Source organism: Mesorhizobium sp. M1182 (assembly GCF_040318335.1).
In the GTDB taxonomy this organism is placed as follows: Bacteria; Pseudomonadota; Alphaproteobacteria; order Rhizobiales; family Rhizobiaceae; genus Mesorhizobium.
The window spans coordinates 114,811-345,496 of record NZ_JAMYMD010000001.1 but is presented as its reverse complement, the minus strand read 5'-3'; the positions used below and the strand labels follow the sequence as shown (position 1 = coordinate 345,496).

The 230,686-nt window shown below is 63.0% G+C and carries 216 protein-coding genes (2 of these 216 running past the window's edge); 129 read left to right on the top strand and 87 right to left on the bottom strand.

Annotation, left to right across the window (positions count from 1 at the left end):
• A protein-coding gene (locus tag NKH33_RS01585) for a M20 aminoacylase family protein (protein WP_352821868.1) crosses the window boundary here: on the top strand, positions 1-134 show its 3' portion. 1,048 nt of this gene lie to the left of the window's left edge; the window shows 134 of its 1,182 coding nt (coding positions 1,049-1,182); its start codon lies off the left edge, out of view; the stop codon is at positions 132-134.
• A gap of 123 nt (positions 135-257) precedes the next feature.
• Here NKH33_RS01585 and NKH33_RS01580 read toward each other — a convergent pair whose 3' ends face one another.
• The 4 genes from NKH33_RS01580 to NKH33_RS01565 form a co-directional block, all read right to left on the bottom strand.
• Positions 258-1,805 carry an autotransporter outer membrane beta-barrel domain-containing protein gene (locus tag NKH33_RS01580; protein WP_352918016.1) on the bottom strand — a complete coding sequence of 516 codons (1,548 nt, stop codon included), beginning with the start codon at positions 1,803-1,805 and terminating at the stop codon, positions 258-260.
• A gap of 158 nt (positions 1,806-1,963) precedes the next feature.
• On the bottom strand, positions 1,964-3,946 hold the full coding sequence (locus NKH33_RS01575) for an ABC transporter permease (protein ID WP_352612316.1): 1,983 nt from the start codon (positions 3,944-3,946) through the stop codon (positions 1,964-1,966).
• On the bottom strand, positions 3,943-5,022 hold the full coding sequence (locus NKH33_RS01570) for a quaternary amine ABC transporter ATP-binding protein (RefSeq protein WP_352918015.1): 1,080 nt from the start codon (positions 5,020-5,022) through the stop codon (positions 3,943-3,945). Before NKH33_RS01570 ends, NKH33_RS01575 begins: the two co-directional genes overlap by 4 nt.
• A gap of 74 nt (positions 5,023-5,096) precedes the next feature.
• Entirely contained in the window at positions 5,097-6,071 is a 975-nt protein-coding gene (locus NKH33_RS01565; protein ID WP_352918014.1) for an ABC transporter substrate-binding protein, read from the bottom strand.
• Positions 6,072-6,540: 469 nt separating this feature from the next.
• Here NKH33_RS01565 and NKH33_RS01560 point away from each other — a divergent pair, with 469 nt between their 5' ends.
• A complete protein-coding gene (locus NKH33_RS01560) occupies positions 6,541-7,623 on the top strand; it encodes a D-alanine--D-alanine ligase family protein (protein WP_352918013.1) in 1,083 nt (360 codons plus the stop codon).
• Between the two features lie 52 nt (positions 7,624-7,675).
• Here the strand turns inward: NKH33_RS01560 and NKH33_RS01555 are convergent, their stop codons facing one another.
• From NKH33_RS01555 to NKH33_RS01535, 5 genes are all read right to left on the bottom strand, one after another.
• On the bottom strand, positions 7,676-8,461 hold the full coding sequence (locus NKH33_RS01555) for a glucose 1-dehydrogenase (protein ID WP_352918011.1): 786 nt from the start codon (positions 8,459-8,461) through the stop codon (positions 7,676-7,678).
• A gap of 8 nt (positions 8,462-8,469) precedes the next feature.
• Positions 8,470-9,234, bottom strand: coding sequence for an SDR family oxidoreductase (locus tag NKH33_RS01550; protein ID WP_352918009.1), 765 nt, complete (start codon positions 9,232-9,234; stop codon positions 8,470-8,472).
• A 125-nt stretch (positions 9,235-9,359) separates the two neighbouring features.
• On the bottom strand, positions 9,360-10,868 hold the full coding sequence (locus NKH33_RS01545; RefSeq protein WP_352473403.1) for a sugar ABC transporter ATP-binding protein: 1,509 nt from the start codon (positions 10,866-10,868) through the stop codon (positions 9,360-9,362).
• Positions 10,869-10,901: 33 nt separating this feature from the next.
• The gene (locus NKH33_RS01540; RefSeq protein WP_023674026.1) at positions 10,902-11,840 is read right to left on the bottom strand and encodes a sugar ABC transporter substrate-binding protein; all 939 of its coding nucleotides are present in this window, start codon (positions 11,838-11,840) and stop codon (positions 10,902-10,904) included.
• Positions 11,841-11,990: 150 nt separating this feature from the next.
• Positions 11,991-12,974 (bottom strand): ABC transporter permease, encoded by a 984-nt coding sequence (locus NKH33_RS01535; protein ID WP_502893735.1) that lies wholly within the window; start codon positions 12,972-12,974, stop codon positions 11,991-11,993.
• A gap of 308 nt (positions 12,975-13,282) precedes the next feature.
• Between NKH33_RS01535 and NKH33_RS01530 the strand changes: the two genes are divergently transcribed.
• A complete protein-coding gene (locus tag NKH33_RS01530) occupies positions 13,283-14,245 on the top strand; it encodes a sugar-binding transcriptional regulator (protein WP_352918007.1) in 963 nt (320 codons plus the stop codon).
• Here the strand turns inward: NKH33_RS01530 and NKH33_RS01525 are convergent.
• The 7 genes from NKH33_RS01525 to NKH33_RS01495 all read right to left on the bottom strand — a co-directional run bounded on the left by NKH33_RS01525 (position 14,242) and on the right by NKH33_RS01495 (position 24,086).
• The gene (locus NKH33_RS01525; protein WP_352918005.1) at positions 14,242-15,735 is read right to left on the bottom strand and encodes a xylulokinase; all 1,494 of its coding nucleotides are present in this window, start codon (positions 15,733-15,735) and stop codon (positions 14,242-14,244) included. The genes NKH33_RS01530 and NKH33_RS01525 overlap by 4 nt on opposite strands.
• Positions 15,736-15,755: 20 nt before the next feature.
• Positions 15,756-17,078: an NAD(P)H-dependent oxidoreductase gene (locus NKH33_RS01520; RefSeq protein ID WP_352473396.1), complete on the bottom strand. Its 1,323-nt coding sequence runs from the start codon at positions 17,076-17,078 to the stop codon at positions 15,756-15,758.
• Between the two features lie 214 nt (positions 17,079-17,292).
• Positions 17,293-18,399 carry a mandelate racemase/muconate lactonizing enzyme family protein gene (locus NKH33_RS01515; protein ID WP_352473395.1) on the bottom strand — a complete coding sequence of 369 codons (1,107 nt, stop codon included), beginning with the start codon at positions 18,397-18,399 and terminating at the stop codon, positions 17,293-17,295.
• 50 nt (positions 18,400-18,449) lie between these two features.
• Entirely contained in the window at positions 18,450-19,175 is a 726-nt protein-coding gene (locus NKH33_RS01510) for a GntR family transcriptional regulator (protein WP_352473393.1), read from the bottom strand.
• A 294-nt stretch (positions 19,176-19,469) separates the two neighbouring features.
• Entirely contained in the window at positions 19,470-20,624 is a 1,155-nt protein-coding gene (locus tag NKH33_RS01505) for an efflux RND transporter periplasmic adaptor subunit (protein ID WP_352466107.1), read from the bottom strand.
• 16 nt (positions 20,625-20,640) lie between these two features.
• Entirely contained in the window at positions 20,641-23,820 is a 3,180-nt protein-coding gene (locus NKH33_RS01500) for an efflux RND transporter permease subunit (RefSeq protein WP_352473392.1), read from the bottom strand.
• On the bottom strand, positions 23,814-24,086 hold the full coding sequence (locus tag NKH33_RS01495; RefSeq protein ID WP_031211028.1) for a hypothetical protein: 273 nt from the start codon (positions 24,084-24,086) through the stop codon (positions 23,814-23,816). Before NKH33_RS01495 ends, NKH33_RS01500 begins: the two co-directional genes overlap by 7 nt.
• Positions 24,087-24,339: 253 nt before the next feature.
• On the opposite strand from NKH33_RS01495, the gene NKH33_RS01490 reads away from it, so the two are divergent.
• Positions 24,340-24,921, top strand: a complete 582-nt coding sequence (locus NKH33_RS01490) for a TetR/AcrR family transcriptional regulator (protein ID WP_031211029.1) — start codon at positions 24,340-24,342, stop codon at positions 24,919-24,921.
• A gap of 539 nt (positions 24,922-25,460) precedes the next feature.
• Here NKH33_RS01490 and NKH33_RS01485 read toward each other — a convergent pair.
• The 6 genes from NKH33_RS01485 to NKH33_RS01460 all read right to left on the bottom strand — a co-directional run bounded on the left by NKH33_RS01485 (position 25,461) and on the right by NKH33_RS01460 (position 31,648).
• Positions 25,461-26,483: a LacI family DNA-binding transcriptional regulator gene (locus NKH33_RS01485; protein WP_352473391.1), complete on the bottom strand. Its 1,023-nt coding sequence runs from the start codon at positions 26,481-26,483 to the stop codon at positions 25,461-25,463.
• Positions 26,484-26,542: 59 nt separating this feature from the next.
• Positions 26,543-27,337, bottom strand: a complete 795-nt coding sequence (locus NKH33_RS01480; RefSeq protein ID WP_352473390.1) for an ATP-binding cassette domain-containing protein — start codon at positions 27,335-27,337, stop codon at positions 26,543-26,545.
• Between the two features lie 3 nt (positions 27,338-27,340).
• Positions 27,341-28,327 carry an ABC transporter permease gene (locus NKH33_RS01475; protein ID WP_352473389.1) on the bottom strand — a complete coding sequence of 329 codons (987 nt, stop codon included), beginning with the start codon at positions 28,325-28,327 and terminating at the stop codon, positions 27,341-27,343.
• 107 nt (positions 28,328-28,434) lie between these two features.
• Complete coding sequence (locus NKH33_RS01470; RefSeq protein ID WP_352473388.1) at positions 28,435-29,367, bottom strand: substrate-binding domain-containing protein; 933 nt, start codon at positions 29,365-29,367, stop codon at positions 28,435-28,437.
• 250 nt (positions 29,368-29,617) lie between these two features.
• Complete coding sequence (locus NKH33_RS01465; RefSeq protein WP_352473387.1) at positions 29,618-30,412, bottom strand: SDR family oxidoreductase; 795 nt, start codon at positions 30,410-30,412, stop codon at positions 29,618-29,620.
• A 78-nt stretch (positions 30,413-30,490) separates the two neighbouring features.
• On the bottom strand, positions 30,491-31,648 hold the full coding sequence (locus tag NKH33_RS01460) for a fumarylacetoacetate hydrolase family protein (protein WP_352473385.1): 1,158 nt from the start codon (positions 31,646-31,648) through the stop codon (positions 30,491-30,493).
• Between the two features lie 225 nt (positions 31,649-31,873).
• On the opposite strand from NKH33_RS01460, the gene NKH33_RS01455 reads away from it, so the two are divergent.
• From NKH33_RS01455 to NKH33_RS01420, 8 genes are all read left to right on the top strand, one after another.
• Positions 31,874-33,157 carry an NAD(P)/FAD-dependent oxidoreductase gene (locus NKH33_RS01455; RefSeq protein ID WP_352473384.1) on the top strand — a complete coding sequence of 428 codons (1,284 nt, stop codon included), beginning with the start codon at positions 31,874-31,876 and terminating at the stop codon, positions 33,155-33,157.
• An 84-nt stretch (positions 33,158-33,241) separates the two neighbouring features.
• A complete protein-coding gene (locus NKH33_RS01450) occupies positions 33,242-34,129 on the top strand; it encodes an ABC transporter permease (protein WP_352473383.1) in 888 nt (295 codons plus the stop codon).
• Positions 34,126-35,004 (top strand): ABC transporter permease, encoded by an 879-nt coding sequence (locus tag NKH33_RS01445; RefSeq protein ID WP_352473382.1) that lies wholly within the window; start codon positions 34,126-34,128, stop codon positions 35,002-35,004. The genes NKH33_RS01450 and NKH33_RS01445 overlap by 4 nt, the downstream gene beginning before the upstream one ends.
• A complete protein-coding gene (locus tag NKH33_RS01440) occupies positions 34,989-36,059 on the top strand; it encodes an ABC transporter substrate-binding protein (protein ID WP_352473381.1) in 1,071 nt (356 codons plus the stop codon). Before NKH33_RS01445 ends, NKH33_RS01440 begins: the two co-directional genes overlap by 16 nt.
• Before the next feature lie 178 nt (positions 36,060-36,237).
• Entirely contained in the window at positions 36,238-36,846 is a 609-nt protein-coding gene (locus NKH33_RS01435; protein ID WP_352473380.1) for a cupin domain-containing protein, read from the top strand.
• Positions 36,836-37,921, top strand: coding sequence for an ABC transporter ATP-binding protein (locus NKH33_RS01430; protein WP_352473379.1), 1,086 nt, complete (start codon positions 36,836-36,838; stop codon positions 37,919-37,921). Before NKH33_RS01435 ends, NKH33_RS01430 begins: the two co-directional genes overlap by 11 nt.
• A 34-nt stretch (positions 37,922-37,955) precedes the next feature.
• Positions 37,956-39,383, top strand: a complete 1,428-nt coding sequence (locus NKH33_RS01425) for an aldehyde dehydrogenase family protein (protein WP_352473377.1) — start codon at positions 37,956-37,958, stop codon at positions 39,381-39,383.
• A 296-nt stretch (positions 39,384-39,679) separates the two neighbouring features.
• Positions 39,680-40,033, top strand: a complete 354-nt coding sequence (locus NKH33_RS01420) for an ArsC family reductase (RefSeq protein WP_352917999.1) — start codon at positions 39,680-39,682, stop codon at positions 40,031-40,033.
• A gap of 195 nt (positions 40,034-40,228) precedes the next feature.
• Here NKH33_RS01420 and NKH33_RS01415 read toward each other — a convergent pair whose 3' ends face one another.
• The 3 genes from NKH33_RS01415 to NKH33_RS01405 all read right to left on the bottom strand — a co-directional run bounded on the left by NKH33_RS01415 (position 40,229) and on the right by NKH33_RS01405 (position 42,895).
• Positions 40,229-40,585: a DUF488 domain-containing protein gene (locus NKH33_RS01415; RefSeq protein ID WP_352473375.1), complete on the bottom strand. Its 357-nt coding sequence runs from the start codon at positions 40,583-40,585 to the stop codon at positions 40,229-40,231.
• Between the two features lie 57 nt (positions 40,586-40,642).
• Positions 40,643-41,899 carry an aminopeptidase gene (locus tag NKH33_RS01410; RefSeq protein WP_352473373.1) on the bottom strand — a complete coding sequence of 419 codons (1,257 nt, stop codon included), beginning with the start codon at positions 41,897-41,899 and terminating at the stop codon, positions 40,643-40,645.
• An 81-nt stretch (positions 41,900-41,980) separates the two neighbouring features.
• Complete coding sequence (locus NKH33_RS01405; protein ID WP_352917997.1) at positions 41,981-42,895, bottom strand: LysR substrate-binding domain-containing protein; 915 nt, start codon at positions 42,893-42,895, stop codon at positions 41,981-41,983.
• Between the two features lie 97 nt (positions 42,896-42,992).
• Between NKH33_RS01405 and NKH33_RS01400 the strand changes: the two genes are divergently transcribed.
• The 3 genes from NKH33_RS01400 (at position 42,993) to sbmA (ending at position 45,864) form a co-directional block, all read left to right on the top strand.
• Positions 42,993-43,202: a hypothetical protein gene (locus NKH33_RS01400; RefSeq protein ID WP_352473371.1), complete on the top strand. Its 210-nt coding sequence runs from the start codon at positions 42,993-42,995 to the stop codon at positions 43,200-43,202.
• Between the two features lie 113 nt (positions 43,203-43,315).
• Positions 43,316-44,470: a YbfB/YjiJ family MFS transporter gene (locus tag NKH33_RS01395; protein WP_352830761.1), complete on the top strand. Its 1,155-nt coding sequence runs from the start codon at positions 43,316-43,318 to the stop codon at positions 44,468-44,470.
• Positions 44,471-44,586: 116 nt separating this feature from the next.
• The gene (gene sbmA / locus NKH33_RS01390; protein WP_352473368.1) at positions 44,587-45,864 is read left to right on the top strand and encodes a peptide antibiotic transporter SbmA; all 1,278 of its coding nucleotides are present in this window, start codon (positions 44,587-44,589) and stop codon (positions 45,862-45,864) included.
• 27 nt (positions 45,865-45,891) lie between these two features.
• Here the strand turns inward: sbmA and NKH33_RS01385 are convergent, their stop codons facing one another.
• Entirely contained in the window at positions 45,892-46,884 is a 993-nt protein-coding gene (locus NKH33_RS01385; protein WP_352473420.1) for a polysaccharide deacetylase family protein, read from the bottom strand.
• Between the two features lie 205 nt (positions 46,885-47,089).
• On the opposite strand from NKH33_RS01385, the gene NKH33_RS01380 reads away from it, so the two are divergent.
• Entirely contained in the window at positions 47,090-47,755 is a 666-nt protein-coding gene (locus NKH33_RS01380; protein WP_023674063.1) for a tetratricopeptide repeat protein, read from the top strand.
• 6 nt (positions 47,756-47,761) lie between these two features.
• Complete coding sequence (der, locus tag NKH33_RS01375; protein ID WP_352473366.1) at positions 47,762-49,195, top strand: ribosome biogenesis GTPase Der; 1,434 nt, start codon at positions 47,762-47,764, stop codon at positions 49,193-49,195.
• 14 nt (positions 49,196-49,209) lie between these two features.
• Here der and NKH33_RS01370 read toward each other — a convergent pair whose 3' ends face one another.
• Positions 49,210-50,127 carry a LysR substrate-binding domain-containing protein gene (locus NKH33_RS01370; RefSeq protein WP_352473365.1) on the bottom strand — a complete coding sequence of 306 codons (918 nt, stop codon included), beginning with the start codon at positions 50,125-50,127 and terminating at the stop codon, positions 49,210-49,212.
• 120 nt (positions 50,128-50,247) lie between these two features.
• Here NKH33_RS01370 and NKH33_RS01365 point away from each other — a divergent pair, with 120 nt between their 5' ends.
• The 7 genes from NKH33_RS01365 to NKH33_RS01335 all read left to right on the top strand — a co-directional run bounded on the left by NKH33_RS01365 (position 50,248) and on the right by NKH33_RS01335 (position 55,777).
• Positions 50,248-51,567, top strand: coding sequence for an MFS transporter (locus NKH33_RS01365; RefSeq protein ID WP_352681110.1), 1,320 nt, complete (start codon positions 50,248-50,250; stop codon positions 51,565-51,567).
• A 107-nt stretch (positions 51,568-51,674) separates the two neighbouring features.
• Complete coding sequence (locus NKH33_RS01360) at positions 51,675-52,859, top strand: cell wall hydrolase (protein ID WP_352473361.1); 1,185 nt, start codon at positions 51,675-51,677, stop codon at positions 52,857-52,859.
• Between the two features lie 255 nt (positions 52,860-53,114).
• Positions 53,115-53,513, top strand: a complete 399-nt coding sequence (locus NKH33_RS01355; RefSeq protein ID WP_352473359.1) for an AtpZ/AtpI family protein — start codon at positions 53,115-53,117, stop codon at positions 53,511-53,513.
• A 70-nt stretch (positions 53,514-53,583) separates the two neighbouring features.
• Entirely contained in the window at positions 53,584-54,342 is a 759-nt protein-coding gene (locus NKH33_RS01350) for a F0F1 ATP synthase subunit A (protein ID WP_352473358.1), read from the top strand.
• Positions 54,343-54,409: 67 nt separating this feature from the next.
• Entirely contained in the window at positions 54,410-54,634 is a 225-nt protein-coding gene (locus tag NKH33_RS01345; protein WP_006206606.1) for a F0F1 ATP synthase subunit C, read from the top strand.
• 65 nt (positions 54,635-54,699) lie between these two features.
• Positions 54,700-55,275: a F0F1 ATP synthase subunit B gene (locus NKH33_RS01340; RefSeq protein ID WP_352449932.1), complete on the top strand. Its 576-nt coding sequence runs from the start codon at positions 54,700-54,702 to the stop codon at positions 55,273-55,275.
• Positions 55,276-55,285: 10 nt separating this feature from the next.
• On the top strand, positions 55,286-55,777 hold the full coding sequence (locus NKH33_RS01335; protein ID WP_023674071.1) for a F0F1 ATP synthase subunit B: 492 nt from the start codon (positions 55,286-55,288) through the stop codon (positions 55,775-55,777).
• A 256-nt stretch (positions 55,778-56,033) separates the two neighbouring features.
• Here the strand turns inward: NKH33_RS01335 and rnhB are convergent, their stop codons facing one another.
• The gene (gene rnhB / locus NKH33_RS01330; RefSeq protein ID WP_352470693.1) at positions 56,034-56,729 is read right to left on the bottom strand and encodes a ribonuclease HII; all 696 of its coding nucleotides are present in this window, start codon (positions 56,727-56,729) and stop codon (positions 56,034-56,036) included.
• Positions 56,730-56,896: 167 nt separating this feature from the next.
• On the bottom strand, positions 56,897-58,051 hold the full coding sequence (locus tag NKH33_RS01325; RefSeq protein WP_352470712.1) for a PA0069 family radical SAM protein: 1,155 nt from the start codon (positions 58,049-58,051) through the stop codon (positions 56,897-56,899).
• Between the two features lie 151 nt (positions 58,052-58,202).
• Between NKH33_RS01325 and NKH33_RS01320 the strand changes: the two genes are divergently transcribed.
• Positions 58,203-58,706 carry a glycosyltransferase gene (locus NKH33_RS01320; protein ID WP_292664385.1) on the top strand — a complete coding sequence of 168 codons (504 nt, stop codon included), beginning with the start codon at positions 58,203-58,205 and terminating at the stop codon, positions 58,704-58,706.
• A 190-nt stretch (positions 58,707-58,896) separates the two neighbouring features.
• Positions 58,897-59,871, top strand: a complete 975-nt coding sequence (locus tag NKH33_RS01315; RefSeq protein ID WP_352470692.1) for a phytanoyl-CoA dioxygenase family protein — start codon at positions 58,897-58,899, stop codon at positions 59,869-59,871.
• A gap of 30 nt (positions 59,872-59,901) precedes the next feature.
• Here NKH33_RS01315 and moaB read toward each other — a convergent pair whose 3' ends face one another.
• From moaB to NKH33_RS01285, 6 genes are all read right to left on the bottom strand, one after another.
• Entirely contained in the window at positions 59,902-60,444 is a 543-nt protein-coding gene (gene moaB, locus NKH33_RS01310) for a molybdenum cofactor biosynthesis protein B (RefSeq protein WP_352470691.1), read from the bottom strand.
• Complete coding sequence (locus NKH33_RS01305) at positions 60,431-61,333, bottom strand: 4-(cytidine 5'-diphospho)-2-C-methyl-D-erythritol kinase (RefSeq protein WP_352470711.1); 903 nt, start codon at positions 61,331-61,333, stop codon at positions 60,431-60,433. Before NKH33_RS01305 ends, moaB begins: the two co-directional genes overlap by 14 nt.
• A gap of 26 nt (positions 61,334-61,359) precedes the next feature.
• A complete protein-coding gene (locus NKH33_RS01300) occupies positions 61,360-61,545 on the bottom strand; it encodes a membrane protein (protein WP_023674078.1) in 186 nt (61 codons plus the stop codon).
• A gap of 81 nt (positions 61,546-61,626) precedes the next feature.
• Positions 61,627-62,484, bottom strand: a complete 858-nt coding sequence (locus tag NKH33_RS01295) for a S49 family peptidase (protein ID WP_352470690.1) — start codon at positions 62,482-62,484, stop codon at positions 61,627-61,629.
• An 87-nt stretch (positions 62,485-62,571) separates the two neighbouring features.
• Positions 62,572-63,372 carry a tRNA1(Val) (adenine(37)-N6)-methyltransferase gene (locus NKH33_RS01290; protein ID WP_352470689.1) on the bottom strand — a complete coding sequence of 267 codons (801 nt, stop codon included), beginning with the start codon at positions 63,370-63,372 and terminating at the stop codon, positions 62,572-62,574.
• A complete protein-coding gene (locus tag NKH33_RS01285) occupies positions 63,372-63,596 on the bottom strand; it encodes a putative signal transducing protein (RefSeq protein WP_023674082.1) in 225 nt (74 codons plus the stop codon). Before NKH33_RS01285 ends, NKH33_RS01290 begins: the two co-directional genes overlap by 1 nt.
• 426 nt (positions 63,597-64,022) lie before the next feature.
• Between NKH33_RS01285 and NKH33_RS01280 the strand changes: the two genes are divergently transcribed.
• Positions 64,023-65,039, top strand: a complete 1,017-nt coding sequence (locus NKH33_RS01280) for a polyprenyl synthetase family protein (RefSeq protein WP_254818409.1) — start codon at positions 64,023-64,025, stop codon at positions 65,037-65,039.
• Between the two features lie 37 nt (positions 65,040-65,076).
• Here NKH33_RS01280 and NKH33_RS01275 read toward each other — a convergent pair whose 3' ends face one another.
• Positions 65,077-66,510 carry an MFS transporter gene (locus NKH33_RS01275; RefSeq protein WP_352470688.1) on the bottom strand — a complete coding sequence of 478 codons (1,434 nt, stop codon included), beginning with the start codon at positions 66,508-66,510 and terminating at the stop codon, positions 65,077-65,079.
• A 104-nt stretch (positions 66,511-66,614) separates the two neighbouring features.
• Here NKH33_RS01275 and NKH33_RS01270 point away from each other — a divergent pair, with 104 nt between their 5' ends.
• Positions 66,615-67,220: a TetR/AcrR family transcriptional regulator gene (locus NKH33_RS01270; RefSeq protein ID WP_352470687.1), complete on the top strand. Its 606-nt coding sequence runs from the start codon at positions 66,615-66,617 to the stop codon at positions 67,218-67,220.
• 19 nt (positions 67,221-67,239) lie between these two features.
• Here the strand turns inward: NKH33_RS01270 and NKH33_RS01265 are convergent, their stop codons facing one another.
• The 3 genes from NKH33_RS01265 to NKH33_RS01255 all read right to left on the bottom strand — a co-directional run bounded on the left by NKH33_RS01265 (position 67,240) and on the right by NKH33_RS01255 (position 70,450).
• A complete protein-coding gene (locus NKH33_RS01265; protein ID WP_352470686.1) occupies positions 67,240-67,872 on the bottom strand; it encodes a hypothetical protein in 633 nt (210 codons plus the stop codon).
• 10 nt (positions 67,873-67,882) lie between these two features.
• Positions 67,883-68,950: a YadA-like family protein gene (locus tag NKH33_RS01260; RefSeq protein ID WP_352470710.1), complete on the bottom strand. Its 1,068-nt coding sequence runs from the start codon at positions 68,948-68,950 to the stop codon at positions 67,883-67,885.
• Between the two features lie 405 nt (positions 68,951-69,355).
• The gene (locus NKH33_RS01255; protein ID WP_352470685.1) at positions 69,356-70,450 is read right to left on the bottom strand and encodes a helix-turn-helix transcriptional regulator; all 1,095 of its coding nucleotides are present in this window, start codon (positions 70,448-70,450) and stop codon (positions 69,356-69,358) included.
• A 324-nt stretch (positions 70,451-70,774) separates the two neighbouring features.
• On the opposite strand from NKH33_RS01255, the gene NKH33_RS01250 reads away from it, so the two are divergent.
• Together NKH33_RS01250 and NKH33_RS01245 are read left to right on the top strand one after the other, a co-directional pair.
• On the top strand, positions 70,775-72,550 hold the full coding sequence (locus NKH33_RS01250; RefSeq protein WP_352470709.1) for a tetratricopeptide repeat protein: 1,776 nt from the start codon (positions 70,775-70,777) through the stop codon (positions 72,548-72,550).
• 267 nt (positions 72,551-72,817) lie between these two features.
• Positions 72,818-73,861 (top strand): glycine--tRNA ligase subunit alpha, encoded by a 1,044-nt coding sequence (locus tag NKH33_RS01245; RefSeq protein WP_352470708.1) that lies wholly within the window; start codon positions 72,818-72,820, stop codon positions 73,859-73,861.
• Here the strand turns inward: NKH33_RS01245 and NKH33_RS01240 are convergent.
• Positions 73,858-74,031: a hypothetical protein gene (locus tag NKH33_RS01240; RefSeq protein ID WP_352470684.1), complete on the bottom strand. Its 174-nt coding sequence runs from the start codon at positions 74,029-74,031 to the stop codon at positions 73,858-73,860. The genes NKH33_RS01245 and NKH33_RS01240 overlap by 4 nt on opposite strands.
• 262 nt (positions 74,032-74,293) lie before the next feature.
• Between NKH33_RS01240 and glyS the strand changes: the two genes are divergently transcribed.
• A complete protein-coding gene (gene glyS / locus NKH33_RS01235; RefSeq protein WP_352917992.1) occupies positions 74,294-76,912 on the top strand; it encodes a glycine--tRNA ligase subunit beta in 2,619 nt (872 codons plus the stop codon).
• Between the two features lie 29 nt (positions 76,913-76,941).
• On the opposite strand, the gene NKH33_RS01230 is transcribed toward glyS, so the two are convergent.
• Positions 76,942-77,373 (bottom strand): hypothetical protein, encoded by a 432-nt coding sequence (locus NKH33_RS01230; protein ID WP_352470682.1) that lies wholly within the window; start codon positions 77,371-77,373, stop codon positions 76,942-76,944.
• A 159-nt stretch (positions 77,374-77,532) separates the two neighbouring features.
• On the opposite strand from NKH33_RS01230, the gene NKH33_RS01225 reads away from it, so the two are divergent.
• The 3 genes from NKH33_RS01225 to NKH33_RS01215 all read left to right on the top strand — a co-directional run bounded on the left by NKH33_RS01225 (position 77,533) and on the right by NKH33_RS01215 (position 80,715).
• Positions 77,533-78,513 (top strand): L-threonylcarbamoyladenylate synthase, encoded by a 981-nt coding sequence (locus tag NKH33_RS01225; protein WP_352470681.1) that lies wholly within the window; start codon positions 77,533-77,535, stop codon positions 78,511-78,513.
• 18 nt (positions 78,514-78,531) lie between these two features.
• The gene (locus tag NKH33_RS01220; protein ID WP_352470680.1) at positions 78,532-79,962 is read left to right on the top strand and encodes an FAD-binding oxidoreductase; all 1,431 of its coding nucleotides are present in this window, start codon (positions 78,532-78,534) and stop codon (positions 79,960-79,962) included.
• A gap of 186 nt (positions 79,963-80,148) precedes the next feature.
• Positions 80,149-80,715 (top strand): DUF6101 family protein, encoded by a 567-nt coding sequence (locus NKH33_RS01215; protein ID WP_023674094.1) that lies wholly within the window; start codon positions 80,149-80,151, stop codon positions 80,713-80,715.
• On the opposite strand, the gene ubiA is transcribed toward NKH33_RS01215, so the two are convergent.
• Positions 80,716-81,699 (bottom strand): 4-hydroxybenzoate octaprenyltransferase, encoded by a 984-nt coding sequence (gene ubiA / locus NKH33_RS01210; RefSeq protein ID WP_352470707.1) that lies wholly within the window; start codon positions 81,697-81,699, stop codon positions 80,716-80,718.
• A gap of 156 nt (positions 81,700-81,855) precedes the next feature.
• Here ubiA and purD point away from each other — a divergent pair, with 156 nt between their 5' ends.
• Positions 81,856-83,133, top strand: a complete 1,278-nt coding sequence (gene purD / locus NKH33_RS01205; RefSeq protein WP_352470679.1) for a phosphoribosylamine--glycine ligase — start codon at positions 81,856-81,858, stop codon at positions 83,131-83,133.
• A gap of 21 nt (positions 83,134-83,154) precedes the next feature.
• Here purD and NKH33_RS01200 read toward each other — a convergent pair whose 3' ends face one another.
• From NKH33_RS01200 to NKH33_RS01190, 3 genes are all read right to left on the bottom strand, one after another.
• Entirely contained in the window at positions 83,155-84,255 is a 1,101-nt protein-coding gene (locus NKH33_RS01200) for a glycoside hydrolase family 25 protein (RefSeq protein ID WP_352470678.1), read from the bottom strand.
• Positions 84,256-84,450: 195 nt separating this feature from the next.
• Positions 84,451-84,954 (bottom strand): GNAT family N-acetyltransferase, encoded by a 504-nt coding sequence (locus NKH33_RS01195; RefSeq protein WP_352470677.1) that lies wholly within the window; start codon positions 84,952-84,954, stop codon positions 84,451-84,453.
• The gene (locus tag NKH33_RS01190; RefSeq protein WP_352917990.1) at positions 84,951-85,466 is read right to left on the bottom strand and encodes a type II toxin-antitoxin system TacA family antitoxin; all 516 of its coding nucleotides are present in this window, start codon (positions 85,464-85,466) and stop codon (positions 84,951-84,953) included. The genes NKH33_RS01195 and NKH33_RS01190 overlap by 4 nt, the downstream gene beginning before the upstream one ends.
• Between NKH33_RS01190 and NKH33_RS01185 the strand changes: the two genes are divergently transcribed.
• A complete protein-coding gene (locus NKH33_RS01185; protein ID WP_352540110.1) occupies positions 85,454-87,217 on the top strand; it encodes an acyl-CoA dehydrogenase family protein in 1,764 nt (587 codons plus the stop codon). The two genes, NKH33_RS01190 and NKH33_RS01185, sit on opposite strands and share 13 nt — an antisense overlap.
• 50 nt (positions 87,218-87,267) lie before the next feature.
• Positions 87,268-88,020: a crotonase/enoyl-CoA hydratase family protein gene (locus NKH33_RS01180; protein ID WP_352470674.1), complete on the top strand. Its 753-nt coding sequence runs from the start codon at positions 87,268-87,270 to the stop codon at positions 88,018-88,020.
• 72 nt (positions 88,021-88,092) lie between these two features.
• Here NKH33_RS01180 and NKH33_RS01175 read toward each other — a convergent pair whose 3' ends face one another.
• The gene (locus tag NKH33_RS01175; protein ID WP_352470673.1) at positions 88,093-88,377 is read right to left on the bottom strand and encodes a hypothetical protein; all 285 of its coding nucleotides are present in this window, start codon (positions 88,375-88,377) and stop codon (positions 88,093-88,095) included.
• A 257-nt stretch (positions 88,378-88,634) separates the two neighbouring features.
• Positions 88,635-89,252: a pyridoxamine 5'-phosphate oxidase gene (pdxH, locus tag NKH33_RS01170; RefSeq protein ID WP_352470672.1), complete on the bottom strand. Its 618-nt coding sequence runs from the start codon at positions 89,250-89,252 to the stop codon at positions 88,635-88,637.
• A gap of 39 nt (positions 89,253-89,291) precedes the next feature.
• On the opposite strand from pdxH, the gene NKH33_RS01165 reads away from it, so the two are divergent.
• Entirely contained in the window at positions 89,292-89,753 is a 462-nt protein-coding gene (locus tag NKH33_RS01165) for an RT0821/Lpp0805 family surface protein (RefSeq protein ID WP_352470671.1), read from the top strand.
• Positions 89,754-89,853: 100 nt separating this feature from the next.
• On the top strand, positions 89,854-90,780 hold the full coding sequence (locus tag NKH33_RS01160) for a DnaJ C-terminal domain-containing protein (RefSeq protein WP_352540107.1): 927 nt from the start codon (positions 89,854-89,856) through the stop codon (positions 90,778-90,780).
• A 135-nt stretch (positions 90,781-90,915) separates the two neighbouring features.
• Here NKH33_RS01160 and NKH33_RS01155 read toward each other — a convergent pair whose 3' ends face one another.
• The 4 genes from NKH33_RS01155 to NKH33_RS01140 form a co-directional block, all read right to left on the bottom strand.
• Positions 90,916-91,617, bottom strand: a complete 702-nt coding sequence (locus NKH33_RS01155; protein ID WP_352470669.1) for an adenylate/guanylate cyclase domain-containing protein — start codon at positions 91,615-91,617, stop codon at positions 90,916-90,918.
• A 166-nt stretch (positions 91,618-91,783) separates the two neighbouring features.
• Positions 91,784-93,328: a S8 family peptidase gene (locus NKH33_RS01150; RefSeq protein WP_352470668.1), complete on the bottom strand. Its 1,545-nt coding sequence runs from the start codon at positions 93,326-93,328 to the stop codon at positions 91,784-91,786.
• A 9-nt stretch (positions 93,329-93,337) separates the two neighbouring features.
• On the bottom strand, positions 93,338-94,360 hold the full coding sequence (locus NKH33_RS01145; RefSeq protein ID WP_352449905.1) for a phosphatase PAP2 family protein: 1,023 nt from the start codon (positions 94,358-94,360) through the stop codon (positions 93,338-93,340).
• 84 nt (positions 94,361-94,444) lie between these two features.
• Positions 94,445-96,025, bottom strand: a complete 1,581-nt coding sequence (locus NKH33_RS01140) for a hypothetical protein (RefSeq protein ID WP_352470667.1) — start codon at positions 96,023-96,025, stop codon at positions 94,445-94,447.
• 572 nt (positions 96,026-96,597) lie between these two features.
• Here NKH33_RS01140 and fabI point away from each other — a divergent pair.
• Positions 96,598-97,419 carry an enoyl-ACP reductase FabI gene (gene fabI / locus NKH33_RS01135; protein WP_352449903.1) on the top strand — a complete coding sequence of 274 codons (822 nt, stop codon included), beginning with the start codon at positions 96,598-96,600 and terminating at the stop codon, positions 97,417-97,419.
• A gap of 31 nt (positions 97,420-97,450) precedes the next feature.
• Positions 97,451-98,038, top strand: a complete 588-nt coding sequence (locus NKH33_RS01130) for a histidine phosphatase family protein (RefSeq protein WP_352456876.1) — start codon at positions 97,451-97,453, stop codon at positions 98,036-98,038.
• A gap of 63 nt (positions 98,039-98,101) precedes the next feature.
• Here the strand turns inward: NKH33_RS01130 and NKH33_RS01125 are convergent, their stop codons facing one another.
• Positions 98,102-98,365, bottom strand: a complete 264-nt coding sequence (locus tag NKH33_RS01125) for a DUF1344 domain-containing protein (RefSeq protein WP_023716902.1) — start codon at positions 98,363-98,365, stop codon at positions 98,102-98,104.
• A gap of 275 nt (positions 98,366-98,640) precedes the next feature.
• Here NKH33_RS01125 and aroC point away from each other — a divergent pair, with 275 nt between their 5' ends.
• Positions 98,641-99,741 (top strand): chorismate synthase, encoded by a 1,101-nt coding sequence (gene aroC, locus NKH33_RS01120; RefSeq protein WP_352470666.1) that lies wholly within the window; start codon positions 98,641-98,643, stop codon positions 99,739-99,741.
• 152 nt (positions 99,742-99,893) lie between these two features.
• Positions 99,894-100,994 carry a 3,4-dihydroxy-2-butanone-4-phosphate synthase gene (ribB, locus tag NKH33_RS01115; protein ID WP_352449900.1) on the top strand — a complete coding sequence of 367 codons (1,101 nt, stop codon included), beginning with the start codon at positions 99,894-99,896 and terminating at the stop codon, positions 100,992-100,994.
• 58 nt (positions 100,995-101,052) lie between these two features.
• Here the strand turns inward: ribB and NKH33_RS01110 are convergent, their stop codons facing one another.
• The gene (locus tag NKH33_RS01110; protein ID WP_352917986.1) at positions 101,053-102,276 is read right to left on the bottom strand and encodes an MFS transporter; all 1,224 of its coding nucleotides are present in this window, start codon (positions 102,274-102,276) and stop codon (positions 101,053-101,055) included.
• Between the two features lie 118 nt (positions 102,277-102,394).
• Here NKH33_RS01110 and NKH33_RS01105 point away from each other — a divergent pair, with 118 nt between their 5' ends.
• The 7 genes from NKH33_RS01105 (at position 102,395) to NKH33_RS01075 (ending at position 108,169) form a co-directional block, all read left to right on the top strand.
• Positions 102,395-103,048: a TetR/AcrR family transcriptional regulator gene (locus NKH33_RS01105; RefSeq protein WP_352470664.1), complete on the top strand. Its 654-nt coding sequence runs from the start codon at positions 102,395-102,397 to the stop codon at positions 103,046-103,048.
• Between the two features lie 133 nt (positions 103,049-103,181).
• The gene (locus NKH33_RS01100; protein WP_352470663.1) at positions 103,182-104,108 is read left to right on the top strand and encodes a histone deacetylase family protein; all 927 of its coding nucleotides are present in this window, start codon (positions 103,182-103,184) and stop codon (positions 104,106-104,108) included.
• 3 nt (positions 104,109-104,111) lie between these two features.
• Positions 104,112-104,363 carry an exodeoxyribonuclease VII small subunit gene (locus NKH33_RS01095; protein WP_031211056.1) on the top strand — a complete coding sequence of 84 codons (252 nt, stop codon included), beginning with the start codon at positions 104,112-104,114 and terminating at the stop codon, positions 104,361-104,363.
• Between the two features lie 109 nt (positions 104,364-104,472).
• Positions 104,473-104,739: a DUF2277 domain-containing protein gene (locus tag NKH33_RS01090; protein ID WP_023716908.1), complete on the top strand. Its 267-nt coding sequence runs from the start codon at positions 104,473-104,475 to the stop codon at positions 104,737-104,739.
• A gap of 9 nt (positions 104,740-104,748) precedes the next feature.
• Complete coding sequence (locus tag NKH33_RS01085; protein ID WP_352540104.1) at positions 104,749-105,669, top strand: pirin family protein; 921 nt, start codon at positions 104,749-104,751, stop codon at positions 105,667-105,669.
• An 81-nt stretch (positions 105,670-105,750) separates the two neighbouring features.
• Positions 105,751-107,664: a 1-deoxy-D-xylulose-5-phosphate synthase gene (dxs, locus tag NKH33_RS01080; protein ID WP_352470661.1), complete on the top strand. Its 1,914-nt coding sequence runs from the start codon at positions 105,751-105,753 to the stop codon at positions 107,662-107,664.
• Between the two features lie 211 nt (positions 107,665-107,875).
• Positions 107,876-108,169, top strand: coding sequence for a hypothetical protein (locus NKH33_RS01075; RefSeq protein ID WP_352449894.1), 294 nt, complete (start codon positions 107,876-107,878; stop codon positions 108,167-108,169).
• Positions 108,170-108,196: 27 nt separating this feature from the next.
• On the opposite strand, the gene NKH33_RS01070 is transcribed toward NKH33_RS01075, so the two are convergent.
• Complete coding sequence (locus tag NKH33_RS01070; RefSeq protein ID WP_352917984.1) at positions 108,197-108,598, bottom strand: GFA family protein; 402 nt, start codon at positions 108,596-108,598, stop codon at positions 108,197-108,199.
• Between the two features lie 175 nt (positions 108,599-108,773).
• Between NKH33_RS01070 and NKH33_RS01065 the strand changes: the two genes are divergently transcribed.
• From NKH33_RS01065 to NKH33_RS01055, 3 genes are all read left to right on the top strand, one after another.
• The gene (locus tag NKH33_RS01065; protein WP_352470660.1) at positions 108,774-109,553 is read left to right on the top strand and encodes a TlyA family RNA methyltransferase; all 780 of its coding nucleotides are present in this window, start codon (positions 108,774-108,776) and stop codon (positions 109,551-109,553) included.
• A complete protein-coding gene (locus NKH33_RS01060) occupies positions 109,550-110,791 on the top strand; it encodes a class I SAM-dependent RNA methyltransferase (RefSeq protein ID WP_352470659.1) in 1,242 nt (413 codons plus the stop codon). Before NKH33_RS01065 ends, NKH33_RS01060 begins: the two co-directional genes overlap by 4 nt.
• A gap of 75 nt (positions 110,792-110,866) precedes the next feature.
• Positions 110,867-111,238, top strand: coding sequence for an antitoxin Xre/MbcA/ParS toxin-binding domain-containing protein (locus NKH33_RS01055; RefSeq protein WP_352470658.1), 372 nt, complete (start codon positions 110,867-110,869; stop codon positions 111,236-111,238).
• 54 nt (positions 111,239-111,292) lie between these two features.
• Here the strand turns inward: NKH33_RS01055 and NKH33_RS01050 are convergent, their stop codons facing one another.
• From NKH33_RS01050 to NKH33_RS01035, 4 genes are all read right to left on the bottom strand, one after another.
• Positions 111,293-111,682, bottom strand: coding sequence for a type II toxin-antitoxin system VapC family toxin (locus tag NKH33_RS01050; protein ID WP_023674128.1), 390 nt, complete (start codon positions 111,680-111,682; stop codon positions 111,293-111,295).
• Positions 111,669-111,944, bottom strand: a complete 276-nt coding sequence (locus tag NKH33_RS01045; RefSeq protein ID WP_352449889.1) for an AbrB/MazE/SpoVT family DNA-binding domain-containing protein — start codon at positions 111,942-111,944, stop codon at positions 111,669-111,671. Before NKH33_RS01045 ends, NKH33_RS01050 begins: the two co-directional genes overlap by 14 nt.
• Positions 111,945-112,095: 151 nt before the next feature.
• Positions 112,096-113,508, bottom strand: coding sequence for a metalloprotease TldD (gene tldD / locus NKH33_RS01040; RefSeq protein WP_352470657.1), 1,413 nt, complete (start codon positions 113,506-113,508; stop codon positions 112,096-112,098).
• A gap of 127 nt (positions 113,509-113,635) precedes the next feature.
• On the bottom strand, positions 113,636-114,160 hold the full coding sequence (locus tag NKH33_RS01035) for an invasion associated locus B family protein (RefSeq protein ID WP_352449887.1): 525 nt from the start codon (positions 114,158-114,160) through the stop codon (positions 113,636-113,638).
• A 372-nt stretch (positions 114,161-114,532) separates the two neighbouring features.
• Between NKH33_RS01035 and coxB the strand changes: the two genes are divergently transcribed.
• The 11 genes from coxB to rnhA all read left to right on the top strand — a co-directional run bounded on the left by coxB (position 114,533) and on the right by rnhA (position 123,647).
• Positions 114,533-115,411 carry a cytochrome c oxidase subunit II gene (gene coxB / locus NKH33_RS01030; protein ID WP_352470656.1) on the top strand — a complete coding sequence of 293 codons (879 nt, stop codon included), beginning with the start codon at positions 114,533-114,535 and terminating at the stop codon, positions 115,409-115,411.
• A gap of 38 nt (positions 115,412-115,449) precedes the next feature.
• Complete coding sequence (ctaD, locus tag NKH33_RS01025) at positions 115,450-117,102, top strand: cytochrome c oxidase subunit I (RefSeq protein WP_352470655.1); 1,653 nt, start codon at positions 115,450-115,452, stop codon at positions 117,100-117,102.
• Positions 117,103-117,178: 76 nt separating this feature from the next.
• Positions 117,179-118,123, top strand: a complete 945-nt coding sequence (locus NKH33_RS01020) for a heme o synthase (RefSeq protein ID WP_352470654.1) — start codon at positions 117,179-117,181, stop codon at positions 118,121-118,123.
• Positions 118,120-118,287, top strand: coding sequence for a cytochrome c oxidase system small membrane protein (locus NKH33_RS01015; protein ID WP_023674135.1), 168 nt, complete (start codon positions 118,120-118,122; stop codon positions 118,285-118,287). The genes NKH33_RS01020 and NKH33_RS01015 overlap by 4 nt, the downstream gene beginning before the upstream one ends.
• A gap of 7 nt (positions 118,288-118,294) precedes the next feature.
• Positions 118,295-118,927, top strand: a complete 633-nt coding sequence (locus NKH33_RS01010) for a cytochrome c oxidase assembly protein (RefSeq protein WP_352449884.1) — start codon at positions 118,295-118,297, stop codon at positions 118,925-118,927.
• Between the two features lies 1 nt (position 118,928).
• Positions 118,929-119,810, top strand: coding sequence for a cytochrome c oxidase subunit 3 (locus tag NKH33_RS01005; protein ID WP_352449883.1), 882 nt, complete (start codon positions 118,929-118,931; stop codon positions 119,808-119,810).
• A gap of 82 nt (positions 119,811-119,892) precedes the next feature.
• Entirely contained in the window at positions 119,893-120,279 is a 387-nt protein-coding gene (locus NKH33_RS01000; protein WP_352470653.1) for a DUF983 domain-containing protein, read from the top strand.
• Positions 120,276-121,031, top strand: coding sequence for an SURF1 family protein (locus NKH33_RS00995; protein ID WP_352540099.1), 756 nt, complete (start codon positions 120,276-120,278; stop codon positions 121,029-121,031). Before NKH33_RS01000 ends, NKH33_RS00995 begins: the two co-directional genes overlap by 4 nt.
• A 107-nt stretch (positions 121,032-121,138) precedes the next feature.
• A complete protein-coding gene (ispH, locus tag NKH33_RS00990; RefSeq protein WP_254818458.1) occupies positions 121,139-122,143 on the top strand; it encodes a 4-hydroxy-3-methylbut-2-enyl diphosphate reductase in 1,005 nt (334 codons plus the stop codon).
• A gap of 5 nt (positions 122,144-122,148) precedes the next feature.
• Positions 122,149-123,111, top strand: coding sequence for a homoserine kinase (locus tag NKH33_RS00985; protein WP_352456890.1), 963 nt, complete (start codon positions 122,149-122,151; stop codon positions 123,109-123,111).
• A complete protein-coding gene (gene rnhA / locus NKH33_RS00980; protein WP_352470651.1) occupies positions 123,108-123,647 on the top strand; it encodes a ribonuclease HI in 540 nt (179 codons plus the stop codon). The genes NKH33_RS00985 and rnhA overlap by 4 nt, the downstream gene beginning before the upstream one ends.
• Positions 123,648-123,665: 18 nt before the next feature.
• Here rnhA and NKH33_RS00975 read toward each other — a convergent pair whose 3' ends face one another.
• The 3 genes from NKH33_RS00975 to NKH33_RS00965 all read right to left on the bottom strand — a co-directional run bounded on the left by NKH33_RS00975 (position 123,666) and on the right by NKH33_RS00965 (position 125,683).
• Entirely contained in the window at positions 123,666-124,145 is a 480-nt protein-coding gene (locus NKH33_RS00975; RefSeq protein ID WP_352470650.1) for a DUF2938 domain-containing protein, read from the bottom strand.
• A 148-nt stretch (positions 124,146-124,293) separates the two neighbouring features.
• Positions 124,294-124,794, bottom strand: coding sequence for a peroxiredoxin (locus tag NKH33_RS00970; protein WP_352540098.1), 501 nt, complete (start codon positions 124,792-124,794; stop codon positions 124,294-124,296).
• 82 nt (positions 124,795-124,876) lie between these two features.
• Positions 124,877-125,683: a protein-disulfide reductase DsbD domain-containing protein gene (locus NKH33_RS00965; RefSeq protein ID WP_352456894.1), complete on the bottom strand. Its 807-nt coding sequence runs from the start codon at positions 125,681-125,683 to the stop codon at positions 124,877-124,879.
• A gap of 147 nt (positions 125,684-125,830) precedes the next feature.
• On the opposite strand from NKH33_RS00965, the gene NKH33_RS00960 reads away from it, so the two are divergent.
• Positions 125,831-126,439, top strand: coding sequence for a YqgE/AlgH family protein (locus tag NKH33_RS00960; protein WP_031211061.1), 609 nt, complete (start codon positions 125,831-125,833; stop codon positions 126,437-126,439).
• A 23-nt stretch (positions 126,440-126,462) separates the two neighbouring features.
• Here the strand turns inward: NKH33_RS00960 and NKH33_RS00955 are convergent, their stop codons facing one another.
• From NKH33_RS00955 to thrC, 4 genes are read right to left on the bottom strand one after another with little or no spacing between them, the layout of a single operon-like run.
• A complete protein-coding gene (locus NKH33_RS00955) occupies positions 126,463-129,351 on the bottom strand; it encodes an EAL domain-containing protein (protein ID WP_352470648.1) in 2,889 nt (962 codons plus the stop codon).
• Positions 129,352-129,353: 2 nt separating this feature from the next.
• Complete coding sequence (locus NKH33_RS00950) at positions 129,354-129,950, bottom strand: GNAT family N-acetyltransferase (protein WP_352470647.1); 597 nt, start codon at positions 129,948-129,950, stop codon at positions 129,354-129,356.
• A 15-nt stretch (positions 129,951-129,965) separates the two neighbouring features.
• Positions 129,966-131,258 (bottom strand): M16 family metallopeptidase, encoded by a 1,293-nt coding sequence (locus tag NKH33_RS00945; protein ID WP_352470646.1) that lies wholly within the window; start codon positions 131,256-131,258, stop codon positions 129,966-129,968.
• 14 nt (positions 131,259-131,272) lie between these two features.
• Positions 131,273-132,670: a threonine synthase gene (gene thrC, locus NKH33_RS00940; RefSeq protein WP_352540097.1), complete on the bottom strand. Its 1,398-nt coding sequence runs from the start codon at positions 132,668-132,670 to the stop codon at positions 131,273-131,275.
• Positions 132,671-132,798: 128 nt separating this feature from the next.
• Between thrC and NKH33_RS00935 the strand changes: the two genes are divergently transcribed.
• The gene (locus tag NKH33_RS00935) at positions 132,799-133,497 is read left to right on the top strand and encodes a hypothetical protein (protein ID WP_352540096.1); all 699 of its coding nucleotides are present in this window, start codon (positions 132,799-132,801) and stop codon (positions 133,495-133,497) included.
• A gap of 38 nt (positions 133,498-133,535) precedes the next feature.
• Here the strand turns inward: NKH33_RS00935 and NKH33_RS00930 are convergent, their stop codons facing one another.
• Entirely contained in the window at positions 133,536-134,225 is a 690-nt protein-coding gene (locus NKH33_RS00930; protein WP_254818468.1) for an HAD family hydrolase, read from the bottom strand.
• Between the two features lie 180 nt (positions 134,226-134,405).
• Between NKH33_RS00930 and NKH33_RS00925 the strand changes: the two genes are divergently transcribed.
• Entirely contained in the window at positions 134,406-135,539 is a 1,134-nt protein-coding gene (locus NKH33_RS00925; RefSeq protein WP_352470643.1) for a site-specific DNA-methyltransferase, read from the top strand.
• A gap of 65 nt (positions 135,540-135,604) precedes the next feature.
• Here the strand turns inward: NKH33_RS00925 and NKH33_RS00920 are convergent, their stop codons facing one another.
• Both NKH33_RS00920 and mutY read right to left on the bottom strand, forming a co-directional pair.
• Positions 135,605-136,216, bottom strand: a complete 612-nt coding sequence (locus tag NKH33_RS00920) for an HAD family hydrolase (protein ID WP_352470642.1) — start codon at positions 136,214-136,216, stop codon at positions 135,605-135,607.
• Positions 136,217-136,227: 11 nt separating this feature from the next.
• Positions 136,228-137,340, bottom strand: a complete 1,113-nt coding sequence (gene mutY, locus NKH33_RS00915; RefSeq protein ID WP_352470641.1) for an A/G-specific adenine glycosylase — start codon at positions 137,338-137,340, stop codon at positions 136,228-136,230.
• Between the two features lie 49 nt (positions 137,341-137,389).
• Here mutY and NKH33_RS00910 point away from each other — a divergent pair, with 49 nt between their 5' ends.
• From NKH33_RS00910 to nadE, 8 genes are all read left to right on the top strand, one after another.
• The gene (locus tag NKH33_RS00910; RefSeq protein WP_352470640.1) at positions 137,390-137,890 is read left to right on the top strand and encodes a DUF721 domain-containing protein; all 501 of its coding nucleotides are present in this window, start codon (positions 137,390-137,392) and stop codon (positions 137,888-137,890) included.
• Positions 137,891-138,019: 129 nt separating this feature from the next.
• On the top strand, positions 138,020-138,754 hold the full coding sequence (locus NKH33_RS00905; protein WP_352470639.1) for a DsbA family protein: 735 nt from the start codon (positions 138,020-138,022) through the stop codon (positions 138,752-138,754).
• Between the two features lie 117 nt (positions 138,755-138,871).
• Positions 138,872-142,330: a chromosome segregation protein SMC gene (gene smc, locus NKH33_RS00900; protein ID WP_352470638.1), complete on the top strand. Its 3,459-nt coding sequence runs from the start codon at positions 138,872-138,874 to the stop codon at positions 142,328-142,330.
• Positions 142,331-142,439: 109 nt separating this feature from the next.
• Positions 142,440-143,411: an NAD-dependent epimerase/dehydratase family protein gene (locus NKH33_RS00895; protein WP_352917979.1), complete on the top strand. Its 972-nt coding sequence runs from the start codon at positions 142,440-142,442 to the stop codon at positions 143,409-143,411.
• Between the two features lie 185 nt (positions 143,412-143,596).
• The gene (gene asnB / locus NKH33_RS00890) at positions 143,597-145,534 is read left to right on the top strand and encodes an asparagine synthase (glutamine-hydrolyzing) (protein ID WP_352470636.1); all 1,938 of its coding nucleotides are present in this window, start codon (positions 143,597-143,599) and stop codon (positions 145,532-145,534) included.
• Positions 145,535-145,553: 19 nt separating this feature from the next.
• On the top strand, positions 145,554-145,817 hold the full coding sequence (locus NKH33_RS00885; RefSeq protein ID WP_352470706.1) for an acyl carrier protein: 264 nt from the start codon (positions 145,554-145,556) through the stop codon (positions 145,815-145,817).
• Between the two features lie 22 nt (positions 145,818-145,839).
• Entirely contained in the window at positions 145,840-147,402 is a 1,563-nt protein-coding gene (locus NKH33_RS00880) for a class I adenylate-forming enzyme family protein (protein ID WP_352470635.1), read from the top strand.
• Complete coding sequence (gene nadE / locus NKH33_RS00875) at positions 147,399-148,406, top strand: NAD(+) synthase (protein ID WP_352470634.1); 1,008 nt, start codon at positions 147,399-147,401, stop codon at positions 148,404-148,406. Before NKH33_RS00880 ends, nadE begins: the two co-directional genes overlap by 4 nt.
• Positions 148,407-148,686: 280 nt before the next feature.
• On the opposite strand, the gene NKH33_RS00870 is transcribed toward nadE, so the two are convergent.
• From NKH33_RS00870 to NKH33_RS00860, 3 genes are all read right to left on the bottom strand, one after another.
• Entirely contained in the window at positions 148,687-151,155 is a 2,469-nt protein-coding gene (locus NKH33_RS00870) for an adenylate/guanylate cyclase domain-containing protein (RefSeq protein ID WP_352470705.1), read from the bottom strand.
• 81 nt (positions 151,156-151,236) lie between these two features.
• The gene (locus tag NKH33_RS00865) at positions 151,237-152,331 is read right to left on the bottom strand and encodes a branched-chain amino acid ABC transporter substrate-binding protein (protein WP_352470633.1); all 1,095 of its coding nucleotides are present in this window, start codon (positions 152,329-152,331) and stop codon (positions 151,237-151,239) included.
• Positions 152,332-152,709: 378 nt separating this feature from the next.
• The gene (locus NKH33_RS00860) at positions 152,710-153,825 is read right to left on the bottom strand and encodes a hypothetical protein (protein WP_352470632.1); all 1,116 of its coding nucleotides are present in this window, start codon (positions 153,823-153,825) and stop codon (positions 152,710-152,712) included.
• A gap of 522 nt (positions 153,826-154,347) precedes the next feature.
• On the opposite strand from NKH33_RS00860, the gene NKH33_RS00855 reads away from it, so the two are divergent.
• The 13 genes from NKH33_RS00855 to NKH33_RS00795 all read left to right on the top strand — a co-directional run bounded on the left by NKH33_RS00855 (position 154,348) and on the right by NKH33_RS00795 (position 168,326).
• Positions 154,348-155,475 carry a transporter substrate-binding protein gene (locus NKH33_RS00855; RefSeq protein ID WP_352470631.1) on the top strand — a complete coding sequence of 376 codons (1,128 nt, stop codon included), beginning with the start codon at positions 154,348-154,350 and terminating at the stop codon, positions 155,473-155,475.
• Positions 155,472-156,074 carry an ANTAR domain-containing response regulator gene (locus tag NKH33_RS00850; protein ID WP_352455770.1) on the top strand — a complete coding sequence of 201 codons (603 nt, stop codon included), beginning with the start codon at positions 155,472-155,474 and terminating at the stop codon, positions 156,072-156,074. The genes NKH33_RS00855 and NKH33_RS00850 overlap by 4 nt, the downstream gene beginning before the upstream one ends.
• Positions 156,075-156,093: 19 nt before the next feature.
• Positions 156,094-156,960 (top strand): ABC transporter permease, encoded by an 867-nt coding sequence (locus NKH33_RS00845; RefSeq protein ID WP_352470704.1) that lies wholly within the window; start codon positions 156,094-156,096, stop codon positions 156,958-156,960.
• The gene (locus NKH33_RS00840) at positions 156,957-157,877 is read left to right on the top strand and encodes an ABC transporter permease (protein ID WP_352470630.1); all 921 of its coding nucleotides are present in this window, start codon (positions 156,957-156,959) and stop codon (positions 157,875-157,877) included. The genes NKH33_RS00845 and NKH33_RS00840 overlap by 4 nt, the downstream gene beginning before the upstream one ends.
• A gap of 32 nt (positions 157,878-157,909) precedes the next feature.
• Positions 157,910-159,553 (top strand): ABC transporter substrate-binding protein, encoded by a 1,644-nt coding sequence (locus tag NKH33_RS00835; RefSeq protein WP_352470629.1) that lies wholly within the window; start codon positions 157,910-157,912, stop codon positions 159,551-159,553.
• Positions 159,543-160,487, top strand: a complete 945-nt coding sequence (locus NKH33_RS00830; RefSeq protein WP_352470628.1) for an acetamidase/formamidase family protein — start codon at positions 159,543-159,545, stop codon at positions 160,485-160,487. The genes NKH33_RS00835 and NKH33_RS00830 overlap by 11 nt, the downstream gene beginning before the upstream one ends.
• Positions 160,484-162,280 carry an ABC transporter ATP-binding protein gene (locus NKH33_RS00825; RefSeq protein WP_352470627.1) on the top strand — a complete coding sequence of 599 codons (1,797 nt, stop codon included), beginning with the start codon at positions 160,484-160,486 and terminating at the stop codon, positions 162,278-162,280. The genes NKH33_RS00830 and NKH33_RS00825 overlap by 4 nt, the downstream gene beginning before the upstream one ends.
• A 204-nt stretch (positions 162,281-162,484) precedes the next feature.
• Complete coding sequence (locus NKH33_RS00820; protein ID WP_352470626.1) at positions 162,485-163,369, top strand: dihydrodipicolinate synthase family protein; 885 nt, start codon at positions 162,485-162,487, stop codon at positions 163,367-163,369.
• A gap of 39 nt (positions 163,370-163,408) precedes the next feature.
• Entirely contained in the window at positions 163,409-164,068 is a 660-nt protein-coding gene (locus tag NKH33_RS00815; protein ID WP_352540095.1) for a GntR family transcriptional regulator, read from the top strand.
• Between the two features lie 61 nt (positions 164,069-164,129).
• Positions 164,130-165,467, top strand: coding sequence for an extracellular solute-binding protein (locus tag NKH33_RS00810; RefSeq protein WP_352540094.1), 1,338 nt, complete (start codon positions 164,130-164,132; stop codon positions 165,465-165,467).
• Between the two features lie 35 nt (positions 165,468-165,502).
• A complete protein-coding gene (locus NKH33_RS00805; RefSeq protein ID WP_245274609.1) occupies positions 165,503-166,405 on the top strand; it encodes a carbohydrate ABC transporter permease in 903 nt (300 codons plus the stop codon).
• Positions 166,406-167,227, top strand: coding sequence for a carbohydrate ABC transporter permease (locus NKH33_RS00800; protein ID WP_023674179.1), 822 nt, complete (start codon positions 166,406-166,408; stop codon positions 167,225-167,227).
• Positions 167,228-167,267: 40 nt separating this feature from the next.
• Positions 167,268-168,326: an ABC transporter ATP-binding protein gene (locus NKH33_RS00795; protein ID WP_352470623.1), complete on the top strand. Its 1,059-nt coding sequence runs from the start codon at positions 167,268-167,270 to the stop codon at positions 168,324-168,326.
• 137 nt (positions 168,327-168,463) lie between these two features.
• Here NKH33_RS00795 and NKH33_RS00790 read toward each other — a convergent pair whose 3' ends face one another.
• A complete protein-coding gene (locus tag NKH33_RS00790; RefSeq protein WP_352540093.1) occupies positions 168,464-168,745 on the bottom strand; it encodes a hypothetical protein in 282 nt (93 codons plus the stop codon).
• A 420-nt stretch (positions 168,746-169,165) separates the two neighbouring features.
• On the opposite strand from NKH33_RS00790, the gene NKH33_RS00785 reads away from it, so the two are divergent.
• From NKH33_RS00785 to NKH33_RS00745, 9 genes are all read left to right on the top strand, one after another.
• A complete protein-coding gene (locus NKH33_RS00785; RefSeq protein WP_502906723.1) occupies positions 169,166-170,260 on the top strand; it encodes an HlyD family secretion protein in 1,095 nt (364 codons plus the stop codon).
• On the top strand, positions 170,257-171,837 hold the full coding sequence (locus tag NKH33_RS00780) for an MFS transporter (protein ID WP_352540091.1): 1,581 nt from the start codon (positions 170,257-170,259) through the stop codon (positions 171,835-171,837). The genes NKH33_RS00785 and NKH33_RS00780 overlap by 4 nt, the downstream gene beginning before the upstream one ends.
• A gap of 404 nt (positions 171,838-172,241) precedes the next feature.
• On the top strand, positions 172,242-175,370 hold the full coding sequence (locus tag NKH33_RS00775; RefSeq protein ID WP_352540090.1) for a PAS domain-containing protein: 3,129 nt from the start codon (positions 172,242-172,244) through the stop codon (positions 175,368-175,370).
• A 373-nt stretch (positions 175,371-175,743) separates the two neighbouring features.
• Entirely contained in the window at positions 175,744-178,581 is a 2,838-nt protein-coding gene (locus NKH33_RS00770) for a sensor histidine kinase (RefSeq protein ID WP_352540156.1), read from the top strand.
• Positions 178,578-179,219: a response regulator transcription factor gene (locus NKH33_RS00765; protein ID WP_352470618.1), complete on the top strand. Its 642-nt coding sequence runs from the start codon at positions 178,578-178,580 to the stop codon at positions 179,217-179,219. Before NKH33_RS00770 ends, NKH33_RS00765 begins: the two co-directional genes overlap by 4 nt.
• Before the next feature lie 2 nt (positions 179,220-179,221).
• The gene (locus tag NKH33_RS00760) at positions 179,222-179,611 is read left to right on the top strand and encodes a response regulator (protein ID WP_352470617.1); all 390 of its coding nucleotides are present in this window, start codon (positions 179,222-179,224) and stop codon (positions 179,609-179,611) included.
• Positions 179,601-180,284, top strand: coding sequence for a response regulator transcription factor (locus NKH33_RS00755; protein WP_031211078.1), 684 nt, complete (start codon positions 179,601-179,603; stop codon positions 180,282-180,284). The genes NKH33_RS00760 and NKH33_RS00755 overlap by 11 nt, the downstream gene beginning before the upstream one ends.
• A 560-nt stretch (positions 180,285-180,844) precedes the next feature.
• On the top strand, positions 180,845-181,825 hold the full coding sequence (locus tag NKH33_RS00750) for an alpha/beta fold hydrolase (RefSeq protein ID WP_502893737.1): 981 nt from the start codon (positions 180,845-180,847) through the stop codon (positions 181,823-181,825).
• A 372-nt stretch (positions 181,826-182,197) separates the two neighbouring features.
• A complete protein-coding gene (locus NKH33_RS00745; RefSeq protein ID WP_352540089.1) occupies positions 182,198-182,947 on the top strand; it encodes a glucose 1-dehydrogenase in 750 nt (249 codons plus the stop codon).
• Positions 182,948-183,231: 284 nt separating this feature from the next.
• On the opposite strand, the gene NKH33_RS00740 is transcribed toward NKH33_RS00745, so the two are convergent.
• Positions 183,232-183,441, bottom strand: a complete 210-nt coding sequence (locus tag NKH33_RS00740; protein WP_352470613.1) for a DUF680 domain-containing protein — start codon at positions 183,439-183,441, stop codon at positions 183,232-183,234.
• 370 nt (positions 183,442-183,811) lie between these two features.
• Between NKH33_RS00740 and NKH33_RS00735 the strand changes: the two genes are divergently transcribed.
• The 9 genes from NKH33_RS00735 to NKH33_RS00695 all read left to right on the top strand — a co-directional run bounded on the left by NKH33_RS00735 (position 183,812) and on the right by NKH33_RS00695 (position 189,608).
• Positions 183,812-184,603 carry an alpha/beta fold hydrolase gene (locus NKH33_RS00735; RefSeq protein ID WP_352470612.1) on the top strand — a complete coding sequence of 264 codons (792 nt, stop codon included), beginning with the start codon at positions 183,812-183,814 and terminating at the stop codon, positions 184,601-184,603.
• A 66-nt stretch (positions 184,604-184,669) separates the two neighbouring features.
• Complete coding sequence (locus NKH33_RS00730) at positions 184,670-185,428, top strand: SDR family oxidoreductase (protein WP_352470611.1); 759 nt, start codon at positions 184,670-184,672, stop codon at positions 185,426-185,428.
• Positions 185,429-185,474: 46 nt separating this feature from the next.
• Positions 185,475-185,876, top strand: a complete 402-nt coding sequence (locus tag NKH33_RS00725) for a cupin domain-containing protein (protein WP_352470610.1) — start codon at positions 185,475-185,477, stop codon at positions 185,874-185,876.
• A gap of 51 nt (positions 185,877-185,927) precedes the next feature.
• Positions 185,928-186,575: an HD domain-containing protein gene (locus NKH33_RS00720; protein WP_352470609.1), complete on the top strand. Its 648-nt coding sequence runs from the start codon at positions 185,928-185,930 to the stop codon at positions 186,573-186,575.
• A gap of 266 nt (positions 186,576-186,841) precedes the next feature.
• Complete coding sequence (locus NKH33_RS00715) at positions 186,842-187,363, top strand: carboxymuconolactone decarboxylase family protein (protein WP_352449835.1); 522 nt, start codon at positions 186,842-186,844, stop codon at positions 187,361-187,363.
• Positions 187,364-187,500: 137 nt separating this feature from the next.
• Positions 187,501-187,938: a CBS domain-containing protein gene (locus NKH33_RS00710; protein WP_352540088.1), complete on the top strand. Its 438-nt coding sequence runs from the start codon at positions 187,501-187,503 to the stop codon at positions 187,936-187,938.
• A 127-nt stretch (positions 187,939-188,065) separates the two neighbouring features.
• On the top strand, positions 188,066-188,800 hold the full coding sequence (locus tag NKH33_RS00705; RefSeq protein WP_352540087.1) for a sensor histidine kinase: 735 nt from the start codon (positions 188,066-188,068) through the stop codon (positions 188,798-188,800).
• A 52-nt stretch (positions 188,801-188,852) separates the two neighbouring features.
• Positions 188,853-189,134 carry a GNAT family N-acetyltransferase gene (locus tag NKH33_RS00700; protein ID WP_352470606.1) on the top strand — a complete coding sequence of 94 codons (282 nt, stop codon included), beginning with the start codon at positions 188,853-188,855 and terminating at the stop codon, positions 189,132-189,134.
• A 42-nt stretch (positions 189,135-189,176) separates the two neighbouring features.
• The gene (locus NKH33_RS00695; protein WP_352470605.1) at positions 189,177-189,608 is read left to right on the top strand and encodes a DUF1810 domain-containing protein; all 432 of its coding nucleotides are present in this window, start codon (positions 189,177-189,179) and stop codon (positions 189,606-189,608) included.
• Positions 189,609-189,675: 67 nt separating this feature from the next.
• On the opposite strand, the gene NKH33_RS00690 is transcribed toward NKH33_RS00695, so the two are convergent.
• Genes NKH33_RS00690 through petA form a run of 4 tightly spaced genes read right to left on the bottom strand, consistent with a single transcriptional unit; the run spans position 189,676 to position 194,048 of the window.
• A complete protein-coding gene (locus tag NKH33_RS00690) occupies positions 189,676-190,587 on the bottom strand; it encodes a pirin family protein (protein WP_352470604.1) in 912 nt (303 codons plus the stop codon).
• A 26-nt stretch (positions 190,588-190,613) separates the two neighbouring features.
• The gene (locus NKH33_RS00685) at positions 190,614-192,131 is read right to left on the bottom strand and encodes a mechanosensitive ion channel family protein (protein ID WP_352917971.1); all 1,518 of its coding nucleotides are present in this window, start codon (positions 192,129-192,131) and stop codon (positions 190,614-190,616) included.
• A gap of 23 nt (positions 192,132-192,154) precedes the next feature.
• A complete protein-coding gene (locus NKH33_RS00680; protein WP_352470602.1) occupies positions 192,155-193,450 on the bottom strand; it encodes a cytochrome b in 1,296 nt (431 codons plus the stop codon).
• 16 nt (positions 193,451-193,466) lie between these two features.
• Positions 193,467-194,048 (bottom strand): ubiquinol-cytochrome c reductase iron-sulfur subunit, encoded by a 582-nt coding sequence (petA, locus tag NKH33_RS00675; protein ID WP_502893738.1) that lies wholly within the window; start codon positions 194,046-194,048, stop codon positions 193,467-193,469.
• A gap of 360 nt (positions 194,049-194,408) precedes the next feature.
• Here petA and NKH33_RS00670 point away from each other — a divergent pair, with 360 nt between their 5' ends.
• Both NKH33_RS00670 and NKH33_RS00665 read left to right on the top strand, forming a co-directional pair.
• On the top strand, positions 194,409-194,993 hold the full coding sequence (locus tag NKH33_RS00670; protein WP_352470601.1) for a glutathione binding-like protein: 585 nt from the start codon (positions 194,409-194,411) through the stop codon (positions 194,991-194,993).
• A 345-nt stretch (positions 194,994-195,338) separates the two neighbouring features.
• Positions 195,339-196,394, top strand: coding sequence for an alpha/beta fold hydrolase (locus tag NKH33_RS00665; RefSeq protein WP_352540086.1), 1,056 nt, complete (start codon positions 195,339-195,341; stop codon positions 196,392-196,394).
• A gap of 78 nt (positions 196,395-196,472) precedes the next feature.
• On the opposite strand, the gene guaD is transcribed toward NKH33_RS00665, so the two are convergent.
• From guaD to add, 8 genes are all read right to left on the bottom strand, one after another.
• Positions 196,473-197,840, bottom strand: a complete 1,368-nt coding sequence (guaD, locus tag NKH33_RS00660; RefSeq protein WP_352470600.1) for a guanine deaminase — start codon at positions 197,838-197,840, stop codon at positions 196,473-196,475.
• Positions 197,841-197,940: 100 nt separating this feature from the next.
• Positions 197,941-198,804, bottom strand: a complete 864-nt coding sequence (locus tag NKH33_RS00655) for an aromatic ring-hydroxylating dioxygenase subunit alpha (protein ID WP_352540085.1) — start codon at positions 198,802-198,804, stop codon at positions 197,941-197,943.
• A gap of 23 nt (positions 198,805-198,827) precedes the next feature.
• Positions 198,828-200,228 carry an 8-oxoguanine deaminase gene (locus NKH33_RS00650; RefSeq protein WP_352470598.1) on the bottom strand — a complete coding sequence of 467 codons (1,401 nt, stop codon included), beginning with the start codon at positions 200,226-200,228 and terminating at the stop codon, positions 198,828-198,830.
• A gap of 7 nt (positions 200,229-200,235) precedes the next feature.
• Entirely contained in the window at positions 200,236-201,171 is a 936-nt protein-coding gene (locus tag NKH33_RS00645; RefSeq protein WP_352470597.1) for an ABC transporter permease, read from the bottom strand.
• Positions 201,172-201,181: 10 nt separating this feature from the next.
• The gene (locus tag NKH33_RS00640) at positions 201,182-202,234 is read right to left on the bottom strand and encodes an ABC transporter permease (RefSeq protein WP_502893731.1); all 1,053 of its coding nucleotides are present in this window, start codon (positions 202,232-202,234) and stop codon (positions 201,182-201,184) included.
• A gap of 2 nt (positions 202,235-202,236) precedes the next feature.
• Positions 202,237-203,841 (bottom strand): ABC transporter ATP-binding protein, encoded by a 1,605-nt coding sequence (locus tag NKH33_RS00635; RefSeq protein WP_352470700.1) that lies wholly within the window; start codon positions 203,839-203,841, stop codon positions 202,237-202,239.
• Between the two features lie 115 nt (positions 203,842-203,956).
• Complete coding sequence (locus NKH33_RS00630; protein WP_352540084.1) at positions 203,957-205,078, bottom strand: BMP family ABC transporter substrate-binding protein; 1,122 nt, start codon at positions 205,076-205,078, stop codon at positions 203,957-203,959.
• 27 nt (positions 205,079-205,105) lie between these two features.
• Entirely contained in the window at positions 205,106-206,146 is a 1,041-nt protein-coding gene (gene add / locus NKH33_RS00625; RefSeq protein ID WP_352470595.1) for an adenosine deaminase, read from the bottom strand.
• A gap of 224 nt (positions 206,147-206,370) precedes the next feature.
• On the opposite strand from add, the gene NKH33_RS00620 reads away from it, so the two are divergent.
• The 21 genes from NKH33_RS00620 to NKH33_RS00520 all read left to right on the top strand — a co-directional run bounded on the left by NKH33_RS00620 (position 206,371) and on the right by NKH33_RS00520 (position 229,124).
• A complete protein-coding gene (locus NKH33_RS00620; protein ID WP_352470594.1) occupies positions 206,371-206,673 on the top strand; it encodes a hypothetical protein in 303 nt (100 codons plus the stop codon).
• Positions 206,670-207,392: a Rieske 2Fe-2S domain-containing protein gene (locus tag NKH33_RS00615; RefSeq protein WP_352470593.1), complete on the top strand. Its 723-nt coding sequence runs from the start codon at positions 206,670-206,672 to the stop codon at positions 207,390-207,392. Before NKH33_RS00620 ends, NKH33_RS00615 begins: the two co-directional genes overlap by 4 nt.
• On the top strand, positions 207,389-208,024 hold the full coding sequence (locus NKH33_RS00610) for a glutathione S-transferase family protein (RefSeq protein WP_352470592.1): 636 nt from the start codon (positions 207,389-207,391) through the stop codon (positions 208,022-208,024). Before NKH33_RS00615 ends, NKH33_RS00610 begins: the two co-directional genes overlap by 4 nt.
• 36 nt (positions 208,025-208,060) lie before the next feature.
• A complete protein-coding gene (locus tag NKH33_RS00605; protein WP_352470591.1) occupies positions 208,061-209,863 on the top strand; it encodes an adenine deaminase in 1,803 nt (600 codons plus the stop codon).
• On the top strand, positions 209,864-210,784 hold the full coding sequence (locus tag NKH33_RS00600; protein ID WP_352470590.1) for a LysR family transcriptional regulator: 921 nt from the start codon (positions 209,864-209,866) through the stop codon (positions 210,782-210,784).
• Positions 210,785-210,874: 90 nt separating this feature from the next.
• Entirely contained in the window at positions 210,875-211,375 is a 501-nt protein-coding gene (locus tag NKH33_RS00595; RefSeq protein WP_352470589.1) for a thiamine pyrophosphate-binding protein, read from the top strand.
• Positions 211,372-211,980 (top strand): thiamine pyrophosphate-dependent enzyme, encoded by a 609-nt coding sequence (locus NKH33_RS00590; RefSeq protein ID WP_352470588.1) that lies wholly within the window; start codon positions 211,372-211,374, stop codon positions 211,978-211,980. Before NKH33_RS00595 ends, NKH33_RS00590 begins: the two co-directional genes overlap by 4 nt.
• 7 nt (positions 211,981-211,987) lie before the next feature.
• Entirely contained in the window at positions 211,988-213,556 is a 1,569-nt protein-coding gene (locus NKH33_RS00585) for a GMC family oxidoreductase (RefSeq protein ID WP_352470587.1), read from the top strand.
• A 39-nt stretch (positions 213,557-213,595) separates the two neighbouring features.
• Positions 213,596-214,969 (top strand): amidohydrolase family protein, encoded by a 1,374-nt coding sequence (locus tag NKH33_RS00580; protein ID WP_352540083.1) that lies wholly within the window; start codon positions 213,596-213,598, stop codon positions 214,967-214,969.
• 14 nt (positions 214,970-214,983) lie between these two features.
• On the top strand, positions 214,984-215,850 hold the full coding sequence (locus NKH33_RS00575) for an aromatic ring-hydroxylating dioxygenase subunit alpha (protein ID WP_352470585.1): 867 nt from the start codon (positions 214,984-214,986) through the stop codon (positions 215,848-215,850).
• The gene (locus NKH33_RS00570; RefSeq protein ID WP_352470584.1) at positions 215,847-218,993 is read left to right on the top strand and encodes a molybdopterin cofactor-binding domain-containing protein; all 3,147 of its coding nucleotides are present in this window, start codon (positions 215,847-215,849) and stop codon (positions 218,991-218,993) included. The genes NKH33_RS00575 and NKH33_RS00570 overlap by 4 nt, the downstream gene beginning before the upstream one ends.
• Positions 218,990-219,478, top strand: coding sequence for a (2Fe-2S)-binding protein (locus NKH33_RS00565; RefSeq protein ID WP_352470583.1), 489 nt, complete (start codon positions 218,990-218,992; stop codon positions 219,476-219,478). Before NKH33_RS00570 ends, NKH33_RS00565 begins: the two co-directional genes overlap by 4 nt.
• Positions 219,475-220,980, top strand: coding sequence for an aldehyde dehydrogenase family protein (locus NKH33_RS00560; RefSeq protein WP_352470582.1), 1,506 nt, complete (start codon positions 219,475-219,477; stop codon positions 220,978-220,980). Before NKH33_RS00565 ends, NKH33_RS00560 begins: the two co-directional genes overlap by 4 nt.
• 207 nt (positions 220,981-221,187) lie before the next feature.
• Positions 221,188-222,360, top strand: a complete 1,173-nt coding sequence (dgoD, locus tag NKH33_RS00555) for a galactonate dehydratase (protein ID WP_352470581.1) — start codon at positions 221,188-221,190, stop codon at positions 222,358-222,360.
• A gap of 5 nt (positions 222,361-222,365) precedes the next feature.
• Positions 222,366-223,142 (top strand): SDR family oxidoreductase, encoded by a 777-nt coding sequence (locus NKH33_RS00550; protein WP_352470580.1) that lies wholly within the window; start codon positions 222,366-222,368, stop codon positions 223,140-223,142.
• Positions 223,143-223,172: 30 nt separating this feature from the next.
• Positions 223,173-224,156, top strand: coding sequence for a substrate-binding domain-containing protein (locus NKH33_RS00545; protein ID WP_352470579.1), 984 nt, complete (start codon positions 223,173-223,175; stop codon positions 224,154-224,156).
• Positions 224,157-224,250: 94 nt separating this feature from the next.
• A complete protein-coding gene (locus NKH33_RS00540; RefSeq protein ID WP_352470578.1) occupies positions 224,251-225,774 on the top strand; it encodes a sugar ABC transporter ATP-binding protein in 1,524 nt (507 codons plus the stop codon).
• 53 nt (positions 225,775-225,827) lie between these two features.
• Complete coding sequence (locus NKH33_RS00535) at positions 225,828-226,772, top strand: ABC transporter permease (RefSeq protein ID WP_352540082.1); 945 nt, start codon at positions 225,828-225,830, stop codon at positions 226,770-226,772.
• Positions 226,773-226,774: 2 nt separating this feature from the next.
• Positions 226,775-227,575, top strand: coding sequence for a FadR/GntR family transcriptional regulator (locus tag NKH33_RS00530; protein ID WP_352470576.1), 801 nt, complete (start codon positions 226,775-226,777; stop codon positions 227,573-227,575).
• A 5-nt stretch (positions 227,576-227,580) separates the two neighbouring features.
• The gene (locus NKH33_RS00525) at positions 227,581-228,456 is read left to right on the top strand and encodes an aldose 1-epimerase (RefSeq protein ID WP_352470575.1); all 876 of its coding nucleotides are present in this window, start codon (positions 227,581-227,583) and stop codon (positions 228,454-228,456) included.
• Positions 228,457-228,659: 203 nt separating this feature from the next.
• Entirely contained in the window at positions 228,660-229,124 is a 465-nt protein-coding gene (locus NKH33_RS00520; RefSeq protein WP_352470574.1) for a cupin domain-containing protein, read from the top strand.
• Between the two features lie 65 nt (positions 229,125-229,189).
• Here the strand turns inward: NKH33_RS00520 and NKH33_RS00515 are convergent, their stop codons facing one another.
• Both NKH33_RS00515 and NKH33_RS00510 read right to left on the bottom strand, forming a co-directional pair.
• On the bottom strand, positions 229,190-229,693 hold the full coding sequence (locus tag NKH33_RS00515; RefSeq protein WP_352470573.1) for a sarcosine oxidase subunit gamma: 504 nt from the start codon (positions 229,691-229,693) through the stop codon (positions 229,190-229,192).
• On the bottom strand, positions 229,686-230,686 hold the final stretch of the coding sequence (locus NKH33_RS00510; protein ID WP_352540081.1) for a sarcosine oxidase subunit alpha family protein. It continues 1,954 nt past the right edge of the window; the window shows 1,001 of its 2,955 coding nt (coding positions 1,955-2,955); its start codon lies beyond the right edge, outside the window — the gene reads right to left on this strand; its stop codon occupies positions 229,686-229,688. The genes NKH33_RS00515 and NKH33_RS00510 overlap by 8 nt, the downstream gene beginning before the upstream one ends.

The following is a 230,686-nucleotide window of genomic DNA, read 5'->3' as shown; positions in this document are numbered from 1 at the left end:
GTTGCTTTCTGCGCCTCGGAAACGGCGAGGATTCAGCCATCCTGCACAGCTCGAAATATGATTTCAACGACGGCAATCTGACCGTCGGCGCAGCGCTCTGGGCTCGTTTGACCGAGAGATTCCTGGCCGCCTGATCCATGACTGCGGCTTGGATTGTCGATCGGCCGGTCGAGCATTATTGGGGCGACCGGCCGCGCGACGATGCTCAACGAATTCTCACGCATTCCCCCACTTCGAATGCGATAAGAGCTTCGCTTTCAGACAAACAAAAAGTCACCCGTCGTCAGCGGGCTTGTAAAGTTTGCGAGAGTAACTTGATCGACTCCTGCGGTAATGATGGTGTCGGTTCCACTTTGCGCAATTGTGAGATCATCGAACGATTGCACGCCCTCCACGCCACTAAATACAATGGTGTCGTCTTGGGTCTGGCTGAAATCGTAGATGGTGTTTTGGGTTCCGACCGTCATTGAACCATCGTCCTTGAATATGAATTGATCTCTGCCGCCCTGAGCCAGTTCGCTCAGTTGCCCGTCACCCCACATGTCGTTGACGACGGTGCAGCCGGGTGCCGCGCTCCCGGCGTACAGGGTATCGTTTCCGCCCAGAGCCGAACCGGACATTTGCAGAGCGTCGCCGCACAGGAAGTTGCGGACCTGGCCGCTTTCGCTGTTGTGGCCCCCGGTAAGAATGTCGTTGCCGCCCGCGGCGGACCCGGACATAGCGAATGTGTCGCCATACAACTCGCTTTGAACATCAGGACCAGAGCTCTTATTGCCGCCGGTTAGGATATCATTGCCGCCCACAGCATTGCCGGCCATCGCGCCAGCGTCGCCATAGGCGAAATTATGGGTGCCTTGCAGCACGGCCACGTCATCGCCCCCGCTAGCAGAGTCGGACATGATGCCGGCCGCGTCACCATAGAAACTTATCACGAACCCACCCACGCTCGTGAAGGTGTCGTCGCCGCCCTTAGCAAAGTCGGACATATGTAGGCTCGCGTCGCCAAAGAAACTTTTGGTCTGAATCGTGCCACCAAAGTCTGTGTAATGGTCGTCGCCACCCTGAGCATGGCCAGACATGCTGCGACCGGCATCACCGTAGAAAATAGTGTTGGCGTCACTAGCGCCATTGAAAGTGTCGTTGCCGCCCTTGCTGTAGTCCGACATATCGCCGCTGGTGTCCCCGTAGAAAGCGTTGCTGGAGTCGCTCCTGGCCGTGAAACGGTCGTCGCCACCTTGAGCATGGCCAGACATGTTGTTCCCGGCGTCGCCAAAGAAAATGTTGACGGCCACGCTGGTGCCCTCAAAGGTGTCATTGCCACCCTTGCTGTGGTCGGACATATCGACGCCGGCGTCACCGTAGAAAGTGTTGAAGGAGTTGGGAAAGGCCGTGAAACGGTCGTCGCCGCCCTGAGCATGGCCGATCATGTTGCCGCCGGCGTCGCCGAAGAAAATGTTGCTGGCTTGCGCGGCGCCCGTGAAAGTGTCGTTGCCGCCCTTGCTGTGGTCCGACATATCGTCGCCCGCGTCACCGTAAGCAGTGGTGGTGGAGGAGCTCGACACCGTGAAGGTGTCGTCACCGCCCCGAGCAAAATTGAACAAGCTCCGAGCCGCGTCGCCGTAGAAGGTGTAGGTCGACGGTGCGGTTTCCGTAAAGGTGTCGTTGCCGCCTCTTGAGAAATCGAGCAGGCTGCCGCCAGCGTCGCCGGTCAAGATATTGGTATTCGGATCGCCTGTGAGGGCGTCATCGATACCCCACTGATGATCTGCTAGATCACCGGTAGTAAAGGGAACGCGTGTAGACATTATCCGCTCTCCTGTTGAGCCTGCCCGTCCCATAACAGCCGTACGATGTGAGGCAAAAACGAGCAATAATCCCGAATGGCTATGTCTTTAGACGTAGGGATCGGTGCCTCGTTAACGGCGCGCTTGGCGGCAGCTTCCTGAGGCCGTCCTATTCCGGACTATCCCAGCCTTGCCCGAGCCTTCGCCGTCCAGGCGTTGAACAGCCGGTCTGCGACGATGCCGATGAAGGCGATGGCTAGGCCGGCGACGATGCCGCGACCGGAATCGGCCTTGGACAGGGCGATGAACACCTCCTGGCCGAGATCGCGCGTGCCGACCATGGCGCAGATGATGATCATCGCCAGCGCCATCAGGATGGTCTGGTTGACGCCGAGCATGATCTCGGGCAACGCCAGCGGCAGCTGCACGCGAAAGAAGGTCTGGCGCCTGGTGCAGCCCGAAACCTTCGCCGCCTCGATCAGCGCCGGCGGCACCTGCCGGATCCCGTGATTGGTGTAGCGGATCGCCGGCACCACGGCGAACGCGACGGTGGCGATCATCGCGGTGACGTCGCCGACCCTGAACAGCATCACCACCGGAATGATGAAGCAGAACGACGGCAGCACCTGCAGCGTGTCGATGACCGGCGTGACGGTCTTTTCGAAGCGGTCGCTGCGCGATGCCATCAGCCCGATCGGGATGCCGATCAGGCAGGCGATAAAGGCGGAGATGCCGCACAAATAGACCGTCGCCATGGTCTTTTCCCAAAGTCCGGTGACGGCGCAGAACGCTGTCAAAGCCGCGACCAGGGCGGCGAGGCGCAAGCCGCCGAGCTGGTAGCCGGCAAGGCCGAGGAGACACACCGCGCCCAGCCACGGAAAGCCCTCGCAGAAGGCGCGCACCGGGTTCAGCACGTTGAGGATAAGCGCCACGCGGAACGCTTCGATCGTGTCGAAGAAGTTGATGGTGATCCAGTTCACCGCCGCCTTCCACAAAGGCGCGGTGGTGAAGGTGATCGCCTTCGGCACCGTGGCGAACGCCGGCACGAACAGGCCGAGCAGCGTGGCGACGGCGAGGATGGCAACGGCCAGCGTCAGATTGGGATAGCGCCGCCAGAAACTGGTGCTGGCCTGGTGGCGGACATTGCCCTTGGCGTGATTGTGCGCGATCGCCTGGCTCAGCCGGTCGAGTGCAATTGCCAGTGCGACGATCGCGAGGCCAGCTTCCATCGCCTCGCCGACCTTGAGCGCGCGCAACGCCAAAAGCACGTCATAGCCGAGCCCACCGGCACCGATCATCGAGGCGATGATCACCATATTGAGCGCCAGCATGATGACCTGGTTGACGCCGACCATCAATGTCGGCCGCGCCGACGGCAACAGCACCCGCCACAGCTTCTGCCGTGCCGTGCAGCCGGCCATCTCGCTGAAATCGTCGATCTCTGACGGCACCCGCGACAGGCCGAGCATCGTCGCCCGCACCATTGGCGGCGTCGCGAAAATTGCCGTCGCGATCATTGCCGAGACCGGGCTGTTGCCGAACAGAAGCAGCATCGGGATCAGATAGGCGAAGGTCGGGATCGTCTGCATCAGATCGAGGGCAGGGGAGATCAACAACCTCTCCGCCCAAGGCTTGCGCCATGCCCAGATGCCGGCGAACAGCCCGGTGACAATGCAAAACGGCACGGCGATCGAGATCAAGCCCAGCGTCAGCATGGCGCTGGTCCACTGCCCGAACAGCGCGATGTAGAGAAAACAGCCGCCGGCCAGCGCACCCAGCTTCCAGCCGCCGGCGGCGCGTCCGGCAAGGTAGGCGGCAGCGCACACGCCGACCCAGGACAGGCGCGGCAAGACGATCATATCCGCACCATGGCCGATCTTGAAATTCTTGGCCAGAAGACCGAGCGCGAAATCGAGCGGCACGCCAAGCACCGCGGTGATCGAGCGGGTCAGCCAGGAGAAGTTCGACTTCACCCAGTTCATCAGCGCACCGACCCAGTCAGCGACAGGAACGATCGCGCCGGCCGGGTAATTGACCGCCCAGGGCAGGCTTTCCTGCAGCAGGAAGACAATAAGCACGGCGGCGAGCGCACAGGCCCAGATCGCCAGCCAGGTTTGAACCGGCCGGGGCCTCGCTGCGCTGGCGCTTGCCGTGACGGTCATCCGCCGGCCCCACGACGCTCGATGCCGGCGAGAAGATCGACCACCGCCTGCGGCGTGACTTCGCCGATCGGCTTGCCGGTGCCGTTGACCACCGCGAAGGGCTTGCCGGCAGAGACGATATCTGCACAAAAACTTGATATCTTGGCATCCGGCGCGACCGTGCCGCCGTACTCGGCGCCGTCGCAGGCGCGCATCAGGCGGCGCGCCGAGATCACCTTGGCGCGATCGACATCGCGGGTGAATTCGGCGACATAGTCGGTCGCAGGGTTGACCACCAGCTCTTCCGGCGTGCCGATCTGGATGACCTCGCCGTCCTTCATGATGGCGATCCGGTCGGCCAGCCGGATGGCCTCGTCGAAATCATGGGTGATGAAGACGATGGTCTTGTGCAGCATGGTCTGCAGCCGGATCAGCTCGTCCTGCATCTCACGGCGGATCAGCGGATCGAGAGCCGAGAACGGCTCGTCGAGGAACCAGATTTCCGGCTTTGTGGCGAGGCTGCGGGCGATGCCGACACGCTGCTGCTGTCCGCCGGAAAGCTCGCGCGGATAGAAATGCTCGCGGCCGCGCAAGCCAACCAGCTCGATGACTTCACGGGCCCGCTTCTCGCGCGTCGGCCGGTCCTGCCCCTGGATGCCCAAGGGAAAGGCGATGTTCTCCAGTACGTTGAGATGCGGCAGCAAGGCAAAATTCTGGAACACCATGCCCATGCGATGGCGTCGCAGCTCGATCAGCGCGGCATCGGAAATCTTGAGCAGGTCCTTGCCTTCAAACTCGACCTTGCCGTGGGTCGGCTCGATCAGCCGTGACATGCAGCGCACCAGCGTCGACTTGCCTGACCCCGAAAGTCCCATGATGATGAAGATCTCGCCCTGGCGGATTTCGAGATCGACGGCGCGCACCGCGCCAACCAGTCCGGCAGCGGCGATGTCCGCCAGGCTGGCCTTGCCGTCGCGCCGGCGGATGAAATCGGCCGCGTCCGCCCCGAACAGCTTCCAGACATTGCGACAGCCAAGCTTTATCGGGCGGGCATCCTTGCCCGTTGCTTTCACCGCCTGTTCAATCGTATCGCTCATGCAATCGTCCTTCTGGAATAGGGGATCGAGACCCGGCCCTGACTGGCCGGGTCGTCGCGTTTCCAGTCAGACGGTCACTCGGCCCAGGCTTTCCAGTCGGCTTCGTGGGCGGCGATCCAGGCGGCGGCGACGTCTTCCGGCGTCTTGCCTTCGAGATCGATCTCGCCGCTCATCTTGTTGAGCTCGTCGGTATCGACCGTGTAGTTTTTCGCGACCTTGTAGGCGACCGGCCATTTGTCCTTCATGCCGGCCCAGGAATATTTCCAGATCTCGCCATGCGGCTTGCCGCAGTCATATTTCGCGTCGGGGTTCACACCCCATTTCGGGTCAGTGTAGCACTCTGTCGTATAGTCGGGGAATTCGACCCATTCGCCCTTGTATTTGGCTGGCGCCCAATGCGGCGAATAGATCCACAGCATGATCGGCGCCTTGCGCTGATAGGCCGAGTCCAGTTCGGCGAACATCGCCGCGTCGGTGCCGGCATGGATGACGGTGAAGGGCAGTTTCAGCGCCTCGACGCGTTCGTCGTCAAAACCTTCCCATGTCACGGGTCCGCCAAGATAACGCCCCTTCGGCGCGGTTTCGGCCGTCGAGAAGGCCTCGGCGCATTTCGGGTCTTTCAGCGCTTCCCAGTTCGGCAGGCCGGGGCATTTCTCTTTCATATATTCGGGAAACCACCATTCTTCCTTGGCCTTGGGTCCGAGCTTGCCGAGGCGTTCGGTCTGGCCCGTCGCGTCCGAGGCCTTCATCGCCTCGCCGGCCGTCGTGTCCCAGAATTCCAGGCCGACATCGATGTCGCCATTGGTCAGGCCGGTGGTCAGGCTGGAGAGATAGTCCGCGGTCGGATACTCGACGGTATAGCCGAGCTTTTCGAGGATGCCGCCGAGTATCTTGGCGTTCAGATTGACGCTGGTCCAATCGAACAGCGCGATCTTGATCGGGTCGTTGGATTCCGGCGCCGCCGCATAGGCCGAAGACGTCAGCGCGCTCGCTGCGGCAAGTGTTAAGGCTCCCATTGAGAAATTCGAAATCATGCTCCGAAGTGACATGCTTGTTCTCCTGTCAAGCTCTGGTGGAAATTATCGTTAGTTCCCTTCTTGCGTCTTTTTTTGATTGTGTTGGAAAAGCTGGTCGTTGCGCAAGGCCGTAGGCGCCACAATGCTGCCGAAGCGGATGCCGGCGCAAAACGGGGGTGGTGCCCAAATTGGTGAAGATGTGGCGGGACCGGCCGCGTCATGACTGCCGAAGGATTGCTGCCAAAGCAGTCATCCACGGATCGATCGCCGGTCTTGAGGGGCAAACCATCAAAGTCCCATGATCTCGGCTGTTGGCTCCGCAACTCGCCCAGAGCCACTTTCATGAGATGAAATTATATATACCAACGGTCATGTCGCGCAACGAATAACGCCGGTGCCAATTTCACGGCCCGTCTTTTTACATGGATCCGCAGATCGGTTCGAAAAAAGCCAAGGTTGCCGATCATCCCGTATGCGAGCCGCAAGATAGGATACCGATACAATGCAGCAGACCTCTTCCTTGAACAGACTGCGCATCGCCGTGCTCTTTGGCGGACGTTCCGCCGAGCATGACGTTTCGGTGCTTTCAGCAACCAATGTCATGCGTGCGCTGCTGCCCGCCAAATACGATGCCGTCCCAATCTTCGTCACGCGCGAAGGACAGTGGCTGCTGAGCAGCTTCCAGGATGGTACGCTCGCAAAGCCTGCGGGCGGTTTGGAAGTTTGCCTGGTTCCGGGCGGGCACGGACGGATGATGGCGATCCCGGCCGACGGCACGCCCTATGACCTGCCGAAGATCGACATCCTGTTTCCCGTACTGCACGGCTCTCATGGCGAAGACGGCTCGGTACAGGGGGTGGCCGAGGTGGCTCGGGTGCCGCTCGCCGGCTGCGGCATCCTGGGTTCGGCAACCGCGCTGGACAAGGACATCGCCAAACGGCTCCTGGAAGCGGCGGGGCTGCCAATCGCGCGCTCAGTGACGATCCATGAAGGTGCGGCGCCCGCCCTCGCCACACTGGAAGGCGAGCTCGGCCTGCCGTTCTTCATCAAACCGGCGCGTCAGGGATCGTCTGTCGGCGTCGGAAAAGTCCATGCCAGCCAGGAATTCGATGGAGCGCTTGCTGAAGCCTTCCGGCACGATTGCAAGCTGTTGGCTGAGGAATTCATTCGTGGGCGCGAGATCGAATATAGCGTGTTGGAGGACCCGGCAGGCGACCTGTTCGTCTCGCGGCCAGGCGAGATCGTGCCGGCCGAAAGCCACGATTTCTATAGCTACGATGCCAAATACATCGACGAGAACGGCGCGGCGCTAAGAGTGCCGGCCGATCTGCCGCCGGAGGTCGAGGCAGGCATGCGGGACGTGGCCGCAAGGGCTTTCAGAGCCGTCGGCTGTGACGGGATGGCCCGCATCGACTTCTTTCTGACGCCGGACATGCAGTTCCTGGTCAATGAAATCAACACCATCCCCGGCTTCACCGACATCAGCATGTATTCCAAGGCAATGGCGGCAAGCGGCGTCAGCTATTCCGAAATCATCGACCGGCTCGTGGAACATGGATTGGCTCGGGCGGGCCGAGCAGCCTGAACGCAGCGAAGCGGCATTCATATCCGGTCGATGGTACGTCGGCCCGCGCCGCTCACGACATGATCAGGCCGCCATCGACATTGATGGTCTGGCCGGTGATGTAGGCCGCATCGTCGCTGGCGAGAAAGCTGACCAGGCCGGAGACATCCTCGCCGCTGCCGGCGCGGCCCATCGGGATGTTCTTCACCCATTCGGCCATCAACTCGCCGGGCTTGTACTCGCCCATCAACTTGCCCCATGCGGCGTCGTTATAGGCCCACATATCGGTGTCGATGATCCCGGGGCAGATCGCGTTGACGGTGATCTTCTCCTTCGCCACTTCCTTGGCCAGGCTCTGGGTGACGCCGACGACGCCGAATTTCGACGCCGCATAATGCGGCGTGTAGATAAAGCCCTGCCGCGCCTGGCCGGATGCGGTGTTGATCAGCCGGCCGCCATCGCCATGCTTGCGGATGCGCGCGATCGCCTCCTGGCAGCACAGGAACACGCCCTTGGTGTTGACCGCCATCACCTTGTCCCATTCGGCCTCGGTCATCGCCTCGATCCTGGCGATGGTGATGACACCGGCATTCTGCACGGAGATATCGACGCGGCCGAACTCCTGCTCGGCCAGGTCATAGAGGGCGACGACTTCGTCTTTCTTCGTCACATCCATGCGCAGCGATGCGACCCTGGCGCCCGCAGCCTTGAGATCGGCGGCGACCTCTTCGACGCGCGCGTCGATGGCGCTGACGACGACCGCGGCACCTTCCGCCGCGAAGCGCCTGGCCATTGCCGCGCCGATGCCGCCGCTGGCGCCGGTGATGACCGCCGTTTTTCCCTGGAATCGCTTCTGCATCTTTTCTCCTACCAGCAGACGAAGCCGCCATCGACGATCAGGTCGATGCCGGTGACGAAACTCGAGGCGCGGCTGGCCAGGAACACGGTCGGGCCGACCATCTCTTCCGGCGCCGCCATGCGGCCCATCGGCGTGTCGCGCTCAAAGATCCTGACCTGGTCGGCGACCTCCGGCCGCTTGTTCATCGGCGTCAGCGTGTAGCCGGGGCTGACGACATTGACGCGCAGGTCGCGATCGGCCCATTCCATGGCGAGGCTCTTCGACATGTGGATCACCGCGGCCTTCGACGAATTGTAATGCGCCTGGGTCAGACCGCGATTGACGATCGAGCCCGACATCGACGCGATGTTGATGATCGAGCCCTTGCGTCGCGTCAGCATGGCGCGGGCCTCGGCCTGGCAGGACAGGAACACGCCGCTGACGTTGACGTCATAGAGCTTCTGCCATTTCTCCAGCGACAGCGTCTCTGCCGGCTCAGCTCCGGCGACGCCGGCATTGTTGACGGCGATGGTCAACGCGCCGAGTTCCATCTCCGTACACTCGATCGCGGCCGCGAGATCGGCGTCTGAAGTCACCGTGCCGGTCAGCACCAGCGCCTTGCGGCCGAGTGCCGTGATCCGGTGCGCGGTCTCCTCCAGCCCGCCTTTCGAGGCATGGCCGAAGCAGGCTATGTCGGCGCCGGCCTCGGCCAGCCCAATGGCGATTGCCTGCCCGATGCCGCTGCCGGCGCCTGTCACAAGTGCCACGTCACCATGAAGGTCGAATAATTTCATCGTCGGTCCCTCTGCTCCAACCGCCGTCCTCCGGAAATAAAGGGGCGCCAACTCTGTTGCTGGCGCCCCGCGCGGTCTGGTGCCCGGGAGGATACCACCTGCTGCGCTTTGTTTCGATGGGCGTCCTAGCTCGTGGCTAGTTCCATCACGGCGATATTGCTTGCTTCGCTGCGGTCGAGAATGCCGCGTTGCCGGCCGCGGCTCAGCACCAGCACGCGATGTGACAGGCCGAGCACTTCCTCGAGGTCGGAGCTCACCACCACCACCGCCATGCCGGAGCGGGCAAGGTCGGCGATGACATCATAGATCGCGGCGCGTGCACCGACGTCGATGCCGCGCGTCGGCTCGTCCAGGATGAACACCTTGGGCGGGCGCGACACCCATTTGGCGATGATCACCTTCTGCTGGTTGCCGCCTGAAAGCTTGCTGACCGCCTGGTTCGGCCGGCCCTTGACGCCAAGCCGGCGAATGCCGGCCTCGGCGAATTTCTGCACCGCCTTCGGAAACACCCAGCCATTCGGCGCGACATGGTCGAAATTGCCGATCGCCAGGTTCTCGCCGATCGTCTGGTCGAGCACCACGCCCTGCGCCTTGCGGTCTTCCGGTACCAGGACGACGCCGGCCTTGATCGCCGCCGCCGGGCCATTGAGATGCACCGGCTTGCCGGCGACGCGCACCGATCCCGATGAGATCGGATCGGCACCGGCGATCGCCCGCACCAGCTCCGTGCGTCCGGCGCCGATCAGCCCGGCAATGCCGAGGATTTCGCCGGCCCGCACTGAAAAGCTGACATTTTGAAAGCTGCGTTCCGGCGAGGACAGGTTCTCGACCTCGAGCAGCGTGTCGTTGCCCGGCGCCGATATCGTAGGGAACATCCGCTCGACACTGCGGCCGACCATTTGCTCGACGACGGTGCGCACCGGAATGTCGGCGCGCTCGTGCCGGGCGACGATGCGCCCGTCGCGCATCACCACCACGCGATCAGCGATCTGGGCGATCTCGTCCAGCCGGTGGCTGATATAGATGAAGGACATGCCTTCCGCCTTGAGCTTGCGGATCTGCTGGAACAGGAGCTCCGTTTCCTCGCCGCCAAGGGCGGCCGTCGGTTCGTCGAAGATCAGCAGCTCGGCATTGAGCGTCAGCGCCTTGGCGATCTCGACCTGCTGCTGGGCGGCGATACGCAGCGTGCGCACCTTGCGCTCGGGCGAGACATCGAGGCCGAGGCGCTTCAACTGGGCCGATGCCCGTGCGTTCATTGCCGCGCGGTCGATGCGGCCGCCACGCATCGGCAGGCGGCCGACATAGACATTTTCGGCGACCGACAGATCGGGCAAGAGCTTCAGCTCCTGGTGGATCATGCCGATGCCGGCGTCGATCGCCGCGGCAGGATTGGCGGGGGAATAAGGGTTCCCCCGCCAGGAGATGGTGCCAGCATCGGGTTTGGTCGAGCCGGCGATGATGTTCGAGACGGTGGACTTGCCGGCGCCGTTTTCGCCAAGCAGCGCCACGACCTCGCCCGGCCGCACCTCGAAGCTCGCATCGGCCAGGACCTGCACCGGCCCGTAGCTTTTGCAGAGGCCGCTGACGACGAGCCCGTTATTGGCGCTGTGCGTGTGGCGAGGATCGGTGGACATCGTTGCGCTCGTCGACTGCCGGACTGGTCTCAATCAGGGATGCTTGGCGATGAACTGCTCGACATTGTCCTTGGTGGTCAGCGTCGCATCCTGCAGTTGTTCGGCGGGAATGGTCTCGCCGGCCACCAGCTTGATTGCTGCGTCGACGGCGAGCCGGCCCATGCCCTGGGTTTGCTGCGTCGCGGTCACGTCGAAGACGCCGTCCTTCAGTGCCTTGAGCGCCGCCACATCGCCGTCGAAGCCGGCAACCCAGACCTTATGGCCGGGATTGGCGACCTTGACCGCCTGCGCCGCACCGAGCGCCAGCGCATCGGCCTGGCCGATGACGATCGACACGTCGGGGTGCGACTGCAACAGATCCTGCGTCAGCTTGAAACCTTCGTCCTGGTGCCAGCCTTCGCTCCACAATTCTCCGACAACCTTGATGTCGGGATAGCCTTTCAGCGCTTCGCCGCAGCCCTTCGAGCGGTCGACTTCGGGCGTCGTGCCCTTCTGGCCGTGGATGATGATCAGCTCGCCCTTGCCGCCGGCCTGCTTGGCGATGTAGTCGCAAACCGCCTTGGCCGATGCCACGCTGTTGGTTGCGATGAAGGTATCGCCGGGCGCGCCATCGGCGTTGCGGTCGACATTGACGACCGGGATGCCGGCAGCCTTGGCGGTCTTGGTCGGCACGGTGGCGGCGGTGGCGCCGGCCGGAATATAGATCAGCGCATCGATGTTCTGCGTGATCAGGTCCTGCACCTGGCTGACCTGAGTCGCCGAATCGCCCTTGGCGTCGACGGTAACGACCTCGATGCCCTTTTCCTTGCCGTAGGCTTCGACGGACTGCTTGATCTGGTTGAAGAAGTCGGCCTGCAGATTGGCGACGGCGAGCCCGAGCTTTTTGGCCTCCTTGGCCGAGGCCATGTCGGACAGGCCAAGCAGCGGGATGACGGCCGCGGCGGCAAGCAGCAATGAACGTTTGGTCAGCATGTTTATTCCTCCGTTGATGTTCAATCTGTCCTGCCCGCGCATCGCGGCGCCCCTTGGCCGAACAACTCCCAGTTTCGGATCACCGATCCGTTTTCGCCCGAATATCGGGGCGAATCTCATTGAGCCCAATTCTTCATTGTGCCCCATTCTTCATTGTGCTCGGCGCCGCCACGTGTCGGTGGCCACCGCCAGCGCGATCACCACGCCGATAACCACTTGCTGGATGAAGGGCGAGACACCGAGCAGGTTCAGCCCGTTGCGCAGCACGCCGATGATGAGGACGCCGATGGCTGTGCCGCCGATCGAACCGACGCCGCCCGACAGGCTGGCGCCGCCGATCACCACCGCCGCGATGGTGTCGAGTTCGTAGCCAAGGCCGGAGCTCGGCTGGACGGAATCGAGCCGGGCGGCAAGCACGATGCCGGCGAGACCGGCCAGCACGGCGCAGATCGCATAGACCCAGTTTGTCAGCGACTTGACCGGTATGCCGGACAGCCGGGCGACTTCGGCGCTGCCGCCGATTGCGTACAGGCTGCGGCCGGTAGCGCGATAATTCAGGAAGATCGCGAAAATGACGGCAAGCACGATCATCAGCCCGACGGTGACCGAGAGGAATCCGAAATGGCGGATTATCGACAGGCTGGTGAACCAGTCGGGAAAGCCGACGATCTGCGAGCCGTCGGTGATCATGTTGGCGAGGCCGCGCGCCACCGACATCATCGCCAACGTGGCGATGAAGGGCGGTAGCCTGGTGACCGTCACCAGCAGGCCCGAAACCAGGCCGCAAAGACCGGCGACGACGAGGGCCGCGGCGATGCCGGCGGGCAGGCCGAGATTGAGATAGTCCGGATGGGCGACGAAGCCCATCACCATGGAAGCCAGCGCCAGCACCGAGCCGACGGACAGGTCGATGCCGCCGATCAGGATGACCAGCGTCATGCCGATCGCCATGATGCCGAGCACGGTGACCTGGTCGAGCACGTTGAGGATGTTGCGGATGGTCAGGAACGTGTCGGTAGTCAGCGAGAGCGCCAGGCACAGCAGAGCCAGCCCGATCAGCGGACCCATGGTTCCGGCAAAGACAGCCGAAAACCTTGCGCCCGCCGTAGCCTGCGCGCCAGAGCCTGCCTTCAACTCGCCTGCCTTCAAATTGCTTGCGTCGTTGCTCACAGCCACTTTGTCTCCTCCACAGCAATCCGGCGCTGCATCACCGGGCCACTTTGCTCACCAGGCCCCTCCCTGTGAACAATTTATCTTTAACATGCAATTTTGTTCAGCTAAACTGTTCGTCGGAAAATTGTCAAGGCCTGCCGCTTCATTCGACGACGGGTTTGCGCTGTCCGCCGGTTTGCCTTACGCAAGGTCTCCGAAATCTTGGGCATTTCGAAGTCGCCGGATTGGAATATCATGAGCAGAGCCGGCGGCTGCGGCAAGGCAAACAGATGACGATCGTTGAGAACGAAAAAGCCTCGCGCTTCCCCGACGCCGAACTCAAGGCCCGCGCCGCCTGGCACTATTACGTCGAGGGTCTTACACAGGAGCGGATTTCCGAAATTCTCGGCGTCGGCCGCATCAAAGTGCATCGCATTCTCTCCGCCGCCCGCGAAGAGGGTGTCGTCCAGTTTCGCATCCGCGACAGCGTCGTCGAATGCGTGATTTTGGAGGAAAGCCTCAAGCAGCGGTTCGGGCTCAGCCAGGCTGTTGTCGTGCCGTCGGCGGCCGACCGAAGCAACGCGCCGCTGATGATCGGCCACGCCGCCGCCGCCTACCTGGCCGACCATGTGAATGCCGGCGATGTCATCGCACTGGGCTGGGGGCGGACACTGAAATTTGCCATCAATGAATTGCCGCGGCGGCCCATCGCCAGGACGACGGTGGTTTCGATGCTTGGCGGCCTCACCCATGCCCAGCCGCTTAACCCGACAGAAAGCGCCTGGGATTTCGCCGAAAAGATCGGTGCGGAGTGCTTCCTGCTGCCGGTGCCGGTCTATGCCGACAGGCCGGAGCAGCGCGACGCTTTCATGAGCCAGCGCAGCGTTCAGGACGTCGTCTTCCGTGCACGCCGGGCAAACATCGCCGTGCTCAGCGTCGGCTCGTTTTCCAACGACAGCCCGATCGCCAATTACGGCTTCATCAAGCCAAGCGAACTCGAGGAATTGCAGGCGGCCGGTGCCGTCGGCGATATTCTGTGTCATTTCATCGACGCCGAGGGCCGCCCGGTCGACCACGAGGTCAACCGCCGCGTCTGCGCCTATCCGCTGCAGGATCTGTCGGATATCCCGAGCATCATCCTGGTGTCGGGAGGCAGCGAGAAGGTAGCGGTAATGCGGGCTGCGCTCGCCAACACCAAGGTATCGGTTCTGATCACCGACGAAGACGCGGCCAAGGGCCTGCTCAACCGCTAGATTTCGCCGAGAGCGCTGAGGCGGGTGTGGATGTCGCGCGTCGCCTGATAAAGGTCGCGGTAGATTTCCTTGCGGCTGCGATAGGCGGCGACAAGCCCGTCGACCGGATCGACATGCCTGGTGGGAGCGGCAGCCATTGCCTGCGCGGCGGCTTCCGGCGAGGCAAACCAGCCGACAGCCGCTGCCGCCAGCATGGCAGCGCCGAGTGCGGCGGCTTCGTTGACCGGCGAAACCGAGAGCGGCCGCTCGAGCACGCTTGCCATGATCTGCATGAGCAGCGCGCAATTGGTGCCGCCGCCGGCGGCAATCATCGCGGCCGGTCCGCCGGCCTGGGCTTCCATGGCCTCGGTGGCGACGGCCTGCTCGAAGGCGATGCCTTCCAGGACAGCGCGGAAGAGATGCTCCGGCCGGTGATCCAGCGACAGGCCGACAATGGCGCCGCGCGCCGCACCGTCCCAATACGGGCTCATGACGCCGGCCCAATAGGGCATGATGAGCAGGCCCTCGCTGCCCGCGGCAACATCCAGCGCCACTTTCTCCAGCGCTGCCGCCGAGGGCGAACCGGTGGTTCGCACGATCCAGTCGACCAGCTGCATGCCCGAGCGCAGCACGGTCTCCAGCATGAAACCGGAGCCGGTCGGCGAAACCAGCGTGCGAAACGCGTCCGAGGTTTTCACCTTGCCGGAATAGCAGCCGCTGACCACGCCGGAGCCGAGCGAGAGATAGCTCTTGCCCTCCCCGTAGACGCCCATGCCGAGGCCCATCGCCTGGCCGTCCCCAGCGCCGGCAACGACCGGCGTGCCGGCCCTCAGGCCGGTCAGCTGCGCTATGCTTGCGGAAAGACTGCCGCAGACCACGCCTGGCGCGACCAGCTCGGGCAATTGCTCCGTCTGCAGTCCGGCGGCCGCAACGAGGCGGGGATGCCAGGTACCTTTCTCGACGTCGAGCAGCCCGAGCGGATCCGCACTTGCGGTGCTGGTGACCAATCGCCCGGTCAGCCGCTGGACGAAGAAACCGTGCACGTCGACCAGTGCCGCTGCCTGGCGAAGCACTTGCGGCTGGTGCTCGGCAAGCCAGGCAATGGCGTAGAGCGCCGGCGTCGGGTCCGGCGGCTTGCCGCTCCAGTCGCGGATCGCCTCGCGGCCGAGTTCGGCCGAAAGCCTGATAACTTGCGGCCGGGCGCGTTCGTCCAGCCACAGGATTGCCGGCATGAGTGCTTTGCCGGCGCTGTTCACCAGCGTGAAGGTCTCTCGCTGGTGAGCGATGCAAACCGCCGCCACCCGCGCTGCGCCGACCGCCTCGGTGACCTGCTTCAATGCGCCAAGCAGCGCCGTCCACCACTGTTCGGCCTCCTGCTCGAAATGGCCGGGCTTCGGATTTGAAAGCGGATAGGTCTCGCGCGCCTGGAACAGCTCCTCGCCGGCGCGGGTGAAGGCAATCGCCTTCACGGCCGTGGTCGAGGCGTCGATCCCGATTACGACATCGTCCATCAGGCGGAGATCCGGCGGGGTCAGGCTGCGTTTGTAACGAACCGTCCGTCCGACTGGTCGAGACGGCGGCGGATCTGGGTTATCACCATCGAATCGTCGGGTACACAATTTTCATAGGTCAGGAAGTCGCCGGTCTTGAGCGGCTTGACCACCTTGGCGCGTTCGGCAAGGCCGAGCGGCAGGGCGCCGCGGGCGCGCGCATCCCCCCAGGTCATGGCGAAGCCGCGATAGTCATTCTCGCCGATCATGCCGAGAGATTGGCCCACACCAAGATCGCTCTTGGCGACCGCCACCGCCTCGGCGACCGGATGGTCGAGCGGCTCCATGTCCGCACGCTTGTAGACCACCGCACGCGCCGCCGACAGCGGCACTTCCAGGCTGGTCAGATGATAGGGCCGGAAGATCGTGAAATAGGGCCCCTTGCCGACCTTGAGGTCGATCATGCGCTCCAGCACACGCGGATGCCGGGTCTCGATGATGCAGAACACGCCGGGCGCCACACCCTTGCCGATCGAGTAATCGACCACGCCCTTGCGATGCAGCACGCCGCCATCCTCGCGCGGGCAAAGCACGCTGGCCAGTTCCTCCAGCGTCGCGGTCGGGCCGTGCATGCCCGGCACGTCGGGCACCAGCCCGGTCGCATTGGCGATCGCCACCATCTCGATCGCCGTCTTCGAGCCGTCGACGAATTCGACCAGCATGCGCGCATTCATGTTGCGCTCGGCCGCCTCCTTCTCGTAGTCGGCCGGCATGGCGTCGATCTTCAGCGGATTGTTCTTGCCCTTGCCGGCGGCGATGATGTTGAAGCCGAGGCTCTTGGCAAAGCCGATGATCTCCAGCGTGCAGGCGGGCTCGTCGCCGGCCGCACCGGTATATACGACGCCAGCCTTACGCGCTTCGTCCTTGAGGAAACGGCCAATGGTGATGTCGGCCTCGACATTGAGCATGACGATGTGCTTGCCGTTCTTCATCACTTCCAGCGCGAACAGCGTGCCGATATTGGGATTGCCCGTCGCGTCGATGATGACGTCGATCCGGCCGGCCGCCGCCAGTGCATGCAAATCTTCGGTCACCGCGATCTTGCCGGCCTCGATGGCGCGGTCGATCGCGGCCGCATTGCCGGCCTGGACGATGTCCGAATGGTCATGGCCAGCGAGCAGCGCCGCGTCGATCGCTGCCTGCGGCCTGACTTCGGAAATAGCGCCGATCCGCATGCCCGGCATCAGCGCGACCTGGACGACGATGTCGGTGCCCATCTGTCCGGCGCCGGCAAGCCCGATGGTGATCGGCCCCTGCTGTTCAGCGCGCTGCAGAAGTTCCGCTGCAAATTGCGGATGGGACATGTCGTTTCCTCCAGTTCCTGACGCGCCGCAGCGTCCGAATCAGTATTTTGAACATTTCTATTTGCAAATGAAAAATATTTCAACCGGCAATTGGGCATTGTCGCTCTGCAATCGGCCGAAGACGATTGGATGAGCGGTCAATCCACACGGCCGTGCCTCCGCAGTCAGAAGGACGCGGCATATTCAGCTTGATTGGGTGCAGCCTTATTGCAGCTCAGCTGCCGATTTCGAAGAAGGGCGCACCAAGCAGGCCGGGAACGACATCGATGCCGAGGCCCGGCCCGTCCGGAATGCCCATGCGGCTGCCCGAAACCGGCGGCATGTTGGATGCGGTGCGCACCGTCACCCATTCGTGGAAGGCAATGGCGTGCAGCCGGCGCTCCTCCGGCGTCGACAGCGACAGATGCGCCATGGCCGATGTGTCGATCTCGGCGCCGCCAGTGTCCTCGACCGTGATCATGAAGCCGAGGTCGACGGCAAGGTCGCGGATCTGGCGCGTTTTGGTGACGCCACCGAGGCGTGAGATCTTCAGCGTCAGCCCGTCGGCCGCGCCCTTGCGATGGATATCGAGCATATCATCAAGCGAGGCGACGGATTCATCGAGCACCATCGGCTTGTCGAGCGAGCGGCGCACCGACAGGCATTCGTCGATCGTCGTGCAGGGCTGCTCGAACGTGTAGTCGATGGTGCGCGTCGCATCCACGAACTGGCGCGCCTGGTAAGACGTCCAACCGGCATTGGCGTCGCAGAAGATGACGGTGCCCTTCGGCACCGCGGCGGCAATGGCCGTGACGCGTTCGATGTCGTCATGGACGTTGCCGCCGACCTTGACTTGCAGCCGATGAAAGCCGTCCTTGACGATGCGCTTGGCGAGTGCGGCCATCGCGTCGACCGTGCCGTGGGTGACGACTTTGTAGAGTTCGGCCGTCTTGCTTTCGCGCCCGCCAAGCAGGGTGACCAGCGGCACGTCGGCGGCGCGCGCCGCGAGATCCGAGCACGCCATGTCGAGCGTCGACTTGACGTAGGGATGGCCCTTGAACACCGTGTCCATCAGCCTGTTGATACTGGCAAGCCCGCGTGGGTCATGGCCAATGAGATGCGGCGCGATCTCGACGACACCGGCGCGAGTACCCGCAGCGAAGGCAGGCGAATAGAAATTGCCAAGCGGCGCCATCTCGCCCCAGCCGGTTAGCCCGCTATCGGCGGTGACGGCGACGATCACCGCGTCGAACGCATCGGCGACACGCCCCTTCGACATGCGGTAGGGCCCGTCGACGAAGGGCTGCACGACATGGTAGGCCTTGATGGTTTTGATCTGCACGTTTTCTGTCCGTTGTCTCTGTTCCGGGATGTCCGTCAAATTTGTCGGGCTCAGCCGCCTCTAGGTCGGCCGGCACGATCGGCACCGGCGCCCTTTGAGCCGCGCTGTTCCAGCCCGCGCGCATAGGCGAGCAGTTCTTCGAAATCCAGGTCGATATGCTCCTTGGCGTGGCGCTGTGCGGCGCGCATGTCGCTGCCCTTGAGCAGCCGTACATAGGTCTCGTGAGCATCTTCGGCAGGCACCGGCTCGTTGCGCGCCCGCTGGTGCAACGCGAAATACATCTGCAGCCGGCTGGTCAGCCGTTGCCACGTTTCAAGCAGCACCGAATTGTCGGCCCATTCGTGGATCAGGCCATGCAGTTGCAGCGCTGTTTCGATCTGCCGCGTCGTGTCCAGTTCGCGCGTCGCCTGCTTCACCGCCGCATGACGCCGGTCGAGTTCGTCGAAGAAGCGCTGGTCGCGAAGCGGCCAGGTCCGCGCGATGGCGAACTCGTCGAGCACCTTGTTGAGCGAATAGGCGTCGTCGATGTCCTTGGCGGTGACGTCGATGACAAAGGTTCCGGCGTAGGGAATGCTGGTCAGGATGCCTTCCTGCACCAGCTCGCGCATCGCCTCGCGCAGCGGCGCGCGGCTCACCCGCATCTGCTCGGAAATCCTGAGTTCGTTGAGCTTCTGTCCAGGTTCCAGCTGGCCGGTCAGGATCGCCCGCCGGAGCAGCCCTACGATCTCGGCCCTGCGTGTCGTATCCGCGATCGGACTGAAATCCAGCTTTGCCATTCGGCTGCTCCAGGGAACCGAAATCAAGACAAGCAGATTGTCGACAATCTAACAAGAGGCGGGTTGTGGATTTCTTGACTTCCGCTTGGCCGGCTGGCTTGCGGCGCCGGCAAGGCCGTCAGGCCGCACGGCCGCAAAAACCGACCCGTCTTTCATCGCTGAACATCACACCGGCTTCTCGAAGCCGGCGTATGTAGCGCTTTCCCCAAGGAATTGCGTAGAACGAAACATAGCAAAACGGCGCCCTTGGCGTGGGAGCCGAGGGCGCCGCGGAACCGGACCTGATGGGGGTTATCAGGTGGCCGGTTTCTCGGGCAGCGGCGAGACCGGCATTCCCGGGCCGATCTTCTGCAGATTGCCGGTAATCACCCGGTCGCCTTCGGCCACACCGCTCAAGATGGCGACCTGATCGCCATTGGTCGGTCCGAGCGAAACGATACGCTGGTCGACCGTGTTGTCCTTGCCAACGACATAGAGGTATTTGCCGAGCTGGCCTGAGCCGAGTGCCGTCTGCGGTACCATCAGCGCATCGGGCTGCTCTTTGACGTGCAGCCGGACGCGGACATATTGGCCGGGCAGCAGCGTGAACTTGCCGTTGCCGATCGTCGCCCGTGCCGTGATGGTGCCGGTCGAGCGATCGATCGTGTTGTCTATGAAGGTAAGATCGCCCTTCTGGCGCGGTTCCGTTTCACCGGGAAGCAGGACGTCGACGCTGATCGGTCCCGCGGCCCGGGCTTCCTCGATCTGTGTCAGGTCCGTTTCGCTCGGATTGAAGGTGACGTAGATCGGATCGAGCTGCACCAGCGAATTGAGCACGGTGCCGGCAACGCTGACCAGCGTTCCAACGGAAGCCTGGCTGCGTCCGATGCGTCCCGCGAACGGGGCACGGATTTCGGTATAGCTCAAATTGAGCTCGGCGGTCCGCAAGGCGGCCTGGTTCACGGCGAGCGAGGCCTGAGCCTCACGCAAGGTGCTGGTGCGCTGGTCGAACACGTCCTTGGCGAGATAGCCGCTCTTGGCGAGTTCGCTGCCGCGCCCGAGATTGGAGCGCGCATAGTCGAGCGTCGCCGTGTCGCGCTGGATAAGCGCCTTCGCCTGCTCGAGGGCAGCCTGAAAATCCTCCGGCGCGATCTTGTAGAGAAGGTCGCCCTTCGCCACGTCGCTGCCGTCGGTGGCGACCTGCTCCTGCAGATAACCCGGCACGCGCGCCTGCAGCGTGATGCTGCGGATCGGCTCCACCCGGGCGGCGTAGTCGAGATAGATCGGGATCGTCTTCTTGACGACGCTCACCACCGGCACCGGCATGACAAAGGCTTCCGGCTTGGGTGTCGCCGCCCCGGCTGTGCCCGCGTTGAGGCTGAGGCTGCCCATGTCGAGCAGGTGAACGCTCGCCACCGAAATCGCCCCAAGGGCGACGGCCGTTCCCAGCGCGATTTTCCATTTACGCATGATCAATTCTCCAGTCCTATTCGGCGGCTTCGGCCAATGGCTCGAAGGCGGGTTCGGCAGTTGGTTGTTCGGTCGCTTCGGAAACCGGTTCGCTCTCGCTGCGGCGCTCGCGCAGCTGCTCGATCACCGCATAGAAGACCGGCACGAACACCAGCGACAGGATCGTCGCCGCGACCATGCCGCCAAAGACGGTGGTGCCGATCGACTGCCGGCTTGCGGCACCTGCACCTGTAGCGAACATCAGCGGCAGCACGCCGAGGATGAAGGCGAAGGCGGTCATCAGGATCGGTCGCAGCCGAAGCCGCGCCGCTTCCATCGCGGCGTCGACGATGCTGAGGCCTTCTTCGCGCCGGCGCCGGGCAAACTCGACGATCAGAATCGCGTTCTTGGCCGCCAGTCCGATCAGCATGACGAACCCGATCTGCGAATAGACGTCGATCTGCATGCCGCGCAGCCACAGCACGACGAACGCACCGAACAATGCGAGCGGCACCGCCAGCAGCACCATGAACGGCATCGCCCAGCTCTCATATTGCGCGGCGAGGATCAGGAAGACGAAGACGATCGCGAGACCAAAGACAACGGATGCGATCGATCCCGCCTTGAGCTCCTGATAGGTGATGCCGGTCCATTCGTAGCCGAAGTCTCTCGGCAACGCCGTGGCAGCGGCACGTTCCATTGCCGCCACCGCCTGGCCGGACGAAAAGCCGGGCGCGGCGCCGCCATTGATCAGGGCCGACGCATTGTTGTTGTAATGCGGCACGGTCTCGGGGCCGACGATCGGCACAAGCTTGCCCAGCGTGCTCAGCGGCACCATCCCACCCGACGCATTGCGGACATAGAGCCGCGATATGTCGGCCGGACCGGCGCGAGAATCCTTGTCGGCCTGGATCGTTACCCGGAAGGTGCGGCCGAACAGGTTGAAATCGTTCACATAGAGCGAGCCGAGATAGATCTGCAGCGTATTGAACACGTCCGGCAGGTTGAGCCCGAGCAGCTTCGCCTTGGCGCGATCGAGATCGTAGTTGAACTGCGGCGTCGAGGTCGAGAACGACGAGAACAATTGCTGTGGGTTGAGCTCGGGCTGCTTGCGCGCCTCGGCAATCACCGCTTGCGTCGCATCGTTGAGCGCCACGCTGCCGCGGCCGGTCAGGTCCTCGACCTGGAACTCGAAGCCACCAGTGGTGCCGATGCCCGGGATCGACGGCGGATCGAAGCTCAGCGCAAAAGCCTCCGGAATTTGCAGCAGCTTGTTGCGCACGTCGGCGACGAGCTTAGAGGCGCTCTGGTCGGGGCCGCGTTCGTCCCATGGCTTCAGGATCGCGAATTCGACCGCCGAGTTCGACTGCGCGGCGCTGGTCAGGAAGTTCAAGCCGCTGATCGAGCCGACGATGTCGACGCCGGGCGTGTTCTGCAGGATGTCGCGTGCCTTTTGCGCCACCGCGTCGGTGCGTTCCAGCGAGGCCCCGTCGGGGAGCTGGATGACGACGAAGAAATAGCCCTGGTCCTCGACCGGAAGGAAGGTCGAGGGCAGGCGCTGCCAGACGAAATAGGTCGCGACAAGTCCGGCCGCGAACACGCCAAGCATGATCCAGCGCAGGCGGATGAGAATGCGCACACCATTCGCATAGGCATGCGCCAGCCGTTCGAAGCCCATGTTGAACCAGCGGAACAGCACGAACTGCGTTTCCGGCCGGTGGCGCAGGAAGGCGGCGCTGAGCGACGGGGTAAGCGTCAGCGAGACGAAGGCCGAGATGCCGAAGGAGATCGCCACCGTCAGGGCGAACTGGTTGTAGAGCCGGCCGGACACGCCGGGAATGAAGGCAACCGGCACGAACACAGCCATCAGCACGGCGGTCGTGGCGATGATCGGGCCAGTGACCTCGGCCATCGCCGTGCGCGTGGCAGCCAGAGGTTTGAGACCGGCCTCAAGTTGGCGTTCAACATTCTCGACGACGACGATGGCGTCGTCGACGACGAGGCCGATCGCCAGCACCATGCCGAGCAGGCTGAGCATGTTCAGCGAGAAGCCAAGCATATGCATGACGGCCAGCGTCGCCACCAGCGACACCGGAATTGCGATCGTCGGGATGATCGTGGTGCGCCAGCTTTGCAGGAAGATAAACACCACGGCGACGACCAGGACCAGCGCTTCGCCGAGCGTGATCAGCACGTCGTGCATCGAGGCCGAAACGAAACGTGTCGTATCGTAATGCATGGCGTAGCTGACGCCCTTCGGGAAACGGGCCGACAGCTCCTGCATCTTGTCCTTGACGCGCTGCTGCAGATCGAGCGCGTTGGAGCCCGGCATCTGGTAGACCGCGAGCACCACCGTCGGGTCCTTGCCGAAGAAGGCCGACGACGAATATTGCAGCGCACCGAGTTCGATGCGCGCAACGTCGCGCAGCCTGACCAGCGAGCCGTTGGCGGTATTGGCCCGCACGACGATGTCGCCGAACTCCTTGGGATCGCTCAGCCTGCCGACGGCGTTGACCTGCATCTCGAAGGCAGTGCCGGCCGGAGCCGGTGATTGCCCGATCTTGCCGGCCGCCACCTGGACGTTCTGCTCGGCGACGGCGTTCTGCACGTCGACGGCAGTAATGCCGAGATTGGCGAGCTTGTCGGGGTCGAGCCAGATGCGCATCGAATAGCGCCGCTCGCCGAAGATCTGCACGTCGCCGACGCCGGGCAGGCGCTTCAGCGGATCGACCACCTGCAGATAGGCGAGGTTGCTCAGCGCGACCGGGTTGACGGAACCGTCCGGCGAGGTGAGGTCGACGATCAGGACGAAGTTCGGGTTCTGCTTCTTGATCGTCACGCCGCCCTGGTTGACGATGGCCGGCAACGAGGAAGCCGCCTGCGAAACGCGGTTCTGGACGTCGACGGCCGCCGTGCTCAGATCGTAGCCGACGTCGAAGGTGATGGTGATCGTCGACGAGCCGTCATTGGAGCTCGACGACGACATATAGGTCATCCCCTGGACGCCGTTGATCTGCTGTTCGAGCGGCGTCGTCACCGTGTCGGCGACGACCTGCGCGCTGGCGCCCGGGTAATGGGCGCTGACCACGACCTGGGGCGGCGTGATGTCGGGAAACTGCGAGACGGGAAGGAGGAAATAACAGATCGCTCCGGCGAGCACCATGATGATGGCGATCGCCGACGCAAAGATCGGACGATGAATGAAGAAGTTTACCATGATATGCACGCCTCGCCCGATGCTCTGGCCCGGCCAAACGCCCTGGCTACCCTGGAAAGCCGCCGGCTGCGTGTTGAGCCGGAATCTTCGAGAAAGCCGAAATCTTCAAGGCGGCGCGGCGCATTGCGGCGCTCGGCCTGTTCGTCCGCCAGCGCACGCAGCATCGCCTCGAAGGACCGCGGGTCGACGCGGTCGGCCTTCATCAGCATGCGGATCATCGGATCCCTCACGACTTCATCGATCGTCAGATCATTGCGCTGCGACATCGAAGCGGCTCCTGGTTTTTGGCGATCCGCGGCAAGCCCCGGATCGGGTGTTTTCTTGCTCGCCGGCCGAGGCCGTAAGGTGCGGTTCGTCCCCTTGCCGATCGGGGCGGGGCTGGTGGCCGGCACTTGCGAGTTTGACATGATGCAATGCGGGTGTTACAGGTAAGTAACATCTCTAACGTTACAGACCGGTAACACCCTAGTCAAGAGGTGCACCGAGGGAATTTCGGGAAACGCAATCACGGAGGTTTTGATGACAGACGGTGTTGTGGAGCGTGTTCGCCCCCGGGACAGGATCCTGGAGACGGCACGGGACATGTTTCACAAGCATGGCATTCGCGGCGTCGGCATCGACGCCATCACCGAGGCCGCCGGCACCAACAAGATGACGCTCTACCGGCATTTCGAGTCCAAGGACGACCTGATCATCGAATGTCTGCGGGCGACCGCTTGCAGCGCCAACGCGATGTGGGAAAAGTTCGAGGCCGAGAATCCGGGCGACAAGCTGGCGCAGCTGCATGCCTGGGTCCGGATGGCGGCCGATTGCCTGATGTCGGATCGTCGCGGTTGCGACATGGCCAACGCCGCCATCGAGCTGAGCGAGGCCGATCATCCGGCAAGGCAAGTGATCAAGGAACTCAAGGAAGCGCAGCGCGAGCGGCTGGTCTCGCTGTGTCGCGATGCCGGCATCGGCCAGGCCGAGCTTCTTGCGGACACGCTGTCGCTGTTGCTCGAGGGCGCCCGCGTCAGCCTGCAAAGCGTTGGCGCCGAGGGTCCGAGCGCGCAGTTCGTCCGCATGGCGGAAGGCCTGATCACGTCTTTCAGGGCCAGATAGCGGCGAAACGACACGTGGCGTTTCGATTGCGGGCCGCGCCGCCGGGTGATGTCTCGTCCCATCGCGATGTGCCATCTCGCGTCTCCTGTGCCGATCCTCCGCACCATGGCCGGCGCGGCGTTGATTGCTGGTCGTGAGGCAGGATAGGGCCGCCGGCGAACCGGTGAGAGTGACAAGTGTGACAGGATTCTGCCCGACAAGCCGCGGCGGTCGCAGCGAAGCTCATCGATCCGCGGATCAGCAAACGTGTCCGGTGCTGTCCCGACCGCAAGCATTGGCCGCTATCCCGGAGCTGGAACAAAAAAAGCCCGCTGCCGGGAGGAGGTGGCAGCGGGCTCGATTTCGAATACGGCACGGGAGGAGGTGTGCCGCACTCAGCGTCGGCATCGCATCTGGGAGGAGTAGATGGCCGACACCTGCGAAACTATCGATTGCCCAATGATTCGGCAACCACAAAAGTTGCATAGGTGATGTGCAGATTTGCGGTATCAACCGAATTTTAACCATCGAGGCCCGAGCGACCATCGCCTCGCGCGACATCACTGCACCGGGACATTTTCCTTGAAGATCAGGCGCGGCTCGATAAATTTTCGCGTCAGATAGGGCGCCGACGAGGCGATCGAGCCGAGCAGGCGAATGACCGACTGTTCGGCAATCAGCCGCGCATTCTGGTCGATGACGACGTCGAGCAGATCGTCGACGAGATAGCCGCGCGTCTCGCGCGTCAGATCATGGCAGATGAACACCGGCTTCGTCTGCGGCCTGACTTCGAGCAATGCTTTTGCCACGCCCGAGCGCCCGGCGCCGATACAGTAGATGCCGAGCAGCTCCGGCTCGCTGTGCAGCGCCTTCATGGTCGCGGTATAACTGGCCTCCGGCTCATCGTTGATCTCAACGGCGCTTGTGACCGTCAGATTGGGGAACTCCTCGCCGAGCACGGAACGAAAGCCCATCTCGCGTTCCTCATGGCCGCGGTAGGAGCGTGAGCCGACGACCATCGCCAGATGGCCCTGGCGGCCGCCGAGGAACCGTCCCATCAGCAGCGCCGCGGTGCGGCCGGCCACCCGGTTGTCGATGCCGACATAGGCCGAGCGGGGCGCACCCGGAACATCGGACACCAGCGTGACCAGGCGGATGCCGGCCTCGACGATCTCGCGCAAGATGTTGCGCGTTCTCGGATGATCGATGGCGATGACGCCGACGCCGTTCGCCTTGAGCGAGAGGTTTTCGACGGCCGCCTGCAAGGCGCTCGGCGAGATGCCGGCGAGCTTGTGGATGCGGCAGGAGGCGACCAGCGGCAGGCGCGCCGCATAATCCTCGATGTGCCTGGCCAGATCGGCCATGAAGGCATTGCTGCCGATCGGCAGGAAGAATTCGAGATGCGCCGGCCGCGATGGCAACGCGACCTGGTCGACGACCGGCAGATAGCCGAGCTGCTTGGCCGCCTCCATCACGCGCTGCCGGTTGGCGGCACTGGCCCCCGGCCGGTTGTTGAGCACGCGGTCGACCGTCGCGGTCGACAGGCCGCAGCTCCTGGCAATATCCGAAACGGTGGCTTTCATGTCGCAACCATGTGGCGATGCGATCCAGTGCCTCGACGATCAGCCCGACCCCCGGCTGCTCAGCCGGGCCGTTGCGTGCCCTCGACCAGCGCGTCATGGATCTCCTTGTCCGACATGCCGGTGATGACACGTTCGACTTCGGCGACGCTGGTCTTCTTCGGGTCAATATCGTCGGCGACCACCTTACCGCGGCGCATGACGACGATGCGGTCGACCACCTGGAAGACATGATGGATGTTGTGGGCGATGAAGATGCAGGAATGGCCGGAATCGCGGGCGCTGCGCACGAAGCTCAGCACGCCTTGCGTTTCGGCGACGCCGAGATTGTTGGTCGGCTCGTCGAGGATGATGAGGTCGCTGTCGAAATGCATGGCGCGCGCAATCGCCACCGCCTGCCGCTCGCCACCGGAGAGCGAGCCGATCGGCGTCGTCGGCGGGATGTTCTTCGAGATGCCGACCTGCTTGAGCAGGTCGCGGGCAACCACGTTCATTGCCTCCTGGTCCATCCGATTGAGGAAGCGCGGCGGCTTGATCGGCTCGCGCCCGAGAAACAGGTTGCGGGCGATCGACAGCTGCGTCACCAGCGCCGAGTCCTGGTAGATCGTCTCGATGCCATGCGCGATGGCGTCGCTGGTAGTGCGCAAATTCACCTTCTTGCCGCGGATGAAGATATCGCCGCTGGTCAGCGGGACCGCGCCCGACAGCACTTTGATCAGCGTCGACTTGCCGGCGCCGTTGTCGCCGAGCAGGCCGACGATCTCCCTTTCGTTGACATGGAAATTGGCATCAACCAGCGCCTGCACGCGGCCATAGGACTTGCGGATATTTTCCATGCGGACAAGCGGTTCGGCCATGGTTCAAGTCCCTGCCTGATGCCGGCGTTCCAGCCATGAATGGAGCGCCATCATGCCGAGGATGATGGCGCCGATGAAAATATTATAGGCAAGGCCCGGCACACCGATCAGCACGATGCCGTTGCGCATCACGCGCAGGATCAGGATACCGAGCACCGTGCCGATGATTGTGCCGCGCCCGCCTGTCAGCGCCGTGCCGCCGATCACCACCATGGCGATGACTTCGAGCTCGTAGCCGGTGCCGCTGTTGGGGTTGGCCGCCGAGGTGCGCAGCGAGGAGATGACCCCGGCAAGCGAGGCCAGGATCGACGACAGGATGAACAGGCCGATCTTGACACCGCTGACATTGACGCCGCGCGCCCTTGCAGCACTCGGGTTGCCGCCGGCTGCCTGGATCCAGTTGCCTGTCCGGCTCTGCGTCAGCACGTAACCGAGCGCGATTGCGGCGGCGATGAACCAGAACAGCGACATGTAGATACGGAACGGCCCGATGAAGAAATCGCCGACCAGCGCTTCCGCCAGCCAGCTGCCCTCGGCGCTCCAGGTCCGCTGCGGAAACCCGTTGGTGACGAACAAAGCGGTGCCGCGCACCACCAGCAGCATGCCCAGCGTCACCAGGAAGGACGGGATCTTGAGCTGCGTCACGAACCAGCCATTGACCAGTCCAATGAACGCAGCGACCACCAGCGCAATGACGAAAGCAGCTTCCAGCGAGGCGACGCCGCTGTTGAACAACGTCCACATCAGGACCGGCGAGAAGCCGAACACCGAGCCGACCGAGAGATCGAATTCGCCTGATGTCATCAACAGCGTCATCGCCAGCGCGATCAGCCCGAGCTCGACCGTGAAGGCCAGCGTGTTCGAGATGTTTTGCGGCGACAGGAAGTCGTGGTTGATGCCCCAGAACACGGCGATCTCGATGACGAGCAGCACGAACGGCCCGAACTCGGGCCGCGCGATCGAGCGTTGGATAAGAGAACGATTTTCCACCTTGGACCCGCGATAGGATTGGATTTGGCCGCGACCGCAACCGGCTTCGGCGGAATGATGAGACAGTCACGGCCGCCGAAGCGGCCGTGACCAACTCGATCGCGGATTTATTTGCCGGACAGGATCTTGTCGTAGACTGCCGCGGTGTCCTTCTCGTAGAGCGCGCCGGTGATCACGTCGAAGCCGGGCGGAATACCGCTCGCCGCCATGTTGGCGAGCGAGAGCGCGACGTAGCTGGTCGCCTGCGGATCCTGCCACTGCGCGGCATTGACGTAGCCGTTCAGCACTTCCTGGGTGGTGTCGAGCGAGTTGCCCCAGCCGACGACCGGGATTTCGCCCGGCTTGACGCCGACCTGGTCGAACACCCGCTTGATCGAACCGGTGACAAGGTCGCCGAGGCCGATAACCGCCTTGACCTTGGCCCTGTTGGCAGTGAGGTAATCGACCATGCGGTTGATCACTTCGGCCTGGTCGAGCGTCGCTTCGGTGATTTCGTAGGTGATGCCGAGCGGCTCGAACACGCTCTTGATGCCTTCCTCTTCCTGGACGCCATAGGTGGCGCCGGGAATCTCGACCGGCATCCAGACGAAGTCGCCCTTCTTCACAAGGCCCTTGTCGACCAGATACTGCGCCCAATGTTTGCCGAAGGTGACGTTGTCGCCGCCGACATAGGCGTTGAAGTCCGCCTTCGGGTCGGGCGTGTTGAAGTTGATGATCGGGATGTTCGCCGCCCGCGCTTCCTTGGCGATCTCGACAAGGCTGCCCGGATCAGGGCTGGTCGTGGTGATGCCGTCGGCCTTGGCGGAAATCGCGGCGCGAACAGCCTCCTGCTGCGACGCCACGTCGCCATTGTGGAACGACGTATTGACGGTGTTGCCGGTGTCCGCCGCCCATTGCTTGGCGCCGGCAAGGAAGTAGGTCCAGACCGGATCGGCCGGGCCGCCATGCGAAATCCAGTAGAACGTCTTGGCCTGTGCCGCGGCCGGAATGGCCAGCGCCACCACCAAGCCAAGTACAAGCAGTCTTAGCCTCGTCAGCATTTGATTTCCTCCCATTTGAACCGAACTCCTCCTCCGACGACGATCGCGGCCAAAAACCGTGCGCGGCCAAAGCCGTGATCGCATTTACCAGCGTCGACCTGGGCGCATTAGAGCATTCCCTTTTTTGATCGATGGCAAGCCTCGATTGCCAATGGACGTTGGCGCAAGGCACCGCGCCATCAGCAATCCCATCAGATTGCATCAGTTTGGCTGGTATTTTCCAGGCGGCCGACGATCGGCCTTGCGACCGTCATGCAATCCCGCGCGGCGGCGCGCCGAGCACGTGTTGCTCTAGGTCGATAAGCGTCCCGGTCATCAGCCCGGAGGCGTCGCTGAGCAGGAACAGCGTTAGCTGGGCGACTTCGTCCATGGTCAGCAATCGACCAAGCGGCAGGCCGGCGGCGGCAATCTTTGCCCAGTTTTCGCCCTTGCCCAGCGTGCGCGCCTGCATCTCTTGTTCGGCCGGCGTCGCTACCCAGCCCATGTTGATGCCGTTGACGCGGATGCGATCGGAAAGATGCGCGTTGGCAATGTTTCTGGTCAGCGTCGAAAGCGCGCCCTTGGTTGCGGAATAGATGGCAAGGTCCGGCGCACCGCAATGCGCATTCACCGACAGTATGTTGACGATGGCCCCCGCCGCCCGCCGTGTCTTCATGTCGGCTACGGCCGCCTGCATGAGGAAGAACGGCGCGCGCGCATTGACGGAAAATAACCTGTCCCAGTCGTCGATTGTGCCAGTTTCCAGCGAGGCCCGGTCGGTGAGGGCCGCGGCGTTCACCAGACAATCGATGCGGCCGAGTCTTTTGATCGCTTCCGCCATGACAGCTGCAGGCGCGGCCGGATCTGCAAGATCGGCCTGGATGAAGACGACGGGCCGGCTTGGTCGTGAAAGCTCTTCGGCGATGCGTCTGCCACGCTCGGCATTGCGGCCGACAATGGCGATCCCTTCGCCGCCGTCGGCTGAGGCCAGCCGGGCGATGGTCTCGCCAAGCCCTTGCGTTCCGCCGGTAACGACAAGGGTCTTGCCCTCAAGAGCGACGATCAATGGACTCTCCCGAATGCCGACGAGCAGGTAATTTCCAATCAGAGAATTCTAGAAACTATCGGATGTTAGGCTGCGGGACTAGATGAGGTCGGCCCTGGCGAGGTCGCGCATCAGGTGGCTGGCGCCGTAGGTCCAGTGCGGACAGTCGGGCGACAGCCGCACGCGGTTGACCAAGGCGCCGAATTTCTCCGACGAGATGGTGACGATGTCGCCGACCTTGTGGGTAAAGCCCTTGCCTGTTTCGCCCCGATCCTTCGACGGCACGAACATGGTGCCGAGATAAAGTGCCAGCCCGTCGGGGTATTGATGATGCGGCCCCATGGCGGCGGCGACCAACTCTTCCGGCGAGCGGCTGATCTCGGCCATCGAACTGGCGCCCTCCAGCGAGAACCCATCCTCGCCCTCGACCTTCAGGCGTACGATCGCCTGCTTCACGTCGCCAATGGAAAACGTCTCATCGAACAGCCGGATAAAGGGGCCAAGTGCTGCCGAAGCGTTGTTGTCCTTGGCTTTGCCGAGCAGCAGCGCCGAGCGCCCCTCGACGTCGCGCAGATTGACGTCGTTGCCGATCGTCGCCCCGACAATCCTGCCGCTGCTGGCGGCAATCATGGCGATCTCCGGCTCCGGATTGTTCCATGTCGAAACCGGATGCAGGCCGACATCGGCGCCGAAGCCGACCGAGGCCATCGGCTGGCACTTGGTGAAGATCTCGGCATCGGGGCCGATGCCGACTTCCAGATATTGCGACCAGGCGCCGCGCGCAATCAGCTTGGCCTTGATCTCCATCGCTTCCGGCGAGCCGGGCTTGAGCTTCGACAGATCGTGGCCGATCAGCCCGGCGATGTCGGCGCGAATGGCGTCGGCCTTTTCCGCCGAACCGCGCGCCTGCTCCTCGATCACCCGTTCGAGCAGGCTGACGACAAAGGTGACGCCAGACGCTTTGATCGCCTGCAGGTCGACGGGGGACAGCAGGTACGGTTTCCCCGGATCGCGCGCTGTCTCGAAACTGCTGGCGGCAATGGCATCGAGCGGGCCGATCGGCCGCCCCTTGGCCGAGCGGACGTGCCCCGCCGGATCCGGCAATTCGCAAACGTCGCGCACGGTCGGCGCCACATTTGACGTGATATCGAAGACCGTGCCGTCACGCACCGTGACCACCAGCGGATGGGAAGCATCGCTCGCCCTGGCGCGGCCCACGAAGAGGCCTTCGGCGGGCAAATGTGTGGCGTTCGTCATGGCTTACATTTCCTGTTGTCTTGTCCTTCGGCCGCGGCACTTTCAACAAATTCCCGCCAAAGGTCTATCCCGCCTGCAGGACGAGCTTTGTCAATTCTTTCAAGCGGTCTTCGCATCGCCGGACCTTGATTGAGCCTGACGTGCGCCAACGGCGACGGAAAACGCTCTTTCAAAATAATGAAACCGTCGCTAGGGTTTTCACCTACTGAAATCTCCAGGTGACGCTTGCCCGTACGGTTTTCCGATCCAATCTGGCAGAAGCCGCGGACAGCCACCGCGTTCCAGTCGCTTTTTCCCGCCGGCCAATGCGTCGATGTCGTTATCGTCGGCGGCGGTATCATGGGGCTGTCGACAGCCTTGCACGCTGCCCGGCTCGGCCTTGCCGTCCAGGTGCTGGAGGCCGGCGAAATTGGCAATGGCGCATCCGGCCTGAACGGCGGTCAGGTCATTCCCGGCCTGAAATACGATCCGGACTGGCTGCTGGAGCATTTTGGTCTCGAACGCGGCGAAGCGCTCGTCAACTTTGCCGCCTCGACCGCTGACACCGTCTTCGAATTGATCCGCGACGAAAGACTGGCGGTGCCGTTCGTCCGCAATGGCTGGATCCAGGCCGCGCATACCGAGACCGCGCTGAAAGCGGCGGCAAGCCGGGATCGGCAGTGGCGGGCGCGCGGCGCCGATGTCCGGCTGCTGAGCGCGACGGAGATCGCGACGATGACCGGCGCGCAAGGCTATCTCGGCGGCTGGCTCGATCGCCGCGCCGGTGTCATCGATCCGCTCGCCTACACGTCGGAACTGGCGCGCGTCGCTGTAGCGGCGGGCGTGAAAATCGCCGAACGCCAGAACGTGATGCAGATCAGCCAGAATGCCGGCATTTGGCACGTTTCTACGGAAAGCGGCGCCGAACTCAAGGCCAAGGCGATTGTCCTGGCGACCAACGCCTATACCGGCGGCCTGCTTCCCGGCCTCGCCGAGACGATCGTCCCGCTGCATTCCTTCCAGATCGCGACAGCACCGCTATCGTCCAATCTCGCGGCGGCTATCCTGCCGGAAGGGCAGGCAGTGTCGGATTCGCGCCGCATCCTCGTCTATTACCGCAAGAGTGCCGATGGCCGGCTGGTGCTCGGCGGACGCGGCCGCATGGCCTTGCCGAACGGCCCGGCCGACTGGGCGCATCTGGAGCGCGCGCTGCTGCGGCTTTATCCGGCGCTGTCAGACATTGCCATTGAAAAGCGGTGGTTCGGCCGAGTGGCAATGACGCCGGACCATCTTCCGCATATCCACGAGCCAGAGAAGGGTCTGCTGGCGGTGGTTGGCTGCCAGGGCCGCGGCATCGGCCTGATGACCGCGCTTGGCGAGCGCATCGCCTCCTATTTGTCGAGCGGCGACACCAGGCAATTGCCGTTCCCGGTCTCGCCGATCCGACCGATCCCGTTTCACGCCTTTCGGCAGGTCGGCGTCGCCGCGACCATCGCCTGGTACCGGATGCTGGACGCGTTCGAACGCTGACGTTCATGCCCAAGCATGAAACAGCTTGACAATTTCATAAATATGAAAAAAGCTTAATCGATTTCAAATTTCGATGGACAGCCGATGTCGACCATCGTCGTAACGCAGTCGTTGCCGGAAACCCGGTCTTCGCCGGCCTTCCGCTTCGCCATGCTGCTGCCCGGCGGGCTGGTCACCTTCTTGCTGATCCTTTTCGCCCTTGGCCTGGTGTTCTTTCTCGCCTTTCGCGGCAATGACGGCTCGCTGCTGGGGGCTGGTTTCACCCTTGCGAATTTCGTCACTGTGGCCACCGATCCGCTGTACTGGACGGTGACGCTGCGCTCGCTGGGTATCGCCGGCCTGGTGACGCTGGCAACCGTCGTCACCGCCTATCCCGTTGCCTACTATCTGGCTTTCCATGCCGGGCGGCGGCGCGGGCTGCTGTTGTTCCTGCTGACCCTGCCGTTCTGGACCAGCTATCTCCTGCGCGTCTTCGCCTGGAAGATCGTGCTTGCCTATAATGGCGTGCTGAACTCGGCGCTGATCGAAAGCGGCATCTGGTCGGAGCCGACATTGGCCTTCCTTAATACGCCGGCAGCGGTCGTCGTCACGCTCGCCCACGCTTATGCGCCGTTCGCCATCCTGCCCATCTATGTGGCGCTGGACACCATCCCGAAGTCGTTGCTCGAGGCCGCTTCCGATCTCGGCGCAAAACCATTCACCAGCTTCCGCCGCATCGTGCTGCCCAATTCGATGCCGGGCGTGCTGGCGGCCGCTCTCGTCGTCTTCGTGCCGACCGTCGGCGATTATGTGACGCCGGCGCTGGTCGGCGGCCCTGCCAGTACAATGATCGGCACACTGATCCAGGCCGAGTTCGGCAAGGCCAATGACTGGCCGTTCGGCGCCGCACTCGCCGTCGCCGTCATGCTGGTCATTCTCGCCGTGGTGCTGGTGGTGCGCTTCGCCGACCGGCGATACGGCAGCCGCACATGAACACGGCGCGTATCGATGCAAGGCAGGGCGGCGGCTGGCTGGGTGTCTATGTCCTTGCCTATCTGGTGTTCCTGTATCTGCCGATATTGCTGATCCCGCTGTTTTCCTTCAACAATTCGATCCAGGCGGCATTTCCGCTGCAAGGCTTCACACTTGAGTGGTACGGCACACTTTACGGCAATTCGGCGCTGTCCGGTGCGCTTGCCACCAGCCTCGTCATCGGCGCCATTGCCGCCAGCGGCGCAACACTCTGCGGCATCACCGTGTCCTATATGGACCTCTACGGTCGCTCGCCGCTGGCCGCCACGATCAGTGCCATTGCGCGGCTGCCGATCCTGATCCCCGGCGTCATCGTCGGCATCTCGCTGTTGATCCTGGTCAATCTCGCCGGTTTCGGGCCGTCGCGCATTGCCATTGTGCTCGGCCACGTATTGGTGGCGCTGCCGACGACGGTGGTGGTCATGCGCAGCCGCTTCGCCGCCATCCCGAAGACCATCCGCGAGGCAGCGCTCGACCTCGGCGCCTCGGACTGGACGACCTTCAGACGGGTGATGCTGCCGCTCAGCCTGCCCGCCATTATTTCGGCGTTCATGCTGGCCTTCCTGACCTCGTTCGACGAGTTTATCGTCGCCTTCTTCCTTGCCGGCACCGAGCCGACGCTGCCGCTTTATATCTGGAGCCAGCTGCGCTTCCCGAAATCGCTGCCGACCGTCATGGCGCTCGGCACGGCGATCCTGGCCGTGTCGTTCGTCATCGCCGCACTCGCCGAAATCCTGCGCCATCGCGGGCTTGCCGCCACCCGGCGGCCAGCGCCCGCCAGCCTGTCAAAACCAGAAGAAACCGAAAGAGGAGAACTGCAATGGCATTCGACTTGAAATCGATAACGGCAAAGACAGCGAAAACCGGACTGGCTGCCTTCGCGCTGGCGCTTGCATCGACTGCCGCCTTTGCCGGCGACAAGCTGCAATATTTCACCTGGTCGGGCTATGAACTGCCCGACTTCAACAAGAGCTTCCTCGCCGCGCACCCCGATGGTGTCGAAGCCTCGATGTTCGGCGACGACGATGACGCCTTCACCAAGGTCAAGGCCGGCTTCCGCCCCGATGTCGCGCACCCTTGCTATGACAAGGTGGCGCGCTGGAACAAGGAAGGCCTGCTGCAGCCGATCGACACCAAGCGCATCAAGAACTGGGATTCGATCTTCCCGGTCTTCAAGAACCTGCCCGACCTGCAGGCCGGCGACGGCAAGGTCTGGATGGTGCCGTGGGACTGGGGCAATACCTCGATCCTCTACCGCACCGATCTGGTGAAGAACCCGGAAGCCAGTTGGAACCTGCTCTGGGACAAGCAATATGCCGGGCGCATGGCGACCATCGATGCCGTCCACGACACACCGGTGGTGGCGGCCCTTCTGGCCGGCGTCAATCCATTCGACATGACACCGGAACAGATGAACAAGGTGGCGGAGAAACTGCGCGAGCAGCGCCCGCTGCTCTCGAACTACACCACTGACATGACCTCGGTCGAACAGGCACTGGCGAGCGGCCAGCTGGTCGCGGCCATGACCTGGAACGCCTCGGCCACCTCGCTGAAGAAGCAGGGCGTGCCTGTAGAGTTCATGAAGCCGAAGGAAGGCATGCTGACCTGGGCTTGCGGCTTCGTCATGCTCAAGGACGCCAAGAACGTCGATCTTGCTTATGACTTCATCAACAGCCGGCTGGAAACGGATTCCGGAAAGTATCTGATCCAGGCCTACGGCTATGGCAGCTCGACCAGCTCGGCTTTCGCCGCTGTGCCGAAGGAGGAGTTGGAGAAACTGCAGCTGCCTTCCGATCCCGAGGTGATGCTGAAGACCACGATCTTCACCGGGCCGATGAAGCAGAATGACGAACTCGCCAAGATGTTCGAGAAGGTCAAGGCAGGCGGCTGAGTTCGCTCTTCCTTCTCCCCTTGCGGGAGAAGGTGTCGCCGAAGGCGACGGATGAGGGGTGTTCCAGATGGCACCGACAGCACTCCGGCCAACACCCCTCATCCGTCTCGGCGCCTCGCGCCGATCCACCTTCTCCCACAAGGGGAGAAGGGAAACCTAACCAAACAAGGACGAACGAATGGACATGCTGGACGAAGCGGCTGAGAAGCCGAAGGACGACGCCGACGTCAGGGTCGGCCGGCGCGTGCGAGCGCTCAGGCTGGAGCGCAATCTCTCGCTGGCCGAACTTGCCGCCAAGGCCGGTGTCTCGATAGGTGCGCTAAGCCAGATCGAGCGCGGCATGTCGTCATTGCGGGTCCGCGTGATCTGGCCGCTTGCCGCCGCCCTCGATATAGAGCCGTCAGCGCTGATCGCTGACGGCAAGGATGTCGGCAACGATCTTTATTGTGTGCGCGCCAACAGCCGGCGTCAGATCCCGGTCAAATCGGAAGGCATCGCCAAGGCGCTGCTGTCGCCGCCGGCCGCCACGCTGACCGGCATGCTGGTGACCGTTGACGCCGGTGGCGGCACCGCCGAAGCTTACGCCCATGCCGGCCATGAATTCGGCTTCGTCCTGTCGGGCGAGGTCGAGCTGGTGGTCGATTCGACCAGATACGGGCTGAAGGCCGGCGACAGCTTCGCCTTCAAGAGCACGTTGCTGCATGCCTTCCGCAATCCGGGCAGCGAGCGCTGCCAGATTCTGTGGGTCAACACCACCAAACCGTCCGAGGTTCGCGATGGCGCCTGATCCGCTCGTCCGGCTGGACAAGGTCTCCAAGATTTTCCCCGGCGGCATCATCGGGCTCGACGCCGTCGATCTCGATATTTCGCGCGGCGAGTTCCTGACCCTGCTCGGACCGTCCGGCTGCGGCAAGACCACCAGCCTGCGGGTCATCGCCGGCTTCGAGAGCCCGTCGAACGGCAGGGTCCTGCTCGAAGGCCGCGACATCACAGCGCTCAGGCCCTTCGGCCGTCCCGTCAATACCGTGTTCCAGGACTACGCGCTGTTCCCACACATGAACGTTGCCGAAAATGTCGGCTTCGGCCTGTCGCTGCGCAAGCTCTCCGGTGCCGAACAGGCAAAGCGCGTCGGCGCAGCGCTCGACATGGTCGGCCTTGCCGAGAAGCTCGGCGCCCGCGTGTCCGAATTGTCGGGTGGCCAGCGCCAGCGCGTCGCGCTTGCCCGCGCCATCGTCTGCGAGCCGCGTGTGCTGCTGCTCGACGAGCCGCTGTCGGCGCTCGACGCGCATCTGCGCGAGCAGATGCAGGTCGAACTGAAGCGGCTGCAGTCGCGGCTTGGCACCACTTTCGTCATGGTCACGCACGACCAGACCGAGGCGCTGTCGATCTCAGACCGCATCGTCGTCATGAACAAGGGCCGCATCGAGCAGATTGCGCCGCCGGCGACCCTTTACGATCGACCCGCCACCAAATTCGTCGCCAGCTTCATCGGCACCATGAACCTTCTGCAGTCGCGCTTTGTCGGCCGTGACGGCGAGCGCTTGCGGTTCATCGCCGGCGCTCTGCCGCTGGAAGCGATTTCGGATAAAGGCGAGCTGCCAGGCGAGGGCACGGTGCGCACCATCGGCGTGCGTCCGGAGGACCTTTTGGCGACGACCGAGGCGGCGGCCGGTACTGCACCGGTGCGGGTGAACAGCATCGTCTTTCACGGCCGCACCTTGCGCCTTCATGCAGAGTTGGGGCAGGGGACACAGGTGGTGATCGACGCGCCGCGCCGGACAGAGGGTTTTCAATTCAGCGTCGGCGACGTGGCGCATATCAGCCTGCGCCGTGGTGCCAACTGCCCTATGCTGCCTAGCTAGTCTCACTCATTTCCAGAAAACCGGAGCACGGCCCATGAGCAATCATCTCAATTTTTTCATCGGCGGCAAATGGGTCGGCCCCGTGGTTCCGGCAACACTGGATGTCATCGATCCGTCCACTGAAGAGGCCTACACCAAAATCTCGGTCGGCTCGAAAGCCGATGTCGACAAGGCCGTGGCTGCAGCCAAGGCGGCATTCCCGGCCTTTTCGCAAACGACCAAGGCCGAGCGCCTGAAGCTGCTGAAGCGTATCCTCGAAGTCTACAATGAGCGCTACGAGGACATCGCCCAGGCGGTCAGCCAGGAAATGGGCGCGCCGATCAGGTGGGCGCGCGAGGCGCAGGCCTGGGCGGGCAGGGCGCATATGGAAGCCACCATCAAGGCGCTGGAGGATTACGAATTCAGCGAGAAGCGCGGCACCACCATGGTGGTCAAGGAGCCGATCGGCGTCTGCGCGCTGATTACACCGTGGAACTGGCCGCTCAACCAGATAGTCTGCAAGGTAGCGCCGGCCATCGCCGCCGGCTGCACCGTCATTTTAAAGCCTTCCGAAATCGCGCCGATCAGCGGCATCATCTTTTCCGAGGTGATGGACGCCGCCGGCACGCCGAAGGGCGTCTACAATATGGTGAATGGCACCGGTCCGGATGTCGGCCAGGTCATGGCTGGCCATCCCGATGTCGACATGGTCTCGTTCACCGGATCGACCCGGGCCGGCATCATCGTCGCCAAGACGGCGGCCGAGACGGTAAAGCGCGTGGCGCAGGAGCTCGGCGGCAAATCGGCCAACATCGTGCTGCCCGACGCTGACTTCGAGACGGCGGTGCGCAAGGGTGTCAACGCCTGCTTCGGCAATAGCGGCCAGTCTTGCGATGCGCCGACCCGCATGCTGGTGCCGGCCGCCCGTCACGACGAGGCGCTGACGATCGCCAGGAAGGCCGCCGAACGGCACAAGGTCGGCGACCCGCGCTCGGAGGAGACCAAGCTCGGGCCGGTGGTCAGCAACGTCCAGTTCGACAAGATCCAGCGGTTGATCGAGGCAGGTATCGCCGAGGGTGCGACGCTGGTCACCGGCGGCCTCGGCCGGCCGGAACACCTCAACCGTGGCTATTATGTGCGACCGACCGTTTTCGGCCACGTCAGGCCTGGCATGACCATCGAGAAGGAGGAGATTTTCGGGCCGGTCCTGTCGGTCATCTCCTACGATGACGATGATGATGCGGTGAAGATCGCCAACGACACCGTCTATGGCCTGGCTGCCTATGTGCAGTCCGGGGATATCGACCACGCCCGCAAGATTGCCAGCCGGCTGCGCGCCGGGCAGGTGTCGATCAACTATCCGGAATGGGATACGTTCGCGCCCTTCGGCGGCTACAAGCAGTCCGGCAACGGCCGCGAATACGCCGACTGGGCGATCCACGATTTCCTCGAGATCAAGGGCATCATCGGCTACGGCGCCTGAGCGTTCAACATTGGCATTACGCCAACGTCAAGTTTGTTGCGAGCGTTGGTGCCTCGGCACCGGCGTTCGGTTGAACGGCCACGACGGCTTCGTGGCCGCAATGTGAGTGCGAAGCAGGGTCGCCTCAGATCGTCATGAGATAGTCGGCCAACTGATCCGCCACCGTGCCCCAGCCGTCGTGAAAGCCCATGTCCTCGTGACAAGCGTGAAAATCGCCGACGGCCGGCGAGGCCGCTGGAAAACCGAGAGGCGCGGTTTTACGGTGCCGCTAGAATCGACCGGTCCGAGGATCCGTTTTGACGATCACCATGTACGGCATCACCAATTGCGATACGGTCAAGAAGGCGCGTTCCTGGCTGGCGAGCCACGATGTTGCCTATCGCTTTCACGACTACAGGGCAGACGGGCTTGAAGCGGATCGGCTGGACGGCTGGTCAGGCAAGGTCGGCTGGGAAATCCTGCTCAACAAGGCGAGCACAACGTTCCGTGAACTGTCGGACGAGGACAGACTGGGCTTGGACGAGAACAAGGCCAAGGCGCTGATGCTGGCCAAACCGACGATGATCAAGCGTCCGGTGCTGGAACTTGGCGACAGGGTTCTCGTCGGCTTCAAGCCTGATGTTTATCAAGAGGCGGTGAGTGGGAAGTAGAACCGACCCGCCGCGATCCGTCGCGCCCCCCTCTGTCCTGCCGGACATCTCCCCCACGAGGGTGGAGATTGGCAGCTTCGGCGCTCCGCTCACCACTGCGACCTTGGAGATTGGCGAAAGCCGGCGACATCCGATCTCCCCCCAAGTGGGGGAGATGGCCGGCAGGCCAGAGGGGGCGCTGTCCCGGCGGCGTGACTAATTGATCCCACGTAAATAGCTCGCCAGTGCCGCCGCATTGTTGTGCGCCTCGTCATGGGCGCCGTAGAGCAGCGTCACCTTGCCTTCACGGAGCAAGGCACGTAGTTCCGTCACCGCCTCGCCGTTCCGGTCGAGCTCATCGCGGTATCGCCGCTGGAATTCCGCCCAGCGCGCCGGCTCATGACCGAACCATTTGCGCAACCCATTGCTCGGCGCGATGTCCTTCAGCCAGACCGTCAGCGCCGCGTCCTCTTTGCGGACGCCGCGAGGCCATATACGGTCGACGAGCACCCGCTGCCCGTCATCGGGCGCCGGCTGCTCATAGATGCGCTTGACCGCGAGCTCCATTGCCAACTCCGCATGGGCCAGCAGGCGCCGCTGCTTGCTGGTCTTCGCTTAGAGATCCCGGGCCTAAACCCACTCGCCCTTGCGCATCACCGGCACGCGGCTGCCGTCCTTATGGACGCCGTCTATGTCGATCTTGTCCGAGCCGATCATCCAGTCGATGTGGATGAAACTCTTGTTGCCGCCGCGCGCCGCGATCTCGTCCTGGCCGAGCGAGGCGCCGTCGACGAAGCACTTCGAATAGCACTGGCCGAGCGCGATGTGGCAGGCGGCGTTCTCGTCGAACAGCGTGTTGAAAAACAGCAGCCCGCTCTTGGCGATCGGCGAGGAATGCGGCACCAGCGCCACCTCGCCGAGACGGCGCGAGCCTTCGTCGGTATCGAGCACCTTTTGCAGCACATCCTCGCCTTTCGTGGCCTTGGCCTCGACAATGCGGCCCGCCTCGAAACGCACCGCAATGCCGTCGATCAGGGTACCCTGATAGGACAGCGGCTTGGTGCTGGTGACATGGCCTTCGACGCGCCTTGCATGCGGTGTGGTGAAAACCTCTTCGGTCGGGATGTTGGGGTTGCAGGTGATGCCGTTCTTGGCGGTCGAGGCGCCGCCCATCCACTCGTGGCCGTCGGCCAGCCCGACGGTCAGGTCGGTGCCGGGGCCGGTGAAATGCAGCGCGTGGAAATTGTGGCCGTTCAGCCATTCGGTGCGGCTCTTCAACGCCGCATTGTGCGCCGTCCAATTGCCGATCGGGTCTTCGACATCCACCCGCGAGGCGGCAAAGATAGCCTCGGCGAGCTTGGCCACGGCGACGTCGTCGGCGTCGTCCGGGAATACCTGCTTGGCCCAGGCCTGATCGGGATAGGCGACGATGTTCCAGTTGATGTCGAAGCCGGTGATCTTCTCCAGCGCCGGCTTGTAGGCCATCGAATTCGCCTTGTTGGCACGCGCCACCTTTGCCGGGTCCTGCGCCGAAAGCAGCGACGGATCCTCGCCGCGCACGGCGAGCCTAGCCGCATTGTTTGCGAAGGCTTTTGCCATGCCTTCGTAGAGCCAGCCGGCGGCGCGGTCGAAACCGGCGTCGGCGCCGTAGCGGAAGCGCGCGAGAGTGATCTCATCGTCGTTGAAGATCGGCGTCACCAGGCCGGCACCTGCCTTGTAGGCGTGCTCGATGATCCGCCGCGTCAGAGGCAGCGCGGCGATAGACGAGGTCAGCACCAGATCCTGCCCCGGCTGCAATTGCAGCCCGACCTTGACGGCGACCTCCGCCAGCCTGTCGAGCTTCACCGGGTCGATGCTTGCGGAAACGCCGCGCGAATGTGTGGTCATGATCCTGCCTGCCGTGATTGGGGACTGTTTCTTACATAGACCGGCGCTGCCGACCTTTCCACTCTGATGACGCCGGCAGGTCTAGCTGGCCCTCTCGAGCGATCTGAACTGCGCCATCGTCGCCTCGATCTCTTCGCGGATCCAGGTCTTGAAATCCCTGACTTTGCGACTTTCGCTCTTGCTAGCCGAAGTTACCAGCCAATAGCCGAGGCCGCTCTGGGCGCGTATGCCGAACGGCGCAACGAGACGGCCGTCGGCCAGCGCGTCGGCGGCCAGCAACTGCCAGCCGAGCATGACGCCGTGACCGGCAATCGCCGATTCCAGGCACAGCATCGGATCTGTGAAGCGCGCGCCTTTCATGAAGGTGACCGGCTCCACCCCGGCGGCTTCGAACCAGCTCTTCCAACTGATCATCGACCTTTCGTCGGTGATCGCACAGGTCAAAGCAAGGTCTTCGATCGATTTCAGCTTGCTGGCGATCACCGGTGCACAGACCGGAAACACCTCCTGCGCCAGCAGCAATTCGGCCCGCCCGCCCGGCCATTTGCCGTCGCCGAGCCGAATGGCGACGTCGATGTCCGAACGATCGAGATCGGCAAGCCGCACCGAGGCATCGATGCGCAGGAGCACGTTCGGATGGCGGGCAAAATGCCGTGACAGCCGCGGCAGCAGCCATTTCGAGGCGAAAGCCGGCGCCACCGAAACCACCAGCGTGCACTCCGAGCTTTCATCGGCAAGCGCCACCGCCTGTGCGAGTTCGCGGAAGCCTGCGCTGAGCCGCGCGGTAAAGACGGTGCCGAATTCCGTCGCCACCAGGCCAGCTGGCGTTCGGTCGAACAGCGCCCGGCCGAGCTGCTTTTCGGTCCGGTTGATCTGCTGGCTGACGGCGCTGACCGAGACGTTGAGCTCGCCGGCCGCCGCCGCAAGCGAGCCCAGGCGGGCGACGGCCTCGACGGCGCGCAAGCCGTTGAGATGGACGCGGTTCAGCATAGCCATACAGTTTTTCTAAACTGGAGCGGCGGAAATCTCAATTGCCAGACGCTGCCGAACGGCGGATTCTAAGTGGGTTACGCAGAGTGAGGAGGCAAATCCGATGAAGATTTTATCATGGCTCGGCGCCTTTTCCCCGATCGGAACGCAGCCGCACCGGCATGACAGCGAGGCCATCAATTGGGTGACCGATCCGCTGTCGCATCCGGTGCTCGACACCATGTCGGAGCGCGAACTCGCCGACATGCCGTTCAGGCTGACCGCGCGTCGTACCCGCTTCGAGACGGCCCCGCCAAGGACCTGCTGCGGCTGAACAAGGACTTGCTGGCACTTCAGGTGAGCCGGCCGCCGACGCGGCTGCGCAGCCCTTCTGGCCCAATAAAAGGCGGATTGTCTCGCCGGCAGGCGCACCTATGGTGCACCGCGATGAACATCGCTTCGCCCTTGCGCCTGGCAATCGCCGGCATGATCGCCCTGGCCGTCGCCATGGGCATCGGCCGTTTCGTCTATACGCCGATCCTGCCCGGCATGATGGAAGAGCTCGGCCTGTCGCCGGCCGATGCCGGCTGGATCGCATCGGCCAATTATCTCGGCTACCTCGTCGGCGCGCTTGCCGCCACCGGCGGCTGGGCGCAAGGCCGCGAGCGCCAGCTGATGCTGGCCGGCCTTGCCGCCACCGCGATCCTCGCCGGCCTGATGGGCCTGAGCGGCACCATGCCCGGCTTTCTCCTCATCCGCTTTCTTGCCGGCCTCGCCAGTGCCTTCGTGCTGGTCTTCATGACCAGCATCGTTTTCGGTCATCTCGCCGCGGCCGGGCGAAACGACCTGCAGGCGCTGTATTTCGGCGGTGTCGGCCTCGGCATCGCGGCATCCTCGGCGCTGTTGGCGCTCCTCGTCACCGAACATGCCGGCTGGGCGGCGGGCTGGCTGTGGTCGGCGGTGATTTCGGCCTGCGGCTTTGCCGCCGTCGCCTTGCTGGCCGGCGGCACCTCGGCCGCGAACAGCACCACCGGGAGCGAGCCGGCACTGCCGAAAGACCGGTCGCTGGTGAAGATCATTGTCGCCTACGGCCTGTTCGGCTTCGGCTACATCGTCACGGCAACGTTCCTGGTCGCCATCGTCCGCCAGGGCGGCGGCGGCCGCGTCTTCGAGGCCGTGGTCTGGATGGTCACCGGCCTTGCCGGTTTCCCCTCGGTCTGGCTGTGGCAGAAGCTTACGGCCAGGATCGGGCTCTATGCCACCTACGCACTGGGGTGCCTGGTCGAGGTGGTCGGCGTCAGCGCCAGTGTCGTCATGGGCGGGCGCACCGGGCCGCTGCTCGGCGGCCTTCTTGTCGGCGGCACCTTCATAGCCATCACCGCGCTTGGCCTGCAGGCCGGCAGGCAGCTTGCTCCGCAAGCACCACGCCGGATGCTGGCGGTGATGACGGCCGCCTTCGGCCTCGGCCAGATCATCGGCCCGATCGTCGCCGGGCTGCTTGCGCAGGCCTCGGGCAACTTTTTCCTTGCCTCGATCGTGGCCGCCGCCGTCCTGCTCGCTTCCGGCGCGATCGCCTGGTCGGCTGCGCCAAAATCGCCATGATTATGGTCTTGCTCGGTTGCGGGCATCGGGCACGGGCATTTTCTTTCCCACTAATGTGTGACTTTATGCCCGCTGACCAACGCCGCTGATTTGCGCCGACCGAGGATTTCGCCACAGTGTTCGTATCGTTTTTTCCGCAGCCGAAGCTCTTTTTCACCTCGGCCGCCGTCTGGAGTGCGGTCATGGTGGCCGTGTGGTTTCTCGGCGGCGACCAGCTAGGCGCTTTGGTCGGATTTCCCCTCCCTGCAGCGGACGCGGCGCCGATCATTGGCGTTTCCGTTTTCTGGTCGCCTCCGTTCCTTTGGTTCTACATCTATTTTACACTTGGTGTGCTGCTCTTTTACGCCTTCTGGCATTGGTATTCCCCGCACCCGTGGGACCGCTGGTCGATCCTTGGCAGCTCGCTGATCTTGTTCACGACCTATTTTCAGGTTCAGGTGAGTGTAGCGATCAATGCCTGGTACGGGCCGTTCTGGGATCTGATCCAGGGCATTGTGAGCAAAAGTGTGAAGGCGACAGAGTATGATGTTTATGCGCAGTTAATAACTTTCCTCGGCATCGCTCTGGTGGCTGTTACTGTTTACGTTCTGACAAATTTCTTTGTAAGCCATTGGGTGTTTCGCTGGCGGACAGCGATGAACGACTACTACATGTCCTATTGGCCTAGGGTGCGGAGCATCGAGGGAGCTTCCCAGCGCGTGCAGGAAGACACGATGCGCTTTTCAAAGATCATGGAAGATCTTGGGACCAGCTTTATTGATTCGATAATGACTTTGATCGCCTTCATGCCGATTTTGCTTGCCTACTCAAAGCACATTACGGCATTGCCTTTCATCGGTCAGGTGCCGCAGCCGTTGGTTTTGGCTGCGATCTTCTGGGCGATGTTTGGGACGGTATGCATTGCCACCGCCGGCATAAAGCTGCCCGGCTTGCAGTTTCGCAACCAGCGCGTCGAAGCCGCTTACCGCAAGGAACTTGTTTATGGTGAGGACGATCAGTCCCGAGCGCAGCCGCCGACCGTTTCCGAATTGTTCGGAAATGTGCGCCAGAACTACTTCCGGCTCTATTTCCACTACGTCTATTTCAATGTGGTCCGCTATCTCTACTTGCAACTAAATACCATATTCCCTCTTTTTTTGATGACTCCTTCGTTGGTCGCCGGAACCTTGACGTTGGGTCTCGTCAACCAGGTCAATTCCGCGTTCAGCCAAGTGACCAGCTCGTTCCAATATCTTGTTAATTCCTGGTCAACGATCGTTGAGCTCTTGTCAGTCCACAAGCGGCTGCGAGCGTTCGAAGCCACGATCAAGGGCGAGCCGCTGCCGGCGATCGACCAGCACTATCTGGAACGTGAGCAAGCCGGGCTGCGTCCTGAGGACCAGCCGGCAAGCTAAGACTGGCGGGCGGCGGGCGCTTGCGGCTCAGCCGCCCACCGCCGCCTGCCTTTCGCCTCGCCGCGAAACATAATCGTGAAAACTGATGCACTCGACGTCCGCTTTGATGCAGAGCTCGCCGGCAAAGCGTTCCAGCGCGTTCCAGTAGGCGCCGTCATTCATCAGCGTGAAGTGGAAGCCGAGCTCAAGCGGAATGCGCTTGCCCTGGTATTGCGCATCGAAGGCGGCGCGGAACGCGTTATAGGTTCGGTCAGCGAACTCTTCCGCCATGCTCGGCCGCTCGAAGCCGCCGGAATGTCTGACATAGAGATTGTAATCCATGGCGATCACCCGCCTTGAGCTCGGCCCTTCCGGGATCTGCGGTAGCGAAAAGCGCGTGATGCCGTTGACGGTCGGCGGCTCGACCGGCCCGCGCGAGACGCCGCTTGCGTCGAGCAGGAAACCGGCCGCGGGCAGCGCCTCGTAGAGCGCCTTGTTTGCCGACAAATAAGGCGCGCGGAACCCGACCACCGACTTGCGGGCGAAATCGCGCCAGCCCGTTGGTTCGGGTGCAATGCCGTTGATCGAATAGGCGTTCTCGAGAATATGCTTGAACGAGCCGAACTCGCTCAGCCAGTCGGCCTTGCTCCAGTCCTTGCCGTCGAAATGGCCGCAGCCATGGCTGCCGATGTCGTGGCCTTCCGAGGCGGCGAGGTTGATCTGCTCGAGCCGCTCGGCGACTTCCTGTTTGGAGGCGGCAAAGCCGATGTTCGATTTGCCTTCTGTCTTGCCGGGCGCGGTGTATTCCTTGCGTGTCTCGGGCGACAGCAGGAACACGCAGGAGACGAAATAGGTGAAATGCGCACCTGTGCGCTCGGCCAGCGCCCGGCTGCGCTGCCACTGCGAAATGTCGCGGGCGCTGTCGAATGAGATAATGACGATCTGCTTCGGTTTTGCCGGCGGCGCCGGCGGGTCGGCAAAAGCCGCGCCGGCAGCAAACACGGCAATGGAAAACGCAATAACGCGGGACAAACGGGGCAAAGGCATCTGACTTGATTTAGGGAATGTAGAAGCGACGCCTACCGGTGAAATATGGCACGGGTACGATCGACCTGTCGGCCGCCGTTGGCGGCGACTGCCTCGTGAATAGGCGATTTTCCTGCCGAACCCCTTCCATGCCGGCAAAATTTCGCTAAAACGCGGGCTCATCAACCGCCCCGGCCGGGGCAGGAAATGGTTTTGATCCATGTCGGACGACAGTTTTATCCGCGAAGTCAACGAAGAGATTCGTCGCGACCAGGCGCATGCGCTGTGGGACCGTTTCGGTCCCGCCTTGCTCGTGCTGGCCGTGCTGGTGGTGCTCGGCACTGCCGCTGTCGTTGGCTACCGCTATTGGGACGAAACCCGCGCCAACCGCTCGGGCGATGCCTTCTCGCAGGCGCTGAAGCTCGCCAATGACGGCAAGAACGACGAGGCGCTTGCCGCTCTGGAGGCGTTGGAGAAGGACGGCTACGGCGCCTATCCGCTGCTCGCCCGCATGCGCGCGGCAACCGTCAAGGCGGACAAGGGCGACGTCGACGCCGCCGTCAAGGATTTCGACGAGGTCGCCGCCGACACCAAGATCCCCTCCGGCATTCGCGACATGGCGCGTCTCAGGGCAGCGCTGCTTCTGGTCGACCACGGCTCTTTCGCCGATGTCTCCAGCCGCGTCGAGGCGCTCACCGCCGACACCAACACGCTGCGCCATACGGCGCGCGAGGCGCTTGGCCTTGCCGCCTGGAAGGAAGGCAAGGCGGCGGATGCATTGAAGCTGTTCGACCAGATCGCCGCGGACGACGGCGCCCCGCGCAACACGCGCGAGCGGGCGACATTGATGTCCGAGCTGATCCGCGGCTCGGGCGGCGTGTCGTGATAGTCCATGACCTTCAAAGTCGCCATCATCGGCCGGCCTAACGTCGGCAAATCGACCCTTTTCAATCGGCTGGTGGGAAGGAAGCTGGCGCTTGTCGACGATACGCCCGGCGTCACACGCGATCGCCGCGTCCATGCCGCAAAGCTCTACGACCTGCATTTCGACGTCATCGACACCGCCGGCTTCGAGGATGCGGCTGCCTCGACGCTGCCCGGCCGCATGCGCGCCCAGACCGAGATCGCCATCCGCGAGGCCGACCTGATCTTTTTTACGATCGACGCCAAGTCCGGGCTGATGCCCGACGACAAGACGTTCGCCGAGATCGTGCGCAAGTCCGGCAAGCCGGTTGTCGTCGTTGCCAACAAGGCTGAGGCGCGCGGCGCCCAGGGCGGCATGCTGGAGGCCTGGGAGCTCGGCCTTGGCGAACCGATCCCGGTCTCGGCCGAACACGGCCAGGGCCTGCCCGATTTGCGCGACGCGGTGATCGCGGCACTTGGCGAGGCGCGCGCCTTCGGCGAGGACGAAGAGGCCGGCGAGGATGAGGTCGCCGCCAGCGAGGTGCTGATCGGCGAGGACATCACCGACCCGGACGCCGAGCCGAGCTATGACGACACCAAGCCGATGCGCATCGCCGTCGTCGGCCGCCCCAACGCCGGCAAGTCAACGCTGATCAACGCGCTGATCGGCGAGGAGCGGCTGTTGACCGGCCCTGAGGCCGGCATCACTCGCGATTCCATCTCGGTCGACTGGGACTGGCATGGCCGCCGCTTAAAATTGTTCGACACCGCCGGCATGCGCCGCAAGGCCAGGATCCACGAAAAGCTCGAAGTGATGTCGGTGCAGGACGGCTTGCGCGCCATCCGCTTTGCCGAAATCGTCATCATCGTGCTCGACGCCACCATTCCCTTCGAGAAGCAGGATCTGCAGATCGCCGACCTGATCATCCGCGAGGGCCGTGCCCCGGTGATCGCCTTCAACAAATGGGACCTGATCGACCATCCCCAGGAGTTGCTGGCCGAGCTGCGCGAAAAAACCGAGCGGCTGCTGCCGCAGGCGCGCGGCATGCAGGCGGTGCCGGTGTCGGCCGAGACCGGGCGTGGCCTCGACAAGCTGATGGACGCTGTCATCAGGACGCATCGAGTTTGGAACAGCCGTGTGTCGACCGGCAAGCTCAACCGCTGGCTGGAAGGCATCCTGGCGCATCATCCGCCGCCCGCTGTCGCCGGGCGTCGGCTGAAGATCAAATATGTCACGCAGGCCAAGACGCGGCCGCCGGGCTTCGTCGTCTCCTGCTCACGGCCGGATGCGATGCCGCAATCCTACGTCCGCTATCTCTCGAACAGCCTGCGCGAGGCTTTCGACATGCCCGGCGTGCCGATCCGCATCGCCTTGCGCACCTCGGACAATCCTTTCGCCGGCAAGGCAAAGAAGCGCCGCTAGGCGCCACTTCTCCTTTACGCCACTTTGCGCAAGACAGGCGCCGATTGCGTCTGCGGCAACGCTTCGAGCGCTGCCTGCAGCAGGATGTCGCCGAGCCGCGCTGCCACGGGGTCGGGCTCGGCCTCCTTGCGGTGCAGGAACAGCGCCATCTTGGGCAAGGCGGGCAGCCCGGCGATCTCCGGCGTCATCGCCCTGACGGTGGCCGGCAGGCCGATATCGGTGCGGATCGTCAGTCCGAGCCCGGCGGCGACGGCTGCCCAGATGCCGCCAAGGCTCGGGCTGGAGAAGGCCATCCGCCATGCCAGGCCGGCGCGGTCGAGCGTTTCGGTCGCCACGCTGCGCAGCAGGCACGGCGCTTCGAGCGCCACCAGCGGCAACGCCTCGCCATCACGCAGGCTGATCTCGATCTGTTTTGCCGGGCCGATCCAGCGCATCTGGACGTCGGCGACATGCCGGCTGTAGGGCAGCGTCGCGCCATTGTGCCAGGCAAGCGCGATATCGAGGCTGCCCGAAATGATCCGTTCGGCAAGCTCATGGCTGCGTGCGATCCTGGCCTCGATCTTGACCTTGGGATGGGCGCGGGCGAAGCGCCCGAGCACCTCCGGCAGCACGGCCTCGCCGAAATCCTCCTGTAGCCCAAGCCGCACCCAACCCTCCAGCTCGACATCGTGGATGGCGGAGGCGGCCTCGTCATTGAGCTCGATCAGCCGCTTCGCGTAGCCGAGCATGGTCTCGCCCGCGTCCGTCAGCGCCAGGCCACGCCCAGATTTGCGGAAGATCGGCATCGCCGCCTGCTCCTCCAGCTTCTTCAATTGCGCACTGATTGCCGAGGTCGAGCGGCCGAGCCGGTCGGCGGCCTTGGCGAAGCTGCCCAGCTCCATGCCGGTAACGAAGCTGCGCAGAACGTCGAGATCGAATGTCACGCGTCGCATGCCAATAATCCTGATATTCGGGACATTACGTCAAAAACTTCCTGATATTCAGTACGAAGCTATGGCGGTAGAGAGAGCGCGTCAAGACCGAATGCAGCCGACCCATGCAGGAGCTGAACCATGTCCGCTGTCGCCACACGAGCAGAATGCAAACCGCTTCGCCCGGCCGCCGTTACCACCCCGTCAGAGGCGGCGGTGCTTCGAGCCAATCATCGCTGGAAGGTGCTGGGCATCGGCGTCGCCGCCAATGCCTGCTTTTCCGCGACCTTCTCCGGCATTCCGGCCACGGCGGTGTTCCTGCGCTCGGGCTATCATCTCTCCAATGGCGAGCTCGGCCTGGCGCTTGGTCTTCTCGGCCTGGGTGTGGCGCTGAGCGAATTGCCGTGGGGGCTGCTGACCGATCGCTGGGGCGACCGCCGCGTGCTGCTGACGGGGCTCGGCGCAACCGCGGTCTGGCTGCTTGTCATGGCCGCGCTGGTCGTGCCGTCACCGGCCCATATTCCCGGCATCGCGCTTCTCGCCGCTGCCCTGCTGGTCACCGGATTGCTCGGCGGCAGCGTCAACGGCTCCAGCGGCCGCGCCATCATGGCCTGGTTCGGCGAAGGCGAGCGCGGCTTTGCCATGAGCATCAGGCAGACGGCGGTGCCGCTTGGCGGCGGGCTTGGCGCGCTGGTGCTGCCGTCGCTCGCTTCGGCCCATGGCTTCACGGCGGTCTTCGGACTGCTGGCGGCTGCCTCCGCGGTCTCGACCTCGCTCGCCTGGCGCTGGCTGCATCAGCCGCCGGCGCATGACGACGCCCGTTCGAGCAGCGCGGCAAAGCCGGCCGGCCCGGCGCCGCTGCGCAACCCGGCCGTCTGGCGCATCGCGACAGCCATTGGCCTGCTTTGCTTTCCGCAGGTGGCGGTGCTCACCTTTGCTTCCGTGTTCCTGCATGATTTCGCCGGCATGGGAACAGCCGTGATCAGCGCCAGCCTCGCTGCCGTGCAGGTCGGCGCCATGGTCATGCGTGTCTGGAGCGGCCGCTACACCGACCGTCACGGCAACCGCCGGTCGTTCCTGCGTCTGTGCAGCATGCTGAGCGTGGCCGCCTTCACCGTGCTTGCGGCGCTCGTCTTGTTTTCGGGCCAATTCTTGTCAGGCCAAGCGCCGATGCTGTCGCCGGCGATCGTTGCGATGCTGGTCGTGGCCGGCGTCTGCGTCTCCTCCTGGCACGGCGTTGCCTACACCGAGCTTGCGACGCTGGCCGGCGCCAGCCAGGCCGGAACGGCGCTCGGCCTCGCCAACAGCCTGGTCTTCATCGCCTTCTTCCTGGTGCCGATCGCCATTCCCGGGCTTCTCGTGCTCTGCTCGTGGGCAGGCGTCTGGCTGGGTGCGGCTATTTGCGCGCTGATCGCCTGGCCGATCTTTCTTCCGTCAAGCGACGGCCGCAAAAGCGCCTGACTTCGACACGAGATGGGAAAACAACGTTCTAAGCTGTTAACGCCCCATCAAGGTTAATGCATCATTGTAGCTCTCCAGTGGGGTCCGTTGCGTTTCTGGAGAGTTCCGTGCATCGACGTGTTTTGACGCGGCTTGTCGCCGCCGCCGGTGAGAAAAAGCGTTCCTTCCTGTCTCCCCTCGTTATTGGCCTTGGCATCTGGATCGGCTTTCCGACGGTCGCGGCCTATCAGGACATGACCAGCCTGGTCTCCGGCCTGGAGGCGCCGAGCGTCCGCTGGAACGCCTATGTCGAGAAATCCGTCGCCGGCTCCGTTCACGCCGCCGAAATGCCCTTCCTCGATTCCAGCAGCACCGGCTCGCTCTCCGGCTCCGGTGTCCAGCTGCCCGGCATCGGCGCCGTTTCGTTTCGCGGCAAGGGCGGCATCGTCGCCACGACGCCGGACGAGAACCGCATCACGCGTGCCGACAAGAAGGGCCGCATCATCCAGGTCTCGCCCGTCTCGCCGCCGAAGAACTTCAACGCCGGCTCGATCTTCGAGCGCACCTCTTCGCTGCTCCGCCCAAGCATGGACAGCGGCCTGAGGATGGCTTTCGCCAAGCCCGAGATCAAAGGCAAGGAAATCCAGATCGCCGCCGCCTTCCACACGCGCATCGACAAGAAGCCGGATCCCGGCGTGCCGGCGATGCTTGCCGCGCTGGTCAACAATGATCATCCTGACGTGCTGGCGACCGCCTACGCCTCGTCCGCTCCCGATTATGCACAGGCGTCGCCCTTCGAGGCCTTGCTGCAGGACGAGGACCCGAACGACGGTCGCTTCATTCCGCCGCTGAGCAAGGGCGATCATTCCTGGATGCAGACGCCGCTGCCGGCGAGCGTCTTTTCCAAGCCGGAGCAGGCCTGTCTCGCCAACGGCATCTATTTCGAAGCGCGCGGCGAATCCGTGCGCGGCCAGGCCGCCGTCGCCCAGGTCATCCTCAACCGCGTCCGCAACCCCGCCTATCCGAACTCGATCTGCGGCGTCGTCTACCAGAACGACAACTGGTTCAACCGCTGCCAGTTTTCCTTCGCCTGCGACGGCAGGAAGAAGCGCATCGACAACCCCGCTGCCTACAAGACCGCCCAGGATGTCGCCATGGCCGTCACAGCCGGCAAGATCTTCATTCCGGAAGTCGGCTCGTCGACCCATTATTACGCCGACTACGTCCATCCGGGCTGGGCGCGGACGATGCAGAAAATGACCAGGATCGGCCTGCACATCTTCTACCGCACCTATGGTGGCGGCTGGAGCTGAGCGCTCGGGCAGCCCTTGCGTCTTTCGCGCGAGAGCGGCCGATCGAAGACGCATCGCCGCGGGGATTCGGCCGCAGCCCGCCAGAGACCGCGTCGGGCACGATGTCGCACCCGAGCAAGTGGCTGATTTATAACGAAAAAATACTTGAGCTTGAACGTCCGCCCGTGGCTTGACGGGCGCGGACCCTCTAACTATGTTGCCGGCGACTTTAAGAAGCGGACGGACGGTGACGGTCTGACCGGGCAGGGGGGTTGCGTGGCCGACAAGAATGGGCCAGACGGAACCGGCAAAACCGGCCGCGGCAAGCAGCATGAAGCCGACATCCGCGACGACGATCTTGAGCGCCGCCGGCGCGACCTTGAAGCATCGCTTGCGACAAGGCGGCCGGACCGGCTCGAGGGGAAAGACGACGGGAAAACGGGCAGTGTGGCCGGGTACGGCCAGGCGCTCAAGCTGTCCAGCGAGTTCATCGCCGGGATAGTGGTCGGTGCGGCTCTCGGCTGGTTTATCGATCGCGTGGCGGGGACATCGCCATGGGGTCTGATAGTCGGGCTGCTGCTGGGTTTTGTCGCCGGCGTGCTCAACGTCCTGCGTTCAGCCGGGCTTGTGTCGGAATTCGGAACGGGCGACAAACCGCGCGATCCGAAAGAATGAATTGAGGCGCCGCATGCCGGCGCATTGAACAGAATGCTGAAGCCGTCTGCGGCTTTGATGGGGATTTAAAGTGGCTGCTGACAAGGTCGATCCGATCCACCAGTTCCAGATCCATCCGATCATTCCGATTCACATCGGCGGCTACGACCTGTCCTTCACCAATTCGGCTCTGTTCATGCTTGCGACGGTTGCTGTCGCATCGGCGTTTCTCTACCTCAGCACGTCGAGCCGCAGCCTGGTTCCGGGCCGCCTTCAGTCGGTCTCGGAAATGGCCTATGAATTTGTCGGCAATATGCTGAGGGACGCCGCGGGAACGCAAGGCATGAGGTTCTTCCCCTTCGTGTTCTCGCTGTTCATGTTCGTGCTTGTCGCCAACCTGCTTGGCCTGTTCCCGTATTTCTTCACCATCACCAGCCACATCATCGTCACTTTCGGCCTCGCTGCGCTGGTGATCGGAACGGTCCTCGTCTACGGCTTCACCAAGCACGGCCTTGGCTTCCTGAAGCTGTTCGTCCCGCATGGCGTGCCGGTCTACCTGCTGCCGCTGGTGGTGCTGATCGAGGTGATTTCCTTCGTCTCGCGTCCGGTCAGCCTGTCGGTTCGTCTGTTCGCCAACATGCTCGCCGGTCACATCACGCTGAAGGTGTTCTCGGGGTTTGTCGTCAGCCTGAGCGCGCTCGGCGCGGTCGGCGTGGCTGGTTCGGTTCTGCCGCTGGCGATGGCCGTGGCGCTGACGGCGCTGGAGCTGCTGGTCGCGTTCCTGCAGGCCTACGTCTTTGCGGTGCTGACCTGCATGTATCTCAACGACGCCCTGCATCCCGGGCACTGACAAGGTTTCCGGCATTGCCGCCGGATCGATTTTGCAACGGAATTTTAGATCCAAAGGAGTTGAACAAATGGACGCAGAAGCAGCAAAGTACATCGGTGCCGGCATCGCATGCCTCGGCATGGGCGGCGCGGGCATTGGCCTCGGCAACATTTTCGGCAGCTATCTGGCGGGCGCGCTGCGCAACCCGTCGGCAGCCGACGGCCAGTTCGGCCGCCTGATCTTCGGCTTCGCCGTGACCGAAGCGCTGGGTATTTTCTCGCTTCTCATCGCGCTTCTCGCTTTGTTCGGCTGAACATTGGGAAGAATTGAACAGGCCGGCCGCGATCCTGCGGCGGGCCTGAATTTCGGGGATAGTCCATGTTCGTGACATCTGCCTTTGCGCAAGAGTCCGCGCCCGCCGTCGAAGGCGGCAGCGCTGGCACCGGCGTGCCTGCCGAGGCGCACGGCACGTTCCCGCCATTCAATCCGGCGACGTACCCCTCGCAGCTTCTATGGCTGGCAATCACCTTCGGGCTGTTTTATCTCTTCTTGAAACGGGTGGTGATGCCGCGCGTTGGCGGCATCATCGACGTGCGCAACGACCGCATTACCCAGGATCTCGACCATGCTGCCCGGCTGAAAAGCGAGGCCGATGCCGCCGTTGCCGCCTATGAGCAGGAATTGGCGGAAGCCAAGGGCAAGGCCAATGCGATCGGCCAGCAGGCCAACGATGCGGCCAAGGCGGAAGCCGAGGCTGCCCGCAAGACGATCGAGGCAGCGCTTGACCAGAAGCTTGGCGAGGCCGAGGCGCGTATATCTTCCATCAAGGCCAATGCCATGAAGGAAGTCGGCACGATCGCCGAGGACACCGCTTCGGCCATCGTCGAGGCGCTTGTCGGCGGCAAGGCCAGCAAGGCCGAAATCGCGGCCGCGGTCAAATCCGTGGCCGGGTGAGGAGCGCATCATGGACGCCACATCTCTCGCGACGCTTTGGGCAACTGTTGCCCTCGTAATCTTCCTCGGCATCGCCATCTACATCAAGGTGCCGGGCATGATCGCCAAGGCGCTTGATGCGCGTGCCGACAAGATCAGCTCCGAGCTCGAGGAAGCGCGCCGGTTGCGCGAAGAAGCCCAGCAGCTGCTTGGCCAATACCAGCGCAAGCGCAAGGAAGCCGAGCAGGAGGCCGCGGCCATCGTCGCCGCCGCCAAGCGCGAAGCCGACATGCTTGCCGCCGAGGCGCACAAGAAGACCGAGGACTATGTCGCCCGGCGCACCGCCTTGGCCGAGCAGAAGATCGGCCAGGCCGAACGCGAAGCGATCGGCGAAGTGCGTGCCAGCGCTGTCGACATCGCGGTCGAAGCCGCGCGGGCGCTGCTGGCCGGCAAGATCGACGCCAAGGCCGGCGCCGACCTGTTCAACGCCTCGCTGCAGGATTTGAAGTCGAAGCTGAATTAAGCGACTTCGACGAGAAATTCATCGAAAGTCGCCCGGGAAACCTGGCGGCTTTTTTGTTGGCGAAAGCGACTGAGCGCGTAATCTCCCCCCTCGAGGGGGAGATGTCGCCAAAGGCGACAGAGGGGGTCGGCACGTCCTGGCGCGACGCCCTATGGAACGAAAGAGAACGTTGGCGCTTCACGCGAGGCGACCCCCTCTGGCCTGCCGGCCATCTCCCCTCGAGGGAGGAGATCCGCGCCTAGCCGCCTTCGCAATGTCAATCCAAATCCGAAAAACCCTCTTCCTCCAGCACCTCGGTGCCGCCGAACCGGAACGGCGCGAAGGAGGCGCGGTGCAGCCGCGCCACTGGCCCGTGCAGATCGATCGCCGTGCGATGGCGGACAGTGGCGTAGCCCATATGCAGCTCGAAGCCGTAACGCGCATGATGGCTGCCGCAGCCGCACATCATGCGGTCGCGCATCACCTTGGCGACGATCGAGGCTGCGGCGATCGACTGCGAGCGCTGGTCGCCCTTGATCAGTGCTTTGCCCTCGCAGGGCAGGCCGGGCGGCACGTCGCGGCCGTCGGCCAGTGCCAGCTTCGGCCGGATTGACAGGCCGGCCACGGCACGGCGCATCGCCTCCAGGCTGGCCTTGAGGATGTTGGAGGCATCGATGCCTTCGGCGCTGACCGAGGCCATCGATACGGCGAGCGCGGAGCCGAGGATTTTCAGGAACAGCGCCTCACGCTGCAAATGCGTCAGCCGCTTGGAATCGTCGAGGCCGTCGGGGATGTTGGCGGGATCGAGCACCACCGCTGCCGCCACCACCGGCCCGGCGAGCGGGCCGCGGCCGGCCTCGTCCATCCCCGCCACCGGCCAAAGGCCTTCGGCCATCGCCCTCGTCTCGAACGAGAAGTCGGGTTTCTCGACGATTTCGAAGAGAAGCGGAGAATCGGAACGCGGGCGAGCCATGGTGCGGCGAGGTTCGCATCGGCTCCGATTCTCCGCAAGTCCCCTCCGGGTCGGGCGGGGCACCGGACCAGGAGGGGGCTACCGTCTGCAAGCCCGGGGACAGGACAGGCCGGACGGGATTTTTCGCCTGCTGCGGCCGCTTCAAGCGGCTGGCGCGAGACGCTTTGTCACAGCAGCATCAGCTGCTCGGTAGCCTTGGCGGCGGGGATGAACTGGTCGGTCCTCAGCGAGCGCCGCTCGGCGTTGAGGCCGAGCCGTTTGGCAGCGATCTCGAAACGCCGGCCGATCTGCCAGGCATAGGGGCCGGAGCCTTTCATGCGCTTGCCCCATTCCGAATCGTAGTCCTTGCCGTCGCGCATCGAACGGATCAGCGACATGACGTGGCGATAACGATCGGGATAATGGCGCAGCAGCCAGTCCTTGAAGATCGGCGCGACCTCCAGCGGCAGGCGCAGCAGCACATAGCCGGCTTCACGTGCCCCCGCTGCCTGCGCCGAATCGAGGATGCGCTCCATCTCCGGGTCGGTCAGTCCGGGGATGATCGGCGCAACCATCACCGAGGCCGGAATGCCGGCGTCTGAAAGCTGCCTGATCGCGTCCAGCCGCTTGGTCGGCGTCGACGCGCGTGGCTCCATGGTGCGCGCCAGCATGCGGTCAAGCGTCGTCACCGACAACGCCACCTTGGCCAGCCCGCGTTCGGCCATGCGCGACAGAATGTCGATGTCACGCGTCACCAGCGCCGATTTGGTGACGATGCCGACCGGATGGCCGCGCGCCTCCAGCACTTCGAGGATCTCGCGCATGATCCGGTATTGCTTCTCGATCGGCTGGTAGGGATCGGTGTTGGTGCCGATGGCGATGGTGCGCGGCTGGTAATTATCCCTGGACAATTCCTTGTCGAGCAGCCGCGCCGCATCCGGCTTGGCAAACAGCTTCGATTCGAAATCCAGCCCCGGCGACAGCCCCATGAAGCTGTGCGTCGGCCGCGCGAAACAATAGACGCAGCCATGTTCGCAGCCACGATAGGGGTTGATCGAGCGGTCGAAGGAGATGTCGGGCGATTCGTTGCGCGTGATGATGGTGCGCGGCTTCTCGACCTGTACCTCGGTCTTGAACGGCGGCAGCTCCTCCAGCGAATTCCATCCATCGTCGAACACATGCCGGCTGACCGGCTCGAAACGGCCGGACGGATTGATGCCCGCCGACCTGCCGCGGTTGCGGTCCGGACGGACACGCATGCCGCTCTGCTCGATCATCGCATTCGCCATTTCGGCCCTGCCAGCGCCGAAGGCTGCAATATCGGCACGCACGATCTGTTCCATCTTGGCCCTTTCCCAGGGACTGTCCGCCCGCTGTCGAATCGCTCTGCTCATGAATGTATTCCTATCGTATCGATGAGAACAAAGCAAGAACTTTCTCGCGGTGCGCCGCAAAAACTGGCGCTGCCCACCGCTTTCCGCTATTCGGCTAAACATGCTCAGCGTCCTGATCGAAACCCTGAATGACGAGGAGGGCCTTGCCCGCACGCTCGCCTCGCTGATCGGCGGCGCGGTCGAAGGCGTGGTGCGCGACGTTCTCGTCTGCGACACCGGCTCGACCGATCAGACGCACCGCGTCGCCGAACATGCCGGCTGCCACTATGTCAGCGGCGGCATCGCCGCCGGCATCAGGCAGGCCAAGGGCGACTGGCTGCTTTTGCTGGAACCGGGCGCTCGGCTGGGGGAGGGCTGGATCGACGAGGTCGTCGCCCATACCGCCAGGCAAACCATGGCGGCGCGGTTCTCGCGGGCACGCGGCAGCCGCGCGCCGTTCCTGTCGCGCGTCTTTGCCGGAAATCGCGCTCTCGCCGAAGGCCTGGTGATCAGCAAGCGTCAGGCCGCGGCGCTGTCAAAGAACGCCCGCAGCGCCGAAGCGATCGCCCGCGGCCTGGCGACCAGGAGGCTCCACGCCGAGATCTGGGTCGCGCCGCGGAAGTGACGGCTTACCGTCCCGGTTATGGGAACTCCGCCCAGACAAATTTTCTGGCGGGTCGTCGCTTATTGTGCATTGCACAAAATCTGGCCGGGGGTTACCATTTCCGGCGATACGGGCGAATGGGTTTGGGGTGTGCCGGAGCGGTGACGACGACTGTCGTCGATGCTGTTCCCTCGATATTTTGAGGACCCCGATGACCCTTTCAAGCCCTGACAAGTCCGGCGCCGCAAGCCTCGAGGCGATCGCACGAAACGGCGGCATGCTGCGCCGCATCGCCGCCCGCATCCCGACCTATCTTTCCGACCTTCGCGAGAATCCGGCATGGCTGCCGATGTTCATGCTGGCCCGCACCATGCCGGCGCGGCGCCTGCACTGGCGCGGTGCGAAGCCGGTTCCACCGGCGCGCAATGTCGGTGAAACGATGTTCGCCGGCGTCGATCGCGATGCCGTCGTCGGCGCCCTGCGGACGGAGGGGCTCTATTCGGGCCTGATGCTGCCGGCCGCCATCCATGAGGAGATCGCCCGCTTCGCCGAGCGCACGCCATGCTTCGGCAATTTCGACCGCCGGCTGGAATTCCTGCCCGAAAAACACACCGATGCCGAAAAGCATTTCAGCCGCCCGCTGCTCAGCGGTCACTATTTCGAACGGGTCCTCGACTGCAACGCTGCGGTCGCCGTGCAGCGCGATCCGCTGCTTCTCGATATCGCAGCGCACTATCTCGGCAGCCAGGCCAAGCTGATCACCACCCGCGTCTGGTGGAGCTTTCCGACCGGTGGCGTCTCGGACGCCGACAAGAACATGGCCTCGCTCGGCAAATACCATTTCGACCTCGACGACTGGCGCATGCTGAAATTCTTTTTCTACCTGGTGCCGGTCGACGCCGACACTGGGCCGCATGTCTATGTCCGCGGCTCCCACAACCGCCGCATCCTGAAGCATCAGCTGACGCTGCTGGTCGGCCATTCGGCGGAAGAGGTGCTGGGCGTCTACGGCGAGCAGAGCCCGGTCACGCTGACCGGGCCGGCCGGCCTCGGCTTTGTCGAGGATCCGTTCGGCTTCCATATGGGCACCGTGCCGACGCGCACGCCGCGGCTGATGATGGAAGTCGGCTTCGGCGTCTCGCCGCCGTCGCGCCGGCGTTTTCACGGCGAGCCGGTCATTCGCTAAACCGAGGTCGCTTGGCTGATACCTCGGTTCTCAGCCGCGCCGCAAATGCTCGTCCAGCCGCGGCATGATCTCGACGAAGTTGCAGGGCATGTGCCGATAGTCGAGCTGCGGCTTCAAGATGCCGTCCCAGGCGTCCTTGCAGGCGCCGGGCGAGCCCGGCAGCACGAAAACGAAGGTGGCGTTGACGACGCCGCCGGTTGCCCGGCTCTGGATCGTCGAAGTGCCGATCTTGTCGTAGGAGATGCGGTGGAACACTTCGGAAAAGCCGTCCATGCGCTTTTCGAAGATCGGCTCCAGCGCTTCCGGCGTCACGTCGCGGCCGGTGAAGCCGGTGCCGCCGGTGGTGATGACGACATCGATCGCTTCGTCCCTTGACCAACCCAGGACCTTGTCGCGGATCTTGTAGCGGTCGTCGGTGACGATGTCGCGGGCGGCCAGGACATGGCCGGCCTCGGCAATGCGGTCGGCCAGCGTCTGCCCGGATTTGTCGTCGGCGAGGCTGCGCGTATCGGAAACGGTCAGTACCGCGATGCGCACGGGAACGAAGGGGCGGCTCTCGTCAATCCTGGCCATGGGCGTCAGCCTCCGATGTCACGCTTCGCGTCGCCGCGACAAACCAGTCGGGATGGCGGCCGCGGATATCGACGGCCGCGCGCTTGGCCACATTGCCGGTCTCGAACAGCCCGAAGCAGGTGGCGCCTGAACCGGACATCCTGGCAAAACCGGCTCCGGCCTTGTTGAGCACGGAAAGCGCCTTGCCGATGGCGGGCTGGATTGCGCGCGCCGCAGGCTCGAGATCGTTGCGGGTGATCTCCAGCCAGTTGCGGATGCTGTGGAAGTCGAGGTTGCGCGGCAGCGGCGGCAGCCCCGCATTGTCGCGGCGGCCAAGCGCCTCGAACACGTCGGCCGTCGAGACGGCAGTGCCGGGATTGACGAGCACCAGACCCAGCGCCGGGAAACCCGGCACGAGCGTCAGCTCGTCGCCGATGCCGCGGGCTATCAGCGGCTTGGCTGCGAGGCACATCGGCACGTCGGCGCCGAGTGACAGGCCGATCCGCGCCAGTTCGGCATCGCCGATGTCGAGCCTCCAGGTCCGGACCAGGGCGCGCAGCACAGCCGCCGCATCGCTCGACCCGCCGCCGACACCGGACGCGACCGGCAGGTTCTTTTCGAGCCTGATGGCGACAGCCGGTGCGTGCTGGGGACCGGCCTCGCGCCGCAGTGCATCGCGCGCTCTCACCACCAGATTATTGTCGTCGACCGGCACCGCGGAGGCGTATTTGCCGGACATGGAAAACCCATCGCTGTCGGCAAGTTCCGTTTCGATGCGGTCGCCGAAGCGCGTGAACACAGCCAGGCTTTCGATCGTGTGATAGCCGTCGGCGCGCTGGCCGGTGACGTGCAGCGCGAGATTTATCTTGGCGTGCGCATGCGAAACCCGGATGCCGGCCTCGGCGTTCACTGGCTCGGCCGCGAGGGGGACGACGGTCAATCCTTGGCCAGACGGTATTCGCCGGTCTTCGGGTCCTTGACCAATGTTCCCATTGTACCGTTGGCGGCCTGCTTTTCGGTACGCCGCACCTTGGCGGTCACACGCTCGGCTTCCCTGACGAAGGAGCGGTAGCCGAAATAGGCGGCAATGCCGACGACGGCGAAGAAAATGATCTGCGGCATGTCAAACTCCTCCCTCGCAAAGCCGGCAAGGCCGCCGGTCGGGTCGGTTGATGATTAATGCTAGACGCTTTCACCGGCTTTTCAAAGCCCGAAGCGCGCCCACAGCGCGCGCTCTTCCGCCGCATCGATGACGCCGCTTGCCGCGGCGGCGGCGACATCGGGCGCCGAAAAGCTCGAGCCGAACAGGCCGAAGCGGCCGAACAGGCCGCGCGGCGCGGTGATCAGCTTGAGCTGGGTTTTCGGCCCGAAACGGCTCTTCAGCACGCTGCGCATGTCGCCGAGCGCATCGACCAGCCCGAGTTCAAGCCCCTTCTTGGCCGTCCAGAACAGGCCGGTGAACAGGTCGGGATCGTCCTTGAGCTTGCTGCCGCGCCTGTCCTTGACGAGGTCGATGAAGGTCTCGTGGACCTCCAGTTGCAGCGCCTTCAGGCGCTCGACGTCCTCCTTCTTTTCCGGCTTGAACGGGTCGAGCACCGCCTTGTTCTGGCCGGCGGTGTGGACGCGGCGCTCGATACCGATCTTCTTCAACAGCTCCGGAAAGCCGAACGAGGCCGACACCACGCCGATCGAGCCGACGATGGAGGACGGGTCGGCAAAGATCTCGTCGCCGGCGACCGCAATCATGTAGCCGCCCGACGCCGCCACGTCCTCGACGAAAACCAGGACCTTCTTGTTCTTCTCGCTCGCCAGGTCGCGGATGCGCCTGAAGATCAGCCGCGACTGCACCGGCGAGCCGCCTGGCGAATTGATCGAGATGGCGACCGCCGGCGCGTCGAAGGAAAACAGCTTTTCGAGAAGGCCGGCGGTGGAAGCGAGCGACAGGCTCGGCCGGAACTGGCCGCCGCCGGGCATGATCGTGCCGTGCAGCCGGATGACCGGAATGGTGACGACGGCGGAGCGCCAGGATTTCGGCAGCAGGCGGTTGAAAAGGCGTTTCACGAGGGGGCGGTCTCCGGTCGATTTGCTTGAGGCATGTAGGAATTCGCCGGCCAACGGCAATGCCGTCACCCCGGCAATCAGAATGGATCAGTCTCCGAACAGCGACGCCAGCCCGTTATTGATCAGCTCTGCCCGCTCCGAAGGGCCATTGCCTGAATAGGCATGCAGCATCACCGGTGGTTGGATCGACAGTTTGCCGCGTGCGCCGAGTGCTGCCCGGACGACGATGCGGATCGCCGCCGCTTCGGGGCGAGGATGGACGGCCAGCATCTCGGCATCGCCGAAGCGGCCGGCGATGGCATCGAGGATGGCGCCGAGCTGTTCCGGCCGGGCGATGACGGCCAGCCCGCCGCCCGGTCTGACCACCGCGGCCGCGCTGCGGATCCAGCTGTCGAACAGCCCATCCTCCGAGACATGCGCGGCCTTTCTCAGCGGATCGGGCGTCGCGCGATCCTCGGCGGCATTGAACGGCGGGTTCATGATGACGAAATCGAAGCTGTTGTCCTCAAGTCCGGCGGCCGTTCGCGCCCGGCCCGACAGCGCGACATCGGCGACGAGCACCGAGGCGCGGTCGCTGAGATGCGCATTGCCGGGATGGGCAAGCGTGGTGGTGGCGAAGGCCGCCATTTCCGGGGAACGCTCGACGAGCACGGCCGCGGCCCCGGGGCAGCGCGACAGGACCGCCAGGCCGGCCGCACCAGCGCCCGCGCCAAAATCGGCAAGCCGCCCGGCGAAGGAGGACGGCACGGCAGCCGCCAGCATCATCGCATCCATGCCGGCGCGGTGGCCTGCCTTTCTCGGCTGAACCAGCCAGAAGCGACCGCGATGAAAGGCATCGACCGTATGAGCCGGCATGTCCGGGACAAGGGCAGCGGGCGACGCGGACATTATTTTTGGCGGATCTCGTTGGCGATGCCGGCATCCGTCAGGATGCGCCGCGCCGCATCGGCCTTGTCGGCGTCCACCATGACACGGCGGGGCAGGATGCCGATCGAGCCGTCGAGGACGCTCATGTTCTGGTCGGCGACGAAACAGCCGATGCCGGCATCGCGCATGAGCGATTCGACAAACGAAATGATGACGGCGTCGTTGGTGCGGATGAGCTCTATCATCGGATTAGGGCCATGATCTATCGATATGGTCGAAATGGCGCCTGAAACGGCAAGAAGATGCGAGGAGAAGCGTGAAGGTCGGGGTCTTTCCCCCGGCCGAGCGGTTCGACGACGCAGCTTGCAGCCGTTTCGGCGTCCGGAGGATGTGGTCCATCTGCCCGGCTACTTTGTCGCGAAGGACTTGAAAGCCGAATGGCTTCCTGCGCCTTCGCTCCGCGTATCCGGACAGATGGCCTCACACCATTTCGATCATATCGATAGATCATGGCCCTAAACTCGCAGTTTGCGGCGTTGATGTAAACGTAGGCGTGATCATGTACCAGAGCCGGCGCGCCAATTCGCCTCTTGCCGCAGCAGTGGGTGACACCCTAGAGTCTGTCCAGGGACCATGTTGCCGTCGTGCATATCGAGGTTGGGAGTTTTGCCGTGGGTGTCGTTCTCAACATTGAAAACGGGAAGCGCGAAGCCGCCTCGATAAAGGACCTCATCGACCTGACCGCGGCCGACATGGGGCGCGTCAACAAATTGATCCTGTCGAAGGCCGGCTCCGATGTCGAGATGATCCCGGAGATTGCCAACCATCTGATCTCGTCGGGCGGCAAACGGCTGCGGCCGATGCTGACGCTCGCCGCCGCCCAGATGTTCGGCTATTCCGGCGACGGCCATGTCAAGCTCGCCACATCGGTCGAATTCATGCATACCGCGACACTTCTCCACGACGACGTCGTCGACGAAAGCGGCATGCGGCGCGGCAAGAAGACGGCGCGTATGATCTGGGGCAACCAGGCCAGTGTTCTGGTCGGCGATTTCCTGCTCGGCCAGGCCTTTCGCATGATGGTCGATGTCGCCTCACTGGAAGCGCTCGACATCCTGTCCAGCGCCGCTTCGGTCATCGCCGAAGGCGAGGTGATGCAGCTTGCCGCCGCCAAAAACCTCGAGACCACCGAGGACGAGCATTTCGCGGTGATCAAGGCCAAGACCGCGGCGCTGTTCTCCGCTGCCGCCGAGGTCGGCCCGGTCATCGCCCAGGCGACGCGCAATGATCGCGCGGCACTTCGCTCCTACGGCATGAATCTCGGCCTTGCCTTCCAGCTGATCGATGACGCGCTGGATTACGGCGGCACCAGCAAGGATCTCGGCAAGAATGTCGGCGACGATTTCCGCGAGGGCAAGGTGACGCTGCCGGTGATCCTCGCCTATCGGCGCGGCACCAAGGCCGAGCGCAGCTTCTGGAAACGCGCCATCGAGGACAATGCGGCCGACGATGCCGGGCTGGAAAAGGCCATCGGCCTGATGCTCCGCCACGGGGCGATTGCCGACACCATCGGGCGCGCCCGCCATTTCGGCGAGATAGCCCGCGACGCGCTGGCGCCGCTCGAGGCGACGCCGCAGAAGTCTGCACTGATCGACGTCATCGATTTCTGCATCAGCCGGGTGAATTGACAGGCGTCGCGGCGCGAGGCCGGGACGCCGCCTGTTCTCATCGAGCCTTTGCCGGAAGCACTATTGCTGCCAGCAAACTGACGACGATGCCCGCCGCCGCGAGCCGGAAGGCAACCTGGATGCCGTCGGCGACGGCAATTTTCAACGCATCGCCGGACAATTCGCCGATTTGGCTGTTCGCAATCGCAATCAGCACGGCCATGCCGATGGCGTTGCCGACATTGAGCGTCGTCGAAGCCATCCCCGAGGCGACGCCTTGCTGGTCATGGGCAACGCCGGAAGCGGCGGCAATCCACATTGCGGTCCAGACGATGCCTTGTCCGACGCCGGAGACGATCAGGCCGGGTACGAGGGCCAGATAGCTGCTGTCGGCAGTCGCGCCTGATACCATCAATGCTGTGCCGACCGCGCCGACGATCATGCCGCCGACCAGGGTGCTGCGCGTCGAAAACCGCGTTGCCAGACGCTCGCCGAGTTGCGTGCCGGTGGCGATGGCGACCGACGGCACGAGAAAGGCGAGGCCCGTCTGCAAGGCAGTGAAGCCGTGCACGTTCTGCAGCAGCACGGTGAGGAAGTAGGGCAGCGCGCCGAAAGTGCCCATGTAGAGGAAGGTTATCGTCATGCCGGCGACGAGGCTGCGGTTGTGGAACAGGCGCAGCGGCATCAGCGGGTCGGCGCTGTTGGCCTCGATCACGGTGAAGGCGATCAGGAAAAATGCCGCCAGTGCTGCGCTGACGATGATTGCGCCAGAGCCCCAGCCATATTCGGGCCCCTGAACCAGGGTGAAGACAAGCAGCGTCGCGCCTGCGGTGACGGTCAGCGCGCCCGGCAGATCGAAGCTGCGCTGCTCGTGCCGCTTGCGATCGCGCGGGATGATGGCGAAAGCCGCGATGATGGCGATCCCGGCCAACAGCACGTTGACGTAGAAGACCGACGGCCAGCCGAAGGCGCTGGTCAGAAACCCGCCGGCAAGCGAACCGAGCGTCAGGCCGCTGGCGCCCGCGCCGCCCCAGACGGCGAGCGCCCGGTTGCGTTCCGGTCCCTCGGCGAACAGGCGGTTGATCAGCGACAACGTCGCAGGAAACAGGAACGCGGCGCCGATGCCTTGCACGGCGCGGGCCGCGATGATGATTTCCGGCGACCAGGCGAGGCCGCCGACCAGAGATGAGAGCGCGTAGAGCCAGAGCGCGAAGATGAAGACGCGGCGCTGGCCGATCAGGTCGGCGGCCCGGCCGCCGAACAGCAGGAAGCCGCCGGTGAAGACGGTGTAGGCGCTGACCACCCACTGCAGGGTCTGGCCTGAAAATCCGAGGCCGGCGCCGATCTCCGGCAACGCCACGAAGACTATGTTGAGGTCGAGCGAGATGATGAGCTGCGCGAAGGCGAGCAGCGCCAGCGTTGCGCCATGTTTCGCCCTGCTTGCTCCCTGCGTTATCGCCCCGAGCGGCGCGCCTTGATCCAGTGAACTCATGCCGGTCTCCTTGTCGACAATTATTTAATGATCGACAAAGAATTGAGATTTGCAATCCGAAGTCAAGCGGATTATTTGTTGATCGACAAAAATTGGAGACCGCCGTGGCGGGAAGGCCAAGGGAGTTCGACCGCGACCAGGCGCTGGAGAAAGCCCGCGACGCTTTCTGGAGACGCGGCTACGAGGGCACCTCGATGGCCGATCTCGTATCGGCGCTTGGTCTCGCATCGGCGCGCATCTATGCCGCGTTCGGCTCGAAGGAGGATCTGTTTCGCGAAGCGGTGGCACTTTACGAGGCCAATGAGGGCGGCTTCGCCACACGCGCACTGCAGGAAGAACCAAATGTCCGGCGCGTCATCGAGCGCATGCTTCGCGACGCCGTCGAAATCTATACGCGGCCGGGGCAGCCGCAGGGCTGCATGGTGGTGACGGCCGCGACCAATTGCGCCGTCGAAAATGACGCCGTGCTGCAATGGCTGGCGGAGCATCGGCTGGCGCGTACCGCATCGATCGTCGAGCGGTTGAAGCAGGCGGTGCGCGATGGCGAATTGAAGCCGGACACCGATGCCGAGACGTTGGGGGATTATTACGCCACGCTGATGTACGGCCTTTCGGTGCAGGCACGCGACGGCGTGCCGAAAAAGCGGCTGCACGATCTTGTCACCGTCGCCATGCAGGCGCTGGACGCAAGCCTTTCGCAAACGTCCTGAGTTTCAGGGCCGGGATGCCTCACTTGCCGGCTTGTTCGGCGGCCCTTCTGGGATTGACCGCCGGCGTCGGCGGGTCGGGTATTTCGGTGGCGACAGGCTTTGGCGGTTGCGGCTCCGTCGCCGGCGCTTCGGGGCCGGCCTTGCTGAGCGCGACCGAGATGCCGAACACCTTCCATTGCCGTTCGACCGGCGCAAACAACAGCTCGAAATTGACCTGCATCGGCACCGAGGGAAAGAAACCGGCCATATGCAACATGCCGTTGGACTCGATCTGCGGCAGCAGCGTCAATTGCGGCTCCAGCACGGCGACGCCGCCGAGGTCGATGCCGTCATTGCGGTGGCTGGCGAAGATCTCGGCAAGCTTGGCCGCATTGTTGGTCTGGAAGCCCGGCGCGCCGAGATCGCGCAGCACCGTGTAATTCCCCGTCTTGTTGGCATGGTCGAGCGCCAGCAGCGAGCCGCGCACCAGGATCAGCACGCCGTTGCGGTCGATATTGGCCGGCTTCGGCGCCTGGGGCTTGGCCGATTTCTGGATTTTCGACGTTTGCGCCAGGGCAGGCTGGACAAGCTGCGGAACGGCTGCCGTCAGCACCAAGGCGGCCAGCAACATTCTGCCCGTCGGCCGCACCGATCCCGGCAAGATTGAGGTCATGCCCGCTGCATCAGTTGAGTGTCCACGATGCGCCGACGCTGACGCCGACATCGCCACGGTTGGTGGAGGCCGACACGGCGGCGTTGAGGCGGAAATCCAGGCTCGTGCTATAGCCAAGGCCGAGCGCCAGGCCCGACTGGCCCTTGAAATGGCCAAAGCCGCCGGCCAGCGACAATTTGCCGGGCCTGTCGTCGTAACGCAATCCCGCCGTCGCCAGCGCAAGCGCCGTTCCGGCGCGGGCTTCCGAGCGGTTTTCGCTGACCTGCTCGCCAAGGTTCTGCAACCCGCCCTCCAGCGCGCTGACGCGGCCGTCGAGCAGGGCGATGTTAGCCTCGTTGATCGTGGTGCGACTGTCGAGGCTGAAAATCTGCGCGGTGTGCAGGTTGAGCGTGTTGGTATTGTTGGTGATACGCGCCTCGTGATCGGCAAGCTGGATCGTATGATTGCCGACCGTCGTGTTGAGCGCGTTGATCTGGTTGGTGTTGTTGACAATGCGCGTCTCGTGATCGGCAAGCTGCATCGTGTGGCTGCTTACCGTGGTGTTGAGCGAGGCGATCTGGGTGGTATGGGCTGCAACGTCGTCGGCCAGTCCTTCGAGTTCGTCGATGTTCACGGAAGCGGTCGCCAGATTGCCCGCGGCGTCGGACGTCACCAGGTATTTCGGTCCGCTCTGGGCCTCCCTGCTGGCTGCGCCGTTGATGCCCGACAGAGTGTAGGTGGCGCTGCTGTTGCCGATAGCCACCTGATTGGCGCGTGTCGTGGTCACACCTTGGCCTACGGCGACTGAATCGGCAAAATTGGCCGTCGCACCGGTGCCGAGGGCGGTGGCATTCACCGCATTCGCCTTGGCCGAGGCGCCAAGAGCGGTAGCGTTGGCCTGGTTAGGGCCTCCCGCACCAGCCTGAGCACGGGCGCCGATAGCCGTCGTGCTTGCATTGTTATGGTTGATGGGACCCGAGATTCCCCCGGCCCACGCATCATCGCCAAGAGCGGTACTGAGGTCTCCATCAGAAACGGCTCTACCGCCGACCGCCGTCGAGGATCCGCCCGCAGCTTGGGCGATAGTTCCGCATGCCATACCGGTGGGCGAAGCCCCGGCGCCATCTGCGCCATAATTTATATCTTCACACACAAACGCAGCCGCCGGAGTCGGCGCGAGGGCCACCAGGCCGGCTGCCGCGGCTATCACCAAAGCTCCGGCCCCGCGAACCGGCACGCGGGACGACATCAGGATGCCGGCAGCCCCCAATGCAGCCGACCACTCAAAGCCTTCTACAACACGGCTCTTCATCGAATTATCCCCTTCTTTCCAGAACGGCGCCGGCCGATCGCAAAGCTCCCGATGAGATGGACCATGCATGAAGCCGGCAACGGCCGGACAGTCGGCAAATGCCTACACTTCGCGGCATTCCCCCTGTTCTTGCAGCGTTTTCAGTCCTGGCTGTTGCAATCTTGCAACGTCGGGCCGGTTGACTGACCGAAATCACGAAAACGGCCGCGCGCTTCTCAGCAGCGCCACGAGCTGGCTTTGGCGACTGGTTCCGGTTTTCCGAAAAATTCGATCGAGATAAGTACGGGCCGATTTGACGGCGATGCCGATTTCGAGGGCGGCTTCCTGTACGGAACGGCCTGAGGCAAGCACGACGGCGAGCCGGGCTTCCGCCGGCGTCAAGTCGAACAGGCCCGAAAGGATATTGGGCGACGGCACCGTCGCGCTGATGCTGACGGCGGTTGCCGCGACAAGGATATCCGCGCCCGAAAAGATGTCATGTGCGGCACGGCGCAACGGCAAAAGGTGAACGATCAGCGCAGGCCGCCCCTCGACGGCTGGGACAGGGATGGAGCGCACAACGCGATGGTCGGCGTTGTGCATGATGGCTTGCTGGAAAAGCGCGTTTGCAGACAGGTCCGCAAGCACCATGCCGCCGCCGGCCTGGGGGATGAAGACGTCCTTCATATCTTCCAGCAGGCGGTTGACCGTCAGCACGCGGCCCGATCCGCTCATGACTGCCGCCGGCAGCTCGATCTCGCTCAGAATGGACACGGCGGTCCTGGCCCGCTCCAGACCGAGCCGCCCGGCGGCAAGGCCGGCCCGCGCCAGATGCGGACGCAGTCCGTTCAGCAGGTCGATCGCCGCTTGATCGTACTTGCCGTCCTTCAGCCAGCGCTGGAAAACGAACAGCACAAGCTCTCCGCTCGGCATGGGAATCGACGTGCAGACGGGCGATCCGACGCCGAAATCTCTTGCCCACGCATAGATCGGGTCCCGCTCGATCTCATCGCCGGTCATGAAGTCGTCGACCCGCACAAAGCTTGCCGGCTGGGTGCTGCACATGCGCTGCACGCTTTCGGAAAATTTCCAATCGGCCATGAAAGCGTCGATCAAGGGTTCGGCCCGCGCCTCGCCGATGGCGCGAAGCGGGGAATGATCGCTGATCATGAAAATCGAGCCGCTTGCCGAGCGCGTGATCGCACTGGTCGCTTCCAACGCTCCCGGCCACAGCTCGGCTGCGAATGCGGCTTCATAGATACGGTCGACGATGGCGAAGGCTTCTTCGTTTCGCGGCATTTCCAGCATCGGCACCCCCTGACGGCTGGCGAGGCAAGAACTGAGGGCACATCCTGCCACGCAAAGTTGCATGGCGGAAGCTTTCAACCGCTGGCGCTTATGGATCGCTTACGGCGTCGGGAAATAGCGCCGTGCAGGCAGCGCCAAAGCGGACGCCACGCGGTCAAGAGTCGCAGTTCAGGCCCTTTCGGCATGGTTTATTAATTGCTTGACCCGATTGTGAATTCGGGCCGGGTTGAAGCACGACCCCAAAAAGGCCATGCTTTACCTGTAAAGATCGAGTCTACGGCGATCCCGCTGACGCGGAGATGGCGTTTGGCTGAAAGGGATATGATGCGGCAAGGATATGCGCGCTGGCTGACGGGGCTGGCAATCGCGACGGGCATGGCGATCTCGGCTTTGCCGGCGCATGCCAAACAGACCGCCGAGCCGGTCAGGATCACATCCTTCTCGGGGGCCTATCTCGCCGCCAGGATTGCCGACGGCGACAACGACCTCGACAGCGCCATTTCCTATTACAAGCAGGCGCTTGCCTTCGATCCGAACGATACGGGACTGCAGCAGAGCCTGATGCTGTCGCTGATCGCGCAGGGGCGCTTCGATGAATCCCTGGTCTATGCCGACAAGCTCAAGGCGGTTCCCGATGTCGAGCGCTTCTCGCGCCTGGCGCTGGCCATCGATTCCTTCCACAAGAAGGATTTCTCCAAGGCCGAATACTGGCTCAAGCTGTCGCTCGAATCCGATCTCGACCGGCTGATCTCAGGCGTCATGACCGGCTGGGCCAAGCAGGGTGCGGGTGACGCCGGCGAGGCCATGGCTTCCATCGACAAGCTGCAAGGCCCCGACTGGTTCAGCCTGTTCAAGTCCTTCCACCGCGCCTTGATTGCCGACGCCTCCGGCCTGCCCGACAGGGCGGATGCGCTCTACACCGCCACCGTGCAGGACACGGCCGCCGGCGGTGCGGCCCCCGAGACATGGATGCGCAACGCGCAGGCCTACGCGTCTTTCCTCGCCCGCAAAGGCGACAAGGCCAAGGCGCTGTCGGTGCTCGACAAGGCCGAGGCGTTTGCGCCCGGCAAGGTCGAGATTGCAGCCCTTCGCGACAAGATCAACAAGGGCGAAAAGATCGAGCCCTTCGTTGCCGGTCCGTCGGACGGCGCCTCGGAAATCCTGCTCGATCTCGCCACCGCGCTCAACCGTGGCGGCGGCGAGCCGTTCGTGCGGCTTTATCTGCAATATGCCCTGGCGCTGCGGCCCGACAACGACGCGGCGCTCGTTCAGCTTGCCGCCGTTGCCGAGCAGTTGAAAGATGGCGAGGGCGCCATCGCGCTCTATCGCCGCATTCCCGCCGGCTCGCCGCTGAAGCAGCTTTCGGACCTGCAGCTTGGCCTCAACCTTGCCGATCTCGACCGCAACGACGAGGCGATCACTCACCTCAAGGCCATCGTCGATGCGCATCCAGACGACATGCGCGCCTATCTGGCGCTCGGCGGCGTCTATTCCTCGAAGGAGGATTTCCGCTCCGCCGCCAATCTTTACGACAAGGCAGTCGAGGTGCTGAAGACGCCGACCGCCGCCAACTGGAACATCTTCTACCAGCGCGGCATCGCCTATGAGCGGCTGAAGGAATGGCCGAAGGCCGAGCCGAATTTCCGCAAGGCGCTGGAGCTCTACCCCGACCAGCCGCAGGTTCTGAACTATCTCGGCTATTCCTGGGTCGACAAGAACATGAACCTCAAGGAAGGCCTCGCGATGATCCAGAAGGCCGTCGACCTGAGGCCGAGCGACGGCTACATCGTCGATTCGCTGGGCTGGGCCTATTACCGCCTTGGCCAGTTCGACGATGCAGTGCGCGAAATGGAACGCGCCGTTTCGTTGAAGCCGGAGGATCCGGTGCTCAACGATCACCTCGGCGACGCTTACTGGCGCGTCGGCCGCAAGCTGGAAGCCACCTTCCAGTGGAACCAGGCCCGCGACCTGAAGCCGGACCCGGATGTGCTTGCCGCCTTGCAGCAAAAGCTGATGAAAGGCCTGCCGCCGATCGAATCCAACACGGCGCAGGAAACCCCGAACGTAAAGCCCTTGCCGGCGCCCGCCCCTAAGGGGTGACCCTTCTTTCCTTCTCCCCTTGTGGGAGGAGGTGGATCGGCGCGCAGCGCCGAGACGGTTGAGGGGTGTCGGACGGATTGCCGTCGGTGCCAAGCTGGAACACCCCTCATCCGACCGAGCTTCGCTCGGCCACCTTCTCCCACAAGGGGAGAAGGGAACACCTTCAAAGGCCTGACCCCCTCTGCCTTGACGCTTGCTGGCCAGGCATCTAGGACGTGCCGGCATCCCGCCTTTCCCGCCGAGGCCGCCGTGACCATTCCTGCCCACATGCACCCCAGCCGCTCGTTCCAGGGGCTGATCCTGACGTTGCATAATTACTGGGCGGACTATGGCTGCGTCGTCCTCCAGCCTTACGACATGGAAGTCGGCGCCGGCACATTCCATCCGGCAACGACATTGCGCGCGCTCGGCCCAAAACGCTGGAACGCGGCCTATGTCCAGCCCTCGCGCCGCCCCAAGGACGGCCGCTATGGCGAGAACCCGAACCGGCTGCAGCACTATTACCAATACCAGGTGATCCTGAAGCCCAATCCGCCCAATCTGCAGGAGCTTTATCTCGGCTCGCTGGCCGCGATCGGAATCGATCCGCTGCTGCACGACATCCGCTTCGTCGAGGACGACTGGGAAAGCCCGACGCTGGGCGCCTGGGGGCTGGGCTGGGAGTGCTGGTGCGACGGCATGGAGGTGTCGCAGTTCACCTATTTCCAGCAGGTCTGCGGGATCGAATGCGCACCGGTGGCGGGCGAGCTCACTTACGGGCTGGAACGGCTGGCCATGTATGTGCAGGGCGTCGACAATGTCTACGACCTCAACTTCAACGGCCGCGAAGGCGCCGACAAGGTGACCTATGGCGACGTCTTCCTGCAGGCCGAGCAGGAATATTCGCGCCATAATTTCGAATTTGCCAACACAGCGATGTTGCTGCGCCATTTCGAAGACGCCGAAGCCGAGTGCAAGGCGCTGCTCGAAGCCGGCGCGCCTGTCTCCCCCCTTGAGGGGGAGATGCCCGCGAAGCGGGCAGAGGGGGTCACCTCAGAAGGCACCACAAGTAAAACGTCGAGCACTGCACGGGCGACCCCTCCCGGCCAGACCTTGTCTGGCCACCTTCCGCTCAAGGGGGAGGGATATCACCGCCTTGTATTCCCCGCCTACGACCAGTGCATCAAGGCCAGCCACATCTTCAACCTGCTCGATGCCCGCGGCGTCATTTCGGTCACCGAGCGCCAGAGTTATATTTTGCGGGTGCGCAATCTGGCCAAAGCCTGCGGCGAGGCGTTTCTGCTGACGCAGGCGGGCGGCTTGGCGGCTTAGCTCCAGGCGAATTCGGCAGGAGTGCTGATTGGCAACGTGCCTTGGCCGCTTGCACCGGCTATTGTCCGCAGCGCTTGCCTGACGCCGGGCATCGAGAACGTGCCGTGCACCTGCGCTGTAAAACAGGCGCTGAGCGTGAGGATCTGCAGGAATGTCGATGCCGTTCTCATGGTCGGTCAGCCAATAGCTCTCTGCCTGAGCGTTGGTCGCTTCAGCGCTGCGTTCGGTTCAGGGAAATCTTTGATCCAAGGACGGGCGGACCGGCGCGTGTCCGACAGGCGGCTGAATTTTTTCGGAAATCGCCGTTAGATGTCCCGATCGAGCGGGGAAGGGTGACAGCGGCCAGCCGAGTTGCTATGCCCCCGCTTACCTCCCCCTCGATGGGGGAGGTCGCCGCGAAGCGGCGGCTATTTTTGTCCATGAGTTCCTTCGATGCCCGACCTGCTTTTAGAACTCCGTTCGGAAGAGATTCCCGCCCGCATGCAGCGCAAGGCTGCCGGCGATCTCAGGAAGCTTTTGACCGACGGGCTGGTCGAGGCCGGGCTGACCTATGAGGCGGCGCGCGAATATTGGACGCCGCGCCGGTTGACGCTCGACATTCGCGGCCTGACCGCCCGCTCGAAGGACATCAGCGAGGAGATCAAGGGGCCCTCGACCAAGGCGCCCGAGCCGGCGGTGCAGGGTTTTCTGCGCAAGGCCGGCCTTGCCTCGATTGCCGAGGCGCATGTGCATTCCGATCCGAAGAAGGGCGACTTCTACGTCGCCCATATTTCCAGGCCGGGCAGGCCGGCGGAGCAGATCATCGCCGAGCTGGTGCCGGGCATCATCCGCAACTTCCCCTGGCCGAAATCGATGCGCTGGGGGCCGGCTTCGGCCAAGCCCGGCTCGCTGCGCTGGGTGCGGCCGCTGCAATCGATCCTGTGCACCTTCGGCCCCGAAACCGAGGAGCCGGCGGTCGTCGATTTCGAGATCGACGGCATCCGCTCGGGCAATATCACTTACGGCCACCGTTTCCATGCGCCTGGCGCCATCACGGTGCGCCGCTTCGACGATTATGTAGCCAAGCTTGAGGCGGCCAAGGTCGTGCTCGATGCCGACAGGCGCAAGGAGATCATTCTTGCCGATGCCAGGAACCTCGCCTTCGCCAGCGGGCTCGACCTCGTCGAGGACGAGGGGCTGCTGGAGGAAGTGTCGGGCCTGGTCGAATGGCCTGTCGTGCTGATGGGCGAATTCGAACAGGATTTTCTGGCCATTCCGGCCGAGGTGATCCGGCTCACCATCCGCGCCAACCAGAAGTGTTTTGTGACACGGCCGCACGGCGCGGGCGAAGAGCTCTCCAACCGCTTCATCCTGACTGCCAACATCGAGGCCAAGGACGGCGGCAAGGAGATCGCCCACGGCAATGGCAAGGTGGTGCGCGCGCGCCTGTCCGACGCGCTCTATTTCTGGAGAACCGACCAGGGCGACCTGCCGGATCTCGACCAGCTGCAGGCATCGGCGGAAAAGTTCGGGCTTGATCTAAAAAAACCGCTCGACCAGCGCATGGCCCGCCTCGACCACCTCAATGTAACGTTTCATGCCAAGCTCGGCACGCAAGGCGAGCGGGTGGAGCGGATTGCCAGGTTGGCCGAAGAATTGGCGCCGCTCGTGGCGAGTTCAATCTCCCCCCTTGAGGGGGAGATGGCCGGCAGGCCAGAGGGGGTCGCCTCGGCTGGCGCGACGCGACCTGACGTTTCGAAGCAAGAGGAAGTTGGCGCTCCACGCGAGATGACCCCCTCTGTCGCCTTCGGTGACATCTCCCCCTCGAGGGGGGAGATTACCGCGCTGGCGCGCCGCGCTGCCGTCCTCGCCAAGGCCGACCTCACCACCGAAGTGGTTGGCGAGTTCCCGGAACTGCAAGGCGCCATGGGCCGCAAATACGCGCTGCTGCAGGGCGAGCACCCCTCCGTCGCCGCCGCGATCGAGGAGCACTACAAGCCGCAGGGACCGTCCGATCGCGTGCCGACCGATCCGGTGTCGGTGGCGGTGGCGCTTGCCGACAAGCTGGATACGCTGGTCGGGTTCTGGGCGATCGATGAAAAGCCGACCGGATCGAAAGATCCCTATGCGCTGCGTCGTGCAGCACTGGGAGTGATCAGAATCTTGGTCGAGAATGAGGTCCGATTGGAGATTGCTATGCAGTTTATCCGTTCAGGGCGTCATCTAATGGCGCAACTGCTTCAAAAGGAGGCCGGCAAAGCCGAGGCTCGGCTTGCACCCATGCGAGCAATGGAAGAACTGTCCGGAAAAGGCTTGTTGAGCCAACTGACCAGCCTATCCGAACGCGCCTCTCAACTGATGTTTAGCGACGCCGATGTACCGCCTCAGGATTGGGAGATTGATCGCGCCCGCGACCTCCTCGCCTTCTTCCACGACCGCCTGAAAGTCTATCTGCGCGACCAGGGCGCGCGGCACGATCTGATCGACGCCGTACTGGCGGCGGGCTCGCGCCCAATCTCCCCCCTAGAGGGGGAGATGTCGGCGCAGCCGACAGAGGGGGGCGCTGTCCCGCCAGCCTCTCATTCTGTCGCGCCCCCCTCTGCCCTGCCGGGCATCTCCCCCTCTAGGGGGGAGATCGGCCAATCGTCCAACGACGACCTCCTGCAAATCGTCCGCCGCGTCGAAGCGCTTGGCTCCTTCCTCGACAGCGAGGACGGCAGGAACCTGCTTGCCGGCACCAAGCGCGCTGCCAACAGCGTGGCTGCCGAGGAGAAGAAGAACACGACGATCGCCGACCGTGTTGAGCCGGCGCTGTTCCGGGAGGGCGCCGAAAAAACCTTGTACGCCGCGGTCAATCAGGCCGAGAGGCAAGCCGGCGAAGCAATTCAAAACGAAGACTTTTCCGCCGCCATGCTGGCGCTTAGCGTGTTGCGCGAGCCGGTTGATTCATTCTTTGAGAAAGTCCTCGTAAACGATGAGGACCAGGCGGTGCGCGCCAATCGCCTGGCATTGCTCGCCCGCATCCGCGCGGCGACCGACCGGGTCGCGGATTTCTCCAAGATAGCCGGCTGACGTCCGGAAAAAAATCATCGCTTGTGGCGCTATTTCGGCTGGTCGGGAGCTGCTAGCGGGGCAGGCTGCTGCGCAGCCGGTTCAGGGGTTTTGCTGGCGACCTTTGGGTCGGCTTTGCTGTCCGCGGCGGGCGCGGCAGCGATGGCCGGCGCGACCTTGGGCGCCGGCGTTGCAAAGGCATCGCCGACGATACCGCCGCGAATGATCATCGGGCTTCCGTCGAAGCCATGACTCGGCTGGCTCGGGATCGCCGCGACCTTTTCATCGGTGACGTTTTCATTGACGTCAGGCAACTTCTCGCCGAGCGCGACGATCGACGGTGTTTTTGCCCGTTCGAGCGCGCCGGCACTTACAACCGAAGGCGTCGCCGTCGTTTGCCCGAGAAAAACGAGCGACGAGGCCTGTGCCGTGCCGGCCATAAACGCCAGACCAAGCGCTCCAAGGATACGCATCGAAAGCATGATAATTCCCCTTGCCCAACAAGACGGCACCGTAGCCGAGGGCAGTTGATGCCGGCTTGCGGGGAAACGGAGCATTTTAGTGATTTGCGATTCGCCTACGCCCGGACTTGCTCCGTCGGCGTCAGCGTATTAGGCACCCGCATCCGTGAGGTGACGACAGTGGCTGAAATTCGTGCCGTCGGCGAGGCGATGGAAAGGGCGTTGGCGCTGCTCGAGAGCGGCGACGTCGTCGCCATCCCGACCGAGACCGTCTATGGGCTGGCCGGCGACGCGACCAATGGCGTTGCCGTGGCCCGCATCTTCGAAGCCAAGGGCCGCCCTCGCTTCAACCCGCTGATCGCCCATATAGCCGACCCGGCGATGGCCGAGCGCATCGCGCTGTTCGATCCGCTGTCGGAAAGATTGGCGCAGGCATTCTGGCCGGGGCCGCTGACGCTGGTGCTGCCGCAACGGCCCGGCAGCGGCATTCATCCGCTGGTCACCGCCGGTCTGGAAACGATCGCGCTGCGCATGCCGAAAGGCTTTGGCGGCGAGCTGATCGCCAGGTTCGGCCGCGCGCTGGCGGCGCCAAGCGCCAATTCCTCGGGCAGGATCAGCGCCACGACGGCCGAGGCCGTGGCCGCCGATCTCGGTCCCCGGATCAAGCTTGTGGTCGATGGCGGCGCGACGCCGGTCGGGCTGGAATCGACCATTGTCAAGGTCGAAGCTGGAAAGCTGCGGCTGCTGCGGCCGGGCGGCATTGCCGCCGAAGAGATCGAAGCAGTGGCCGGGTCAAAGTTGCTGCGCGGCGCTTCGGTCATCGAGGCACCTGGCATGCTTGCCTCGCACTATGCGCCAGGTGCGGCGGTGCGGCTCAATGCTGCGGAGGTCGCACCGGGCGAAGCCTTGCTGGCCTTCGGCCGCCGCCGTGCCGAAGGCTGGCGCGACGCAGCCGCACTGCGCAATTTGTCGGAGACCGGCGACCTGCGCGAGGCGGCAAGCAATCTCTTCGCTCATCTGCAGGATCTCGATAGCAGTCGCGCCAAAACCATCGCCGTCGAGCCGATCCCGTTCGACGGGCTGGGCGAGGCGATCAATGACCGGCTTTCGCGCGCCGCCGCCCCGCGTGACAAGATCGCCCCGCGTGACAAGATGGATTGAGCACCATAGTTTCCACCCATGAACGACATTTCCCCCGATCTCGACCCCGCCGTCGTCGCCCGCTTTGCGGCAATCGTCGGCGACAAATATGCGCTGCGCGATCAGCGGGACATCGCGCCTTTCCTCACCGAGCGGCGCGGACTTTGGCACGGCAGGACGGCTTTGGTGCTGAGGCCGGGGAGCGTCGAGGAGGTCAGCCGCATCATGCGGCTGGCAACCGAAACCGGCACGCCCATCGTGCCGCAAAGCGGCAACACCGGGCTGGTCGGCGCCCAGGTGCCGGACGCATCCGGCCGCGAGATCGTGCTGTCGCTGTCGCGGCTGAACCGCATCCGCGAGATCGATACGCTGTCCAACACGGTGACGGTCGAAACCGGCGTCATCCTGCAGACGCTGCAGGAAGCGGCCGATGCCGCCGACCGGCTGTTTCCGCTGTCGCTTGCCGCGCAAGGCTCCTGCCAGATCGGCGGCAATCTCTCGTCCAACGCCGGCGGCACCGGCGTGCTTGCCTACGGCAATGCGCGCGAGCTCTGCCTCGGCGTCGAAGTGGTGCTGCCGACCGGTGAAGTGTTCGACGATCTGCGCAAGCTGAAAAAGGACAATACCGGCTACGATCTGAAGAACCTGTTCGTCGGCGCGGAAGGCACGCTCGGCATCATCACCGCCGCCGTGCTCAAGCTGTTCCCCAAGCCCAAGGGGCGCGAGGTGGCGTTTGCCGGCCTGTCATCGCCGGAGGCGGCATTGTCGCTGTTCAGCCTGGCGATGGACCGTGCAGGGGCAGCGCTCACCGCCTTCGAGCTGATCGGCCAGAGGCCCTACGACTTCACGCTTGCCCACGCACAAGGCGTGGTGCGGCCGCTTGCCGGCGATTGGCCGTGGTATGTGCTGATGCAGATCTCGTCGGGCCGTTCGGCCGGCGACGCCAGGGCGCTGATCGAGGAGGTGCTGGAGGCAGGCCTCGAGCAAGCGATCGTCGGCGATGCGGTGATCGCGGCAAGCATGGCCCAGGGCGATGCGTTCTGGAATTTCCGCGAGGTGCTGCCCGAGGCGCAGAAACCGGAAGGTGCCTCGATCAAGCACGACATCTCGGTGCCGGTGGCGTCAATCCCGCCCTTCATTGAAAAGGCCGCCGTCGTCGTGCAATCGGTCAGTCCCGGCGCGCGCGTCGTCTGCTTCGGCCACATGGGCGACGGGAACCTGCACTATAACATCTCCCGGCCGGCCGACGGCGATGACGAGGCGTTTCTCGGCCTTTACCACGTCATGAACAGGGCCGTGCACGACGTCGTGCGCGCGTTTCATGGCTCGATCTCGGCCGAGCACGGCATCGGCCAGTTGAAGCGGGACGAATTGATCGCGACGGCGCCGCCGATGGCGATCGAGCTGATGCGCAGGGTGAAGGCCGCCTTCGATCCGGCCGGCATCATGAATCCGGGTAAGGTTATCTGATCCTTTCGCCGGCCTGCGCCGGTTGGCATTCCGATAACCATCCGCCCCGGATCAGCAAAATTTAACCGACTTTCTTAAGCGCGAGGATAAGAAGCCCGCGCTAATGTTTCTCCACAAACGAGGCTGGGAAAACCGGCCCGGAGAACCGGAAACACCGGCTCTCAGGAGAAACAGGAAAGGCACGATATGAACACTGGACTGAAGCCAGTCTGGGCCGGCCGCAATATGCGTCTCGACCCATTCCGCCTGCCGCAGGTGGTGAGCTACGCCACCCGCGACGACTATGGCGACGTTACCTTCACCATCGACCAGCGCGGCGCGGTTATCCGCCGCACGCTGGAGATGAGCGGCGTGCCGGCGATCATCGCTCTGCCCGCCAACGCGTTTCGCGGCGTCGCCGCCCGCGCGATGGAGGATCCGGATGGCAATGTCACAGTGACGCTTGAGCTTCTGCACAATGACCCGATGCTGTCGGTGCCGCTGCTGGTCGCCGACGATCTCGACGACGTCGCCGCCGACTGGCGCGCCTGGGCCGACGCCTACCGCCTGCCGATGCTGCTGATCGAGGCCGACGGCATCGCCCGCACGCTGGAAGAATCGCTCGGCGCCGCCATCAAGGCGCTGCCGGCGCAGGACCGCCGCAAGGGTCGCGTCTCGACCATGCGCCGCCCGCGCTTCCTCGCCCGCCGCCGCGCCGGCGACCTCGGCCTCAGGCTGGTCATCGGCGGCGAAGAGCTTATTTCGCGGGAATAGCTAAACCAGCGGCTTCAGCGCCACCCAGACCGCGCCGCCGATCAGGCCGAGGAAGATCAGCCAGCCGACCTGGTTGTTCGATCTGAACAGCCTCAGGCACTGGTCCGGATCGTCGATGTCGAGCACGCCGATCTGCCGCGCCAGATTCGCGCCGGCGGCGATCAGCCCGGCAAGTGCAGGCACCGGTGCCTGTGCCGAGGCAAAGGCGATGGCGAAGCAGACCAGCGCTCCGCCATAAAGCCCGGCCAGCCAGACCTTGGTATTGTCGCCGAACAGGCGCGCCGTCGAGCGCACGCCGACGATGGCGTCGTCTTCCTTGTCCTGATGCGCATAGATCGTGTCATAGCCGATCACCCACAGGATCGAGCCGATATAGAGCATGATTGCCGGCCCATCGAGATCGCCGAACTCGACCGCCCATCCCATCAGCGCTCCCCAGGAAAAGGCAAGGCCGAGAACGAGTTGCGGCCAATTGGTGTACCGCTTCATGAACGGGTAGACGGCGACGATGACCAGCGAGCCGATGCCGAGCAAGATGGCGAAGCTGTTGAACTGCAAAAGCACGGCAAGGCCGACCAGTGCCTGCACGACAACAAACATCCAGGCCTGCCGGCGCGTGACCTTGCCGGCCGGCAGCGGCCGCGAGCGCGTGCGTTCCACCTGGTTGTCGATGTCCTCGTCGACCAAATCATTGTAGGTGCAGCCGGCGCCGCGCATGGCGAACGCGCCAAGAAAAAACAGCAGCAGATACCACGGCGACGGCAGCAGCGAGAGCAGCGGGTCCGTCGGACGCGGATAGGCGCTCGCGGCAAGCGCAGCCGACCACCAGCATGGCCACAGCAGCAATTGCCAGCCGATCGGCCGGTCCCACCGGGCAAGCTGCGCATAGGGCCACAACCGCCGCGGCAGCACGCGATAGACCCAGTGGCCGCTCGGCGCATCGGCGACGCGGCCCTGGGCCGCTTTCGACTGGACGGTTTCCATTTTGCTGGAGTGGCAGCAGAGGCGAATGCCGTCAAGCGTCAAGCAGCCCCCGCACGCTCGCCACGCGCAATCGGCGCTTCGGCAGCCAAATGTCTTGACCCGTCGCGCGCGGCGCAATAGCGCAGTCCTGGTCGTGAAATGGCAAGGAATCTGGGCATGCGTGTTTTGCTGATCGGCTCCGGCGGACGAGAGCATGCGCTTGCCTGGAAGATCGCGGCGTCGCCGCTGCTGACCAAACTCTACGCGGTGCCCGGCAATCCGGGCATCGGCCGCGAAGCCGAGCTGGTGAGGCTCGATATTGCGGATCACACGGCGGTTGCCCGGTTTTGCCTCGAGAATGAAATAGGCCTAGTCGTGGTCGGGCCGGAAGGGCCGCTGGTCGCCGGCATTGCCGACGACCTGCGCGCCGAGGGCATCCGCGTCTTCGGACCGTCAAAGGCAGCGGCACGGCTGGAAGGCTCGAAAGGTTTCACCAAGGACCTCTGCGCCAGATACGGCATCCCGACCGCCGCCTATGGCCGCTTCGACGATCTGGCTTCGGCCAGGGCCTATGTCGAGAAGACGGGTGCGCCGATCGTCATCAAGGCCGACGGCCTCGCTGCCGGCAAGGGCGTCACCGTCGCCATGACGCTTGACGAGGCGCTGGCCGCGCTCGACGCCTGTTTTGACGGCTCCTTCGGCCAGGCCGGCGCGGAAGTGGTGGTCGAGGAGTTTCTCGTCGGCGAAGAAGCAAGCTTCTTCTGCCTGTGCGACGGCACCACCGCGCTGCCCTTCGGCACCGCGCAGGACCATAAGCGCCTCAGTGACGGCGACACCGGCCCGAACACCGGCGGCATGGGCGCCTATTCGCCGGCGCCGGTGATGACGCCGGAGATGATCGACCGCACCATGCGCGAGATCGTCGAGCCGACCATGCGCGGCATGGCTGAAACAGGCGCGCCGTTTTCCGGCGTGCTGTTCGCCGGGCTGATGATCACTGACAGCGCGCCGAAGCTGATCGAATACAACACCCGTTTCGGCGACCCGGAATGCCAAGTGCTAATGATGCGGCTGAAGGACGATCTCCTGGTCCTGCTCAACGCAGCCGCTGACGGCCAGCTGGCGCATACTTCGGTGCGCTGGCGCGACGAGGCGGCGCTCACCGTGGTGATGGCAGCCAGGGGCTATCCCGGCACGCCGGAAAAGGGCTCGGTCATTCGCGGCGTCGAGGCGGCGGCAGGTGAGGGCGTCGAGATATTTCATGCCGGCACCGCCATAAACGGCGGCGCACTCGTCGCCAATGGCGGTCGCGTGCTCAACATCACGGCGACCGGCCGCACCGTCGGCGAGGCGCAGAAGAAGGCCTACGCCGCGCTCGACCGGATCGACTGGCCGCAAGGCTTTTGCCGCCGCGACATTGGCTGGCTGGCAGTGGCGCGCGAGCAGTCGAACTGATGCATCGGGCGGCCTTCGGCCTCAGCGCAAGCCGTGGTCGAATTCGGTCGAGACGCTGCTGACCGCATCGGCGGTGGAGACAAATCCTGGCACCGATGCCGCACGCTTTTCGTTTCGCGTCCAGGCGACATATTCGGCAATCCCGCGCGGAAGGCCCGGCGCCGCTTTCGCCGCAGGCATTTGAAAGCCGCTGCTGAACCTGGCCAGGCGCGCCCTGAATACCGCGACCATCTCCTCGAAGCTTGCTGGCGTCACGCTGGCGTAAGTGATGGTGCCGCCGGCGAGCCCCGCCTCGCGTGAGAGCGGCACCGGTATCGAGGTGAGATAATCCGGCTGCACGTCGATCAGGCCGCCGAACGGCCACTGCGCGCGCAATTCCGTGGCGTTCATCGGCGCGACGCTGACGTCGATATCGTTGGGTGTGCCCGCGACCCTGTAAGGGCAGCGGAACCGGCCGCAATTTGCTCGCGCCGAAAACTGCCAGAGCGCATAACCCTGCCAGTTGCCCATCGGAAAATGCACGTCGATGTCGGGCTTGTAGCGCGCATACCACAGCGGCAGCCGCGACAGCAGCTGGTATTTGTATCTGTTGTCGGCGATGTGCCGGGCGGTCGTTCCATTGGTGTAGAGCACCGGAAAGCGGCCGAGCCGCCGATGCACCTGGCGGACGAATTCTTCGGCGTCGTCCAGCGACATCCACTGCGTCGGGTCGTCGTCCTCGATGTCGAGGGCAAGCAGGTCGTCCGGCCCGGGTTCGGCGAACTCGATGAAATGATTGGCCTGGCCGACCGGGTTGCCGGGGCGGGCGAGGTGATAGGCGCCCCATTTCAAGCCAAGCGCCTTGGCCACAACCTTGCGCGTCTGGAACAGTTCCTGTGCCATCGCATGGCGTTTCCAGAGCGTCTTGCACAGCCGCGTCTCGGTCTCGTCGCCGAAACAGAAATAGGGTGGCGGCATTCCGTCGGATGCCTTGTTGATGAAGCCGACAAGACGCTTGTCGGTGGCAAGCCTGGTCCAGTCGATGGAATTGTATTCGTAGGCGTCGACGACCAGCGCCCGGTCGGCATCCTTCCACGGTTCGGAGAAATCCGAGGCCTTTGCCGGCGTCAGCATCAGGGTCATCGCGGCCGCGACAAGGAGAAGCGCTGAGCGGACAAGGGGGCGCGCCGGCGTTTTCAAACAGCAGATCCTTGCTGGCCAAAGCCAAATCCTGAACCGCCATGGTTAAGGAAATGCTTCGGGTGCCGAGTGGGCGAGTTGGAGCGCTGGAGAAGCGATCCTTGGTGCTCCTCAAGAGCAAAGCGATGGTTGCGATTGTCAGCCAAATAGCTTCAACGCTGTTGCTATGGGCAGGAACAGTGATAGCGGGCGGCTCTGAAACGAGGTGAAGCCATGCCTGCGATAATACGCGACCGCCTGGTCATCCTTGGCATCGACAATCAACGCGAAGGCTGCTGGGGCAGCGCTAACGCTACATCGTAGCGCATCCACGATCAGCGCCGACCCGACCCGCCGCCGCTGGTATCGGGCATCGACGGCCAGCCTGCCGACCAATATCGCGGGCAGAACCGGGTAGCGTGGCAGATGTTTTGTCTGTTCGTCAGGCAAGGACGCGATTGGTATGCTCGACGCCGCCAAAGTGTAATATCCGGCGATCGCGCCGCCATCGCGATCCACGGCAACGAAGCAATTGCCGACTCGGCGTTTGACATCCTGGCTGGCTTGCTCCCGAATGTAGCGGTCGAGCGCCGGTACCCCGCAGCTGAACGCCTTGCGATCATGCGATCCGCCGAGCGGTTCGATAATGACGGCGAAAGTCACCGGGTTTCGACGACCAGCCGTTTGTGGGCGTCGGCAGCTTTGCGCAGTGCCTCATTAGGCTCGGGCGGATTGAGAATCGCCTCCATCATGGCGCGCTGATCTTCGATGGAGATACGCATGATGGTGGTGTTCTCGATAGTGCGCTGCGCCGCCTCTTGAGCGGCGGCGACCACGAAGTCGCTGACGCTGCGGCCCTGGATTTCGGCGGCACGTTTCACAACGTCCAGCATATCCGGCGAAATACGGGCTTCGAGACGGGCGGTGCGGGTCTGTTGGTTTGGCATTATCGTCACCCCTGATGCTGACTTGTACGGGAAATAGCCGTACAAATCAAGTGCGTCGTCCGGCTCTAAATAATTTTGCAACGAGCCAGCAACTGCAAAATCCGCGTGACAAAGTTTGACGTTTACGTAAAACGAAGGTGGACGGGGAGCGTCGGCACGGATCTTGAGTTGACCTGCCGGACTGAGGAGAGCCGGACAGAGGAGGAGCGAGCGCCATGTATCGGGCACCGGTCGAGGAGATCGCCTTCACCCTGAAGCATGTCGCCGGCTTGAAGCCGGCGCTCGATACCGGCATCTTTGGCGAACTCGGCGAGGACCTCGTCGACGCCATTCTGGCCGAGGCCGGCCGCTTCGCCAGTGAGGAGGTGGCGCCGCTCTACAAGATCGGCGACCAGCAAGGCGCGGTGCTCGACGGCGCTGCCGTCACCACCCCGCCCGGCTGGAAGGAACTTTATCACCGCTGGATCGGCGGCGGCTGGAATGCGCTGTCCGCGCCTGAAGCGTATGGCGGCCAGGCGCTGCCGGCCATGCTCGGCGTCGCCGCGCTCGAAATGTGGAACTCCGCCTCGATGGCGTTCGGCATCGCCCCGACGCTGACCATGGCCGCGGTCGAAGCACTCGACAAGCATGGCTCGCAGGCACTCAAGGCCAAATATCTGGAAAAGCTGGTCTCCGGCGAATGGATGGGCACCATGAACCTGACCGAGCCGCAGGCAGGCTCGGACCTGAATGCCTTGCGAACCCGCGCCGAGCCGGCCGGCGACGGCACCTACCGCATCTTCGGGCAAAAGATATTCATCACCTATGGCGAGCACGATTTCACCGACAACATCATCCATATGGTGCTGGCGCGGCTGCCGGACGCGCCGGCCGGCACGCGCGGCCTGTCGTTGTTCCTGGTGCCGAAATTCCTGGTCGGAGACGATGGCGCGCTGGGCGCACGCAACGACGTCTTCTGCTCCGGGCTGGAGCACAAACTGGGCATCCACGCTTCGCCGACCTGCACGATGATTTATGGCGATGGCTTCGAAGGCACCGCGCCCGGCGCGATCGGCTGGCTGGTCGGCGGGGAGAACAAGGGCCTCGCCTGCATGTTCACCATGATGAATAATGCGCGCCTTGCCGTCGGCATTCAGGGTGTCGCGGTCGCCGAGGCGGCGACGCAGAAGGCGCTCGCCTATGCAAACGATCGCCGCCAAGGCAAGGCGGCGAGCTATCGCGGTGCCGGCATGGCGCCGATCGTGCATCACCCCGACATCCAGCGCAGTCTTCTGACCATGAAGGCGCTGACCCAGATTGCCCGTGCCATCTGCTATTCCTGCGCCCACGCCATCGATCTTGCGTCGCAGAGCGAAGATGCAAAGCACTGGCAGGAACGCGCCAATCTGTTGACGCCGCTGGCCAAGGCCTTTTCGACCGACGTCGGCGTCGAGGTCGCCTCGCTTGGGCTGCAGGTGCATGGCGGCATGGGGTTCATCGAGGAGACAGGGGCCGCAGCACTTTATCGCGACGCGCGCATCGCGCCCATTTACGAAGGCACCAATGGCATCCAGGCGATCGATCTGGTGACACGCAAGCTGCCGCTCGGCGGCGGCCGGCATGTGCATGGCTACATCGCCGAACTCAAGGCCGTCGCCGATGCGGTGCGAGCGTCGAACCTTGAAGGCTTCGGCCGGACCGCCGATCGCCTCGACCAGGCGCTCGACGAGCTCTCCCAGGCAACCCGTTTGCTGCAAGACCTGCAGGCCGAAGGCCGTTCGGACGAGGCGCTGGCCGGCGCCACACCCTATCTCACGCTGATCTCGCTTGCCGCGGGCGGGGCCTATCTGGCGCGCGGCGGGCTTGCCGACCAAAACCGTATCGCGCTTTGCCGGTTCTTCGCCGAGAACCTGCTTGGCGAAGTGGGCGCGCTGAAGGAGCGCATCATCGGCGGCGCCGACAGCCTTGCCGTTGCCGGCAAGGCGCTGATTTCAGCCTGACGTTCGCACGCGCCGATATTCATGGCCCGAAATTCACAAAGGACCAATCCGTGACAGACCACATCCTCGTCGAACGCCAGGGCGCCATCCAGATCATCCGCATCAACCGTCCGGACAAGAAGAACGCCCTGACCCGCGCCATGTACGCGACGATGTCGGCGGCTCTTGCCGGCGGCGACGCCGATCCGGCGATCCGCGTTCATGTCTTTCTCGGCGTGCCCGGTGCCTTCTCGTCCGGTAACGACCTTGCCGATTTCATGGTCGTCGCCTCGGGCGGCGAAGGCGGTTCCGAGGTCTGGGATTTCCTGATGGCGCTGGCCAAGGTGGAAAAGCCGATGGTTTCCGGCGTCGACGGCATTGCGGTCGGTATCGGCACCACGCTCAACCTGCATTGCGACCTGACCTTCGCCACGCCGCGCACACTATTCCGGACGCCCTTCGTCGATCTCGGCCTTGTGCCGGAGGCCGGTTCGAGCCTGCTCGCGCCGCAGATCCTCGGCCGCCAAGGCGCCTTCGCGCTGCTTGGCCTCGGCGAGGGCTTTTCGGCCGAGCGGGCGAAGGCCGCTGGGCTGATCTACGAGGTGGTCGAGGAAGAGGCACTCGAAGCATCGGTATTGGCGGCGGCGGGCCAGATCGCTGCCAAACCGCCGCAAGCGCTGAAGATCGCGCGCGACCTGATGCGCGGCTCGCGCGACGCCCTTGTCGAGCGCATCGGCCAGGAAAGCCAGCATTTCCGCGAGCGGCTCAAATCCGACGAGGCCCGCGCAGCCTTGACGGCCTTCATGACCAGGAAGAAGGCCTAGACCTTCTGGCCTTGTCTCGCATCGTGGACCCGCCGGCAGCAACCGGCGGGTTTTCTTGCCATGATCTCTTTGTCACATCGCCATTTTTTTACATTCGGCCTGGGCCTTTGCCGAAGACGTGTCGATCATGAACGTCTTGCCTTTGGCGTCGGTCATCAACATCATGCAATGCTTGATCGGTTTCGCCATTTTCATCATTTCGGCGCTCATCTTCGCGTCGGGCATCATGGTGCCCATATGCCCATCGGGCATGATCGCCATGACCTCCCCACCCTTCATCACCGTCATTGTCCCCATCGCGTCCTCCGCAAAGGCTTGCGAAGCGAAAAGGCAGGCAAGACCGGCCAGCGTGACCAACCTGAGTGAATGCATTGTTTCCTCCTGAATTTGCGCCAGCGGCGCGTTGAGCCCTTTCCTGGTTCGTTCCGGCAAGTTGGAACGTTTCACGCACACGAGATCGTGATCGTGGGAATTGGAAATCCGGCAGAAGCGGCCCGGCCTTGGCCGCCTTCATGACCAGGAAGAAGGGCTGAAAAAATGGGCGCCGGTGCGGAAGCTGCCGATCTGCCCCACAAGGGCCCACAAGGGGGAGATCGGCGCTCCACCGTCGTGCCCTACGGATAAAGCCTCATTTTGTCCCAGCCGCCCTCGGCGTTGCGCGAAAACACGACACGGTCGTGCAGCCGGAACGGACGGTCGTGCCAGAACTCGATGCTCTGCGGCACGATGCGAAAGCCCGACCAGTGTTTTGGCCGCGGGATCTCGCCGATCGCGTGGCGCGCCGTATATTCGGCAACCGCCTTTTCCAGCGCGAAGCGGCTTTCCAGCGGCCGCGACTGCTTGGAGGCCCAGGCGCCGATGCGGCTGCCGCGCGGACGCGTCGCATAATAGGCATCGGCTTCGGCGTCGGTGACAATCTCCACCGGCCCCCGCGCCCGCACCTGCCGGCGCAGAGATTTCCAGTGGAAGCACATCGCTGCTTTCATGCTGCCAAGGATCTCGCGGCCCTTGGCGCTCTCGAAATTCGTGTAGAAGACAAAGCCACCCTCATCGAACCCCTTGAGCAGCACCATGCGGACATTCGGCATGCCCTCGGCATCGACCGTCGCCAGCGCCACGCTGTTGGGGTCGTTGATCTCGCTCTTCGTAGCGTCGTCGAGCCACGCCGCAAAAAGCCGGAACGGCTCCGCCGCCTCGGTAAAGTCACCGCTTGTTAACCCGGTTTCGCTCATAGTTTTCCCAAATTTGTCGCCGGCTGGGGAGATTGCCGATTGTCGCGTATCGCGCAAGCTTTTGACAGTGGGCAATGGAGCGTTATCGCTTCGGCCAGCGCCAAAGCCATGATCGTGACAATCATCCTGCCGCTTGCCGCCTGTGGCGGGGGCGGCTTCAGCCTGGAGCAGGCGGAGGTGGACCGCTCGATACTGACCTCGAGCACGCCGGCCTCAGTCACGCCGCTCGATCAGGACCGCGCTTCCGACCAGGCTACGATCCGCAACGCCGTGTCCTCCGCCGACGTCGAGCAACTGGCCGGGCAGGCCATTCCCTGGGCGAATGCCGACACCGGCTCGCGCGGCTCCATCACCGAGCTCGCAGAATTCAGGGCTAACGGTGAGACATGCCGTCGCTTCACCGCGTCGCGCGAGAGCTTCGACGGCGTCGCGCTGTTCAAAGGCGAAGTATGCCTGGCCGGCGGCAGCGCCTGGCGAATGCAGGACTTCAAGGCGCTCTGATTTTCCGCCGGCTATATAGCGGTAAGCCACTGGAATTTCTTCCTATGCAAGCGCATATAGGAGGCGATCATGGAACCACTCCTTCTCCAGGGCAGTAAGCATGCGCGACCCCTATGAGGTGCTGGGCGTTGCCAAGAACGCATCGGCCAAGGACATAAAATCGGCGTACCGGAAGCTCGCCAAGAAGTATCATCCGGACCAGAATCCGGATCCCAAGGCAAAGGAGCGTTTTGCCGCCGCCAATCAGGCTTACGAGATCGTCGGCGACGAGAAGAACCGGGCGGCTTTCGATCGCGGTGAGATCGACGCCGAAGGCAAACCGCGGTTTCAGGGTTTCGAGAGTGCGGCCGGCGGCGCCGATCCTTTCGCCGGTTTCCGCCGGCAGCAAGGGCCGGGCGGCGCGCATTTCGAATTCCGCACGGGCCGTCCCGGTGGTGACCCGTTCGACGGCAACAGCGACATCTTCAGCCAGATCTTCGGCGATGCTTTCAGCCAGCAGCGCGGTTCCGGCATGGGCGCCGGCCGCCGGATGCCGACCGCAGCCGACCTCAACGTGACGCTGGACGTCACCATCGAGGAGGCCGCAACCGCCGAGAAAGTGACGGCGATGTTCCCCGACGGCCGCAAGATGGCGGTCAAGTTGCCGGCCTATGTCGAGGACGGCCAGACCATCCGGTTGAAAGGCCAGGGTGAGCAAGGACCGGGGCAGCCGGGCGATGCGCTGGTTAAAATCCGTTTCCGCCGGCACCCGCGCTACCGCGTCGAGGGCCGCGACCTGCATGTCGACCTGCCGGTGGAACTGGCCGATGCGGTGCATGGCGCCAAGGTGGCGGTCGAAACCCCGACCGGCAGGATTGCGGTCAACGTTCCCCCTTGGTCGAGCTCGGACAAGGTTCTGCGGCTGAAGGGCAGGGGCCTGCCGGAAAAGGCCGGCGGTCACGGCGACCTCTACGCGCACGTGCGGCTGATGCTGCCGGAAGGCGGCGACGCCGAGCTCGAGGCACTGATGCGCAGGCGAAAGGGCTGACGGTCGAAAAGGCTGGCGCTTGACGTCGTAAGCGGGCGTGAGTGGTTTCATGCCGCGTCGGTTATTGACAGGAAACGAGCAACCAGCGCCAGGAGCCGCTATTTGGCCGAAGCAGGTTCAACGTCAGCTAACGCCTCAAAGGCCGACATTTGCACCCGCCATAGTTCCGCTTCGCGAACACGGTCGACGCCAGTCGACCGACTGGCGATGAGCCAGTTCGGCGGGGGTTAGCCGCACAAGCTTGTAGGGGTCGATCGATGCAGTCGCCAGGCCAGCAAGGTGGAGGGTCGCACCGCTGACCATCACCAGCGCATCGACGCCTGCGCCATTCTCCCTCTTGCCAGCCTGCTCGACGTGGCGGGCGAAATTTACCTCCGAGCCGACCAGAAAAGAGAAATCCCGCTGGCGATCGTTGACGAACATCACCTCGCCGGAGTGTAAGCCGATCCTGATGCGGCGCGACAGGGAGCCCATTGAACGCTTCCAAGCGTTGCCGAGCGAGATTTCCGGTACCAGTTCCGCGACGGCGGCCAGCGCCTTTAGCGCCGTTTCGCTGGACGTCATTTCGCTCCCCAGCCAGAGAGCTAGCACGCCGTCGCCTGTAAAGTTTTGAACGATCCCCCCATTGGCCACCACGACCTGGCGGGTCAACGTGAAGTGCTCGATCATGAACCGCGTGGTTTCGATCAGGCCAAGCGCGCTCGCCAAGCCGGTCGAGTCCTCCACGTCGGTAAACATGATCGTGGCGATGGCGCGCTGGAATTTCGTTTCACCCATGCCGAATGACGGGAGCACGCGGTCAGTCTGTGGATTCGTATAGGCAGTGATCGGATGCATTGGAGTCCGGCCCCCGAGCGGTTCAAATGTCGCTCGAATATGACTGGACGGCGTAGGCGGATCGTAAGCCCGCCGTGGCGGGCACGTCAGAATTACGTCAGAAATCCATTCGGGCCCGGCTTTGGCGGCTTGCAGCCGACCTTTTAGTCAAAATTCGGCGGGACCCTCAGCTCAGCAACTTACGGAGGTCAAGCAGCCCCGCTCCAAACTGCTGATCGAACGAAGGCACCCTTCTCTCGCAATTAGGGCTGTCCGGTAGAATCGGAACGTCAGCTTCAAGCCAAGGCCATGAAACCTCCTTTGCGCCTGACTGGGTCATCTTCGCCTTAACCTCTATGCCGTTGAGCGGCCTACCGGCGGAGCGATGTTTCGACTGCAACAAAGCGGCTGCTCCCGCGACGATGGCCGAGGCTGCAGATGTTCCGCCAAATACTGTGTAGAGCCCGGCGCGGTCTCTGCTTTCGACGCGCGGTGGCTGGATCCCTTCCAGCTGTCCGCCGGAATAGCCGTGGTGGCCCGGGATGTCCGTGGTGAGCACGCCCTGCGGCGCGTATTCAACCTGGGGGAGCTTCTCGTAGATCTCGAAATTGTGGTCACGTGAACGCAGCGACTCACGGTCCAGTCGTATTTGGCAGCGTGTACACACCTCCTGGTCGTCGGACGGCGCGGAAATGGTGACGGAATTGTCGGTCGGATCGCCGCTGTAGTTGGAATATGCTGAACGTCTCGCCCGATAAGTGGCGGCCGCCACCGCAACCACGCCATTGCTTTCGCCGGCCTTGCTCGCCGGGTAAATCAGATGGTCGTAGCCATCGTTGCCGGCTGCGCAGATGATGGGGATTTCCTCGCTGATCGCCTCGAAAAGCGTCTCGAAATAATCCCAAATTGGCTTTGCCTGTTCGACCGAAGTATATCTGCTGTCGCCATATCCAGGATAGGAACGGTGCGCTCGCCATGGATCGGGTACTTCCCGGGGAAAGTGTATGACTGAAACCTTCTGGTCGCGGGCATAGAGGAACGCCAGAATGAGCTGCGCTGCGTCGGGCCGTGCTGAAATCTCGATCGGCAGGAGTTCAGCGCCTGGGGCGACCCCCCAATAAGGTATTGCGCCTTCACCGTTGCTAAATTGCCTCAACTTCGTGGGCGGGGCCGCAGGGGCGCCGACCATCAGCCCAGCGCAGGCGGTCCCGTGCGCTGAGTAGCGCATACGCGAGGTCTCAGCAGTCTCCTGAATTACGCCGCGCCCATCTTTCAGTGCTCGAAGCAGCGATTTCTGAACCTCGACTTCCTGCGCATTGTTCCTCGATTTGATCAGGCTTGCCGCCCACGCCCAGGTATCGTCGCCCACAAAGCTCTTGCTCTGCTTTTTTTCCGGCCCTCGCAAGACGAGCGGTTGCTGCCTGGGTGTGACGTAACTCAACCCGAAAGGGTGAGCGGCGAAGCTGACCGCAGAAAGGATACGAGGCTCGAGATTGGGATGGCTTGAGTTCACTCCCGTATCGATCTGGGCAATGACCTCGCCGTAACCGGGCTTGTCAGTACCCAACAAATCCCAGGCGTCGGCCTCCAGCAGGTATGCGGCCTCGTGCGGCAACCGCGCTTCAGGGATGCGCGGACGATCGCGTAAGGCGCCGATTGCGATCAGGTGCCACAGGTAGTGATACCAGTCATAACAAAGATGGCCTTCGCCCTTCTTGATGTCGTCCATCATGGCACCCACCTACCATTCGCTCTGGGCGCGTCGGATCGTTTCATCCATCGCGTCCACCAAGTACGGAGAAATGCGCGCAGCCAGTTCCTCGCCGGCATCGGTGTCGCTGGCGTAGTGCAGCCCGGCCCATTCCCTGTTCTCGGCCACCCGGCGGGCGCGCTCATAAACCGCGGTTACGCCGGCGTGCTCGGGCAGCATCCGTTGCAGAACGTTCGCCACTGCAAATGACTGAAATGAATGGTTGGACGGGTAGGAAGCGTGCGAGGGAACCGGAAGCGCCGGCCGCAGCCTCGGCTCAATGATGTTGGGCCGTGGCCGATTGAATCGATCTTTGTAGTTGAGCCCGATCTCCTCCGTGAGTTCGAGGATCGCAACGATCAATGCGCATGTCCCCTCGAAGCCCGCGAGAGTGTCTATTCCGAGCGGCGCCGTGTAGTCCAAAATCCCGAACGATGCCTGGCGGACGATCTCCTCGCGCCGCAGCGGGTCACCTTCCCTCCTCTTCTGCAGATCGATAAGCGCTTCTGTCTCCCTGAGGCTCTCTGAAGGTCCGGGCGGGGGATCGATAAGAATGTCCTCCCAGATCGCACCGAGATATTTGTTGGCGACGCTTAGTCCGATCCTGTGCAAGGCACGCTTGTCGTGCCACGCCGGCAAAGCCTCCTCGCCAGTTTCGAAAGCCGTTTGCCCCCTGCCGCGTCCCCGTCCTCGTCCGCGCCCTCTGCCCCTGCCTCGACCTCGACCTGCGCTCGGCCCCGCCAGGAAGGCTGGCGAAAGGCGCATGGCACCCTCCACAGGGTCATCAGAAATCGTTATCACGATCTGCTCTTCTTGAATCGACAGAACGCTGCTCTTGGTCATCATAGACGCGAAAGGATGCAGTTTTTCGCCGCCTCTATTTTTGATGTATTCCTCAAGAGATTTTTCAGGACTTGCGTCACCCAATATCAGCGGATATTGCCTTATGGCCGATCCACTTACTAAGAATCGGGCGCTAAACAACTTGTTATTAAGATCAATTGTCGACATCATGTCCACCCCTCAACTAAAGCTTCTAAATTTGATCCGCGCCAACTGGTGGTCGGAGCCTCGACGTAACGCCTGCGGTGCGCAGCGCTAGGGTGCGTACCTTGGCAGCGTTATCCGCGACAACCCGCTCTTGATAACCGAAACTCCGAGTACGCCTGCAATTGGATAATTCTCCTCCGAAAGCAGCTCGAGCGAGAAATCCGGCTCCCAGGCGCGCAAGCGTTCGATAGTTCGAACTGCCTCCACAGTCTGCCCCAAATGCCCGTGGCAGGCAGCCGAGTATCTCAAAGCGGGTAGGTATGTGGGTTGCTGCGCAAGGACACGCTCGCCGTGACGTATCCCCTCCTCGAAGCGCCCGTTCAGAGTTGCCAAGATGCAGCACGTGGTATCGATGCAGTAACGATACAGGGGAGGCCCGCCCAGTGCACGTGCGCGCATCGCATCCTCATAGCCACGCTTCACTTCGCCGAGATAGCCGAGCGTCAAGGCGCGCATGTCCCAGCAAATGGCTTGTAGCGGGTTAGCGGCTATCGCTCGATCGGCGAGTTCCAGTGCCTGTGCGTATTCACGAAAGACGAACGAATGGGCATGAGCGGCCAACGCCAGGGTGATAGGATTGAAGGGGGCCACTTCGACGGCGCGACTGGCGCATTCCCGAACCTGATCGTGAAAGGTGCCCGAGCGGCCGACCCGTCTCTCGCCAAAGCGGGTGACAAACACAAACAGCTGCCACGCCAGATACGTGCTACGCGGGTCGAGCTCATATGCTTCGGCGAGCATGCGCTCCGCCGAATCCAGGTCCGTATCGCGCATGCGGAATACCTGTCGCAGCGCTGTCAATGCAAGCCGAGACGCCCGGTGTCGGGGCTCGTCGCGAATGGACTTAGGATCGAGAACGAATTCGAGGATCGAAAACACGATCTGATTGACCAACGACATCAGCTTCAGGCTCGCCGGGCCAGTCAGGTCGGCCGGCTCGAGAAAATCCGTATGCGACCACAAGAGCCGGCTGTCACCGGGCGCAATTAATGCAAATGTCAGGCCCACTCTGTCGCCCACCACCGTTGCCCTGGTTTGCAACAGCCAGTCTGGCAGCGCTGTGTCAGGCGCTTGGGTCAGCGGTCCCTGCGCTTGAAAATCCACGACGTCGACCACTTCGAAATTCAGGATCGATCGAACCACCAGATCCAGGACAAGGTCGCTGACGGCCCTGTTAGCGGAGCCCTCCGTCCACCTGGCATCGCGAACCAGGCCCAAGCATAGCCGCGACGAATTCAGAAGTGAGGCGCTTCGCTGTCCGGACAACTGATCTGCCGCGGCAACAGGAGAGACGTTTGCTGGCACTGTGCGAGGCCGGGGCCATTGGCTTCTTTGCTCACGAAGCCAATCCTCGAACTCTGGATCGCGAATATCGAGGCCCTCAAGCAGATCACGCGTGGCAGAGCCTTCGGGTGGATCGTTCAAATCGATGCCGATCGAAGCGACGTCGAGTCGAACCACATCACGATCGGTCGAGATTAGATCAATGCCGGCGCTGCGGAGCGACTTCCGAACCTCGGACAGCTCCTGCCGCAAGCTTGCTGCACCCTGCTCCTCGCCGCGAGTGCTCCAGAGCTTGCTTTGCAGCCATTTTCGGCTCCGCGTACCGTTGGGTGCCAGGGCGAGCATGGCCAAGAGCGCCTTAGACCGTCTGCCATGCGGCGTGACGTCCGCGCCATCCGCGCTCTCAATCGCGAATGGCCCAATCAATCTAAGGAAAGGACGGCAATCCGAGTACACTAGCGGCCCCTCGCGTCCCCGCACCCTAATATAGCATCTGCTAATATAAGTCTATCTGTAATTCTCGGCTTCCGTGAGGTCAAACCTACACGTGGCAAAGGATTCGAGACGGGAATTCTGCTGTGACGGAAGGACTCGGTAGCGACATCAAGCGGTCGTTCGATGTAAGCGGTCCCATTGTCGGCTCGGGGTCATGAGCGTGACTTCGGCCGCTGGCCAACGAACTTCCGCCAAAGGGTCCTCTTCCGCCGTGCCACACGGACACCCAGTGTCGGATTTTCCCACCGGCCCATGACTGCAAGGTCAAAGCGCTACAGCGTCCTTTGCACGTCCAAAGGACGCGCGGCGCTGTTGAGCAAACGCTTTTGTCCCCCGAACTGTCCGCTTTGAACGCTTGAAGGGGCACTGTGGCTGTGCGATAGGCACTCCACAAAGCAGAGAACCTTTCGGAGAGCGCTGACATGGCGGGTGGACGGGGCCTTATGGCCGGCAAGCGCGGCCTTATCCTTGGCATCGCCAACAATCGCTCGATCGCTTACGGCATCGCCAAGGCCTGTGTCGACCATGGCGCCGAGATCGCGCTGACCTATCAGGGCGAGGCGTTCAAGAAACGCGTCGAGCCGCTCGCGGCGGAACTGGGCGCGCATGTCGCCGGCCATTGCGACGTGACCGACCCGGCCAGCCTCGATGCGGTGTTCGAAAATGTCAGCAAGCACTGGGGTGGCAAGCTCGATTTCCTCGTCCACGCAATCGCCTTTTCCGACAAGGACGAACTGACCGGCCGCTATGTCGAGACGACGCGCGACAATTTCCTGCGCACCATGGATATTTCGGTCTATTCCTTCACCACCATCGCCAAACGTGCCGAGGCGCTGATGACCGACGGCGGCTCGCTGCTCACGCTGACCTATTACGGCGCGGAAAAGGTGATGCCGCACTATAACGTCATGGGTGTTGCCAAGGCGGCACTCGAAGCCAGCGTGCGCTATCTGGCCGTCGATCTCGGCGCCAAGAAGATCCGTGTCAACGCGATCTCCGCCGGCCCGATCAAGACGCTTGCCGCATCCGGCATCGGCGATTTCCGCTATATCCTGAAATGGAACGAATACAATTCGCCGTTGAAGCAGACGGTCACGCAGGAGGAGGTTGGCGATTCCGGCGTCTATTTCCTGTCCGACCTTTCGCGCGGCGTCACCGGCGAGATCCATCATGTCGATTCCGGCTATCATGTCGTCGGCATGAAGGCGGTCGACGCGCCGGATATTTCGACGGTCAAGGACTGACGCCACCGCCTGACCTCTTCCGGAAGACCTGATGTACCCGCTCGTCTATATCGTGCGCCACGGCCAGACGGCGTGGAACGCCGAGGCCCGGCTGCAGGGGCAGGCCGATACCGACCTCAACGAGCTCGGCCGCGAGCAGGCTAGCCGCAACGGGCGCAGGCTGGCCGAACTCATCGACAAGCCCGAAGATTTCGATTTTGTCGCCAGCCCGATGCGGCGCACGCGCGAGACGATGGAGCGCCTGCGCGCGGCGATGAAGCTCGATCCGCACGCCTATCGTACCGAGCCGCTGCTCGTGGAATTGAGCTTTGGCGACTGGCAGGGTTTCACCTTTGCCGAACTCGAGGCGAACAATCCCGGTTCGACCAGGCGCCGCCGCCTCGATAAATGGAATTTCCAGCCGCCCGGCGAGGGCGCCGAAAGCTATCAGATGCTGCTCGAACGGGTGAAGCCGTGGTTCGACGCGCTCGATCGCCAGACGGTCTGCGTGACCCATGGTGGCATCATGCGCGTAATGTTCCGCTTGGTACTGGGGATGTCCGAACAAGATGCGGTCAGCATGGAAGTGCCGCAGGATCGCGTGCTCAGACTGGACGGCCGGCGCCTGGAGTGGCTCTGAGACCGATGACCTAGCGTATGTTGAGATCAGGTCGGGCCGGCATCAGCTGAATATCGACGCGTCCTACTCGGTCGATCCGGTGTCCGGCAATTCCATGTCGGTGACGACGTTCTCGCCATTGGTCACGTCGTAGGCGAGGACGATGTCCATGCCTGGCTTCAGCGCATCGAGGTCGGTTTCGGCGTTCAGCTTGTAGGACTTGCCGTCGTCCAGCGTCAGCGTCAGCGCATCCTTGTCGACCTTCTTGATCAGGCCTTCGGTCTGGCCGGCGAAGGCGGCGGTGGAAATCAACAGCGTGGCGGCAACAGCGCCAATCAGGATACGCATCATCGTCCTCTTTAATCATTGCCGGTACAGCGGCTCGGTCCAACGGAACGGAACTGAGCAGAAACCAATCGAATGTGTCAAAACTAAATCCGCGGGATCACAGTTTGACCACTGTGGAAAACGCCAATAGAAGGCAGGCGACAGTGTCGCGCGTCCTCCTGGACGCGCAAGGGACGCTGTAGCACTTTTGATTTTGTGCATGATCCTTTCCGAAAATCGCTCCGATTTTCGGGGTCATGCGCTAGGCCGGCTCCGACGCCGGCAGGGCTGGTTCCATGTCGCACAACACGTTCGGCCATCTTTTCCGCGTCACCACCTGGGGCGAAAGCCATGGGCCGGCGCTGGGCTGCGTCGTCGACGGCTGTCCGCCAGGCATCCGCTTCACTCGCGACGAGATCCAGGCCGAACTCGACAAGCGCCGCCCCGGCCAGTCACGTTTTGTAACGCAGCGTCGCGAACCTGACGAGGTCAAGGTCCTGTCCGGCTTCATCCTCGATGAGGACGGTGAGACGATGGTCACCACCGGCACGCCGGTGTCGATGCTGATCGAGAACGTCGACCAGCGCTCCAAGGACTATGGCGACATCGCCCGCCAGTTCCGGCCGGGCCATGCCGATTACACTTACGAGGTCAAATACGGCCTGCGCGATTACCGCGGCGGCGGTCGCTCCTCGGCGCGTGAGACGGCGGCGCGGGTGGCGGCCGGGGCGCTTGCCCGCAAGGTCGTGCCCGGCATGGTGGTGCGCGGCGCGCTGGTGTCGATGGGCGATAAATCGATCGATCGCGCCAATTGGAACTGGAATTTCGTCGGCGACGCCGAAAACCCGTTCTTCACGCCTGATCCGGCGTCCGTCGCCGTCTTCACGAAATATCTGGACGGCATCCGCAAGGCGGGCTCCTCGGTCGGTGCGGTCATCGAGATCGTCGCCGACGGCGTTCCGGCGGGGCTTGGCGCGCCGATCTATGCCAAGCTCGACCAGGACATCGCCGCCGGCCTGATGTCGATCAACGCCGTCAAGGGCGTCGAGATCGGCAACGGTTTCGAGGCCGCCCGCATCACCGGCGAGGAGAATGCCGATGAGATGCGCATGGGCAATGACGGCAAGCCGGTCTTCCTGTCCAACAATGCCGGCGGCATCCTCGGCGGCATCTCGACCGGCCAGGCGATCGTCGCGCGTTTCGCCGTCAAGCCGACCTCGTCGATCCTGACGCCGCGAAAGTCGATCGACAAGGACGGTAACGACGTCGAGATCATGACCAAGGGCCGGCACGATCCATGCGTCGGCATCCGCGCCGTACCGATCGGCGAGGCGATGGTTGCCTGCGCCATTGCCGATCATTATCTGCGTCATCGGGGACAAACGGGAAGGGAGTAGGGGAGTAGGGGAGTAGGGGAGTAGGGGAGTAGGGGAGTAGGGGAGTAGGGGAGTAGGTTACGCAGCTCCCACGACAGCATTTTTTCCTTTTCCCTACTCCCGTACTGCCCTACTCCCTTACTCCCCTGTTCCCGCGAGCGAAGCGAGCACACATGCCTTACGACCAGAAGAAAATCGTCGAAGCCCTGCGCGCCTTCGAGCGCGGCGAGATCGTCGTCGTTATGGACGATGACGGCCGCGAGAACGAGGGTGACCTGATCGTCGCCGCCGTCCATTGCACGCCGGAAAAGATGGCGTTCATCGTCCGCAACACGTCGGGCATCGTCTGCACGCCGATGCCGCGCGAGGAAGCAAAGCGGCTCAACCTGTCGCCGATGGTGGCTGACAATGATTCCGCCCACACCACCGCCTTTACCGTCAGCGTCGACTTCAAGCACGGCACCACGACCGGCATTTCGGCGGACGACCGGACGCTGACGGTGCGCAATCTCGCCAACGGCAATGTCGGCGCGTCCGATTTCGTGCGCCCCGGCCACATCTTTCCGCTGATCGCGCGCGAAGGCGGCGTGCTGATGCGTTCGGGCCATACCGAAGCCGCTGTCGACCTCTGCAAGCTCGCCGGCCTGCCGCCGGTCGGCGTCATTTCCGAGCTGGTCAATGATGACGGCACCGTTATGCGTGGCCCGCAGGTGCAGGCCTTCGCCGAAAAGCACGGGTTGAAGCAGATCTCGGTTGCCGACCTTATCGGCTACCGGCAACGCAAGGAAACGCTGGTCGAGCGCGTCGCCTGTTCCGACATCGAGACGCCGGGCGGCAAGGCGCAGGTCTTCACCTACACGCTGCCCTGGGACTCCATGCATCACGTGGCGGTCGTCTTCGGCGATATCCGCGACGGCGTCGAGGTGCCGGTGCGCCTTCATTCCGAGGACGTGGTCAGCGACGTCTTCGGCACCAGCCACAGGCTGGACGCCATCATGAAGGCAATGGGCGAGCGCCAACGCGGCGTCATCGTCTATCTGCGCGAAGGCTCGGTCGGCGTCGCCCATCAGGAGCGCAAGCGGCCGGCTGCCGGCGACCGCGAGGACCATGAAGAGGCTCGTCGCCGCGAAAACGAATGGCGCGAGATCGGCCTCGGCGCGCAAATCCTCAAGGATCTCGGCATTTCCTCAATCAATCTGATCGCCTCGCGCGAGCGCCATTATGTCGGCCTCGAAGGTTTTGGCATCCACATCGCCAAGACCGAGATTCTTTAGGCCATTCTCACGGTGCTGGTATGCGTCCGGCCCCGGCTCGGGCCGAACGCACCGGAAACTATTCCGCAGCGACCGCGGCTGCGTCGCATGCAGGCATGTCGCAGTTCGGCGCGGCAAGGCTGCGCTGGCCGGCGAGCACGATGACCAGCGCGATTGTGCCCGATGCCACCGATACCCAGAACCCGTTCTGCGCGCCGAAAGCGTCCACTACCCAGCCGGCGGCGAACGAGCCGAGCGCCATGCCGATGCCGATGCCGGTCATCACCCAGGTCACGCCCTCGGTCAGCACCGCCTCGGGCACGCGCCGTTCGATCAGGCCAAATGCCGTGATGAAGGTCGGCGAGATTGCCACGCCGCTGACGAAGACGGCCAGTGCCAGCAGCGGCACGGTGTCGGCGACGAGCAGCGGCAGCGAGGTAAGCGCAATGATGGCGATTGCGATGGCAAGCTGAATCTGCAGCGGCACTTTCAGGTTCAGGGCGCCGATGATGATGCCGACGACGAACGATCCGAGCGCGTAGACGCCGATGACGAAGCTGGCGGCGCCCGGCTGGGCAAGCTCCTTCGTGATCGCCACGGTGCTCACCTCCGTGGTGGCGAAGGTCGCGCCGATGAAGATCAGGGCCAAGGTGATGATCTGGACCGGCCGCAGCCGGATTGCCGAGCCGCCCGAACCGTGTTCCACCGGTCGGGCTCGCGGTTCGGTCGAACGCTGCAGGATGAAGGCCGTCGAACCGAAGGCGAGGAACAATGTGCTCGCGAGCACTCCCGCTTCCGGGAAAAGCGCGACGCTCAGCCCTACCGACAGCGATGCGCCGGCGATGTACACCAGTTCGTCCGCCGCCGACTCGAAGGCGAACGCCGTGTTCAACTCGGGGCGGTTGCGAAAAATCTCGGTCCAGCGTGCGCGCACCATTGCCGGTATGCTGGGCATGATGGCGGCGAGCAGCGCCGAGACGAATAGCGTCCATATCGGCCAATGCTGATTGGCCGCTGCAATCAGGATCGCAAAAGCGAGCGTGGAAATCATGGTGGTCGGCACCACAATCCGCGTCTGGCCCAGGCGGTCCACGAGTCGCGATACCTGCGGGGCGACGAAAGCGTTGGCCAGCGCATATGTCGCGGAGACGGCACCGGCCAGCCAGTATTCGCCATCGGTCTGCGACAGCATCGCGACGATCCCGATCGGAGCCATGGCCATCGGCAGCCGGGCAACGAAGCCGGCGGCGGCAAAGCCCTTGGCGCCCGGCGCGCGCAAGATCTGGGAATAGGGATTTTGCATGGTCTGGTTCCTCGACAACGGCCGGTTCGGCGATTACATACGTGGCGTATGAGTTTAAATAGATCATACGCGGCGTATGTCAATTGGCATACGAGACGTATGTTAATAGGGCCAGAGCATGCATAGACCACGCAAGGAGATGATTGCCGAAACCCGCGCCAAGCTGATCGGAGCGGCGCGCCAGGCCTTCGGCACGCTCGGCTATGCCGAAGCCTCGATGGATGACTTCACGGCATCGGCCGGGCTGACGCGCGGTGCGCTCTATCATCACTTCGGCGACAAGAAGGGCCTACTCCAGGCGGTTATCGCCGAGATCGACGCCGAAATGGCAGCCCGGCTGAAGGTCGTTTCGGCCAAGCCGGGCAATCTCTGGCAGGGCTTTGTCGACGAATGCACCGCCTATATCGAGATGGCACTGGAGCCGGAGATCCAGCGTATCGTGCTTCGTGACGGGCCGGCGGTGCTCGGCGATCCATCGCAATGGCCAAGCCAGAGCACATGCATCCGCTCGATGACGGAGAGCCTGCAAAGACTGAGCGACGAGGGGACAATTCTCGCCGTCGATCCCGAAGCCGCGGCAAGGCTGGTCAGCGGCGCCTCGTTGCATGGGGCGCAGTGGATCGCAAATTCGAACGATCCCGAAGCGACGTCGAAGAAGGCAGTGAAGGCGTTCAAGGTTCTTCTGGAAGGGCTGCTCAATCGCACCGGCAAGCTGCCTAAGCCTGATCGATCGTCAGCGAAGCAGCCCCAGATTGACCGATCACCGGCCTGAGGTCATTCTTTTCGCCGATCCCAGGCGGCTCGCGGTGGGCTCAGCCGACGCCGGTTGCCTAAACCCTGTTGAACATCGCCTCACCAGCGCGCGAAAACATGGCCAAAGCGGCGAGGCGCGCCTATATCGGGGCATGGTCACGCGACTTTATACCCACCCGATTTTCCTCGAGCACATAACACCGCCCGGTCATCCGGAGCGGCCGGACCGTTTGCGCGCCATAGAGCGTGTGCTTGACGACGAGGCGTTCGCGGCGCTCGATCGCGTCCAGGCGCCGGAAGGCAACGAGGCAACCATCCTCTACGCACATCCGCCCGAATTCGTCAAACGGGTCCGTGCAGCGATACCGGACACCGGCATCGCCCGTATCGATGCCGACACCACCGCCAGCCCGAAGAGCTGGCAGGCGGCCGTGACCGCGATCGGCGCAGCCAACGCCGCGGTCGACGACGTCTTCACCGGCCGTGCCGAAAACGTCTTCGTCGCCGCACGGCCGCCCGGCCATCATGCCGAAAAGACCACCTCCATGGGTTTTTGCCTGTTCAACACCGCCGCGATCGCGGCACGCTACGCGCAGAAGAACCATGGCGCCGACCGTGTCGCCGTCGTCGACTGGGATGTACATCACGGCAACGGCACGCAGGACATTTTCTGGGACGATCCATCGGTGCTCTATTGCTCGACACACCAGATGCCGCTTTACCCGGGAACCGGGGCTGTGAGCGAAACCGGCGCCGGCAACATCGTCAACGCGCCGCTGGCGCCGCAGAGCGGCAGCGATAGTTTTCGCGACGCCTTTCTGTCACGCATCCTGCCGGCGCTCGACAATTTTGCGCCCGATCTCATCATCATCTCCGCCGGTTTCGATGCCCACCACCGCGATCCGCTGGCCGAGATCAACCTGACTGAGGATGATTTCGACTGGGCGACCGGCCAGTTGCTCGAACGAGCCGGGCGCCATAGCCGCAACCGGCTCGTCAGCGTGCTCGAGGGCGGCTACGATCTGCAGGGATTGGCATTTTCAGTCGCCGCCCATGTTGGGCGGCTGATGAAGGGATAGATGATGGCTGGTGAGACCAACGAGGACGTCAAGGCGATGAGCTTCGAGCAGGCGCTCGAGGCGCTGGAGAGGATCGTCGACGATCTGGAGCGCGGCGACGTTCCGCTCGACCAGTCGATCCGCATCTACGAGCGCGGCGAGGCGCTGAAGGCGCATTGCGACCGGCTGCTGAAGGCGGCCGAGGACAAGGTCGAGAAAATCAGGCTGTCGCGTGACGGCAAGCCGGTGGGGACAGAGCCGTTGGACGCGGATTGAGGCGCGGCGTCGAACGACAATTTTGCTTACCGGCTTTGGACATCTTCACGATTGAGGGTAAAACTCATCCCGTTTGAAACGGCTCCAGGACGAGAGGAGATTGCGAAGGATGTGCAGAAACATCAAGACCCTGTTCAATTTCGATCCGCCGGCAACCAATGACGAGGTCCGCGATGCCGCACTTCAGTTTGTCCGCAAGCTGAGCGGAACGACGCGGCCGTCGAAACAGAACCAGCATGCGTTCGACCATGCCGTCGAGGCCATTGCCGCCTCGGCGCGCGAATTGCTCGACAGCCTCGAGACGACGCAGCATCCGCGCAATCGCGAAGAGGTGGCGGCCAAGGCGAAGGCCAAATCCGCACTTCGCTTCGCCTGAGGGGACCGCGTGAGCTTCTTTCCCGGAAACGATCCGCAGATGGGCGATGCCTTCGCCAGCGATCAGATCGAGCTGATGGTCATTCCGAATGCCAAGGATATTGGCGGATTTCAGGTTCGCCGCGCCCTGCCGACGGCCAGGCGCCGGCTGGTCGGACCCTTCATCTTCTTCGACCGCATGGGTCCAGCCGTTCTGCGAGCGGGCCAGGCGCTCGACGTGCGTCCGCACCCACATATCGGCCTGTCTACGGTGACTTACCTGTTCGACGGCAAGATCAGGCACCGCGATTCGCTCGGCACCGAGATGGTAATCCAGCCCGGGGACGTGAATTTGATGACCGCCGGCCGTGGCATCGTCCATTCGGAGCGCACGCCGGAAGAACTGCGCGGCGCGCCGATGTCGGTTTCCGGCCTGCAGACATGGCTGGCGCTGCCGGACGGCAAGGAGGAGGTCGCGCCGGTCTTCGAGAACACCGCAGCCCTGCGCCTGCCCGAAGTCGAGGCCGAGGGGGTCAGCGGCCGTGTGATCATCGGTGCGTTTTCCGGACTGCGCTCCCCGGTCGCCACCGCTTCGGACACGCTTTATGCCGATCTCAGGCTGGCGCCGGGTGCCAGCGTGAAAATCCCGGCCGATGCCGAGGAGCGCGCCATCTATACGCTGGAAGGCGAGGTTTCGATATCCGGTGACCGCTTTCCGGCCGAGCGGCTGCTGGTCTTCCGGCCCGGCGACGAAATCGTTGTCTCATCGGAACGCGGCGCCCATTTCATGCTGTTTGGCGGCGCCTCGCTCGGTTCGAAACGCTATATCTGGTGGAATTTCGTATCGTCCTCAAAGGAACGCATCGAGCAGGCGAAAGAAGAATGGAAGACAGGCCGCTTCGATATCGTTCCTGGAGACGAGCAAGAGTTCATCCCGCTGCCCGAAAGCTGATGCGCGTTACCGCCACATTTACATTCGCCGGCCAGCGGCATATTTCACGATGAACAGAAAATCTGACCAGGCTCGCAAACAGTGAACGCAAAGCCCGATACGCCGCTTCTCGACAAGGTCCGCGTCCCAGCCGATTTGCGCACGCTTGCCGAAGGCGACCTGCCGCAGCTTGCGTCAGAGCTTCGCGCCGAACTGATCGACGTCGTTTCCCACACCGGCGGCCATCTCGGCGCCGGCCTTGGCGTGGTCGAGTTGACCGTCGCGCTGCACTACGTCTTCAACACGCCGGACGACCGGCTGATCTGGGACGTCGGCCACCAGGCCTATCCGCACAAGATCCTGACCGGCCGCCGCGACCGCATCCGCACGCTGCGCCAGGAGGGCGGCCTGTCCGGCTTCACCCGTCGCGTCGAGAGCGAATACGATCCGTTCGGCGCAGCCCACTCCTCGACCTCGATTTCAGCCGGCCTCGGCATGGCGATGGCGCGCGATCTGTCCGATGGCCGCAACAATGTCATTGCCGTCATCGGCGACGGCGCCATGTCGGCCGGCATGGCCTATGAGGCGATGAACAATGCCGGCGCACTCGATGCCCGGCTGATCGTCATCTTGAACGACAACGATATGTCGATCGCTCCGCCGACCGGCGCAATGAGCGCCTATCTGGCCCGTCTGGCGTCGGGCAAGACCTATCTGGGCTTGCGCGATTTCGGCAAGAAGCTGACGTCGTATCTCGGCGAGCGCGCCGATCGCGCCATCAAGCGAGCGGTCGAGCATGCGCGCGGTTACGTCACCGGCGGCACGTTGTTCGAGGAAATGGGGTTCTACCACATCGGCCCGATCGACGGTCACAACCTCGAGCACCTGATCCCGGTGCTGAAGAACGTCCGCGACAATGCCGACGGCCCGGTGCTGATCCACGTCGTGACCCAGAAAGGCAAGGGCTACGCCCCGGCCGAGGCAGCGGCCGACAAATATCATGGCGTCAACAAATTCGACGTCATCACCGGCGCCCAGACCAAGGCGCCCGCCAATGCGCCGAGCTACACCAAGGTGTTTGCCGAAAGCCTGATCCAGGAGGCCCGAGAGGACGACCGCATCGTCGCCATCACCGCCGCCATGCCGAACGGCACCGGGCTTGACCTGTTCGGCGAAGCGTTTCCGGCGAGGACCTTCGATGTCGGCATCGCCGAGCAACATGCGGTGACCTTCGCCGCCGGTCTTGCCACGGAAGGCTTCAAGCCTTTCGCGGCGATCTACTCGACCTTTCTGCAGCGCGCCTACGACCAGGTCGTCCACGACGTGGCGATCCAGAAATTGCCGGTGCGCTTTCCGATCGATCGCGCCGGCTTCGTCGGCGCCGATGGTGCCACCCATTGCGGCGCCTTCGACACGACCTTCCTGGCGACGCTGCCCGGTTTCGTCGTCATGGCCGCGGCCGATGAGGCCGAGCTGCGCCATATGGTACGCACCGCTGCAAGCTACGATGACGGCCCGATCGCCTTCCGCTACCCGCGCGGCAACGGCGTTGGTGTCGAGATGCCGCAACGCGGCTCGGTATTGGAGATCGGCAAGGGCCGGATCGTCAGGGAGGGCACCAAGGTTGCGCTGCTTTCCTTCGGCACCAGGCTGCAGGATTGCCTGGCCGCGGCCGAGGAGCTTGGCGCGGCCGGGCTTTCGACCACGGTCGCCGATGCCCGTTTTGCCAAGCCGCTCGACGAGGACCTGATCCGGCGGCTGGCCCGTTCACACGAGGTGCTGGTGACGGTGGAAGAGGGCGCGGTCGGCGGCTTCGCCAGCCATGTGCTGCAGTTCCTGGCCCATGAAGGGCTGCTGGAGAGCGGCTTGAAGGTGCGCCCGCTGGTGCTGCCCGACACATTTGTCGACCATGCCAAGCCGGAAAAGATGTATGCCGATGCCGGGCTGGACAGCGCCGGCATCGTGCGCACCGTGTTCGTGGCGCTGGGGCATACCGCGCAGGCCCAGCGCGCCTAGTTTTTAGACGCATTTCCGGCGACGCCGAAGCGATTCAACTTGGCTGCAAGATGCTAGCCTGAATCAATATCTCAACTGCCTGAATCAAATTGCCGGCGAACAGTCGTAACCTGCTGTTTACGCTGCCGTTTGGCGATTTGCTTACCGTGTCCTTTGGCCGTTCTTCAACGCTGCCCTGCTAGAAGGCAACCAGGCAGGGGAAAGAAGACCAATGAGATCGCTTTTGGGCGGCATCGCGCTTGCGGCCATCTTCGCCGCGTCGGCCGGGGCCGAAACGCGCTACGACCGCAAACTCGAAGAGGCGGTGATGGGCATCGTCGCCGGCAAGATCGGCGAGATCCGTGGCGGCTTTTCCTACAAGCAGGCGCCGCAATTTGTCGTCATGCCAGATACCTCACCGAAGGCGTCAATTTCCGTTGACCGGCCGCGCCCGCAGGTGTTCGGCGACAGCAGCGACGGTCTGACGCCGGCCGTCGAACGGCGGGTTTCGCGGACCATATTCTAAAGCATGATCCCGAAGAGACTCTAGAAACTAGAACCACATATCCCGCACACAGCGACCATCTCTCGGCAAATCCTCGAATGCATCGAGACCATCGAAATGGTCGATCGGGAGATCGGCGACGGCCTCGGGCGGCGCAAGCCTCACATTGACGGCGATGCGGTAGCGCCCAGCCGCATCGGGATGCAAACCGCGCCAGGCCAGGACGCAAGCGCAGGTTGGGCAGAAGAGAATCTCAAGCGAAGGATGAGCCTTTCCGACGCGCCGATAGGCGCTTACGGGCCCGGCAAGGCGGATGCGTTCGTCGACATGGTCATAAGCCCAGAGCGTGCCGTAGCGACGGCAAAGTGTGCAATTGCAGGCAGTGATCGAACCGGGATCGCCCTCCGGGGTCCAGTGGGCTGCGCCGCAGTGGCAGGTTCCCGTCAGCATGTTTCCTCCTCCACGTTTCGACGGCTAAACGGCATCTCTTTCTTAGCATTGCGTCGGATCTCGTGCGAGGTTCGACAAACAGCGGAGTGGCTTGATGCGTTCACCCGTTGCCAACTATGCATTGTCTCATCGCCAATATCCTTGCCATCATCGTTGGCATTCGCCATGAAGGCCGATGACTTCCCTTCCGCCAGCCAGCATACGCCAGCGGCTCGACGAATTGCTCGTCCAGCGCGGTCTGTTTGCCAGCCGCTCGCGTGCCCGCGACGCGGTCGAGCGCGGCACCGTGACGGTCGATGGCATCGTCGCCCTCAAGCCGGGCCAGGCCGTTCTGCCTGAGTGCAACATTGTCGTTGACGATCCGGCGCAGGGTTACGTGTCGCGCGCCGCACTGAAGCTGAAGGCTGGTCTCGAGCATTTCGCCCTCGACCCCACCGGCAGCGAAGCGCTCGATGTCGGCGCCTCGACCGGGGGCTTTACGCAGGTGCTGCTCGAACGCGGCGCGGCGCATGTCACCGCGATCGATGTCGGGCACGGCCAGATGCACTCCGACATTGCCGGCGATCCGCGCGTGACGGTAATTGAAGGCCTGAATGCGCGCCAACTATCGGCCGCCGATCTCGGCGGCCGTGTGCCGGATTTCATCGTCTCGGATGTCAGCTTCATATCGCTGAAACTGGCGCTGCCGCCGGCGCTTGCCTTGGCCAGGAATGGCGCAAAAGCTGTGTTTCTGGTCAAGCCGCAATTCGAGGCCGGCCGCGAGGCGATCGGCAAGGGCGGCCTGCTTAAGGACCCCTATGATGCGGCGCGCATTGCCGGCCTGATGCAGGACTGGCTCGATGCCATTCCCGGCTGGCGCTCGCTGGGGCTTCATCTGTCACCGATAGAGGGCGGCGACGGCAACCGCGAGTTCCTGCTCGGCGGCATCAAGGACGTCGAGACCCAGAAGCGATGAGCACCCGTTTCACGATCGCAAGGTTGGGCTCGCAGGGCGACGGCATCGCCGAGACGGAAACCGGCGAGATTTTCATTCCGTTCGCGCTGCCGGGAGAGGTCGTCACCGCCGCGCGGGAGAAAGATCGCGCCACCTTGATGTCGGTCGTTGAGGCTTCGCCGTTGCGGGTCGATCCGCCGTGCCGGCATTTCGGCGCATGCGGCGGCTGCGCCGTCCAGCATCTCGAGACTGAAGCCTATCACCGGTGGAAGCGCGAAAAGGTCGTGCATGCGCTGAAGAGCAAGGGCATCGCTTGCGATGTCGGGGCGCTGGTGCCGTGCGCGCCGCACACGCGCCGCCGCGTCGTCTTCACCGCCCGGCGGAGCGAGGCGGGAATGCAGTTCGGCTTCGTTCGCGCGCTGTCATCCGAGATCATCTCGATCGAGGAATGCCCGATCTCGGCGCCGCAGATCGTCGCTGCGCTCGACCGTTTGAGGATGCTTGCCGGACTGATCTGCACCACGACCAAATCGTTCCACATGGCGGTGACGGTGACCGGCTCCGGCCTCGATGTCGCGGTTCACGATTCCGGCAAGCTCGGCGAGAACCAGCGCCGCGTCGCTTCCAACTTCGTCATCGCCGAGGGGCTGGCCAGGCTGTCGGTCGACGGCGAGATCATTATCGAACCAAACAAACCGGTCGACCTGTTTGGTGGCGTCGCCGTCGCAGTGCCTCCGGGCGCTTTCCTGCAGGCGACCGAGGCTGCCGAACAGGCGATGGCCAACATTGTCGGCCAGCATTTCGCGCGCGCCAAAAAGGTCGCCGATCTGTTCGCCGGCTGCGGCAGCTTCGCGCTGCGCCTGGCCGCAAGATCGGAGGTTCATGCGGTGGAAGGCGATGCGGCAGCACTCGCGGCGCTCGACCGGGCATTCCGTTTCGCCAGCGGCCTGAAGCGGGTGACCGGCGAACGTCGCGACCTGTTCCGGAGGCCGCTCACATTCAAGGAGTTGAATGCCTTTGACGGCGTTGTCTTCGACCCGCCTCGCGCCGGCGCCGAGGACCAGTCGAAGCAGATCGCGCGCTCCTACGTGCCGCTCGTCGCTGCGGTGTCTTGCAATCCGGTAACGCTGGCGCGGGACCTACGCATCCTCATGGACGGCGGCTATACCCTGAAGAGCGTGACGCCGATCGACCAGTTCCTGTGGTCGCCGCATGTCGAGGCCGTGGCGCTGTTGGAGAAGCCGAGACGAAGACGCTAGCAGCCAGGGCCTGAAACGCGCACCAAAAAAGCACATTTTTAGCGCACGTCGTTCAGACCGTGCTAGGGAATTGCCATGAGCACCGCAGCCTTCGAAATTTCGCCATCGTGCTTCGGCGAGGAGCGGGCGCCGTTTCTCTCGCCAAGGCGGGTCGCTGAACTGCTAGGGGTCAATACGACAGAACTGGCGGGGCTGACCGGTCTCGCGCGCAACACGCTTGCCGCCGAGTCCGGTGCGCGCAAGGTCGACGCCGCATTGAGTCCCATCGTCCGTATCCTGGCGATGGCCGGCGAGATGGCCGGTGATGAACATCGTGCGGCGATCTGGTTCAAGCATCAGCCGATCCCCGGTTGGGCCGGAAAGACCGCCTACGATCTGGTTCGCGAAGGCAAGACGGACAAGGTGCTTGCCTATCTGGAGGCAGTCCGCTCCGGCATCTATGCCTGAAACCAGGCTGACCCTGTGGCGCGCTTTTGTGCCGCGCTGGGCCGCTGTGAGCTGCTATGCTTCTTGCACGCGTTCGTATCCGGCCGCCTTCGCGGCCCTGACGAACTTGCGGTCAAAAGTCGCGAAGCCAGCGCAGTGAGCGGACTTGCCCAGATGCAGCGCATCAGCGAAATCCAACCCCTGTTCCGAGAGGTCGAGCGCGGACGACACGACCGCCCCGTCTTCCACCTCTACCGTGGGAAGCCCGCTAAACACCCGTAGCGTACGGGCGATTTCAAGCGGCGCAAAACCGTAGGCGCTGCGCAACACCCATTCGACTTCCAGCATCACCGTGACGGCGACAAAGACCGGCTGGCTATCGATCAGCGCCCGGGCGCGGGAAGACTGCGACGGGTGATCGCCCGTCAGGTAGCGGACGATCAGGTTGGTATCAATTGCGAGCATGGCGCCGCCGCGCTTCGGCGAGCACGCCCGCGTCCATTTCCTCCAACGTCTTCGGCCTGCCACTATAGCGCAGCGATCCAAACACGTCCTCTGGCCGTGTCTCGGCGAAGACTGGCGCAGGCTTCAGTAGCACGCCCTCCGGGGTATCCTCGACCAGAAGGCGTGTGCCGGCATGCCATTCCCTCCGTTTCCGGATCGCGCTGGGCAGGATGACCTGTCCCTTGGTCGAGACCGTAGTTACGAGCTTCTTTGCGGCAGCCATCTGCGCACGTCCTTAGGTGTAAGACGAATGTAAGATAGTCGAAGCTCTCCGCAAATTCAAGGCGCAAGCTACTCCTACTTAAAGCGATGACAAGGCAGTGGGCGACGGGGATTGGTTGTTCCGGAGCGGCGATAATTCGGCGTCAACTCCATCAAACCCTGGTGCCGCCGACTGTCATCTGGTTCATCCTGAGATGCGGCTGGCCGACGCCGACCGGCACGCCCTGTCCGGCCTTGCCACACATGCCGATGCCGGTGTCGAGCTTCATGTCGTTGCCGATCATCGCCACACGATGCATGGCATCCGGCCCGTTGCCGATCAGCATGGCGCCCTTGATCGGTTGCGTCACCTTGCCGTTCTCGATCATGTAGGCTTCGGTGCAGCCGAACACGAACTTGCCCGAAGTGATGTCAACCTGGCCGCCACCGAACGACACGGCATAGATGCCGTTCTTGACCGAGGCGATGATCTCGTCCGGCTCCATGTCGCCCGCTGTCATGTAGGTGTTGGTCATGCGCGGCATAGGCTCGTGCGCGTAACCTTGGCGTCGCCCGTTGCCGGTGGCTTTCATGCCCATCAGCCGGGCGTTCTGGCGGTCCTGCATGTAGCCGACCAGCTTGCCATCGTCGATCAGCACGTTATGGGCCGATGGCGTGCCCTCATCGTCGACGGTAAGCGAGCCACGCCGCTCGGGCAGGGTGCCGTCGTCAACGACGGTGACGCCTTTCGCCGCCACCTGCTGGCCAAGCAGGCCGGCAAAGGCCGACGTCTTCTTGCGGTTGAAATCGCCCTCCAGCCCGTGGCCGACGGCCTCGTGCAACATGACGCCCGGCCAGCCGCTCGACAGCACGATGTCGAAAGTGCCGGCAGGTGCTGGAACCGCTTCGAGATTGACCAGCGCTTGCCGCAATGCCTCCTTGGCCGCGTGCCGCCAGCTGTCCTCGATCAGGAATTCACCAAAATCCTTGCGGCCTCCCATGCCGTAGGAGCCGCTCTCCTGGCGGTCGCCGTCGCCGACCACCACCGACACGTTGATCCTGACCAGCGGACGGATGTCGCGCACCATCTGGCCGTCGGCGCGCACGATCTCGACATGCTGCCAGGAGGCGGCGAGCGATGCCGTCACCTGCCTGACGCGCGGATCCTCGGCCCGCAGCCATGCATCGATTTCCTGAAGCAGCTTGGCCTTGGCCTCGAAGGAAGGCGAGGGGATAGGGTTTCCGTCGCCGTAGAGATGGCGGTTGGTGCGGGCAGGCGCTGCGGCAAGCGTACCGGAATAGCCGCTCTTCACCGTCGAAACGGCATCGGCGGCGCGCAGCAGCGAGGCTTCGGAGAGATCGCTGGAATGGGCGTAGCCGCTGGCTTCGCCGGCGACGGCACGCAGGCCGAAACCCTGGTCGGTGTTGAAATTCGCGGTCTTCAGCTTGCCATTGTCGAACATCAGCGATTCGCTTTCGCTATATTCGAGAAACAGTTCGCCGTCGTCGGCGCCGTTAATAGTCTCGGCAACGATTTGCTTGATGCGATCGTCGGAAATGTCAAATTGGCCGATCAGGCTGTTCATGGCAGGTCCATTCGCAGGAGGATTGTTTCCCACGATGTAGGCGCGAAGGCCCGCACAGACAATCTGAAATGAGATTTGCCGTGACCCGGCCGGTCAACATCACTGGATCGTGCTACAAGACCCAGTCTCAAGGCAGGGCGGCGAAGCCGTCGGCGAAACCCTTGAGGTCGACGGGAATGCCGATGCCCTCTTCCGGCGTCTGGAAGACGATGAAGGTGGCGGACGTACCGGTCTTCAGCGTGTCGAGCAGCGGCTTTTCCAGGATGACCTCGGCATAGCAGCCGTCCTGGAAACAGCGCACGAAATAGGCGCGGCCGATATCCTTGCCGTCGACATTGAGGCCGAGGCCGTTGGGCAACAGCACGCCGAGCGGCGCCAGCACACGCAGGATTTCGGCCTTGTTGTCGGCTGTGCGCAGCACGACGACGGAAAGACCCATTTCCGGACGGTCCTCGGCGACGACGTTCTGCATCATCACGCATTGTTCGGATGTAGCACCGGCGGGCGTATCGCAGATGATCGACCACGCCCCATGCGTTGACTTCACCGTGCCGCTTGGCTGCGCGGCATTGGCCAGGCCGGCACCGGACAAGCCTATTGCGGCGGCAACAAAGATGACCTTCGCCAAGGTTCTCGAAAGCCAAGGGTTCATGACGGCTCCATTGCGAATCACGGCACTTTAAGCCGCACTAAACCCAAGTAAAGGACGAGACCCCGGCGATCTGCCCCGACACAGGCGACAATGCGCTTTTCAGTGCCAATTTCGCCCTAATTGCGACGGCTCCGCACGCCGCGCGGCTCATTCTACCCGGATGCCGCTCTGGTGATTCGCGGCGAGCCGTCACCGCACGAAGCCAGCGCCGCACTTGCGCGCAAAAATGCCGCACGGGTTCCGGCGCTCCTTTCTTGCGGAGGCAAATAGAGTATGGTTTGAACCAGCCTTGAATTGTCCGGGATTCCCGTCCCGGCCATTGTTCGACATTCTTGCGGTCCGATCGCGAGGAACTGGGAGATGACGAGGGCGATGAAAAAATTCCTGGCAACCGCCAAAATCGTAGCTAGTGCCGCCGCCGCGTTGTTTGCCGCTGCATCCGCTCATGCAGCCCAGCCCCAACCTTGGGAAACCAGTTTTCAGCCTCCGGCGACCGACATTATGCGGCAGATCGAGTGGTTCGGGAACTACTCGTTCGCGTTCATCATTGTGATCACCGCCTTGGTGCTTTTCCTGATTGCCTACTGCATTTTGCGGTTCCGGGCGAGCGTCAACCCGACGCCGTCGCGCACCAGCCACAACACGCTGATCGAGGTCATCTGGACTGTCGGTCCCGTCGTCATCCTGCTCTGTCTCGCCATTCCCTCGTTCCAGCTGCTGACCGCGCAATACACGCCGCCGGAAGAAGCCAAGCTGACCGTCAAGGCGACCGGCAATCAGTGGAACTGGGACTACGAATACCAGGTCGACAACACGCTTTCCTTTAATTCCGCGATCCTTCAGGATGCTGACAGGGCTGCTGCCGGCAAGGAAGATCGCGCCGCGTATCCGCGCCTGCTCGCCGTCGACAATGAGATGGTGGTGCCGGTCAGCACCATGACCCGCGTGCTGGTGACGGCGACCGACGTCATTCACGCCTTTGCCATGCCGTCCTTCGGCATCAAGACCGACGCGGTGCCGGGCCGCATCAACGAGGTCTGGTTCAAGGCCGACAAGGAAGGCCTCTATTACGGCCAGTGCTCGGAACTCTGCGGTAAGGACCACGCCTTCATGCCGATCGCCATTCGCGTCGTCTCCGATGCACAATACAAGACCTGGCTGGCGGCAGCCAAAACCGACCTTCCCGGCGCCAACAAGGCGCTGATGGCCGAGGTCGATGGCACGAACAAGGTAGCGGCCGCCGGCAATTGATGCCGCGACCAGAAAAGATTCAGGGAACGGAGCCGACCATGGCGCACGCTGCAGCTCACGACGACCACGACCACAAGCCGTATCATGGCTGGGTCCGGTGGGTGTATTCGACCAACCACAAGGACATCGGTACGCTTTATCTGATCTTCGCGATCATGGCGGGCTGCATCGGTGGCGCCTTGTCGGTCGTCATGCGCATGGAATTGCAGGAGCCGGGCATCCAGATATTCACTGGCCTGGCGCAGATGGTCTACGGCATGAATGGCGACGCCGCCATCGACGGGGGCAAGAGCATGTACAATGCTTTCACCACCGCGCATGCGCTGATCATGATCTTCTTCATGGTGATGCCGGCGCTGATCGGCGGCTTTGCCAACTGGATGGTGCCGATCATGATCGGCGCGCCGGATATGGCCTTCCCGCGCATGAACAACGTCTCGTTCTGGCTGCTGCCGCCGGCTTTCATCCTGCTGATTTTCTCGGCCTTCGTCCCGAGTGCGCCCGGCGCCTACGGCGTCGGCGGCGGCTGGACGCTTTATCCGCCATTGTCGACATCGGGCCAGCCCGGACCGGCCATGGACCTGGCGATCCTGTCAATCCACATCGCCGGCGCCTCCTCGATTCTTGGCGCCATCAACTTCATCACCACCATCTTCAACATGCGCGCGCCCGGCATGACCATGCACAAGATGCCGCTTTTCGCCTGGTCTGTGCTGATTACCGCCTTCCTGCTGCTTCTGTCGCTTCCGGTGCTGGCCGGCGGCATCACCATGCTGTTGACCGACCGCAATTTCGGCACCACCTTCTTCGCCCCGGACGGTGGCGGCGATCCGATCCTGTTCCAGCACCTGTTCTGGTTCTTCGGCCATCCGGAGGTCTACATTCTGATCCTGCCGGGTTTCGGTATCATCAGCCATATCATCTCGACCTTTTCGAGGAAGCCGGTGTTCGGCTATCTCGGCATGGCCTATGCGATGGTAGCCATCGGCGCGGTGGGCTTCATCGTCTGGGCCCACCACATGTACACGACGGGCCTATCGCTCGACACCCAGCGCTATTTCGTCTTCGCCACCATGGTCATCGCGGTGCCGACGGGTGTGAAGATCTTCTCGTGGATCGCCACTATGTGGGGCGGGTCGATTTCGCTCAAGACCCCGATGCTGTGGGCGATCGGCTTCATCTTCCTGTTCACTGTTGGCGGCGTCACCGGCGTGCAGCTGGCCAATGCCGGCCTCGACCGCCCGCTGCACGACACCTATTTCGTGGTCGCGCACTTCCACTACGTGCTGTCGCTGGGCGCGGTCTTCGCGATCTTCGCCGGCTGGTACTACTGGTTCCCGAAAATGACCGGCTACATGTATTCGCCGGTGATCGCGAACACCCACTTCTGGGTCACTTTTGTCGGCGTCAACCTGGTCTTTTTCCCGCAGCACTTCCTCGGCCTTTCCGGTATGCCGCGTCGCTATATCGACTATCCGGATGCCTTCGCCGGCTGGAACATGGTGTCGTCCTACGGCTCGTACATCTCGGCTATCGGCGTCGTCATCTTCCTGTTCGGCGTCTTCGAGGCGTTCCAGAAGAAGCGGGTCGCCGGCGCCAATCCTTGGGGCGAGGGTGCGACCACGCTGGAATGGCAGCTGCCTTCGCCGCCGCCGTTCCACCAGTGGGAACAGTTGCCGAAGATCAAGTAGGCGGTTGCCTCCTTTAATACGGAGCCGCCGGCCGACCGGCGGTTTTGGCCAACGGAATGATGGACTTTAAGTACGCATGGCCCTTGCCGAAGACAGACTGATTGACGAGCCGGGCTTCCGCATGTCGGAAGCGACGGCGGGCGATTTCTTCGCCCTGCTGAAGCCGCGCGTCATGTCGCTGGTGGTGTTCACTGCGTTTGTCGGCATGGTCGCCGCTCCGGTGACCATCAATCCGCTGCTGGCGGTGATCGCGATCCTAGCTATTGCCATCGGCGCCGGCGCCTCCGGTGCGCTCAACATGTGGTATGACGCAGACATCGATGCGGTGATGACGCGCACCGCCGGCCGTCCCGTGCCGGCCGGCCGTATCCGGCCAGGCGAGGCATTGAGTTTCGGGCTGGTGCTGTCGGTTCTGTCGGTGATGACGCTCGGCGTGCTGGTCAACTGGTTGGCAGCATCGCTTCTGGCCTTCACCATCTTTTTCTATGCCGTCATCTATACGATGTGGCTGAAGCGCTGGACGCCGCAGAACATCGTCATCGGCGGGGCTGCCGGTGCCATTCCGCCGGTCATAGGCTGGGCGGCGGTAACCGGATCGGTCAGCCTCGAAAGCTTGGTGCTGTTCCTGGTCATCTTCCTGTGGACGCCGCCACATTTCTGGGCGCTCGCGCTGTTCAAGTCGGAGGACTACGCCAAGGCAGGCATTCCGATGATGCCGAATGTCGCCGGCCAGGCCTCGACCAGACGCCAGATCTTTGCCTATGCGCTGGTCCTCGCGCCGGTTGGCGTGCTGCCCTGGGTTCTCGGGTTCACCACGCCGGTCTATGGCATCGTTGCATTGCTGCTCGGCGCCGGCTTCGTCTGGTATGCGTGGAGGGTGCTGCAAATGGCCGATGACGACCGGGCGATGAAGCCGGCCAAGGCCTTGTTCGGCTATTCGCTGCTCTATCTCTTCGCCATCTTCGCCGCCTACCTTGGCGATTGTGTCGTCGCGCGCGCGCTGACCATTGGTGGAGCATGAGCATGGCCGAAAAGAAGCTTGAACTGGTCACGTTGACCGAACGTCAGCAGAAGGCCCGCCGCAATCGCTCGGCCGCAATCGGTTTCGCGCTGGCGGCGCTGGTCGTCATATTCTACGTCGCGACCATCGTGAAATTTGGTCACAGTTTCCCCGGCTCGATGTGAGCTCACAATGACCAGGCAAACAGTCACCGATCCTAAGAAGAAGAATACGAACCGTGTCGTCGCCGGCGTCTGCATCGCGTTCTTCGGCGGCATGATCGGCATGGCCTACGCCGCGGTGCCGCTCTACGCGATGTTCTGCCAGGCGACAGGCTACGGCGGCACCGTCAAACGGGCGACCCAGCAATATGCCGATCGGGTGCTCGATCGCGACATCACCATCCGCTTCGACGCCAACACCGCCGGCGTTCCCTGGCAATTCCAGCCGGTCGCCCGCTCGATCACCATCAAGATCGGCGAAACCGCCGAGGCGCATTTCAGCGCGACCAACAAATTCAACCGTCCCATCACTGGACGCGCCACCTTCAACGTGCAGCCGGAACTGGCCGGACCTTACTTCAACAAGGTCGAGTGTTTCTGCTTCACCGACACGACGCTGAAGCCGGGCGAGACACTGGACATGCCGGTCGTCTTCTATGTCGATCCCGACATCGTCAACGCGCCGGAATTGAAGGATCTGACGACGATTACCCTGTCCTACACGATGTTCCCGGTCGACAAGACCAAGCCGGTCGCATCATCGGTGCCGGCCGACGGCCGCCGCAACAAGATTTCAGATACCGAAGCAAGCCTCGGGGGTTGATATGGCAGACGCACACGCAAAACCACAACATGACTACCACCTCGTCGACCCGAGCCCGTGGCCGTTCCTGGGCTCCGTCGGGGCGCTGGTGACCGCGTTCGGCGGCGTCTGTTACATGCAATACCTCAAGGGCGGCGATTTCCCGATCTTCGGTTTCAATGTCGCCAATCCATGGCTGTTCTTCATCGGCCTGCTGATCGTCATCTACACGATGTTCGCCTGGTGGTCGGATACGATCAAGGAGGCGCATGAGGGACACCACACCCGTGTCGTGTCGCTGCATCTGCGCTACGGCATGATCATGTTCATCGCCTCCGAGGTGATGTTCTTCGTCGCCTGGTTCTGGGCCTTCTTCGACGCCAGCCTGTTTCCGGGCGAGGTCCATCAATACGCCCGTACCGCCTTCACCGGCGGCGTCTGGCCGCCCAAGGGCCTCGAAGTTCTCGACCCCTTCCATCTGCCGCTCTACAACACCGTCATCCTGCTTCTGTCGGGTACCACGGTGACCTGGGCGCACCACTCGCTCATCCACGGCGACCGCAAGGGCCTGATCAATGGGTTGGTGCTGACCGTCGGCCTCGGCATGCTGTTCACCATGGTGCAGGCCTACGAGTACATGCACGCGCCGTTCGGCTTCAGGGATTCGATCTACGGCGCCACCTTCTTCATGGCGACCGGCTTCCATGGTTTCCACGTCATCATCGGCACGATCTTCCTGTTGGTCTGCCTGATCCGCGCCATAAAGGGCGACTTCACGCCCAAGCAGCATTTCGGCTTCGAGGCCGCCGCCTGGTACTGGCACTTCGTGGACGTGGTGTGGCTGTTCCTGTTTGCCTCGATCTACGTCTGGGCATCGAACGGCGCGATGATCGAACCGCACTGAGATCGAACTGAGGAAATCGACAAGGCGGCTGCGGCGACGTGGCCGCCTTATCTTTTGCGGCAAATGCTCCTAGGATGATCCCATGAGCGACGACAAGGCGATCTGGCCACCAATCGATCCGATCTCGGCCGGCTTGCATGGCCGCTGCCCCCGCTGTGGCGAGGGCAAGCTGTTCTCCGGGTTCCTCACGGTCGGCAATCGCTGCACCAATTGCGGCCTCGATTATTCTTTCGCCGATGCTGGTGACGGGCCGGCGGTGTTCGTTATCCTGATCATCGGCTTCATCGTCGTCGGCCTGGCGTTGTGGATGGAGGTGACGCTCAATCCACCGCTTTGGCTGCATCTGCTGCTGTGGATTCCGCTGACGCTGGTGCTTTGCCTGGCGGCGCTCCGGCTGATCAAGGGCGTGCTGCTGACGCTGCAATACCGCAACAAGGCGGCCGAGGGCCGGCTGGACCGCGGCGAATGAGCGAGGCATCAGGTTCGGTGGCCGGCCGGTCGCGGCCCAAGCGCGCATTGGCGCTCGGCCTGGGTATCGTCGTGTTTTTGATCCTGCTGGCGCTCGGCACCTGGCAGGTTCAGCGCCTGCACTGGAAAGAGGGCCTTCTCCAGACGATCGACCAGCGTACGCATTCGGCGCCTGTACCATTGGCCGAGGTCGAAAAGCGGTTTGCTGCCACCGGCGACGTGGACTACACGCCGGTGATGGTGACCGGCACTTTCCTGCATCAAGACGAGCGGCATTTCCTCGCCACCTGGGAAGGCCAGTCCGGTTTCGACGTTTTCACGCCGCTGCAGCTCGACGATGGCCGTTTCGTGCTGATCAACCGCGGCTTCGTGCCCTACGATTTCAAGGATCCAGCCAAGCGGCCGCAGGGGCAGGTAACGGGCAAAGTGACGGTGACGGGGCTCGCCCGCAACCCGCTGCCGGCCAAGCCCTCGATGATGCTTCCCGACAATGACCCGCAGAAGAACATCTTCTACTGGAAGGACCGTGACGCGATGGCCTCGAGCGCCGGCCTGCCGACAGGTGCGGCGCTGGTGCCGATCTTCATCGATGCGAACGCCACGCCCAACCCCGGCGGGCTGCCGGTTGGCGGTGTCACCGTCATCGACCTGCCGAACAGCCATCTGCAATATGCGATAACCTGGTACGGCCTTGCCGCCGCCCTTGCCGGCGTCCTGATCTCCTGGCTCCGCCGCCCGGCGAAAGACCAATGATCGCCGCCACTACCCTTGACAGGGCAGGGCCGCGCACCTCATTTCGCGCCTTGAGCTCAGAAGTCATAGTCCGATCAACCGGCCCACAATCAGCGTAAGATGCAATCATGCTTCACACAAAGCCGCCGCTGACCATCCGGCTCTGCCAGCCCCGCGGTTTCTGTGCGGGCGTTGACCGTGCCATCCAGATCGTCGTGCTGGCGCTGAAGAAATACGGCGCGCCGGTCTATGTCCGCCACGAGATCGTGCACAACCGCTACGTCGTCGAAGGGCTGCAAAGCCTCGGCGCGGTGTTCATCGAGGAGCTCTCCGAGATCCCGCCCGAGCATCGCCAGAGCCCGGTCGTCTTTTCGGCGCATGGCGTGCCGAAATCGGTGCCGGCCGACGCCCAGTCCCGCAACCTGTTCTATCTCGATGCGACTTGCCCGCTGGTCTCGAAAGTCCACAAGCAGGCGATGCGCCATCAGCGGCTTGGCCGCCACGTGCTCTTGATCGGCCATGCCGGGCATCCGGAGGTGATCGGCACAATGGGCCAGTTGCCGGACGGCGCGGTAACTCTGATCGAGACCGAGGCCGACGCCGCAAGCTTCGTGCCCGCAGACCCACAAGCGCTCGGCTTCGTCACCCAGACGACGCTGTCGGTCGAGGATACCGCCGGTATCATCCGCGCCCTGCAGCAGCGTTTTCCCGAGCTGCACGCGCCGGCGGCGGAATCGATCTGTTATGCCACCACCAATCGCCAGGAAGCGGTCAAGGAAACAGCGGCCGGCGCCGATCTCTTCCTGGTTGTCGGCGCACCTAACTCGTCCAACTCGCGGCGCCTGGTCGAAGTGGCCGAGCGCGCCGGCGCCTCGATGTCGCTTCTCGTGCAGCGCGCCTCCGAAATTCCGTGGAATGAGATTGCCGGCATTTCGACGCTCGGCCTGTCGGCGGGCGCCTCGGCGCCGGAGATCATCGTCGACGAGATCGTCGATGCGTTCAGGCAGCGCTTCGACGTGACCATCGAGCTGGCCGTGACGGCGACGGAGACGGAGGACTTTCCGGTGATGCGGGTGTTGCGCGATGTCGAACTGACGGCTGCCGACATGGCCTTCGTCAACGGGGCCGCGTAGCAACGATGGCGGTTTACACCGACGTCAACGAGGGCGAGCTCGGCGCATTCCTCAGGAACTATCCGGTCGGCGACCTCTTGTCCTACAAGGGCATCGCCGAAGGCACCGAAAACTCGAATTTTCTGCTGCACACCAGCAGCGGCTCCTACATCCTGACGCTTTACGAGAAGCGCGTCGACAAGGCTGACCTGCCGTTCTTTCTCGGCCTCATGGCCCACCTCGCCAGAAAGGGCATCTCGTGTCCGCTCCCGGTCACCGCACATGATGGCGGCGTGATCGGAACACTTGCCGGCCGGCCGGCGGTCATCATCACCTTTCTCGAAGGCCTGTCGCTGCGGCGGCCGACGGCTGCACATTGCGGCGAGGTCGGCAAGGCGCTGGCGGCACTGCATCTCGCCGGCGCGGATTTTCCGATGACCCGCCCCAACGCCCTTGCCATCGATGGCTGGCGCAAGCTGTGGAATGCCGCCCGCGCCCGCGCCGACGAGGTCGAGCCGGGACTGGCGGCCGAGGTCGATGCCGATTTCGCCGATTTCGAGCGGAACTGGCCGAACGGTCTGCCGCAAGGCATCATCCATGCTGATCTTTTCCCGGACAATGTGTTTTTCCTCGGCGAGAAACTGTCCGGGCTGATCGACTTCTATTTCGCCTGCAACGACCTCTATGCCTATGACGTTGCCACGTGCCTGAACGCCTGGTGCTTCGAGAAGGATTTTTCCTTCAATCTGACCAAGGGCACGGCGCTGCTTGCCGGCTACCAAAGCGTGCGGCCGTTGAGCAGTGACGAGAAAGCTGCGCTGCCGATGCTGGCGCGCGGTTCGGCGCTGCGCTTCATGCTGACCCGGCTCTACGACTGGCTGACGGTCCCGGACGGCGGCCTGGTGATGAAACGCGACCCGACCGAGTATATCCGCCGGATGCGCTTCCACCGGGCGATCAACTCTCCTTCCGAATATGGACTGACATGACCAAGCGCGTTGAAATCTTCACCGATGGTGCCTGTTCGGGCAATCCCGGGCCTGGCGGCTGGGGCGCAATCCTGCGCTTCAACGGCGCAATCAAGGAGCTCCATGGTGGCGAGGCTCTGACCACCAACAACCGCATGGAGTTGTTGGCGGCCATCTCGGCGCTCAATGCGCTCAAGGAGCCTTGCGTCGTCGATCTTTATACCGACAGCAACTACGTCAAGGACGGCATTTTCGGCTGGATCGACGGCTGGAAGCGCAACGGCTGGAAGACGGCCGCCAGGCAGCCGGTGAAGAATGCCGAGCTGTGGCAGCAGCTCGACGCTGCGCGCAACCGCCACCAGGTCACCTGGCATTGGGTCAAGGGCCACGCCGGCCATCCCGAGAACGAGCGCGCCGACGAATTGGCGCGGCTCGGCATGGCGCCATTCAAGACGAAGTCGGCGAAACCCGTGCTCGCGTCCGTGCCGCCGGAGGAAGGCACCCACTCCAGGCAATCGGCGGCCAAGAAGGTTCGGCGCTCGACCCAGAGTTATTGATCCGGTTGAACTGGCGTGTCAGCGGATCAGAAGGGCGGTGCCGAACAGTCCGATGGCAAACACCGTATGCGACACAAGATTGAGGGCGCGGACCTGCATCGGATTGGGCCGCTTCGAAGCGGCCCAGCCGGCGCCCATGCCGGGCGCCAGCAGAAACCACCCGGCGCCGACGGTGACGATGCCGAGCATAAAAGCCGGCAGGAAGGTCGGCGCGGTGAGCCAGGCCGTTCCGGCCAGCACGACCAGTATGACGCCGTAGACGATGCCGACAGCATAATGAAAGGCCCAGCCAAGTACTGATTCATGCGGGTAGGGCGAGGCCTCGCCAATGTCGTCATGGAAGACCTTGCCTTCCCTGAGATGCCAGACCCAGCGGCCGACCAGCCCCCAGTTCGGCCGCGGCTGAGCAAACGCCTTGTTCAGGAAAATCGCCCAGACATCCATAAGCGCGGTTGCGCCGATGCCGATCGCGACGCTGCGCCAGACGATGTCAGACATAATCGAGGTCCCCAGAAGCAAGCAGTCCCGAAGGGCCGACGCATGGTCCCGAAAAACCGGGTCGGCTTTCGGAAGGATCATGCGCCGATGCAAAAGTCAGCGTCCTTTGGACGTTGAGCGCTCGAAGGCGCCCTTTGCCGTGCCTGGCCTAGGCTGTCGCCAGGACGGAAAGCTGTCCGAGAATGTGAGCCGCACCGGATTCGTCGACGCCGGGCTTTGTCTCGACATTGAATGCGGTGACCTTGCCGTCATCGACGATCATCGAAAAACGCTTCGAGCGTAGCCCCATGCCGCCGCTGGAGAGGTCGGCGTCGAGGCCGACGGATTTGGCGAAATCGCCATTGCCATCGGCAAGATAAAGGATTTTGCCTTCACCGCCGCTGAAGCGGGCCCAGGCCCCCATAACGTGAACATCGTTGACCGAGACAACGGCGATAGTGTCGACGCCGCGCGCCAGGATGGCGTCGTAATTGTCCAGGTAGCCGGGCAGATGATTGTTGCTGCAGGTCGGCGTGAAGGCGCCTGGAACGCCAAACAGCACGACCTTCTTTCCTGAGAATAGCTCGCCCGTCGTTATCGGCTTTGCACCGTCGGCGGTCATTGTCTTGAAGGTCGCATCGGGCAGTTTGTCGCCAACGGAGATCGTCATGATGGTCCTCGCTTGGAAATGGAAGGGAGTGTCCTTGCGATAGCGAATTAAGGCGCGCCCGGCAACCGTCCAGACGTTGGCATCACGGGAATGGCAACAGGCCTTCGACCGCGCCTGCGGCACTTGTCAGTGTGTAGTGCAGGCCGCCATCGGTTGGCGTTGTCGACGGCCTGTCGAGGATCGGCACAGTAAAGATCAGCTTGCCATCCTTTTCGCTGCGTGCCGGGGCACCGAACATGTAGTCGCGTTCGCCGGCAACGAAGAAGTCGGCGCCCTCGGGGCTGCCCGGAAAGCTCGCTTCGACAATCAGCGTTTCGTGGTCGCCCGGCAGTACGTTTATGCCGAAATCGGGCGTTGCCGTGGCGGGCAGGGTGGCAAGGCCTGCCTTGACCAGTGCCGCGTCCTCGGCGTTGTCCGGATCGGCGCCGGGATCGACGGTCAGCCTTGTCTGCACCGGGATGCAGATGGTTTCGCAGATGCCGAGGAAAATGTCCGCATCGATGACGGCCGGCTGGCCGGGCGCGGCAAGCGTGAACGTCACCGGCAACGAAACGGGGTGGTCGTAGCCGGCCCATTTGCCGTAGCCGTCGTCGTGGCGCTGCGGCGGCGGAAACGAAAGCGTCGCGTCGGCAATGTTGGTGCTGGCCGAGACGTCGATCTGTGGCGGCACGCCCGCATCGCCCGGATCGCGCCAATAGGTCTTCCAGCCGGGCTTCAGCGCAATGTCGAGGACGCCCTGGAGACGCCCGGCCTCATCGGCCTTGCCGCTCGTCACCAGCCGCACCCTGCCGCCTTCGCTGTTGTACCAGGCCGATGAGGAGGCTGAGGCGGGGAGGCCGGTCGCCGATCCAATGGCTACGCCAAGCAGCAGGATTTTCAAGCTTTGCATGGCAATGATTTGATCGTCTGTTGATGGCCGCACAATGATTTCATGACGCCGCCGGCATCATATTTGCGTGACCTTCGATTTACGAGCCTGATCAAATCGGGCGCCGCCCATCTTTTCGACGCCCCGGAAACGCGTTACGCTGTGGCCATGGATTTGTTGCGCCATAAAAGGACGGCCGCAGGACCCGGCTTTCTCGACGATCAGTTCCTGATTGCCATGCCCGGCATGAAGGATGACCGCTTCACGCGCTCTGTCATCTACATTTGCGCGCACAGCGACGAAGGCGCGATGGGGCTGATCATCAACCAGACGCAGCAGATGCTGTTTCCGGACCTGCTCGTGCAACTCGGCATCATGAACGAGCTGGAGGCAATTCGCCTGCCGCCACCGGCGCGCGACTTCGTCGTGCGCAATGGCGGACCGGTGGATCGTAGCCGCGGCTTCGTTCTGCATTCGGGCGACTACCGGGTGGAATCCTCGCTCGCCGTGTCCGACGATGTCTGTCTGACCGCGACCGTCGACATATTGCGCGCCATCTCCTCCGGCCGCGGACCCCGGCGGGCTCTGATGGCGCTTGGCTATGCCGGCTGGGGTGCGGGCCAGCTTGAAAACGAGATCGTCGAGAATGGCTGGCTGACTTGCCCGGCAAGTGCCGAGCTTCTGTTCGACGCCGACATCGATCGCAAATATGACCGGATCCTCGCCTCGATCGGCATTGATCTCGCGCATCTCAGCCTGGCTGCCGGTCACGCCTGAACCTCATTACGTCCTGAAACTTGTCACGCTTGGGTCAACGGATACTGTTCCTTCAGCGTCTTCAGCACCTGGTCGCCCGGCATCGGCGCGCCGAACATGAAGCTCTGCACGTACTCGCAGCCCATCTGCCGCAACTCCAGCGCATCGCTCTCGTCCGAAATGCCTTCGGCGACAACCGACAGGCCGAGTTCATGCGCCATATTGACCATGGATTTGAGCAGCACCGCACGTTTCGGCGTCGCGTCGTCGACGAAGCTCTTGTCGATCTTGATGGTGTCGAATGGAAAGCGCGTCAGATAGGCCAGCGATGAATAGCCGGTGCCGAAATCATCCAGCGACAGGCCGATGCCAAGCTGCTTCAGCTTGGTCAGCACATGGGCGGTCTGCTCGGGATTGTCCATCACCAGCGATTCGGTGAGTTCGAGCCGGAAGCAGCGCGGTTTCAGGTTGGCTCGCGCGATCACCGAGCGGACGTCGCTGACCAGGTCGCGGCGGATGAGCTGACGGCTGGACAGATTGACCGAGACCGACAGCGGCGCATCGCCGATCTGCTTTTGCCATCCCGCCAGGTCTTCGGCAGCCTGTTGCATGGCGAACAGCCCAAGCTGCACGATCAGGCCGCAGTTTTCGGCGACCGGAATGAAATCAGCCGGCGGGATCATGCCGCGACGCGGATGGTCCCAGCGCAGCAGCGCTTCGAAGCCTGCGACGCTGCCGTCCTCCAGCCGCACGATCGGCTGGTAGGCAAGCGTGAATTCGCGTCGTTCGATGGCGCGGCGCAGATCGGACTCGAACTGCAGCCGGTCGGTGCCGACGGTGCGGAAGGCGGGACGGAATGGCTCGATCCGGTCGCCGCCGAAGCGCTTGGCCTGATGCATGGCAAGCTCGGCATCCTTGACCATGTCCTCGGCTGAGGTCTGCGTGGCGGTCCAGGTGATCAGCCCGATCGAGGCGGTCAGCACGATCTCGCGCTTGGCGAAGGTGATCGGGTTGTTGATGGCGTGCTTGATGGCATCGGCAATGCCCGCGATGCGAGCCGGATCCTGCTCCGACAAAAGCATCAGCGCGAACTGGTCGCCGGCAAAGCGCGACAGCGAATCCTTCGGCTTGAGCAGCCGGTGCAGCCGCCGCGCGATGGTCAAAAGGATGGTATCGCCGGCCGAGATGCCGAGCCCGTCATTGACCTGCTTGAAGCGGTCGATGTCGATGACGAAGACGGTCGGGCGCACCTTCTCTTCGGTGCGGGCGATCGAAATGATCGCCTCCAGCCGGTTCATGAACAACTCGCGGTTGGGCAGGCCGGTGAGATTGTCATGTACGGCGTCATGCAGCAGCCGTTCCTCGGACTTCTTCTGCTCCGTCACGTCGACCATGGTGCCGACGCAGCGGATGACCTCGCCGTCCGAGCCGATCACCGGCCGGGCGCGCAGCGAAAACCAGTGATAGTGCCCGTCGGCGCCGCGCAGGCGGAAGTTTTGCGACACCCGGCCGCGCCGGTGCTCGAGCACCACGTCGAGCGTCGTGCGAAACGTGTCGCGGTCGTCGGCATGCAGCACCGGCAGCCAGTTGCGGGCGGGCCCGCCGAGACTGTTGGGGGCAAGGCCGAGCTGAATGCTGACGTCGGGACGAGTGACGACGCGGTCGCGCAGCACGTCCCAGTCCCACACGGTATCGCCCGATCCGGCAACCGCCAGCGCCTGGCGCTCGAGATCGGAGAACAGGCCCTGATGCAGGGCGCCGCCGGCAAAAGCGTGCTGCATCACCGTGAAGCCGATCAGCAGGATGATGAGGATCAGCCCGCCGCCCAGCGCCGGCTGGGCGATATCGTTGTCCAGCATGCCGGTGATCGCCATCCACGATCCGCATAGCCACAGCAGAACCATCACCCAACTGGGCACCAGCATGATGGCGCGGTCGTAACCGCGGATACCGAGGAAGATGATCAGGCCGAGCCCGGTCAGCGCGGTGGCGGCGAAGGACAGCCTGGCAATGCCAGCGGCAACCGCCGGATCGATGATGGCGACACCGGCGATCAGCACCAGCCCGAGAATCCAGACCAGCGCGCCGTAGCTGAAATGGCCGTGCCACCGGTTGAGATTGAGATAGGCAAACAGGAACACCACGAAGGTCGCCGCGAGCGCCACCTCCGTTCCGGCGCGCCACATCTGCTCATTGCCCGGTGAGATCTCTATGATCTTGTTGAGAAAGCCGAAATCGACGCAGATATAGGCAAGCACCGCCCAGGCTAGGGCCGCCGTTGCCGGGAACATCGAGGTCCCCTTGACGACGAAAAGGATGGTCAGGAACAGCGCCAGCAGGCCGGCAATGCCGATGACGATGCCACGAAACAGCGTGTAGGAATTGACCGAATCCTTATAGGATTCAGGGTCCCACAGATAGACCTGCGGCAGCTTGGGCGAGGCAAGCTCGGCGATGAAGGTAATCACCGTTCCCGGGTTCAGCGTGACCCGGAAGACGTCGGCGTCGGGGCTGGTCTGGCGGTCGAGCGCAAAGCCTTCGCTGGGCGTGATCGCGGCGATACGGGTCGAGCCGAGATCCGGCCAGAACAGGCCGGAATTTACCAGCCGGAAATGCGGTGCGACAATCAGCCTGTCGAGCTGCTGGTCGGTGGTATTGGCCAGCGCGAACACCGCCCAGTCACCGCTCGAGCGCGCATCATTTGCCTCGACCTCGATGCGCCGCACGATGCCGTCCGGGCCTGGCGCGGTCGACACCTGAAAATTCTCGCCCTGGTTCCGGTAGATCAAGACGGCCCCCGAAAGATCGAGCGCAACGTCGTCGCGGGCGATCTTGATCGGTTCTACGGCAAAGGCCGAGGACGCCGCGCAGAGCGTGACGATTGCCGCCAGCATAAAGGCAAGCAGCGACCCCTTGCGCAGAAAATTCGTCAAAATCAGCCCTTTGTTCCAACGCCCGGCGGATCGTCCGCGATTCGGGCGTATAGGTAATGGTCCTGCCAGATGCCGTTGATCCTGAGATAGGATCGTAGCAGTCCTTCGCGCCGGAATCCGGCTTTTTCAAGCACGCGGATCGACCGGGCGTTGTCGGGAATACAGGCAGCTTCGATCCGGTGCAATCGCAGCGTTTCGAAGGCGAAACGCGTCACCACTCTTACGGCATCGGTCATCAGGCCGCGTCCGCTGAAGCGCTCGCCGATCCAGTAGCCGATATGGCCGCTTTGGGCGACCCCGTGGCGGATATTGCCGAGGGTGATACCGCCGGCCAGCTTGCCGCTGCTTTTCTCGAAGATGAAGAAGGCGATCGCCGTCCCCTGCGCGTAGTCCTCGCGGTAGCGCCCGATACGATGCCGCCACGCCGTGCGGTCGAGTTCGTCAGGGGTCCATCGCGGCTCCCACGGCTCAAGGAAGGCGCGGCTTTCACTGCGCAGCACCGACCACTCGCGATAGTCGTTGGTCAGCGGTACGCGCAGCGTGACAAGCTCGCCCTTCAGTGCCGGCAGGTCGCGGCGAAAGAAAGGGAGCGCGAACACGACGCTCGAGTAGGCTTAGACGGCGAGCTTGCGGGCAGTGGTCTGCGTGCCCGAAAGCGAATCGAGGATCGCCTCATAGGGCGCGAGCGTACCCACCGGCCCGACGGCTGTAAGCGTCGGCTTGGTCGAAAAAAGCCGCGACGACAGGTCCGTCAGCCGCTCGACCGTCAGCGCCGACAGCCGCTCCATCAACTCTTCCTTGGCTATCGGCCTGCCGAACAGAAGCAACTGCCTGGCGATCTGCGAGGCGCGGCTGGCCGGGCTCTCGGCCGACATGATCAGCCCGGCGCGGTACTGCGCACGCGCCCGGTCGAGCTCCTCCTGCAGGATGTTTTCACCGGCCTTTTGCAGCTCGTCGATGATCACAGGCACCAGCTCGGCAATATCGCTTTGTCCGGTCGCCGCATGGACCCCGAAGACGCCGGTGTCGGAAAAACCCCAATGGAAGGCGTAGACCGAATAGCACAGGCCGCGTTTCTCGCGGACTTCCTGGAAAAGCCGCGACGACATGCCGCCGCCCAGGATCATCGACAGGACCTGGGAGGCGTAGAAATCGCGGACGTGATAGGCGCGGCCCTCGAAACCCAGCACGATCTGCGCGTCCATCAGGTCGCGGTCCTCGCGAAAATCGCCGCCGACATACTGCGCATATTGCGGGATGGTGCCGTCGGCCTTGCCGCGGAAGCTGCCGAGACGCTTTTCGACCTCGCGCACGAAATCGTCGTGCTTGATATCGCCGGCCGCCACCATCACCATGTTCTCGGCGCCGTACTGTCGTTCGATGAAGTCGTGCAGCTGCTTCGAAGTGAAGGATTTGACGGTTTCCGGCGTGCCAAGAATCGAGCGGCCGATAGTCTGGTGGCGGAAGGCGGTCTCGGTAAAGTGATCGAAAACGACGTCGTCGGGCGTATCGTGCGCGGCGCCGATCTCCTGCAGAATCACATGCTGCTCTCGTTCCAACTCCTGCGGATCGAATTCGGATTCCTGCAGGATGTCGGAAAGGATATCGACGGCCAGCGGCACGTCGTCGCTCAGAACCCTTGCATAATAGGAGGTCGTCTCGACGCTGGTGGCGGCATTGATCTCGCCGCCGACGTCCTCGATCTCCGAGGCAATCTCGAAGGCGCTTCGCCGACTGGTGCCCTTGAAAGCCATGTGCTCGAGCAAGTGCGCCATTCCGTGCTCTTCGTCACGCTCGTTGCGTGCGCCCGACTTGACCCAGGCGCCAAGGGCAACAGATTCGAGGCTTGGAAGGGTTTCGGTGGCGACTGTCAGGCCGTTCGACAGACGGCTTACCTCAACACCCATATGGCAATTACTCCCTAACGCGCCGCCCGCGTGTGGCGGCCGAGATAATCTTCCACCATTTTCAGGTCGGATGGAAGTACCGTGTATTTTTCCTCGGCACTCATCAACCCGCCTAGCCATGCAGGCAGGGCAGGCGACACGCCGCTGGCGGCTTCGACGGCGGCGGGAAACTTTGCCGGGTGCGCAGTGCCCAGCACCACCATCGGCACCTCACCCGCAGCCTTGCCGGCGGCCACATGCACGGCCGCGGCGGTATGCGGGTCGAGCAGATAGCCGCTCGCCGCAAGTGTGGTGCGGATGGTGGCGGCGACCTCGTCCATGGTGGCGCGGCCGGCGTCGAATTCGGAGCGGATCTTGGCGATTTCGCCGGCCTCGATGGTGAAGGCGCCGGACTGCTTGAGTCCGTTCATGTAGCGCCGCACGGCCGAGGCATCGCGGCCGGACGCTTCGAACAGCAAGCGTTCGAAGTTCGAAGACACCTGGATGTCCATCGAGGGGGACGTGGTCGAAAAGACCCCCTTCATGCGGTATTCGCCGGTTGCCAGCGTGCGCGCCAGAATATCGTTGTCGTTGGTGGCGATGATCAGCCGTTCGATCGGCAGCCCCATCTTCTTGGCGGCATAGCCGGCGAAGATGTCGCCGAAATTGCCGGTCGGCACGGTGAAGGAAACCGGCCTGTCGGGCGCGCCGAGCGACAGCGCGGAGGAGAAATAATAGACGATCTGGGCCATGATGCGGGCCCAGTTGATCGAGTTGACGCCGGACAGCGATACCCGGTCACGAAAACCGTGGTCGTTGAACATGTCCTTTACCAGGCTCTGGCAGTCGTCGAAATTGCCTTCGATCGCCAACGCATGGACGTTTGCGGCGGTCGAGGTCGTCATCTGCCGCTGCTGTACCGGCGAGACGCGGCCGTGCGGGAAAAGCACGAAGATGTCGGTGCGGTTGCGCCCGGCAAAGGCATCGATGGCGGCCCCTCCGGTGTCGCCGGAGGTGGCGCCGACAATGGTGGCGCGCTGGTCACGCTCGGCCAGCACATGGTCCATCAGCCGTGCAAGAAGCTGCATCGCCACGTCCTTGAAAGCGAGCGTCGGGCCGTGGAAGAGCTCGAGCACGAAGCTGTTCGGCCCGGTCTGCACCAGCGGGCAGACGGCCTCATGGCGGAAGGTTGCATAGGCTTCGCGCACCAGCCGTTCGAACACCGGCGCCGCGATCTCGCCGCCGAGGAACGGCGACAGCACGCGGATGGCAAGATCGGGATAGGCAAGGCCGCGCATGGCGCGGATCTCGGCTGCGGAAAAATGCGGCCAGGCGCTCGGCAGGTAGAGCCCGCCGTCGCGCGCCAGTCCGGCCAGCACCGCGTCGGAAAATCCAAGCGCGGGCGCTTCCCCGCGGGTACTCACATATTGCATCGTCAAGTTTCCATTGCTGCCGGGAATTTTCGCCCGCCGCGAGGTGGTGGATTTCTGCGCTGGATCAGTCGCATTTTTGCCGCGCGGTTGATATACGTCACCGGCTTTGCGAGAGGGAAGTGCAGTCCATGGCGTTTCATTCATTCAACGGTCGTTTTGTCGCGGGTGTGGCGCTCACCGGCTTTATGCTTGCCGCCGCAGGTTGCCAATCGAGCGACAATGGAATTCTCGGCTTCGGCAAAAAGGATGCGACACCGCCACCGCCACCCGATCCCAAGGTGCTTTCCAGCCAGCTGCAGGCCTATTGCCCGAAAGTGACGTTGCGTGACGGCACCGCCTTCTTCAATACCTACGCCAAGAGCGGTCCGAAGCCGAAGAAAAAAACCGATGTTGCCGCCGAGGAAGCCGCCCAGCCGGCAGCGGACGCGGCAGGCGTCGATCAGCCGGACGATTCCGCCAAGATCATCTATCAGGCTTCGATCACCGATGTGACCCGCGACTGCAGCCGCGCCAACGGCTCCTTGTCGATGAAGATAGCCGTCGCCGGCAAGGTCGTGCCTGGCCCGATGTTCACCCCCGGGACCATCACCATGCCGATCCGCATCGCGGTGATGCACGGCACCGAAGTTCTCTATTCGCAGCTTCACTCCTATCAGGTCCAGGTTACCGATCCTTCGAGTGCCACGCAGTTCGTCTTCACCGATTCCAACGTCGTCGTTCCGGAGCCGACGGCGAAGGACTACCAGGCATATGCCGGGTATGACGAGGGCGCTCCGAAAGTAGCGACAGACAAGCCGAGGAAGAAGAAAGCCGCCGCGACCAACTAAGCCGCTGCATTCGTGCCACGGCGGTTGGAGGCGGCCTCTCAGGCGTCCGCCGACCATTCCGACAGCGCGGCGATCACGCTTTTCAGCTCCGCCCAGCGGCGGATGACCGTTTCCGCGCCGGCCTCGGTCAGCGCATCGGCGTGGCCGGGATAGCTGTGCGCCGCGCCGGTGAAGCCGATGACGCGCATTCCCGCCGTCTTGGCGCCGGTGACGCCATGCACCGAATCCTCGATGACAAAGGTGTTCGCAGGATCGGCCTTGAGCTTTTCCGCGGCGAACCGAAACACGTCCGGCGCCGGCTTGGTTTTCCCGGTCGGAGTTTCCAGCGAGGAAAAGATACGGCCGGCAAAGAACGGCAAAAGCTGCACCTTCTCCAGCATGAATTCGATCCGCTCCGAGCGCGAATTCGAACAGACGCAGCGCGGCACTGCTACCGCGGCGACAGCCTCGTGCGCCCCGTCGATGGCACGCACGTCGCTGCGCAGCCTACGATCGACCAGCTGTTCCTCCTTGTCGATCAGCGAGGCCTGGAACGGGATCCGGGACTTTTCCTCGACCCGCATCATGATGTCCTTGAAAGTCAACCCGGCATAGACCTCGGAAATCTCCTCGGCCGATATCTCGTAGCCGGCCGAGGTCAACAGCTCGGCATCGATCCGCGCGGCGATGATTTCGGAATCGACGAGCACGCCGTCGCAATCGAAGATGACAAGGTCTGGCTGGGGCATGGTGATCCGGAAAGCGGGATGAAGGGAATGCCGAGGGCTTTTTGGTCCAAACGGCTCAGGCGGCGCGGCATACACCAACAGGCCGGGCTTCGCAAATTCGGCGGGCTGCTTCACTGAATATTTACGCTGATCGGTAACCATAACGGACAGTAAACAGTAACGCGTGCCTTGGGTGTCACAATGTCTGCCGTGCGTCTTCTCGACGAGCTTTCCGATGTTCCCCAGCAATCCGAGTGGCTGGATACGATCCTGAAGGGCGACTGCGTCGCCGCGCTCGAACGGCTGCCGGAAAAGTCGATCGACGTGATCTTCGCCGATCCGCCCTATAATTTGCAGCTCGATGGCGATCTGCACCGGCCCGATCAATCCAAGGTCGATGCCGTCGACGACCATTGGGACCAGTTCGACAGTTTTGAGGCCTACGACGCCTTCACCCGCGCCTGGCTGCTGGCGGCGCGCCGTGTGTTGAAGCCCAACGGCACGATCTGGGTTATCGGCTCCTACCACAATATTTTCAGGGTCGGCGCCAAGATGCAGGACCTGGGCTTCTGGATCCTCAACGACGTCGTCTGGCGCAAGACCAATCCAATGCCGAATTTCCGTGGCCGCCGTTTCCAGAACGCGCATGAGACGATGATCTGGGCATCGCGCGACCAGAAGGGCAAGGGTTACACATTCAACTACGAGGCGCTGAAGGCGTCGAACGACGACGTCCAGATGCGCTCGGACTGGCTGTTTCCGATCTGCACCGGCGGCGAGCGCCTGAAGAACGACAATGGTGACAAATTGCATCCGACGCAGAAGCCGGAAGCGTTGCTTGCCCGCGTCATGACGGCATCGACCAGGCCGGGCGACATCGTGCTCGACCCGTTCTTCGGTTCAGGCACCACCGGGGCTGTGGCCAAGCGGCTTGGCCGCCACTTCGTCGGCATCGAGCGCGAACAAACCTATATCGATGCCGCCATGGAACGTATCGATGCGGTCCGGCCGCTGGAAGGCGCCAATTTGACGGTACTGACCGGCAAGCGCGCCGAGCCGCGCGTCGCCTTCGTCACCCTTCTCGACAATGGCCTGGTGGCGCCAGGCGCCACGCTCTACGACGCCAAGAAGCGCTGGGCGGCAAAAGTGCGCGCCGACGGCACGCTGGCCATCGGCGACAGTGCCGGGTCGATCCACAAGATCGGCGCCGAGGTGCAGGGGCTGGACGCCTGCAACGGATGGACCTTCTGGCATTATGAGCGCAGCGGCGGCCTGACCCCGATCGACGAGCTTCGCCGCATTGCTCGGCTAGGCATGGAGCGGGCGGGCGCCTGACGGCTTCCGAGTTGCGGCAGATCGGTTAATGCGAAGGCTCAACCAACTCCTGGAACCGATTCAAATCACACTTTGATCCCAAGACTCTCAAGGTCCGCCCTGAGCGTCTTTGCATCGGTGAACAGCACCGACTGCCAGCCCGCCGCCTTGGCGCCGTCGACGTTCTTCTGGCTGTCGTCGATGAACAGCGTCGCTGACGGCTCGAGGCTGAACGCGGCGACGTGGTGGTCATAGATGGCGCGATCCGGCTTGATCTGGCGGATGTCGCCGGAAACGGTGACGCCGCGCGGCCGATTGAGGAAATCGAAGCGCTCGCGGGCCTCGGCGAGCGTATCTGCAGCGAAATTGGTGAGCATCGTCACGTCATGGCCGCTGTCGATCAGGCCGATCATGATGGCGACGCTGTCCTCATAGGCGTGAGGCACCATCTCGTGCCAGTGCCGGCGGAAATTGCGGATATTTTCGGCGTGCTCGGGATATTGCGCGATCGCCAGCGCTTCGGCCTCTTCCCAACTGCGGCCGCGATCCTGCTCGATGTTCCAATCATGCGTGCAGACATTGTCGAAGAACCATTTCCGTTCGTCGGGATCGGGGATCAAGCGACTGAAGGGCAGGTCCGGATCATAGTGGATCAGCACTTTGCCGATGTCGAAAACGATGTGGCGGATTTCAGTCATTCTTCTCTCTTTCAACGCGGCCGCTGCTTTTTCGTCGCGCCCGGTATCGCCGCTTCGATTACCTTTTTCATGACGCTCGGCAGCGCTTCCCCGGAAATTTCATGGGCCAGCGACCAGAAATGCCCGACCGGGGCGGCAACGTCGGTCTCCGCCTTGAACACGTCGAGTTCAAGCGCAAAATGGGTAAAGATATGGCCGATGCGTCCGGCCTGCTGCCAGTTGCCGGGGAGCGGGGCCGCCGCTTCCGTGGTAGCGCCGTCTATGCGCGCCGTCCAGCCGGTCGTCGGCACCTCAGTCATGCCGCCGAGCAGGCCTTTGTCCGCGCGCTTGCGCAGAAGGATGGCGCCGTCGCACCTGACGGCAACGAAGGCGGCACCGCGGCGTAAGGGTCTTTCGGCCTTGGGCAGGCGGACCGGAAAGCGTTCGGGGTCGCCCGAGATCGTGGCGCTGCAATTCTCGCGAACGGGGCAGAGCATGCAGCGGGGCCGTCGCGGCGTGCAGATCGTCGCGCCCAGGTCCATCATCGCCTGCGCGAAGTCGCCGGGCCTTGTCGGGGGAACCATGCGTTCGACCTGGCCGCGTATCTCGCCCTTGGCCTCGCCCAGCGGCGTGGCGATCGAAAACAGCCGTGAGACGACCCGTTCGACATTGCCGTCGACGACCGCGGCTGGTCGGTCGAAGGCGATCGCTGCGATCGCCGCCGCCGTATAGGCGCCGATGCCGGGCAGTTCCTTCAAGGCGGACTCGCTGTCCGGAAAGCGGCCGCCTTGCCGCGCGACGAGATCGGCACAGGCTTTGAGGTTACGGGCGCGGGAATAATAGCCGAGCCCGGCCCAGGCCTTCATGACGTCTTCGGTCGGTGCCGCCGCCAGCGCCTGGACCGTTGGCCATTTCTGCACGAACGCCCGAAAATAGGATTTTACCGCCTCGACCGTGGTTTGCTGCAGCATCACCTCGGAAAGCCAGACCAGATAGGGATCGGGCCGCGCCCCGCCCGCCAGCGCGCGCGGTGAAACGCGCCAGGGCAAGTCGCGGTGATGCGCGTCGTACCAGGCAAGCAGCCGGGAGGCGATCTCGACATTGTCTCCGGATACGGCCTTGCGGGTCTGGTCGTGCAGTGCCATTGATCGAGGGTCGGCCCTAATCCATTAGTGCTGAAGCTGGAGAACGCAAATGGCAGGGAAAAGGCCCTTCGGCAATCCCGTTCCGGTGAGCGATCTCGCAACCGAGATCCTCGACCCAGTGCTGCGCAAACGGGCCGGTATGTCGATCGGACTGGTCCAGTCATGGGAAGAAATTGCTGGGCCGCGGCTTGCCGGCCGCTCGCGCCCGGAAAAGATCCAGTGGCCGCGCCGCATGCACGAGGACGATCCTTTCGAACCGGCGGTGCTGGTGGTTGCCTGCGAGGGCGTGGCGGCGCTGCATCTGCAGCACGAGACCGGCGAGATCATCAACCGGGTCAATGCCTTCCTCGGTTTCAATGCGATCGGCCGGATCAGGATCGTGCAGAAGCCGGTAATGGCGGGCAAGGACAAGCCGAAACCCAGTTTGCGGCCATTGACTGCGGCCGAGAAAGCGAAGCTGTCGGGCACCGTTGGTTTGATCGAGGACGGCGGGCTGCGCGCCTCGCTAGAGCGGCTTGGCGCCACCATTCTCGGTCAAAAGAAACCGTGATCTCGCGCTATCGTGATGGTATGCCCGGATTTGGCGATTGGAATAGGGGCGGTAATGCCTTAATTCGCGCCAACTCTCGCTTTTTGTAGACTTTGCATTGCAAAATCCAACTATTGCCAGGTGATTCGTATGATCCGTTCCTTGTCCCGCAGAAACCTTTTGACTTCGCTGGTCGCAATACCAGCGGTGGCGCTGCTTGCCGCCTGCAGCGACTCGGGCGAGAAAGCCGAGGCGCAGGATGTGAAGCCTGCGGCTCCGGAACCTGCGAAGCCGGCCGCTCCGGCCGCTCCGGCCGCCGCGGCGGCGCCGGAGGCTCAGGGCACGGTCGATATGGCAGCACTGCTGAAGCCCGGCGCATTGCCCGACATGCAACTCGGCAAGGACGATGCAAAGGTCACCATAGTCGAATATGCATCGATGACCTGCCCGCATTGCGCGCATTTCGCCGAGACCACTTTTCCGGAGCTGAAGACGAAATATATCGACACCGGCAAGGCCCGTTACATACTGCGCGAGTTTCCGTTCGATCCCAGCGCGGAGGCCGGTTTCATGCTGGCGCGATGCTCCAAGGACAACTATTTCCCGATGGTCGATGTGCTGTTCAGGCAGCAGGCGAACTGGGTTGGTGTGAACAATACCAAGGACGCGCTGCTGCAAATCGCCAAGCTTGCCGGTTTTACACAGGAGTCCTTCGAGGCCTGCTTGACGGACCAGAAACTTCTGGACGATGTGAGATCCGTCCAGAAGCGCGGCGCCGACGAATTCAAGGTCGATTCCACACCGACCTTTTTCATCAACGGAAAGACCTACAAAGGGGCGATGTCGATTGCGGAAATGTCGGCCATCATCGACCCTCTGCTCTGACGTTTCGGCAGCGCCGAAGCGGCGTCGCTTCGGCGTACGCACTTCTTTGTCTTGCCGCGGGGTCTCCTTGCAAAACCGCGGAACAGCGTTGCGAAACTTGGCTATGGGCCGGCGCGAATGAAGTTCTCGCGCCTTCGCCTGCTCGGCTTCAAATCCTTCGTCGAACCCGGCGAGTTCGTCATCGAACGCGGCCTGACCGGCATCGTCGGGCCGAACGGCTGCGGCAAGTCGAACCTGGTCGAGGCGCTGCGCTGGGTTATGGGCGAAAGCTCCTACAAGAACATGCGTGCGTCCGGCATGGACGACGTCATCTTTTCCGGCTCGGGAACGCGTCCGGCCCGCAACACCGCCGAAGTCACGCTGTTCCTCGACAATAGCGACCGCACCGCGCCGTCCGCCTTCAACGACGCCGATGAGTTGCAGGTCTCGCGCCGCATCGAGCGCGAGGCCGGCTCGCTCTACCGCATCAACGGCAAGGAGGCTCGCGCCAAGGACGTGCAGCTGCTGTTCGCCGACCAGTCGACCGGCGCCCGCTCGCCCTCGATGGTCGGCCAGGGCCGCATCGGCGAGCTGATCCAGGCAAAGCCGCAAGCGCGCCGCGCGCTGCTGGAAGAGGCGGCCGGAATTTCCGGCCTGCATACGCGCCGCCACGAAGCCGAGCTGCGGCTGAAGGCGGCGGAACAGAACCTCGAAAGGCTGGACGACGTCGTCGGCGAGCTGGAAAGCCAGATTGAAAGCCTGAAACGCCAGGCTCGCCAGGCCTCGCGCTTCAAGAACCTGTCGGCCGACATCCGCAAGGCCGAAGCGACGCTGCTGCATCTGCGCTGGACGCTGGCCAAGACGCAGGAAGGGGAAGCGCGTTCGGCGCTGGCGATTGCCACCGCGCTGGTCGGCGACCGTGCCGCCGCCCAGATGGCTGCCGCCAGGGAACAAGGTATCAACGCCCACCGGCTGCCGGACTTGCGCGATGCGGAAGCCGCTGCCGCCGCCGCCTTCCAGCGTCTGTCGATCGCCAAGGCGCAGATCGAGGAAGAGGCGGGCCGCATCCGCGCCCGCCAGGCAGAGCTCGACCGCCGACTGCAACAGCTCGATGGCGACCTTGCCCGTGAGGAGCGCATGGTCCGCGATAATGCGGATATCCTCGAACGCCTCGCCGCCGAAGAAGCCGCGCTCAATGCCGAAAACGCCGGCGCCGCCGAGCGCGAGGCCAGCACCCGCGCGGCTTTCGAGCAGGCGGCATCGACGCTTGCCTCGAGCGAGGTCAGGCTCGCCGCGCTGACCGCCGAACGGGCGGAGGCTGCCGCCTCGCGCAACCAGATCGAACGGACGCTGCGCGACACCGCTGAGCGCCGCGACCGCTTTGCCCGCCAGCTTGCCGATGTCGACCGCGAACTGTCGGAGATCGTCTCCAGGGTCGCCGGCCTGCCCGATCCCGCCGAGAAGCGGCTACTGGTCGATCAGGCGCTGGCGCTGCTCGAAAAGGCCGAGGCAGCCGCCATTGCCGCCGAACAGGCGGTCGCCGAGGCGCGTGCAGACGAAAGTGCTGCCCGCCCACCGGTTCAGGACACAAAGGCCGAGCTGGCGCGGATCGAAACCGAGGCCCGCACGCTGGCCAAGATCCTCAACGCCGCCAGCGGCGATCTATTTCCCTCGGTGCTGGAGCAGATCAGCGTCGAGCGTGGCTACGAGACGGCGCTGGGTGCCGCGCTTGGCGAAGATCTCGACGTGCCGCTCGACCGCAGTGCGCCGGTGCATTGGGGCCAGAGCGAAATCCAGCCTGCCGACGCCGCATTGCCCGAAGGCATAAGGAGCCTCGCCAGCGTTGTGCGTGCGCCGGCACAGCTGGCCCGCAGGCTGGCCCAGATCGGCATTGTCGAAGCCGCCGACGGAAGACGGCTGCAGACGCTGCTTGCTCCCGGTCAACGGCTGGTCAGCCGCGAAGGCGCGCTCTGGCGTTGGGACGGCTTCACCGCCAGCGCCGATGCCCCGACCGCCGCCGCGCAGCGGCTGGCGCAGAAAAACCGGCTGGCCGAGCTCGATGCCGAAGTAGTCCATGCCACGCGCGCCCTGCGCGAAGCTGAACAAGCCCTTGCCCGGGCCGAACAGGCGCGTGCCCAGGCGAGCGAGGCCGAACGCAACGCCCGACAGGCCGGACGCGATGCCCAGCACGGGCTCGATGCTGCCCGCAATACGCTGGCCGAGGCCGAAAGAGCCGGCGGCGAGCTGTCGAGCCGGCGTGCAGCACTTGACGAGGCGCGCGCACGCATTGTCGACAGCCATGAGGAAACGGCGGCGGCATTCGTCGAGGCGGAAATGCTGCTGCAGGACGCGCCCGATCTCGGCGATCTGCAATTGCAGCTCGAGCAGTCGGCGGCCAACGTCGCCCGCGACCGCGCCGCCCTTGCCGATGCGCGTGCCGTTCACGAGGGCCTGAGGCGGGAAGCCGAGGCACGTGCGCGTCGGCTCGATGCCATCGGCGCGGAACGGTGCAACTGGGTGGAGCGAGCCGAAAACGCCTCGACACAGATCGCGGCGCTCGGCGAACGCAAGGCGGAGGCCGAGGCCGAGCGCGAGCAACTGGCCGACGCCCCCGACGAGATCGACGCCAAGCGGCGCGCCCTGCTGTCGCAACTCGCCGAGGCCGAAAGCCTGCGCAAGGCGGCGGGCGACCGCTTGCAGGAAGCGGAGAACCGCCAGTCCGAGCTGGACAAGGCTGCGACTGCTGCCATCCAGTCGCTGGCCGAGGCGCGCGAATCCCGCGTTCGCGCCGAAGAGCGGCTGACCGCCGCCGACGAGCGTCGGCTGGAAGTCGAGGCGCGCATCCAGGAAACGCTGAACACGCCGCCGCATCTGGTTATCCGCCACACCGGCCTCGAACCCGACAGCCCGATGCCCGAAATGGCCGAGATCGAGCGTCAGCTCGACCGGCTGAAGGTCGAACGCGAACGGCTCGGTGCCGTCAATCTGCGCGCCGAGGAGGAGCAGAAGGAACTGTCGGACCGGCTGGAGACCATCGTCTCCGAGCGCGACGACATCATCGAGGCGATCCGGAAGCTGCGACAGGCGATCCATAGCCTGAACCGCGAAGGCCGCGAGCGGCTGCTCGCCGCCTTCGAGGTGGTCAACGGCCATTTTCAACGGCTGTTTTCGCATCTGTTCGGCGGCGGCACCGCCGAGCTGCAACTGATCGAGTCCGACGATCCGCTCGAAGCGGGGCTCGAGATCCTGGCGCGTCCGCCCGGCAAGAAGCCGCAGACGATGACGCTGCTGTCCGGCGGCGAGCAGGCGTTGACGGCGATGTCGCTGATCTTCGCCGTGTTCCTGACCAACCCGGCGCCGATCTGCGTGCTCGACGAAGTCGACGCGCCGCTCGATGACCACAATGTCGAGCGTTTCTGCAATCTGATGGACGAAATGGCCGCAACCACCGAAACGCGCTTCGTCATCATCACACACAACCCGATCACCATGGCGCGCATGGACCGGCTGTTTGGGGTGACCATGGCCGAGCAAGGCGTCAGCCAACTGGTGTCGGTTGACCTGCAGGCGGCCGAAGCCATGCGCGAGGCAAGCTGACGCATCAGCTTAATGGTGGTCTCCACCTCGGCTTTCGACTATAGCACGACAAAATGGGCCGGATCTGCCGCTCCAGATACCGGCCCGGCTATGCGCGTGGAGAAGCTTGTTGCCTATACTTGTCACCGGAGCCGCGGGGTTCATTGGCAGCCACGTTTGCCACCATCTGCTCGACCGGGGAGAAGCGGTCGTCGGCGTCGACAACATGAACGACTATTACGACCTGGCGCTCAAAAAGGGGCGGCTTGCCGGCCTTCTGCCCCATAAGGATTTTTCGTTCCACCAGATCGATATTGCCGAACAGGGCGCGCTTGCAGCCGCTTTGGCCGGGCAAGGCATCGTTAGGATCGTGCACCTTGCCGCGCAGGCGGGCGTGCGCCACTCACTCGACAATCCGCGGCTCTATATCCGCTCCAATGTCATGGGCCACCTCGAAGTGCTCGAATTCTGTCGCGCCGAACCGGCATTCGAGCATCTGGTCTATGCCTCGTCGAGCTCGGTGTATGGCGGCAACCGCATCGTGCCGTTCAGCGAAGCCGATCAGGTCGACAAGCCCGTTTCGCTTTACGCCGCCACCAAGAAAACCGATGAGTTGATGAGCCACACCTACGCCCATCTGTTCGGCATACCGCAGACCGGCCTGCGGTTTTTCACGGTCTACGGTCCCTGGGGCCGTCCCGACATGGCCTATTGGATGTTCACCCAGGCGATGCTCAAGGGCAAGCCGATCCGGGTCTTCAACAATGGCGAAATGTGGCGCGATTTCACCTACATAGACGATGTTGTGAAGGCGGTTGTCGCCGTGCTCGACAAGCCGCCGGCGGCTGACGTTCCGCCGAACAGGCTCTACAATGTCGGCAACAACCGGCCGGTGCGTCTGGGCGACTTCATCGACATTCTGGAAAGGCTGCTCAAGGTCAAGGCAATCCGCCACAACGAGCCGATGCAGGCGAGCGACGTCGAGAAGACCTACGCCGACATGACCGCGCTGGAGCGGGATTTCGGCTTCAGGCCTAGCGTTTCGATAGAGGACGGGCTGAAGAAGTTTGTCGACTGGTACCGGCCGTACTCGAAGCAGTGATTTGCACCGCTCGCCGTGATGCCTTCAAGCTGACATCTGAAGTGGGGCGCAAGTCGGTCCGCAAAAAGCATCATTTTGTCCTAACATCCTGTTAACCACATGCTCGCTGAAACGTATCCGATTAACCTTTGAGGCGCTTATGACCGCTATGTTTCGTGGCTTGCTGTTCAGTATGAGCTGGGTGGATGTGCGGATTCGGGGGCTATTTCGGTTCAGTCCGGGATGCGGAAGCTTTGCTTGCGCGCATGACGTCTGCGATCGCCCATCGCGGGCCGGATGAACAAGGGAAATTCGTAGCGCCCGAGGCTGGACTTGGGCATGCGCGGCTGTCGGTGATTGGGATTGGTGATGGCCAGCAGCCGATGTCCGACGAAACCGGCGATTTGACGGTTGCGTTCAACGGCGAGATCTTCAACTACGTGGAATTGCGCGAAGGGCTGCTGGCCAAGGGCCGACGCTTCCGCACGTCGAGCGACACAGAGGTTCTCCTGCAGCTGTATGACGAGATGGGCGAAGACTGTCTGTCGCTCCTGAACGGTGATTTCGCCTTCGCGATTTGGGATAACCGGCGGCGGCGGATGGTGCTTGCAAGAGACCGCATGGGTGTTCGGCCGCTGTTCTACACCAGCAAGGACGGGGTGCTCTACTTTGCGTCGGAGATAAAGGCCCTGCTGACGGTACCCGGCGTCTCGGCCGAAATCGATCCAATTGCACTCGACCAGATCTTTACGCTGTGGGCGCCGATCGCTCCACGCACGGCTTTCCGCAACATCCACGAGCTGGAGCCGGCAAGCGTGATGATCGCGACACAGGGGCAAGTCACGGTCAAACCATATTGGCACCTAGACTACCCGTATCCGGATAGGCCATCGAAGATCACCAATGAGGACGACGCGGCCGAGGAACTGCAGGCCCTGTTGACCGACGCGGTGAGGCTTCGGATGCGCGCCGACGTGCCGGTCGGTTCTTACCTTTCGGGCGGGCTCGATTCATCCCTCGTTTCGGCACTCGCGGCCGGCATGACTCCTCTTAAGCTGCAGACATTTTCCGTGACGTTCGACAGCGGCGAGCATGACGAAAGCGCCTTCCAGACCGAAATGGCGTCAGCACTTGGCACACGCCATCGAACCATTGCGTGTCGTGCCGGCGATATCGCCGGTGCGTTTCCCGAAGTCATCCGCTTTACCGAGCGGCCGATCATCCGCACGGCCCCAGCCCCCCTCTATCAACTGTCCGGCCTCGTTCGCCAGGCCGGTTTGAAAGTAGTGCTGACAGGCGAAGGCGCCGACGAGGTCTTTGCCGGCTATGATGTCTTCAAGGAAGCGCGGGTTCGCCGTTTCTGCGCGCGACAGCCGGCATCGCGCATAAGGCCACAACTGTTCCGCAAGCTTTATCCCTATCTGCCGGGCCTGCAACAGCAGTCCGTGGAGTACCTGGCTGCGTTCTTCGGAACCGGCAGCGCTGCCCTGGACGATCCGCTGTTCTCGCATCGGCCGCGTTTCAAGACCACATCAGCGGCGAAGATGTTCTTTTCCGGTGACCTGCGCGCGACATTGAAGGGGTATGACGCAGCCGAGGACCTGGCCAGCCGGTTGCCTGAGGCGTTTTCCCGGTGGCATCCGCTGCATCAGGCGCAATATCTAGAAACCCGCTTCCTCCTGCCGGGCTACATCCTCTCCAGCCAGGGCGATCGCATGGCCATGGCGCACGGTATCGAAGGGCGGTTCCCCTTCCTTGACCATCGCTTGGTGGAGTTTGCGGCAAGACTTCCGCCGGAGATGAAGCTGAAGGGACTGGTGGAAAAACACATATTGCGCAAAGCTGCCAAGCACCTGCTTCCGACGGCCATCCGCGAGCGCACCAAACAGCCTTACCGGGCGCCGGAAGCCCGCTCCTTCGTGGGAGCCGGAGAATTGGACTACGTACGCGACTCGCTGAGCGAGGCGAGTATCGCCTCCGGAGGACTATTCAACGCCAAGGCGGTGGCGAACCTGCACGAGAAATGCCGCTTGCAGCCAGCGTCCGGATTCCGCGACAATGCGGCTTTCGTCGGCATTTTGTCGGCGCAACTGTGGCAGAAGATTTTCACCGGCGAAAAGGTCGGTGAAGCACGAGCGGCCTGAGAAATCGAGGGAATGAAAAATCATGGTAGCAATCAAGGACAAGGTCAAAACCTTTATCGTCGACAACTTCCTGTTCGGCGACACGTCCTACGAGCTTGCAGACACCGCATCACTGATCGAGAACGGCATCATCGACTCGACGGCCGTGTTGGAGCTAGTGGCATTCATAGAGGATGATTTTGGCATAGCGATGGTCGATGCCGACATCGTACCGGCCAATCTGGATTCGATTGACCGTATCTCAGCCTTCGTCAAGGCAAAAGCAGAAGCGCTGGCAGCATAGGCGCCATCGGTGAGGAGCGTCCGTGCGGATCGAACATTTTCTGACGGCGAAGGCCGCTGCCCATCCAGCCAAAACGGCATTGATCACCGAGCACAAAAGGCTGTGCTACAAAGAGCTGGACGATCTCTCGAGCCGCTTGGCCGCCGCGCTTTTTTTGAATGGCGTCAGGCGCGACGACCGGGTGCTGATCTTCATGGACAATTGCTGGGAGGCTGCGGTTTCGATTTTCGCAGTTCTTAAAGCAGGCGCGACTTTCAGTCCGATCAACGCATCCACCAAGGCCGAAAAGCTAGCCTACATCATCGCCGATTGCGATGCCGCCGCGATCCTCACGCAAGCAAGACTGATGCCCGTGGTCGCCGAGGCGTCCGGATCCTCCGGCGAGACGTCCTCCGGCAAGACCGGCATCTTCGTGGCTTCCACCGTTGCTGCCGATAGCCAATGCCCGGCAGGGGCCACATCCCTGGCGGAGTGCTTGACGGTCCAAGTCAGGGAGATTGACCATCGCGGCGTTGACGTCGATCTTGCGATGTTGATCTACACCTCGGGCTCGACCGGCCGGCCCAAGGGTGTGATGATGACGCACCGCAATTGCGACGCGGCGGCCGACTCCATCACCAACTACCTGCGCAACTCGCCCGACGACATCATCTTGAATGTTCTGCCCCTCGCTTTCGACTACGGCCTCTATCAATTGCTGATGGCCGTCAGGCTCGGCGCCACGCTCGTGCTCGAGAAGTCCTTCGCTTTTCCCCAGGCGGTCTTTGAACGCATCCGCCAGGAAGGCGTCACCGGGCTTCCGCTCGTGCCCACGATGGCAGCGATGATCCTGCAGTTGAGGGACCTGGCGCCGGGCTTCCTGCCCAGCCTTCGCTATATTTCCAACACGGCGGCTGCCTTGCCGCCGCCTCACATAGAACGCCTTCGGTTCCTTTTCCCCGGTGTCAGGCTCTATTCGATGTATGGCCTGACGGAATGCAAGCGCTGCACCTATCTGCCGCCCGAGGAGCTCGACCGCCGGCCGGGCTCGGTCGGAATAGCCATTCCGAACACCGAAGCCTTTGTCGTCGACGACGAGGGGCAACGGGTGCCGCCGGGCGTAGCGGGTGAGCTGGTCATTCGCGGGCCGCACGTCATGCAGGGTTATTGGCGAAACGAAGCTGCGACGGCACGAGCCCTGCGCCGGGGTCCGAACCCTTGGGAGAAGGTTCTCTACACCGGCGATCTTTTCAGGGCCGATGAGGAAGGCTTTCTTTATTTCGTCGGCCGCAAGGACGACATCATAAAGTCGCGGGGAGAGAAGGTGGCGCCCAAGGAAGTGGAAGCCGTGCTTCACGCTCATCCGGGCATCGCGGAAGCGGTGGTTGTCGGTGTGCCGGATCCCGTGCTCGGGCATGCGATCGGCGCAGTTATAGTACGGTCCGACCCGGCGCTTACCGAAAAGGATATCATACGTCACTGTGCACGCCACCTTGAGGACTTCATGGTCCCCAAGGTCGTCGAGTTCCGCCGCGAGCTGCCGAAGACCGATACCGGCAAGGTCAGCCGTCGGCTTGCGGCAGAAACCATGGAGGCCGCGCAATGAATGTTCGCCCGACCGAGGATGCGCGGACCTTTCTGGCGCAGGCTCTGGCAATCGACCTGATCACCGAAACGGACCGTATCGTAACGGCCTTGCGCCAGCAGTTGCGCGGGCTTCGCAAGCGGGGCCTTGTGCTCGGTCTTTCGGGCGGGATCGATTCGAGCGTGTCGGTCGCGTTGGCGGTACGAGCCGTTGGCCCCAAGAATGTGCTTTGCCTGTTCATGCCGGAAAGCGATTCCGATCCTGAAAGTCTGCGGCTCGGCCGCCTCGTCGCCGAAACTTTCGGTGTCGAGGCTGTGACGGAGGATATCGGGCCGATCCTGCGCGCAATGGGCTGCTACAGGCGTCGCGACGCCTTCATCCGCGAATTGGTCCCGGAATACGGCGAAGGCTGGGCTTCGAAGATCGTGATCGCGAACGCCCTTGAGGGCGGGGGCTACAATATCTCGTCCCTGGTGGTGCAAGACCCGGAGGGCAAGCAGACGAAACGGAGAATGCCGCTGCCTGTCTATCTCGGCGTCGTCGCCGCTACCAATATGAAGCAGCGCACCCGCAAGCAGATTGAATACTATCATGCGGATCGCCTGAACTTCGCCGTTCTTGGAACCCCGAACCGGCTGGAATACGATCAGGGTTTCTTCGTGAAGAACGGTGACGGCGCCGCGGACGTCAAGCCGATTGCCCACCTCTATAAAACACAGGTCTATGCGCTTGCGGCCCATCTCGGTATTCCGGAAGAAATCCGCAACCGGCCTCCGACCACCGATACCTACTCGCTGGCGCAGACCCAGGAGGAGTTCTACTTCTCGCTTCCCTATGACCGTATGGATCTTTGCCTTTACGGTCTCAACAACGGCGTGGCGGCTGAGGTGGTGGGGCAGGCGGCGGGGTTGGCCGCCTCACAAGTGGAACACGTCTGGGCCGATATCATCGCCAAACGCAAGGCGACGCGTTATCTGCACATGCGTCCGCAACTCGTCGAGGAAGTCGAAGAACTCGGTACCTGACCTGCTTCGAGACCGGCCACGTCCCAGGCCGCCGTCATGGCCGAGATGGGCGGGAAGTTGCCGTTCGTCTCATCTGCGAGAACGAGCACGTTGCGCCATATCCGGACCCATGCCAGTGATGCCGTGAATGTTAAGTCTCGGCTCCGATGCCGACGTTCCGCCCGAGTTCGAAGACTGACCGCGACCGTTCTGCGGCCTTCGCATCGACAGCGCCAATGAGCGGCGTCCCACATCCCACTCCTTGTGTCCATTGGGAGGGGTCGTTGTGGACCAAGCCCTACTACCCAGGCTTGTGACGAAGCCGATCCAGCGCGTCTCGAAGTGCATTGGCGGCATCGCCACGCTCGTCAGGGGACATCAGCTCCGGTTCAAGTTCCAACCTGAAGTGCGGCAGCTCGGTCCGAACAGCACGACGAGCGGCCGCCAAATTGGCCTTCAGATCGATGACGCGGTAGGTGGCGACGGGATAAGCGATCCCCTTGACCTGGACTTGCCCCAGTTCTTCACAGTCGATTGCGTCCTTCACTTGCGCAAACGTCTCGTAGGAAATGAGGATTGTCCCCGGCGGCGCCTCCTGCTCCAGGCGCGAGGCGAGATTCACGGCGCCGCCGATTATCGTGTAGTCCATCCGGTCCTCGCTGCCGAAGTTACCGACGGTGCAGTAGTCGGTATGGATGCCGATGCGACAGCGCAGCGGTGTTTCGATCCCCATGTCCCGCCAGACTTCGGCAAGCTCGCTAATCCGCTTTTGCATTGCAAGTGCCATCTGCGCGCAAGCCAGCGCGTCCTCCTTGACGCCGCGAGTCTCGGGATCGCCGAAAAACATCAGGATCGCGTCGCCGACATATTTGTCGATCGTCGCGCCGTGATCCGAAGCAATTTTCGACATTTCCGTCAAATAGTGATTGAGGAGTTGGGTGAGATCCTCGGATTCCATTTTGTCAGTGGTCTCGGTAAAGCCCGCGATATCGGAGAAGCATATTGTCAGTTTCTTCCGCTGGCTGGCGATCCTGACCTCCTGGCGGCCGGTGAATATCGAGCGATACACTTGGGGCGCCAGATACTTCGCCAGCTTGCTGGAAAGCGCCTCCAGAACCACGGATTTCTCGGCGAGGTTCTCCTCCCTTTGCTTCAGCTCAGTGATGTCCGAATAGACGGCGACCGTGCCGCCGGCGCTGATCCGCCGCTCGCTGATCATGACCCATCGCCCGTCGCCTCGCCGCTGCACCCAAGGTTCGCCAGGGTTGCGGTGCCGCGAGAGGCGCTCGGCGACCCACTCCTCGACCCGCCCCTCGGCGTCCCTGATGTAGCCGCGCTCAGCGGATCGGCGAATGATTTGCTCGAATATCGTGCCGGGCGTCAGTTCGGTCTCCAGACCGGCGTAGAGCAATTCGCGGTAGCGGCTGTTGCTGAGGACGAGCCGGTCCTCCCCGTCGTACAGAGCGAATCCTTCGGAGATGCTTTCGATGGCATCGATGAGCCGCTGACGAGCTTCCGCAACGTCGCGCAGGTTCTTTTCCTCGACCTCGACGGCAGTATCCCGGAAAAGTCTCAGCGCTTCGGCCATGCGCCCGATTTCGTCGCTGCCCGCGGCTGGCAGCGGCGCACGAAGGTTGCCCCCCGCAATCGCGAGCATGCCCTGGCTCACGGCCCCCAGTCGGGCGAGGAGGCTGCGGTCGACATAGAGCCAGACAACCAGAACCGAACTCAGGAGGCTGAGGAAGGCGGAGCCGAGCACAACCGCGGTGCCGTAGCGCTGGACGAGCGCGGCTTCGCGACCGGACGCAGCGATCTCCTGGTCTGCCGTGGCGACCAGGCGATCGACGCCAGCGGTGAGATTGCGCGACAGTCGATTGTTCTCGGCCAGAAGCCTTTCGCCCTGTGCCAGGACAGCAAACTCGTCCTCCCGCGCCTTGGGGATGCTGTCCTCGCCGTCGGTCAAGCCCTTGAACTCATCGACACGCTGCCGAAAGCGGGTCCGCAGCTTTTCGTCGATCTCCGTGGAAACCTTTTCAAGAGCAGTGAGCGAACGGCGTAGCGGAAAAAGGATCAACGCCAGGTCGCCCGGCGTCGGCGCGTTCGCGACCTTCACCAGCGCGTCGTTGACTGCCGAGATCTCCAGCTGCGCCTTCTGCTGGGGGATGTAGGCCGCAATCGCCTGGACCAGGTCGGCCATCGCCGCTGCGCGTCGATCGGGCGATAGCGACGTGTCGGCCGCGACCGCCCGCCATTGCGGCAGCCTGGAATCCATCACTAGGATGCCGGTGGCGACAAGGCGCTGGCTTCCGGTTGTCGTCGCGGCGAGGCGGTTCAGGAGCTCCTCCTTGCGGGCGACCACGTCGAGCCGGGCGACAACAAGAGAGTCGAGCTCCTTCAGGTTGCGCCTCAGAACAATCGCGGCTTCCTCAATCTCGGCCAAAGGCACTGTGCCCAACGTGGCATCCCGGAGGTCCGTGCGCAGGGCCTCGAGGCGGGACATCTCGAGCGCGACGGCAGCCGAGACCTCGCTGTGCTGAGCCCTGCTTGTCGCTGCCAGCACCGATGGCGCGGCAGCAGCGACCCGTTCGGCCTGGCGCGACAGCTGGAGGGAGGCGAGCGCCGACGGCACTCGATCCGTGGTAATTCGGTCCACGACGTCGCCAACCTGGAGGAAGGCATAAAGCGCCGCAGCCGTTGCCAGCACCGCAAGGGCGCTGATCCCGAAAAAGGCGAGCAACAGCCGGCCACGTATGCCGAGGCGTTCAAGCATCTCGGCGAGTCGGAACAGTCCGGCCACACTGGTCTGCATCAGACTAGACATCTCAGCCGGCACGCCGGCGATCAGCGAACCCTATTCAACCGGCACGTACTCTCCGCCGCGCCAGACGTACCAAACCCAGCTCTGCTTCGTGAGGTCGCCCTTGTCGTCGAAATCGACCCGGCCGATCACCGTGTCGAATTCCTGTTCGTGCAGTGCCGCAATGACGGCCTTCGGCTCCAGCGAACCTGCCTTCGAGACCGCCTGGGCCCAAACCTGGACCGCGCAGTAGCTCAACAGCGTGTAGCCCGCGGGTTCGAAATTCTCCGCACGGAACTGCTCAACGACCGCGGCCGCTTCGGGGCTTCGCCTCGCGTCCGCCGGGAACGTGAAGAGGGTCCCCTCCGCCGCGGGGCCGGCGATCAGGGCAAATTCCTCGGTCGCCAAAGCATCTCCGGATATGAGCTGAACCGTGTAGCCACTGTCGTGTGCAGCGCGAGCAATCAGCGCAACCTCGGCATGATACCCACCCACATATAAGGCGGAGACGCCGGCGGTCCGCAACGTAGCGACCTCGGCCGAATAGTCGTCCTTCCCGGGAATGTATGCGTCGTAAACGGCCTCAGTCACGCCCCGCTTGTGCAGCTGCTTCCTGGTCTCGTCGGCGAGACCCTTCCCATAGGTCGAGTTGTCGTGGAGGATCGCAATCTTCTTGTTGCCCCAGCGATCGGCAAGGTAGTTGCCAGCGATGAAACCTTGCGCGTCGTCGCGGCCAATGGTGCGAAAGACATTGGCACGGCCCTGTTCGGTCAGCTGCGGATTGGTCGAGCCTGGGGATATCTCAACGACGCCCGCCTCCTCGTACACTTTTGATGCGGGGATCGAGGCCCCGGAGCAATAATGCCCGACGACGAGCACGACCCCGTCAGCCACCAGCTTCTTGGCGGCCGCCACAGCTTGCTCGGGATCGCAGAAGTCGTCGACCGAGATGAGCCTCACCTTCTGGCCGAGCACGCCGCCCGCCGTGTTGACGTCGGCCACTGCCATCTCCGCGCCGCGCTGTCCCTGCTCGCCGATCCAGGCGAGCCGTCCCGTCATCGCAGCCGAGACGCCGATCAGCACCTCCGCCCGTGCGGAGCTGAACACGGCCGCGAGAACCAAGATCAGTATGGCGATGATGCGGTGCATGTGTGCACCCCCTTAACTGTAGCTTACGCCAATCCCGTCAAAGCCGACAGCCCCTTCGGCAAGCGCGACTGTCTCGGGCTGCTATTGCAGCGCACACCCAATTTGGCGAAGCAAGCATACACTGGAATGGCGTGTCATAACTTCGTTCGCTGAGGTCGGAATCGCGCGCCAAATCCGGACGTTACCACTGACCGGAGTGAGCGTCGTGATTGGGTCACGGAGCGTCATGCGACGCTCCCAACTGGATGACGGCAAAGGGTCGAACTCGGTCGTTCAGAGTGATTGGGTTTTGACCCAAGCATTCTGCAGCCAAGTGGAAACGCGCCTAAAATAAATAGTTAGAGCGGGATGCCCGCTTCAACTTGAACGCATCCCGCTCTAGCTGAAGCGGCTCCCGATAAGCCGGCTCCACTGCTCGCCCGCAAGGCCGTTCAGGAAGACTTGCGAGTTCTTCATCGCGTCCAAAAGCTCTGGATCGCGTGAATGTACCACCGTTGAGGCAACGGTCAGGAAAGCAATGCGTCGTCCAAGCATCGCCTCCAGAAGTGCAGGTTGAATACGTCCGCGCAGGCCGCTGACGCCGCGCGCGGCGGCGTGATCGATCAGGCAGTCAATCACCGGGCCCGCCTGGCCGGGAAGGGCGAAGATCTGCAGCACGCGACCAATTTCATACTTCCGTGCGTAGTAGGCGAAAGCGCCGACATTGGTGCCGACTGGCGACGTCACACAAACGTAGACAAGCTCCCCCAGATCCGGCTTTTGTGCCGCATCTGTCAGGATGTGGTCGAGTTGATCTTCCGTCCAGTCAGGCCGCAGGGCGAATTGAGCGGTAAACGGTTCGATGAGCCTGGCAAATGCATGGCTGTCGATTTCGGATGTACGAAATGCTCCGTGGCCTGCCCCGTCCACCGCCACACCCGACCAACGTCGTTCGCTGGACGTCATCCTTCTGCAGTAAAATCGGTCGACTGCACGCGCCAGCGGATTGAGCATTCGCGCAAGCGCCATGCGATTGGCGGAAAGGCTGAGCATGAAGGCCGCGGGGCGCATCACACGGACCCAGTCAAGGCTGTATTGCGGCAGGACCACGCCGCGCAGCCGGGTCCACAATTTCACGGAAATATCGTTGGCCGTCTCGCTGAAGGAGATGTCCTGCGGACCATCCAGGTAAGCTTTCAGCAAGCGGGCGCCGGCCAGCGGGTCGTGCTCATGGTCCTCGACCATGAGCGAGCTACAGATGGCCGCGCGTAGTTGTCGGCCGTTGAACGTCATCGGCAGGACGTGGACGCCGACAAATCCGGAGACGCGACCGGCGTCGTTGACATGGACAAGCGACCGGAGGTTGTCTGCGCAACCGGGCGCATCCAGATAAAACCGTTGCATGTATTCCACGAGAGAGGCCGGCGCTTCGGTCCTCTCCTTCAACAGCACGCGCTGAAACATGTTCGCAACTGCCGGGAGGTCGGCGCCTTGCAAGGCGCGAATGACGCTCAAGCCCGGCTCCCGCCACCAAAGTCCCATCCACCGAGCTTCCGGGCCAAGGCGACGCGAGGCACGAGAACATCGGGCGCGCGTTCCAACTCGACGCCCATGAAGCCGTGCAACCTCGGCCAGTTGGCATCGCCCCGGTGACCGAACGGAGTGCTGAATTGCTGCGGCAAGGTGGAACCCTTTGCTTGACCGACGAAAACCGGCGTCATTGCTGCTAGCAGATTCAGGTAAACCGATATTAAAGTCGTTGCTTTGAATGGTAGCGAACCGGGTTTGTCCGGGCCCCATAGCTGGACATCAGCAATTTTGGTTCCTGGCGGACTCTAAACGACCAGCGGCATGAGTTGCGTGCTGCGCGCCGAACCGTTTCGGCTGGCCAAAGTTTCGCGTGGCGGCTCTTGACTGGGAGCGCGGGCGTAATACGGTGAGGACAAATACCGGCTCCGACCGCCGGGCGGCAAGAATGCCTCGTATGCCTCGCCCTGCGGCGGTGGCTGCGGGGCATTGTCATTTTTGAGGCATTGCTTGAAACGGCATATCGACATCGGCATTCTCTATTCGCGGTCCGGCAACTACCGGCTGGTGTCCGAATCCTGCCGTGCGGGTGCGATGAACGCCATCGCCGACGTCAACGGCGATCTCGCTATCCCATTCGAATTCATCCCGATCGAGCGCGACCCGCAGGGCAACATCGATCGCTATGCAAGCGGCTGCGCGGACATTCTCGCCAACAGCGGCGCGCGTCACATCATTGGCTGCGTCACCTCGTGGAGCCGCAAGGAGGTCATTCCAATCCTGGAAAGGGCAGGCGGCACGCTGTGGTACGCCTGCCCGTACGAGGGCTTCGAAGCCAACGAGCATGTCGTCTACACACACGCCTGCCCCAATCAGCATCTCGTACCGCTGCTCGCCTATGTCGTGCCTCGTTTCGGCGCCGATGGCTTCCTGCTCGGTTCCAACTACATCTGGGGCTGGGAGACCAACCGCGTGGCGCGCGACCTGATTGCGGACGCTGGCGGCAAGGTGCTGGGCGAACGCTATCTGCCGCTCGGCGAGGTCGATGTTGCGCGGCTGATCGCGGAGATACAGGCGACGAGACCTGATTTCATTCTGAACAATCTCATCGGCCCTTCTTCTTATGCCTTCATCGCTGCCTATGCGGAGCTTGGCCGGCGCGACCCGCATTTCAGGCCGGAGCGTTGCCCGATCCTGTCCTGCAATCTCACGGAATGCGAATTGCCGGCGCTCAACGGGGCAGGCGATGGCCACCTTTCCGTTGGGCCCTATTTTCACGACATCTCGGGGGCGGATCGCGGTGCGGTTCCAGTGCCTTCCGTCATGCCGGCCTCATCCTTCGAGGCGGCGGCTTATGCCTCGGTGCGCATGCTCGCCGAGATCCTCACCCTTAACCCCGGTGCACAATGGACGGACCTTCCCAAGGTCTTTTCCGAAACATCATTTCGAACGCCGCTGGGCGACATCGCCATCGACCAGCAAACCCAGCATGCTACCTTGCCGGTGCTAATCGGACGTATCGATGGAACATCGTTCAAAACGGTCACACTGACGAAGGGCGTGGCACCCGATCCCTACCTTTCCCGCTATGACCGGACGGAGACGTTCGGGCGGCCACGCCTGCGGGTGGTGTCGTGAGCAAGATGGCGCGTATCCCGAACCTTGGAGGCGCCAGGGCTTTTGTCCTGCATCGTCCACATCCGACCGTGCAGGCGATCACAAGGCAATTGTCGGCCATCGGCCTTGAGGCGATTGGCTTCTGGCCGGAACTGCCGGCCGAAGCCTTGGCGGCGGACTTCGTCTTCTTCGACGTCGATCTCGGCTTTGACGAGCAATTTCCGTGGAAGCCGGGCGAGGCGCCGATGCCGCTGATAGCACTGATCGGCTCCGAGGCGCCGGGGCGCGTCGAATGGGCATTGTCGCACAAGGCCGATGCGCAGTTGCTGAAACCGGTCGGCAATGCCGGCGTCTATAGCGCACTTTTAATCGCAAGGCAGAGTTTCGAGGCGCGCAAGCTTCTGGCCAGCGAGATTGCCTCGCTTCGTCAGCGGGTCGCGGAGCGCCAGACCATCGTACGCGCGGTAGAGGTCTTGTCGAAGGGCGCCGAGGACGGCCGTGCCTATGCGCAGCTCCGCTCGCTGGCGATGAGCTGGCAAATCAGTGTCGAGGAAGCCGCGCGCAGGATCGTGGCGATGACACAAGAAGAAGGCGACGATGACCAATCCGATCGCGCCTGAGCTTTCGGCCGCCGGGCGTATGCCAGCCAAGCCTCGCGCCGGCGTCTGGCGACGTCTGCTAAAACGGCCTCTCGCTTTGCTCGGCCTCGGGATTATTGCCGTTGTCTTGGCCGGCGCCATTCTTGCACCGTGGCTGACAGGCTACGATCCAAACGAGCAGATGTTCGACGGGCTCACGCTTGAAGGCGCGCCACTGCCGCCGGGAGCCCAGTTCTGGCTGGGCACCGACCTGCTTGGCCGCGACCTGCTGACCCGTCTCCTATTCGGCGCGCGCACGTCGCTGATCATCGGCATCGTCGCCAATGGCGTGGCGCTTCTGATCGGCACGCTGGTCGGCATCACCGCCGGCTATTTCCGCGGCTGGATCGGCAGCGCGCTTATGCGCTTCACCGATTTGATGATGGCTTTCCCGGCGCTGCTGCTCGCCATCTGCCTGGCGGCGGTGCTCCAGCCGAGCCTGTGGATCGTCGCCATGGTGATCGCATTGGTGAACTGGGTGCAGACCGCCCGCGTCATCTACACCGAGACAAGTTCGCTCTCCGAACGCGAGTTCATCGATGCCGAGCGCACCATCGGCGCTAGCGCTCCACGCATCCTGTTCCGCCATATCCTGCCACATCTTTTGCCGACGATCATCGTCTGGGGCACGCTCGGTATTTCGACCACGGTGCTGCTCGAAGCGACGCTCAGCTATCTCGGCATCGGCGTGCAACCGCCGACCGCGTCATGGGGCAACATCATCTTCGAGAACCAGACCTATTTCCAGGCCGCGCCCTGGCTGGTCTTCTTTCCCGGTGCGGCGATCCTGGCACTGGCGCTGGCCTTCAACCTGATCGGTGACGCACTGCGCGACATCCTCGATCCGACGCAAAGGGGGCGGGCATGATCGCCTATCTCGGCCGCCGCGTTGTCCAGTCGGTGCTCATCTTGCTCGGCGTCTCTCTGATCACCTTTGCGCTGCTCTACCTGCTGCCCGCCGATCCCGTCCGCCAGATCGCCGGCCGCAGCGCCACACCCGAGACGGTCGAAAACATCCGCCGGCAGCTCGGCCTCGACCAGCCCTTCGTCGTCCAGTATTGGCACTATCTGACCAGCCTTCTCAGCGGCGATCTGGGGCGCTCCTACATTCAGCGCTCGGAGGTCACGGAGCTTATCGTCTCGCGGCTGCCGGCAAGCCTGCTGCTGATGGTCGGCGCCATTGCCTGCGAAGTCGTGATCGGGCTGACGATGGGCCTCATCGCCGCCGTCAAGCGTGGCACCGCCACCGACCAGTCGCTGATGGTCGCCTCCTTCGTTGGCGTCTCGGCGCCGCAATTCGTCGTCGGCCTGATGCTGCTTTATGTGTTCGCGGTGCGGCTCGGCTGGTTCCCGATCGGCGGTTACGGCACCTGGCGTCATCTGGTGCTGCCGTCGCTGACCATGGGAATTCTCGGCGCCGGCTGGTACGCCCGCATGATGCGCTCGTCGATGATCGACGTGCTGCGCCAGGACTACGTGCGTACCGCGCGTGCCAAGGGTCTTGCACGCAGCGCCATTATCCTCCGGCACGCGCTGCCCAACGCCATCCTGCCGGTCATCGCCATGATCGGCATCGATATCGGCATCTTCATGGGCGGCATCGTGGTTGTCGAAAGCGTGTTCGGCTGGCCAGGCATCGGCCAGCTAGCCTGGCAGGCCATTCAGCGCATCGACATTCCGATCATCATGGGGGTCACCCTGGTTTCGGCCTTTGCCATCGTGCTCGGCAATCTCCTGGCCGACACTGTCGCACCGTTCATCGATCCACGCATCAAGCTCAGATGAAAACCAAGAAAACCAGAGAAAGGGAACATGACATGAGAAAATATCTAATATCGACCGTGGCGGCATCGGCGCTTGCGCTGGTGCTTGGCATGACAAGCGTACGTGCCGAAGACGCCGTCGATCCGAATGCCAAGCAGGGCGGCGCGATCACCATCACCTACAAGGACGACGTCGCCACGCTCGATCCGGCCATCGGCTATGACTGGCAGAACTGGTCGATGATCAAGAGCCTGTTCGACGGGCTGATGGACTACGAGCCGGGCACCACCAACCTGCGGCCCGACCTTGCCGAGAGCTACGAGATTGCGCCCGACGGCAAGACCTTCACCTTCAAGCTGCGCCACGGAGTGAAGTTCCACAATGGCCGCGAGATGACCGCCGACGACGTGAAATATTCGCTCGACCGGGTCACCAATCCAAAGACACAGAGCCCGGGTGCCGGTTTCTTCGGCTCGATCAAAGGCTATGACAACGTCGCTGCCGGCAAGGCGGAGAGCCTGGCGGGCATAACCGTCGTCGATCCCTACACGATCAAGTTCGAGCTGACCCGGCCCGACGCCACCTTCCTGCATGTCATGGCGATCAACTTCTCGCATGTGGTGCCGAAGGAAGAAGTCGAAAAATACGGCGCAGACTTCGGCAAACATCCGGTCGGAACCGGCGCCTTCAAGCTCGCCGAATGGACGCTCGGCCAGCGCGTCGTATTCGAGCGCAACCCGGATTACTGGCACGAGGGTCTGCCGCATCTCGACAAGATCACCTTTGAGATCGGCCAGGAGCCGATCGTGGCGCTGCTGCGGCTCCAGAAAGGCGAGATCGACGTTCCCGGCGACGGCATTCCGCCGGCGAAATTCCAGGAGGTGATGGCCGATCCCGAGCAGAAGGCCCGTGTCGTCGAGGGCGGCCAGTTGCACACCGGCTATATCACCATGAATACCACCATGGCGCCCTTCGACAACGTGAAGGTGCGGCAGGCGGTCAACATGGCGATCAACAAGGACCGCATCGTCCAGCTGATCAACAACCGTGCGGTGCCGGCCAATCAGCCGTTGCCGCCGTCGATGCCTGGCTATGACAAGGAATTCAAGGGCTATCCCTATGACGTGGCCAAGGCCAAGGCCTTGCTTGCCGAGGCCGGGCATCCCGACGGATTTGACACGCAGCTGTTTGCCATGAACACCGATCCCAACCCGCGCATCGCGCAGGCCATTCAGCAGGATCTGGCGGCGGTCGGCATCAAGGCCAGCATCCAGTCGCTCGCGCAGGCCAACGTCATCGCCGCCGGCGGCGACAAGGCGGGTGCGCCGATGATCTGGTCCGGCGGCATGGCCTGGATCGCCGACTTCCCCGATCCGTCGAACTTCTACGGCCCGATCCTCGGCTGTGCTGGTGCCGTCCCGGGCGGCTGGAACTGGTCGTGGTATTGCAACAAGGCGCTCGACGCCAAGGCGGCCGAAGCCGACTCCATCGTCGACCCGGCCAGGGCTGGCGAACGCGCCAAGATGTGGAGCGAGATCTACGGCAAGATCATGGAAGACGCGCCCTGGGCACCGGTCTTCAACGAGCAGCGTTTCACCATGAAATCAACCCGCATGGGTGGCGCCGACAACCTCTATGTCGACCCGGTCCACATCCCGATCAACTACGACAATGTGTATGTGACCGATGTGCAATAACTGCGACTACACCATCCACGGGCGCCACCATCATTTCGGCTGGGACAATTCCTTTGTCCCGGCCGAACGGGTGGCGCCAGGGGCGACGATCGAGTTCCAGTGCTTGGACTCGTCCGGCGGGCAGCTGACGATGGAGAGCACCATCGACGACGTTGCTTTGCTCGACTTTGCCAAGGTGAACCCGGTCACTGGGCCAATCTATGTCGACGGGGCAGAACCGGGCGATGCCCTGAAAATCACCATCGAGGCGTTCAAGCCATCAGGCTTCGGTTGGACGGCGAACATCCCGGGATTCGGTCTGCTGGCGAATGACTTCTCCCAACCGGCACTGAATATCTGGAAGTACGACGCCGCCTCGCTCGAACCGGCGCTGTTCGGCAAGAGCGGCCGGGTGCCGCTCAAGCCCTTCGCCGGCACCATCGGCAATGCCCCGGCTGAGCCGGGTCTGCATTCGGTGGTTCCGCCGCGGCGCGTGGGCGGCAACCTGGATATCCGCGATCTCGCCGCCGGCACGGTGCTCTACCTGCCCGTAGAGGTCGCGGGCGCGTTGTTCTCGGTCGGCGACACGCACGCCGCGCAAGGCGATGGCGAGGTCTGCGGCACGGCGATCGAGAGCCCCATGAACGCCGTGCTGACGCTCGATCTGGTCAAGGATGCCCGGCTGCGGACGCCGCGTTTCACAACGCCCGGTCCGGTGTCGCGGCATCTCGACGCCAAGGGCTACGAGGTGACAACCGGTATCGGGCCGGATCTGATGGACGGCGCCAGGAGTGCCGTTTCCCAGATGATCGACCTGCTCTCCGGCCGCTACGGCATGGATCCGGTAGATGCCTATATGCTCGTCTCGGTTTGCGGTGACCTGCGCATCAGCGAGATCGTCGACATGCCCAACTGGGTGGTTTCGTTCTACTTCCCCCGCTGCGTCTTTGAATGAAGGTGGAGGACATCAAACGATCCAGGCAGGCCGCCGCGGAGAGTGGCTCTCTCAGGCCGGTACTCAGCGTCTCAGGCCTGAGCGTCGCCGTGCGCGGCGAGGAGGGCGAGCGCGACGTCGTTTCCGACCTGACATTCGGCCTGACGCGCGGCGAAACGCTTTGCATCGCCGGCGAGTCCGGTTCCGGCAAGTCGATGACGGCGCTGGCCATCATGGGCTTGCTGCCGCAGCCGGCGGCACGCATCGGATCAGGCTCCATCCGGCTCGGCGATCAGGACCTCGCGGCTCTCAGCGAGAGCGGCATGCGCCGCATCCGCGGCGACCGTATTGCCATGATCTTTCAGGAACCGATGACATCGCTCAATCCGGTGCTGTCCATCGGCCGTCAGCTCACGGAGGCGATCGATGCACACACCTCGATGTCGCGCTCCAACTCGCGGCTGAGGGCGCTCGAGGCGCTGAAGGCAGTCCGAATTCCGGATGCCGAACGGCGGCTCGAGCACTATCCGCACGAACTCTCAGGCGGCATGCGCCAGCGCGTGATGATTGCCATGGCTCTGGCCCTGAACCCGGACGTGCTGATCGCCGATGAGCCGACGACCGCCCTCGATGTCACGGTTCAGGGTGAGGTGCTGGAACTGCTGCGCGACCTGCAGCGCGAGCACGGCACCAGTGTTATCCTGATCACGCACGACATGGGCGTCGTCGCCGAGATGGCGGACCGCGTCATCATCATGCGTGACGGACGGATGGTCGAGCAGGGCAGCGCGGCTGACATCTTCAATCGCCCGCAGGCCGACTATACACGCGAGCTTCTGGCCGCCGTGCCGCGCATTGGCGGCGGACGGACCGTCGAAGAACGACAAGACGCCGCCAACATGCCGGCCGAGCTTGTATCTGTCAGCGATCTTCACGTCCGCTTCGACCTGCACGGCGGCTTCTTCGGCCGCGTTGACCGCAGGGTGCACGCGGTCGAAGGCGTCAGTTTCTCGATCGCGCCGCACGAAACCCTGTCGCTGGTCGGCGAATCGGGCTGCGGCAAGTCGACGACGGCCAAGGCGATCGCCGGGCTGGTGCCCTACACCGGCAGCATTTTAATCGGCGGCCAGGACTTGTCGGCGCTCAGCCGCAAGGAGCGCAAGGCTGTCCGCCGCAATGTGCAGATGATCTTTCAGGATCCCTTCGCGTCCCTCGATCCGCGCATGCGGGTCGGCGATCTCGTCGCCGAGCCTCTGCTGATCCACGGCCTCGGCGACAGAGAGCAACGGCATGCCCAGATCGCCGCCCTGTTCGAACGCGTCGGCCTCTCGGCTGACCAGATGGAGCGCTATCCCCACGAATTCTCCGGCGGGCAGCGCCAGCGAATCTGCATTGCGCGGGCGCTGGCGCTGCGACCAAAGCTGATCATTGCCGACGAGAGCGTCTCTGCTCTCGACGTGTCGGTGCAGGCGCGCGTGTTAAGATTGCTGAAGGAGCTGCAGCGCGAATTCGGCGTCGCATATCTCTTCATCTCGCACGACATGGCGGTGGTCGAGAACATCTCCGATCGCGTGGCGGTAATGTATCTGGGGCAGATCGTCGAGATGGGCACCCGCGACCAGATCTTCTCCAACCCGCGCCATCCTTACACAAAGCGGCTGATCGAAGCCGTTCCGGTTCCCGATCCAGGCCGGCGCCGCGCCCGGTTCGCCCGTTTGGACAGCGAAATTCCAAGCGCTGTGCGGCGCATCGGTGACGAGCCCCGGAAACTCAAGCTCGAAGATGTTGGCGACGGCCACCTCGTCGCCACTTGATCGAGCTTAGGCTGCCTCGTGCAGCCAATCCCGCAGAGGCTCGGGGACAGCTGCATATGTGATGTTCGAGCGGAGGAAAATGATCGGCGATGGCGCTGCCGCGGCAGCGCCGTTCGGCGATGCCGAGTTGGCAACATCACCCGTTTACACCTGACATGTTAGCGTGCTAACGCTACATCCACATTGATTTCAACGGAGATCGTATTGGCTTCCCGCTTTGGTCTTTCGGTTGCCCTGACCACACCCTTCGACCCGTCGGGGCAGATAGCGCTCGCGCCGATGATCGCGCATGCCCGAGCCTGCCTTGGCGCCGGCTGCAGCAGCGCGACGCTGTTCGGCACCACCGGCGAAGGAGCCTCGGTCGGCACCGACGAGCGACGGATCGTCACCGAGGCCATGCTGGCGGCCGGTATTCCGCCACATCAGCTCGTCGCCGCAGTGCTGGTCGATGCAGCCGAAGATGCCGCCGATCAGGCCCGGCACGCTTTGCAGCGCGGCGTTCGCAACATTCTGCTCGCTCCGCCGAGCTACTTCAAGAATGTCGGCGAGGACGGGCTGTTCGGATGGTTTTCCGCCGTCTTCGCCGCACTCGGTCCGCTGGCGCGCGACGTGCTGCTCTATAACATCCCCTCAGTCACCATGGTGCCGCTCCCGCTTGGGCTGATCGGCCGGCTGCGCGCCGCCTTTCCCGCTGTGGTGGCCGGGGTGAAGGATTCCGGCGGGGACTGGAGCTACAGTGAGGCGCTGCTTGAGGCGCACGGCGATCTGGTGATCCTCATCGGCGACGAACGGCATCTCGCGAGAAGCGTGCGCCGCGGCGGACAGGGCGCGATTTCCGGCATGGCTAATTTTGTTACCGGCGAAATCCGGGCAATGGTCGAAAACGGGGGCGACGACCCACGCGTCGAAGACTTCGTGCTCGAATTGCTCAAATACCCGGTCACGCCGGCGGTGAAGGTCATGGTCGCGCGCAAGACCGGCGACGAGCGCTGGCTGGCGGTCCGCCCGCCCCTAGAGGCGATCGATCCACAGGGACAGCGGCAGCTTGCCGCTGCCTTCGACAGGCTGTTTGCGACAGAGGCAGCCTGACCGACAAGGCCGGGCTGACCGACAAGGAAGCGAGCTGAAGTGGAAGAGGGCAGCGAACCGATCACTCTCCGGGAGAAGGCCTATGCCAGCTTCACGCGGCATTTGCTGGCCCGCGATCTGCGGCCGGGGCAGTTCGTGTCACAGCGCGAACTGGTCGCTTTCACCGGGCTGCCGCTGGGTGCCATTCGCGAGATCGTCCCGCGTCTCGAGGCCGAGGGACTGCTGACCACCATCCCGCAGCGCGGCATGCAGATCGCGCATATCGATATCAATCTGATCCGCGAGGCGTTTCAGTTTCGGTTGTTCATGGAACGCGAGGCAGTGGCGCTATTCACGACCAGCGCTTCTGATGCCGAACTTGCCCGCATGCGGCGCGAACATGAAGAGATGCTGGCCCAAGCTCTCGGGCAGGCACCGACGCCGGAAATGGAAGCCAAGGCCCAGAACATCGACTGGGCGATGCACGACACCTTCATCAATGCGCTCGGCAACGAGATTATCGCCAAGGCCTATCTGGTCAACTCGGTGAAAATCCGGCTGATCCACCAGGAGCGTTTCCGCATCGACGGTCGTGTGGTGCCGGTGATGCGCGAACATTTGGCGGTCATCGAAGCCATGGAGAGCCGCAATCCGCAAAGAGCGGTTGAAGCGATCAGTCTGCATATCGACAATGCGCGCCGGCTGGCGCTCCAGATCTGAGGAAATATAGCCGCGCCGCGGTTTGCGGCGCATCCACAACGACAGCAACCGGGAGGAAGAAATGTCGTCCAATCTGTTCAACCCAACCAGGAGGCAACTCCTTGCCGGAACCGCGGCGCTAACCGCTGCGGGCCTTGTGGGGCTTCGCCCCGGCTTTGCCGCAGGCGTTGACTGGAAACGCTTTGCCGGGACGACGCTTGACGTCAATCTGGTGAAAAGCCCGCGCAGCGACACCATCCTGAAATATCTCGCCGAGTTCGAGGAACTGACCGGCATCAAGGTCAATGCCGAGGCAACGCCCGAGCAGCAGCAGCGCCAGAAGACGGTGATCGAGTTGAGCTCGGGCAAGCCGAGCTTCGACGTCGTGCATCTGAGCTACCACGTGCAGAAGCGCCAGTTCGAGAAGGGTGGCTGGCTGGCCGACATCGCCGGCTATCTCGCCGATCCGTCGCTCACCGACCCGGCGCTGGTCGAAAGCGACTTCGCCGAAGCCGGCATGCTGTTTGCCAAGGACGGCCAGGGCGTGCTGCGCTCGCTACCGTTCTCGGTGGACTACTGGATCCTGTATTGGAACAAGGAGCTGTTCGAGGCCAAGGCCCTCAAATACCCAGAGACCTTCGAGCAACTGGTGGCAGCCGCCGAAGCGCTGACCGACCACTCGACCAATACATACGGCTTCGTCGCCCGCGGGCTCAAGAACGCAAACACGCCGGTGTGGACGTCGCTGATGCTCGGCTACGACATGACGCCGCTAGATGACAAGGGCAAGCTGCGCACCGAGGCTCCCGAGGCGATCGAGGCTGCCGCGCTCTATCAAAGATTGATGACCAAGTCCGCCCCTCCGGGCGTTACCGGGTTCAACTGGGCCGAAGCACAGTCGGCCTTCCTGCAGGGCAAGATCGGCATGTGGCTCGACGGCGTGGGTTTTGCCCCGCCGATGGAAGATCCGGAAAAATCGAGGGTGGTCGGCAAGGTCGGTTACGGCGTGATGCCCAAGGGTCCCAAGGCGCATGCCTCGGGCACCTTCGGCGACGGGATTGGCGTTACCGCCGCCAGCGAGAAGAAGGAGGCTGCCTATCTGTTCTGCCAGTGGGCGGTATCGCCAACCATGGGTGCACGGCTGTTGCAGGCCGGCGCCGGCGTTCCGTTCCGCAAATCCGTGCTGGAGGATCCCAAGGTGCGCGAAGGCGTCACCATGCCGGCAAGCTGGCTTGATGCCGTGGTCGGCTCGGGCAATATCAGTCGGCTGGCACTGCCGGTCATCATCCCCGTCACGGAATTCCGCGACATTTATGGTGTGGCGTTGACCAACATGATTGCCGGCGCCGATCCAGCCGCGGAGCTGAAGAAGGCCACCGAACAGTTCCAGCCGGTTCTCGACAGGAGCGAGCAGGGCTGATGTCGGCCACCACCCCAGAACACACCGGGGTGACGATGCCGGTTATCGACGGGAGCCAGACGATCCGGCTGGCTCCCAACTACTGGCCATTCGTCGTCCCCGCACTCGTCGTCGTCGGCGCCGTCATCGTTTTCCCCTGGGCTTTCACCCTGTGGATGAGCGTCAATCGCTGGACGCTCGGCCAGTCGCGGAGTTTTGCCGGGATGGAAAACTATCTCCGCCTGGCCAGCGACCCACGTTTCTGGGAATCCCTTGTTCATACGTTGACCTACACCTTCCTCTCGGTTGCAGCGCCGATGCTGCTGGGCACCCTGGCCGCCCTGATCTTCGATGCCAGGTTTCCGCTGCGCGGCTTGCTGCGCGGCGTCTTCGTCATGCCGATGATGGCGACACCCGTTGCCGTCGCACTGGTTTGGACAATGATGTTCCATCCTCAGCTTGGCGTGCTCAACTACCTGCTGTCGCTGGTCGGCATCCCGGCCCAGGAATGGATATTCAACGCCAACACGGTCATCCCGTCGCTGGTTGCGGTCGAGACCTGGCAGTGGACGCCGCTCGTCATGCTGATCGTGCTTGGCGGGCTGGCCTCGGTGCCGCGCGAGCCCTTCGAAAGCGCCGAGATCGACGGCGCCAATGCCTGGCAGCAATTCCGCTATCTCACTCTGCCGATGATCGCGCCGTTCCTGATGATCGCGGTCATCATCCGCACCATCGATGCGCTGAAGAGCTTCGACATCATCTACGCGATGACCCAGGGCGGGCCGGGTACGGCGTCGGAGACCATCAACATCTATCTCTACAACACCGCCTTCTCCTACTACGATATCGGCTACGGCTCGGCCATGGCCGTGGTGTTCTTCATTGTCATCGTGGCCCTGTCGTTTGTCCTGCTGATGCTGCGCCAACGCTCGCAGTGGATCGATACGGAGGGCAAATAGATGAGTTCACGGCTGCTCAACCAGATCGGTCTGTTTTTCGCTGCCCTGGTTTTCGTCTCCCCGGCGATCCTGTTCTTCCTCTGGATGATCTCGCTGTCGCTGAAATTCGAGATCGACAACGGTGCCTATCCGCCGATCCTGATCCCCGAACGCTTCGCCTGGTCGAACTATGTAAAGGTGTTCGAGGAGAACAATTTCCTGCTCTATCTCTGGAATTCGGTGCTGGTGACCGGCACGGCGACCTTGCTGGCGCTGCTGATCGGCGTACCGGCCGGCTATGGCATCGCACGGCTCAAGGCTGAACGATCGGCGGTCGTCATCATGATCGCCCGAATGACACCTGGGCTATCCTATCTCATCCCGCTGTTTCTGCTGTTCCAATGGATCGGGATACTCGGCACGCTGTGGCCGCAGATCATCATCCATCTGGTGGTGACGGTGCCGATCGTGGTGTGGGTGATGATCGGCTATTTCGAGACCACGCCGATGGAACTGGAGGAGGCGGCCAACATCGACGGCGCCAGCTCCTGGCAGGTTTTCCGGCTGGTTGCCCTGCCCATCGCCAAGCCAGGCATCGTCGTCGCCTTCATCCTGTCCGTGATCTTCTCGTGGAACAATTTCGTCTTCGGCGTCGTGCTCGCCAGCCGTGAGACGCGCACACTGCCGGTCGCCGTCTACAACATGTTGTCCTACGAGCAGGTCAGCTGGGGGCCGCTCGCCGCGGCGGCGCTGGTGGTGACGTTGCCAGTGCTGATCCTGACCATGTTCGCGCAAAGGCAGATCGTGGCGGGGCTGACCGCCGGCGCCGTCAAGGGCGGTTGAGCGCGCGCCCGGACATCACTCTTTTTCCAGGAAAGATCCAATGGCATCGGTAACGATCAACAACGTGCAGAAGGCCTTCGGGGCCACCAAGATCATTCACGACGTCAGCGTCGACATCGCCGACGGCGAATTCGTCATCCTGGTCGGCCCGTCGGGATGCGGAAAATCGACGCTGCTGCGCATGATCGCAGGCCTTGAGACGATCTCCGGCGGGAAGATCGCCATCGGCGAACGCATGGTCAACAATCTGCGCGCGCGGGACCGGAACATCGCCATGGTGTTCCAGAATTATGCGCTCTATCCGCATATGACCGTTGCCGACAACATGGGCTTTGCCCTCAAGATCAAGAAAGCCGACCCGGCCGACACCGCTGGCCGGGTCCGGAAGGCAGCCGGCATCCTCGGCCTGGAAAAGCTGCTTGACCGCTATCCGCGCCAGCTTTCGGGCGGCCAGCGTCAGCGCGTCGCCATGGGCCGCGCGATCGTACGTGACCCGCAGGTCTTTCTGTTCGACGAGCCGCTCTCCAACCTCGACGCCAAGTTGCGCGTCCAGATGCGCGGCGAGATCAAGGCCCTGCACCAGCGGCTGGGTACCACGACGATCTATGTCACGCACGACCAGATCGAGGCCATGACGATGGCCGACAAGATCGTCGTGCTGCATGACGGCCTGGTCGAGCAGATCGGCGCGCCGCTGGACCTCTACGACCATCCGGCCAACCTCTTCGTTGCCGGTTTCATCGGCTCGCCCGCCATGAACTTCATTGCCGGCCGCATCGAGGAGGGCGTGTTCCGCAGCGCCGGCGGGTTGGTCCTGCCGTTGCCGGAAGGCGCCCAGCCCGCGGATGCCGCAGGACGCGAACTCGTCTACGGCATTCGACCGGAACATATCCGGGCGACGGGGCAAGGCGTGCCGGGTACGATCACGCTTCTCGAGGCGACAGGCTCGGAAATCTTCGCCAGGGTCGACTGCTCCGGTGAAGAAATTTCCTGCCTTTTCCGAGAAAGGCTTGCGCTCAGGCAGGGCGAAGGGGTGGGGATCGAGATCGACCGCGCATGTGCGCATCTGTTCGACGCAGCAACCGGTCGGCGCATCTGACCCAATGGTCTGGTGAATGCGTGGTCGGCCTTAGGTCGGCAACGCGAATTCATCGGCGACCTCGATGGCGCGGCCTTCGCTGGCCGATCTCTGGGCGCCGAGACCCATGACGACGGCCCACCAGCCGTCTTGCAAGGTCACTTCCACTTTGCCTTGTTCGCGCACCGCAGCGGTGAAGCGGGCGTGCTCGAAATAGTCGAACCGCTATGGTCGCCTGCCTCGAGCAGCCGGGGGTCGACGGGAATCTCCAGCAGGCGTGGTCCAGGCGGATTGCGCGGACTGACGATCAACTGGGGCACTGGCGCAGGGCCAAGCTGGGTCGGCCAGAAACGGCCTGGTCCGGGAACCAGACATTCGATCTTTCCGTCGCCGCCGACAGCGCAGAGTTGCTCCTGGTAGCGGCTGCCCTCGGCAAACATGCAGAGTTTCCAGCATGGCGCGCGCGCCGCGAGGGGCGCTCTCTGCGATCATTGCTGCCACAGGATGATCCGGAAACGCTTCAAAGTGAATTTTCTCGTGGGCGGTCTTCGGCACTACGGAGATCCGCGCCGGCATGTTCGCGCGCCTGAATCCGGCTGACTGACAATACGACCTGTGCTGAGGTTCAGTACGAACTACCGATCAGGGCAGATGGGATGTTCGTCCGCGTGATAGCGGCGAGGCGTGAAATCCGCGATCGTTCTGCAGTTCTGCTTTGCTGCAGAGCCGCAGCTCGACGGAGACGTTCTCGTGAAACTGTACTGCGCACCGTGGGTTTGCAGCCTTGCCGAACATCTCGCTCTTCGGGAGGCGGATACCTCCTTCGATAGCGAGCGCATCGACCGGGTGTCGAGGCAATCATGAGCCGAGCCCGCAAGATCGCAATCGCTATCGTCGCCCTTATGGTGATTCCAATGGCAGCTATTTGGAGCTGGCAATGGTTCACGCGGGGCCGGTTCGAGGAAACGACCGATAACGCCTATCTCCGCGGAGACATTACCAGCATCGCGCCGAAGCTCGCCGGTTACGTCGTCGAAGTCAACATAGACGACAATGCCAGTGTGTCAAAGGGTGCTGTCCTGTTTCGCATCGACGACAGCGACTACAAGGCCAAGGCCGAGCAGGCGAAAGCCAACGTCGCCGCCCGGCTGGCGGAAATCGCCAACATCAAGGCGACCCGTGAACTGCAGGACGCATTGATCGCGCAGGCTGAGGCGCAGAAGCAATCTGCCGCAGCCGACCTGCAATTCGCCCGCGCCAACCTGAACCGCTACGTCACGCTGCAGAAGAACGGGACCGCAAGCGATCAGAAGCTGCAGGATGCGCAGGCCGGCCATGACAAGGCAAAGGCATCGCTGGACGGTGCAGAGGCCAATCTGCTGGCTCAAAAATTGAAGCTCGGTGTCCTGGATGCACAGTTGTCCGGTGCGCAGGCAGCCCTGTCCCAGGCACAGGCAGCGCTCGACCTGGCAATGCTCGACCTGGCCAACACCGTCGTGAGGGCCCCGGTCGGCGGCATCGTCGGTAATCGCCAGATCCGTGTCGGCCGCTATGTCACCCCAGGGACAGCAGCCTTGGACATCGTTCCGGTTAACGATGTCTGGATCGTTGCCAACTTCAAGGAAACACAGCTGAAGCAGGTTGAGATCGGCCAACGGGTTCGCGTCATGGTTGATGAATATCCAGATCTGCAAATCGACGGCCTTGTCGACAGCTTCGCTCCCGGTAGCGGCGCGGCATTCAGCCTGCTGCCGCCGGACAACGCCACCGGAAACTTCATCCGCGTCGTCCAACGTGTGCCGGTCAAGATCAGGATGACGCGCAATCCGTTGCCCGGCCGCCTGGTTCCGGGACTCTCGGCTCGTGTTGCCATCACCGTCGGCACCAGGGATGCTCCGGCTGTAGCGCAGGAAATGCAGACAGGCGGGATTGCGGACGGGCGCTCAGCACAATGATGCACCTCGCCGAAACGGCGGCTGTGCAGCGCCATCCCGGTACATTGCGCGCTTGCTTGATAGCAACCGGCGTCGTGCTGGCCGCCTTCATGGACGCGGTCGCATCCACTGCACTGTCCATCGGCCGGATCGACATGCTCGGCGACACCTACGCAACGTTGGACGAACTGGCGATGATCGACGTTGTTTTCATCGCGGCCAAGCTGACGGCGTTCCTTGTCGCTCCGCTACTTGTGACGGCAGCCAGGCCGACCGCCTGCCTGCGCGCGGCGGTTGTCGCCCTTCTGCTGGCATCCGCGGCCTTGACGTTGTCAGTGGACCTCACCTGGATTTGCATCTGCCGCATTGTCCAAGGGCTGGCTGGCGGCACAGTTCTCGTCGCCGGCCAGACACTGCTGTTCTTTCGGTTCCCGCACCGGCATCAGCCGGTCGTTCAGGCGGTTTTTGCCGTAGGCGCCGTCATGGCTCCGACGACCGTCACGCCAGCCCTGCAGGGCTGGCTTGTCGACCATCTGACCTGGGAGTGGATATTCCTGAGCATCATTCCGCTCGGCATCGTCTCCCTTGTCCTGTTGGCGGCGGACGGCGATCGGACCTTTTGGCGGAAAACCAGGTTTCCTGCCGTCAGGATATTGTTGCTCGGCATCAGCGCCGCGCTTTTGACCTACGTCCTGCTGCAAGGCAGCAGGTTCAACTGGTTCGACGACACCGACATCACCTTCCTTGCCGCAACCGGTATGACGGCTGCCGGCCTCCTGGCCGTCTGGGAGACCCGCTTTCGTTCAGAAGGCTCACTGCTGGCCATCTCGCCCCTTGGCAATCCGGACTTTCGCTTTGGCCTTCTCGTCAGCTTCGTCGCCGGCTCTGCCCTTTCAGGCAGCGCCTATCTTATTCCGGCTTTTGCCCTCAACGTGCTCGATTTTACCGCGACGGGCGCAGGAGTGCTTCTGCTGCCCAGCGGAGCCATGCTCGCGCTTGGACTTCTGTTGTCCGGCTTCGTCATCCAAAGGACCGGGATGCGCCCGATCACGCTTGCGCCATTTGGCATTCTGCTCTTCGCAGGTGCCATGTGGCTGCTGTCCGCTTCGACGAGCGGTAGCGGATCACCGGACCTGACCCTTGCTCTGCTGCTGCGAGGATTCGGCCTCGGCCTTCTGTTCGTGGCACTGACGCTGGTTACGCTGCAGGGCCTTGCCGCCAATGCGTTGCCGTTTGGCATCGGGCTGTTCAACTTCGGCAAGCAGGTGGGCGGTCTGACCGGCACAGCCCTCTTGCAAACGTATATTGATCACCAGAATGTCCACAACCGGACGATACTGGCGTCCCACCTCGTCAATGGCGATCCAGCCGTAGACCAGCGCTTGAGAGCAACTGCGAACGCTCTGGCGAACAGTGTCGACAGCACTGCGGCGACAAAGACCGCCCTGCCGCTGCTGCAGCGCGCGCTTGAGAAGCAGGTCGCCACGATCTCGTTCGACGAAGCTTTCTTCGCGCTCGTCCTGCTGTTCGCGGTCGCTGCGCCCTGTCTCATTGTCGCCAAACAATTGCTCGGCCGCCAAGCCGCTCCGCAGAACTAAAACCGCGTCCACGCCCTATACTTTGGAGCAGATGTGTTGGTCGGGAGAGGCTTCCAGATTATCTCATGAGCCGTGTTAACCGGACGAGACAGGGATGACGAATGCAGAGGTTTTTCCGGTTTCACTCTGCAGCCGACGAAGAGGCAGCCGAGCGTCTTACCTGTCCGGCTCGTATTCCCAGTGGTAGGTGTTGATGCATCGATCCGCGTCGCTCCTCGCGCGAGGCCATCGTTAGGGCCCCCGTAGCGGCGATAACTCCGCGCAATGCATGGATTTCCATGAGATGCAGCCGAGGCATGGCGGAACTAGATTTAGGCGGTGAGTTCGCCTGTCCAGATATTGAAAACAAGTGCTATATCAAGCGCTGACCGTCCCCAGGCTTTTTTGTCCGACAGGAGAAGCCAATGACAGCAGCGTCCAACTCACTTGGCGAAATCGACCCCGAAGCAACGCTTGCGCTGCAAATCATTGAGAGCATGCCCGGCCACGCGTGGGCAGCCGATGCCGCCGGAAGATTCACCTATGTCAGCCCAAACACCCTGGCGTTCCTCGGCAACACGCATGAGGGTCTCAACACTTCCGAAGACAACGACGAGTTCGGCTGGCGTCGAGCCGTCCATCCCGACGATTATGATCCTGTAGCCGCCAGATGGCGGCATTGCCTCGAAACCGGCGATCCCTATGATACCGAGCATCGCCTGCGGCGCGCCGATGGCGTCTATCGCTGGTTTCGAAGCTCAGGACGACCATTTCGCGATAGCCAGGGGCGCATCGTTCAATGGTACGGCACGACAATAGACATTGAGGACCAGAAGCGGGCCGAGTCAGCATTGCGCGACCGGGAGCGGGAACTCTCGCAGCTCGTGGATATGGTCCCGAGTCATATCTGGCGGCTCGATCCCGATGGCGAGCCGATCTTCTTCAATGGGCGCATGGTCGACTTTCTCGGCCTCGATGTAGCGGATCTGGACCGACCGGGCATGAGCCGGCTGGCGGCGATGATACAGGCCGCCGTTCATCCGGACGACGCAGCAGCATTCGGCGATGCACTTCGTGGTTGCTTCGCTACCGGTGCGAGCTTCGCCATGCGCTATCGCCTGCGCCGTGCCGATGGCGTCTATCGCTGGATGTCGAGCCGGGCGGAGCCGATGCGCGATGGCGCTGGCCGCATCGTCCAGTGGTACGGCCTCTGTCACGACATAGACGATCAGATGCACGCCGAAGCGGCGTTGCGGCAGAGCGAGCAGCAACTTCAGCACATGATCGACGCCGTGCCGGTCCGCATCTGGAGTGTGATGCCGACCGGCGGGCCGGTCTACTTCAACAAGCGATACCAGGACCATTTCCGCTCCGTTATCGCGAACTTTGACGCGCTCGGCGAGCCGGGAATCGAAACGTTGCTGCACGAGGTGATTCATCCCGAAGATGCGCCCGAGGTGCAGCGCACGTTGCTGAGGTGTTTCGAAACTGGCGGCGGCTCCGCGATGCGGTTTCGCTGGCGCGAAAAAGACGGCACCTATCGCTGGGCTGAGTGCAGGGTCGAGCCGCGACGCGATGACGATGGAACGGTCGTGCAGTGGTACGGGGTTTCTCTCGACATCGACGATGAGGTGCGCGCGCAGGCGGCGTTGCGCAAAAGTGAGCGGCGCCTTCAGCAGCTGATCGACACCGTGCCCGCTTTGATCTGGAGTACGACACGGGAAGGGACGCCTTCCTACGTCAACAAACGGTTCACCGATGTAACCGGGGCCACGCTCCGCGACATCACCGCCCCGGACGGCTCGCCGTCGCTGAGCGTGATCCATCCAGACGATATCGACACCGCACGACAGGCGATCCGCCATTCATTCGCAACGGGCGTGCCTTACGTTCAGAGATATCGCCAGAGGCGGGCCGACGGCGGCTATCGCTGGACCGAGACTCGCGCCGAGCCGCTGCGCGACGAAGATGGCAGCATTCTCCAATGGTACGGCGTGAGCGTCGACATCCATGACCTGGTGACCACGCAAGCCGCGTTGCACGACCGGGAACGAGAGCTCTCGCAACTCGTCAACATGGTTCCGAGCTACCTCTGGCGGCTATCTCCCAACGGTGAGCCGACCTTTTTCAACAAGCGCCTGATAGATTTTCTCGGCCTGGACATAGCGGACGCGGAAAAGCCGGACACGAGCCTGCTGGCGGCCTTCATTGCCACCGTCGTCCATCCCGACGATGCAGCCAGCCTGAAGGAAGCACTCGACAGCTGCTTTGCCACCGGCGAGCGCTTCTTCATGAAGTATCGCCTGCGCCGTGCCGATGGCGTTTATCGTTGGATGGAGGGCCGCGCGGAGCCGCTGCGGGACCAGGGTGGACGCATCGTCCAATGGTACGGCCTTACGCACGACATCGACGATCAGCTGCGCGTCGAAGAGGCGCTGCGCGAGAGAGAACGGGCTCTCTGGCAGCTCGTTGAAACGCTGCCGGCAATGATCGATTGCGCCGCGCCGGATGGCGAACCGATATATCGCAGCCAGCAGCTCCGCGAATTCCTCGGATACAATCTTGAGGAATTGGACGAAGCGGGAAAGTCCCGGCTGGCTGGCACACTCGACGCCGGTGTTCATCCCGACGACCTGACAGGTGTCAAAGAGAGATATGCCCATTGTCTGTCCACAGGCGAGCCGTATGCGCGACGGCACCGTCTGCGGCGCTTCGATGGTGAATATCGCTGGGTCGAGACGCGCGCCGCGCCGATGCGCAACGCTGAAGGCGCCATAGTGCAGTGGAACGTTATCTGCCTCGACATCGAAAATGAGGTGCGGACACAAGAGGAGCTTCGGCTGGCACAAGAGAGACTTGCGCGTGCGAGCCAGGCGGCGAGCCTTGCCGAACTCTCCGCATCCATCGCTCATGAGGTGAACCAGCCGCTGGCCGCCATCGTCGCCAACTCCAACGCATGCCACCGTTGGCTGTCCGCCGAGCCCCCGAACGTCGAGCGCGCGAAGATCACGGCCGAGCGTATCATCCGCGATGCCAACTCGGCGGCGGATGTCGTCAGCCGCATCCGTGCCTTGTTCAGACCTTCGCTTGAAATGAGAACCAGCACGCCGATCCCCAGCGTCGTTGCCGAAGCACGTGACCTTATGGCCGAGGAAGCCATGCGGCGTCGCGTTCGCATGGACATCGACGTCGAAAGCGACCTTCCGCTGGTTGCGTTCGATCGCGTCCAGATCCAGCAGGTCCTGGTCAACCTCATTCGCAACGGCATGGAGGCGATGGACACCACGGCGGGCGACAAGGTTCTCGGAATGCGCGTGCGCCGGATAGAGGACACGATCCAGACCGAGGTCAGCGACCGAGGCCCGGGTATCGAACGTCCCAACAAGATATTCGAGCCGTTCTTTACAACGAAAGGGAACGGAATGGGCATGGGGCTCGCGATCTCCCGTTCGATCATCGAGTCTCACGGCGGACGCCTTTGGGCGGAGAATAGCGTGCCGCGTGGGGCGATATTCATCTTCACCCTCCCGGTTGAAGCGAAAGCTGCGCAATAACTGGCGGCGCTCAGTAAGCGCTTGGTTTTTCGGCTCTCGGTGAAGGGGCGCCGCCGCCCCATGCAATGCATGGATTTCCATGAGGTGCGGTTGGGGCGTGGCGGGATTAGGGTGGCGACGTGAGTCCGTCAGCCCAGTCCAGCTATCAAGAGCAAGTGCTACACGAAGCGCCGACAATCTCCAGAGTTTGTTTGTCCGTCAGGGGCACCCGATGACGATAGCGCCCAACTCACTTGGCGAGACCGATTCCAGCGCAACGCTCGCGTTAGCGCATGACTTGAACCGATCCGCGCCGGGAAATGGCCGACCTTTCGCGACGAATGAACCGGGCCTGATTCGCGGCAACATGGTCAGCGATCTTGAAAGAGGCAGGTTGTCGCGCGTCTGGTCGCACCGTCCCCAATTCCCGCATCTGGGGCTTTTTATTACGGCCTATGTCCTGGGCTGCGGCTTCGCCCAGTCGCTCGCAATCATACCTGGAACAGGGATTTCCATTTGGCCTCCGAGCGGGCTTTTCATCGCTACTCTTGTCTTCGCCTCCAGGTATAGCTGGCCGTGGTGGGTGCTGGGGGCCTGTGTGGCAGAACTGTTCAGCAACTTCTTGTGGTTCCACACTCCGCTGCCCGCAGCCTTCCTGATCTTTGCCGGCAACGCTCTTGAAGCGGTATCCGGCGCATGGCTTGTGAACCAGACCTGCAAGCGCCCAGTTCGGCTGGAAACGTTGCGGGACGTTCTCGCATTCGTCGTACTGGCCGCTGGAATTGCGCCAGTTGCAAGCGCAACGGTGGGAAGTGCGGCGCTTGCTTGGTTTGGCATACAATCGCAAACCTTTGTGACGGCTTGGCCGCTGTGGTGGATCGGAGACGCGACGGGAGTCCTGATCGTAGCGCCACTGGCGCTGGTCGTGTTCCAGAACTGGCGCGGCAAAGCGCAGCTCTCGGCAGCGCGATGGATGGAAGCTTGCGTCCTGGGGCTGATCTTTCTTGGTATCGCCGCCCTTTCCTTGAGCGGCTATCTGCCCTTCGCCTACATCATCATGCCGCCTCTTCTTTGGGCCGCGGTGCGTTTTGAGTTCAGAGGCGCCGCCGTAGCATTGACCGTCCTCGCTCTGATCACGGCGGTATTCACGATATCCGGCGCCAGCCAATTTGCCGGCGATCCCGAGTCCCAGAAGCACAACCAGATCATGCTGCAGCTTTTTCTGGCCATCTCTGCATTTTCGGCGCTCGTCGTGGCCGCCATTTCCAGGCAGCATCAGGCGGCGGTGCTCACTTTGCGCCAAAGTGTGGAGACCTTGCGGGAGCGGGAGCGAGAACTCTCGTTGCTGGTCGAAATGATCCCCGCTCACATCGCCCGCATGGCGCCCAACGGCGAACCAACCTTCTTCAGCAAGCGCACGACAGACTATATCGGCCTCAACGACATCGCGGACTGGGACGAGCCGGGCACGAGCCGCCTGGCGACCTTGGTCGCGGCAGCCGTCCATCCCGACGATGGACCCAGGATGAGAGAATGGCTCAGCCGCTCGCTCGCCACCGGCGAACCCTATCCCATAAGGTATCGCCTGCGTCGCGCGGACGGCGTGTACCGCTGGAGGGAGGGCCGCGCCGAGCCGCTGCGGAACCAGAGTGGGACGATCGTGCAATGGTACACGGCCAGCATCGACATCGACGATGAGGTGCGCGCGCAGGAGGCATTGCGCGACCGGGAGCGGGAGCTCTCACAGCTTGTCGACATGGTTCCGAGCCACGTTTGGCGCCTGACGCCGGACGGCGAGCCGACCTTTTTCAACAAGCGAATGGTCGACTTTCTCGGCCTTGACGTAACGGATTTGGACAAACAGGGCATCAGCCGGCTGGCGGCGATGATAGCGGCCATCGTCCATCCGGACGACGCAGCAGCATTCGGCGATACGCTCAGTCACTGCCTCGCCACCGGTGAGCGCTTCTCCATGAGGTATCGCTTGCGCCGCGCCGATGGCATCTATCACTGGATGTCGAGCCGGGCGGAGCCGATGCGCGATCACGCTGGCCTGATCGCGCAGTGGTACGGCCTCTGTCACGACATAGACGATCAGATGCAAGCCGAAGAGGCCCTGCGGCGGAGCGAATTGCAGCTTCAGCAGATGATCGACGCTGTGCCGGTCCGCATTTGGAGCGCGGTGCCGACCGGCGGGCCGGTCTACTTCAACAAGCGATACCAGGACCATTTCCGCGCCGTCATCGCCAATTTCGAAACACTCGGAGAGCCGCGCATCGAGGAATTGCTGCAAGAACTGGTTCATCCCGAAGATGCTCCCGAGGTGCTGCGCACGTTGCTGAGCTGTTTCGAAACAGGCGGCGGTTCCGCGATGCGGTTTCGCTGGCGCGAAACAGATGGCTATCGCTGGGCGGAGTGCAGGGTGGAGCCGCGGCGTGATGAAGACGGGGCGGTTGTGCAATGGTACGGGGTTTCCCTCGACATCGACGAAGAGGTGCGCGCCCAGGAAGCGCTGCGACAAGCCTCCGACAAACTCGCGCAAGCCACTCAGGCTGCAAGTCTCGCCGAGCTTTCCGCTTCGATCGCGCACGAGGTGAATCAGCCGCTGGCCGCGATCGTCGCCAATTCCCATGCATGCCACCGTTGGCTGTCCGCCGCCCCTCCGAACGTCGAACGCGCGAAGATTACGGCCGAGCGCATAATCCGGGACGCCAATTCGGCGGCGGACGTCGTCGGCCGCATCCGCGCGCTGTTCAAGCAATCCACCGAGACGAGGACCAATGCGACGCTCAGCAGTGTCATCACAGAGGCACGCGACCTCGTGGCCGAGGAAGCGATGCGGCGGGGCGTTCGCACCAGCGTTGATGTCGGAAGCGACAGTCCGCTAGTCGCGTTCGATCGCGTCCAAATCCAGCAGGTTCTGGTCAATCTCATCCGCAACGGCATGGAGGCGATGGACTCTGGTGCGGATGACGGAGTCATCAGCATCCGCGTGCGCCATATCGGGGATGTTGTCCAGACCGAAGTCAGAGATCGCGGCCGGGGCATCGAGTTTCCCGACCGGATATTCGAACCGTTCTTTACCACGAAAGAGCAAGGGATGGGCATGGGACTAGCGATCTGCCGTTCGATCATCGAGTCGCACAGCGGGCGTTTATGGGTCGAGAAGAACGAACCACGTGGAGCGACGTTTATCTTCACGTTGCCGATTGAAGCGAAAGCGGCGTCATGACGACGGACGGCCAAATTGTCTTCATCGTAGATGACGATGAACGCATTCGGGAGGCGCTCAGCGAGCTGCTGGCTGCACACGGCATGTGTGCCGTAGCGTTCGGATCGGCGGGCGATTATATCCGCGCTGACAAGCCGGACGTCCCTGCCTGCCTCATCCTCGATATCGAGTTGCCGGATATTAACGGCCTCGATCTGCAGCGGCAGATTGCCGAGGGCGATCATCCACCGATCGTTTTCCTGACGGGACATGGCGATATCCCGTCCTCGGTGCGTGCGATCAAGCACGGCGCCGTGGATTTCCTGACTAAGCCCTTCAGCGATGCAGACCTCATGGCCGCAATCCATGCGGCGATTGCCCAGGATCGGGTACAGCGATCGGAGCGCGCCGAGCTGGGCGTGTTGAAGCAACGTTATCTCGAGCTGACGCCGCGCGAACGTGAGGTGCTGCCGCTGGTGGTCAGCGGTCTGCTCAACAAGCAGGCGGCCGCTGAACTGGGGATCAGCGAAGTTACGCTGGAAATTCATAGAAGGAACGTCATGCAGAAGATGGTCGCGGCGTCGCTCGCCGACCTCGTTCGCATCGCCGAGCGATTGGGAATACCGATCACGCACTCGCGCCGGGCAGGGGGGAACTGAGGGTGAGCAAGCGGAGGCCTGTCGTGGCGATTGTCGACGATGACCCAAGGCTGCTCGAGTCGCTGGAGGACCTTCTGGAGTCCGCCGGCTATGTGGCCCGCAGCTTCTCGTCGGCAGGGTCGTTACTGGTCAGCGGCCTGTCTGGATTGGACATGCTTATCACCGACATCGGGATGCCCGGCATGGACGGCTTTGAACTTCGCGACTTGGTCAAGAAGGCGCGTCCGGATCTGCCTGTGTTCCTGATCACCGGCCGCCACGAGATAGTGGATCAGCACCGCGCCAAGGGCATTGGCAGGCTTTTCCGCAAGCCGTTCGATGGCCAGGCACTGCTTGCGGCGATCGGCGACGCTTTGCGCAACCCAGAAACGGAGGCTAAACATGAGAGTTGACCAATTGCCCTTACCGAGATCGACGCCGTCATCACAGCAGCGAAGGGCTGAAGCCGAGCAGCCGCTGGTCATTATTGTCGATGATGATGCCTCTGTTCGGGAGGCGCTGTCTGAATTGATCCTGTCGGCGGGTTTCCTGCCGGTGTGCTTTACCTCAACCCGTGAATTGCTTGACGCCGACGTGTTGGAGAGCCCCGGCTGCTTGATCCTCGACGTGCGCATGCCAGGGACGAGCGGTCTCGATCTGCAGCACCATCTTGCGAAAAACGGCAACCCCAAACCCATCATCTTCCTGACCGGGCATGGCGACATCCCGATGACTGTCCAGGCGATGAAGGCCGGCGCCGTGGACTTTCTCACCAAACCGGTGCGGGATCAGACGCTGCTTGACGCTGTGATCGCCGGCATTGCGGTGGATGCCAAGCGGCGGGCGGATGCCGTGATCGTCAAGCGCAACATCGAGCGCGTCGAGACGCTGACGCCGCGCGAGCGCGAGGTCCTGCGTGAAGTGGCGCGCGGGCGCCTCAACAAGCAGATCGCCTTCGACCTCGGCATCAGTGAAGTGACGGTCAAGCTTCACCGCGGCAATGTCATGCGCAAGATGGAAGCCGCTTCCATCGGTGAGCTGATCCGGGCGTGGGAAACGCTGCCCGCGCCGATGCGCGAGGTCTAGAATTTGGCACAAGCCGATCCATGCCCCATCCAATAGGATCGCCCGGCGCGCCGGGCCATTTCAGGTGCTTTCTCAGCGCGCCCAGGCCTTCCTGCCTGTTGATACGCTCGTCCTGCTGCGGGTGATCCTGATGTACATCGGTGGTCCTGTTTGGTGTTTCGCGGCAAGGCCCGCGCCAAACATCGGTTACTACTGAGCGGCGCTCTTTGGCAGCGCCAGCCTGACCGAAAAACGCGCAACATTTCATGCAACAGCAACTGACGCCGGCCATGCCGCGTCGGTCCCCGCGCCGCTACCCAAGCCTAATTGACGTGTGTCTATAAGAGCTTGCCTTAGCCCGGCCCTATCTTCGGCGTGCCTGCCCTGCACCTTGGCATCGTATGACAGATGCCTCCGTAGAGTAGGTTCGCGGCCCGGATCGGTGCATCCTGTTCCTCGCAAGCCATCACGACCGTCGCGTTTCTACCGCTCCTCGCTCGCTCCTCCCCGAACGCGACCGCTCAGGCCGACTCGACGGTCGTGATGGTGAGCAGGACGTTCAAAGCACATGGATGGACACGATGAACAAAGACGGACTTTTCTCCGTCGGCGGATCTCGCCGCGATGTCATGTTGGCAGGCCTGATCTCTACGGCAGCCGCCGGACTGCCCCGCGCTGCTTCGGCAACGAGCCGAAAACAAAACCTTCCCTCTTCCCCCTCAATCAAAGGAACCAAGACGATGAGCACCATCACGACCAAGGATGGCACCGAAATCTACTACAAGGATTGGGGCAAGGGTCCTGTCGTCACGTTTTCGCACGGCTGGCCGCTGAATTCCGACGCCTGGGACGGCCAGATGCTCTTTCTTGCCCATAACGGCTTTCGCGTCGTTGCGCATGACCGGCGCGGCCATGGCCGATCGAGCCAGGCCACGTCCGGCAACGACATGAACGGCTATGCGGACGATCTTGCAGCCGTGATCGAGGCGCTGGATCTCCGGAACGCCACGCTGGTCGGCCATTCGACCGGAGGAGGCGAGGTTGCTCGCTATATCGGACGGCACGGGACGAAGCGGGTGGCCAAGGCTGTTCTTATCGCCGCTGTTCCGCCGATCATGGTGAAGACGCCGGCCAATCCGGAAGGCCTGCCGATCGAGGTATTCGACGGCATAAGGGCTGGCCTCGTCAAGGATCGGTCGCAGTACTACCGGGACCTCGCACCGTTGTTTTATGGCGCGAACAGGCCAGGCGCCAAGGTTTCCCAGGGGACTCTGGATCAGTTCTGGCTCTGGAGCATGCAGGCGGGTCTCGTGAACGCGTACGAAAGCGTCAAGGCGTTCTCCGAGACCGATTTTACCGAGGACCTCAAGAAATTCGACGTACCAACCCTCGTCCTGCATGGCGAAGACGACCAGATCGTCCCCGTCAAGGACTCGGCAGTCAAGTCGGCCCGATTGATCAAAGGCGCAAAGGATATCTATTACCCCGGCGCGCCCCACGGGATCACGGCCACGCACCAAGATCAGGTCAATGCTGACCTGCTCGCCTTCATCAAAGGATAGCTTCTGTCGGCTCATGTCCCGGATTGTGGAACCGAACCACTGCGCCATCGAGCTGGAGCGCTGGCAGGGGCGCGAAACATATGCTGCGCCACGGCTGCCACTCGGGCAACTGCGCCTGTGCAGCCCGGAGGCGATCGCCGGCGTTCGACACTACGTCGCGCTGTCGGGGGTCGCCGCCGCGCGCTTGTTCTGCCTTGATGGCCAAAGCGCTCTCCAAGACGTCAAACTGGCTAAGCACCGGGAGTTTATCAATCGCTAGCCGTTTGCGATTGCCGCTCATTTTGGCGGTCTCAATTAGGCGTGAAATTTTCTTGGCCAGCAGTTGCGACTATCGCAGCAGCACCGGCGCTATTTTTCGAAGGCAGGAACGAAATGGGCGTACTCTCGGGCAAGATCGCGGTGGTCACCGGCGGGAACAGCGGGATCGGACTATCGGCTGCAAAAATCTTTGCGGCCGAGGGCGCGCAAGTCGTCATTACCGGCCGCCGGCGGCAGGCGGTCGAGGAAGCGGTCGCACAGATCGGGGCAGGCGCGCTGGGCATTCAGGGAAATGTGGCCGAGGTGTCGCACCATGACGAGGTAGCGCAACAGATCCGTCAGAGGTTCGGGGCGCTCGACATCTATATGGCGAACGCCGGCATAAACACCATCACGCACTCGGCCGACGTCTCCGAGGCGGAATATGATGCGCAATTTGCCGTCAATACGCGAGGCGTCTTCTTCGGCGTCCAGAAGCTGATTCCGATCATGCGGAATGGCGGCGCAATCATCCTCACAGGCTCGCTGGCCAGCGAGAAGGTTCTGGACGGTCATGCTGTTTACGCGGGCTCGAAGGCGGCCATAAATGCCTTTGCGCGCGCTTGGGCGATCGAACTGAAGTCTCGCGGCATCCGGGTCAACGTGCTCAGCCCAGGTCCGGTGGATACGGCTATTCTCGATAAGCTAGGCATACCGTTTGAGCAGCGCGGGCTGTTTGAAAAGGCGATGGCAGGGGCAATACCCCTGGGCCGGATGGGGCAGCCGGAAGAGCTGGCAAAAGCCGCCCTGTTCCTTGCCTCGGACGCGAGCAGTTTCGTAACGGGCATCAATCTGCGGGTCGACGGCGGGATGGCAGTGCTCTGAGCCACGACTGCGATGTCGTCGCGCCAATAGACTTCCGAATAAATGGCTGAGCAATCGGTCATCCTCAAGACGATTTTCCGGGAAGCTGCCGCACGAGTCGCGCCAAATAGGTCGGAGGCGAGACGTTTTGTCGACGTGGCGCAAATTGAGCCACGTAAGCAGCAAGTCGCATTGCAGGGATCGACGCGCAAGAGAGAAGTCGGCTCGCCGATACGGCGGAAGGACCGAGGTCTCGCCCCGGTCCTTCAATTTTCTGTAGGTCGGGATCAGTGACCCCAGATGCCCTAGCCATATTCATCGTTGGGAACAGTCGGCTTGCGTACGGTTTTCGGCACCCCGATATCATTGTTCATTTTCTTGATCGAGGATGTATACATGTTGTAAGACGCAGTCGCAGGCTGCTGGGATCCGTTTGATCCATAGTGGTCGCTTCCGGCAGTGGCGCTTCCTGCTGTAATAACAAGCACGGCGACAGCAAGGACTGTCATTTTCATTTCAGTAACTCCATTGATGGCTTGGATGGTATTCACCCATACAAATATAAATGTCGTGACGCAGCGACACGATCAGACGGTCCGGCTGTTTGATCCATACGAAGGCATTGGGCGATTCAGGCCGAAGGCCAGGGACTATGTCGTTGACGAGAGGAGGCTTTGCGGCGCGCCCTCAGTGTCTGTTCCGGCGACCGCCGACAATGCACACCCGGCATAGATACCTCAATTTGCTGCAGGGCACCTGATCTCCCCGGTGACCTACCCTGCACCTTGGCATTGTATGACAGACCCTTCCGCACAATAGGTTGGCGGGCCGCGTCGGCGCATTCTCCTGAGCATTGGTCACCACAGGCGACACGGGAGAAAGCAAATGCGAAACATAACTCGAGTCCTGGCCCTCACCGCAGCGCTTGCCGCGTCGGGCGGCGGGATGGCGCAGGCCGCGAATTCTCAGCCCAAGCCGACGATCGTACTGGTGCACGGCGCCTTCGCGGAATCGTCGAGCTGGGATGCAGTCATCACCAAGCTCAGCAAAGACGGTTATGTGGCGAAAGCCGCAGCTAATCCGCTCCGCGGCGTTGCCAGCGATGCGAAAGCAGTCTCAGCCATCGTCCGGTCGGTTTCCGGGCCGGTCGTGCTGGTGGGGCATTCCTATGGCGGGCCCGTCATCACCGAGGCCGCCAATGGCAATCCCAATGTGAAGGCGTTGGTCTACGTGGCGGGTTTCGCGCCCGATACGGGCGAATCGAGCCTTACGTTGTCCAGCATGTTTCCCGGTAGCACCTTGGGGAGCGCGCTTGCTCCAGTCGCGTTGCCGGACGGCGGACAAGATCTCTTCATCGAGCCGGCCAAGTTCCGCGCGCAGTTCGCCGCCGACGTTCCGCAAGAGCAGACTTTGCTGATGGCTGCCACTCAACGCCCTGTTGCGCAGGCGGCTCTGGCTGAAGCCTCGGGCGTCGCCTCATGGAAGACGCTGCCGTCCTACATGATCTACGGCTCGGATGACCGCAACATCCCGGCAGCCGTCATGAGCTTCATGGCCAAGCGTGCGCACGCGGTAAAGACCGTCGTCATCGAAGGTGCGTCCCACGCGCTCATGGTTTCGCATCCCGACGAGGTCACGTCACTCATCGAGGATGCTGCTGCATCGGTCAGTCAGTAGCAGGCCGGAAACGCCCAGCATCCGATCGAGCAACGAAAATAGACACGCAACACCAGGAGACCAGACATGAAGATCGTCGTCATCGGCGGAACCGGGCTGATCGGTTCAAAGACCGTGGAGAGACTGCGAAACAAAGGCCACGACGTACTTGCGGCGTCGCCGAATTCGGGCGTCAACACCGTTACGGGAGAGGGTCTGGCGGCCGCGCTTGCCGGTGCGCAGGTCGTCATCGACCTCGCGAACTCGCCGTCGTTCGAGGAAAAGGCTGCCCTGGAGTTCTTCTCGGCATCCGGGCGTAATCTTTTTGCCGCCGAAACGGCCGCCGGCGTCCGTCATCACGTGGCGCTGTCGGTCGTCGGTACCGACCGGCTGCAGGGCATGGGCTATTTCCGCGGCAAGTTGCTTCAGGAAAAGCTGATCAGGGAGTCCGGAATTCCCTACACCATCGTTCACGCCACTCAATTCTTCGAATTCACCGCCGCCATCGCAAACACGGGCGCCGTCGGGGATACCATTCATATGTCGCCGGCCTACTTCCAACCCATGGCGGCTGATAATGTTGCCGATGCGATGGCGGACGTCGCGCTTGCCGCGCCGTTGAACGGCATGATCGAAATTGCCGGCCCGGAGCGTGTTCGCATGAGCGAACTTGTCGAGCGCTTCCTGAAGGCCACCAAGGACCCGCGCAAAGTCGTCCCGGATCCCGGCGCGCTCTACTACGGCCAAGTGGCAATCGACGATCGAACGCTGGTGCCCGGCGAGAACGCGCGCATCGGCGCCGTGCGTTTCGATGATTGGCTCAGCCGATACACACCACCGAAGTAAGTAATCATCGGATAGGCCCGCCATTCGCACAACAAGGAGACCAGACATGATCAAAACACTTCTCTGCGCCGCGCTCACCGCCGCTTCCGTCACCGCAGCAATGGCCAATGACGCCGCCAGCGTGAAGCTTGTCTACGACCAGGCTCTGCCAAACGTGCCCGGCAAGAGCATGAAAGCCGTGCTCGTCGAGTACGCGCCTGGGGGTACGTCGCCGGCTCATACCCATCCCAAATCCGCGTTCATCTATGCCACGGTCCTGCAGGGGGCGATCCGAAGCCAGGTCAATGACGGGCCGGTGAAGACTTATCGCGCCGGCGAGAGTTTCTCGGAATTCCCTGGCGACCGTCATGCCGTCAGCGAAAACGCCAGCAAGACGGAAGGCGCTCGTCTGCTTGCTATTTTCGTCGTCGACACCAGCGAGACGGAACTGACGACGAACGCGAAATGAAATCGTAGCCCCCAGGACCATCGGGGCGTACGCGAAGGGACGGTCAGTGACATGAATTCGATCGCCATCCGCACACTTGCGGGGATTTTGGTCCCCCATACTCCGCTTGTTGGCCGAGCGATCGAACATGCCCGCGCTCGATGTGAACCCTACCTGTTCAACCACGTGGTCCGATCCTGGCTTTTCGCGGCCCGGATCGGACAGATTCAGAATATCCAGCACGACGCGGAGGTTGTTGCGGTTGCAACCCTGTTGCATGACGTCACGCTCAATGAGGACTTCGCCGGGCCGCGCCGTTTCGAAGTGGAAGGCGCCGATCTCGCCCGCGCCTTCGTTCGGGAGGGCGGCTTCGACGAGCGGCGCGCCCAATTGATCTGGGACAGCGTCGCCCTCAACTCGACGCCGTCGATTGGCCTCTACAAGGAGGCTGAGGTGGCGCTGTGCACAGCCGGCATCTGCCTCGATGTCGTCGGCTTGCAATACAGCCTCGTTTCGTCAGCCGAGATTGCAAAGATCGTTGGCGAATTTCCGCGCCTCGGGATGAAGCGGCGGATGACGCGATGCTTTTGCCATATCGCCGAGATCAGGCCCGAAACCACCTACGACAACTTTGCCCGGGACTTCGGCGAGCGCTTTGTTTCAGGCTACAAGGCGACTTCGGCAGTTGATCTTGTGATGAACGCTCCCTTTGAAGAGTGACCGCAGTTTCGATCCAGGTTCTATCGACACCGGTCGGTTCAGCCTTGCCCTTCAAGTGACCCAAACGCTGTGCGTCTGTCGGATGCATGCGGCAAAGCGAATTGCCGAGGGCAGCGGTCAGGTGCCAATTTCCACCTCCTATACTTCGGTTTAGGCGCCCCAACCCAATCGAGTGGCAATACATATCATCGGCACGATAGCAACAGTTCGTCTCACCGGTCATCCTTACGGTGCAATGGATTGCAAACACCTCAAGGAGATAAGTAATGAATATTGCAGCGCCACCGGTCGCTCCGAAAGGAAAAGCCGTCGCCCAACGCGCGAGTTATGCGGAGCAGTCGCCGGAACTTCTGAAGAAATTTATTGAATTTCTTGGTGCGACGCGAGAGGGGTCGATCGAAGAGCCAATCCGCGACCTTGTTGCAGTCCGAGCCGCGCAGCTGAACGGGTGCACCTTCTGCCTCGATATGCACGTCAAACAGGCGAAGATCCATGGCGAGCGCGAACTGCGCCTTTACCACCTGGCAGCCTGGCGGGATTCGACCTTGTTCGTTCCTCGCGAGCGCGCAGCCTTGGCATGGACGGAAGTCTTGACCAAGCTGCCCGAGCAGGGTGTCCCCGACGAGATCTACGATCGGGTCAGGTCGCAGCTTTCCGAGAAGGAAATCTCCGATCTGACCTTCGTTGTCATGGCGGTCAACTCTTGGAACCGTCTGAATATCGGCTTCAAACCCGTCCCGGGCTCGGGCGATGCGAAGTTTGGCCTGAGCAAAGCAGCACTGAGCTAATCTTTGGAATGGGTCAGAATGGCGCTTGTTTGCGCGCCATTCTGACCGGCCGGACGAAGGCGCCGAGCTCGGCGACCAACACTGGAACCGATCCCAGCCCCGCGGCCGCGGCCGCGAGGCGCTCTCAGGAGGGCGTCATGCGAATTGACAGTCTGCATCCAGTAATATCGGCCCGTCTCATGGTGGTCGATGTCGACGCTCCACTCCGCAGTGCGGCACTCTCACTTTCCAGGCCCGCAATAGGCCTGGTCGTGGTGTGCCTCGGCAGTGGGGAGGCGGCAGGCGTGCTGAGCAAGTCCGACCTTGTCCGCCATCTGGCGAATTCAGGGCCAACAGAAGCGCCGATTGCGGCTTTGATGAGCAGGTCCATCGTGTCCTGTGGTCCCGATGACGACCTTCATTCAGTGTGGCAGACCATGGCCGCGCGAGGCCTTCAGAATGTGCCGGTGCTCGGGGCCGACTCGAAACCGCTAGGCGTCCTCGATATCCGTGATGCGATGAAGGCGCTCTTCAAACAAGAGGAACTGCAGGAACGGCTGCTTGCCAACTACATCAGCGGGATCGGCTATCAATAGAGCATCGTCTCGCGATTGAATATACGGAAGTATGTATCGGCGTCTTCTTAGATATAATGGAAAATAAAAGCCATAAATTATAGCGTGTTGAAGCCAATAGGTGCCGACTTAGCCAGCGGGGAACGAAATGTTTCGTCCGGACATAAAAGAAGATGTCTTCGACGGCCCGCCCGATGGCCCTGGAGGTGGTATGTCCGTGCAAATGTCGACGGCCGGCATCGTCCATGACCTGGGCAATCTCATTCAGGTCGCCTCGTCGGCGTTGAACCACCTGGCCCGCGATCCGAGCATCCAAGCGGCTCCGGCGCTCGGGCCTGTAATAGCCGGCGCCAAAACGGCTTTGGAGCGGGCTGGTGGCCTTGTCCGGCAAACCATCAGCCTGGCCCGAGAGAGCCACGCGGAAATCGAATACACAAACGTAGGTGCTTGCCTGGCTGAGATCGAAACCCTCGTACGGAGCGCCTTGGATGCCAATTTCGGTCTTGAGCTTCGGGTTGGGTCCGACCTGCCTTTGGTGAGATGCGATCGCTTTGGATTGCAAAATGCGGTTCTGAATCTTCTGTTCAACGCGCGCGATGCAATGCCTGACGGCGGTTTCATCTCGATCGATGCCGGCTTGGCCTCTGAGAACTCTGCCGCCGGTCAGGTAGACATCCGCGTCGCGGACAACGGTATCGGGATGACCAGCGAGACGATGGTCTGCGCCTTCGATCCGTTCTTCACCACCAAAAGCGAAGGCCTCGGCGGCGTCGGTTTGCCGATGGTGAAGCACTTTGCCGAGCAATCAGGCGGAAGCATCGATATTCAGAGCACACTTGGGGCAGGCACGACCGTCACTCTGCGGTTGCCTGCGATGCGATAGCGGCCCGCCAATCTGCCTCCGGTGACACGTGACATACAATCGAGAGATAAAGATGGATGCACAAGTCGTTGAAAACGTCCAACAGCACCGTTTCGAGCTGCCGATCGCCGGTGATATGTTTGCGGCGGCCTGTTATCGGCTCGAGGGCGGGAAGGTTGCGCTGATACACACCGAAGTCCCGTCGGAATTTTCCGGACAAGGGATCGCGTCGCAATTGGCCCAAGGAACCTTCGAACTGCTCCGCAAGACCGGCCGTAAAGCGATCTTGAAATGTCCCTTCATGAGCCGCTTTTTCGCCAAGCACCCGGACTATGCAGATGTCGTCGGCGGCTAGTCATGGGCACGAATGTTGAGGGTTTCCCAAGGATCCATCCAAATGCCTGACGAGTATGATTTGCAGAGATTCGTCAGCGCACAGGATCCGGTCTACGACGACGCGCTGGCCATTCTACCTCGAGGGATGATGTGCACTCCCTACATGGAGTTCATCTTCCCAAGGTTGGCCACAAGGCGAAGTGGTACAGCGCCTGAGCCATATGCAATCACATCGCTCGACGAAGCCAGCGCCTATCTCTCGTTTCCGATCCTCGGAGGCCGTTATCGGGAATGCGTTGGCACCCTGCAACGGCTCTCCGGCCTAAGCGCTCGCGCTGTCTTCGGTGACGTTGATGCGAAGAAGTTGCACGCGTCCCTCACGCTGTTTTCCGAAGCAAGCAACGACGAGTTCCTGCTCGAGACAATCTTCGACGTCTGGTTCGACGGTTTGCTCGATGAGGAAACGATGAACGATCTCTACTTGATATCGTAGTGGTCTGCCTGCGCCACCCGGCGTAAAGCTGTCGCGGCGCTGAGGTCACCATCCGCTGCCTTATCCCTCACACGCTGCCATCTGGCAGAGGCATGAGCTCGTGCTCTCCCGGCACGCCGGGGAAGCGGCGTTCGCGCCAATCCGCCTTTGCCTGCTCGATCCGTTCGGCTGAAGAGGAGACGAAGTTCCAAAAGATATGACGTGGCTCGGCCAGGGGCTCACCTCCTATCAGCATCAGTCTCGCCGCATGGAAGGCAGGCGCCTGGAGCACAATCTCAGCGCCGGGCGCCAGAGCTACTAATTCGGCCTCATGAAACGTACCGAACTGGCCGACAATTCCAACCTCACCGGCGACGATGTAGATCGCACGCTCACGGTGTTCGGGTTTCACCTGGTAGCGCGCACCGCTCGTGAGCACAATTTCGGCATAGACCATGTCGGAGAACGTCCTTACCGGCGAGACCAACCGGTCGGACGCGCCGGCGATCAACGTAAACTCGACGCCGTCGGCACAGATCCTCGGTATTTCGGGAGCGCCAAAATGTGCGACGTCGGCGGCAATTTCTTCATAGCGGGAGGGGAGGGCGATCCAAGCCTGAGCGCCGAAGAGATTGCTTGCCGACGCCCGGACTTCCGGTGGCGTGCGCTCGGAATGGACGATGCCCGACCCGGCCGTCATCCAGTTGACCTCGCCAGGACGGATGGTCTGCACTTTTCCCAAATTGTCGCGATGGACGATCTCGCCATCGATCAGGTAGGTCACGGCCGCAACGCCGATATGCGGATGCGGTCCCATATCGAAACCGTGACCTGCGTCGAATATAGCGGGGCCGAAATGGTCGAACAGGATGAAGGGCCCGATCATCAGGCGATCCGAGGACGGCAATACGCGCCTTATCTTCAGTCCGTCCGCAAAATCACGGATAGCTGGCTGGATGAGTGTATCGATGCCTGTGATACCGCTTTGGCGGATGGTCATGGATCTCTGTCCTTCTGCATGCCTTGTCAGCCAGGTGCTCGAACGCGCTTGAACGAAGCGGCTCGAAAGACTGTCTGAATGGCTTTGAGGAGCGCGAATTTGGAGCTCGCGTGGTGCTGTCCGGCGATGCCGCTTTCATTAAAAGCCGACACCCTCATCGACAGGATCGCGGCAAGATCTTCGGCCATTTCGGGCCTGTCGTGCAGCAGCGGCGCAAAGCTTTCCTGGTCTATGTCGTAAACCGTGACAGGGGTCATTGCCCGCAAACTCGACATCTCGCCAATACCGGCGAGCAAGCCGGTCTCGCCGAAGAAATCGCCAGGTGCAAGCCGGGAGATCTCCTGCAGTTGATCATCGTCCTCGCCAATTTGCCGGACGATGACGCCCGTCCGAACGATCATGAGCGACGGCAGCATCTCTCCCTGTCGTGCGATGATTTCGCCCTTATGGTAGGTGCGAACCGAGGCCGCTTTGGCGAGCGAACCCTGCTCGGTATCCGTTAGCGCCGAGAATACCGGTATGGAATTGATGAGTTCGATCGGGGTGAAGCCTTGGGAGGCCGCCGTCTCGTGGCCCGGCCGGTTGGTCATGGCAATCGAGCCTGAAAATGGCTCCGCCAGCAGCATGCCGGTCGACTTTGAATGGCGATAAATGAGATCGAAGATTTCGTTCCGAGCGGCACTTCGCTGGTCGATACTTGCGACGCGAAAAAACAACTCGATCTCGATAGCTGTGGCATCCAGGCTTCTGATGGTGACCGAAGGCGAAGGGTCCTGGAGGATCGAATTGCAGCTCAGCAAGACAGTGCGCATGAGGTCTACGATGATCGCCGGCGTCTTCGTTGGCGCCACCTTGACGGTTACGGCAAGTCCATGGCTCTCGTCCGGACCGCTTAGATTTGTTACCCCGATCTTGGCGAGAAGGCTGTTTGGCAGCGCCACGACATTGTGTGTCGGGGTCAGAAGTTGGGTCGACCGCCAATTGGTCTCGATAACGCGGCCTTCGGTTCCGTCGTCCAGAATGATCCAGTTTCCAAGCACGTAAGGGCGGCCGAGGTTAAGCGCGATCGCCGAAAATACGTCACCAAGCGTATTCTGGAGCGCCAGTCCCAGGATGACGGCAAACACGCCCGACGTGGCAATGAGCGTTCCGACCGGCACTGCAAAGACAAACGCCAGGATCGACAGGAACATTCCAGCGTAGACGACACCGACCACGACGTCCTGCAGGAGACGTGCCTCGCGCGGCTTTCGCTCGAAGACGAGATAGATACGGACAAATCCGATCAGCGCCCAGGCAAGGTGAACCCACCAGAGCAGCTTGACCGAGCCGATGAGGATCGCTCCTCCGGTTGTCTCGTTGTCCCCTGCGGCCTCGTACGGCACGACGCGCAGGTGGAGAACCATGGCCGACATCGCGACGAAAAAGGCGAGTTGGACGACCAGCTTCGCATTGGCGAAGCGTCTGGGGATGAGAGACCAAACGACGATCCCGGCGAGGCCGAGCAACACGATGTAGACCAGAGGAGAGTTCCACCAGTTCATGAACGATCACCGCGATGCCCGGTTCAACGTTTGGTCTCCGGCCCGGCGATCGGGCCTCTGGCGCTGGCCTTGTCTTTTTCGAGAACTGCTTCGGTGATCGAATTCGGCAGCCGTCGCGGCTTTTCGATCAGCCCGAGCACCGGCATGGCGATGATGAAGAACGCAAAATAGTAAAGCGTCGCCAGTTGGGACATGACGACGTATGCGCCTTCCGCCGGCCGGGAGCCGAGCCAGCCGAGAAAGAGGGCATTGGCAACGAACAGCCAGAAGAGCACCCTGTACCAGGGCCGATAGACCGCCGAGCGCACCTTCGAGGTGTCGAGCCACGGCACCAGGAACAGCACGGCGATCGAGCCGAACATCGCGAGCACGCCGCCGAGCTTGGAATCGATCGGCCCGATATTGAAGGTGATGGCCCGCAGGATCGCATAAAACGGCAGGAAGTACCATTCCGGCACGATGTGGGCCGGCGTCTTCAGCGGATTGGCGATGCTGTTGTTGTCGGGATGGCCGAGGTAGTTCGGCAGGTAGAAGACGAAATAGGCGAAGAAGAACAGGAACACGAGGATGCCGAAGGCATCTTTGACGGTGGCATAGGGCGTGAAGTCCACGACATCGGTTTTCGATTTGACCTCGATGCCGGTCGGATTGTTCTGGCCGACGACGTGAAGCGCCCAGATATGCAAGGTCACCACGCCCACAAGCACAAATGGCAGCAGGTAATGCAGCGCAAAGAAGCGGTTCAGCGTCGGATTATCGACCGCGAAGCCGCCGAGCAAAAGCTGCTGGAGCCAGTCGCCGATCAGTGGGATGGCGGTGAAAAAGCTGGTGATGACAGTAGCGCCCCAGAACGACATCTGTCCCCAAGGCAGCACGTAGCCCATGAAGGCCGTCGCCATCATCAGCAGGAGGTTGGTGCAACCGAGCACCCACAGCAGCTCACGCGGCGCCTTGTACGAACCATAGTAGAGCCCGCGGCAGATGTGGAGGTAGACGGCAATGAAGAAGAACGACGCGCCGTTGGAATGGAGATAGCGCAGCAGCCAGCCCGAATTCACGTCGCGCATGATCTGCTCGACCGAGTTGAAGGCCAGCCCCGTATCAGGGGCGTAATGCATCGCCAGCACGATGCCGGTCAGGATCTGTGAAACCAGCATGATCGTGAGAATGCCGCCGAACGTATAGGCATAGTTCAGGTTGCGCGGGACGGGATAGACGATGAAGCTGTCATAGACCAGCCGCGGCAGCGGCAGGCGGGCGTCGAACCAACGTTCGATTCTGGTTTTGGGCGTATAGGTCGAGTGTTTGCCGCCGCTCATCGAAATGCCCCCTGCCTCAGCCGATACGGATCTTGGTGTCGGAAACGAATTGGAACACCGGTACCGCCATGTTCTCGGGTGCCGGCCCCTTCCGGACGCGGCCGGCAGTGTCGTATTGCGAACCATGGCAGGGGCAGAACCAGCCGTCGAAATCGCCTCCCTGACCATGCGGGATGCAGCCAAGATGGGTGCAGACCTGGATCATCACCACCCAGGCTTCCTTGCCCGGCATAGTTCGATTGGCGTCGGTTGCCGGCGCATCGGCCGGCAGGTTGGCGTTGCGGGCAATTGGATCCTTGAGCTCGGCGAGACTGACTGCCTGGCCGTCCTTCCTCTCTTTTTCGGTGCGGTTGCGCACGACAACCGGCTTGCCGTGCCAGTCGACGATCAGCGACGTTCCCGGCGTCAGCGAGGAGACGTCGACCTCGATCGCGGCGGGCGCCTCGACGCGCAATGTGTGCTCGGCTGTGGAGGTTTCGGAAAGGTCGGCCATGATGGCGACTCCTATTGTCGGAAGCTGCGTCATCGCGTTGGTGGCAATCGAGCAAAAGTCAGACCACGGCTTTCGCGTTTCCAGTCTGCTCGTGCCGCGCGGAATATGCCGGCCGTGGCCGGGTGTGAGCCATCGTGCCAACGGCACGTGCGTCCAATACTTTCGTTTAGGATTTCCTGAGCGAAGGACTGGCCGGGCCGGCGATGATGCCATTATGGAAGGTTCTGGATTCCTCCAGATAACCGTTGGCCGCTGAGCTGGCATACGTCCCGGCATTGCGCACGGCGATCCCGAACTTCAGTCCGACCATACCTCGGCATAGGCACGTCTAGCTGTCGGTGTCGTAGTCGTCGTCTCCGCCAAGTGCGAGTTTCTGGAGCGGTTGTCTCGCGTGGCGCGGGGCAGGTTTTCCGCTCGGCGACGACCAGTTGCGGGATTCAATCGGGTTCAGAAAAGGGAAAAGCGGTGAAACTCTACTACAGCCCTCTCGCCTGCAGCCTGGCGGACCACATCGCTCTGGAAGAGGCCGGTGTTTCCTTCGAGCGCGAAAGTGTGAACCTCAAGACCAAACGGACAGGCTCCGGGGATGATTTCACTACCGTCACGCGCAAGGGCTATGTTCCAGCCCTCGTGCTGGATAGCGGCGAAACGCTGACGGAAAATATCGCCGTCCTCGACTGGATTGCGTCGCAATACCCGCCACTGGCAGTGGCGGGGCCGTTGGGCCGTACCCGCCTTCTCGAAGCGCTGACCTACATCTCAACTGAAATACACCGAAGCTTCAAGCCGATGTGGCACCAAAGCAGCGATGCCGAAAAGGCCAGGGCGAGCGCGACGATTACGAGCCAACTCGAGTTCGTCGCTGACGGGCTCGAGACCGACTATCTGTTCGGCGACAAGCCGAGCGTCGCGGATTTTTATCTTTTCGTGATGCTGCTTTGGGCGGCCCGCTTCCAAGTCCCTGTTCCCGCGCCTTTGCAAGCCCTTCGCGTCCGAATGGCTGCCCGACCGGCCGTGCGCATCGCAATGGATCGTGAGGGCCTCGTCTGAAGCTGAGGGCGACTTCGAGCATAAGACCAGATGCAACATGTCCTCTCGCCCAAACAGAAGATCAGGAGTCATTCTCATGCTGCCGTTCCTGCGGATGCTACATCTACATCCAGCCGCTTCCAAGCGCGGGGACGGCCTAGGTCTCGAATTTCTGAGGAGGGAAATCGAGGAAACGCTTGACCTGACCGGCATTCAATCAGAGTTCGCCGCACTGCCTCCTGGCCGAGTGTTACAGTGGTTGGTCCGCCGCCCGCAGTCACCATCGAAATAGGCAACATTTCCTGTCGGCCGATGAGGCGGGCGGTCCGGTCGTTCCTGCTTGTTGGTCATTACAGAGGCTTCATCATGAATGCGAGTAAGGCTCCCGACACGGTCGATCATCGCCGCCGGCGCATTGTTGGTGCTGCAGCAATGACGTTCGCCGCCACCGAACTCGGCTTGAGCGAGCCGGCGGCCACTTGGACGGTCGAGGCGAGGGCATCTGCTACGCAAGCCACGCAGAAATCATTCGGCTCGCTCGGGCAGGTCAATGCCGGAAATCTGAGCGTCGGATATGCGGAGCTGGGGCCCGCCGAAGGTGCCCCAGTGATCCTGCTTCATGGCTGGCCTTATGACATTCACACCTACGCCGATGTCGCTCCCCTGCTTGCCGCAAAGGGGTACCGCGTGATTGTGCCCTACCTGCGCGGCTACGGCACTACGCGCTTCCTGTCGGACGAGACGATGCGCAACGGCCAGCAGTCGGCGCTCGCCGCGGATACGATCGCCCTGATGGATGCGCTGGGGATCGAAAAGGCCACGATCGCCGGCTGCGCCTGGGGCGCTCGAACGGCCAATGTCGTTGCCGCGCTCTGGCCTGAGCGTTGCAAGGCGATCGTCTCGGTGAGCGGCTATCTCATCGGAAATCAGCAGGTCGGCATGGTGCCGCTGGCACCGGAGGCGGAGCTTCAATGGTGGTATCAGTATTACTTCGCCACGGATCGCGGCCGCGCCGGCTACGAGAAATACACGCGCGATTTCGCCAAACTCATCTGGCAACTCGCTTCGCCGCAGTGGAATTTCGATGATGACATCTTCCAGCGCAGCGCCGCAGCACTGGACAACCCGGATCACGTCAGCATCGTCATTCACAATTACCGTTGGAGGCTCGGCCTGGCACAGGGCGAGCCGGAATATGACGTTCTGGAAAACCGGCTGGCCGAAGCTCCCGTGATCACAGTGCCGACCATTACCCTTGAGGGCGATGCCAATGGCGCACCCCATCCCGACAGCAGTTCCTACGCCAAGAAATTCTCGGGCAGATACACGCACCGGATCATCACCGGCGGTATCGGCCACAACTTGCCTCAAGAAGCCCCGCAAGCCTTTGCCCAGGCTGTCATCGACGTCGGCGAATACTGATCAAAATCCATGACGTGCCCCCGACCGCAAGGAATAAAACGGGAAGAGTCCTGGTTCTCGGCACAGCCTCCGGTCCGCTTAGGCGAGAACAGCTCTCCCGCCGACCCAGACCGACGCGATGTTGGCCCTGGAAGCGGAGTAGACGATCTTCTGAAGGATGCCGTCGCCGTCGTCGAGTTCGTCCCACAGGTGAATTGTGCCTCTGGGCGCGGCGGTGTCGACCAGGATCGCATCGAAATGGTAGCCAGGCGAGAATCGCCCCACAGGCAAGCCGAGTGCCGCGCCACCGCCTGCCGTCGCCAGGTGGAAGGACTCGCGAAAGTCGACGCGTGCTGTTCCGGCCGTGCCGCGCGTCTCGGCCGCTAGCGCCGGGTCGGTGCCGGTTTCCAGCATGCGCGACGACATGACCGTCGCGCGCATCGCATCGAACATCGAGGCGCTCGGTCCCCCGGAAATGTCGGTGCCGAGCCCGACCTTGACACCCTTCTCGAGGGCCGCCCTCAACGGGAACACGGCGCCTGCGAAGTAGGCGTTGGAGACGGCGCAGTGCGCCACGGCCGCCTTGCGCACGCGGATCGTCTCCATGTCGGCAAGCGTAATGAAATTGGCGTGCGCGAGCACGCTGCCGGCGCGCAGCAGGCCAAAGCGATCAAGGCTAGACGTGTCGCTGATCCCGTGGCGCTGCAGCACGTAGCCATGCGCCCAGTCGCTCTCCGAGCAATGCGTCTGCACATGGCAGCCGCATTCCTGCGCAAGCGTGCCGAGCCCTTTGAGGGCGGCGTCGGTACAGGAGGGGATGAAGCGCGGCGTAATGACCGGCTTTACCCGTCCCGTGGCATTGTCCGGATGCCCATGCACGTAGTCGATCAGAGCGCGCGTGCCATCGATGGCCGCGTCCGCCGAGGTATCGCGATAATAGGCCGGGCACTCGTCGGGATTGTCCATCGCCACTTTACCGACCAGCGCACGTTGCCCACGTTCGAGGCAAATGTCGACGAGCAGCCTTGTCGCGTCCTGGTGGATGGTTGCGAAATAGAGCGCTGTGGTCGTGCCGTTAGCGATCAGGTCGTCGACCAGCAGGCCGTAGCTGCGCCGCGCGAAGGCGAGATCGGCGTAGCGCGCCTCCAGGGGAAACGTGTGTTTGTGGAGCCAGGCCTCGAGCGGCACGTCCAGCGCTCTGCCGAGCTGCGGATATTGCGGCGCGTGCACGTGAAGATCGACGAAGCCGGGCAGCAGATAACTCTGCGCCGGCAAGGTCGCCAGCGAACCGGTCCGGCGCGCGGCCTCCAGCGCCTCGTCATAGCCGGCATCATGCGGATGCAGCACCGAGGCGATGATGCCTGATTGATCGATTGCGATCAGGGCATGGAGCAACTCTTCCACGAGCCCGCGCTCCGGCGCGTGAAAGCCGCTGGCCAGAAGCGTCTTGCCGCTCAGGTCGCTCACCTGTCCTCCGCCGAAGAACAGCTACGCACTGCCGTCGCGAAGCGCCAGAGCGTGATTGCCCGTCCGTCGATGCCGATGACAATATCGGAAGGGCTGCCGCTCATGCGGCTTGCGCCGTCGTGCCGTAGGTGATGCCCTTCTCCTTCAGCCAGCGGCGATAGGCGATCGACGAGCCGTCGGCCCGCGTCGGGATTTCCGCGCGCGGCTCGAGCGGCAAAAGAAGTGGCCGCTGGTTCTCCAGGATGATGCGGTCCTGCAGGAAGATGAGCTGCTGGAACTGCACAAGTTCGGTCGTGGTCGATACGTCGTCGATCAGGAACATGACGGGGTGCGCGCGGCAGCGGTCCGGATCGAGGGGCTGCATGAACAGACAGATCACGTCCCACCGGGTAGCCGAGTTGGGGCAGGTCTTGTAGAGCATCACCGCGAAAGGATTGGCGACCCGGTACATGTATTGGGTCATGATGCCGCCGGTCGCCGAGAGTGCTGCCTGCGGCTGGAAGAATTCGCAGTTGGTCGCCCACACCTCATCCACGTCGCGGCGGATTTCGGTTGTGTAATGCCGCACTTCCGTGTGCGGCTCGGCGCCCAATATGTCGGTATGGACGAAGGGGAAATGCGCCATGTCGAGGAAATTCTCGACGATGCGCAGGCCGGACGCCTTTACCGCGATCGCTCCGCAAACGACAGGCCGGCGATCGTCCTCATAGGCCTCCGGGATCGACAGCACATCGCCGGCCGGCATGCCGAGCGTGATCCATAGATAGCCGTAGCGTTCCTTGGCCGGGACTTGGCTGCCGTCGCCGGCACGCGACACATTGACCGGGCCTGCCGTATCGCGGGCTACCAACAGATCGACGCCCAGAAGCCGGTTCGGCATCGTGCCGACCGGAATCTCGTTCAGCGCGTCAATGCAATACCATTGGTCGAGGGCCGCCTGCTCCGCAGCTCGCTTAATCGTCATTGTTGCGTCCTTCCTGTGCTATCTCACTGCCGATAGATGCGGTCCATCACGGCCCGGTGGTCGGCCATCGCCGCCTCGACATCGAAAGAGGCGAAGTCGCCTCTCGCGATAATCTGCCGGCCGTTGATGTAGGAATAGTCGACCTTGAAGGGTCCGCAAAGCACCAGCGCGGCGAGCGGGTCGCGCTCGGTGCCGGAAAGGCCGAGTTGGCTGCGTTTGACCGCGATGAAGTCGGCGCACATGCCGGGCGCGAGATGGCCGATGTCATTGCGGCCGAGCAGGGCAGCGCCACCGCGCGTCGCCATTTCGAGGGCCTCGCGCGCGGACAGCGCCGTCGGCGTGCCGCCGAAACCGCCGCGGCCGCCGGGCTTTTCGGAGAGGTAGTGGTGCGGCGCGACACGCTGAAGCATCAGCGCCAGCCGCGCTTCCATGAACAGGTTCGACGTGTCGTTCGAGGCCGAGCCGTCGACGCCAAGGCCGACCTTCACGCCCTTGTCGAGCATCTCGCGGATTTTCGCGATGCCCTGGCCGCAGCGCATGTTAGCCGACGGGCAATGGGCGACCCCGGTGCCGGTTTCGGCGAAGCGGTCGATCTCGTCGCTGGTCATGAAAATCGAGTGGGCGAACCAGACGTCGTCACCGAGCCAGCCGACGGATTCGGCGAACTCGACCGGCCGTTTGCCATAGATTTCGAGGCAGTACTTCTCCTCGAAAAGCTCTTCGGCAAGGTGCGAATGCAGGTTCACGCCCTTGTGGCTGCGCGCCAGCGATGCCGCATCGCGCATCAACTCCGGAGTCACCGAGAAAGGCGAGCAAGGAGCCAGGATGATTCGGCTCATTGAATGCCGCGACGCGTCGTGATAGCCGCCGATCAGCCGTTCGGCATCCTTCAGGATATCCTCTTCCTTTTCGACGCAGCGATCCGGCGGCAAGCCGCCCTGGCTTTCGCCGCGCGACATGGCTCCACGCGCAGCGTGGAAACGCAGACCGATATCGCGGGCCGCACCGATCGTCGCGTCGAGCGTGCAGTTGTTGGGCAAGATGTAGAGGTGATCGGAGCTGGTCGTGCAGCCCGAATGGATAAGCTCGGCCATCGCTACGCGCGCCGAGACACCTATCGCATCGTCGTCGAGCTCGGCCCAGATCGGATAGAGCGTCTTCAGCCAGACAAGCAGTTCGTCGTTCTGAGCCATCACACGGGTGAGGTTCTGGTACATATGATGATGCGTGTTCACCATGCCCGGCATGACGACATGGCCCGATAGGTCGAGCACCTCGTCGGCACTGGAGGCACTGAGTTCCGCGGTGGTGCCGACCGCTTCGATGACGTTGTCGTCGATCATCAAGGCGCCGTCGGAAATCTCGCGGCGCGTATCATCGAAGGTGGCGAGCAGATCGATGTTCTTGACAAGCAGGCGGGGCATGACGGTCTCAACGCATGTCGCGGAAATAGGGTTCGCCGAGAGCAGCCGGCGCGGCCATTACCCGGCGCATGCGCTGCCAGGCAAGCACCGGCACGATGATCAGGGCGATCGTGCCGAGATAGGGCAGCATCGACAGGATCGGCGCCGCGATCGGCCAGTTGCGTGCTTGGCCGACGAAGCCGAGCGAGGTGATGAGACCGAACAGCAGAGCGGCCAGCACGGCGTTGAGGGGCCGGTAGCCTGCGAAGATGACGAGAGAGACGGCAATCCAGCCGCGGCCGGCCACGACGCCTTCCGACCAGGAGGGAACGAAGGCAAGCGTGAGGTAAGCGCCGGCGCCGGCCGCCAGCGCCGAGCCCGCGGCGACATACCAGAAGCGGATGCTTAGCACCGAAATGCCGGCGGCGTCGGCTGCCGCGGGGTTTTCGCCCACCGCGCGCATGTTCAGCCCGTGGCGCGTGCGGAACATGATGTAGTGCAGCACAACCGGCAGGACGATGTAGATCAGGTAGACAAGGATGTTCTGCGTGAAGATCGCGCGACCGAGCAGCGGGATGTCGCTAAGATAGGGAATAGCGATCGGCGCGAAGGTCGCCGGCGCCGGCATGCCGGAATAGGCGCGACCGATCGTTGCGGCCATGCCGGTGCCCATCAGCGTCAGCGCCAGGCCGCACAACACCTGGTTCGCTTTAATGACGACGGTGCCAAGAGCGAAGACGCAGCCAATGAGGAAACCGACGGCAAGCGCAAGGACGAAGCCGAGCATAGGGTGCGGCGTGGCGACGACGACCGCGATGCCAGTGATTGCACCGAGCGCCATAAGCCCTTCGACGCCAAGATTGACGACGCCGGCGCGCTCGGAGAGCGTCTCGCCCAGCGCCGCCAGCGCCAGCACGCCGCCGGCGAGAATGGAGGTCTGGATCAGTCCGGCGATCATGTCCATGGGTGTTTCCTCAGCTCGCGACCGGTTCGGTCCGCGTGATGCGGTAGTGAGCGAGTTCGTTGCCGATCGCCGTGAAGAACAGGATCAGTCCGGTGATGGCGAGCACGGCCGAGACGGTGATGCCTTGCGTCTGCAGGATGATGCCCGAATTCAGGATGACGCCCATCAAAGCCGCGCCTGCGAGCACGCCAAGTGAGGAACCGCGCGCCAGCACCGCGACCATGATGCCGAGATAGCCGAAATTGTTGGAAATGCCGCCCTGCAGGCGATGCACCGTGCCAGCTACTTCCAGCATACCGGCGATGCCGGCGATCGCTCCCGACATCAGCAGGACGACGATCAGGCGGCGGCGGAACGGCATGCCCGCATAAAGCGCCGCGCTCGGGTTCGACCCAGCGACCCGCACCTCGTAACCCCAGCGCGTGTAGTTGAGCAGTCCTGCGATGACAAAGGTGAGCAGGATCGCCAGCGGGAAACCGTAGTGCACGATACCCCAGAATTCAGGCACGTCATGCGGCAGACGTGCAGTGGTCGCGAGCGCATGGCCGCTCGGGTCGAGCCATGGTCCGGTGGCGACGTAGTAGACCATCAGCGTCGCCACGAAATTCAGAAGCAGGGTGGTGATGAGTTCGCTGACATCGGCGTAGGCGCGCGCCAGCGTCGGCACCAGTATCCAGAGCAGCCCGCCGAGCGCGCCAGCGATGAACATAACAGGCAGGATCAGCCAGGTCGGGCCGGGAATGAACAGCGCGACTGCCGTGGCGCTGAAGGCGCCGGCATAGAATTGGCCCTCCGCGCCGATGTTCCAGGCGCCGATTCTCAGCGCTACCCAGACCGACAGGCCGGTCAGGATCAGGGGAGTGACCAGAAGTCCGACATCTTCCAGCCCGAAGCTCGAGCCAAAAGTCGAGTTGAGCACCTCCCAGGCGAGTTCGACGGGAGCATTGCCGCGAGCGGCCAGAACCAGGCCGGCGACCCCCAGTGCCAGCACGATCGCCAGGGCACGTGCCGCAAAGGCAACGGAGGGCTGCGCGGATGGAACGCGCTGGAGCTTGATCGCCAAGGTCAGTGCTTCCCGGCAGCGGCCTGGGCGCCAGCACTGGACCGCATCTGCCCGCCCATCATCAGGCCGATTTCCTCGATGTCGGTGGAGGCAGTCTCCACCGCGCCCATGATCCTGCCATGGAACATTACGGCGATGCGATCCGACAGGTTGAACAGCTCTTCCAGCTCCTCGGAAATGAAGAGCACACCGACGCCGGCATCGCGCAATTCGACGAGATAGTGCATCATCGTGTTGATCGCGCCGACATCGAGGCCACGGCTCGGATAGGCGGCGATCAGAACCTTGCTTGCGATGCGCATCTCGCGGCGTGCGACGAGGCGCTGCTGATTACCGCCGGAAAGGTTGCGCATGGGCATGCCGAAATTGGGCACCGCAACGGATGCCGCTTCGGCGATCGTGCGCGCAAGAGCAGCCGCTAGGCGCGGTCGGAACGCGAAGCCCTTTGAAACAGGCGCCGACGCATATTCGCGGATTATGGCGTTGTCGGTGATTGAAAGCGCCGGCGCCAGACCGCTGTGCAGCCGGTCTTCGGGAATGTGGCCGACGCCGAACTTCGCGTAATCGACCGCGCCGGCGGTCGTGACGCCCTTTCCGCCGAGCAGTATCTGGCCCGAGTGGATCGGCCGCAAGCCGGTGACGACCTGGGTCAGCTCCTTCTGGCCGTTGCCGGCCACACCGGCGATGCCGAGAATCTCGCCGGCATGGATGTCGAGCGAAACCTCGTCGAGAAGGATGCCGCCCACGTCGTCACGCGCGACGACGGATTTGAGGCTGAGCACCGGCTCGGCGGAGATGCCGGCCGCGCCTGGCTGCCTGGCACGCAGATTGCTGAGCACGATCTCACGGCCAACCATCAGGCGCGCCAGCATCTTCTCGCCGCAGTCCGCGGTATTTTCGGTGGCCACCTTGCGGCCGCCGCGCAGCACGGTGATGCGGTCTGATATTTCCAGGACCTCGTCGAGCTTGTGGCTGATGAAGATCACCGCATTGCCCCGGGACACGAACTGCTTGAGCGCCTTGAAGAGCTCGCGCGCTTCCGCCGGAGTAAGCACTGCAGTCGGCTCGTCGAGGATCAGAACACGGGCATTGCGCGCGAGCACGCGTAGGATTTCCACGCGCTGCTGCTCGCCGGTCGAAAGATCGGCGACGCGCGCGGATGGCCGTACCGCGAGGTTCAGCTTCTCGGCCAGTGCGGCAGTCCGCGCCTCGAGCACCGACGAGCCAATACGCTTGGGCGTTTCGGACCAGCCGAGATGAATATTCTCGGCGACCGTGAAGGCGGTCACCAGCTTGAAATGCTGGTGGACCATGCCAATACCGGCGGAGATCGCATCGACTGGAGATGCGAAATGCTTGGCATAGCCGTCGACGACGATCTCACCGGCATCCGGCTGATAGATGCCGGTGAGGATGTTCATCAAGGTCGATTTGCCGGCGCCATTCTCGCCGAGCAAGGCGTGGATCTCCCCCGGCATCACGTCCAGGTCGACGTCCTGGTTGGCAACGACGCCGGGGAAATATTTGCTGATGCTCTTGAGCAGCACGAGCGGCGGTGCGCCGGAGCCAGGCTCGTAACGTCCCGGGGAGGTGGACGGCACCTCCATGCCGCCGTAGCGGTGCTCGCTCGAAGCATGATGAACTGGAACAAAATCATTCATCCCGCTTAGCTCTTTGCCTTCTGCCGCATAGTCTATCCGAAAACTCTGCAATCTTTCAGGACTACGCTTGGAGGCCGCTGACGCCTTCGATCGACCAATCCCAGTTGTAGAGTTCCTCTTCGGTCATGCGATGGCCGGCAGCCACCTTGACGTTGCCCTTGGTGTCCTTGATCTCGCCCTCGAACGGGCTCCAGCCGCCGAGAATCTTGTCGCGCACGGCATCGGCCTGCTTTGCGACCTCGGTGGGCACCGTCTCGCCCCAGGCATCGCGGTCGATACCGCCGCCCATCGGCAGGATGGTCTGCGATGGCGTCCACTTGCCTTCGAGGCGCAGGCGCACCTGGTCGACATAGAATTTCTTGAAGTCGATGGCGATCGAGGAGACGTAGGCCTTCGGCCCGTAGCGGCGGATGTCGGTATTCCACATCACGGCCTTCGCGCCGCGCTGCTCGGCCACCTGCAGATAGCCTGCTTCGTCCATGATGCCGAACAGAAGGTCGGCGCCGTTGTCGATGAGCGCGGTGCCGGCCTGGGTGGCAGCCTGCGGATCGAACCACGAGTTGATGACGATGGTCTGCATCGTGGCGTTGGGATTGACCGAACGGGCGCCCATCAGGAAGGCATTGGTGCCGGAAAAGACCGACGGAACAGGGAAGGAGGCGACGTAGCCGAGCTTGCCGCTCTTGCTCATCAGGCCCGCGGCGACACCGGTGACGTAGGTTGGGTACCAGTGGGCGAGATAGTAGGTCGAGAGATTTTCGAGCGGGTTGCGGCCATCGCATTCATAGAAGGCGACGTCCGGCGAACGCTTGGCCACGTCGTAGAGGAAGTCGCCATAGTTGGAGGTGGCAAACACCATGTTGGCACCTTCCGAGACGAACTGGCGGAAGGTGCGGGTCGCGTCGGCCGAATAGGGGATGCTTTCGACGAACAGCGTCTTCAGCTTCGGGAACGCTTCCTGCACGGCCTTCATGCCCTGGTCGTGGCTCCAGGTCCAGCCTTCATCGGTCACCGGACCGGTGTGGCCGAAGGCGATGACCGCGTTTTCCTCGGCGACGGCGGCGAGCGGCGTCTGTGCATTGGCGGGCGTGATAAGGCCGGATTTCGGCAGGAGCAGCGAGGCGCCGGCCGCGGCGCCCATGTTGAGGAAGCCTCGGCGGGAGAGATTGCGCAGGTCGATCATGCTTCGGTCCTTTGTTCCGTGTCGTGTTCAGTTCGGGAGAGACAGTTCGGTTTCCATGAGGCGGTCGATTTCTGCCGACCAGTCGGCCGACCATGCCTGCTTGATGTCGTCATCGAGCCATGCTGCGGACAGGCCAGCCAGCGCGATCCGCTTCAGTGCCGACGGCCCGAGCGCAAAATTTTCGGCGATCAGCGCGTATTCGCGGTCGAGCGTCGTGGCGAACATGGGCGGATCGTCGGAGTGGATCGTCACGGTAAGCCCGGCCTCGATCATGCGGCGGATCGCGTGGTCGGGCGCGGTGAGGTCACGCCAGACGGTGGTGGCCAGCGTCGTGCTCGGACAGCAGGTGAAGACGATGCCCATCTCCTTGCACTGCTCCATCAGCGCCGGATCGTCGACGACATGGTAGCCGTGGTCGACCCGTCTCAGGCCGAGGACGTCGACGGTATCGCGGACATAGTCCGCCGGGCCATCCTCGCCCGCATGGTTGGTGACATTGAGCCCGGCAGCCCGCGCTCGCTCGACGATGCGCGCAAACATCGGCGGCGGGTTCGGGCGTTCGTCGTAATCGAAGCCGATGCCGATCACCTCAGCCGGGCGCTCGGCCAGAACCATGTCCAGGAAGCGCTCGCCACCTGCCGCGCCGAGCGGCTTCGCATGCGCCGGTATCAGCTTTGCCATAAGCCCATAGCGCTCCTTTGCGCGGTGAAAGCCGTCGAGGATGCCTTCGAGCATAGTCGAATAGGCCACGCCATGAGCCAGATGCGCATGCGGGCTGAAGAACAGTTCGACGTAGCGCGCACCGGCTTTAGCGCAGCGCTCCAGTGCCTCGAAGGTGATGCGAGAGAAATCGTCCGCAGTCCTGATCGAGGCGCAAACCAGATCGTAAATCTTCAGGAAATCCAGCAGGTTGCCGTAGCTGTAGAGCTCCGATGTCAGTCTGCCGTCCGGCAGCGGCACCGCGTTCAGCGCCGCCAGCTCGGCGAATGTCTCCGCGGATACGGCGCCCTCGAGGTGCAAGTGCAACTCGACCTTCGGCATGAGCTGAATGAAACTTGACAACGACATCGACGCTCACTCGCCCGGATCGGCAACCCCAAAGCCGTACCTGGTTTTCTTGGGCGACGGACGGCTGCCGAGTTGTTCGATAATCGCGGCTTTTTCCAACTGTCCGATCACCTGATACGCAACAGATGTCAGGGAAACGGGGCTTGCACAAGCCAAAAAATGATGCCTAACTAGACACATTCTAAAACTGCTTAAAAAATGTGCAGGCCGGGAGAAATATAGGCATGAAGCACCTACGGGAAGCGCAGAACCCTGCGCCTCCGCCTCAAACAACGCGCCTGCGCTTCATCGGCCGACTGGTGTCGTCGAGCTTTGGCGAGTTCGCCGACAGGCGTGCCGCTCGGCTCAATCTCGATCTGCTGGTGCACGAAGCCGCGGACGATTTTTTTGTCGTCCAGGTTTCGGGCCAGCCCGATCTCATCGATGCCTTCGAGATGGCATGTAGCTTGGGGCCAATCGACTGTCTGGTGATGGACTGCGAACGGGCCGAAATTTGGGAATATTCCAGAGGGAAAGACGCAGAATGACGATACAGGCTGGATGGCACCCAGTGGCGCTGTCGGGATCGATCGAGCCGGGCAGTTCGGCCGGAATCCGCCTTGGCGGAAACGAGCTGGTGGTCTGGCGCGACAACAGTGGCGCAGCGCATGTGTGGGAGGATCGCTGCCCGCATCGCGGTATGAAGCTGAGCTTCGGTTTTGTCCGCGGCGATCATATTGCCTGTCTTTATCACGGCTGGCAGTACGATGCGGCCGGCCAGTGCCGATACATTCCGGCCCACCCCGATCTCAGGGTGCCGGCGTCCATTACCGTGTCTGCCCACAGATCGGCCGAGGCGGCTGGGATAGTCTGGACGGCACTGGATCCGGCAGCAGCATTGCCCGAATTGCCTGCCTTGGCAGAGGAGGTGGTGCCGGTCCGCAGCCTGCATCTCGACAGTCCCGCCGCAATGGTGATCGATGTCGTGAGGGCCATGCCGCCCAGGCCCTTCTCCCGCGGATCCGGGCTCGCTGAGCTGAAGGCGCTGAGCGGGATGCTGTTCAGCCTGACGGTCGGCGAAGACACGCTGCTTCTTGGCCTGCAGGAACTGACCGACAAACGATCGGCCCTACACATCGTGATTGACGGACCGGCAGCCAAGTATGCCGGCAAGGGGCAGAAGCATTTCTTCGCTTGGACGAGCGAGCTGCGTCATCATCTCGAGACCGGGCGTACCGGCGCGACCTCGACGACGCGGGCTGCATGATGGCGAGGATCACGCTCTACAACTACGAGCTGGACGAAAACTGCTACAAGGTGCGGCTGGCGCTTTCCATGCTCGGCCTGGAATGGCAGACCGTTGCAGTCGATGCATTTCCGGGGGCGGAGCAGAAGACGCCGCCATTCCTGGCCATGAACCCGGCGGGCAGCCTGCCCATTCTCCGCGACGACGAGGTGACGATGTTCGGCGCCGAGTCCATCATCGTCCATCTGGCGCGCAGCCACGATTCAACGGGTGCATGGCTGCCGGCGGATGGTTCGGATTTCGCCAAGGTGATGCAGTGGCTTTTCTTCGCGGCCGGCGATCTCGGCGTTGCCAGCGCCGCGCGCCGCCATGCCATGTTCGGCGCCGGCGGCGACGAGGCTGCGCTGCGGGCCGGTGCCGCGCACGCACTCCGCGCCATGGACGACCATATGACCGCGCGGGGTTTCGAGAAGAAAGAATGGTTCGCTGCGGACCGCCCGACCATCGCCGACATCGCGCTTTTTCCGGCGTTTGCGCTGAGCCGCGATTTCGGCGTCGACCATGACGAGTATCCGGCGCTGCGCCGCTGGGTGCGTCGCTTCCGCGCGCTTCCGGGCTTCACGACCATGCCGGGCATCCCCGATTACCATTGACGCCCAACATTCGACGAGAACGAGGCAAGCAACAGAATGACCTCTCTCACGCGCTTTTCCGTCCAGCCGCTCTCGTCCATGACCCGGCGGCTGGCCGGCGTCGCTTCCGGGCGAGCCGATCCCGATCTGGTCATTGCCGGCGCACGCGTGTTGTCGACCTATTCGGAGCGCGTGCTTCCAGGCCGCGAGATCTGGTTGTCGGGAGGGCGGATCGCCGCTGTGAAGCCGGCCGGCACTTATAAGGGTGGCAGCGCCAGGATATATGACGCCAGGGGCGGCATCGTCGCCCCCGGCCTGGTCGATCCGCACATCCACATCGAATCCTCGATGGTGACGGCCTGCGCCTATGCCGAGGCGGCGCTGCTCAACGGCACCACGACCCTCTTCTGCGACAGCCACGAGATCGGCAACGTCATGGACGTTGCTGGCATCGAGGCGATGCTGGAGGACGCGCGCCTGGCGCCGTTGTCCATTTTCCTGACGGTTCCGAGCACCGTCCCGGCAACTTCGCCGTTGCTGGAAACGGCCGGTGGCGACCTGACAGCCGAGAAGATCGGCGCATTGTTCGACAAATGGCCGGAAGCCGTGGCGCTAGGCGAGAAGATGGATTTCGTGCCAGTGGCTATGGGCGATGAACGCAGCCATGCCATCCTCGCTGCGGCGCTGAGACGCGGCCGCCCGGTGTCGGGACACGTCTATGGACGCGAATTCGTGTCGGCCTATGCGGCCTCCGGCGTCACCGATACCCATGAGGCGATCGACCGCGAGATCGCCGACGACATGCTCGAGGCCGGCATCTGGCTGTTCCTGCGTGGCGGCCCGCCGACGACACCGTGGCACAGCCTGCCCGCAGCGATCAAGACGATTACGGAACTCGGAGCCTCGCATAAGCGCATCGCGGTCTGCACCGACGACCGCGATGCTGACGACCTGATGCTCTTCGGCCTGGACTGGGTGACGCGCGAGGCGATGAAGGCCGGCATGACGCCGGAGCAGGCCTGGTCGATGGGCTCGCTGCATGGCGCGACGCGCTTTGCAATGGAAGGCGAAATCGGAGGCCTCGGTGGTGGCCGCCGTGCCGACCTGGTGCTGCTCGACGACGGCTTCGATCCCGTTAGCACGTGGTATGGCGGCGAACTCGTCGTCGATGACGGCAAGATCATGCCGCTGCTCGACCAGGCCCTCTCGACCCGCTACCGCTATCCGGACACGGCCTACCACACAGTGAAGCTGCCGAAGCAGATCAAGCTGACGCCGGAGCTGCCAACCGGCAAGGTGGTGGCGCATACCATCCGCACCGAACTGCCGGGGATCACGCTCGGCCACCAGAAGATCACGCTCGATCCGTCCAACGATTGGCAGAACCATTTCGACCGCCACGGCCTGTGCTTCGTCACTGTGGTCGAGCGCCATGGCAAGTCGGACGGCAACGTCGCCTACGGGCTGCTCAGCAATTTCACGCTGCGACGCGGCGCCGTCGCATCGTCTGTCGGTCACGACAGCCACAACATCATCATCGCCGGCCTCAACGAGGCCGACATGCAGGTGGCGCTGCGGGCGATCGAGGAAACGCAAGGCGGCGTCTGTGTCGTCGTCGACGGCAAAGTGACTGCCATGGTTGAACTGCCGATCGCCGGCCTTTTGTCCGACAAGCGCGTCACTGAGGTCGCGGAGGAGGTGAAGATCCTCAAACGGGAATGGGAGGCGGCCGGCTGCTGCATTCCCTATATGGGCTTCAACCTCATCCCGCTCTCGGTCATCCCCGAAATCCGTATCACCGACAAAGGTCTCGTGCTGGTGCCGGAAATGGAGATCGTCCCCGCCTTTGAGGCCGCCTGAGTGGATCCCTTCCGACTTGGGCTGGTCTCACCGCGCATCCATTATTTCCAAATGGTCGCGCGGCTGGGCTCGGTTCGCCAGACCGCGCAGGCGCTCAACGTGGCGCCATCCTCCATCAGCCGCGTCATCAAGGGCCTGGAGGACGAACTGGGCACGCCGCTCTTCGAGCGTGTGCGCCAGCGACTGAAACTGACCAGCGCAGGCGAGCTTCTGCTCTACCACGCGCGTCAGAGCATCACCGAGTTGGCGCGCGCCTCGTCCGAGATCAATGATCTCAGTGGCCTCAACCGCGGCTCGTTGTCCGTGGCGATCGTGGAGAGCGCGGCGCGCGGGCTCGTGCCGAACGCGCTGAAGGAATTCTGGAAGCGCCACCCGCAGATATCGGTCGACGTGCATGTCGCCGGGTCGCAGCGCGCCTGCGATGCGGTTGCCGACGGCGAATGCGATCTGGCGCTTGCTTTCGACGTGCGCGTGCCGCGCAACGTGCGCAAGATCGCGAGCACGCCTCTGCCGCTGGGCGTCGTCGCTCATCCGGGCAGCCGCCTTGCCGGCCGCAAGGAAGTGAAGCTGTTCGATCTTGCCGGCGAACAGGTCATCGTCTCGGACAACAGCCTTGCTTTGGGCATTTCGATCGACGATGCGATCGGGCGCTCCATGATCGACATCACGCGACGGTCACGGACCAACTCGATCGGACTGATGACCGAGATGGTGCGCCTCAACCTCGGCGTGGTGCTTCGCACCAAGCTCGGCATCGAGCCGGAAGTGGCTGACGGATCGCTCGTTTTCGTGCCGTTGCGCGATTCTCGCATGAACCCGCACCGGCTGATGCTGCTCGCCCGGCTTGAACGCGAAATGTCGGATGCGGCCTCCGCATTCGCGGCGCTGCTGGCCCGCATGGTCGAGGCGTTGCATGATTAGTTGTTGCATTTTGCGCATCGATAAAGAGAGTAATTTGTCCCTATCTCGAACAACTGAGCTTTGCGAGACTTCCCGGCCGAAGGGGATGTCATGAAGCAGAGTGCGGTCGACGCGGTCATTCGGGGGCTTAAGCGGGCGGGAGTGAGCATCGTCTGCTATCTGCCCGATTCGTTGTTCAAGGAGCTCTACCCGGCCCTTGATGCCGATCCGGATATCCGCACGATCCGCGTCACCAACGAGGGTGAGGGCGCGGCGATATGTGGCGGGGTCTTCCTGTCGGGCAAGCGCGCGGCGCTGGTCATGGAAAATTCCGGCTTGCGCGCCTCGGTCGAGCCGCTGGCCCGCATGGGCCTTGGAGCCGGCATCCCGGTCATGATGCTGATGAGCTATCGCGGCGAGCTCGGCGAGAACAACTGGTGGGCAGTCCCGCATGGCATCACCATGGAGCCGGTGCTGAACGCGCTGCGCGTGCCGTACCGGATCGTCACCGAGGAGGCGAAGATCGAGCGCGCCATCCTTGACGCCTATTCCTGGTCCTATGCGTCCTATTACCATTCGGCTGTGGCGCTCGGCGGCGAGGTGGTGCGGTGAGACGCTTCGACTGCATGAAGGCACTCGCCGCGCGGCTGAAGGATGAGCTGGTGGTCCTTTCGCTCGGCGGCAGCGTCGACGAGTGGTACAACGCCGCGCCGCATATGCGCGAGGCGAGCCTGTTCCAGCAGCAACTCGGCTGCGTCACGCCGCAGGCCTTCGGGCTCGCCGCCGGCCTGCCGCACCGCCGCGTCATTTCGCTCGATACGGATGGCGGCCTGCTCTTCAACCTGGGCATCCTGGCCACGCTCGGAAACGAGCAGCCGAAGAACCTCTTCGTCGTGGTCTGGGACAATGAGTGCTACCAGTCGATCGGCGGCCCGCCGACCCATACGGCGCTGGGCCGCGTCGACCTTGCCGCGATCGCGCGCGGCGCCGGCCTCGAGAACGCCCATACGGCGCGCACGGTGGAGGAGTTCGACGCACATTGTGCAAGGGGGCTCGCTGTGGATGCGCCCTATATCGTGGTCGCCAAGGTCTCGGGAACGGTCCAGCCGGACATCAAGCGCAAACACAGCGACGGCCGCGAGGACAAGTATATCTTCGTCCGCCATGTCGAGGCGAGCGAAGGCATCGTCATCATGGGCCCGAGCGAGCACAACTGACGAGATCATGGGCACCCTCGGACCTGTCGTCCCCCGACGCGCACTGAAACGCAGCTACGATTACGTGGTGGTCGGCTCGGGTTCCGGTGGCTGTGCGGTGACGCGGCGACTGGTCGATGCCGGCGCCGACGTCCTCCTGATCGAGGCCGGCCCGACGGGTCTTGGGTTCGAAGAGATCGAGGACCCCGGCAAGTGGGTGCCGCTTGGCCGCAGCACCTATGACTGGGGCTATGATTATGCTCCGACACTGAGGGTGAATGGGCGTACCATCGGCATCCCGCGCGGGCGCCTGCTTGGCGGCTCAAGCGCCATCAACGCGATGATGTGGTATCGCGGCCATCCGCAAGATTACGATGCCTGGGAGGCTGGCGGCGCCAAGGGCTGGAGCTTCGCCGACGTGCTGCCCTATTTCCGGCGCTGCGAGGACTGGCGCGACGGTGCAAGCGAGTTTCGCGGGGCGGGCGGTCCGCTCCACATCGAGCGGCCGGCGGCACTGCACCCGGTCGCGCATGCGCTGATCGATGGCGCGGCCGAGATCGGCATCCCCGTAATCGACGATCCGAACGGCCCCAGCAACGAGGGGGCGGCGGCCGCGAATTTCAACATCTGCGACGGCAAGCGCTGGAGTTCGGCGACGGGCTATCTCGTGCCGATCCTGGATCACCCGATGCTGACGGTGCTGACCGGATCCGCGGCCATCGGCCTGACGGTCGAAGGCAGCCGATGCGTCGCGGTCAAGCACCTCGTCGGCGGCGAAATCTGCGAAACGCGCGCGCAAGAGAGCATCGTGCTCGCGGCCGGGGCCATCGACACGCCACGCCTGCTGATGCTGTCGGGCATCGGCGATCCGATCGAACTGCAGCGCCTTGGCATTGCGCTCGTTCGCGCCCTGCCGGGTGTCGGCAGGAATCTTCAGGACCATCCGCTGGCGCAGGCCTGCGTCTTCCGCGCGAAACGACCGATCGGACCGATAGTGGGCAATGGCGGTGGCTCGATGGTCAACTGGAAGTCGCGGCCGGACCTGCCGCAGCCCGACCTGCATGCCTTCCCCGTCCAGGGCAACAGCGCCGAACCGGCGATCCGCGCGCGCTACGATCTATCCGGCGATGTCTTTTCCTTCGGTGCGGGCCTGATGCGCTCGAAGAGCGTCGGGCACTTGAAGTTGCTCGACGGCAAGCCCGGCGGGCCGCTCGAAATCCAACCGAACTTTCTGGCGGAACCGGAAGACCTCGACGCCATGGTCACTGCGATCGAGATGGTGATGGAGATGGCGGCTGCAAGGGCGAACGCCGGTGTCTTCCGCAACTTTGCCGCACCTGACCGCCGACTGACCCGCACCGAGACAATCGCCTTCATCCGCGAGGCGTGCACGACGTTCTTCCACACCTGCGGAACAGCCAAGATGGGCGAGGACGCGATGGCCGTCGTCGACAGCCGTCTCGCCGTGCACGGGCTGGACGGTCTGCACGTTGCCGATGCCTCGGTGATCCCAACGATCCCGACCTGCAATACCCACGCGCCCGCCACGATGATCGGCGAGCGCGCCGCCGATTTCCTGCTCGCGGCGGCAGCTTGAGGATGTCATGACCGACGGACCGCACACGGAGTACCCGCGATGACCCAAAGCCTCATCCTTGCTGCCGACACGCTGCTCACCATGGATGAAGATAACCACGCGTTGCCTGATGGCGCCGTGCTGGTCGAGGATGGTCGTATCGCCGCGGTCAGCGCACTCGCAGCATTGCGCGCTGCGTATCCGGCCGTGGCCGTGAAGAAACTCGACAATGCGGTGCTTTTGCCTGGGCTGGTCAATGCGCATGCGCATTCCGGTTTTTTGCGCGGCACGGCGGAGCACCTGCCGGTTTGGGACTGGCTGACGCTCCATATCAATCCGATGCATCGCGTGCTGCAGCCGCACGAGGCCGAGGCGGCATCGTGGCTCTGCTACGCGGAATCCGTGCTCGGCGGCACGACCACCGTCGTCGACATGTGGCGGTTCATGGAAGGCAGCGCCAGGGCGGCCGAGGCGATCGGCAACCGCCTGGTCGCCGTGCCTTACGTCGGCGAGCATCCCGACTACAACTACTTCGACACGCTCGACATGAACGAGGCGATGATCGAGGGCTGGCATCGCAAGGCGGGCGGCCGTATCAATGTGTGGGTCGGGCTGGAGCATCTGTTTTATGCCGACGAAACCGGCCAACGCCGGGCGATCGAACTCGCAAGGAAACACGACACCGGCTTCCACACGCATTGCAGCGAGGCCGAGATCGAGATCGCGGAATTTAAGCGGCGCTACGGCAAACGCCCGATGTTCGCGCTGGACGACCTTGGCTTCTTCGAAACGCCGCGCGCCATGATCGCCCACGCCGTCTGGCTCGATCGGGAAGAGATCGAGCTTATTTCCAAGCGCCGCGTTTCGGTGGCCCACAATCCTGTTTCCAACATGAAGCTGGCAAGCGGCATCGCGTTGGTGGCCGAGATGCTGAAGGCCGGCGTGCCTGTCGGGATCGGCACCGACGGCGAGAAGGAGAACAACAATTTCGATATGTTCGAAGAGATGAAGGTGACTTCGCTGCTGGGCAAGCTGAAGGACTTCGACGCCGCCGCCATGGATAGCTGGCAGGTGCTGCGCATGGCCACCATTCTCGGCGCCAGGGCGATCGGTCTCGACCACGAGATCGGCTCGATTGAAGTCGGCAAGCGCGCCGACATCATCGCGGTCCGCACCGATACGCCGCGCATGACGCCGGTCTTCCGCGACGGACCTTATTTCAACTTCCATCACAATCTTGTCCACGCCGTGCGCGGCAGCGACGTGTCTTTGACGATGGTCGATGGCGAGATCCTGGCCGAGGACGGCGCGCTGCGCACCGGCGACCTGCGCGAGATCATCGCCGAAATCCATCGCGTCGCGCCTGGCCTGTTCGCCCGGCGCGCCGCTTTCCTTGCCCAGAATTCCGGCGGCAGCCTGCAATGGACTCAATAAGGCGAGCCCCGGTCATGAAGACGACGGACAGGGCGGCACTGGACGATTGGTACGCGGTGGAGACGGTCGCCGACCTGGATGGCGCGCCGAGCCATACGCGGCTGCTCGGCCAGGACATCGAACTGGTCCGTGACATCACGGGCGAAATCACGGTTCGGGAGGTCCTGGACGACGGCAACCGCGGCCCCGCGCTGCCCGTCCGGCAGCGCTACGGCTGCGTCTGGACGACGCTGGGCCTGCCCGGGAAGGAAATCTTCGAGATCGCCGAGGCATCGGAACCCGACCGCCGCTACGTGCCCTGCGGCTGGGTGACGATGCGGGCGTCGGGTTTGCGTGTCGTAGAGAACTTCCTCGACATGGCGCATTTCCCCTTCGTGCATACCGACATTCTCGGCTCGGAGCCGCACACGGAAGTACCGGCCTATCTGAGCGAGATACGTCGCGAAGTAGACGAGGTCTGGGCGACCAACTGCACGTTTTTCCAGCCGCGCATTGCCGCCACGGAAAGCTCCGGCGCGTTCGTGCATCTGACCTATCGCGTGCCGAGCCCATTCGTGGTGATGCTCTATCGCGTGTGCCCCGTGGCGCCGGACCGGCTCGACGCAATCGCGCTGTTCATCCAGCCCATCGAGGAAGACCGCTGCCGCGCCCAGCCGGTCATGTATCTCGTCGACTCGGCTTCGACGCAGACGGCGTTGCTCAACTTCGAACAGGTCATCTTCCTGCAAGACCGGATCATCGTGGAGAACCAGCGGCCGCTGCGCCTTCCACTCGAGCCGCGGATGGAAATCCCGACCCGCGCCGACGGGTCCTCCATCGCCTACCGCCGCTGGCTGAAGGAAAAAGGCATCCGTTTCGGCACGACCGCGAGAGCCACATGACCGAATCGGGTCTCCAGGTGCTTCGCCCGACCTCCGTTGCCGAGGCGCTGTCATTGGCAGGCGAGGGCGCGTCGCAACTGGTCGCCGGGGGCACGGCGCTGCAGCTCGGCTGGGCGAAGGGCCTGCCAAAGCCGCGGCGCCTCATCGACATCGGCCGTATCGCCTGCCTGAAGGGCATCCAACTGGCCGGCGACGGGTTTCGGATCGGCGCACTGACGACCCTGGGTGCCTTGGAGCGTGACCGGGCGATAGGCGAGACTTTGCCTCTGCTCGCAGCCGCAGTCCGCGCCACGGCGGGACCCGCCGTCCGCAATCTCGCAACGCTGGGCGGCAACGTCGCGGGGGGCACGGGTTGCCTTCTGCCGGCCCTGCTCGCGATCGATGCGAAGCTGGAGATCGTCTCACCGGCTGGGCGCGCCGTCGTGCCGCTCGCGCAATGGTTGGCCGACGCACCGTCAGCGGGCCTCATTGAGACGGTCATCGTTCCACCGCAGCCTGCCGCTCGCTGGACCCATCGCAAAGTCGGCCTGCGCGCCGCCTTCACCCCAAGCGTGGCCGGTGTCGCCGGGTTGATCGAAACGGCGGACGATCGTGTCACGATCGCGCGGCTCGCGGCCAGCGGCGGCGGGGAAGCAGCCCGTCTCGGTCACGCCGAAGCGCTGCTCATCGGCCGGCGCCTCCAAGAGATCGATTGGGCCGAGCTGCACGCCGCAATTCTCGAAGAGGCGCCGGCGATCGATGATGCATGGCGGTCCGACCGCTATCGGCGCAGTGTCGTGGCGAATGCGCTGGTCTTCGGGCTCGGCGGAAAGTTGTCCCAAGGAGCACATTCGCCGCGCCGGCGGACCGTGCCGTCCGGAAATCCACCTGCCGAAATTCTCGTGTCGCGATCGGAGATCGGCGCACGCTGGCACCAGCGGCCGGACGTTGCGCCGAAAATCGCAGGCAGGCTCGAATACCTGACCGACCGTCGCGAGCCCGCCATGCTGGTCGGGCGCATTCGGCGTGCCGGCATTCCCCATGCAAGGATCGTTTCCATCGATACGAGCGCGGCCGAGGCGCTGCCAGGAGTCGCGGCGGTTGTAACGCACCGCGACATTGCCGGCAGCAATGCCTTCGGCATTGTCGTGCAGGATCAGCCGGCACTGTGCTTCGACAAGGTCCGCTATTTCGGCGACGCTGTTGCTGCCGTTGCCGCTGTTGACACACGGACGGCCGAACGCGCGCTTGCTCTCGTCAGCGTCGAATACGAGCCGCTGCCAATTGTGAGCGATCCCCAACAGGCACTCGCCGCTGGGGCCGAGCCGGTCCACGCCTCAGGCAATCTGCAGTGCAGCTTCGAGTTCACGCGTGGCGATGCCGCCGCGGCTTTTGCCAAGGCAGCTCATATCGTCGAGGCTGTCTACGAAACGCCGAGCCAGATGCACGGCTTTATGGAGACGGAGGGCGGCTACGCTTTCGTCGGCACGGATGGTACCCTGAACGTCTTTGCCGGTGGGCAGCATGGCCGCCGCGACCGCATGCAGCTCTCGCGCATCCTCGGTATGCCGCAAGAGCGGATACGGGTGGTCACCAGCCCGACTGGCGGCGCTTTCGGCGGCAAGGACGAGCTGACCGTGCAGCCGGCCCTGGCCCTGCTGGCGCTGAAGACCGGACGCGCCGTGCGGCTGCATCTCGACCGGGCGGAATCCGTCATCGCGGGTACCAAGCGCAATGCCATGCACATCCATATGCGCACCGCCTGCGACGCCGAGGGTCGTCTGCTCGCCCAACAGGTGGATGTGATCGCGGATGCCGGCGCCTACGCGTCGCTCGGTCCGGGCGTGCTTGAGACGGCGCTCGAACACGCCTGCGGGCCATATGTCGTTCCCAACGTCCTCAGCTCGGGCAGGCTCGCCTATACCAATAACGGCGTCTGCGGCGCGTTTCGTGGCTTCGGTGCCAACCAGATGGCCTTCGCGGTAGAGTGCCAGCTGGACCGGCTGGCCGAAGCCGCCGGCATCGACATTATCGAGATACGGCGCCGCAATTTGCGCGAGCCTGGCACGCGAGGCCATCTCGGCCAGCAGGTCGCGCCGTCCGAACGTCTGGCCGAGATGCTGCAAGCCGCCGCTGCTGACCCGATCTGGGCCAAGCCGCGTGGTCCGTCGTTCGACGGCTCTGAGACGATCGGCGTCGGGATGGCGATGAACTATCAAGGCAATGGACTAGGCACGCTGCCGCCGGACCCGGCCGGAGGCGCGTTGCGCTTGGCTCCGGATGGCATGATCGAAGCGCTCTATGGCCTGGACGAGATGGGACAAGGCCTGCTCACCTCGGTGAAGGCCGCGGTCGCCGGAGCGCTCGGCTGCGGCCGCGACGATGTCCGGCCGGTCACCGGTGATACGGCGGCGACGCCCGAATCCGGCTCCTCCACCGCCTCGCGCGGCACTCACGTGGTTTGGCGGGTCGCGGCAGTCGCCGCACCACCTTTTACGCGCGACCTGCTGGCAGCAGCGGGCCAGCTGCTTTGCCGCGAAGCCGGGACGCTGGCGCTGGCAACCGGCGGTATCGTCGAGCGACATTCCAACAGCGGCTCACTGCTCATGAGTTTCGCCGAGCTTGCCGAGGCGTTGCCTCCCGACCGGCTGCCAGCTGCTGCCGTCAGCTTCGAGTTTCCGAAATCGGACTATCTGGAAGGCAATGCACGCCTGATCTTCGCCTTCGGCGCGACACTGGCGCGCGTTGCCGTGAGCCGCATCACCGGACAGGTACGTGTGCTCGACCTCCATCAGCACACCGCGGCCGGACCGATGCTCGATCCCGCCGCCTATCTTGGCCAGATCGAAGGCGGCGGCGTCCAGGGGCTGGGCTTCACCCTCACTGAGGACGCGGCGATGCGGGATGGCCGGTATCTTGCCGGCAACCTCGACTTCTACATGCTGCCAGGCATTGCCGACACGCCGGAAAGCTTCGCGACCTTCGCATTGGAGGATCTGGACGAGGACGACCCGTTCGGCCCGCGCGGAGTTGGTGAGCTTGGCATTGGTGCCGTGTCGCCAGCCGTCGTCAACGCGATTGCGGACGCCACAGGGGCTTGGCCCGAGCGCCTCCCGGTCGATCCTGAATGGGTACTCGACGCCCTGCAGAGGAGTGCAGCGTGAGTGGCGAGATCGCGATTACCTTTAACCTCAACGGCTGCCGCCAGGCGCTGGCCGTGCCCGCCGAGTTGCGCCTGATCGACCTGCTGCGCGATCATTTCGGCATGACTGCCGCCAAGATGGCTTGCGGCATCGGCCGCTGCGGCGCTTGTTCCGTGCTGATGGACGATCGCGCGGTCAATGGCTGTCTGCTCATGTCGTGGCAACTCGACGGGGCCACCATCATCACGCCGGAGGGTTTCGACGACCTTCCCGAAGCCATTGTCCTGCGCCAGGCTCTGGCGGCCGAAAACGCCTTCCAGTGCGGCTACTGCGCACCCGGCATTACTGTTGCGCTGACCGCTCTGCTGCTGGAGAATCCGGCTCCAGACGAGTCTCAGATCCGCACTGCGCTCGAAGGCAATATCTGCCGCTGTACCGGCTATCATTCCATCATCCGCGGTGCCCTCGCGGCGGTCGAGGCGTTCGCTTGCGGAGCACGGACATGACGGTCATCATTCGAAACGGTGCAGCCAGGCACGCAGGCGTCGAGGCGTTCCTGGCCAAACCCAGAATGCGGCACCTGATCGGCGGCGGCTGGTGCGACGCCAGCGATGGCGCAACCTTGCCCGCGACCGATCCTGCGAATGGCGACACGCTCGCGCTGCTGGCGCAAGGCACAGCCGATGACGCCGGGCGCGCCGTTGCTGCGGCGCGTGCTGCTTTCGAAGGCGAGAGCTGGCGCGACATGACACCGTCGGCACGCGGCAAGCTGCTATGGCGCATCGCCGACCTGATTGAACGCCATGCCGATGAGCTTGCAGAACTCGAGACGCTTGACCAAGGAAAGTCGCTGAAGACCTCGCGCTTCGCCGAGATTCCCGCCTCGGCCGAGCAGTTCCGCTATTTTGCCGGTTTTGCCACGAAAATCCTCGGCACGACCATCCCCACCTCCATCAGCTACCAACCGGTGGGCAGCAAGATTTTCGCCTACACGGTGCGAGAGCCGATCGGTGTCGTGGCTGCCATAACGCCCTGGAATTCGCCGCTGCTTATGGCCTCGATGAAGCTCGCCCCGGCGCTTGCCGCCGGCTGTACGATCGTGCTCAAGCCAGCTGAGGAAACGTCGCTCACCGCCCTCAGGCTGGGCGAACTGATGATCGAAGCCGGCTTGCCGGACGGCGTCGTCAATATCGTGACCGGTCTCGGTGAAACCGTGGGCGCAGCATTGGCTGCACATCCCGATGTCGATAAGGTCGCCTTCACCGGCTCGACGGAAGTCGGAAAGATGATCGTCTCCGCAGCGCGCGGCAATCTGAAGAAGCTGACGCTCGAGCTGGGCGGCAAGTCGCCGGCCATCATCATGCCCGATGCGGACATGGGGCTCGCAATCCCCGGAGTGGCTCGGGGGATCTTCGCCAATGCCGGCCAGGTCTGCGTCGCCGGCTCGCGTGTCTATGCGCATCGCTCGATCTACGACCGTCTGGCGGAGGGGCTGGCGGAAGAAGCGCGAAAGCTGCGTCTCGGACACGGGCTTGACCCGGATACCGACCTTGGTCCGCTGGTCAACGGGACCCAGGCTGCGCGCGTCGCCTTCTACGTCGGCGATGGTGCTTCCAGCGGCGCCGAGATCATCGCCGGCGGCCGGCGCTTCGACAACTTCTTCGAGCCGACCGTGGTTACCGGCGTGCGCCCGGACATGCGCATGATGCGCGAGGAAATCTTCGGCCCAGTCGTTGCCGTGACACCGTTCGACGATGTCGCGGAGGCGATAAGCCTTGCGAACGACTCGCCCTACGGCCTCGCCGCAAGCGTCTGGACCCGCGACCTATCCACTGCGCATCGCCTTGCCGCAAGTATCCGGTCGGGCACCGTCTGGATCAATTGCCATTCCTACTTCTCGCCGGAACTGCCGAAGGGCGGCCACAAGCAATCCGGTTGGGGCTATGAGAACGGCGCACCGGGCCTGGAGAACTATCTCGAAACGAAAACGGTCTGCGCGGTGATTTAGCCGCGCCTTTTCCGCGATGTTCGCGGATCGGAGGCTGACAGCCCTCCATCGGCGGACAAGGATTGATCGAAAATTGCTCGGATCCTCCTGAGGACCAGTCCCTTGGCGGCGCTGGTCCACATCGACGTTGCGCTTGACTCGTCCATATTATCCGTAATAAATCATACATATTGCCATCGAAAAAAGGCGGCAGGTCTGGGAGGACCGATGAAAATCACGGCCATCAAGGCGCGCGTCTGCAATGCGGAAATGCGCAACTGGGTCTTCGTCCGGGTCGAAACCGACGAGCCCGGGCTGTTTGGCTGGGGTGAGGCAACGCTGGAATGGAAGACCCGAGCCGTCGTTGGGGCGCTTCAGGACCTTGAGGCCCTGCTCATCGGGCAGGATCCGCGCAACGTGGAGCAGTGCTACCAGATACTTACGCGCCACGGATTTTGGCGTCTTGGCGTCGAGGGAATGTCTGCCGTCAGCGGCATCGAGATCGCGCTCTGGGACATCCTGGGCAAGTCATTGGGCGTCCCCGTCTGGCGCCTTCTGGGCGGACAGGTTCGCGACTATCTGCGCACCTATACGCATCTCGGCCTCGGAGACATGAAGGCGGTCTATGAGACCGGATCCGCGGACGCGATCGTGGAACGCGGACGCATCGTGACGCAGGCAGGCTACGATGCGGTCAAGGTCGTCTGCATTCCCTACACCCACTACGCATCGCCTGCGAAAGCCGTTGATTCTGTCGCCAACATGGTTGGCTCACTTCGCGAGGCCATAGGTCCGGACATCGACATCATGGTCGATTTCCATGGACGCCCTGCATCCGTTAACGCTGCGATGGACTACCTCAGAGCAATCGAGCCGGCCCGCATCATGTTCGCGGAAGAACCCGTGCCGCCCGAAGATGTTGCCGGACTGGCGCATATCACGGCGCGATCGGCCGTGCCGATCGCTTCCGGCGAGCGGCTGATCGGGCGTCGCGAATTCACGCACTCGATCGCAGCCCGTGCCTTCAACATTGCCCAGCCTGATATTTGCCACACTGGCGGTCTGCTGGAGACAAAGAAGATCGCGGCCATGGCGGAAACGGCAGGCATCGGCCTTGCGCCGCACAACCCGCTCGGTCCGATCGCTGGCGTCGCTGCTCTTCACTTCGGCATATCGACGCCAAACGTCGTCATTCAGGAGGAGATGTCCGGTGCCGTCGCCTGGTACGACGACGTCGTTACCTGGCCAATTCGGCGTAAACCAGGCCGCTGGGACCTGCCCGATCTGCCGGGCCTTGGCGTCACCGTCAATGAGGACGTCATCGCGCGTCACCCCTTCAAGCAGGAAGTGCTGCATGCCCGCAATGCCGTCATGCCGGACGGCACCGTGGTCGACTGGTGAATGCAATGGCAGGCCGGCTGCAAGGAAAGATCGCAATCATCACGGGCGCCGGCCAAGGCATAGGTGCCGCCACCGCCCGGGCTTTTGCAACACATAGGGCAAAGACCGTCATTGCCGAACTGAATGCGGCAAGCGGCAAAGCGGTCGCCGACGAATTGCGTGCCGGAGGCGCCGACGTATTGTTCGTCGAGACGGATGTCACGGACACATCCGCGGTCGCGGACATGGTCGCCGGCACGATCACGGCCTATGGCGGCGTCGACATTCTGGTCAACAATGCCGGTGCCAACGTGTTCTACGAACCATTGCTGATGCCGGATGAGGAATGGGAGCGCTGCCTCAAGCTCGACCTCCAGGCCGCGTGGTTCTGCGCCAAGGCGGTTTTGCCGACGATGCTGGCGAAGGGCTCGGGGTCCATCGTCAACATAGCGAGTTGCCACGCCTTCCAGATCATTCCCCATACGTTCCCGTATCCGGTCGCCAAGCATGCACTTTTGGGCCTGACCCGTTCGCTGGCCATCGAATATGCCGCACGCGGTATCCGGGTGAACGCGATAGCACCCGGCTATATCGAGACGCCGATCGCGGAAGCCTACTGGAACACATTCCCGAACCCCGCCGAGGAGAAGCGGCGAGCCTACGACCTCCATCCGCCCAAGCGAATTGGCCGGCCGGACGAGGTTGCAATGACGGCGGTTTTCCTCGCTTCGGACGAAGCGCCGTTCATAAATGCCGAGACGATCACCATCGATGGTGGGCGCTCGGTTCTCTACCACGACTAGCAACCACCATTGAGCTCAGGGAGGATCTTCATGAAAACCACAACAAAGGCTTTGGCGACATTTGCGGTACTGGCTGCCGGACTGATGAGTGGCGCAGCAAGCGCAGACGACATCAAGATCGGCTACATCAACAAGATGGGAGACCACCCATGGTTCGTCGCCGAAGTCGGCGGCGCCAAGAAAGCGGCTGAGGCGGCAGGGGCCGCGTTCGTGTCGCAGGACGTTCAGTTCGACGCCAATTTGACGATCACGACCTTCGATACGATGGTCGGCGATGGCGTGAAAGGCATCGCCATCGTTGTCCCCGACAAGGCACTGGGACCGGTCATCGCGGAGAAAGCAAAGGCCGCAAAAATTCCCTTGGTGGCGGTGGACGACGATATCTACTACCAGGATGGCACCCAGGTCCCCTATGTCGGCATGAATGCTTACAATATCGGTGCGCGGGTGGGCGAAGAGCTTGCCAAGCTCTACAAGGCTGAAGGCTGGGCGGGCAAAGAGGTGCGCATCGCCTCGATCGAGGACCGCAAGGCCGATACCTGCATGCAGCGCAACAAGGGCGCGGAAGAAGCGTTCCTGAAGGCGGTGCCCGATTTCAAGCCGGGCAACATCGTTCGCGTCCCCTACGACAACACGATGGTCAACGCCATCGACGTGATGACCACCACACTGACGGCCAATCCCAGCGTCACGAACTGGATATTCTATTCATGCAACGATGACGGCGTGCTGGGTGGTGCGCGAGCACTGGAGAATGCTGGCTATTCCGCAGACCAGGGCATGGGGATCGGCATCGACGGGAGCCGCGCCTGCGATGCCTTCGGATCCGGAAAGCCCTCGGCGTTCCGTGGTACGATGTGGCTCAATTCGGAAAATCATGGCGCGCTGGCGGTGAAGATTCTCTTGGCCTCCATCAAGGACGGAACCAAGCTTCCCGTTCAATCCTTCACTGACCCGGAATACATCACCGCCGACAATTTTGCGTCGGACTACAAAGCCAAGCTCTGCCACTGAACCAGATATGCGTCATGCGCCGCAGTGCGCATGACGCTCTTTGGGCCGGCAGTTCGTCGACGGGCACACGGGATCGATCCTCGGGAGTGAGCTTTTGACGCAATCGGATTTCTTCTCGCTCGACAGGATATCGAAGCGCTTCGGCGTCGTGCAGGCGCTCGACAATGTCTCGATTGCCTTTCGGCCAGGAGAGGTGCTTGCCCTGGTTGGCGAGAATGGCGCCGGCAAGTCGACAATGATGCGAATTCTCGAGGGCGTGTTCGCACCGGACACCGGCACCGTGCTGCATGGCTCCACGCCGATCGTTTTCAGCGAACCGCGCGACAGCCACAGAGCCGGAATACGCGTCATCCATCAGGAGCCGGAGATCGTTCCGAACCTGACCGTGGCCGAGAACATTTTCGTCGGCGAACTGCCGCGGCTGGCAGGCGTCCTGCTCGACTGGCACAGGCTCGAGGACCAGACCGATAAGGTGCTTGCGACCTTCGGCATGCAGCAGGATATGCTGCCGCGTCAACTCTGCAGCACACTCGGTCCGGCACAGCGCCAGATGATCGAAATCATGCGCGCCATACGTGCCGGCGGCCGGCTGATCGCATTCGATGAGCCGAGCTCGTCACTGACCGACGACGAAGCGCGCCGTCTGTTTTCAGTAATTCGCCGGCTGCGCGGCGAGGGCACTTCGATCGTCTACATCTCTCACAGGCTGAACGAGGTCATCGACCTTGCGGATCGCATTGTCGTGTTGCGGGACGGCCGGCTGGTCGATGATTCCCCCGCTGCCGGTGCCAGCGAGCAGACCATAGCCAAGCTCATGGTGGGCCGCGACATAGCCGATCTGTTTACGCGCGAGACGTGGCAATCGGGGCAACCGTTGCTGGAGGTGGCGGGCCTGACCACCGATCACGTCACCGATGTGAGCCTCAAGGTCCGCCGTGGCGAGGTGCTCGGCATTGCCGGCCTTATGGGTGCGGGTCGATCCGAACTGGCAAAGGCGATTGTCGGCTATGATAGGCGCCTCGACGGAACCATAACGATGAATGGTGTGCCCGTTGGCCCCAACAGTCCGCATGCAGCGATCGTGGCGGGCATCGGCTTTGCCCCAGAAGACCGCAAGCACGAGGCGCTGCTGTTGTTCCGAAGCATTCTTGATAACGCCTCGCTTTGCGTGCCCGACAGAACGTCGACCTTCGGCTTCTTCAACCGGCGCAAGGCACTGGAGATCGTCTCACCGCTTGCAGCAAAGATGTCGATCAAGGCGCCTAACCTCGACGAACAGGTTTCGAAATTATCGGGTGGCAACCAACAGAAGGTCGTTCTCGCGCGCTGGCTTGCGCGGCAGCCGATGCTTCTCATCCTCGACGAGCCGACCCGCGGCATCGACATCGGCGCCAAGGCGGAAATCTATCGCCTGATCGACGAACTCGCCGCCAGCGGCATCGGCATAATCCTGATTTCCTCGGAAATGCCGGAACTGATCGGGCTGGCCGACAGGGTGCTTGTTATGGCTGGAGGCCGGATCACGGCCGAACTTTCCCGCCCTGACATCGACGAGGCCACGATCCTGAGACATGCCATGCCTCAATCTGCAGCATCGCTTGGAGGACAAATTCAGTGAACAGCCTTGAGCTCAGGACAGCAACAACGCAAACCGGCAAAAGGCGCGCTTCCTTGCGCATCGCAGAGCGCATCGGCATTCACAACATAAGCCTTCTTGTTGCTCTCGCCATTCTCGTGCTCATTTTCGGCACCCTGAGAGGCGACGTGTTCTTCTCCAGCCGAAACCTGCTGAACATCGGTCTAGGCATTACCATCCTGGGCGTTCTGGCGATGAGCCAGACCGTGGTTATTGTCGCCGGAGGGCTCGATATTGCCGTCGGCGCAATTGTCGGTCTGACCACAGTATCGACGGCAATGGCCATCCAGGCCACCGGATCACCCGCCGCGGGCATTCTTGCCGGCCTGGTCCTGGGCGGTCTTGCCGGCCTCGTGAACGGCATCATCATCACCTATGGGCGGGTCAACGCTGTCATCGCGACTCTCGGTACGATGGCGATCTTCCGCGGCATCGCGTTCATCATGTCCGACGGGCAATCGATCGCGATTTTCAGCGAGACTTTCCGCTTCATCGGGATCGGACGAATCCTCGGCCTGCCTCTGCTGATCTGGATTCTCTTGCTGACCGCGATCGTGTTCCATCTCTTCCTTGCCCGCTCGATCGTTGGCCGCAACATCTATGCCCTGGGCGGCAATCCCGTTGTCGCACGCTTCTCCGGCATCGACATCAACCGCTACCGCGTCGGCATCTATATCATGAGTGGAGTGGCGGCCGGATTGGCCGGGATTCTGTTGGCTGCCCGTACCGGCTCCGGGCAGCCCGTATCCGGATCCCAAGGCCTGGAACTCGAGGCCATCACAGCGGCCGTTCTTGGTGGCTGCGCCTTGCAGGGCGGCAAGGGCACGATCGTCGGCGCACTGCTGGGCGTCGCCATCATTGGCGTCCTCAACAACGGAATGATACTGACGTCCGTGCCAACCTTCTATCAGTTGCTTGCCAAGGGCTCGCTGCTGATACTTGCTGTGGTAATTGCCGAGTACCACTTGAACAGGACATGACGATGGACGCGGCGATCGCTTCGACTGGCCAAGGCAAGCAGGACATTCCTGCCGCAGATGGCACCACGTCATCGCTCAAGGATCGCATCGCACGCGATCTCGGACAGCGCATCCTCGCCGGCTCCTACGCCCAGCACTCCGTCCTGCCGACGGAAGCCGAGCTTTGCGTTATCTACGGGGCCAGCCGCACCGCGCTTCGCGATGCTCTTCTGACGCTTTCGGCGAAAGGATTGATCGAGGCGCGCAAGCGGGCCGGGACGCGTGTGCGCGTGTCGAGCGAATGGAACAGGCTGGATGCACAGGTTCTGGAATGGATGCGCGATATCGAGCCCGATCTCGATTTCGTCCGCGGATTGATCGAGGCGCGGCTGGTCATTGAACCCGCTGCCGCCCAACTTGCGGCCAAGATGGCGACGTCAGGCGATCTCGCGGTCATCGAAGCGGCCTATGAAGCCATGCGCATTGCTCCGCAGGATGATCTCGCTGCGTGTCTCGATGCCGACGTCAGGTTTCATACGGCCATCCTGCGTGCCAGCCGCAACCCGGTGTTCGCCAATCTCGGCAATATGCTTGCGGCCGCCCTCAGCTTCTCCTTCCGCTTGACCACATCGGCCACCGCTAATTACCAGCAGACGCTGAGCGCGCATGGCGACGTGCTGGAGGCAATCAGGATGCGGAGGGCCGACGATGCACACGATCAGATGAAGGCGCTCATCGGGATCGCGTCGAACGACCTTCTTGCAGTGGCTCGCAAAGGCCGCCATCAACAGCCGATCGCCGCTGCCAAGGCCAATACCGTCTGAAGCGGATGGTCGGGACGATCAAGATCAGAAGCGGAGACCTGTCTGCTGAAATCGTCCCATCGCTTGGGGCAGGTCTTGCGAGACTGGACCATGGACGCGTGCCGCTCTTCAGGCCTTGGCCGAACGGCGGGAGCAGCAACCCGTTCGACCTTGCCTGCAACCTGCTTTTGCCATGGTCAAATCGCATCTCGGGCGGCGGGTTCACATTCGACTCCAAATTCCACGAACTGCCTGCCAATGTTGCACGCGAGCCATTTCCCATTCACGGCAATGGATTTTCGAGCGAGTGGGACGTCGACAGCGTAACGCAGGACAACGCAAAGCTGTCGCTCATCAGCAACGGGCCTGGCCCATACCGATATCGCGCCGAGGTGAGCTACGCGCTGGCCGGACAGGGGCTCGAGCTGAAACTTCGCATCGTCAATCGGGCATCGATCAGATTGCCGTTCGGGCTTGGCATCCATCCATGGTTCCCGAGAACAGCGTTGACCACGCTTCACGCCGCGGCATCACAGGTTTGCCTCGAACGGCCCAACCACCTCCCTGAACGGTTTGTGGATATCAAAACCCATCCCGATTGGAATTTCGGCGCCCCGGCCGCCTTGCCGAGCGGATGGATAAACAATGTGTTCGCTGGCTGGGATGGTGTCGCCTCCATATCTTGGCCAGAGCACAGTTGCAGCCTGCGGATTGAAGCTTCATCGCCCTTGAATTTGTACCTGGTCTATTCGCCATCGGACGAGAGCGACTTCTTCTGTTTTGAACCGGTCAGTCATGTTGTCGATGCTCATAATCGGGGTTCGATCGACAAATGGAATGGACTGTCGGTGCTTGGGCCCGGCGAGAGCCTGGCAGCACGTTGCAGCTTTGCCGTCAGTTAGGCGGACCTCTGCGGCGCCCTCGAATTGGCGGATGTCGGCCTGCATGTCCGGTGACAACGAAGCCGTCTTTTCGTCCAAACGGAGCTTGGGAAGAGGGAACTCCGGCGACCGGGAACCCGCGAGCCAGTTCGACGTTTGCCGGATGTCGCTGCGCAGCTCGTCTGCTTGACGGCCCACCAAATGTGCCTGGCAGGATTGGATCAATGACGGATGTTGAACCAAAAGAATTCGTGCTCGCGGGCATCGTCATGAAGCGACTGGTCTCCGGCGAACAGACGGGAGGCTTGTTGAGTCTGTTCGAAAACAGAAGCGACGGGCACACCAAAACGCCAATCCATGTTCATGCGAATGACGACGAGACGGTCTACGTCATCGAAGGGCACTTGACCGCAATTGTGGACGGTGTGGTCCGAACGCTCTCGCCCGGCGAGAGCATGTTTTTGAAGCGGGGCATCCCGCACCAGCTTATGAATCCCGGCAACCAGCTCGTTCGCTATATCCTGATAGACACGCCAAGTGTGTTCGAGCAGTTTCTTGCCGAAGGTGGCCATGAACGCAGCAAGGGAGAGGTGGTCGGGCCGCCGACGCCTGCCGATATCGAGCGGCTCAAAGTAGCCGCGCCGAAGTTTGGGATTACGCTCCTGCAGGACTGGCCGGCAAGAGAGTAGATGGCTTCGTGATGGCGGCTTGGATCGCCGCTAAAGCCGGCCCTTGCCCGAAGAACCGGTATTGGCTAGCCGTCGGCAATCCAATCCGAGAGGCTTCGCGAAAAACTTCGCGGCACGATGAGTTCGCACGCGGTCTCGCCGGTGCGCAGGAAGAGCACGGGCACGTGATGGAAGGATGTTTGCACGGCGCGGCCCGGAGCGGCGGTCGGCGCGTGCCAGTTGACGGCAATGCAGCCGGACAGAAGCCTTGCGATACCAGGGCCGGCCATTTTCAAACGAACACGACCTTCCCCAAGGGGCACGGAACAGCCGAGATCGGGGTCGACGACAAGGGCTGGCGCTTCTGTGCCTTCGTCGAGAGCCAGCCAAAGGCGGCGAGGTGCAACGCGGATGGTCAAAAGGCCCTTGTGGCGAACCGTCTCTCCCACCGAAGCGGGAAGTTTCGTGTTGAGCGACGCCGAGACGCTCTTTTCGAATTGTCTCAGTGTCGCGTCCCAGCCCTCGATCTGGATAAGCGGACAATCCGCCACGGACAGACTGAAATCCCGAGAAGAGGTCAAGCTAGCCATGCAGCCGTTCTCCCTGCGGATCGATGAATACCGGCGAGACAACGCGGGCGCGAACCGTTTCGGCCTTCATCGGATAGACCGCCACGACCTCGCTTCCTTCTGCCGCGACATCACCGGCAAGCAGGGCCAATCCGACATAGCGGTCGAGTTCTGGGCTAAAGGTGATCGAGGTCACCCGGCCGCGGCCATGGCCCTCGATCTTGTCGTCGGGCAGGAACAGGATCGCCCCGCCGCGGAGGCGCTTGCCGTCTTCGGCGCATTCCAGTCCGACCAGCCGCTGGCGCTCAGGCGCCTGATAGGCCTGGCGGCGGCGCAGTACATCGCCGACGAAGCCGCTGCGCTTGCCGGCCATGCGGCCGAGGCCGAGATCGTCGAGCGTCGTGCGCCCATCGATCTCCGGTCCGGCGACATGGCCCTTTTCGACCCGCAGCGCGCCGAGCGCCTCGACACCGTAAGGCTTCAGGTCGAAGGGTCTGCCGGCTTCGAGCAAGCGGCTCCAGAGCTGTTCACCGGCAGTGGCGCCGACATAGACTTCGTAAGCGCGCTCGCCGGAATAACTGAGGCGCAGGATGCGGAGCCCACGGACCTGCCACTCGCTTTCGAGTAGCCCCATATGCGGAAGCGCCGCGTCGGAAACGTCGAGACCAGGAAAAGCAACACCGAGGATTGCGCGGCTGTTGGGCCCGGCAACCGACATCGCCGCCCATTCATCGCTGACCGAGGTAACGGCCACGCGCAAGTCCGGCCAGGCCGTGTCGAGCAGGAATTCGAGACGCGACAGCACATCGGCGGCCTTGGCGGTCGACGTGGTCATGAAGAACCGGTTTTCCGCTAGCCGCGTCGTGGTGCCGTCGTCGAAGACGATGCCGTCGTCGCGCAGCATGACGCCGTAGCGGGCGCGGCCTATCGCCAGTTTGGCAAAGCCGTTGGCATAGACGCGGTCGAGGAAGATTGCCGCATCCGGGCCCTGGACATCGATCTTGCCGAGCGTGG

Bases quoted from the DNA above. Each gene is read 5' to 3' on its own strand.
- NKH33_RS01460 (WP_352473385.1), bottom strand. From the start codon at position 31,648: ATGACGAACGCCACACATTTGCCCGCCGAAGGCCTCTTCGTGGGCCGC.
- NKH33_RS01470 (WP_352473388.1), bottom strand. From the start codon at position 29,367: ATGCTGACGAGGCTAAGACTGCTTGTACTTGGCTTGGTGGTGGCGCTG.
- NKH33_RS01230 (WP_352470682.1), bottom strand. From the start codon at position 77,373: ATGCTTTCGATGCGTATCCTTGGAGCGCTTGGTCTGGCGTTTATGGCC.
- NKH33_RS01020 (WP_352470654.1), top strand. From the start codon at position 117,179: ATGGCCCTTGCCGAAGACAGACTGATTGACGAGCCGGGCTTCCGCATG.
- NKH33_RS00530 (WP_352470576.1), top strand. From the start codon at position 226,775: ATGGACGCGGCGATCGCTTCGACTGGCCAAGGCAAGCAGGACATTCCT.
- aroC (WP_352470666.1), top strand. From the start codon at position 98,641: ATGTCGCACAACACGTTCGGCCATCTTTTCCGCGTCACCACCTGGGGC.
- NKH33_RS01220 (WP_352470680.1), top strand. From the start codon at position 78,532: ATGAACGACATTTCCCCCGATCTCGACCCCGCCGTCGTCGCCCGCTTT.
- NKH33_RS00630 (WP_352540084.1), bottom strand. From the start codon at position 205,078: ATGATCGACCTGCGCAATCTCTCCCGCCGAGGCTTCCTCAACATGGGC.
- NKH33_RS01000 (WP_352470653.1), top strand. From the start codon at position 119,893: ATGAGCGACGACAAGGCGATCTGGCCACCAATCGATCCGATCTCGGCC.
- NKH33_RS01215 (WP_023674094.1), top strand. From the start codon at position 80,149: ATGAACACTGGACTGAAGCCAGTCTGGGCCGGCCGCAATATGCGTCTC.
- NKH33_RS00835 (WP_352470629.1), top strand. From the start codon at position 157,910: ATGAGAAAATATCTAATATCGACCGTGGCGGCATCGGCGCTTGCGCTG.
- NKH33_RS01125 (WP_023716902.1), bottom strand. From the start codon at position 98,365: ATGCGTATCCTGATTGGCGCTGTTGCCGCCACGCTGTTGATTTCCACC.
- NKH33_RS01575 (WP_352612316.1), bottom strand. From the start codon at position 3,946: ATGACCGTCACGGCAAGCGCCAGCGCAGCGAGGCCCCGGCCGGTTCAA.
- NKH33_RS00960 (WP_031211061.1), top strand. From the start codon at position 125,831: ATGGATTTGTTGCGCCATAAAAGGACGGCCGCAGGACCCGGCTTTCTC.
- NKH33_RS01365 (WP_352681110.1), top strand. From the start codon at position 50,248: ATGTCCGCTGTCGCCACACGAGCAGAATGCAAACCGCTTCGCCCGGCC.
- NKH33_RS00680 (WP_352470602.1), bottom strand. From the start codon at position 193,450: ATGAGCGGCGGCAAACACTCGACCTATACGCCCAAAACCAGAATCGAA.
- NKH33_RS01160 (WP_352540107.1), top strand. From the start codon at position 89,854: ATGCGCGACCCCTATGAGGTGCTGGGCGTTGCCAAGAACGCATCGGCC.
- NKH33_RS01495 (WP_031211028.1), bottom strand. From the start codon at position 24,086: ATGTCGCAGCGCAATGATCTGACGATCGATGAAGTCGTGAGGGATCCG.
- NKH33_RS01565 (WP_352918014.1), bottom strand. From the start codon at position 6,071: ATGTCACTTCGGAGCATGATTTCGAATTTCTCAATGGGAGCCTTAACA.
- NKH33_RS00585 (WP_352470587.1), top strand. From the start codon at position 211,988: ATGGGCACCCTCGGACCTGTCGTCCCCCGACGCGCACTGAAACGCAGC.
- rnhA (WP_352470651.1), top strand. From the start codon at position 123,108: ATGACCAAGCGCGTTGAAATCTTCACCGATGGTGCCTGTTCGGGCAAT.
- rnhB (WP_352470693.1), bottom strand. From the start codon at position 56,729: ATGGCTCGCCCGCGTTCCGATTCTCCGCTTCTCTTCGAAATCGTCGAG.
- NKH33_RS00550 (WP_352470580.1), top strand. From the start codon at position 222,366: ATGGCAGGCCGGCTGCAAGGAAAGATCGCAATCATCACGGGCGCCGGC.
- NKH33_RS01110 (WP_352917986.1), bottom strand. From the start codon at position 102,276: ATGCAAAATCCCTATTCCCAGATCTTGCGCGCGCCGGGCGCCAAGGGC.
- NKH33_RS00945 (WP_352470646.1), bottom strand. From the start codon at position 131,258: ATGGGTGTTGAGGTAAGCCGTCTGTCGAACGGCCTGACAGTCGCCACC.
- NKH33_RS01380 (WP_023674063.1), top strand. From the start codon at position 47,090: ATGTCGGACGACAGTTTTATCCGCGAAGTCAACGAAGAGATTCGTCGC.
- glyS (WP_352917992.1), top strand. From the start codon at position 74,294: ATGCCCGACCTGCTTTTAGAACTCCGTTCGGAAGAGATTCCCGCCCGC.
- NKH33_RS01300 (WP_023674078.1), bottom strand. From the start codon at position 61,545: ATGCCGCAGATCATTTTCTTCGCCGTCGTCGGCATTGCCGCCTATTTC.
- NKH33_RS01410 (WP_352473373.1), bottom strand. From the start codon at position 41,899: ATGACCACACATTCGCGCGGCGTTTCCGCAAGCATCGACCCGGTGAAG.
- NKH33_RS00525 (WP_352470575.1), top strand. From the start codon at position 227,581: ATGGTCGGGACGATCAAGATCAGAAGCGGAGACCTGTCTGCTGAAATC.
- NKH33_RS01095 (WP_031211056.1), top strand. From the start codon at position 104,112: ATGGCTGGTGAGACCAACGAGGACGTCAAGGCGATGAGCTTCGAGCAG.
- tldD (WP_352470657.1), bottom strand. From the start codon at position 113,508: ATGAACAGCCTGATCGGCCAATTTGACATTTCCGACGATCGCATCAAG.
- NKH33_RS01150 (WP_352470668.1), bottom strand. From the start codon at position 93,328: ATGATGGACGACATCAAGAAGGGCGAAGGCCATCTTTGTTATGACTGG.
- NKH33_RS00780 (WP_352540091.1), top strand. From the start codon at position 170,257: ATGATGCACCTCGCCGAAACGGCGGCTGTGCAGCGCCATCCCGGTACA.
- fabI (WP_352449903.1), top strand. From the start codon at position 96,598: ATGGCGGGTGGACGGGGCCTTATGGCCGGCAAGCGCGGCCTTATCCTT.
- NKH33_RS00570 (WP_352470584.1), top strand. From the start codon at position 215,847: ATGACCGAATCGGGTCTCCAGGTGCTTCGCCCGACCTCCGTTGCCGAG.
- purD (WP_352470679.1), top strand. From the start codon at position 81,856: ATGCGTGTTTTGCTGATCGGCTCCGGCGGACGAGAGCATGCGCTTGCC.
- NKH33_RS01405 (WP_352917997.1), bottom strand. From the start codon at position 42,895: ATGGCTATGCTGAACCGCGTCCATCTCAACGGCTTGCGCGCCGTCGAG.
- NKH33_RS01505 (WP_352466107.1), bottom strand. From the start codon at position 20,624: ATGCGTAAATGGAAAATCGCGCTGGGAACGGCCGTCGCCCTTGGGGCG.
- NKH33_RS01260 (WP_352470710.1), bottom strand. From the start codon at position 68,950: ATGGCATGCGGAACTATCGCCCAAGCTGCGGGCGGATCCTCGACGGCG.
- NKH33_RS00635 (WP_352470700.1), bottom strand. From the start codon at position 203,841: ATGGAGGTGCCGTCCACCTCCCCGGGACGTTACGAGCCTGGCTCCGGC.
- mutY (WP_352470641.1), bottom strand. From the start codon at position 137,340: ATGGCACTGCACGACCAGACCCGCAAGGCCGTATCCGGAGACAATGTC.
- NKH33_RS01570 (WP_352918015.1), bottom strand. From the start codon at position 5,022: ATGAGCGATACGATTGAACAGGCGGTGAAAGCAACGGGCAAGGATGCC.
- NKH33_RS01015 (WP_023674135.1), top strand. From the start codon at position 118,120: ATGAGCATGGCCGAAAAGAAGCTTGAACTGGTCACGTTGACCGAACGT.
- NKH33_RS01245 (WP_352470708.1), top strand. From the start codon at position 72,818: ATGCACCCCAGCCGCTCGTTCCAGGGGCTGATCCTGACGTTGCATAAT.
- NKH33_RS00965 (WP_352456894.1), bottom strand. From the start codon at position 125,683: ATGCAAAGCTTGAAAATCCTGCTGCTTGGCGTAGCCATTGGATCGGCG.
- NKH33_RS01185 (WP_352540110.1), top strand. From the start codon at position 85,454: ATGTATCGGGCACCGGTCGAGGAGATCGCCTTCACCCTGAAGCATGTC.
- NKH33_RS00610 (WP_352470592.1), top strand. From the start codon at position 207,389: ATGATGGCGAGGATCACGCTCTACAACTACGAGCTGGACGAAAACTGC.
- NKH33_RS00765 (WP_352470618.1), top strand. From the start codon at position 178,578: ATGACGACGGACGGCCAAATTGTCTTCATCGTAGATGACGATGAACGC.
- thrC (WP_352540097.1), bottom strand. From the start codon at position 132,670: ATGCAATATGTGAGTACCCGCGGGGAAGCGCCCGCGCTTGGATTTTCC.
- NKH33_RS00715 (WP_352449835.1), top strand. From the start codon at position 186,842: ATGAATATTGCAGCGCCACCGGTCGCTCCGAAAGGAAAAGCCGTCGCC.
- NKH33_RS01090 (WP_023716908.1), top strand. From the start codon at position 104,473: ATGTGCAGAAACATCAAGACCCTGTTCAATTTCGATCCGCCGGCAACC.
- NKH33_RS00800 (WP_023674179.1), top strand. From the start codon at position 166,406: ATGAGTTCACGGCTGCTCAACCAGATCGGTCTGTTTTTCGCTGCCCTG.
- NKH33_RS01400 (WP_352473371.1), top strand. From the start codon at position 42,993: ATGAAGATTTTATCATGGCTCGGCGCCTTTTCCCCGATCGGAACGCAG.
- ribB (WP_352449900.1), top strand. From the start codon at position 99,894: ATGCCTTACGACCAGAAGAAAATCGTCGAAGCCCTGCGCGCCTTCGAG.
- pdxH (WP_352470672.1), bottom strand. From the start codon at position 89,252: ATGAGCGAAACCGGGTTAACAAGCGGTGACTTTACCGAGGCGGCGGAG.
- NKH33_RS01315 (WP_352470692.1), top strand. From the start codon at position 58,897: ATGACCCTTTCAAGCCCTGACAAGTCCGGCGCCGCAAGCCTCGAGGCG.
- NKH33_RS00745 (WP_352540089.1), top strand. From the start codon at position 182,198: ATGGGCGTACTCTCGGGCAAGATCGCGGTGGTCACCGGCGGGAACAGC.
- NKH33_RS01500 (WP_352473392.1), bottom strand. From the start codon at position 23,820: ATGGTAAACTTCTTCATTCATCGTCCGATCTTTGCGTCGGCGATCGCC.
- NKH33_RS01370 (WP_352473365.1), bottom strand. From the start codon at position 50,127: ATGCGACGCGTGACATTCGATCTCGACGTTCTGCGCAGCTTCGTTACC.
- NKH33_RS00615 (WP_352470593.1), top strand. From the start codon at position 206,670: ATGACGATACAGGCTGGATGGCACCCAGTGGCGCTGTCGGGATCGATC.
- NKH33_RS00515 (WP_352470573.1), bottom strand. From the start codon at position 229,693: ATGGCTAGCTTGACCTCTTCTCGGGATTTCAGTCTGTCCGTGGCGGAT.
- NKH33_RS01540 (WP_023674026.1), bottom strand. From the start codon at position 11,840: ATGCTGACCAAACGTTCATTGCTGCTTGCCGCCGCGGCCGTCATCCCG.
- NKH33_RS01050 (WP_023674128.1), bottom strand. From the start codon at position 111,682: ATGCTCGCAATTGATACCAACCTGATCGTCCGCTACCTGACGGGCGAT.
- add (WP_352470595.1), bottom strand. From the start codon at position 206,146: ATGTCGTTGTCAAGTTTCATTCAGCTCATGCCGAAGGTCGAGTTGCAC.
- NKH33_RS01550 (WP_352918009.1), bottom strand. From the start codon at position 9,234: ATGAAATTATTCGACCTTCATGGTGACGTGGCACTTGTGACAGGCGCC.
- NKH33_RS00865 (WP_352470633.1), bottom strand. From the start codon at position 152,331: ATGCACCGCATCATCGCCATACTGATCTTGGTTCTCGCGGCCGTGTTC.
- NKH33_RS01450 (WP_352473383.1), top strand. From the start codon at position 33,242: ATGTCGACCATCGTCGTAACGCAGTCGTTGCCGGAAACCCGGTCTTCG.
- NKH33_RS00520 (WP_352470574.1), top strand. From the start codon at position 228,660: ATGACGGATGTTGAACCAAAAGAATTCGTGCTCGCGGGCATCGTCATG.
- NKH33_RS00840 (WP_352470630.1), top strand. From the start codon at position 156,957: ATGATCGCCTATCTCGGCCGCCGCGTTGTCCAGTCGGTGCTCATCTTG.
- NKH33_RS01480 (WP_352473390.1), bottom strand. From the start codon at position 27,337: ATGGCCGAACCGCTTGTCCGCATGGAAAATATCCGCAAGTCCTATGGC.
- NKH33_RS00560 (WP_352470582.1), top strand. From the start codon at position 219,475: ATGACGGTCATCATTCGAAACGGTGCAGCCAGGCACGCAGGCGTCGAG.
- NKH33_RS00695 (WP_352470605.1), top strand. From the start codon at position 189,177: ATGCCTGACGAGTATGATTTGCAGAGATTCGTCAGCGCACAGGATCCG.
- NKH33_RS01485 (WP_352473391.1), bottom strand. From the start codon at position 26,483: ATGAAAGCCACCGTTTCGGATATTGCCAGGAGCTGCGGCCTGTCGACC.
- NKH33_RS00910 (WP_352470640.1), top strand. From the start codon at position 137,390: ATGGCAGGGAAAAGGCCCTTCGGCAATCCCGTTCCGGTGAGCGATCTC.
- NKH33_RS01255 (WP_352470685.1), bottom strand. From the start codon at position 70,450: ATGCTGGAAATGCCGCGAAACGAAGAAGCCTTCGCCATCGTCGACCGT.
- NKH33_RS00685 (WP_352917971.1), bottom strand. From the start codon at position 192,131: ATGAACTGGTGGAACTCTCCTCTGGTCTACATCGTGTTGCTCGGCCTC.
- NKH33_RS00785 (WP_502906723.1), top strand. From the start codon at position 169,166: ATGAGCCGAGCCCGCAAGATCGCAATCGCTATCGTCGCCCTTATGGTG.
- NKH33_RS00545 (WP_352470579.1), top strand. From the start codon at position 223,173: ATGAAAACCACAACAAAGGCTTTGGCGACATTTGCGGTACTGGCTGCC.
- NKH33_RS01070 (WP_352917984.1), bottom strand. From the start codon at position 108,598: ATGCTGACGGGAACCTGCCACTGCGGCGCAGCCCACTGGACCCCGGAG.
- NKH33_RS00740 (WP_352470613.1), bottom strand. From the start codon at position 183,441: ATGAAAATGACAGTCCTTGCTGTCGCCGTGCTTGTTATTACAGCAGGA.
- NKH33_RS00690 (WP_352470604.1), bottom strand. From the start codon at position 190,587: ATGACCATCCGCCAAAGCGGTATCACAGGCATCGATACACTCATCCAG.
- NKH33_RS01530 (WP_352918007.1), top strand. From the start codon at position 13,283: ATGACGATCGTTGAGAACGAAAAAGCCTCGCGCTTCCCCGACGCCGAA.
- smc (WP_352470638.1), top strand. From the start codon at position 138,872: ATGAAGTTCTCGCGCCTTCGCCTGCTCGGCTTCAAATCCTTCGTCGAA.
- NKH33_RS00970 (WP_352540098.1), bottom strand. From the start codon at position 124,794: ATGACGATCTCCGTTGGCGACAAACTGCCCGATGCGACCTTCAAGACA.
- NKH33_RS00645 (WP_352470597.1), bottom strand. From the start codon at position 201,171: ATGGACATGATCGCCGGACTGATCCAGACCTCCATTCTCGCCGGCGGC.
- NKH33_RS00580 (WP_352540083.1), top strand. From the start codon at position 213,596: ATGACCCAAAGCCTCATCCTTGCTGCCGACACGCTGCTCACCATGGAT.
- NKH33_RS00995 (WP_352540099.1), top strand. From the start codon at position 120,276: ATGAGCGAGGCATCAGGTTCGGTGGCCGGCCGGTCGCGGCCCAAGCGC.
- NKH33_RS01520 (WP_352473396.1), bottom strand. From the start codon at position 17,078: ATGTCCCATCCGCAATTTGCAGCGGAACTTCTGCAGCGCGCTGAACAG.
- NKH33_RS01445 (WP_352473382.1), top strand. From the start codon at position 34,126: ATGAACACGGCGCGTATCGATGCAAGGCAGGGCGGCGGCTGGCTGGGT.
- NKH33_RS01055 (WP_352470658.1), top strand. From the start codon at position 110,867: ATGAGCACCGCAGCCTTCGAAATTTCGCCATCGTGCTTCGGCGAGGAG.
- NKH33_RS00725 (WP_352470610.1), top strand. From the start codon at position 185,475: ATGATCAAAACACTTCTCTGCGCCGCGCTCACCGCCGCTTCCGTCACC.
- NKH33_RS01545 (WP_352473403.1), bottom strand. From the start codon at position 10,868: ATGTCCACCGATCCTCGCCACACGCACAGCGCCAATAACGGGCTCGTC.
- ubiA (WP_352470707.1), bottom strand. From the start codon at position 81,699: ATGGAAACCGTCCAGTCGAAAGCGGCCCAGGGCCGCGTCGCCGATGCG.
- NKH33_RS01240 (WP_352470684.1), bottom strand. From the start codon at position 74,031: ATGAGAACGGCATCGACATTCCTGCAGATCCTCACGCTCAGCGCCTGT.
- NKH33_RS00975 (WP_352470650.1), bottom strand. From the start codon at position 124,145: ATGTCTGACATCGTCTGGCGCAGCGTCGCGATCGGCATCGGCGCAACC.
- NKH33_RS01525 (WP_352918005.1), bottom strand. From the start codon at position 15,735: ATGGACGATGTCGTAATCGGGATCGACGCCTCGACCACGGCCGTGAAG.
- NKH33_RS01035 (WP_352449887.1), bottom strand. From the start codon at position 114,160: ATGAACCCTTGGCTTTCGAGAACCTTGGCGAAGGTCATCTTTGTTGCC.
- NKH33_RS01250 (WP_352470709.1), top strand. From the start codon at position 70,775: ATGCGGCAAGGATATGCGCGCTGGCTGACGGGGCTGGCAATCGCGACG.
- NKH33_RS00700 (WP_352470606.1), top strand. From the start codon at position 188,853: ATGGATGCACAAGTCGTTGAAAACGTCCAACAGCACCGTTTCGAGCTG.
- NKH33_RS00985 (WP_352456890.1), top strand. From the start codon at position 122,149: ATGGCGGTTTACACCGACGTCAACGAGGGCGAGCTCGGCGCATTCCTC.
- NKH33_RS01275 (WP_352470688.1), bottom strand. From the start codon at position 66,510: ATGAGTTCACTGGATCAAGGCGCGCCGCTCGGGGCGATAACGCAGGGA.
- der (WP_352473366.1), top strand. From the start codon at position 47,762: ATGACCTTCAAAGTCGCCATCATCGGCCGGCCTAACGTCGGCAAATCG.
- NKH33_RS01560 (WP_352918013.1), top strand. From the start codon at position 6,541: ATGCAGCAGACCTCTTCCTTGAACAGACTGCGCATCGCCGTGCTCTTT.
- NKH33_RS00575 (WP_352470585.1), top strand. From the start codon at position 214,984: ATGAAGACGACGGACAGGGCGGCACTGGACGATTGGTACGCGGTGGAG.
- NKH33_RS01340 (WP_352449932.1), top strand. From the start codon at position 54,700: ATGTTCGTGACATCTGCCTTTGCGCAAGAGTCCGCGCCCGCCGTCGAA.
- NKH33_RS01075 (WP_352449894.1), top strand. From the start codon at position 107,876: ATGAGATCGCTTTTGGGCGGCATCGCGCTTGCGGCCATCTTCGCCGCG.
- NKH33_RS01100 (WP_352470663.1), top strand. From the start codon at position 103,182: ATGGTCACGCGACTTTATACCCACCCGATTTTCCTCGAGCACATAACA.
- NKH33_RS01555 (WP_352918011.1), bottom strand. From the start codon at position 8,461: ATGCAGAAGCGATTCCAGGGAAAAACGGCGGTCATCACCGGCGCCAGC.
- NKH33_RS00930 (WP_254818468.1), bottom strand. From the start codon at position 134,225: ATGCCCCAGCCAGACCTTGTCATCTTCGATTGCGACGGCGTGCTCGTC.
- NKH33_RS01395 (WP_352830761.1), top strand. From the start codon at position 43,316: ATGAACATCGCTTCGCCCTTGCGCCTGGCAATCGCCGGCATGATCGCC.
- NKH33_RS00790 (WP_352540093.1), bottom strand. From the start codon at position 168,745: ATGTTTGCCGAGGGCAGCCGCTACCAGGAGCAACTCTGCGCTGTCGGC.
- nadE (WP_352470634.1), top strand. From the start codon at position 147,399: ATGAATGTTCGCCCGACCGAGGATGCGCGGACCTTTCTGGCGCAGGCT.
- NKH33_RS00730 (WP_352470611.1), top strand. From the start codon at position 184,670: ATGAAGATCGTCGTCATCGGCGGAACCGGGCTGATCGGTTCAAAGACC.
- NKH33_RS01490 (WP_031211029.1), top strand. From the start codon at position 24,340: ATGACAGACGGTGTTGTGGAGCGTGTTCGCCCCCGGGACAGGATCCTG.
- NKH33_RS00825 (WP_352470627.1), top strand. From the start codon at position 160,484: ATGAAGGTGGAGGACATCAAACGATCCAGGCAGGCCGCCGCGGAGAGT.
- NKH33_RS00705 (WP_352540087.1), top strand. From the start codon at position 188,066: ATGTTTCGTCCGGACATAAAAGAAGATGTCTTCGACGGCCCGCCCGAT.
- NKH33_RS00620 (WP_352470594.1), top strand. From the start codon at position 206,371: ATGAAGCACCTACGGGAAGCGCAGAACCCTGCGCCTCCGCCTCAAACA.
- NKH33_RS01335 (WP_023674071.1), top strand. From the start codon at position 55,286: ATGGACGCCACATCTCTCGCGACGCTTTGGGCAACTGTTGCCCTCGTA.
- NKH33_RS01265 (WP_352470686.1), bottom strand. From the start codon at position 67,872: ATGACCTCAATCTTGCCGGGATCGGTGCGGCCGACGGGCAGAATGTTG.
- NKH33_RS01345 (WP_006206606.1), top strand. From the start codon at position 54,410: ATGGACGCAGAAGCAGCAAAGTACATCGGTGCCGGCATCGCATGCCTC.
- NKH33_RS01130 (WP_352456876.1), top strand. From the start codon at position 97,451: ATGTACCCGCTCGTCTATATCGTGCGCCACGGCCAGACGGCGTGGAAC.
- NKH33_RS00735 (WP_352470612.1), top strand. From the start codon at position 183,812: ATGCGAAACATAACTCGAGTCCTGGCCCTCACCGCAGCGCTTGCCGCG.
- NKH33_RS00870 (WP_352470705.1), bottom strand. From the start codon at position 151,155: ATGCTTGAACGCCTCGGCATACGTGGCCGGCTGTTGCTCGCCTTTTTC.
- asnB (WP_352470636.1), top strand. From the start codon at position 143,597: ATGTGCGGATTCGGGGGCTATTTCGGTTCAGTCCGGGATGCGGAAGCT.
- NKH33_RS01425 (WP_352473377.1), top strand. From the start codon at position 37,956: ATGAGCAATCATCTCAATTTTTTCATCGGCGGCAAATGGGTCGGCCCC.
- moaB (WP_352470691.1), bottom strand. From the start codon at position 60,444: ATGGCCAGGATTGACGAGAGCCGCCCCTTCGTTCCCGTGCGCATCGCG.
- NKH33_RS00605 (WP_352470591.1), top strand. From the start codon at position 208,061: ATGACCTCTCTCACGCGCTTTTCCGTCCAGCCGCTCTCGTCCATGACC.
- NKH33_RS01440 (WP_352473381.1), top strand. From the start codon at position 34,989: ATGGCATTCGACTTGAAATCGATAACGGCAAAGACAGCGAAAACCGGA.
- NKH33_RS00905 (WP_352470639.1), top strand. From the start codon at position 138,020: ATGATCCGTTCCTTGTCCCGCAGAAACCTTTTGACTTCGCTGGTCGCA.
- NKH33_RS01155 (WP_352470669.1), bottom strand. From the start codon at position 91,617: ATGCATCCGATCACTGCCTATACGAATCCACAGACTGACCGCGTGCTC.
- NKH33_RS01010 (WP_352449884.1), top strand. From the start codon at position 118,295: ATGACCAGGCAAACAGTCACCGATCCTAAGAAGAAGAATACGAACCGT.
- NKH33_RS01140 (WP_352470667.1), bottom strand. From the start codon at position 96,025: ATGCTCGCCCTGGCACCCAACGGTACGCGGAGCCGAAAATGGCTGCAA.
- NKH33_RS01320 (WP_292664385.1), top strand. From the start codon at position 58,203: ATGCTCAGCGTCCTGATCGAAACCCTGAATGACGAGGAGGGCCTTGCC.
- NKH33_RS01060 (WP_352470659.1), top strand. From the start codon at position 109,550: ATGAGCACCCGTTTCACGATCGCAAGGTTGGGCTCGCAGGGCGACGGC.
- NKH33_RS00650 (WP_352470598.1), bottom strand. From the start codon at position 200,228: ATGCCCCGCCTGCTTGTCAAGAACATCGATCTGCTCGCCACCTTCGAT.
- NKH33_RS00755 (WP_031211078.1), top strand. From the start codon at position 179,601: ATGAGAGTTGACCAATTGCCCTTACCGAGATCGACGCCGTCATCACAG.
- NKH33_RS01285 (WP_023674082.1), bottom strand. From the start codon at position 63,596: ATGATAGAGCTCATCCGCACCAACGACGCCGTCATCATTTCGTTTGTC.
- NKH33_RS00775 (WP_352540090.1), top strand. From the start codon at position 172,242: ATGACAGCAGCGTCCAACTCACTTGGCGAAATCGACCCCGAAGCAACG.
- NKH33_RS01435 (WP_352473380.1), top strand. From the start codon at position 36,238: ATGGACATGCTGGACGAAGCGGCTGAGAAGCCGAAGGACGACGCCGAC.
- NKH33_RS00595 (WP_352470589.1), top strand. From the start codon at position 210,875: ATGAAGCAGAGTGCGGTCGACGCGGTCATTCGGGGGCTTAAGCGGGCG.
- NKH33_RS00935 (WP_352540096.1), top strand. From the start codon at position 132,799: ATGGCGTTTCATTCATTCAACGGTCGTTTTGTCGCGGGTGTGGCGCTC.
- NKH33_RS00720 (WP_352470609.1), top strand. From the start codon at position 185,928: ATGAATTCGATCGCCATCCGCACACTTGCGGGGATTTTGGTCCCCCAT.
- NKH33_RS00710 (WP_352540088.1), top strand. From the start codon at position 187,501: ATGCGAATTGACAGTCTGCATCCAGTAATATCGGCCCGTCTCATGGTG.
- NKH33_RS01510 (WP_352473393.1), bottom strand. From the start codon at position 19,175: ATGGCAAAGCTGGATTTCAGTCCGATCGCGGATACGACACGCAGGGCC.
- coxB (WP_352470656.1), top strand. From the start codon at position 114,533: ATGAAAAAATTCCTGGCAACCGCCAAAATCGTAGCTAGTGCCGCCGCC.
- NKH33_RS01065 (WP_352470660.1), top strand. From the start codon at position 108,774: ATGACTTCCCTTCCGCCAGCCAGCATACGCCAGCGGCTCGACGAATTG.
- NKH33_RS00925 (WP_352470643.1), top strand. From the start codon at position 134,406: ATGTCTGCCGTGCGTCTTCTCGACGAGCTTTCCGATGTTCCCCAGCAA.
- NKH33_RS00810 (WP_352540094.1), top strand. From the start codon at position 164,130: ATGTCGTCCAATCTGTTCAACCCAACCAGGAGGCAACTCCTTGCCGGA.
- NKH33_RS01145 (WP_352449905.1), bottom strand. From the start codon at position 94,360: ATGATGTCGACAATTGATCTTAATAACAAGTTGTTTAGCGCCCGATTC.
- NKH33_RS00795 (WP_352470623.1), top strand. From the start codon at position 167,268: ATGGCATCGGTAACGATCAACAACGTGCAGAAGGCCTTCGGGGCCACC.
- dgoD (WP_352470581.1), top strand. From the start codon at position 221,188: ATGAAAATCACGGCCATCAAGGCGCGCGTCTGCAATGCGGAAATGCGC.
- NKH33_RS01430 (WP_352473379.1), top strand. From the start codon at position 36,836: ATGGCGCCTGATCCGCTCGTCCGGCTGGACAAGGTCTCCAAGATTTTC.
- NKH33_RS01045 (WP_352449889.1), bottom strand. From the start codon at position 111,944: ATGGCTGCCGCAAAGAAGCTCGTAACTACGGTCTCGACCAAGGGACAG.
- NKH33_RS00845 (WP_352470704.1), top strand. From the start codon at position 156,094: ATGCCAGCCAAGCCTCGCGCCGGCGTCTGGCGACGTCTGCTAAAACGG.
- ctaD (WP_352470655.1), top strand. From the start codon at position 115,450: ATGGCGCACGCTGCAGCTCACGACGACCACGACCACAAGCCGTATCAT.
- NKH33_RS01580 (WP_352918016.1), bottom strand. From the start codon at position 1,805: ATGTCTACACGCGTTCCCTTTACTACCGGTGATCTAGCAGATCATCAG.
- NKH33_RS00750 (WP_502893737.1), top strand. From the start codon at position 180,845: ATGAACAAAGACGGACTTTTCTCCGTCGGCGGATCTCGCCGCGATGTC.
- NKH33_RS00805 (WP_245274609.1), top strand. From the start codon at position 165,503: ATGCCGGTTATCGACGGGAGCCAGACGATCCGGCTGGCTCCCAACTAC.
- NKH33_RS01005 (WP_352449883.1), top strand. From the start codon at position 118,929: ATGGCAGACGCACACGCAAAACCACAACATGACTACCACCTCGTCGAC.
- NKH33_RS01105 (WP_352470664.1), top strand. From the start codon at position 102,395: ATGCATAGACCACGCAAGGAGATGATTGCCGAAACCCGCGCCAAGCTG.
- NKH33_RS01290 (WP_352470689.1), bottom strand. From the start codon at position 63,372: ATGTCCGCGTCGCCCGCTGCCCTTGTCCCGGACATGCCGGCTCATACG.
- NKH33_RS00920 (WP_352470642.1), bottom strand. From the start codon at position 136,216: ATGACTGAAATCCGCCACATCGTTTTCGACATCGGCAAAGTGCTGATC.
- NKH33_RS00655 (WP_352540085.1), bottom strand. From the start codon at position 198,804: ATGACGATTAAGCGAGCTGCGGAGCAGGCGGCCCTCGACCAATGGTAT.
- NKH33_RS01325 (WP_352470712.1), bottom strand. From the start codon at position 58,051: ATGGAACAGATCGTGCGTGCCGATATTGCAGCCTTCGGCGCTGGCAGG.
- ispH (WP_254818458.1), top strand. From the start codon at position 121,139: ATGCTTCACACAAAGCCGCCGCTGACCATCCGGCTCTGCCAGCCCCGC.
- NKH33_RS01200 (WP_352470678.1), bottom strand. From the start codon at position 84,255: ATGACCCTGATGCTGACGCCGGCAAAGGCCTCGGATTTCTCCGAACCG.
- NKH33_RS00665 (WP_352540086.1), top strand. From the start codon at position 195,339: ATGAATGCGAGTAAGGCTCCCGACACGGTCGATCATCGCCGCCGGCGC.
- NKH33_RS00830 (WP_352470628.1), top strand. From the start codon at position 159,543: ATGTGCAATAACTGCGACTACACCATCCACGGGCGCCACCATCATTTC.